Genomic DNA, 228439 nt, shown 5'->3' with positions numbered 1-228439 from the left:
ACGCTAATTTTTCATCGGTCTATTCGATTATATCTGTTTCTATCATGACACGGCTTTGGTGATGTGGGCTTGCACGCAAACCCTGCACGCTAACATCAATCGATTGCAGACAGCACAAAGTTATCAGCGACCGACGGCGGGTGGCCGATAAATGAGCCTCCCCTAATGAAGAGGTGATGTCCCGAACGATGTTGGAATAGGCGCAGCGGCTTAGCTGATCTGGAATTTGTTTGTAAGGCCGTATGTCCGCTTCTGCGTAGCCGTCCGGCGTAGGCCGCAGGCGCTGCGTGCGGGATGATTGGCGGGTCGATCTGCCAATTTATACGGGATGCAGGAGTCCGTCGGATTTTAGAGTTTCGATGGCCTTGTGTAGATTTAGGCCGCGATAGACTCGGAACCACTCGCCGGTGTGGCGACGCCACTGAATGTCGAAGCGGTCGGGGCTGATCCAATCGAGGCGAGCGAAGGGCGCATCGAACTCTTCGCCCTGATTGTCGGGGAAGCCGGAACGGTAACGTTGGATGAGGCGATATTTGGCGCCGTGCCATTTGCCGAGAATATCGACCGGATAGTTGAACTCGGTCGGTTGGATCGAAGGCAGGAAGCGAGGCTTCAGGAAGTCATTGATCAACAGCTCGCAGGCGGCGGTGACGCGCGCTTTTTCGGCCTCGGAGAATGCGGCGTTCGGCTTAAGCAGCTTGCGCATGGCTCATATGCGCCTTCCGCCAATTCCATGGCAGCAGTTCATCGAGCCGATGCGCGGGGTGCGCGGCGATGCGGGCGAGGACGTCGGCGAGCCAGGTCTGCGGATCGACGCCGTTCATCTTCGCCGTGACGATGAGGCTGTACATCGCCGCGGCGCGTTGACCGCCGCGATCAGATCCGCAGAACAACCATGACTTTCTTCCCAAAGCGATGCCGCGCAGGCCGCGCTCGGCGGCATTGTTGGACAAGCAGACGCGCCCATCGTCGAGGAACAGCGTGAAGGCCGGCCAGCGCTTCAGCATGTAATGGATCGCCTTGGCGAGATCGTGCCCGCGCGAGAGTTTGGCGAGTTGTTCGCGCAGATAGCTTTCCAGCGCGTCGACGAGCGGGCGGCTCGACGCCTGTCGAACGACGAGGCGTTCCTCCGCGCTCTTGCCTTTGATCGACCGCTCGATCGCAAACAGCGCGTCGATCCGACGAACGACCTCGATCGCGATCGGCGACAGCGGCATCTCCTTCTTGCCCGAAGCCTTGCGCCGCGCATTCTCGTCGATGTCCGCCATTGCGAAGAACGGGCGCCTCGCATGGACCCAGCACGCGGCCTCGCGGATCGGGCCGGGCGCGCGCCCTGCCAGATAGAGCTTGCCGTAGCCGTCATAGGCGTCGGCTTGCAGGATGCCGGACCAGTTCGCCAGATGGCCCTGTGGATGTTCGCCGCGCCGATCGCGCGAGTAATAGAACATCGCCGCCGGCGGCCCGGCGCCGCCGAAGGGCGCGTCGTCGCGCACATAGACCCAGCAGCGGCCTGTGTCGGTCTTGCCCTTGGCCAGCACAGGAACCGTGGTGTCGTCCCCGTGCAGCCGCTCGGCTGCGAGGACATGCGCCTCGACAAGACGCCGCAGCGGATCGAGCGCGGCGCAGATGGAGCCGACGGCGTCGGCCATGGTCGACAAGGCGATCGGCGCGCCTTCGAGCGCATAGCGCTCGGCTTGACGGTTCAGTGGTTGATGCTGGCCAAACTTCTCGAAGGCGATCATCGCCAAGAGGCTCGGCCCCGCCCAGCCGCGCGCAACGACATGGAACGGCGCCGGCGCCTGGGTGATCTTCTCGCAGTCCCGGCAGGTGAATTTCTCCCGCACGGTCTCGATGACCTTCCACTGGCGCGGCGTCGTCTCCAGCGTCCGCGTCACATCCTCGCCGAGCTTGCGCAGGCGCGAACCACCGCAGCAGGCGCAGGTCGTCGGCGCCTCGACGACCACGCGCTCGCGCGGCAGATGCTCAGGAAAAGTGTTGCGCTCCGGCCGCTTGCGCTCGAAGCCGGCGACGGTGGTCGTCTTTGCGACGGCGCGCTCCGCAGCGAGTTCGTCCTCGGTCGCGCTCGCTTCCAGCTCTTCGAGTTCGAGCGACAACTGATCGAGCAGCCGCGCCGAGCGCTCCGACTTTTGCCCGTAGATCTGGCGCTGCAATTTGGCGATCTGGAGCTTTTGCGCGGCGATCAGCGCCATGTCTTCCGACGCCTTCGCGAGCGCGACGGCGAGCTGCGCTTTCAGCGCGGCGTTTTCGTCGAGAAGGGCGGCTGCGTCCATGAGGCGAAGTGAATCACAAAACCCGCGATTTGTGGCGCCTCAAACAGCAGACGACCCCAGCTTTTTGCGTCTCACCCCGCGCTTTGCGGCCTGAAGGTGAGTTGCGGGTTTCGCCAGTCGATCCCTTCCAGCATATAGGCCATCTGCCCGGCCGAGATCGACACCGCGCCCGCGCTCGCCGAGGGCCAGATGAACTTTCCGCGGTCGAGCCGCTTGGCGTAAAGCGACAGCCCGATCCCGTCGTGCCAGAGGATTTTCGCGAGATCGCCGCGGCGACCCCGGAAAATGTAAAGGTCGCCCGCGTGAGGGTCGCGCTTCAACTGCTCCTGCACCTGAAGCGCCAGGCCCCGCATGCCGCGCCGCATGTCGGTATGGCCGGTCGCGATCCAGACCCGGCAGCCCGCCGGCAACGGGATCATCGGCGCAGCGCCTTCACGACCCGCGACAGCGCGGCTGTCTCGACATCGGCCCACACAATGATCCGATCACCGTCGGCGAGCACGATCTCCATCTGGCCGGTCGACCCTGGAGCGGAATACTCCGCCGTCGCGTCCGGCGTGATCGTCACCGGCAGGATCGGCGCGCGTCCCTGCGGCGCAGCCAGATCGAGACCGAACTGCCGGCGCCAGGTGAAGAGCTGGTTGACGTTGAGGTCGTAGCGTCGTGCGACCTCGGCGATCGAAGCGCCGTCCTCGAGGCTCTCGTCGACGATCCGGCGCTTCTCATCGAGAGCCCATGATCGGCGCTTGCGACGGAGAGCCGGCGGATCGTCATCGTTGCGCGACATCGGCGATAGTGTCCGCTTGTAATAGTAGTGGACACGATCATCGCGCCAGCCGTCACCCAGCTATCCCGAAATCCGAGCTCACCGCCAGGCGGCCGCCGCCGGAGGGATACGGCTTCTGCGACTGAGGTAGCTCGCTCTACGCTGTGCGAGCGAGGGTTGCTCGGTGTTCCGAGCCGAGCCTCAGCGCAGGAGAGCGAGCCATGGAGCGGTCTACAGAAATTTTTGTTGGGATCGACGTTTCGAAGGCGCGCAATGCGATTGCCGTCGCCACGGAGGGACGCAGCGGCGAGGTGCGTTATGTCGGTGAAGTTGACTCCTCCGTCGACAGTATGCGTCGCTTGATCAAGCGCATTACCGCCAAACACCCGCAGGCACATTTTTGTTATGAAGCCGGACCGACCGGCTACGGCCTGCACCGGCTCATCATTTCCATGGGGTTCCCTTGCTCCGTCGTGGAGCTGACCTGCCCCTGCACTTTCATCCAGCGGCGGGTTGAGTCCTTCCGGTTGATACGCCCGAGGGCGCGAATGGAGCACCAGGCGATCGGCGGAGTTGGTCCGGGTTGAGCAGCCGATCGCCTGTTGCGGTGAGATTGGCCGCGAAGGCCGCCGGCGTCGCATAGCCGAGGGCCGAATGCGGGCGGCGGTGATTGTAGTCCTGGGCCCAGGCGCTGATCTTCTCCCGGGCATGGTCGAGCCCGAAGAACAGCGTCTCGTTCAGCAGTTCGTCGCGCATGCGCCCGTTGAAGCTCTCGCAGAAGCCGTTCTGCATCGGCTTGCCCGGCGCGATATAGCGCCACTCGATCCTGTTCTCGCTCGACCACGACAGCACGGCGTTCGAGGTGAACTCCGTGCCGTTGTCCGAAACGATCATGCCGGGCCTGCCGCGCCGTGCGATCAGCGCCGACAGTTCCCGCGCCACGCGTTGGCCCGAGATGGATGTGTCGGGGATCGCCGCGAGGCATTCACGCGTCACGTCGTCGACGATGTTCAGGATGCGGAACCGGCGTCCGCTGGCGAACTGGTCATGCACGAAGTCCAAAGACCAACGCGCATTCGGCCGCGCCTCGACGAGGATCGGCGCCCGCGCGCCGACAGCCCTTCGGCGGGCGCGCCGCTTTCTCACCGTCAGCCCTTCCTCGCGATAGAGCCGGTAGATGCGGTTCTTGCCCGACGTCTCGCCCTCCTGCCGCAGCAGCACGAACAGCCGCCGATAGCCGAAGCGCCGGCGCTCGTTGGCGAGTTCCCGCAGCCGCTCCCGTAACGGCTTGTCGGTCGGCCGCTTCGAGATGTAGCGGACGGTCGCGCGATCGACGGCGACAATCTGGCAGGCCCGACGCTCCGACAGAGCCATGGCGGCTCGCAGATGCGCAACGGCTGCGCGCTTGGCGGCGGGCCCTACCATTTTTTTGACAAAAGCTCCTTCAGCGCCGCGGCTTCCAGCATCTGATCGGCCAGAAGCTTCTTCAGCCGCGCATTCTCTTCTTCGAGCGCTTTCAACCGCTTGGCCTCGGAGACGTCCATGCCGCCATATTTGGCCTTCCAGTTGTAAAGCGTCGTCTCCGACACAGCATATTTGCGAGCCAGATCCGCCGCCTTCGCGCCCGCCTCGTGCTCCCGCAAAATCCCGATGATCTGCTCTTCCGTGAACCGCTTCTTCTTCATCTCGTCCGTCCCGATATGGTCGGACTCTAATCGCATCTGGTGGAGTTTCTCAGCGGCAGGTCAGCCGCTGGAAGGATGCGCTATGGGCCAGGTTCTCCACGGGAGCGCCCGCACGATAGAGGCGGTGCGTCGAGAGATACAACATATTCAAGAGAGCCTGAGAGTGGCGATCGAAACTCGAAGCTGTCTTTGCAGTGTTTGGCCATGGCTTTCGTTCCCCGAATGCCCGCCTGCTGGTCAATTGTTAAGCTTGCGCGTTTCCAGCCTCATGGCCCAATCCTGCTCTTCCCGATCCCGGAATGGCGGCGTGATTCAGCCAAAATGGCTTGCGCGGATCCCGTTGCGGTTCACCCTTAGCGTGATCGGTGCGCCCTTGTGGTTGCTCTTCTGTCTTTCGGTGAAAATCATCACGAAGGGCTTGCCGGCCTCATAATGGACAGGGTAAAGCTTGGAGGTCGCCCCGCCTTTGGTTCGGCCGATCTAGTTGAAGAAGCTACTTTTAATAGGCTCGCACCTATCCGGTGTGTCCCCAAATCGGTTGGATCGATCATGATCCGCACGGGCTATTAACCTTCGGCGGCGAGCGCTGCGAAGATGCGGTCAAAAACGACCATCTAGAGTCCAGCGAATGAAGCGGTTGCATAGATTCCTGAGTAGCGCATACTCTCCCAAGCGTGCTTCGATTGCGGGGTTGGCTTGATCAAACAGACGATCCCTCTGATTAACTGACGGTCGTCGAGTCGAGGAACGTAAAGAGACATGGGAAGTTGAGGAGAAATCTGCGCCAGATGCGCTCGGACAAAAAAAGCAAATCAAAGCCTCGATATCCGGAAACATTGAATCACGCATCACGGTAAATTAACCGCTCCTGAGCCTAGCGCGTTCGGCGTCTGGATAATGGGCCGCGACTAGGGCTCTTAATCGTTCCGCCTCATTTGCAAGATCGATCGGGACATCGCCGGGGAAATATCTATGATTGCATTAAGGATTTCGCTCGTCGTTGCAATCCAACTCGCAGGCTGGCTCCACCCAAAAATCGCTGCTGCGCAGACCGCAACAGTTTTGACTTCGATCAACAATATTTCCAGCGGTCAGTGTCTGGAAGCTTTCCAAGCCCAAAAGACGTCTGGCGCAGCAGTGGTTCAATCGCCCTGCCATGGTTCAGGCAATCAGCAATGGGAGCTTGTGCCGGCGTCGTCAGAATTCCTCCTTCGGAACAAGAACAGTCAACATTGTCTCGCGGTCCGAGACTCAAGCACTGCTGCCGGCGCGGCGGTGGAGCAAACAACTTGCAATAGCGCCGCCGGCAATCAGCGCTGGGCAGCGACGAAGGTTGATCGAGGCTGGACGTTGAAGGTCGCCCATACCGGCATGTGTCTCGACAATCCCGGCTCGAGCCCTGCGAGCGGTGCGAGCATGATTCAATATCCCTGCCATGAAGGCCCGAATCAGGTTTGGTATGGGACGCTTCCAGCGGCGTCGCCTTTCAACAATGTCGGCCAATGGTCGAGTCTGATTTCACTCCCGATCGTTCCGTCATCCGCCGCTTTGATGGCGGATGGAAAAGTAGCTCTCTGGTCGGGTAGCGGACCGAACACCTTCGGCGCCGGCGCGCGGACCTTTTCCACGATCTTCGACCCGGCGACCGGCGCCATCACCGAGACGGTCATAACAAACACAAATCACGAATATTTCTGCGAGGGTACAAATTTTCTTGCTGACGGCTCGCTCGTCATGACTGGAGGCACCAATGCGACACGCACAAGTGCGATGAATAGCCGCGGGCAGTGGTTGTCCGGACCCGAGTTGAATATTCCGCGTGGGTATTCCAGTTCGACTCTCACCTCCAGCGGCAAGGTCTTTACCCTGGGCGGCTCATGGAGCGGCGGCAACGAAGACAAGAAAGGCGAACTTCTGACGCCAGGCGGAAGATGGACGGTGCTTGCAAATGTTCTGCCCGACGATTTCATGACCGCTGATCCGACCGGCGCGTATCGCGCAGACAATCATATGTGGCTTTTTGGATCCCGCGACGGCTGGGTCTTCCACGCCGGACCGTCGCGAAAAATGCACTGGATCAACACAGCCGGCGTCGGGTCAGTCGTGTATGCCGGGCTACGAGGCGATGACAGCGATGCGATGAATGGCAATTTCATTCCTTACGACATCAATAAAATTCTGACCGTCGGCGGCGCGCCAAGCTACGATAAGCCAACGCCGACTAACAACGCCTTTATCCTCGACCTGGCCCCGGGTCCCGCCGTCGCGCCTTACGTAAAGAAACTTGGCTCGATGAAATATGCCCGCACCTTCGCCAACTCGGTTGTGCTGCCGAACGGCGATGTGGCGGTTTTCGGTGGCGTAAAAAGCGGTGGCGACCTTTTCTCTGACTTTAACTCGGTGCTGATCCCCGAAATCTGGAATCCGACGACGGCAAACTTCACGTCGCTCGCGCCGATGACTACACCGCGTAATTATCATTCATTTGCTCTTCTCTTGCTCGACGGCAGCGTGCTTGTTGGCGGCGGCGGGCAATGCGGAAAATGCACGACAAACCATCCTGACGCGCAGATTTTCAAACCGCCCTATCTTTTGAATCCGGACGGCGCTTCGCGCGACCGCCCCATCCTGTCGTCCGCGCCCACGACAGCGACCCATGGTGAGACGATTACGGTCGGTATCGGCGACAGCGTGTCGTCCCTCAGCCTCGTTCGGATGTCCTCCGTGACGCACTCCCTGAACACTGACCAGCGCCGCGTACCCCTGCCGATCGTCCGCCGGACAGCTACGAGCGCGACGCTCCGCATTCCCGCCAATCGCGGCCTCGTCTTGTCAGGAAACTACATGCTTTTTGCGATGAAGAGTGACGGTACACCAAGTGTCGCGAAGGTTATCAACATCCGGTAGGCCGATCGTCATCGTCCAGACGACCACGGACGACGTTGATTTATCGGCTTCCATGCGTCAACGAGCAAGTTCGAAGTTCATATCCGCGCCTTCGTCGAGCGGCGCAATGCCAGCCCAAGCCAAATCGCCGGATCAGGTCCGCCGATGAAATCCTTGCATCCAACAAGCGCATCAGCCAGAAAGCAGATTACATTTCCTGTCCCGAATTTCAGATTCACATCGCTGGTTTAGAATATTCCGGCATCCAGGCCCGAGGCCATCAATGCTCCCAAGGCGTGGCATTCGGCAACAAAATCCTCACTCCAAGGACCCCGGCAAATCAGCGGTTCCTGCACTTTACGCCACCGCAAACCTGTCGTGATTGCTTCCACGCTTCTTTTTGTCCCCGTCCCGTCATTGCCGGCCCTGATATACAAGGCGTATCGCATGCCTTGGCAACCCTCAAGACACGGATAATAGCAACGATCAAAAAAATCCTTCAGCGCGCCGCTCATGTAACCGAGATTCTCTGTCGTCCCAAGAATGATCGCACTTGCCGGCAGCACGTCAACCTCACTGGCGGCAAACGGACTTTTCACGATGACGTCAACGTCCATTATGTCTATCGAACGCGCGCCGTCTGCAACCGCGTCCCTAAGCCTTAGTGTGTTGGGGGAAGGCGCATGGGCGACGATAAGCAAACGTTTGCGGTTAATTGACGCCTCCCAATCTCCACCTGCCGCATATCAAATCTACATCAGCATTTATTAGTCTCGCCCGGGTCGGGGCAACAATCGGAATCACCCGCTGGCCAGATTCCGTTAAATCCCGGTCAATATTGCCCGAATGTCTTTCCTCCCATATCCGGCCGAGAATTTCACGAAGCACACATTCGCGGCCTTCAAAAAGCGTCCGAAAGGCTATCAGCCGAAAACCGGATGAATTGAAGACCATGAACGATGACCCGGTTCACGTCGCGATTCCGGCGCCTCCGCGCCGAAACTGTTCACTCTGTCGTGTTTGGCTCCGTCGAACTCCCGAAAGGATTAACGCCGCCGAAGCCAGGTGGATTTACCCTCACGTTGCCACGCGGATTCACGCCTGCGTCGGTATTTGACCGACCCGCCATATTGCTTTGCTGGTCGGTATAATAGCTCCTTCCGGTGATCGGCGTCTCGTGTCTCTGACCGATCATGTTATCATATGCGTCACGAAAATGCCGACGCTGTTGCGCCGAAGCGCCGAATGACCAAAGCGCAAGCGCCACCATTACGCACAGAGACAATTGCGACAAAGCCGATGTGCTTCCAAACATTATGGCGCCCCCACTTGAGTTAACGAGATGACGTCAGGAAACTGATGACGCCGCATGCAAATCAATTACATGGTCATGAGTCTCGGCATCACGAAAGACCGTTCAGGAAAAGCGTGCGCGAACTCTACCCCCGGCGCCCAACAAAATAAGAAGCGCCACAAAGATTGAGTGAGCCTAACGAACCGAAGCTGCCACCCTCGCTTCAAGGCCTCTGCGCACTTTTCGTTACGGCTCCAAGGATACTCTATCCCATCTGCTCCCCTTGGCTCGCAACCCAAACCATGAAGCGACCTCGCGCAGTTTTGCTTTCCATTACCACTATTTTTTTGCGCCGCTTACCGATAGGAGTAAAGCAAAAATCTGAGGCGCTTGTAAACAGCTCTAACCTGTATCAAGCCGTCGTCTAGACATAGACAATCGGACATCAGAATATCTTTATGTTCCCCAGCGATTTGAAAAGATGACTTCGAATACCAGCATGTGTTAGCGACGCTTCGGGGGTGTTTGTTTAGCCGTCGCTGGAGTCACAATATTTGAATGTTTAGAATACACATCCCGAGACGCAGCAGGACACGAAGCGATATGAAACAAGGGCCTGTATGGAGTTCGATGACCGAGCGTGATCTTCGAGACATTGTTTCGGTTTCAAAAATCATTCACCCCAATATGAGCGAGCGCCCCGAAGTATTTGCGGAAAAGCTTAAGCTATTCCCCAGTGGCTGCTTCATCTTAGGGAGGGGCGGAGATCTGACGGGTTACGCCATTTCGCATCCTTGGACGCTCTATGACGCGCCGCCGCTCGACAATTTCCTGAATGACTTACCAAAGTCGCCCGATTGTCTATACCTGCATGACATCGCGATTTTGCCTCATATGCGAGGCCGAGGCGCTGCAAATACATTGGTCGGACACTTGGCGACCATCGCGAGGCGAAACCGACTTGCATTCATTGCGCTCACCTCAATCTATGGTAGCGGTTCACTTTGGCGACGCTTCGGGTTCGATGAGATTCAAGTAGCCGGGAAGTCACCGACACTTGGTTCTTACGGCCCCGGGGCGAGCTACATGGTCAAGGCGCTATAATTGTCAGTGAAACTGCTCGCAGTATCACGGGGAAACGGCCGCTCCCTTGACGCGTCGACGTTAACCCGCTTGACGGGCCCCAGCTGCTGTTGCGTTTTCAGCCGCTGATAATCTACTGAAAATGTTCCTCCTTGAGCTTCGTCTTGTGATCTGGCCCGGCAAATTCACGTCGGCATGACTTGCTGAGGCGGCTCATGTTCGATCTCAGGCAATCCTCAATTTCAGATACGAACGGAATATCGGAACTGCAGAACTTCAACGCATCTCCCATGCAATCGGATCGCTCCTGAGCGGTCCCCTGGGCCGACGCAGGCGTGACGCCTATCGAGGAAATAAGTGTCAGAAGGATGAAAGCTCTACGCATGATTTTTCCTTGCGGTCTTCTATGAGTCTTTTCAAGAGGTTCGGCGTCTTGGACGCCTGAACGAGCTGCGTAACTCGCCACGCATTTCAGGTCGAACTTCCAAAACGCTCTCCGCTTCAGAGGAGAAATGAACCGTTATCAATTACGTGCACGGTTCATTGCCACTCTCATAACGGCGCCACGACAAGGTAATGAACGCCATTATTGCCGTATTGCGGAGCTAACCATGTGCTCCCGCAGACATAGTAAGCGGCGCCGTTCACAAGGCGATAGGCGCAGCCCTCTGGCAGAACGGCAATGCTGGTTCCAATCGCATAGGAATTTGCGACGGCGTTCACTGCGGCGGCCGTTCCGATAGCGGCGGCGGCTGCACCGGCGCCACACGCGTAGCACCCCGCGCCATAATAGCTATTGACGACGACGGGACCATGATAGCCGCCCCAATATGCGCCGCCATGGTATCCATCCGCGTGCCATGTACCGCCATTACCGCCGATCCCACCCGCATGCCATTCACCTGCGGGTCCACGATAGCCTGCCGCGACGCCGCCCTCCGGACCTCTGGCGACAAATGCGCCGTCGCCGCGAAAGCCCTCGAAGCCCCCGGCGTGAAAGCCGCCGAAACCTCCGCCCCGCCATGCGTGAGCAGGATTTATTGCGAGGAACGATGCTGCAAGGACGAGGGAGAAAAATCTGCGTTTATTCATCGCGGTCTTCCTTGATGCGAGTTCAGATCATTTATTCGCCGGAGCTGACAGCCCCGGTTTTGAGAATTTGATACGGCCAGCTTTTGCCGCCGCCGCTGACCGGAAGGTCTTTGCCGACGTCGCTGCATCAATTCTCCAGTTCGAAAATTCCAGCATGCTGCGCGGCTTGTCTTTCGATTTCGCGGGCGTCAGCCAGACCAGACGCGGCAACTTATCCTTTGCGCCGATCCAGATCTGGGCCTGAAAATTCGCATTTGCGATTGCCACGATGTCTGTCGTTGTCCCACCGACGACCGTTGATTGACCCATGACGAAGGCGGAGGTCAGACCCTCGGTGATTGCAGCATAGGGATCCGCGACGATGAAGTCGACAAAAGGAAAATAAATCCCCGCCTTTGAATAGGCGGCCTCCAGCATATCATCGAGCTTCGGAGGAGCGGATTCCACAGCGATGAGATTGGACGCAGGAAGAAACACGGCCATCTCGGCGCCGTCGTAATAAAATTCCGAAGCAGGACCGTCGCCCAAGGTTACGATTTTCAGCTTGTCGGGACGCTGAAGGGTTACATTTGACGAGATCATGTAAAAGAGAGGCTGACCGTTCGACGCGGGTTCATCAAATGCGCGTCGAATATTGAACGACATCGACTTAGCTTTCGCCAAGGTGTCGCTCATGCCTTTAAGAATATCGAGCGCTTTTGGATCAATCGCACCGATCGACGCCTTTGGCGCCGTCGCGGCAGGTGGCTGCTCTCCAGATGCCGGCCCCTGAACGCCGACACCGATCAGCGCAAGCGTTGTCAGTAGCAATAAACGATATTTCATTCGTGCCCCCCATAAGCCCGCGCGTGGTTCGCGCTTGCTGGATCTCCGGCCGCCCCTCGACATTTGTCGACTGCCAGCGATGCAATATTTCGCACCGCTGAGATCAGGCGCTATCAGTCGCGTCCTCATGCGAAGGAACGTCATTCCCTCACAACTGTGCGCATGATAAAAGGATATACGTGGTGTCGCAATGACGAAGGTGTCTACATTGCGAGGCCAGAGATTGCTGGCGGCCATGCCGGTGAAAGGTCGACAACGGGTATGTGAAAATGATCTCGGGCCACGGGGTCACGCCGCCAACTCGCCAAAGTCTGTTTGCAATTCTTGCACTATCATTTTCAACTAAGATCAATAAAGTTCGGCGCAACTCGATCCCGCCTTTATGCAGTCACAACCATAGTTCACCCGGTCGGAGAAATTGGCGTTCGTCGATTCGCGCTTCAATGCTTGATGTCTTTGGCCGCTGCGATACCAAGAATCCTGGAGGCCTATCGAGTTCAAGTGCGATGTGAGCGATCAAAAGTCTGGAGGATGGCCTCTCGATCGCCCTGACAGACGTAGATCCGATCACCAGAATTTCAGAAATCCCAAAAACCCCTTGCGGGCTGCTCTCTGCGCCGCGAATTGTCGCCTCGCGCTTTCACGCAGTTCCAGCATCTTTCTGTCGGAAACGCTGAAATCCTCGACAGCGTCCTCGAGAAGGCGAAGAGCAGCGTCGAGACTTTGCTGTGACGACGCCTCAGCGTCACTCGTTGCAGCTTCATTCTCCGGCGTCTTAAGCGTCCGGATTCTTGCGATCGCGAACAGGGCCGCGCCGATCGTCACGGCAAAGACGATTAAGGCCGCTGTAATGGGCGTCGAAGAATCTTCTTCAGGAGTCGTGAATTGCCCTTCGCGCCATTCGCCGCTTTGCGCGCGGCCGTCCGGGTAAAGCAGAACGCCACGGCCGTGCAATGCGCCGTCACGCCAATGACCGTTATACTTCCGTCCGTCGGGATAGGTGAATGCGCCCTCGCCGTCAGGTCTGCCGTTGCGAAATGCGCCGACGTATTCTCCCCAATATTGATAGGTAAGGATGCCCTGTCCGTTTGGCGCGCCGTCTTGATATTCGCCAACATATTTTCCACCGTCGGGATATGTGTGTGTTCCCTGACAGCCATTCCAGCTTGCGACCGGCGTCGCTGGACACGCGGGCAAAAGGACTTTTGAAACAGCGGTTGCCGGCGACACGAACACGCCAAGAACAAACATGGCGTTCATCAATGAGATCAGCGGCTTCGGCCTGCCAGGTTTCGCATCATTTTTTTTGCCGCAAACCATCATCTTCAATTCTCCCTTTGCCGTCGATCCTGGATCGTCTCTGCGGCAGCATGTAGACCATGGCAGGAGTTCTTTCGCCGATACGCTTATAAATCAAGAACCATGCCCCATTTCAGCGAATTGGCTCATGCTTCATATTTTGTCATTCAGTTGCGCGAAAGTCCGCGCGCGCTTTTCCGCAGCGCTGTTTTATTCGTTTCAAAGCGATGCGCTTCTGTGAACCCGCATATGTCTTGCGTCGCGCCTGGCCTGCACTGATGTCGGCCGAGGCTCGGGGGGCAGGAAAAGGGTCCCGCCCTGCCCCCTTTTCGTCCGGCCCAGCGGCGCCTGCGGTTCGAGCATCTGTCGCGCCCGCGCCTTCGAAGACAACTTCGGCAAGGCGTGGCGATTCGGGCGTTGGCGTCAAAACGTCGGCAAGGGCCCCCCCAGCGTCACGCGCACCGCCGGCGGCTCGGCCGGCTTGAAGTGGCGATCCATGACGCCGACGCCGCATACGGCGTCAGGCGCGATCCGATTGACGCAGAGGCCATAGAGCGGGTCGCTCGGCAGCAGCGACCCGTAGCCGTATGTTATCTGGTCCGACCGCGAGTTGAAGATATTGAAGGCGTCGACCTGCAGACGCCAGCCGTCCGCCCAGCGGTAGCCGAGTCGCACGTTCAGCGTCCCGATGGCGGGGGATTTCAGATAGCCGTCCTCGGTCAGCGGCCGCATGCCGACATAACGATATTTCAGCGCTCCGAACCACCCCGTCGCCGCGCCCAGCTCCAAAGCGCCCGTCGCAACGATCGATGGCGCGTTGATAAGGTAATTGCCGGGAGCGTTGCCGAGAAAGGTTCCGTAGGGAAGCGTCTCCGCCGTGATGAGATCGAGCCAGGCCAGGGTCTGGGGCTGGTCGACGCCGCGATAGCGCGCATTCACCAGCGCGACGTCGCCGTCGAAGGTTATCCAGGAGTTCGGCCTGTAGTGATTGGTGATCTCGAGGCCATAGCGCCGGCTCGGCCGACCGAAGGTGGTCGTGCCGACGTCGCCCACGAACTGGTTTTCCGATTCGAGATTGAGCCAGAACAGGCTGAGACTCGAATCGAGCCCCTCGATGAATTTCGTGCGCGCGCCGATCTCTGCGCCTCGAGATTTGACGAGCAATGGGATAGCCGCAACAGGCGCGAAGCCATCGGCGTCGGAGAGTTCGGATGTGGCGAATCTCTGCACCGCGCCGCGCGCGTCCGTCGAGTGCATGCCCTCGCCATAGTTCAGGAAAAGCTCCGTCTTGTAGAAGGGGCCGAGAATGATCGACGCCTTGGGACTCATGATCGCCGCGTCTTTCGAGCCGCTGTTGAACGGTCCCGTCCACAGAAAGGCGGGATATCCTGTGCTGGCGAGGAATTTCGGCGCGTCCCACAGCGTCTGGATCGAGTTCACGTCGGCGGTATAGAAATCGAAGCGCGCGCCGGCGACCGTGCGCAGCCACGGCAGCCACTTTACGGTCGTGTCGGTCCATAAGCCGACACTCCCCTCGCTCGCATAATCGTTACGGATCGCGTCATATGATTGCCGGCGCAGGCCTTCCTGCAGGCCGAGGCGGATGTCGTCGTAACGACCCTGCTGACCCAGGCGCGTCACTACCGGCAGGCCGAAGGAATCCCATTTGATATCGTGCCGAGCGTTGACGCCGATCATGGTTCGGCGATCGAACTGCCGGAACTGGTCGCCAAGATCAGGATGCGCCAGGAAGTAGGTGAAATTGTTGTACAACTCGAGCGTCGAGCGCACCACATAGGCTTCGATGCGCGAAGCGTGGGCGCCTTCGGTCCGGCTCCAGCGGCCGGAGAGGCTGAAGCGGGTCGTGTCGCCGCCGTCGGTCGGGTCCATCGTTCCCCAAAGCGACTTCAGACCCGAATCTACGACGCGGGCGGGGATCTGGTCCGTCGAAAACCATTTGTTGGCGTAGGCCATGGCGGTAAGCGACATGCCGTCCGACTGCGTGCCGCGCGTCCACCGCAAGACACTGTTGATGCGTCGCAAATTGTCGCCGCGTTCCCAGGGGCCGTTGTAATATTGCGCCTCCGCCGCGCCGAGCACGGTCCCCTCGTGGACATCGCGCCAGGATCTGACGCCGAGCGCGCGGCCATAGCCGAAGCTTCCGCCGGTAAGCTGGAAATAGTCGCGATCTACCTTGTCGAGATATTGCAGATAGACCGAGCCGGCGGAAGAGAAATCACCGTCCTCCGCGTCGTAAGGCCCCTTTCGGACGAGCATGCCCTGCAGCAATTCGGGAATGATGAAATTGGCGTCCGCGTAGCCTTGCGCATGGCCATGGGTGCGCATGTTCAAGGGCATGCCGTCGAGATAGAGCGCGAGATCCGTGCCATGGTCGAGATTGAATCCGCGAAGGAAATATTGATTCGCCTTGCCGTCGCCGCTGTGCTGACTGACGACGAGGCCGGGAACGATTTCAAGCGCGTCGGCCGGACGCGCGATGGGAACGGCGTTGATTTCCGCTCCTGTAAAATATTTCTCGCTCGCGGCCGTTATGGGCGGCCTTGGAACGCTCTCCATCGAACGCGCGGCGACCGGCGCCGGCGTCCGCGTCGGGGACACGGTCGCGACGGGATGGGGCGCCGGCGCATGTGCTGCCGGCGACGGGGCCCGGCGCGTCGTACGGCCGCCCACCTCGATGGTTGGCAGCGCCTGTTGAGCGAGCGCCGCGCCGGCATAAGAGGCAAACACCAGCGCCGCAGCGCTGCGGACAGTGGGACGAGAAACGTAAGCGACAGACGATAATGGAGGAATATGCGCAGAAATGCGCAAACGACAGCCGGACATGGTGGCGCTCGCAACAGACGTGGACCGTCACTGCGAGAGGTCGCTCCCCATCCTCCGCCGTTGCGGCGGACAACAGGTTTCGGCCGCATCGGTGCACCCCGCCCGACGCTTTCGCGCGTGACCACGAATGATGGCAGGTCTCCTGGCTCGTGGGTCATCGCCTGAAGACCGCCTTCCCGGAACGCCCTGTCCCAGTGGCTTTTTTGGTCTACGGCTCACCACTTACAGTTGCGGGGGCAGCCGCGGCATTGCGCATTCGAGCGCGCTCACCGCGTTCCCATTTGATCCCTTTCGGGAACCATCGCCACGAGTAAACATTTGACAGGGTTGGCGAGTCAAGTCGATTGAAAACAAGAATAGAGTCGCCCCGATCCGTCAGCCGAGGCTTTTCTTGTCGCTCTGCTTCCCGTCGATGATTTTCAGCCTCATCCGGGCGCGCTGCGCCGCCTTGCTTTTATCCGCGTCCGACATACGCATCCAGTTCGCGATCTCGTCGAGATCGCGACCGCAGCCTGTGCAAACGCCCTTGTCATTCAGCTTGCAAACCTTCACGCATGGGCTATCGACCATTTGATTTCCCGTTCCACTCGCCTAACCGTAAAGACGGGCCGGAGGATTCGGCCGGCGTCCCCAATATTATCAATGGGCCGCCTAGTAAACGTTTGCTTAGAATCAGTTGCGTCTGTAGAAGCTAGGCTGAAGCGCGGAAAACGCTGTAACGCCCACGATCATTTACGGCCATGCTCTGCGGCCTGAAGGAGTCAACCGACGATGGAGTTCAAACCCGATACCAAAAACGCGGTTTTTGTCGGTGAAGGGGTGCATATCAACGGCGAAATCAATGCAAGCGGCATTGTGATGATTCAGGGCACGTTGACGGGGGAGGTCAATTGCGGCCTGTTGCTTGTCGGCGAAACCGGCGTTGTCGACGGCGTCGTCTCCGCGACCGAGGCGGATATTTCCGGAAGCATTCGCAGCGAAATCACCATCAAGCAATTGCTGACCGTCCGCGAGACCGGCCGCGTCGAAGGTAATTGGAATTACGGCGAGATTGAAATCGAAAAAGGCGGCCTGCTCAAAGGTAGGGCTGAGTCGACAGGCTTCCGCAGTGAGCGTCCCGCTGTATCTCACGAGCAGCCGACCAGGCTGCCCCGTCCGAAAAAATAGCCAGTCAGCTATTCAACCTGAGGAGACTCATCGTGGCTAAGGCAAAAGTCAGCAAACCCGCCCCGGCGAAAAAGAAGAGCAAACCCGAACCGGCCACTGTTCGTCCGTTCAAGGAAACCCTGACCAAATCGGCGCTTATCAATCTGATCGCCGAGCAGAACGAACTTCCGCGCAAGACCGCCGTCGGCGTCTACGCGACGCTGGAAAGCGTGTTTCTCGGCTCCGTGCACCCCAAGGGCGTGGGCGAATTCACCCTGCCCGGCCTGTTGAAGGTCACCCTCCGCAAAGTGCCTGCGCGCAAGGCGGGAACGCTCGTCCGCAACCCCGCCACCGGCGAGATGGTGAAGGGCGCCGCGAAGCCGGCCAGCGTGCGCGTGAAAATCCGCGCTCTGTCGAAATTGAAAAACGCGGCTACGCCCTGATCCGGCTTGCCGCCAGTCGAAAACTGCCGGGAACGGCGGCGAAAGCTCTCGTGGCGCCGCCGTTCATCCAATCCGGGAAATGAGAGGGGTCAGAGCCGTGCGTCCGACCTCTCCTCCTCGCGGTTTGGCGCGTTGAAGCCACGGTCGTAACCTATTCTTCGGGTCCCGTGTCTTTGACGCTTCTGCTCATTGGGTTCGACCAAAATTTTGAAAACCTGTCCGGGGCAGAGCGTCGATAGCGGCGGCAAGGCGATATTGATCGCGGCCGGCCTCAGCGACCGCAAGGCGTTAGGATCGCGAGATGGGGAAACGCCATTCTCCTCAGGTCGGCGGCGCGTGCCGCAGGCCCACCTGTTCGGCCTTCGTCAAAGGCGCAAAGGCTTGAAAATGGAGCCAATCGTTTGAGTTGATCAATGACGACGCGCGGATGATCGACTGTGGTTCATGATCTGTGAATTGAGTATAATTTTTTTGTCCGAATGGACTTGCGTCAACGACTCGGCGGCGATCTCTGTCGTATTTTTTCCGGCGATGGCCCGATCAATCGATGACGAGTTACATCTTCTGGGGCGTCGCCGAACGACTGGCCTGACCTGCGCTTACCGAGCTCCGGCGGCGCGAGCATTCGAGCGCAGACGCCGTTAAACGCCGACGCCATGATGAATGCTTGCCAGGCTCGCGGCGGCGCCGATAAACTTCTCAAAAGGAGGCAAACGTCGATGAAGCAAATTCCACAAAAAGGCGCGGTGCTGGCCATTGCTGCGGTTTCGCTTGCGTTGTCGGGCGCAGTTGCGCCGGTCAAGGCGACGCCCGGCAAAGTTCATTGCCTCGGCGCCAACAGTTGCAAGGGCAAGACCGACTGCCATACGCCGAAGAACGCCTGCAAGGGCATGAACGCGTGCAAGGGTCAAGGCTGGGTATTCACGGAATCGGAAAAGGCCTGCGAGGACGCCGGCGGCAAGGTCCTCGACTGATCGTCCGGCGCCTTCACATGATCGAGGCCAACGTCCGTGAGGGCGCTGGCCTTTTTCGCAATCGGGAAACTCAAAGCCCGCCAGCGCATCGAGCCCGCCGCCCCGCGTCAACGCGGAACGAAGGCGATCACGCGCGTCGGCGCGCCCGAGCCTTGCGCGATCTTCATGGGAGCCGCGACAATGACGGCGCCCGTCGCCGGAAGCTGATCGAGATTGGTCAAATTCTCCAATCCCGCGACATTGGCGGCGCCGACGATCCGATGCACCAGAAACTCGCGTGACGGTCCGTTGTCCACGCTGGCCGTGTCCACGCCGATGACGCGGACGCGCCTTTCGTTTACGAGAAAAGTCGCGGCCTCGGGTCCGAAGGACGGAAAATGAAGGTTGGACGCGTCGCCCGGCGTGTCGTCGCCCATATAGGCTTTCCGATCCGGCCAGCGCGAACTCCAGCCCGTGCGAAGCAGGAAAATCGCTTGGTCGGGAATACGACCATGGGCCTTCTCCCAGTCGGCGATGTCGGCCGGCGTGAGCGTATAGTCGGAATTGTTTGCGGCCTTCCCGGAAACGTCGATCACGACGGCTGGCCCGACGAGGCGCTCGACCGGAATATCCGAATTCGTCCATCGCCCCTCGGCAAAATGCATCGGCGCGTCGAGATGCGTGCCGCCATGCTCGGGCGAGCAGAAAGTGTTCGAGTAATAGAAGAACCCGCCTTTCGTCAGCCCCTTGTGCTGCTGCTTCAGTTCGAAGCCCGATTTCTCCGTCGGCCAGTAGATCGTGTCCGCATCATAGGCGTGACTGAGATCCACGATTTTCGTGGCGGCGAGGTCGATCGTCTGAGCTTGAGCTGAACAAATGAATCCGGGTGAAAGGGTTCCCAGAGCAATCGCCCCTGCAAACAGGATTCGCGACATTCCACCATCTCCATTGAAACGAAAATCCGCGCATCAACCGCCGGCGCCGGCAATCGGGTCCGGCTCCCGGAAAGAGCTTCCCTGAACTTTGCCGACGTTGCAACGAACGGGGGCGCTTGATGACCATCTTTCTGAAACCCGACGATTCAGGTTTGATTCATGTAAACTCGGACAACTCTTGATTCACGATCTTGTTTAAGCCGCAATTCAGACGCGGTCGCTAAATTCCTCTCCATCGACAAGCGAGAAAAATAACCAAGAAACTCAGGGATCAAGATGATGCTTCGCGCCGAAACCAAAACCGCCGACCGCGCCGCTTCAATCATGCCGGCCTACACGAACACGGTCCTGCTGCTAGAGCGCCTGCATCGCCGCCTGCTGGAAGTGATCAAGGACGCGCTGGATCGCGCCAAGGTCGAGGACGTCAATGCAGTTCAGGCCCTGATGCTCTACAACATCGGCGACCAGGAGCTGACCGCCTCCGAACTGCGCGCGCGCAATTATTACACGGGCTCCAACTCGTCCTATAATGTCAAGAAGCTCGTCGAAGGCGGCTTCATGCGTTACTCCAAGTCCCGCATCGACCGCCGCTGCGTGCGCCTGAGCCTCGGCGAGCGCGGCAAGGAAATCCATGCGCTCGTCGCGCAGGCCTATCAGAAGCACGCGCAGACGATCGAGCAGCTGGGCGGCATTGAGGCTGACGATTTCTCGGCCCTCAATCGCTCGATGTCGCGCCTCGATCGCTTCTGGGAAGACCAGATCCAGTATCGGCTTTGAATGACTGCAGCGCAGCTTTATCGCTCACGCGGCCGCCGATCGATCCGGCGGCCGCTGGCGTTTCAGGCGTATGCCGAAGGCGCTCACGCCTTTGGCGCAAAGATCGCCGCCACGAAAATCACTGCGCTGCGGCGACCGCCGAACTGATGATTCCGTCGACCTTCCAGTCGAAGCCGAAGCGAAAGACGTTCGTTCCGAAGGTTCCGGTCGAAAAGCTGCCCGCGAGCGGTGGCATAGGCAGCGGCGCCACACCATAAGCCGGCCCCGAAACGCCGCTGAAACTCACGTAGAGATATTCGGCCCTCATCGAGAGATTTTTCGTCAGCGCATACATTGCGCCGCCGCCGAGCGCCCAGCCCGCCTTGTTCTGCGACGCCGAGCCGCCGAACACGCCGCCGGAAATCTGGGAGCCGTGCGCGTTCACTTCGCCATAGGCGACGCCGCCGGTCACGTAGCTGAGCGCGTTACCGGAAGCGTAGCCGGCGCGAAGCCGCGTTGTTCCGAACCAGGATACGTCGTTTGGCGTGTTCGTGTAGACGAAGCCCAGCGGTCCGCCGATCGTCGCCGCCTGATGCTGCGCCTTCACGTCGCTCCACTGGGCGTCGGTCTCGACGCCGACGACGATGCTTTTCGTCAACTGGTAATTATATCCGCCCTGCGCGCCGCCGACGTAACCAGCCGTCCGGTTGGACGTCGTCGTCGTCTCCGCGAGTCCCGGCGCGCCCGGCTGGACGAAGGTGGTCGAGCCCGTCACGACGCCGCCGCCGTAGCCGCCGTTGATGCCGACATAGAAGCCGGTCCAGTCATAGGACGGCTCGGAAAAGATCGTTGCAAGCAGACTGCCGTCGGTGAGATTCGAGAAATCGCCGACCCCGCCGAACTTGTAGTTCAGGCCGCTCCTGACGATGTGTACGTCCACGGAGTTAGTTCGGAACGATCCCGCCATCGGCGTCACGGGCGGCGCCCCGACGCCGGTCGCGCCGCCGCCGACGCCCGGGAGGTAGAGATAGATATACTCAGCCTTGGCGGAAAGATTGCTGTTCAGCGCAAACTCGATGCCGCCGCCCATCGCCCAGCCGACACGGGTGTTGGTCCGGGAGCCCGTCGTCGCCAGTCCCGACCCCAGGAACTGCACCCCGCTCGACTGCACTTGCCCATAGGCCACGCCGCCGGTCACGTAAGGCAGCAGGCGCCCGACTGAATAGCCCGCGCGGGCGCGCGTCGAGCCGAACCAGTCGATCCCGCTGTGTATGTCGGCGTTGGTGATGAGGGCCGGATTCGTCGCGAAGGTCGTCGCCTGATGCGACGACCTCATGTCGCTCCATTGGAAATCGCTTTCGAAGCCCAGCACGAAATGATTGGCGAAAGAATAGGTGTAGCCGAACTGACCGCCGGCAATGAAGCCGCTCGCCCGATTCGTCGTCGTGGTCGCGGTGCTGAGACCGGGTACAGCCGAAACAAAACCGACGTCCGAGTCCAGCACGCCGCCGCCGAAGCCTCGGTTAAAGCCGATGTAGAAGCTCGTCCACAACGGCCGCGGCGGCGCGGCGGGCGGCGCATCCTCCTCGGAGGGCGCTTCCGCTGCGAATGCCGGGAAGGACAGAGCCGTAAAAACAACAATCGGGGCAAGCTTGCGCAACCGTACGCTCCTCGATGGACCACCCTGCTAATCTAGCAGGCGATACAGTAGCCCAACATTGATTTCTTGAGAAATTTTCCCACCGTGGCTTTAGGATCACACCCCCGGATTCTTCGGCGTTTTCCCGCTTAAATCATCGGAAAGCGGCGAAATGAGCGGTTGTCGCACATCCGCTCGGTCAGATAATTGCGGGCGCGACCAAAAAGCCAACCCGGATAACGCCATGGCCACAGTTTCATTGCTCACCGATGAACAGCTTTCACCGGAGGCGCGCGCGGTTTTCGACGACATCCGCGCCACCCGCAACAGCGAGTTCGTAAACAATTTCTGGCGCGCGCTCGCGCATGATCCGGCGACGCTCAGGCGGACATGGGAGAGCATAAAGGCCGTGATGGGCCCCGGGGCCCTCGACCCCAAGACGAAGGAGATGCTCTATATCGCCGTATCCGTCGCCCAGGGATGCCCCTATTGCATCCACTCTCACACCGCGAGCGCGCGCGCCAAAGGCATGACGGATGCGGAATACCATGAACTGCTGGCCGTCATCGGCATGGCCGCTGAAACCAATCGCCTCGTGACGGCGCTGGGCGTGCCGATCGACGAAGCGTATGAGGTTCGCTGACCGTGCGGCGAGGCGCGCGATGATAAAATACGGCCTATTTTCATCGCGACGCAAATTACAATATCCAGATCGAAACGGCGGGCCGGCGCGGGTTTAGCGCGCCGTCGAAATGATTAGCGCCTTAGTTGACAAAGGCGATGACGGCGATCGTTGAAGGACAGGGATTTCCTTTTTCAGGGCGCCCGACTTGGAAGGATGGCAAAATAACTATAAAAGCAACTCAGGCAAACATTCGCATTGTTTGCAAACATAGTGAAATTACAGGAATAATCGAATGATCGAATTCACGCCGGATACGAAGAACGCGGTCTTCCTCGGCGAAGGCGTTCAAATCACCGGAGAGATTCACGCAACCGGCGTCGTCATGATTCAAGGCGAACTGAACGGCGAAGTGAATTGCGGTCTGCTGATCGTCGGCGAGTCCGGCGTCATCGATGGCGTGATTTCTGCGACGGACGCCGAAATATCCGGCAGCATTCGCAGCGATGTGACCATCAAGCAGTTGCTGAGCGTGCGCTCGACCGGCCGCGTCGAAGGAAACTGGAATTACGGCGAAATCGAAATTGAAAAGGGCGGCGTGCTGAAAGGAGTCGCCGAATCGACCGCGTTTCGCAGCGAGCGCGCCATCCCCCCGTCGGAAGGACCGCTGAAACTTACGCGCTCCAGAAAGTAGAGGCCGATGAACGGAGCGCACGCACTCCTCGACCGCGTGTCGCCGGGATCGATTCCCCGGCGCCTGAAGCAGATTGGTTGACTTTGACAGCCGCGGGCGACATTGACCGCTGGCAATCTCTCAGTCAGGCAATCGCGATGCGCTCCAAAATCTTCATCGACGGCGACGCCGGCACGACCGGTCTGGAAATCCGCGAGCGACTTGCGGGCCGCGCCGACATCGAACTCGTGGCGATCCCGGCCGAAAAGCGCAAGGACGCCGCCGCCAAGCGTGACATTCTCGGCGCCGTCGACATCGCGATCCTTTGCCTCCCCGACGACGCCGCGAAGGAAACCGTCGCGCTCTGCGATGCTCTGGGAGAGAAGGCCCCGCGTCTTCTCGACGCCTCGACCGCGCATCGGGTCGCGCCGGGATGGGTCTATGGCTTTCCTGAACTCTGCGCCGGTCAGTCTGACGCCATTTCTTCAGCCCCGCGCGTCGCCAATGTCGGCTGCTACGCGACCGGCTCCATCGCCCTGCTGCGCCCGCTGATCGACGCTGGCCTGATCCAGCCAGACCAGACGCTCACCATCAACGCCGTCTCCGGCTATTCGGGCGGCGGGCGGCAGATGATCGAAGCCTATGAGAAGGGCGAGGCCCCAGCCTTCGAGCTCTACGCGCTCGGGCTCGAGCACAAGCATATTCCGGAGATCATGGCCTATTCCAGGCTGACGGCCCGTCCCCTTTTTGCGCCGTCAGTGGGCAACTTCCGGCAAGGGATGCTCGTGTCGATCCCGCTCGCGCTCGACGCCTTGCCGGGCACGCCCAGGGCCGCCGACTTCGAAGCGGCTTACGCCCGTCATTACGAGGGAGCGCCGCATGTTCGCGTCGTGAAGGCGCCGGCGAACGGACGGCTGGACGCACTGGCGCTCAACGGCACGGACGACATGGAGCTTTTCGTCTTCGCCAATGAGACGCGCCGTCACGCCATCCTCGTCGCGCGGCTCGATAACCTTGGCAAGGGCGCGTCCGGCGCCGCCGTTCAGAATCTGGACCTGATGATCGGCGCCGGGAAATAGGCGGCGGCTTTTGCCGCCCTACTCCGCATAGGCCGTAACGCCCGCCGGAAGCTTCGCCGCCACATCCTCGTAGCGGCTGGTGCGCTTGCCCATCATCGACTCGAAAGCCTCATGGACCTCGCTCACCGAACGGTCCTTCAGCTTGCCGCCCTGCTGTTCATAGAAGATCGGCTTGTTGGCGCGCGCCGGCTTGGGCAGCAGCGCCGCCGCGGAGGTGTTGGGCGCTTCCTCCACCGTTTTCATGAACCGCTCGGCGTCCTCCGGACCGAGGAAGTGAATGAGATAGGTCTCGCCGGCGGTCAGCGCACGGCCGATTTTTTCGGCGATCTTGGCGCTGTCTTTTTTCAGCATTTCCGCCGCAAGCGCGGCTGACAGAAACGGATCGTTGCGAAGATTGAGAATCTGCGCGCGCTTCTGCGGAGCGACGCTTACGGCCTTGTCCTGCGCGGCGATGGCCTTCGCGTCTTCTTCGTGACCATAGCGGCCGCCGAAATTCTTCAACGCCTGTAGCCAGGTCTTCTCGACGAACTGGAAAAGTCCGCTGGCGGAGGAAGTCTTGGCCTTGGCCGTCGAAGAGAAGCTCGACTCCTTGTCGGCGATGGCCATCAGCAGCGCCGGGTCCATCTCCGTCTTGTTCGCCGCCTGCACGACGCGCTCGACAATGGATTGATGCACCTTCACCGGACCGAAGCGCAGCACGCCCTGAGCGTCGGCGACATCCTGATCCTTGCCGAGGCGATGCGACCAGGTGAGGGCCGCCTGTTCGAGCGAGAAATCGGAATCGAGCGCGGTGTCGTCTACGTTGGCCGCGAGCGTCATGAAGGGCGCGATGGCGGCCCGCGCGCGGGTCAGCCGGGACAATCTGTCGGGCCGCGCCGTGTCTTCGCGCTGGACGGAAAGAGAGAGTGCGGCGATCGCCGAAAGTAGCGCTCCGACACACAGGGCGCGCACAAGGATCGGGAAGGAACGGTCTGTGCGGATCGCCGACCAGCCCTCCCTGATACGCATCGAGAGACTACGGGACGAACGCGTCCCACCCGCTGCAGATGATCCGGCCGCTCGTGTCGATAGCGTCAAATCCGTCATGCGATGCCAAAACTCCCTGTCTCCGCAAAGGCGGCATAAACAGGAGGTTAAACGCAGGGGACGGCGAAAGAGCGGCGCGATGTGTCACGCCGCGGCCACATTCCCGCGCGCCGCCATTCGAGGCGAACGCCCGGAAAACGGGCAGAAGGGCTGGCTTGACTGCGCCGCCCTGCAAGGACCGCCTTATTTGCGCCACGAAACCCGATTGGCGGCGCAACGCGATCGAATCCAATCCCTTAGAGGGAAATCTTCGACAGCAGGCCCTGCAACAGATGATATTCCGGACCGGCGACCGGCGTCGTGCGCGACAGGAAATCGATCGGCTTGCCGTCCTCCATGCCATAATCGGCGACGCGTGTGACTTTCTTGTTCTTGTCGAAATAGACCGCGAGAACATGCTGGTCGGTGATCTTCTGCGGCATGAAGGCGAGCGACCGCTCGATGCGCTGGCTGACGTAATACCACGCTTCGCCGCCGACCGTTGAGGTCGTCGAGGGAGTGCCGAGCGCCGTGAGCACTTGCGGCGCCGTCATGCCGGGCTTCACCTGCATGACCTTGCGCTGGTCGATCACTGCGCCACGGTTGATGACGCCCTCGTAGCCGAGGCAACCGGACAACGCCAGCGCGACGCCGCAAGCGGCCGCGAGCCGCACAACCGCCCGGCCGGACGCGCCTTGGGAAAAATTGCGCAACGCCAGCGCCGTCATGTAATTCTCCGCCAAACCTCGCCGCGCCCGCGACAGCGCCGCGGCGATCATGCAATCCATGAGCAGTGCGTAACCTTCGATCGACGCGAAAGCAAGCCGCTCGTCTCTTCTTGCGAGGGGACGCTGGCGTCTGTGCGCCCGCGCACATATCTTCCCGCTAACGAAGCAAGCGGGGCGCATGGGGAAAGACATTATTATGAGACACGAGTCCCACGACAGTCATGCGGCGCTCTCGCGCCCGTTGTCTCTGGCCGAGGTCCCCCCGGAGGGCCTCGACATCCAGCTCGTCGCGACGGAAGCAGAACGCGCGGCGCTCGCCGAACTCAACGGCCTGCCCGCCATCCTCTCACTGGAAGCGACCTTGCGTGCAAAGCGCTGGCGCGGCGACGGCCTCGACATCGAGGGCGAAGTCCGCGCCCGCATCCGCCAGACCTGCGTGGTCACGCTCGATGAGTTCGAGTCGGACGTCGCCGAGCCGTTGCACCTGCGCTTCGCGCCGCCGCAGGACGCCCCGCGCGGCCGGCCCCACCACGACGCTTCCGGCGAGGAGCACGCTCATGACGCGCTGGGCGAAGACCCGCCAGATCCGCTGATCGGCGGCGCGGCGGACCTCGGGGCGGTCGTTTCCGAATTCCTGACGCTGGCGCTGGACCCCTACCCGCGCAAACCCGGCGTCGAATTCGTCGAGCCCGCCCCTTCGACGCCGGACGAGAACGTCTCCCCCTTCGCCAAGTTGCGGGCGGCTGTCGGGAACAAGACGCCAGCCGACGGAAACTGAACCAGTTCAGCCTCTGATTCGCGCGAGATTAGGCACTTGCGCGGCCGCCCGCCAAATGGCAAGTCACGCGCGGTTGAACGCGGAGCCTGTGTTGGAAGCGTCGGCGAGCCGGAATCGATCGTCGCGGAGAGCTGCGCTCGCCCGCGGAGAATCAGTGGCCGAAGACGGCGCGACAGAATGTGGCGCGGCTTCGCAATCAGTCGGGAGATGACCGGTCACATGCCGCAGAATGTTCGGATCGCGCTCGACGCGATGGGCGGAGATTTCGGCCCGTCAGTGACGATCGCGGGCGCCGCGATCGCGCTCGAAAGACGCCCCGACAGCCGATTCCTGCTCATCGGCGACGAAACGGCGATCCGCGCCGAGCTGTCCAATCACCCTCGCCTCGCCGAACGCTCCGAGGTGCACCATTCCGCGGTTGCGATCCGCATGGACGACAAGCCGAGCCAGGCCCTGCGCTACGGCCGCCGCGTCTCCTCGATGTGGATGGCCATCGAGGCGGTCAAGAAAGGCGAGGCGGACGTAGCGGTTTCAGCCGGAAACACCGGCGCGCTGATGGCGATGTCGAAAATCTGCCTGCGCACCATGGCGCGCATCGACCGGCCGGCGCTCGCGTGCCTGTGGCCGACCCTGCGCGGCCAGTCCGTCGTGCTCGACGTCGGCGCCTCCATGGGCGCCAACGCCAGCCATCTCGTCGATCTGGCGATCATGGGTTCGGCGATGGCGCGCATCATTCTCGGACGGGCGCGCCCGACTGTGGGCCTGCTCAATGTCGGCACCGAGGAGATCAAGGGCGTCGAGGAGGTCAAGGCCGCCGCCGCTATTCTGCGCGAATCCAATTTGCCCGGTCTCGAATACGCCGGCTTCGTCGAAGGCGACGGCATCGGCATGGGCGCGGTCGACGTCGTGGTGACGGAAGGCTTCACCGGGAACATCACTCTGAAGACCGCCGAAGGCACGGCGAAACAGATCGCCGCCTATCTGCGCCAGGCGATGGGCGGGTCGCTGCTCGCAAAGCTCGGCTATCTTCTGGCGCGTGGCGCTTTTCAGGAGCTGAAGTCCCGGATGGACACGCGCTCCATCAACGGCGGCGTGTTCCTCGGCCTCGAGGGCGTCGTCATCAAGAGCCATGGCGGAACCGACTCCGTCGGCTTCGCCCGCGCTGTCGAGATCGGTTACGAAATGGCGCGCAGCGACCTCTTGAACCAGATCCGCGACACCGTCGCGCTGGCGCACCAGTTCGAGGGCGAACGCGCCGCCAATACTTCAAACCCGCCTCAGGAAGCCGCCCAGTGACGACAGTAAACTCCCAATTCCGCTCTGTCGTCCTCGGCGTGGGCTCCTATCTCCCCGAAAAGACTCTCACCAATGACGAGCTCGCGAAGCTCGTCGACACCAGCGACGAGTGGATCGTCCAGCGGACCGGCATCAAGGAGCGCCATATCGCCGCGAAGGGCGAAACGACCTCCATGCTCGGCGAAAAGGCCGCGCGCGCGGCGCTCGCCAACGCCGGCCTCCAGGCCGACGACATCGATCTGATCATCGTCGGCACCTCGACGCCGGACTGGACCTTCCCCTCGACCGCAACGCAAATTCAGGCTGCGCTCGGCATTACACATGGGGTGGCCTTCGACCTGCAGGCTGTGTGTTCCGGTTTCGTCTTCGCCGTCGCGACGGCGGACAAGTTCCTGCGCTCCGGCTCTCACAAGCGCGCCCTCGTCATCGGCGCGGAGACGTTTTCACGCATCATCGACTGGGAAGACCGCACGACCTGCGTGCTTTTCGGCGACGGCGCGGGCGCGATGGTGCTCGAGGCGCGGGCGTCGACGGGGAGCCTTGACGAACGCGGCGTGCTGACGACGCATCTGCGCTCGGACGGACGTCATCGCGCCAAACTCCATGTCGACGGCGGGCCTTCCGCCACCCAGACCGTCGGTCACCTGCGCATGGAGGGCAAGGAAGTCTTCAAATTCGCGGTGGGCAAGGTGACCGACGTCGTCGCGGACGCCTTCGCGGCGACCGGAATCACCCCAGAGCAGCTCGACTGGTTCGTGCCGCATCAGGCGAATCGCAGGATCATCGACATGTCGGCGCAAAAGCTGGGAATTGCGCCGGAAAAAGTGATCGCGACCGTGCATTTACACGGTAACACGTCGGCTGCAAGCGTGCCGCTCGCCCTCTCCGTGGCGGCGGCGGATGGCCGCATCAAGCAGGGCGACCTCGTAATGCTCGAAGCTGTCGGCGGCGGCTTTACATGGGGATCTGCTTTGATCCGGTGGTAAGTGGGTGAAAGAAAACGCAATTTTATTTGTAAACAAATATAGCGGATACATTTTGGCAAGCAGACATACAACCTCCGCTTGATTTCCGATTACATTTCTGGAAAAATTTGACAATCCGCGAGTTCAAGCTTTGCCTTGAGCATTCGCGGCGGAGAAATTACACGCGGCGTAAGCCTTCTATCCATAGCTTTCGCCGTTTTCGGCCAGACGAACGGTCAACAGATCAATAGACTTCTTCGGAAGCTTTTTTCAGTCCAAAAGAATATGCAAGGTAAAAGATGCGCCAGGGGGAACAGGAAGCGAAGCCGAATGGCTCGAAAATTGAAGGAACCGGCAGTCCGGCCAAAACCGTTACACGGGCGGATCTTGCCGACGCAATCCACAAGAGGCTGGGATTGCCTCGCGCCGACTCCGCCAATTATGTAGAAATGGTCCTCGAGGAAATATTCGACAGAATTGTTTCGCGCGAGGACGTGAAGCTTTCTTCTTTCGGCGCCTTTCTTGTGCGCTCGAAAAAGGAGCGGCTCGGGCGCAACCCCAAGACTGGCGCCGGCGCGAAGATAACCGCGCGGCTGGTCGTGACATTCAAGCCGTCCAACATTCTGCGCTCGAGGATCAACGGCGGGCGGAGCGTCGGCAACGGCCACGACGAAGAAGAAGAGTAGGTGAAGCGTATGAGCGCGACGGAAACGTGCTGACGCCAGCTGAACGACAGTCGGGAAGCGCTTGACAAAACAGCGCGCGACATGCGCCAACCGCCCATGGCCAAATCGCGCTCAGTCTTCATCTGCCAGAATTGCGGCGCCGTCGCCTCGCGCTGGCAGGGCCGCTGCGAGTCATGCGGCGAGTGGAACACCATCGTCGAGGAAAGCGACGGCGGACCGACCGCCGTACGTGTAACGCGTGGACGCGCCTTCGAACTCGAGGGCCTCGCCGGCGACGATCGCCCCGCCGCGCGCATCGTCACCGGAGTGGATGAATTCGACCGGGTTACCGGCGGCGGTTTCGTTCCCGGATCCGTGTTGCTGCTCGGCGGCGAGCCGGGCATCGGCAAGTCCACGCTGCTGATCCAGGCCTGTGCGGCGCTGGCGCGGCGCGGCGCGCGCGTCATCTACATCTCCGGAGAAGAGGCCGTGGCCCAGGTTCGTCTGCGCGCGTCGCGGCTCAACCTCGCCGATGCGCCGGTCGAACTGGCCTCGGCGACCCAGGTCGAGGACATTCTCGCCACCTGCGCGACCGGCAAGCGCGCGACGCTCATCGTCATCGATTCAATCCAGACCATGCACACCGAGCTGGCTCCCTCGGCGCCCGGAACGGTGACTCAAGTCCGCGCGAGCGCGCAGGCGCTGCTGCGCCACGCCAAGACCAGCGGCTCGACCATCATTCTCGTCGGCCATGTCACCAAGGACGGCCAGGTGGCCGGTCCGCGCGTCGTCGAGCACATGGTCGACGCCGTTCTCTCCTTCGAGGGCGACGCCGCGCATCACTTCCGCATGCTGCGGGCGTCGAAGAACAGGTTCGGCGCCACCGGCGAGATCGGCGTCTTCGAGATGACCGGCCTCGGCCTCGCGGAGGTCGCCAACCCTTCCGCCCTCTTCCTCGCCGGCCGCGACGCCTCCGCGCCGGGGGCGGCCGTCTTCGCCGGCATGGAGGGGCAACGGCCGATGCTCGTCGAGATCCAGGCGCTGGTCGCGCCGACCTCGCTTGGCACGCCGCGCCGCGCTGTGGTTGGCTTCGACCAGAATCGCTTGTCGATGATCCTCGCGGTGCTGGAGGCGCATGGCGGCCTGAAACTCGGCATGCACGATGTCTATCTCAATGTCGCGGGCGGATTGCGCGCCGACGAACCGGCCGCCGACCTCGCCGCCGCCGCCGCGCTGGTCTCGTCGCTGACCGGCGCCGTGCTGCCGCCGGATCAGGCTTTCTTCGGCGAGATCGGCCTCTCCGGCGCCATCCGTCCGGTGATTCACGCCGGCATGCGGCTGCGGGAAGCGGCCAAACTCGGTTTTCATCAGGCCGTGCTCCCGCAGGCGCAGCAGATCAACGACGACGACCGTCGGGCGGGATTGTCGCTGCGACCCTGCGCCGACGTGGGTCAGCTCGTGGCGACGATCGCGCAAAGCGCGCCCCGCGCGCGCGCCCGAGCATGAGCGTCGGCGGGGCGGCGCCCAAAAAATTGCGCTTTCCCGTTTCCGAACAGCGCGAAGTTGCGCTAGAAGCGGAGCATCGCGACAATCGTGGCGTTGAAGCCGCCCGGTTTCAGGCCCTGCAAATCCGGCCCATGGCGGGATCATTCCCGCAATACGTGACTTGCGGAAGTTGACAGGGCTTTCGTAGAGGATCATGCGATTGGCGCCGGCGTCGCCGCCGAGCGCGCAGCGCTTGGAGCTTCTTGGGCGTGCCCGGGCAATCGTGGTTTTCCTGGGCGTCAGGGCGGAGAGAAGAGGACAGCGATGCCGTCATATCTTGATCTGGCAGTGATTATCATCGTTCTGGTGTCTGGCATGCTGGCCCTGCTGCGCGGCTTCACCCGCGAGGTTCTGGCGATCCTTTCCTGGGTCGTCGCGGCGGCGGCGGCCTATTATTTGCACCCGATGGCGATGCCTTACATCAAACCCTATATTTCCAAGGACGAAATAGCGCTGGCTGCGGCGGTGGCCTCGGTGTTCTTCGTCGCGCTGATTCTGGTGTCGATCGTGACCGTCAAGCTGTCGGACCTGATCCTGGACTCGAAGATCGGCGCGTTGGACCGAACCCTCGGCTTCGTCTTCGGCGCGGCGCGCGGCGTGCTGCTCGCAATCGTCGCCTTCGCCTTCTACGGCTGGCTGGTTCCCGAGGCCAATCAGCCGGAATGGGTGCGCAACGCGCGCGCCAAGCCGATCCTGCAGGCGGGTGGCGACAAGCTGCGCGAAATGCTGCCGGACGACGTCGACAGCATCGTCGCCAAGATAAAGGCGAAGAAGGGCTCGTCCACGACGATAGAGGCGCCGCCCGCGGAGGGGGAGCCGGAGAAGTCGCCCGAAGCCGCGCCCGGCGAAGAGAAGAAGACCGAGCCATAAGCGACGGCCCGGCAAGAGAGTAATGCAGGCGGCCCCGGCGACCGTCGGGCTGCAGGATCGAGCGTTTGGTTATGTCGCGCGGAGCGCGGTTCGACAGGGCGATGCGTTGGGAAAAGGAGACGGCGAGATGACGGAGTCACCGGCGGAACACGAACGCTCCCTTCCCAGCGAGATCGAGACGACGGACGATCTCGACGGCGATCGCCTTCGTGAATATTGCGGCGTCTTCGGCGTATTCGATTTCCCCGACGCCGCCGCGATCACCGCGCTTGGCCTGCATGCGCTACAGCATCGCGGTCAGGAGGCGGCGGGCATCGTCACTTTCGACAACGGCAGATTCCACGGCGAACGCCGTCTCGGACTCGTCGGCGACCACTTCTCGAAAGAGAGCACGATCAAGCGCCTGCCCGGCGTCGCGGCGATCGGGCACGTCCGCTACGCGACAACGGGCGAGACAATGCTGCGAAACGTGCAGCCGCTATTCGCCGAATTGAACACGGGCGGATTCGCCGTCGCCCACAACGGCAATCTCACCAACGCCCAGACGCTGCGGCGCGAACTGATTCAGGAAGGGGCGATCTTCCAGTCGACCTCCGACACGGAAGTGATCCTCCATCTCGTTGCGCGCAGCCGCAAGACTCAGCTTGTTGACCGCTTCATCGAGGCGCTGCGCTCCATCGAGGGCGCCTATTCACTGGTGGCGCTCACCAACAAGAAGCTCATCGGCGCACGCGATCCGCTCGGCATCCGCCCGCTGGTCATCGGCGAACTCGACGGCAAATATATCCTCGCCTCCGAGACCTGCGCGCTCGACATCATCGGCGCGCGCTTCGTCCGCGACGTGAAGAACGGCGAGATCGTCGTCATCTCCGAGAACGGCCTCGAGAGTCTCGAGCCCTTCCCGCCGCAGCCGATGCGGCCCTGCATCTTCGAATATATCTACTTCGCCCGCCCCGATTCCGTCGTGCACGGCCGGCCGGTCTATGAGGTGCGCAAGGCGATGGGCCGCGAGCTTGCGCGCGAGCGGCGCATCTTCGCCGACGTCGTCGTGCCCGTGCCGGACTCCGGCGTGCCGGCGGCGCTGGGCTATTCGCAGCAATCGGGCATTCCGTTCGAGCTCGGCATCATTCGAAACCATTATGTCGGCCGCACCTTCATCCAGCCGACGCAGTCGGTGCGCGAGGTCGGCGTGCGCATGAAGCACAGCGCCAACCGCTGCGTGGTGGAGGGCAAGCGCGTCATTCTCATCGACGACTCCATCGTGCGCGGAACGACCTCGGTGAAGATCGTGCAGATGATGCGCGACGCGGGCGCGACCGAGGTGCACTTCCTCATCTCCTCGCCGCCGATCACCAATCCCGACTATTACGGCATCGATACGCCGCAGAAGGAAAAGCTTCTCGCCGCGACGCATTCGATCGAGGAAATGCGTGAATACATCGGCTGCGACTCGCTCTCGTTCCTGTCGGTCGACGGAATCTACCGCGCCATGGGCGAAGAGCGGCGTGATCCCATCCGTCCGCAATTTACCGACCATTGTTTCACGGGCGACTATCCGACGGCGCTGACCGACCTCGCCGGCGAGAACCGCGCGCAACTGTCGCTGCTGGCCGAGGCGAGTTGAGCGGAGGCTCGCAGCCATCCGCGTGGTATGAGAAGCCATGACCGCGACCGCCGCCAAAGGTATGAGCGCCGCCGAATTTCTTGCCTGGGCGGAAACCCGGGAGAGAGGGCGCTATGAGCTGTTTCGCGGCGAAATCTTCGCGATGGCGCCGGAGCGCGCGGCTCATGTGACGGCCAAGGCCAAAATCTGGCGCGCCCTGTCGGGAGCCATCGCCAAGGCCGACTTGCCCAGCGAGGCGTTCGTCGACGGCCTCGGCGTGGCGATCGACGACCAGACCGTCTACGAACCCGACGCGCTGGTGAACTGCGGCGAGGCGGTCGCGCCAGACTCGCTTCTTGCCCCGTCGCCATCCGTCATTGTGGAAGTGATCTCCCCCTCGTCACGCAATATCGACACGAACGCTAAACTTGGCGACTATTTCCGTGTCGCGAGCGTAATCCACTATCTCGTTGTCGATCTCGGACGCCGCCTCGTCCTTCACTATCAGCGGCAGGGCGAGCAGATCGTCGTCGCCTTCGTGAAGGACGGCGCGATCATGCTCGATCCGCCCGGCCTCGCAATCGAGACGGCCGAAATTTTCTCATAACGGACAGCAGCTTGACCCCCTCCCCCCGTATCGCCCTCGTCACCGGCGCCTCGCGCGGCGTTGGCCGCGCCCTTGTGCTCGAACTCGCCGGCGCCGGCGCTCATGTCGTCGCGCTCGCCCGCACGCAGGGCGCGCTGGAAGACCTCGACGATGAGATTCGCGCGCTTGGCGGCGAGGCGACGCTCGTTCCCTGCGACCTCGCCGATTTCGACGCGCTGGACCGTCTCGGACGGGCGCTGTTCGAACGCTGGGGCAAGCTCGACGTCTTTGTCGGCAATGCGGGCGTGCTCGGGCCGCTGTCGCCGCTCGCCCATGTCGATGTAAAGGACTGGACGCGCGTCATGGCGGTCAACGTCACCGCCAACTGGCGCCTGATCCGCTCGCTCGACCTGCTGTTGCGCGCCTCGGGCAATGGCCGCGTCGCCTTCATCACATCGGCCGCGGCGCATCGCGCTGAGATGAAGCCTTTTTGGGGTCCCTATGCGATCTCGAAGGCGGCGCTGGAGGCGATGGCCCGCACCTACGCCGTCGAGGCGGCGGGCGACGGCGTCACCGTCATGCTCGCCAATCCCGGTCCGCTGCGCACGCGCATGCGCGCCCAGGCGATGCCGGGCGAAGACCCCATGACGCTGAAAACGCCCGAGGAATTCGCAAGAAAATGCCTCGCGCTGCTGACGCCGGAATGGCGCGAGAGCGCGAGGCTGTATGATTTTCCCACCGACCGGCTGCTCGATTTTCAAGCGCCGTCGTGAGAACGCGCGGGCCGAAACCCGCGCCCGCCATCATCAATGATGATGGTGATGATGGTGATGATGATGATGGTGGTGACGGTGCGGCGCGGGCGGGGGCGGCGGCGGCACATAGGTGAGCGTCAGGCTCTCGACGCCCGCCGTCCAGCCGAGGCCGGCGCCGGCCTGCACGTTGAAGGGCTGCAGCGAGAAGGTGTTGTCGGAGCCGCCGACGAGCATTGCTCCGCCGCCGCCGACGCCAACCTTGGCGGAAACGCCCGGGCCAACATAATTGCCGGCCAGCGCTCCGGGGCCGATATGACCGGTCGCCGCGACAACGCCCCAGGCCAGTTCGCCCTGACCATTGATCGTGATGTTGGGGCCGACCTTGGTCAGCGTGCCGGTGTAATGCGCCGGTTCGGCGCCTTCGGCGTCGTCACGGTAGATACAATCCATCTGCTGATTTTCGATCAGTACGCTGAGGCCGCTGCCGAGAAGACGGCAGGTCAGCGAGCCGATGCGGTCCCCGGCGAAGGCGGCGCCCGGCGCGAGCAGCGCCAGAATGCAGGCGCCGCCGAGGGCCTGGGCCAAAGTGAAGCGTTTCGACATATATCTCTCCTCCTCTTACAACTCACCGGGGCGTTCTCGCCCCGAAATCGCGGTCGCGGTCTGTCGGACTGCTACGCTCGGGCGCAATATAGAACAACCGGCGAAAACGCTACAGCGTCTAAGAACAAGGCGGCCCAATGCGTTGTGCGACGCCGCACAGCTTGCGCTTGATTCTGCCTCGGGCGCATCATGCATGCTCAATAAGCCCTTGCAAACGGCCTCTTGGCGAACGAATTCTGAGGTTAACCCTGACGCGCGAAGGCGGCGATGTGTCGCAAGGACGCGGCGATGGAGGCATTTGTCATGGCGACCCAACTGCCCGTCCTTTTCGAACCCGGACTTTCCGGTTCGGATCACGAGGCGCTGCGCGCCGCGGTGGCGGCCCTGGAGCGGCAGAGTTTTGTCGCGCGCCTCGCGGGCCTTGCAGGCGGGAAGATGGGCGTCGTCGGCCTCGCGCTGTCTCCAAAGCTGCAGGAAGCAGCCGCCCTTGCGGCGCAAAAGGCCCTGACCGCCGCCCTGAGCGTGGCCCTGACAAGCCTGGAGGACGCGCGGCCGGGCAATTCTACCCGCTTCCACCTCCGGCTCGCGGCCCTGACCGGGGGCGTCGGCGGCGCCGTCGGGCTCGCCGCCCTGCCGATCGAACTGCCCCTCTCCACGACCATCATGCTTCGCTCCATCGCCGACATCGCCCGCCATGAGGGCGAAAATCTGCGTGAGCCGGCGACCGCCCTCGCCTGCCTCGAGGTCTTTGCGCTCGGCGCCCATGCGGCGGAGGGAAATCTTCTCGAGGGCGGCTATCTCGCCGTCCGATCGATTCTAGCGAAATCCGTCAGCGACGCCGCGCGTTTTGTCACCGTGCGCGGCGTGGCGCAGGAAAGCGCGCCGGCGATGGTTCGGCTGGTCGCCCAGATCGCCGGCCGCTTCGGCGTGGTGGTTTCGCAGAAGGCGGCCGCGCAGGCCGCGCCATTGATCGGGGCCTTGAGCGGCGCGGCGATCAATGTCGCCTTCACCGATCATTTCCAGACCCTCGCGCGGGGCCATTTCACGATGCGGCGGCTGGAGCGCGTTTACAACCCGGTCATGGTGCGCGCCGAATATGCGCGGATCGCGCGCGAGGAAGGCTATTGGGAAGATCCCTCCCAGGCGGCGTGATCTACTGTGAGCGGCGCACGGCCGCGCGCAAATCGCCAACCTGTTTCATCGTGGCGATGTTGGATTCATTCTCCTCCAGCACGATCAGATCGGCGCCGCGGAGGTTTTCATCGAGCGCGTCGGGGTCCGCCGACTGGCGCTCACCGTTGGCGGGATCGCCCGGCGCGCGGCGAAAATGGCCGAGCTCCACGCCATTCTCCTCGGTGCGCATGTAAAACCAGTAGTCGATTTGCGGCGGGCACGGCGACTGGGTCGCGGCGGCGAGAATTTCATGCACGAAACTGCCGCCCATCGCCAGCAGGCGCGGCGCGCGGGGGCAGTTCCCCGACGCGCCGGCGCGCGCGACGATTGTCGTGGGATAGGACACGTCCGGCCAGAGCAGGTTCATCAATTCGATGAGATCGCGATCCGTGCCGACCGCTTCGGGCGCGATCGCCCATTCGAACTCGAAATCGCCGATTGAGGATGGCGCGAGGCGCGTCATCTCCCGCAAGGCGAGCGCGGCGCCGAGACTGTTCCAATGCGTGCCGCCGCGCGGAAACAGCGGGACGGAATATTCGGCGCGCTTCTGCGCGATCAGACCGGCGCCGTCGACGAAATGCACGCCTCTTTCATCGAGCGCAGCGCGATAGGGCGCGAGCTTGTCGGGCATGGCGGCCGCGCGCGACGCACATGGCGCGCTGCGCGGCAGGTCCTCCGGGTAACGGGCCGCCTTCGACGGCGAGATCAGATAGACGAATCTCTTGCCGGCGGCTTCCGCCGCGTCCTGAATTTCGCGGATCGTCGTCGCCCATTGCGTGACGCGCGCGAGGTCCGGCGCGCCGCCCCGCGCGCAGAATTCGTCGATGTAGAACTGCTCGTAAAGTTGCCCGTTGCGTCCCACCACCACGCCCGGCGCCCCGGAACTTCCAAACAGCGTGTAGACGAGCTGATTTTTCGCACGCACTGAAATCGGAAAAACCGGCAAAGCCCGGCCGAGATTCGCCGAGACGGCCTTCTGCGTCTCCCCTGCAAGAAAGGCGTCGAGCGTCCAGGGCGCCGGCTTTGGCTTCGCAACGCCAAAGAGCGGATGCGCGCTGCGGATGCGCAGCTTGGGCCAGTCGCGCTCGACGGCGAAATTCCAGATGTTCGCGAGAAACAGAAAGGCGATGAAGCCTGCGCAGGCGAAGATGGGAAGGCGGGAGAGGAACAGGCGCGTCATCGCTCAGAACCGGAAATAGATGAACGGCTTGAAGGGATCGGCAAGCCCTTTCGCCAAGGCCGCGACGAAGAGGAGCGCGAGCGCGCTGTTGGACGCAAACGCGAAACGCCGCGCGGCGCCCGCCCAGTCGAAACCTTCAAAACTGAGCGCGATGCGCTGCGCCACGCAAACGCCCGTAGCGATCACCGCCATCACGACATATTCGGGGGGAATTGCGACGACGGACGGCGTCCATGGCCGCGACATCAGCGACAGGAAGGCGTCCGCCTGTTCGAGCGAAGTGGCCCGAAACAGCGTCCATCCCACCATGACGACAAGCATGGTGATGATATTGGAGAGCCAGTCGGGCAAACCCCGGAGGCGCTCGACGAGAAACAGGCGGTCGAGCACGAGAAAGACGCCATTGTACGCGCCCCAAAGGACATAGGTCCATGCGGCGCCGTGCCAGACGCCGGAGGCAAGGAAACAGACCCACAGATTCAAATAGGTGCGCGCCTCTCCCTGCCGGTTTCCGCCAAGCGGAAAATAGAGATATTCGCGTATCCAGCTCGTCAGCGACATATGCCAGCGCCGCCAGAAATCCGTGATGCTGGTGGCGATGTAGGGCATGTTGAAGTTTTCGAGCAGACGAAAACCGAACATGCGCGCAAGGCCGATCGCCATGTCGGAGTAGCCGGAGAAATCGAAATAGATTTGCAGGGTGAAGAATATCACGCCCGCCCATGCGTCCACGAAACCGAGCGTCGCCGCGTCGCGCGCGAAGATGAGATCGGCGCCGCTCGCCATTGTGTCGGCGATCAGCAGCTTCTTCACCACGCCGAGCATGAAACGCGAGAAGCCGGTGACGAAATCGTCGACATCCGCATGCGGACACTCCTCGAGTTGCCGCGCGATGTCGTGATATTTGATGATCGGCCCTGCCAGAAGCTTCGGAAAGAAGAACACATAAAGCGCGTAAAGCAGCGGCCCGCGCGCCGGCGCCGTGACGCCGCGATAGACATCTACGAGATAGGTAATTTTTTCGAAGACGATGAAGCTGACGCCGATCGGCAATGCGATCTGCGGGATATTGACGCCCGGCATCGTCAGGGCGCGCAGCAGCGCATCGAGATTGAGCGCGAGAAAGCCCGTATATTTGTAATAGACGAGGATCGCCAGATTCGAGACGACGCCGAGCGCGAGCCAGCGCCGCCGCGCCTCACCGTCGGCCGCGTCGCCCCTGCCCTCGAGATAGCGTGAAAGTCCGATCCGGCGCGCGACGAAGAGATCGAGCGCGATCGACGCGAAGACGACGAAGATGAAGGTCGGCTCGCTCCAGCCATAGAAGACCACGCTCGCGAGAAGCAGGATAAGCGCGCGCCTGCCGCGCTCGGCGTCGAAGAAAAGGTAGAGGAGATAGACCGCCGGCGCGAAGAGAAACAGGAACAGCGGCTCGTAAAAAAGCATTCCTCCGACCCTGTTCGTGTCGCAACTGCGCGCGGCCGCTTCTAACAAAAGCGCCGAACGCCGGCAAGAAACCAGGCCGAATGGCGCCCCGCCGCGCTATGCGCCGTCAGGTCTGCGATAGCCGCTGCGCGTCAGCAGGCCCTGCGCCGCCCATGGGAAGACGTAGTGCAGCGCGTAAATCACCTTCAGTAGGAATGGGGCGACGATCAGGCCTTTGTCGGCCCGCACGCCAGCGACGATCGCCGCGCCAGCGTCTTCGGGCGTCAGGAGCGGAATGAGCTTCGAGATCCCCGGCAGCCGCTCCCGGCTGCCCGGATTATGCGCCCAATAGGGCGAATCGATCGCTCCGCCTTCAAACAGACTTACCGTGATTCCGCTTCCATGAAGATCCGCGCGCAGGGCTTCGGTGAGACCGCGCATCGCCCAGCGCGCCGCGGTGTATGCGGTGGCCCCGGGCCACACGATTCGCGAAGCCGCGGAGCTGACATTGACGATATGGCCGCTCCCGCGCTGGCGCATGGCCGGCAGGAAAGCGCGAGTCACCCAGGCGGCCGCAAGATAGGGAACAGTTATCGCGGATTGAATTTCCTGCGGCGTGGACTCGTCGAGAAACTTCCATTGGCCGGCGCCGGCGTTGTTCACGAGAATATCCGGCGCGCCGATCTCTTCCAGAATACGGCGCGCGACCTCGGTTGTCCGATCGGGATCGGAGAGATCGACGGCGTAGACGTCGGCGCGGCCGCCATCGGCTGCAATGATGTCCGCAACCTTCCGCAAGGCCGCCTCGTTGCGCGCGACGAGGACGATCTGTCCCGCCCCGGCGGCAGCCATCGCCCGCGCCACCGCAGCGCCGACGCCGCTCGAAGCGCCCGTGACCAGAACGATCTTGCCCCGAATGTCCATCGCAAGGATCTCCTGCCAAATCAAAGGCTACAGCGGCTCTTTTCGGGACGCAAACGACACGCCGCGACCACGGGCCTTCACGCGCCTTGCCTCTGCGGCCCTTCCGCCGTAACACCGGCGCCATGGCCGACGATTTCTCCCCCAGATCAGACTTCCTCCGCGTTCTCATGGAGCGCGGTTTCGTGCATCAATGCTCGGACTTCGCAGGGCTCGACGAGAAGGCGCTCGCCGGGGGGCTTCCGGCCTATATCGGCTTCGACTGCACCGCCCCGTCGCTGCATGTCGGCTCTCTCCTGCCCATCATGATGCTCGCCTGGCTGCAGCGCACGGGCGGCAAGCCGCTGCCGCTGATGGGCGGCGGCACCACCCGCGTCGGCGACCCTTCGGGCAAGGACGAGAGCCGGAAGCTTCTGACGATCGAGCAGATCGACGCCAACAAGGCCTCGATCCGGCGCGTCTTCGAGCGCTTCCTGACATTCGGCGACGGCGCGACCGACGCGCTGATGCTCGACAACGCAGACTGGCTCGCGGGGCTGAACTACATCGAATTCCTGCGCGACGTGGGCCGGCATTTTTCGGTCAACCGCATGCTGACAATGGATTCGGTGAAGCTGCGGCTCGAGCGCGAGCATGAGCTGTCCTTCATCGAGTTCAACTATATGTGCCTGCAGGCCTATGACTTCGTAGAGATCAATCGCCGCCATGGCGCGCTGCTTCAGATGGGCGGCTCCGACCAGTGGGGCAATATCGTCACCGGCCTCGATCTCGGCCGCCGCATGGGAACGCCGCAGCTTTACGCCCTCACCTCGCCGCTTCTGACGACGTCCTCGGGCGCCAAGATGGGCAAGACGGCGGCGGGCGCGGTCTGGCTCAACGCCGACATGCTGTCGCCCTATGATTACTGGCAATACTGGCGCAATACGGAAGACGCCGACGTCGCTCGCTTCCTCAAGCTCTTCACCTTCCTGCCCATGGAGGAGGTCGCACGGCTCGTGGCGCTCGAGGGCGCCGAGATCAACGAGGCGAAGAAGACTCTCGCCACAGAGGCGACCGCGTTGATCCACGGCCGCGAGGCCGCGGAACAGGCGGCCGAAACCGCGCGCGCGACATTCGAGGAAGGCGCGCTTGCGCTGTCATTGCCGAAGGTCTGCGTTTCCGCCGAGGAAATCGCCGCCGGACTGGGGGTGCTGTCGGCCTTCGTGAAAGCCGGTCTCGTCGCCTCGACCGGCGAAGCGCGTCGCCAGATCAAGGGCGGCGGGTTGCGCGTCAACGATGTAGTCGTGACCGACGAGCGCGGGACGCTCAATGAAAAGGACTTCGAGACGGACGGCGTCGCCAAGCTGTCGCTTGGCAAGAAAAAGCATGTTCTTCTTGAAAAAGACGGATGATTTGAGAGGACTCCGAGACGTTTTGTGTCCGAGCACTAGAATTGGAGTGTTGTTTCGAGAATTGAATACACGCCGCTTCCTGCAAACTCGCGGGCGTACCCTACGGTGTAATTGAGATGGATATTCCCTATATGTAGCCCGCTCAGATGAGCGCCAAACATTGGCTGTCTTACGCCATCTGTCATGCTAAGGGCTACGTGAGGGCCAATGTAAGCATTCTCGGCCAGAGATCGTGGAAGAAGGTTCCGAAACGGAACAAGCACTCCAGCCCTCGCCTCGAAGTAACCCCAATTATAAGCCGGCGTATATATAGCCCACCCTGAAATCATCGTCTGATCTGTTGGATAAAACTCTCCTTCAAGACTCCCGAGGATACCCAGACGGCTTACATTAAATGTCGCCGCGTCAACCGAGTGCCTTATCGTCGACGCTATCAAATTGGAGGAATTCGCCCAATCTTTGACAACAGCCATACCGACAAATCCACTGAGCTTTCCCCTGTCGTGTTGATAGGTATAGCCAAACTGAAAGCCGCCAAAAGCGTTCATCCCGTAAAGTTTACCGACGGTTCCCATCAACGGCAGGATATCATTTTGCTCATATCCCGAGGCGGACAAGATTTCCGCTTCGCTTCCGGGAATATCAATTGCGTAACCGCCGACGGCTCCCATTACACGGGAACGAAAACCGGACTCATCGAGAGAGGAATTCAGCGAAGCCGTCACTGTCAACCATTCGTACCAAGCCCGACGTGACGATCCGTAAAGCCAATTATAAATCTCGAGACGTGGCTTTGATTTCGGAGCTTCTGTCCGGCCATTAACCGGTCCCTGAAAAATATCGCTCGGAGACTGCGAAAACGCTGGCGGAATAGAAGTCAAAAGACCGATTGCCGGAAGAAATCTTGCAAGCATTCGGCTATGCGACGACATTTACTTCGAATGCTTCCTGCGGCACAAAGATGTCATCGTAACGACCCCCGCTCGTTAATTACGGCTAACGGAAACATTATTTATCGTCAAGCTGTTAGAGGCTCATTTCATCCGAACCTCCCCTTTCTCGGGAACAGCGAAGTTAGGTTAGTGCAGAACACGCAAACAGCCCAAAACTACCTCGTCTCCGGCATCCTCGCCGTCCCATCGAGCACGCCCATGATCTTGCGCATCAGCCCCGGCGCGATTGCCGAGAGCGGATTCACATTCACCACCGGCGACGACAGCGCGCCCGTCACGCGATAGTTGAGCGCGAAAATCCCTTCATGCTGCCCGCCGGTGATGACGACACCGAGCACAGGGATGTTCGACAGAAGGCTGTTGAGCGCGTAAGCCGGCACATAGGAGCCCGAGAGATCGATGCGGTCGCGCGGGAAGTCGATAAAGCCGTCGAATGTCAGGCCGATCTCGGGACCCGACATCACGCCCTCGCGCACCGACAGGCGGCCGCCCGCCCAGGAGAAGGCGGACTGCAGCCGACCGATGCGCACCAGTTCGGGATCGAACCGCATAACCCCGCGATCGTCCGCGCGCGCATTTCCGCCCTGCGCCATGAGCTGGCGCATGGTCGGCTCTCCCTTCACATAGAAGTCGCGAATGCGCAGCGTTCCGTCAGCGCGGTTCTGGCCGAGTTGCACGCTGGCGTTGAGCACGCCGCTATCCATCTTGCGATACACGTCGAGGAAGGACAGAAACGAACCGCCGTCATTCGTCGATATTTCCGCCTGTTGGGCATTGTTCTGGTTGCGGCCCAGCGAAACGGCCAATTGCTCCCGACCGAAATTGCCGGTCAGCGACAGGCCGCGCAGCACGCCCTTGCGCCGTTCTATCTTCAGATCGACGTTGGAAAGAATCTGCTTGTTGTGACCGGTGACGATCGGCGACTTGAAGTCGACGTCGACTTCGTCGAAAGAACTCGTCGCCTTGGCGGCGGCGGCGCCACGCTCGCCGCCGGTTCGGATCATCGAAAGCAGCATCGGACGCGCGTCGAAATTCGAGCCACGCGCGACGATTTTCACCACTTCGCCGCTGCGCTGAATATCTACGCGCATATCGTCGCCCGAAGACAGCCGAAGCGGCGCGAGTTTCGCGGAGCGGAAAGCGCCGTCCCGGTTGAGTTCGATGACGCCTTGCGCCTGCGTCGGCCCCGCGTCGAAATCGAATTTCTCCAGCGCAACCCCCTCCCCGCGCTTCACGAGCAAGAAGGAGGCTTTGGCGGGCTTGCCCGCGGGCTTCACCACTCCCGGAACGGGATTGTCGAAAGTCGTGCGTGTGAGGTCCAGTTCGATCTGGGTGTCGAGATCCTCGATGGGCAGAGGCGTTCGGATCGTCGCCGACACGGGGCCGCTGATCCCGGCGATCACATAGCCGGCGCGCTGGCGCGCCGCTTCGTCGAAGGTCAGCGTCACCTGCGCCTGCGCCGGCCCCTTCTCGCCGAAGGCCCGGCGCAGGTCGATCGTCGCGGGCGCGCCGAATATCCGGCCCGATCCGTTGACGCGCAGGCCCGCCCGGTCGGCGAATACACGTAGCGAGCCGCCCTCGAGCCTGTCCTTGCCGATGATCCGGTCGATCATGAGATTGGAGGTCGTCGCGTCGATCTGGAACGTCGTGTGATCGTCGCGCGCATTGTCGCCGATCTCGAAATCCACCCGCACCCGCCCCTCGACCTGTCCCTTGAGCGCGCCGGGATCGATGGGCAGACTCGCATGTGACGATATGGCGGGCAGCCGCAGCAGATCGGCAGCCGATTCGACGCTTCCCGCCACATGAACCTCGACGACCGCGGGGGTCGGACGGATGGCGTTGTCGGCGACGGAAAAGCGCCCCTCCGACAGCGTAAGGCGACGCCCCGGCGCGGTTTCAAGCGCGCCGGAGTTCGCGGTGAACGACGCCGTCCGGCCAGTGACACGGAGGCGCCCGGAAATCCCCGTGAAGGGAGACAGCCCCGGCAGAACATCGACGACGGAAGCGTTGACGATCTCGCCTTCGGCCAGCACGGAGTCGTCCGGCGGCGGCCGCTCGTAACGCATGGCGGTCAACGCCGCATTGTCGAATTCGCCTGCGCATCTCGCGCGCTTCAGCATGCCTGTTGGCACATGATCGACGAACCAGGCGCGCACCGGCGGGGTGACATGCGTGGGCCACAGGCGCGCCAGCGCCCGGATTTGCGTGTCCTCCACGTCGAGCTGATAGGCGACGCGCATCTCGTCGCGGAATGAAAGCCCGCCGGTAACGCCGACATTCACCTCCGGCCCCGAGAAAGCGAATTTGTCGATGAGAACGCGGCCCTGCCCGTTCATCAGCCGAGCCGCGAGCGAGCCCTTTTCGATCTTGACGATTTTCTCCCCGGCGCGCTCGGGCGCAACGACCGTCGGTCGATTGAGGCGCAGCGCAATTGTCCAGGCGTCGGCGCCGGGATCGGCGCCGGCGGGAACGTCGGCCGGCGCCGCCGCCTCGCCCGCAATCGACATGTCGAAGCCGCCCGCGGCGAACTCGATCGGCGACAGCACGACCTTGCGCCCCTCCTCGTCCCAGGAGGCGGTGAGCGCCAGCCGGTCGATCATCACCGGCTCATGGTCCGGCTCCTCCAGCCGGAAAAATCCATGACCGACCTCCACATGGCCGGCGGCCTCGATTATGCGGTCGTCCGGCGACAGGGCGAAACCCAGATTGAGCGACATCGGCGCGTCGGTGTCGAATCGCGTGGTGCGGAAGCCGCCGATCAGCGCCGCTTCGTCGATCGAAAGATCATGCAATTGCGCCAGAAAATCACGGCGCTGCCCCGGCGCGCCCTTCGCCACCGCCGTCGCCGCCCAGCGGCGCGACGGCCCCGAGGCCGCGAGACTGAAGCGCATGCTGCTCACGCCCTTGTCGAGGCTGAGCGTCACGTCGTTGTATTGGATGACGCGATCCAGCGTACGGTCGTCGATGACGAGGCGACCGTGAAGGACGCCGAGACGATCCAGCGCGCCGATCGGACTCGTGGGGCTAGTCGCCAGATCCATCAGGCCGCGCAAAGCTCCCGCAGCGGCGCGCAATAGCGCGACGCGCGCGGCGGGCGCCACGGCCGGCGAGGCGGCGTTCTCGGTCGGCGCGACCGCCGGTTTGGTCGTGGCGAGCGGGTCGGCGCCTGCAGAAACGGCGATAGCCCCATCGGCCTGGACCGAAAGACGCAAGTCGAGGTCCAGCACTTCGAGACGGCGCGGCTGTATGCGCCCGACAAGGAGCGAGGCGAGATCGAGCGAAAGCTCCGCCCGAGGAGCCGCGAGGATCGCACGGCCGTCGGTCTTGACCACGAGGCCGTCCACCGAAAGCGTTGGCCCGTGGTCCGTATTGGCGATTGCTGCGCCGGCGAGCTGAAAATCATATCGGCCACCCGCAAGCTCATCGAGCGATTCGACGATTTTCGGCGCGAGCCATGAGAAGGTCAGCGGCCCGCGCGACAGGAGCAGGAAAAAGGCGCCGACGGAAACACACAGCAGCAGCAACGCGCCGAGACCGAGGCCGGTTGCCACCCGCCGCATCCGGCGCGAGGGAGCGCGCACGGCGAATCTCGGCAGGCGCGCCAGCGCTCCTGCCTCATCCTCGCGGTCGTCGCGCTCAGTGCTGTCGGTCAAATATCCTCGCTCTCGGAGCCGTCGCAGTTGCAATGCTGCATCAGGCTCGACAGGGACGCCACTCCAAAAATCAGCCCTCGGCGTTCATGACGCGCGTAAGGGCTTGCTTGCTGGCGCCTACTCTGCATTCTTTGGTCCGAATTTAATGGCGGATGCGACGAAAGGAAGGCGCCATGGCGACGAAAACGGCAAGCTCGGCCGTAACTGGATTGAAAGAAGGCGACGCCGCCCCCCCGTTCGAGCTTCCAGGCGCGGGCGGCGAGACGCTGTCGCTCGCGGCGCTCAAGGGCAAGAAGGTCGCGCTCTATTTCTACCCAAAGGACGACACCTCCGGCTGCACCAAGGAGGCGATCGAATTCAACGCGCTGCTCGACAAATTCGGCAGGGCCAAGACGGCCGTCGTCGGCATGTCGCCGGATTCCGTAAAGAGCCACGACAAATTTCGGACGAAATACGAGCTCGAACTCCCGCTCGCCTCCGACGAGAGCAAGGAAATCCTCTCGGCCTATGGCGTGTGGGTCGAAAAAAGCATGTATGGCCGCAAATATATGGGCGTCGAACGCTCCACCTTCCTCATCGACGAGAAGGGCAAGATCGCGAAAATCTGGCGCAAGGTGAAGGCGCCCGGCCACGCGGAGGAAGTGCTGGAGGCGGCCAAGGCGCTGTAAAGCGCTGACCGCCCGAGCGGGAATCAGTCGTGCTCGTGCTCGGCCTTGGGCGCGGCGTCGGCCGGAGCTGATGTTCCGGCCGCTTTTTTGGCGATGATTTTCGCCATGTCGTCGGCCCCCTTCTTCGCCGCGGCAAGATCGGGCTTGACGCCCAGCGCGGCCTCGTAATCAGCCTTGGCGCGCTCGAACTCCTTCTTGCCGCGCCATGCGTTGGCGCGATTGACCAGGGCGCTCACATATTTGCCGTCGAGCTTCAGCGCCTGATCGAAATCCGCGATCGCCTTGTCATATTCGGCCTTGGCGTAATAGCAGGCGCCCCGCCCGTTATAGGCCTGCGCGTTTTTCGGCTCGCGCTTTATCGCCTGCGAGAAATCCTCAATTGCGCGATCATGCTCGCCCTTGGCGTGGTGATGGGCGCCGAGCGCCGTAAGCGGGGCGGCCGATTTCTTGTCAAGCTTCACGGCCTCTTCCAGGTCCGCCAGCATCTTTTCGGCGTCGCCCTTGGCGCGCCATGCCGAGGCGCGCGCCAGATATGCGGCGGCGTTCTTCTTGTCCGCCGCAATCGCCTGATCATAATCGGCGATGGCCTTGTCGAGGTCGCCTTTCGCATGGTGGACGGCGCCGCGCGCCAACATCACGGCGGCGGCCTTTGCGTCGACCTCCAGCGCCTTGCCGAAGTCCTCGATCGCATGTTCGTAGTCGCCCTTGGCCTGATAGGCGCTGGCGCGATTGACATAGGCGGCGAGCTGATTGTGCTTGGATTCCTTGGCGATTTCGCCAATGACCTGGGTGCAGCCCGCGATGCGCTCGTCAGCATTCGCCGAGCGACAAAGCTTCCAGCCGGCGCTGACGCCGCCTTTATGGGCGGCCATGGCCGGGGAACCGGCCGCAACAACCGTTGCGAAAAGGACGAAAAGCGAAAGAGGCCGCGTCGCCGGGCGGGCGGCGTTGAAAGTTTGAGCGGACATGCGCCGGAACAGCTCCCTGATGAAGAGTGGCTTGGCCATGCTACTCGTTTGGGCGCCGCCTGCAACATGAATTATCAGCCGTTTCAGGCAGGCGCACGGCTCCGGATGAGCTAGAATCGCGAGCCGATTCGCTTTTTCACGGAGTGCTTCATGATCGTCTCCACCACGAATGAAATTGCAGGCTACCGCGTTGTGCGCCATCTGGGTCTCGTTCGCGGCGTCACCGTTCGTTCCCGCTCCGTGGTGGGAAATTTCTTCGGCGGCATCCAGACGATCTTCGGCGGCAAACTGTCTGTCTACGTCAATCTCGCCGAGGCGACGCGGCAGGAAGCGTTCGACCACATGTGCGCGCATGCGGCCGACGCCGGCGCCAACGCCATCATCGGCATGCGCTACGACGCGAACGATATCATGGACGGCGTGACCGAAGTTCTGGCCTATGGAACCGCTGTGATTGTGGAACGTGCGTCAGTATGAAAGGTTTGGACTTCAGACTGATCGCAAAATCAACTAGAATTGGCTCATGAGCCTCTTGACAGCCACTGACGAGCTTGCGGCGGTCTGCGACCGCTTCTCCCGACATCCTTTCGTAACCGTCGACACGGAATTCCTCCGCGAGACCACCTTCTGGCCCAAGGTCTGCGTCATCCAGATCGCGTCGCCCGAGGAAGCCGTCGCGATCGACGCCCTGTCGGAAGGTATTGATCTTACGCCATTTTTCAGCCTGATGGCGAATGCGGACGTCGTCAAGGTGTTTCACGCCGCCCGCCAGGATCTCGAGATCATCTGGCGGCTCGCGCGCCTCATTCCCGCGCCGCTTTTCGACACGCAGGTGGCCGCGATGGTCTGCGGTTTCGGCGAACAGGCCTCCTATCTCGAGCTCGTCAAGGCGATCACCCGCGCGAATCTCGACAAGTCCTCGCGTTTCACCGACTGGTCGCGCCGTCCGCTGTCGGCGGCGCAGATCGACTATGCGATTGCAGACGTAACGCATTTGCGCGACATCTACACGACGCTGCGACAACGGCTGGAGCGCTCGAATCGCCTGGAATGGCTCGCCGACGAGATGCAGACGCTCACCTCGCCCGCGACCTATGAACAGCATCCGGAAAACGCCTGGGAGCGGCTGCGCCACCGCGCCCGCAAGCCGCGCGACCTCGCCGTGCTGATGGAGCTCGCCGCCTGGCGCGAGAACGAGGCGCAGACGCGCGACGTCCCGCGCTCCCGCGTGCTCAAGGACGACATGCTGATCGAGATCGCGCAGGCCGCCCCCCGCACGCAGGAAGCGCTCGCCAATCTGCGTTCCTTCCCCAAGGGGATGGAGCGCTCTCGTAACGGCGCGGAAATCGTCGCGGCCGTCGAACGCGGCCTCGCCCGTGATCCGGCGACGATGCCGCGCATCGAACGCGAGCGTCGGGGCGCCAATGGCGCGACGGTCGAGCTGCTGAAGGTGCTCTTGCGGCAGGTGACCGAAGAAACCGGCGTCGCCGCAAAAATGATCGCCACTGTCGAGGACCTCGAAGCCATCGCCTCGGACGACAACGCCGACGTTCAGGCGCTGAAGGGCTGGCGGCGCGCGATCTTCGGCGAAAAAGCGCTGGAGCTCAAACGCGGCAGGCTTGCCCTCGCCGTGGAGAATGGCCGGGTCGTCACCTTCGACTGGCAGGAGTCGGAAGCTCACGCACAGGCGCCCGCCTCGGGTTGATTTTTCCCGGCGGCTCGCGGCGGAGCGCTGCGCCTTGCTGCGGGCTCGGGCCTCTTGCACGCCGATGGGACGCCGGCGACAAGACGAGCGCGGGGGGTTTCGCGCGCAGGCTCTCGTTTGGTCCGGGCAAGAGCGCGCGACTTATTACATTCCGGGGCGCACTCTGCCCTTCAACTGCGAGTCTGCCGCAATTGCGGCGAGCATCCGCAAGCGTGATCGCCTCGCGGCCAACCCGGCCGCCGAATAGCGTTACGATTGACGATGACCGCGCTGTTGCGGTCGCCGATTCACATCAAGGGCGGCCGAGGCTCGATCCCGAGCCTCACCGCAACGCCCCGCGATGAATCCAGCACATCCGCGAGCGTATAGCGATCCAGCACGCCGAAAAGCGCGCCGAGAGATTCGTTGAAAACACGCTGGAGCCCGCATGCGCCGAAGATGACGCAGCCCTTCTGCCCCGCCCCCAGGCATTCCGACTCCGCGAATTCCGGCTCGAGTTTGCGCAAAAGTTCGCCGATCGTCACCTGCGCAGGCGAGATGTTGAGAGCCAATCCGCCATTTCGCCCGCGGGTCGCCCTTATGAGTTCGAGCTTCACAAGCTCGAACGCCACCTTGCGCAAATGATGTTCCGAAGCGCCGAATGCCGAGGAAATTTCAGGGATCGTCGCTCCGCGTTCCCCGGCCACGCCCAGAAAAATAAGCGTTCGAAACGCCAGATCGCTGTGTGTTGTCAGACGCATGGAAGACTTTCAGTTAATTGCCCCGCCGGAGGAGACATGCGCTTCGGGGACGAGAGCGGGGTTTCGATCACAACAATTTGAAATGCTGAGGCGCGACAAGATTCGCAACTGCCGGACAACATAAAGTTGAGGCCGTGACGCTGAATGTCTCCGGCCACCCCTTCCGAACTCCTCCGTTACATAAAACATGCCCGCCTTGAAATATCCCCTTCTTGCAAAGATTCCACAGACGGGCTAAAAAGGAGTATCAAAAATACTTCTTTAGGAGGAGCGTCCAAATGTCCAGCCTTTATGAACGTCTCGGCGGCGAACCGGCCGTCAACGCTGCAGTCGACATCTTCTATCGCCGCGTTCTCGCCGATGGCCGCATCGCCAAGTTCTTCGAAGGCGTGGACATGGAGAAGCAGGCCGCCAAGCAGAAGGCGTTCCTCACCATGGTGTTTGGCGGGCCGAACAACTACACCGGTCTCGATATGCGCAACGCCCACAAGCACCTCGTCGCCCAGGGCCTCAACGACTCGCATGTCGACGCGGTGATTGAAAACCTGAACGGCACGCTGCGCCAGCTCGGCGTTGCGGAGAAAGACGTGCAGGCGGTGGCGGCGCTCGCCAATTCCGTCCGCGACGACGTCCTGAATCGCTGACGGCCTTGTCGCTGCTGACCTACGAGGATCGCCCGGTAGCCATTGCGCCGGGCGAGACCGTTCTCGAAGCGCTGCTTCGCGCCGGAATTGACGCGCCCAGCTCCTGCCGTTCCGGCCACTGCCAGACGTGCACCCATCGCGCCATCGAGGGCGCGCCGCCGCCAGAGTCGCAGGTCGGCCTCTCCGATGCGCAGAAAGCGCTCGGCTATTTTCTTCCCTGCGTCTGCGAGCTCAAGACGCCGCTCACCATTGTGAGGCCCGACGACATCGGCGCGCGCCTCGACGCAACCGTGCGCTCGATCGAACAGCTTTCGCATGACATCATGCGGCTGCGCGTGGAGACGGACGGCTTCTCCTACCGCCCCGGCCAGTTTCTCGAACTGATCGCCGCGGACGATCTCAGGCGCCACTATTCGCTCGCCAGCCATCCCGAGGAAGACCCATTCCTCGAAATGCACATACGCCTGCATCAGAACGGCCGCATGAGCCGGCATCTTATGGAGTCGCTCGCCCCCGGCCACAGCGTCCACGTCGCCGGGCCTTCGGGCACATGCTTTTATGAGGGCGTCGAATCCGATCAGCCGCTGGTGCTGATCGGCGCCGGCACTGGCCTCGCGCCGCTCTATGGCGTGCTACGCGACGCCCTGCGCAGCGGCCATCGCGGGCCGATCCGCCTCTATCACGGCGCGCGCGACAGCAAGGGTCTTTACCTGCACGACGATCTCGAGGCGCTGGCCGAGGCGCGCGACAATGTCGTCTACCGCCCCTGCGCGCTGGACCCCGATGCGCCGCTAGGCGGAGACGTCGCGGCGGTGGCGCTGGAGTCGGAGACCAATCTTGCTGATTCCGCCTTTTTTCTTTGTGGCGGCGAAAATCTCGTGAAGCGCCTGAAGCGCGAACTCTTCATGCGCGGCGCGAGCCTGAAAAGCATCCGTTCGGACGCCTTCACGCCAACGGGCTGATTACGGCGCGATCTCGATCACGCCGTCCACGCCCATCAAGCGGCCGAGCGCCTTCAGCCGGTTGAGCACGCGGTCGCTGGCGAGATCGGCAAAGTCCTGCGGCAACGTCAGAACCAGCGCGCCTTTGGTCAGTCGCATCGTCGTGCGCGGCAGGACGCCCGGAATGGACGCAGACACCAGATAGCCGACGCGCATCGCCGCGCCGAGCACGCGCGCGCGCAGGAAAAGCCGCGTCGTCAACAGGCTGCGAATCGTCGCGACCCCCTCGCCGCCGTCCGGCCCTTCGTGTCGCAGCACGATGGCGAGCGACAAATATGCGCGGCCAGGATGGTCAATCGACACGAACGGCCCCTGCGTCACGACATTCATCGCTCGTTGTGCGCGATATTCCGGATGCGCCCGCCAGGCGATGTCGGATAGCAGACACGCCGCATGGCGCAGCCGCTTTTCCTCGGGCGTCTCGTCGATCGCTCCCGACCGCATGAAGTCATCGGTCCAGGCGATGAGATCGTCGCCATAGCCCGGCGCCCGCGCGAATGTGGCTTCGAGTTCGCGCGAGGCCGAAAGCAGCGGATCGACGCGACGCTCCGCCTCCGGCAGTCTCTCGAACAACATGCCCTCGCGCACGCCGGCCGCAGAGATGACGATTTCACGCGGCTTGGCGCGACGTATGATCTCGTCGAGCACGATGGCGCCGTACGCCAGCAGCGGTCGGCGAGCCGTGGAGACGACGTTGATGTCGCCGATCGCCTCGCTGTCGACATGCTCGACAAGTTCGGCGAAGTCGGCGGCCTCGCTGGTCTGTATGCGATAGTTGTGCATCACGCCCAGCGGATAGTTGCGCTGACGCATGTGCAGCTTGGCGAGCGAGCGCCAGGTGCCGCCGACGGCGTAGAATGTGCGGCCCTTGAGATGTTCGAGCGGCTTCGCGTCGGCGATGGCCTTGCGCGCGATACGCGTGGCGTCGCGCGTCGAGCGGCGCGAGGCGTCCATCAGGGCCAGACCGCCGAGCGGCAGCGTGACGCCCTTGCCCAGCTGGTCGCCCTTGACGTCGATAAGTTCGAGCGAGCCGCCGCCGAGGTCGCCGACCACGCCATTGGGCTCGTGCACGGCGGAGACGACGCCGAGCGCCGAGAGCTCCGCCTCGCGCCGCCCCGAGAGCAGCGTGATGTCATTGCGTATCGCGGCGCGCGCGGCGTCGAGAAAGGCGGGGCCATTTTCCGCGTCTCGCGCGGCCGCCGTGGCGATGACCTCGATATCCCCGACGCCCATCGTATCGCAAAGCGCACGATAGCGGCGCAGCGCTTTCAGCGCCTTGTCGACGCCGTCCTCCGGTAGCCGGCCTGTCGTGACAACGCCTTTGCCGAGCCCGCACATCGCCTTCTCGTTGAAGAGCGGCGTCGGCGCGCGCGACAGCGCCTGATAGACGACCAGACGCACCGAGTTGGAGCCGATGTCGACGATCGCGACCGGCGCCGCCTCGATTTTCACCGGCGCGACCGGCTCGGCGCGTGAACGAAGAAAGCCCTTGAGCATTTTTCTAACGTTTCAGCAGCGAACGCGGGCGCCAGTCCTTCAGCGACTTGCCCCGGCCCGACAGGCTCGGATGAGTCATGAAATATTTATGTGCGTTGAAGCGTTCCTCGCCTTCCGGCGGCGTGATGCGTTGCGACGAGCCATCGGGCAACAGGCGATAGCTCTGCTCATTGTCCATGAGATTTGCGAGCATGATCTGATCGAGCAATTGTTGATGCACGGTGGGATTGGTGATCGGCATCAGCGACTCGACGCGACGGTCGAGATTGCGCGGCATCAGATCAGCCGAGGAGATATAAACCTGCGCGCGCGAATGCGGCAGCGGATGCCCTGCGCCGAAGGCATAGACGCGCGCGTGCTCCAGAAAGCGCCCGACGATCGACTTCACGCGAATGTTTTCCGATAGCCCCTGAACGCCGGGCCGCAGACAGCATATTCCGCGCACGATGAGATCGATCGAGACGCCTTCTTTCGACGCCGCGTAAAGCGCGTCGATGATTTCGGGATCGACGAGCGCGTTGCACTTCGCCCATATCACGCCGGGCTTGCCGGCCTTCACGAAATCTATCTCCTGCTGAATATGTTCGAGCAGCTTTTTTTTCAGCGAGATCGGCGAAACAGCCATGCGTTCGAGCCCCGCAGGCTCGGCGTAGCCGGTAATGTAATTGAAGATGCGCGACACGTCCCGCCCAATCACCGGATCGGCGGTGAAGACCGAGATATCGGTGTAAATACGCGCGGTGACGGGATGATAATTGCCCGTGCCGATATGGCAGTAAGTGACGAGCCCCGAGCCCTCGCGACGCACGACCATCGACAGTTTGGCGTGCGTCTTGAGTTCGATGAAACCGAAAACGACCTGCGCGCCCGCACGTTCGAGATCGCGCGCCCAGCGGATATTGGCTTCCTCGTCGAAGCGCGCTTTCAGTTCGACGAGCGCGGTGACGGATTTGCCCGCCTCCGCGGCCTCGGCCAGAGCGCGCACGATCGGGCTGTTATTCGAGGTGCGATAGAGCGTCTGCTTGATCGCGATGACATTCGGATCACGCGCCGCCTGCTGAAGAAACTGCACGACGACGTCGAACGACTCATATGGATGGTGAACCGCGAGATCCTTCTGCTTGATCGCCTGAAAAAGATCGCCGCCATTGTCGCGCACGCGTTCCGGAAAGCGCGGATTATATGGCTTGAACTTCAGATCGGGCCGATCGAGCGCGACGAGTTCGGAGAGATCGTTGAGCGCAAGCATGCCGTCGATCTCGAAAATCTCGTTCGGCCCCACATCGAGTTCGTCGGCGACGAGCGCGCGCAGCGTCTCCGGCATGTCGGCGGCGACCTCGAGACGGATCACCGACCCGCGGCGACGCCGCTTCAGTGCGGTCTCGAAGAGCAGTACGAGGTCTTCGGCTTCCTCCTCGACTTCGAGGTCGCTGTCGCGGATGACACGGAAGAGCCCCTGCCCGCGCAACAGATAGCCCGGAAAGAGGCGCTGCGCGTTCATCGCTATCAGCGTTTCGAGCAACATGTAACGCTCGCGCGCGCCGCCCGCGCTCGGCAGCTGCACGAAACGTTCGACCTTCGGGGGCAAACGCACCAGCGCCTGAAGCGTCTTGCGGTCGCCGGGCCGGATGAGCTCCAGCGCGAGCGTGAATCCGAGATTGGGGATGAAGGGAAAGGGATGGGCCGGATCGACGGCGAGCGGCGTCAGCACCGGGAATATGCGATTGAGGAAGTGCTCCTCCAGCCACTGGCGATCCGCCTTCGAGACGTCGGCCGGCTCCACTATGGCGATGCCGACTTCTTCGATTTCACGGCGCAGCTCACGCCAGCGGCGCAATTGCTCATTGGTGAGCCGCGCGGCGCGCTCGGTGATCTTGGCGAGCTGCTCGGCGGGAGTCAGCCCGTCCTGCGAAAGAGCGGTCATGCCGGAGCGTATCTGGCCGCGAAGGCCCGCGACGCGCACCATGAAGAATTCGTCGAGATTGTTCGCTGAGATGGACAGGAAGCGGAGCTGTTCGAGCAACGGATGGTTGCGGTTCGACGCCTCCTCCAGAACGCGGCGATTGAATTCGAGCCAGGACAATTCGCGATTGATGAAGCGCAATGGGGACGTCGCGAGTTCCTCGGGATGCTCCAGAATTTCGCCCGCAGGATCCATGACTTCGATATTGGCGACCACTACTTCAGCCTCGCTGCGCTCGGGTTTGCTTCGTGTGTTTGTCGACATGCCGCTGTCCCGCCTTTTGAGTCATCATGCCATATCGGCGCCCGCGGCGGCAGGCGGAAGTTGCGCCTGCGGCTATTCTTCGCTTCCCGCCGCATGGTCGGAAAAGCGCTCCATCACCTCGGCCGCCAGCGCCCGGGTTATCGGCCGACGTCGCGCCAGCGCCTCGCGGTCGAGCGCCGCGACAAGGGCGCGGGCGGCGTCGAGAGAGCGCTCCAGCCGCAGCGACACATAGGCCAAGGCGGGCTCATCTACTATCAACTGCCTGTCCCGAAAGAGCTTTTCAAGCACCGCGCGCATCAGTTCATCGTCCGGCGCGCCGATCTCCACCACAGGCGCGCGACGAAGGCGTGACAATAGGTCGGGGAGCCGCACGTCCTCCGGGCGCGGCCGGCGGCTGGCGCTCATCAGAAGGAAAACGCGATGCTCGACAGCGAAGTTGAGCAGGTGGAACAGCGCCGTCTCGTCCCTCACGCGGTCGACGTCGTCGATCACGATCGCCGCCGGCGCCGCCGCGTTGAGCGCCTCCAGCGTCGGCAAGGCCACGGGGTCGACGCGCAAGGCCCCGGCGCCTTCGGCCCAGATGGCGAGCAAATGGCTCTTGCCGCTGCCCGGCGGACCGATCAGCGAAAGGATGCGGTCCGGCCAGTCCGGCCAGCGCTCGACCATGGCGAGCGCCGCCCTATTACAGGCGGCGGGAAGGAAATCATCACGACCGAAGCGCGGTTCAACGGGCAGCTCCAGCGGAAGCTGCGCCGGACCGCGGGCGCCGGCGACCATCCCGCCTAGGCCCTGTCGTGCGCGTAGGACCGCTCGCGATAGAGCGCGCTCGCGCGGTAGCGGCGGGCCAGGAAGCGCATGATGGCGCCGAGCGCCGCCGCCGTCGGCACCGCGATGATCAGACCCGTGAAGCCGAACAGGGCGCCGAAGGCGAGCAAGGCGAACATGATCCACACCGGGTGCAGGCCGACCGAGGCGCCGACGAGACGCGGCGAAAGCACATAGCCGTCCATGATGAGGCCGGTCGTGACGATCGCCACCGCCTCGATCGGCAGATTGATGTGCGGCCATGCCTGAACGATCGAGATGATGATGGAGAACACGAAGGCGGTGATCGAGCCGACATACGGGATGAAGCTGAGGATGCCCGCGATAACGCCAATCAGGAATCCGAAGTTCAGCCCGATCGCCGACAGGCCCACCGCATACCACACGCCGAGGAAGAGGCAGACGAGCGACTGGCCGCGCACGAAACCCGCCAGCGCACGGTCGATGTCGCGCGCCAGCATCCGCACGTCGTCGCGATGGCGCGGCGGAATGAGATCGTCGATGATCTCGACCATGTGGTCCCAGTCGAGCAGCATGTAAAAGGCCACGACCGGCGTGATGACGATGAGAGACACCACATTGATCAGCGCGTAGCCGCGCCACACGAGCGACTTCAGGAAATCTCCGATCAGCGCGGCGCCCTGACTGGCGAGATCATTGAAATATTTTTGCGCATCGAAAGAGGCGCCGGCCGCTCCCAACCCGTATTTCTGAAGCCACTCGTTGATATATTCGCTGGTGAAACTCGAGCTCCATTCAGTGACGAGCCCATGCAGGGTCTGCAAATAGCCCGGCAGCGCGGTGATGAAGCCGGCCAACTGGTGCGACAGGATTGGCAGCAGGATGATGAGCGCCGTGACGACGAAGGCGATGAATCCTGCAAGCAGGATCAACGCTGCGCCGAGCCGTGAGACGCCCCAGCGCTGCATGCGGTCGGCGACGGGATCGAGCAGATAGCCGAGCGCCGTGCCGGCGACGAAAGGCGCAAGCACGGGGCTGAGGAAATAGAGAATTGCGGCGAGCCCGACGAACGAGAGGCCCCAGAGCATGAGTTGCCGCTCCAGACTGAGGCCCGCCCATCTGACGCCTCGGACCTCCGGACCGTTGGCCGTCGCCCCCTCGGCCGGAGCGTCGACCGACGGCATATGCGCCGATTCATCCGCGCCGTGACGGCCGCTCGCCGCCAGCTCCACCTGCTTCGCCATCCTTCACGGCCTCATGTGCTGGAACCACAGCCACAGATAGACAGCGGTTGAAGCAACGGTCAATGCGGCGACGAGCCCGACAAGCCCCGCATCCAACAGAAAGAATTGCGCTCCAAAGGCCTTGCCCGCGAGAACGACGCCCGCAAGCGCGAGTTGCGCCGCCGTCGTGGCCTTGGAGGCGAGGTGCGGCTGCACCTTCACCGGCCGCGACATCAGCCAGGAGATCACGACCGCGCCAATTATCATCACGTCCCGTGACACCACCATGATCGTCAGCCAGGACGGCAACACCCCGAGAATGGCGAGCGACACATAGATAGAGACGATCAACGCCTTGTCCGCGATCGGATCGAGTATCGCGCCGAGTTCCGACTGCAGGCGGAAGGTCCGCGCGAGCCAGCCGTCGAGCGCGTCCGACGCCGCCGCCGTTGCGAAGATCGCGAAGGCCATCCGCCAATTTTCGTCGACGATGAAGGAAATTGCGGCAGGCGTAAGCACCAGCCGGGCGATGGTGATGAAATTGGGTAAGGAAGCAAACCAGTTGAAAGCCATATCCGCTATGTGGGGCGGCGGAGGCCCGTCACAATCCTCGCCGCCGCCCCGCGCGCATGGCGAGCGCCGAGAGCCCCAGCGCCACGGCCACCAGCCCGAGCAGCAGCGTGGAAATCGCGTTGATCTGCGGCGACACGCCGAGCCGCACCTGCGAATAGATGCGCATCGGCAATGTCGTCGCGCCCGGACCGGCGGCAAAGCTCGCGATGACGAGATCGTCGAGCGAGAGGGTGAACGCCAGGAGAAAGGCGCTAGCGACCGCCGGAGCGATCTGCGGCAATGCGACGAAGATGAAAGCCTTGACCGGCGTCGCGCCGAGATCCATCGCCGCCTCCTCCAGCGTCGGATCACAACCGCGGAGCGCGGCGAGAATGGCGACCGTGGTGAAGCACATGGTGAAGGTCACATGGCCGATGACGAGAGTCGTAAAGCCGCGGCCGACGCCGAGGGCGACGAAACATGTCAGAAGCGCGAGGCCCAGCACCACCTCCGGCAACACCAGCGGCGCGTGAATCGCGCCGAAGAACAGCATACGCGAGCGAAAGGCGCCGAAACGCGCGAGAGCTATCGCGGCCAGCAGGCCAAGAGTTGTTGCGACCGCCGCGGACAATGTTGCCGCTGCGAGGCTGACTTTGGCGGAGTCGATGAGCCGATCATTTTCGAGCAGCGCAACATACCATTTCGTCGAGAAACCGCCCCAGACCGAGACGAGCCGCGAGGCGTTGAAGCTCATGACCGCCAGTATGGCGATCGGCGCGTAAAGGAAAACAAAGCCCGCGAGAAGAACCGAGCGACGCGCGAGACGGGAGGCCGTCGCCGTCATTGGCTCTCCCCCTCTTCTTTCAGCCGCGCGCGCTCCCACAGCAGCAGCGGGATGATCAGCAGGCTGACGAGCACGATGGCGGCGGCCGACGCAGCCGGCCAGTCGTGATTGGCGAAGAAGTCGTTCCAGAGGGTGCGGCCTATCATCAGCGTGTCGGAGCCGCCGAGAAGATCGGGAATGACGAATTCTCCCACAGCGGGAATGAAAACGAGAAGCGCGCCGGCGATGACGCCGTCCCGCGAGAGCGGCAGGGTGACGCGCAGAAACACTTGCGCGGGCGAAGCGCCGAGATCGGCCGCCGCTTCGCGCAATGTCGCGTCCTGCTGCTCCAGCGCGGCGTAGATCGGGAGCAGCATGAAGGGCAGATACGAATATACGATGCCAACGACGACGGCGCCGCGCGTGGCGAACATCTCGATCGGCGCATCGATCAAGCCAAGCGCGATCAGCGCATTGTTGATGAGGCCCTCATCTTTCAGGAGCGCGATCCATGCGTAGACCCGGATGAGGAAACTCGTCCAGAAGGGCGCCACGGCAAGGCCGATGAGAAAAGGTCGCCAGCGCTGCGCAGAGCGCGCCATGGCGAGCGCGAAAGGATAGGCGACGAGCAGCGTGACGAATGTCGCAATGGCGGCGATCGTCAGCGACGAAAGATAGGAGTCGAGATAGAGACTGTCTGTCGCGAGGGCGCGGTAGGAGTCGAGCGTGAAAGTCTGCGCCTTCGCCCACATTGCAGCGATACTGTCGGAGGGCGAAAAAGTCGGTTCATAGGGCGGCCGCGCCAGCACCGAATTGGACAAGGAGATTTTCGCAATCAGCAACATCGGCGCGAGAAAAAAGGCCGCGATCCAGACGTATGGCGCCGCGAGCGCCAGCCGCTGACTGACGGAAAGCTTGCGGCGCACGCTCATGCCTCCTCCCCGAAAAGAACGCCGGCGTCGGGCGCGATCTGGAGCCGAACCACATCGCCGATCGCATAGCGCGCCTCATGCGCCAGGACGCGCAGCACGACGTCGGGCGCGAGGCGCACACGCAACAGCGTATTTTCCCCGCGAAACACGAAATCCTCGACGACGCCAGAAAGGCCCTCGCCTTCGCGCGAGACGCCAATGCGTTCGGGCCGAAGGCTGAGAGTCGCGCGCGCGTCCTCCGCCAGCGGGCAATGATCGCGCGCGAGATTTCCGAATGACGTGACGAGACGGGCGCCGCCGCCGTCGCGCGCGATCCGCCCGTCGATGAAATTCGTCTCTCCGACGAAGCCCGCGACGAAGCGGGTCGCTGGCCGCTCGTATATGTCGACCGGCGAGGCGATCTGCTCCACCCTGCCCGCGCGCATCACCGCGATTCGGTCGGCGAGCGCCAGCGCCTCGTCCTGATCATGGGTGACGATGACGAAACTCGTGTTCGTCCTGCGCTGGATTTCCTTGAGCTGGAACTGGGTCTCCTCGCGCAGCTTGCGATCGAGGGCGCCGAGCGGCTCATCCAGCAGCAGGAGCTTCGGGCGCGGCGCCAGCGCGCGTGCGAGCGCCACCCGCTGTCTTTGTCCGCCGGAAAGCGCATTGATTTGACGCGATCCGTAAGGCGTCAGCTGCGTCATCTCCAGTAGTTCATTCACACGCGCGCGGATCGCCTCCTGCGCCTCGCCCTTGCGACGCAGGCCAAAGGCCACGTTTTCGAAAACGTCGAGATGCGGAAAGAGCGCATAGGACTGGAACATCATGTTCACAGGTCGCCGATAGGGCGGCACGCCCGCAAGATCGTCGCCGTTCAGCGTGAGACGGCCGCTGTCCGGCGTCTCGAAACCGGCGATGCAGCGCATGAGCGTCGTCTTGCCGCAGCCAGACGGCCCGAGCAGGGCGAAAAATTCACCGGCGCCGACGTCGAGCGACACATCATCGAGGGCGACGACGGCGCCAAATCTCTTCGTCGCATTGGCGACGGCGAGCAGCGGCGCGCTCAACCGCGCGCCTCCTCGCGGACAAATTCCGCCCGCCAATGGCGGACCATGTCGCCCTGCGCGGCGATGTCCTCGAGTGACGCGATCCGTAATCCGTCAATTGCGAGCGCCTCGATCTGCGCGCGCGTCAGCGGCCATGGTGGTCCGTCGATGCCTTGCGCCTCGTCACGCGCGCGGGCGATCACGAGCAGCGCGCCTCCCGGGGCGACAAAGGACGCCAGCGACCGCGCCGCGTCGGGCAGCAGCCTGTCCGGCAACGCCTGCAATGTGTAAAGTTCGTGCACGAGATCGAAGGCGCCGCGCCATTCCGGCGGCGCCTCGAAGAGATCGGCGACGCGATAATCGACCGCGCTTTGCGGAAAGCGCCGGCGCGCCCATTCCACGGCGCGCGGAACGAGATCGAAGGCCGTCACGCGCGCGCCGGCGGCCGCCAGCGCCTCGGCGTTGTCGCCGAGCCCGCAACCGACGTCGAGCGCGCGAAGACCCGCGAGCGAACGCCCATCCAGCCATTGCGCGAGCAACCGGTGCGGCGCCAGCCCCGCCCATGGCACGGCGGCCGGATCGTCGCCCGCGAGTTCGTAAACCGCCTCGAACCATTTGACGCGTTTGGGATCGGCGGCGACGCCGCCTTCGCGCTTGTGGGGATCGATCGCGTCGAGCTTTTCTCGCGCCCTCGCGCGGCGGTCGGCGAAATCGTCGCTCATGCTTTTGGCTCCCGCGCCTTCACGATCCATCGGCCGTTCTCGTCCTGCTGCTGATAGACGAGCGTATGACCGGCGTCGCGCAGTTCCTTCCATTGCGCGCGGGCGCCTGCAAGCTCGGCTTCATCCTCGCCGGAGAAGAGCAGCACGGCGCGTTCGCGCGGGGCGGCGTCGCTCTCGAGCACGGGCGCGATATGCGCTCCCTCGACAAAAAAGCGCACATCGGCGCCGTTGGGATTGTCGGCCTCGCATGTGAGATAGATCGGCTGCGTCTGCGGCGAAGCGTCGGCCTTCGTCCCGTGCGGCAGAAAGCTCTCCGGTCTGTAGGACCACAAATACTGGTCGAGCCGCCGCAAGCGCGCCTCGCTCGCCGCCTGGATAACGACGCGCCAGCCTCGCGCCAGAGACTTTTCCAGCAGCACGGGCAGCGTCTGCTCGAGCGTGCTATTCGTGTGATGGTAGAAGGCGATTTCGGGCATCTTACGAACAGCGCTCGGGCAAGATGGCGGTCGCCGGCCGATAGCCATGGCGAAAAACTTCAATGATCGGCGCGGGAGTCAGGACGGTGACGAAACGCGTCTTTTGCGCCGTTTTCGGCGCGCCGTACCCCGTAAGCGACCAGGGAAAAAGCGCCTCTCCCCACTTGAGCACTGGCGCGTTCGCATCTTCCGGTAGGGTTAGAAATACGCCATCAGGCAGGTCGGCGAGCGGCATCGAGCGTGTAATTTGATTGCCATGCGCATCGATACGCGCTGCTTCAAGCGCGGTGTCCATGTCGTCGGCGGATGGCGCCTTCGGTAACACAAATGCGTCGCGCCAGCAGTTTTGAAAAAGCCTGTAATGTGAATTGCGGCATTGCGAACACGGTCGATGACCCGCGGCGAAGGCCGTCGCCTCATCGGCGAAAAACAATGGCGTGTAGTGACCTGGCTTGTCAAAGGGCACACGCCAGCCCGTATCATTCGACAGCGAGCAGGCGATCCAACGCCGATTACCGCTTTTCCGCTTTCGGATGATCCGACCGTCTTTGTCGTGCAGATCGCCCCGGTTGCCCATAAGCGCCGCCCCTCGCGGGCCGAGGACAAGTTCGCCGAAAGGGGTAACGCGATTCCGTCGCGACCCCAGCGACGCTGCCTGTTCCCCACCAGCATCGCCCGCCATCGCCGCCCTCACCCCTCGTAATAATCGCGCACCAGCCGGTCGAGCAGGCGCACGCCCCAGCCGGCGCCCCAGCTCTGGTTGATGTCGCTCGCAGGCGAGCCCATGCCGGTGCCGGCGATGTCGAGATGCGCCCAGGGGGTCTTGCCGACGAAGCGCTTCAGGAATTGCGCGGCGGTGATGGAGCCCGCGTGGCGCCCGCCGGTGTTCTTCATGTCGGCGAATTTCGAATCGATCAACTTGTCGTATGCCGGCCCCATCGGGAAGCGCCACAGCTTCTCGCCCGTCGCGGTCCCGGCCTTGGTCAGCCGGTCAGCAAGCTCGTCATTGTTGGAGAAGAGGCCGCCATATTCCTGCCCCAGCGCGACCAGAATCGCGCCGGTCAGCGTCGCAAGATCGACGATCGCCGCGGGTTTGTGCTTTTCGATGACATAGGTCAGCGCGTCGGCGAGCACGAGGCGGCCTTCGGCGTCCGTATTGATGACCTCGATGGTCTGGCCGGACATGGACCTGACAATGTCGCCCGGCCGCTGCGCCTTCCCGTCGGGCATGTTCTCGACGAGACCCAGAACGCCGACGACATTGGCCTTGGCCTTGCGGGCGGCGATGGCGTGCAGCGCGCCGGTGACGGCGGCGGCGCCGGCCATGTCTCCCTTCATGTCCTCCATCGAGGCGGCCGGCTTGATCGAGATGCCGCCGGTGTCGAAAACCACGCCCTTGCCCACGAAGGCGATCGGCGCCGCATCCGCCGCGCCGCCGTTCCAGCGCAGCACCACGAGGCGGCTCTCGTTCTCCGAGCCCTGCCCGACGCCGAGAAGCGCCCGCATGCCGAGTTCCGCCATGGTCTTCTCGTCGAGGATCTCGACCTCCACGCCGAGCTTCATCAGCTCGGAGGCGCGACGGGCGAATTCAGCGGGAGACAGGACGTTGGCTGGCTCGTTGACCAGCGTGCGGGCGAGCACCACGGCCTCGGCCGTATGGGAGGCCTCGGCGATCAGCGGGCGCGCGGCAGCCGCGTCGGAGACGGCGAGATGCGCCTCGGTCGGACCCTCCTTGTCGGAATCGTCCTTCTTCTTCGTCTTGTACTGGTCGAATTTGTAGGCGCGCAGCCAGCCGCCGAGCGCGAACTGGGCCGCCGCGGCGGCGGCGTCCGCCGGCGTCTCCGGCAGCTCGAAGAGAATGACCGCGCTGGCTCCCTGCCCGACCTTCGCCGCCGTCTGGCCGCCGAGGTTAAGGAAGTCCTCGAATTTGGCCGGCTTTTCGGCCTTTTCCTCGCCCTCGTCGGCGCTGGCGACGCCGACGCCCATGATGACGAGGCGGCTCGCCGGCGCGCCGATGGGCGCCAGAATCTCCAGTGACGAGCCGGACTTGCCCTTGAACTTCGCGGCGGCCGCGGCGCGGGCGATCTGCGCCTGGGCGTCCTTCAGCAGCGTCCTGACGCGCTCCGCCATGGCCAGCTCGGAGCCGGCAAAGACCACCAGGGTGCGGGGACGCTCGGCGTCCTCGGGCGTGCGCAGCAGCGCCTCCGCCTCGTCGAAGGTCTGGACCTCATATTTGGCGTTGAGAGTCATGGCTGCCTCGTGGAAAGGAGATTGGGCGCCCGCCGGGCGCGTCGGGACATTGGTCGCGCAATATCCCGCCGACGGGGCCGGGTCAAATGGCGCCGCCAAATCGCCGCGATCGGGACGCAGAGAGAGTGGCGTGGCGCAAAAGCAACGCTCGCAATATGAATGTGTTGGGAGCGCCCGCGGCGGTCGGCCGGCGCTTGCCACGGCGCGGCGGAGCGTCTAGCCATCGTAGTCAACGCGCCCCGTCGGCGCATGGTTCAAGGGAAAGGATGGCGCCCGGCCGATGGCGACGAAGACGCGAAACTGCGCTCCGAACCTTCCGGCGAGCCGTCTCGCGACGCTTCCGATTCCCGGCGCCGGCGCGGAGGCCCTCGCATGATCGGGGTCACCATCACCCGCTATTTCGCCTGGCGCTTCATGCGCACCATACTGGCGATCTTCTTCACGATCTTTTGCCTGATGTTCGTCGTCGTCTTCGTCGAGATGCTGCGGCGGGCGAGCGACAATCCACAGGCCGGCGCGGGGATGGTGGCGCTGATGACCGCCATGAAGGTTCCCGCCGCGGCGGAGATGATTCTGCCTTTCGCCGTGCTCTTCGGCTCGATGGCGACCTTCGTCGACCTCACCCGCAAGCTCGAGCTGATCGTGGCGCGCGCGGCCGGCATGTCGGTGTGGCAGTTCATCACGCCGCCCGTGCTGACCGCCCTGCTCATCGGGGTGTTTTCAGTCGCTGTTTACAATCCCCTTTCCGCCTCCATGAAGCAGCGCTCCGACCAGATGGAGCTGGAGCTTTTCGGGGTGCCGGGGAGCCTGCGCATCGACCATGGCGTCTGGCTTCGCCAGCACGGCGTCGACGGCCTCGCCGTGATGCACGCCATGGGAACCGCCAAAGGCGGGACGGAGCTGACCTTCGTCAGCGTCAACATATATTCGCCGAACGGCGGGTTTCTGGAGCGCGTCGAAGCCCAGAGCGCCCGGCTCGAACCCGGCGTCTGGGTGCTGAACGGAGCCATCGTGAGCGCGCCGGGCGAACCCGCCCGGCCGGTGGCTTCCTATATGCTCGCGACCGACCTCACACCCGAGCAGGCCGCCGCGGCCACCACCCCGCCGCAGGGCACGCCCTTCTGGGAGCTGCCGGAAATGACCGCCCGCACGACCGAGGCCGGCCTCGACTCTACCGGCTACAGGTTGCAATTCCAGACGCTTCTGGCGCGTCCACTACTTCTCGTCGCCATGGTTCTCGTAGCCGCTAGTTTTTCATTAAGATTCTTTCGATTTGGCGGCGTGGCCAAAACCCTTTCGGGTGGCGTGGCGGCAGGCTTCGTGCTTTATATCGTTACCAAAGTCCTCTCGGATCTCGGCGGCGCGGGGCTCATCAGCCCGCTCGTCGCCGCATGGTCGCCTGCGCTTGTCGGGAGCATGTTGGGTACTCTCACCCTGTTGTATTCGGAGGACGGCTGATGGCTGAACGTCGCCAGCTCCGATTCCTCTCCGCTCTCCTCGCCAGCGCCTCCGCGCTCGCGGGCGCGGCCGCTCTTTTGCCGTCGCCCGCGCTCGCGGCGCCGAAGACGGGCGATGGCGCGCGCATGGTCGTCGAGGCCAAGGAGATGGTCTACGACGAAAAGAAGAACACCGTCACGGCCCGCGGCGACGTGCAGATCTATTACAAGGGCCGCCTGCTCGAGGCGGATCGGGTCGTTTACGACCGCAACACCTCGCGCGTCTTCGCCGAGGGTCACGCCAAGCTGACGGAGACGAACGGCACGATCGCCCGCGCCGAGCGATTCGACCTCACGGACGACTTCAAGCAGGGCTTCGTCGACAGTCTGCAGGTCGACACCACCGACAACACCCATTTCAGCTCGCCGCGCGCCGAGCGCTCCGGCGACACGACCACCTTCGACATGGGCACCTACACGGCCTGCGAGGCCTGTAAGGACGATCCGTCGAAGCCTCGCATGTGGCAAGTGCGCGCCAAGCGGATCATCCACGACAATGTCGAGAAGATGATCTACTACGAGGACGCGTCCTTCGAGATGCTCGGCACGCCGATCGCCTATGTGCCCTTCTGGTCGTCGCCCGATCCGTCCGTCAAACGCAAGAGCGGCTTCCTCACGCCGCAGTTCACCTATCGCTCGCAGCTCGGCATGGGCTTCGGCGTCCCCTATTTCTGGGCGATCGCGCCGGATTACGATCTGACGATCACGCCGACCGTCTTCACGCGCCAGGGCCCCTATCTGACCGGTGAATTCCGTAAGCGCTTCGACAATGGCGGCTTCACGATCCGCGCCGAAGGCACGCATGTCGGCGACCCCGGCGCCTTCGCGCAACCGCCGCTCGGCGCCGGCGACCGCAGGTGGCGCGGCTCGATCCACACTTTCGGCGACTTTGCGATTAACGACCGCTGGCGCGCGGGCTGGGACATCACGGCGCTGTCCGACCGTTATTTCCTGCAGGACTACAAGCAGTACAACTATCTGCTTCAGAACTACTTCTTCCGTGAAACGTCGTCGACGGCCTATCTGACCGGGCAAGGCCCGCGCAGCTTCTTCGACATGCGCGGCTACTACTTCCAGGGCCTGTCGCCCAACGACGTGCAGGCGCAGCAGTCCGTCGTCCATCCTGTCACGGACTACAACCGGGTTTTCGACATCGATCCGGCGAAGACGGGCGGCGTCGGCGGCCAGGTCGAACTCGACGCGAATGTGACGAGCACCTCCGCCCAGCTCGCCAATTACGAATCGATCAATCCGCGCCGCCTGGACGTCGTTTACGGCCTCTACAACGTCTGTTCGATCTATTCCCCGCTCATCGACAAGAACGGGAGCCAGTGCCTGTTGCGCGGCGTCGGCGGCGATTACCAGCACGCCACGATCAGCGCGAACTGGAAACGCAAGGCCATCGATCCGGTCGGCGGCGTATGGACGGGCTTCGCCTTCGCCCGCTTCGTCGGCAGCTATCTCGATTACGACCGTCAGGGTCTGTATCCGATCTACAGCTACGACCAGATCACCAACACCTTTTCACCGATCCCGAACGCCAATCAGGCGTTCTTCGTGAACGGGTCGGACAACCGCTTCCGCGGCCAGGCGCTGCCCGGCGTCGGCGCGGAATGGCGCTACCCGATTCTGGCGCGCAGCCCTCTCGGCAATGTCGTGTTCGAGCCGATCGTCCAGCTCGTCGCGCGTCCGAACCAGACGTCGATTCCGTCGCTGGTGAATATGGACGCGCAGAGCCTCGTCTTCGATGATTCGACCCTGTTTGAGTGGAGCAAATTCTCCGGCTACGACCGCTTCGAGACCGGCACGCGTCTGAATTACGGCGGTCAGGCGACGCTGTCGCTGGCGAACGGCGGATTCATCAACGCCATGTTCGGTCAGTCCCGCCAGATCGCCGGCAACAACTCCTACTCTACGGCGGACGCCGCTAATGTCGGCCTCAACTCGGGCCTCGACTCGCGCACTTCCGACCTCGTCGGCCGCCTCGCCTTCGCCCCCGCGTCATGGGTCAATTTTGTCGCCAAAGGCCGGTTCGACAAGGACAACATGCAGATGCGGCGGCTCGATCTTCTCGCGTCGTTCAATCTGAATCCGATCTCTGTCGACCTCCAATATGCGAATTACTCCGCGCAGCCCGCGATCGGCTTCGACGTGCGCCGACAGGGCATGTCCGCGGCGGGCCGTTACGACATCACCAAAAACTACTTCATGACCGGCTCCGTCACCTTCGACATGAGCCGCTACCTCTACAACCGGTATACTGAAAACCCGTGGCTTTATACGCAATTCACGGGCATCAACCTGACCGGCACCGCTCCGCTGTTCTCGGTGGCCGCGCTCGGAGCCGGGGTCGGATACCATGACGAGTGCACGACGCTCATGGTCAATTATTCGCAGATTTACCAGCCGCAGTCCTATACGGGCCTGCCGGCGCGCAACCAGACTGTGATGGTGAGCCTGAATTTCCGCACTCTCGGCGAAGCGCGGTTCAACTACGGCCTCGGCTCCGTTCTGGTGAACGACGGCGTGCGCACCGCCATTCCGCGCTGATCCGAGCCATTTGTACAGCCACGGGGCTCAAGCTGTGGTAGAAGCGCCACCACGCACAACCGCGCTCTGACGCGACAAGGAGAACTCGATGCGCCTTCCCATCTCTTTCGCCGGCGCTTCGCGCGCAATATTTGCCGCGAGCGTCATCGCCGGCGTCGTGCTGACGGCCCCCGCCGCGCGGGCCGCAAGCGAATTCTCCCCCGCGCAGAAAACGGTCATCGAGAAAATCGTCCACGACTACCTCGTCACCAATCCCGAGGTCATCAAGGAGGCGATCGAAGAACTGGAGAAGCGCCAGAAGGTTGCGGAGGCCGCCTCGCGCGAGAGGGCTGTCACCGAGCAGAAAGACAAGTTGTTCAACTCGCCGAACCAGGCCGTGGTCGGCAATCCGAACGGCGACGTCACGCTTGTCGAGTTCTTCGATTACAACTGCGGCTACTGCAAGCAGTCGCTTGCGACCGTCGCGAAGCTGATCGAGGGCGATCCCAAGCTGCGGGTGGTCTTGAAGGATTTCGCGATTCTCGGCCCCGACTCGGTCGAAACGGCTCAGATCGCAACCGCGGCGCGTCAGCAGCTAAGCCCCGAGAAGTTCTGGGAGTTCCACAAGAAGCTGCTCTCCACCCGCGGCCATATCGGCAAGCAGCAGGCGCTCGCCGCCGCCAAGGAAGTCGGCGCCGACATGGACCGGCTCGAAAAGGACATGGCCAAGCCCGAGACCCAGGCCGCGCTGAAGGAAGTCGTGGCGCTCGCCGAGCAGATGCGTTTCGACGGCACGCCGTCGTGGGTGGTCGGCTCCGAAGCGTTCGTCGGCGGCCTGCCCTACAACCAGATCAAGACGAAGATCGACAACGTGCGCAAATGCGGCAAGACCGCCTGCTGATGCGCTATTACAAAAAGTGCGCGCGATTTTCCCTCCGACCGCGCGACAGAATATGAAATGAGTGCGAAATTGGCGAACCCGAATTCGCCGATTTCGTTCGAAAGCCGTGTTGCGGCGGGCTTCCTTTGTGGCTGCAATAAGGCTAAGAGAAGAACCGCGTCGCGCTTTTTCAGGATGTGGGATCGTTCGAGAACGCAATGACAGTCGTCCATGTGCTCAACGGTCCCAATCTCAACCTTCTGGGCAAGCGCGAGCCGGCGATCTACGGATCGGCGACTCTCGACGATGTGCGGGCGATGTTGGAGGAACGATGCGCCGCGCGAGGCGTCTCGCTCGTCTTCAGGCAGTCGAATCACGAGGGCGATCTCGTTACCTGGGTTCAGGAGGCAGGACAATCCGGCGCGCCGATCATTCTGAACGCCGGAGCGCTCACGCACACCTCCATCGCCCTGTATGACGCGATCAAGGGCGCGAACGCGTCCGTGATCGAGGTGCATCTTTCCAACGTGCACGCCCGCGAGAGCTTCCGGCATCACTCCTATATCTCGCCGGTGGCGCGCGGCGTCATCGCGGGCTTCGGCCCGACGTCCTATCTGCTGGCCCTAGAGGCCGTTCTCGAAAACATCTGAGAAAGACCCGAGATTCCCATGGCGCGCAAAGCTCAAACGTCTCGAACCGCCTCGCGCAAGTCCCCGGCGCCGAAAGCCGCCCCGCGCATTGCGCCGGCTCCGACCGGCCCCGCGCCGGTCGTCGACCCGGAACTGCTTCGCACGATCGCGGAACTCGTCTCCAGCAGCGATCTGACTGAATTCGAGGTCGAGAAGGGCGACCTGCGCATCCGCGCCGCGCGCACGCCGATCGCGCCGCCGCCCGCAACATTGACGATCGCCGCGCCGCCGGCCGCCCAAACCTATCATGCGGCGCCGGTCGCTGCGCCAGCGGCCGCCCCGGCGGCGAAGCCTGCGCCGGCCGCCCCCGAGCCCGCGGCCGATTACGCCGACGCGGTGAAATCGCCGATGGTCGGCACTGCTTATCTCCGCCCCAACCCGGACGCCAAGCCCTTCATCGAGATCGGATCGCGCGTCGCCCTTGGCGACAAGCTGCTGCTCATCGAGGCGATGAAGACCTTCAACGACATCACTGCGCCGAAGGCGGGCGTCGTGACCGCCATTCTCGTCGAGGACGGCCAGCCGGTCGAATATGGCGAACCTCTCCTCGTGATCGAATAGGCGTCGCATGTTCGACAAGATTCTCATCGCCAACCGCGGCGAAATCGCGCTGCGCATCCTTCGCGCGGCGAAAGAGCTCGGCATCGCCACGGTCGCCGTGCACTCCACCGCCGACGCCGACGCGATGCATGTGAAGCTCGCCGACGAGTCGGTTTGCATCGGCCCGCCCGCGGCGCGCGATTCCTATCTCAACATTCCTTCCCTGCTCTCCGCCTGCGAGATCACGGGCGCTGACGCCGTTCATCCCGGCTACGGCTTTCTCTCCGAGAACGCGCGCTTCGCGGAAATCCTCGAAGAACACAACATAACCTTCATCGGCCCGAAGTCCGAGCACATCCGGCTGATGGGCGACAAGATCGAGGCCAAGGCCACGGCGAAGAAGCTCGGCATCCCCTGTGTGCCGGGCTCCGACGGCCCGGTTCGCAGCGAGAAAGAAGCGCTCAAGGTCGCCGAGAAGATCGGCTTTCCCGTTCTAGTGAAGGCGGCGTCCGGCGGCGGCGGCCGCGGCATGAAGGTCGCCCGCGATCCGCACGACCTCTCCATCGCCATAGCCACCGCGCGCACCGAGGCGAAGGCGGCCTTTGGCGACGACACGGTCTATATCGAGAAATATCTCGAAAAGCCGCGCCACATCGAGTTTCAGGTTTTCGGCGACGGCAAGGGCGAGGCGATCCATCTCGGCGAGCGTGACTGCTCGCTGCAGCGCCGCCACCAGAAGGTCTTCGAGGAAAGCCCATCCCCCGCGCTCAACGACACGCAGCGGCGCGAAATGGGCGAGGTCTGCGCCAGGGCGATGCGCGAACTGCAATACGCCGGCGCGGGCACCATCGAGTTTCTCTACGAGAACGGCGAGTTCTACTTCATCGAGATGAACACCCGCATTCAGGTCGAGCATCCGGTGACGGAGTCGATCACGGGCGTCGACCTCGTCTGCGAACAGATCCGCGTCGCCGCCGGCTCGCCGCTGTCGCTGAAGCAGGAAGACATCTGGTTCTACGGACACGCCATCGAATGCCGCGTGAACGCCGAGCATCCGCTGACCTTCCGACCCTCGCCCGGCCGCATCGCCTATTACCACCCGCCGGGTGGCGTCGGCGTGCGCGTGGATTCCGCCGTCTATCAGGGCTACGCCATCCCGCCGAATTACGACTCGCTCATCGGCAAGCTGATCGTGCACGGCCGCAACCGCACCGAGGCGCTTATGCGCCTGCGACGCTCACTCGACGAATTCATCGTCGACGGCATCGACACGACGCTGCCGTTGTTCCGCACGCTCGTCCGCAACGCGGATGTTCAGAACGGCGTCTACGACATCCACTGGCTGGAGCACTTCCTCGCGACAGGCGGGATCGAGCCGGGGTTCTAAACCGCACGGCGACCGCAAGCGACCATGCCCGCCGAACGACCACAAAGGTCTTCGGCGGGGCAGCCATGACAGTTTGAGCGCCGCGGCTGCAAAAAACCGTTGATCGGCGCTATCTTTCCGTCATGTCCAAACCCGGCGCCAATAGCGCAATCACTCCGCACCTTCTACTGCGCGCCTATTCCATCGGCCTTTTTCCGATGGCCGAAAGCGCCGAAGACGACCAGCTTTTCTGGGTCGATCCCGAGAAGCGCGCGATCTTTCCGCTCGACACTTTCATCGTCTCGCGCTCACTGGCCAAGACGGTGCGCTCGGACAGGTTCGAGGTGACCGTCGACCGGGATTTCGACGCGGTGATCGACGCCTGCGCCGCGCCGGCGCCGGATCGCGAAAAGACCTGGATCAATGCGGAGATCCGCCGCCTCTATCGCGAATTGTTCGATATGGGCTTCGTCCATACGGTCGAATGCCGCCGCGAGGGGCGACTCGTCGGCGGCCTGTATGGCGTCTCGCTGCGCGGGGCGTTCTTCGGCGAGAGCATGTTCCACCGTGAGCGGGACGCCTCGAAAGTGGCGCTGACGCATCTCGTCGCGCGGCTCAGGGCCGGCGGCTTCCAGCTGCTCGACACGCAATTCATGACCACGCATCTCGCTTCGCTCGGCGCGATCGAGATTTCTCGCGACGCCTATCACCGGGCGCTCGAGGAGGCTCTGACGGTTGTGGCCGATTTTTACGTCTGGTCTCCAGACCAGAGCGTGAGCGGCGCGCAGGCGCTCGCCGCCCTCGAGGACGGCTGATCAGAAGGGCAGCAGCGGATTTCCACCGGTCGGCTCGACAGGCGCGGCGGCAGGAGCATCGGCCGCGGGCTTCTTCCTCTTCTTTTTCCGGGCTGGAGGGGGCGCGGGCTCGGCCGGCGCCTCTCCGGGAACAGCCTCCGGCGCCGGAACGGCGGAATCGGCGGCCGCCGGCGGCTGGTCGGCGGGGCCGATCGGCTGGTTCTCCACCGGCGCGGGCGCCGCGGGCTCGACCTTGCGCGAGCGGCGCTTCTTGCCGGTTTCCGCGGCGGGAGCGGCCGCGTCGGGCGCAGCGGAAGGCTCGGCGGCAGCCGCAGCCGGGGCCGGCGCGCTCTCCTTGCCGCCCTTGCAGTCGACGAGCCACACGTCATAGACCGGATGCTCGACGCCGTGCAGGCCGGGGCTGGCCGCAAACATCCAGCCCGAGAAGATGCGCTTGGCCTCCTGCTTGCCGTCGGTCTTGGCCTGCTCGGGCTTGACCTCCGGCCGGCCCTGGCGCTCCGGTTTCAGGATCAGTTCATCGACCTCGACGAAGCTCGTGGTCTGCGGCGTCTCCGTCTGCGGGCGGGTGTTGCAAACGCGCGGCGTCACCTGCAATGCGCCGAACTGCACCGTTTCATCGATGGCGACGTCGAAATTGATGATGCGGCCCGTCGTCTTGTCGAGACCGGCGAAGGTCGCCGTCGGATGCCGAATCGGTTCGGCGACGGCGACGCCGGAAAGCGCGAGACCCGCGACGCCGAGCGCCGCGCCAAAACGAAAAGACTTGATCATCGATTCACCGCGCCACACGCGAGGGGCTGAGGAACACGCAGGTCACAGAAACAGGCAAGAAAGGCGTTTCCAAGGACGGCGGCGCTCAGCCCTCCGGGCGCCAGGCGACATAGTCGCCACCCGTCGCCGGGCGCTCGCCGGTGGCCAGCTGAGATCCCGGCGGGCGATAGGCGCGCGGCGTGCCGGTGAGGTTCTCCTGATGCGGGAGCTCCCAGTCCTTCGGCTTGTAGGTTTCCTTGGTCGGCGGCGTGTCCACCGTGTGATGCAGCCAGCCGTACCAGCCGGGCGGCGTGGCCGAACCCTCGCAATAGCCCTTGTAGATGACCCAGCGCCGCTCGATGCCGAGCGCCTTGTCCTTCTTGCCGCCGCGGCGGCGGTAATAGACGTTGCCGAATTCATCCTCGCCGACGCGCTCGCCATAGAGCAGCGTCCACAATCCCGTCGAAAGGGTTGCGCGGTTCCACCAGGTGAAGAAACGGACGATATAGGACATGAGAGTTCCGGCCTCTTGCTTGCAGCCCGCCAGTGTTGCGGCCGCCAGTCTTGGCGTTGCGCTCCTTATGGCGTCGCCGCGCGGCGGTGTCTAGTGTCGCGCGTCATCTACCTGCCGCGACGAAGGCGCCGAAGGCCCGGGGACCGTCGCCGGTCTCGGCCCTGCCCACGACCTTGAGCGTCTTCGCGTCGATCGCCAAGAGCTCGTTTGAAAACCAGTTTGCGACATAGACCGTCCTGCCGTCGCGGCTCGCGTCGATTCCTTCGGGATATTCCCCGACTTTCACGGTTTCCAGTGGCGCGAGGGTCGCGGCGTCAAAGACGCTGAGGCTGTCGCCATGCTGGTTGGCAGTGAAGATTCGCCCGCCCGCCAGCGCCACCGTATAGGGCCGGCTGCCGGTCTTCGCCGTCGCGACGACCTTGCGGGCGGCGATATCGATGACGCTCATGTCGTCCGATTCGACATTGGCCGTATAGGCGCGGGCGCCTTCTGCGTCGATGGTGACCCCAAAAGGATGCCTGCCGACGGGAATCGTCGCGACGCGGGTGAAGCTCGCGGCGTCGATGACCGAGACCGCATTGTCGTCGCGGTCGGCGACGAGGATCGTCCCGCCGTCCGGCGTCACGGCCACGCCGGAGGCCATCGCTCCGACGCCGACGCTGCGGGTCTCGCCTTTCTCGGGATCGATCTCGACAAGTCGGCGTCCATAGAGATCGGCGACATAGACGCGGCGGCCGTCCGCTGCGGCAGCGACGCCGAGCGGCCCCCCTGCGACGGCGATCCGTCGTTCGATCTTTCGCGCCTCCGCGTCCACAACGGTGAGAAATTTGCCCTCGGGGCTGGTCACGAAAGCGCGCGCGCCGTCCCGGCTCACCGCGATTCCGGCGGGCTTGCCGCCGATTGGCAGGCGGGCCAGCGGTTTCATCGTCGCGATATCGATGATTTCGAGCGCGTCCGCCCCCTGCGCGGTGATGAAGACTTCATCGGCGCGGGCGGGAGCGGAGCAAAGAAGCGTCGCGAAAGCGAGTCGCGCGACGCCATGCAGCGCTGTGCGTTTACGACCGCCCCGCCCCTTCCGCCGCATATGCGTCACTTCCCCTCCACCCGCGCCTTCAGCGCAGCGAGATTCGCCCGATGCAGCGCCGTCACTGCGGCCAGGGCCGTGTCGTCGTCGAGCCCCGGCGGCGGGTCGTTGAAGGGATGGCCACGGTAGAACCGGCCCTTCCATTCGGCCAGCGCCTTGCCGTCCGGGGCAGGCTTCACGGTCACGTGGGTCATGTAATTGATGGCGGGCAGGCGCTTCACGTCGTCGCGGTCGCGATGCCAGGCGAGCGTCATGCGCTCCGGGTCCCATCTCACGAGCGTCTCATCGACCGCGCCGCCGTCGGCCAACAGGAGCCTGCGCTTGCCCTGCTCCGGCGCGTTACCGCCGCTCGCCTCGACGCGTGCGACGCCGGGCAGCCAGTCGTAATGGGCAAAATCGCTTGCCACCGCCCAGACTTTTTCGGGGGTCGCGTCGATGACGATGGTTTCGACGGATTTGAGCGGGGCCGCGCCATGCGCGGCCCAGGAATTCGGCCCCGGAACAGGCGGCTCTGCGCCGGCGGCGAAAGCCGTTGCGGCCAGAGGGACGAACGCCGCCAGCGCGAAACACGCCGCGCGGCGCGACAGGCTGGACATTTCAAATCCTCCCGGCGGCCCCTCTCGCCCCGGCGTTACTTGCCCTCCGCCTTGGCCTTGAGCGCTGCGAGGCCGGTCTTGTAGAAATCCGACACCGCCTTCACGGCCGCTTCGTCGGAGAGCTCCGGCGGCGGATCGTTGTTCATGAAGCCGCGGTAGAAGGCGCCCTTCCACTCGACGACGCTCTTGCCGCCCTCTTCCTTGACCGAAATCGTCGAGGAGTAGTTGTTCACCGGGACGACCTTAACGTCCACATTGTCGATCTTGTAGCTGAGCGACTTGCCGGCCGCGTCGACCTTCGTCGCCGACTCCTCGATCACGCCGCCGTTCTTGAGCGTGATCTTGCGCTTCGCGCCAACGTCGCTGCCGCCCGTTCCTTCCGTCGAGGCGACGGAGGGGTGCCAGTTCAGATCCTGGAAATTGCCGACGATTCCCCAGACCTTGTCGGCCGGCGCGTCGATCTCGATCTTCTCGACGACCTTCTGGCGCGAGGGGCCATGCGCGAAAGCCGGGGCCGACACGACCGCGGCGGAAACGAGCGACAGGGCCGCAACGACGACAGCGCGGCGCGCAATCACAAAGGACATGGGAAATTCTCCTGAACCTGATCTGCCGCCGGTCGCGGCGGATTGCGCACATAAAGGGACTGGAAGGGGCGGCGTCAAGGCCGTGGAGGGCGGAAGCGGCGGCGCGGCCCCGCCCCTCGCAAGACGATGCGTCTCTTTCCGTCACACGCCCGTCTTACAGGCGCGCCATCTGCGCGCCATGCCCTATCTGCGCGCGCTTGCTTTCGCCCTCGCCATGTCGGCTGCCTTTGTTTTCGTCGTTCCGGTGCAGGCGTTGGCGCGGCGACGCGGCTGGGCCTTGCAGCATCGGATCCAGACGGGCTTCTGCCGGGCGATCTGCGCCATCATCGGCATAAGGGTTGCGGCCACGGGCGCCCTGCCCGCCCTGGCGCCGCGCTTCGTCGTGGCGAACCATGTGTCGTGGACCGACATCATCGCGCTCGCGAGCCTTCATCCCTTTGTCTTTCTCGCAAAGAGCGAAGTGGCGAAATGGCCGGCGCTCGGCTTTCTTGCGAAGCTTCAGGGCACTGTCTTCGTCAATCGCGGCGCCCGCGGCGAAATTCCGCGCGTCAATGCGGCGCTCGGCGACGTTCTGCGCAAAGGCCGCGATCTCGTCATCTTTCCCGAGGGCACGTCGAGCGACGGCGCGAATGTTCTGCGCTTCAATCCGGCGCATTTCGACGCTCTGGAAAAATACGACGGCGAGGCTGCAATCGCGCCCGTCGCGATTCTCTATGCTGACAGCGAAGGCCCGATCGACGTTGGCTGGTATGGCGAGATGACGTTCCTGCCGCATCTGTGGGATTTGATGAAACGCGGCGGCGCGCGCTGTCACATCACCTTTGGCGAGCCCGTCGATCTGCGCGGCAAGGACCGCAAGGCGCTCGCAATCGAAACCGAGACGCGGGTGCGAAACATGCTCTCGGCTGCGCGCGGCGATCAGGCCGCGCGGCGTTCGGTTCCGCTGAAATATTCGATGTAGCGCGCGTCGATCTCGGCGACGGGCATGACGACGAAGACGTCCGTGGTGTTGAACTTGATGTCCACCACCGCGCCGTCGCCGAAGCGCGCGCCCAGCCGCATGTAACCCTTTATCAGCGGCGACAGCGCCTCGCGCGCGCTCTTCACGTCGAGCGCGTCCTTCGGAAGCATCGCCATCGATTTGTAGAGATCATTGCGCGCCTTCACGCTCCAGACCCCGTCCGCGCTGGCGTAATGCGCGAGATAGCTCAACGCCTGCGCATGGGCGAGCGGGCTGACGCCGGGGAAACTCGCGCAGCCGATCATGACGTCGATGTCATGCGCCCGCACATAGGCGAGGAGTCCGCGCCACAAAAGCTCGATGGTGCGCTTGCTGCGATATTCCGCGAGAACGCAGGAGCGGCCAAGCTCCAATATGCGCTTGCCGGCGTGACGCGCGAGCAGCGGCTCGATGTCGTATTCGTCCGCCGAATAGAAGCCGCCGGCCTTCGCCGCCATCTCGTCGCGCAGAAGGCGATAGGCGCCGACGATCCTCGGCTTGACCTTGCCGCGACGATTCTTCGCGGCGTGATCGATGACGATCAGATGATCACAATATTTGTCGAAGCGGTCCGCGTCGCGGCGCGTGAAAGCCGTGCGCGCGTCGGGAATGGCGCCGCCCTCCTTGTAGAAGACGTCGTATCGCAGTCGCTGGGCCCTTCGGATTTCCTTCTTGCCGCGCGCGAGGCGCGCCTCGAGCGTCCCGAGCCTTCCAAGCGTCTCGTCGAGCTTTACTTTTTTAGCGTGAGGCTGTGTTGGTTGCGTCGAAGCGATGATCGTGCGGCCGAATCCGGCGTTGATCGTCCACATCCGCGTTTTTTCTCCTGCGAAGCGCAAGAATGAAAAATCACGAGTCGGCAACGCTTTTGTGACGCCGGCCTTTGGATGACACCCGTCGCGCGACAGCGTAAGCTTGACATCATGGAGAGAGTCGAATGGTTTGGGTGCGGGGTTTGAAGGTCTCGATTGCGATCTGCGGCGCCTTGTCTGCGACCGCCGTCCGCGCGGGAGACCCCGCCCCCTTCGCCGGCTGCTACGAGCGCATCTACGACGCAGCGCATCTTCAGGCGCATCGCGGCCAGATCGTGAGACATGTGAAGCTTATGATCGGGCCGACATCGGTTCCCAAGACGCCGGGCGACGAACGCCCGATCGTCGCCGACGCCAACCTCCAGATATGGGTTATCGGGAACAAACGCAGCTTCGGCACGCTCGGCGCCTGCTCGATGGAGAGCGAGGCGCTGACCTGCAACGCCTCCCTCTCGGCGGAGGAGACCACGCTCTGCAAGACGAAAGAGGACGGCGTGAGGGACTGCCGCCTCTCCATGGACGACGCCGGCTCCTTCGAGATCGCGCCCAAAGGCGACGGCCTCCTCGTCACCGTGAGGGAGCGGTTGGAGCTTCTCGGGCCGCCGGAGGGCGGGAGCTTCCTCTATCTCAGCCCCAATAACGCGGAAAATCACGCGTTTCTGTTGAGGCCGGCCCCAGAGGGGGCCTGCAGGTAGCATCCCGCGCTGAAATCTTTGCCTTGCCGAATCTCCGGCTTTCGTCGAGCCTGTTTTGGCGGATTAGGTAGAATTTTCCCCAATATCCACTATTTTCTCCACATATTGTCTGCCTGTTAATTCCCGACACAATATCTTGACGCGGTCGGCAGACTCGCGCACTGTGAGGACACCACGCGATGACGCAGCGGCGGACGTTCCTCCCAATGTCTGGCTGTTCCTGGCGCGAGCCGGGCGCGAGCGACATTCTGCGCGGGCGTTATTCCTCGTTTCTGGCGTGCTCGCTCTCGCCCCGACTCTATCCGGGGGCGCCGGGCGCGCGTCTCTCGAGTTTTGGTTTGGCGAACATTTGCGTCGCTGGCCGGCGGACGGCTGCGCGCGAGCGGTAGCTTGCGCATTGAAGGGATCTGGGCACATGAAAATCGAGCGGCGATACACCAAGGCTGGCGAGTCTCCCTATGCGAACATCGAGTTCCGCACGACAAAGAGCGAGATCCGCAATCCCGACGGCTCCGTGGTGTTCTCGCTCGACAATATCGAAGTGCCGACGCAGTGGAGCCAGGTCGCCGCAGATGTGCTGGCGCAGAAATATTTTCGCAAGGCCGGCGTGCCGACGCTCCTGAAGCGCGTCGAGGAGAACAGCATCCCCTCCTTCCTGTGGCGCTCGATCGCCGACACGGAGGCGCTCGCGGCGCTGCCGAAGGATCAGCGCCACACGTCGGAAACCTCCGCGCGTCAGGTTTTCGACCGTCTCGCCGGCGCCTGGACCTATTGGGGCTGGAAAGGCGGCTATTTCGACAGCGAGGAGGACGCCCAGGCCTTCAGCGACGAATTGCGCTACATGCTCGCCACGCAGATGGCCGCGCCCAATTCGCCGCAATGGTTCAACACCGGCCTGCACTGGGCCTATGGCGTCGACGGGCCGAGCCAGGGCCATTTCTATGTCGACTACGCCAATGGCAAGATGGTGAAGTCGAAATCGGCCTATGAGCATCCGCAGCCGCACGCCTGCTTCATCCAGTCGATCGAGGACGATCTCGTCAACGAAGGCGGGATCATGGATCTGTGGGTGCGCGAGGCGCGCCTGTTCAAATATGGCTCCGGCACTGGCACCAATTTCTCCAGGCTGCGCGGCGAGAAGGAGAAGCTTTCGGGCGGCGGCTCGTCCTCCGGCCTGATGTCCTTCCTCAAGATCGGCGACCGCGCGGCGGGCGCGATCAAGTCCGGCGGCACCACGCGCCGCGCGGCGAAGATGGTCGTCGTCGATGTCGACCATCCCGACATCGAAGCCTTCGTGGACTGGAAGGTGAAGGAGGAAGAAAAAGTCGCTTCGCTTGTCGCCGGCTCCAAGATCGTCAAGAAGCACCTGAAGGCGATCCTGCGCGCCTGCGTGAATTGCGACGGCCCCGGCGACGACTGCTTCAACCCGGAAAAGAACCCGGCGCTGAAGCGCGAGATCAAGCTCGCGCGCCGCAACGAGGTGCCGGACAATTTCATCAAGCGCGTGATCCAGTTCGCGCGTCAGGGTTACAAGGACATTTCCTTCGAGACCTATGACACCGACTGGGACAGCGAGGCCTATCTCACCGTCTCCGGCCAGAACTCCAACAACTCCGTGCGCGTGACGGACGAGTTCCTCCATGCCGTGGAAAATGACGGCGACTGGAATCTCATCAAGCGTCTCGACGGCAAGGTCTCGAAGACGCTGAAAGCCCGCGACCTGTGGGAAAAGATCGGCTACGCCGCATGGGCCTCCGCCGATCCGGGCATCCAGTTCCACACGACCATCAACGACTGGCACACCTGCCCCGCCGGCGGCCCGATCCGCGCGTCCAATCCGTGCTCGGAATATATGTTCCTCGATGACACGGCCTGTAACCTCGCCTCGCTGAACCTTCTGCAGTTCCGCGACGACGAGACGAAGCGCATCGACGTCGACTCCTACGAGCACGCCGTGCGCCTGTGGACCATCGTGCTCGAAATCTCGGTGCTGATGGCGCAGTTCCCGTCGAAGGAAATCGCGCAGCTCTCCTATGACTACCGCACGCTGGGTCTCGGCTACGCCAATGTCGGCGGCCTGCTGATGTCGTCCGGCGTCGCTTACGACAGCGCCGCGGGCCGCGCGATCACCGGCGCGCTCTCGGCCATCATGACCGGCGTCTGCTACGCGACCTCCGCGGAGATGGCGAAGGAGCGCGGACCCTTCGCGCGCTTCATGGAGAACCGCGAGTCGATGCTGCGCGTCATCCGCAACCATCGCCGCGCCGCGCATGGCGAGCATGACGGATATGAAAACCTCGCGGTGAATCCCGTGCCGCTCGACATCGCCTCCTGCCCCGATCCCTTGCTGGCGGAGCGTGCGGCGGCCGCCTGGGACAAGGCGCTTTCGCAGGGCGAACTCTACGGCTATCGCAACGCGCAGGTCACTGTCGTGGCGCCGACCGGCACCATCGGCCTGGTGATGGATTGCGACACCACCGGCATCGAGCCCGATTTCGCGCTGGTGAAATTCAAGAAGCTCGCGGGCGGCGGCTATCTCAAGATCGTCAACCGCGCCGTGCCGGAGGGTCTGCGCGCGCTGGGCTATCGCGAGAGCGAGATTGCGGAGATCGAGGCCTACGCCGTCGGCCACGCCTCGCTCGCCAACGCGCCGGCGATCAACACCGCGAGCCTGCGCGCGCGCGGCTTCACGGACGAGAAGCTCGCGGCGGTGGAGGCCGCCCTGCCTTCCGCCTTCGACATCAAATTCGTCTTCAACAAATGGACGCTCGGGCCGGACTTCCTGACCGGAACGCTGAAGGTTCCGGCGCATTCGCTCGAGGACCGGAACTTCGACCTTCTCACGCATCTGGGCTTCGCCAAGTCCGAGATCGAGGCGGCGAACACCCATGTCTGCGGCGCGATGACGCTGGAGGGCGCGCCGCATCTCAAGCGCGAGCATTATTCCGTGTTCGATTGCGCCAACCCCTGCGGCCGCACGGGCAAGCGCTATCTCTCGGTCGAGTCGCACATTCGCATGATGGCGGCGGCGCAGCCCTTCATCACGGGCGCGATCTCCAAGACCATCAACATGCCGAATGACGCGAGCATCGAGGATTGCGAGCAGGCCTATCTGCTGTCCTGGCGCCTCGGCCTCAAGGCCAATGCGCTCTATCGCGACGGCTCCAAGCTCTCGCAGCCGCTGTCGGCGCAGCTCATTTCGGGCGACGACGACATCGACGCGGCGGATGTGATCGACGAAATCGTGTCGGCGACGATGCCCGCGCGCGCGGCCATGGTCGCGGAGCGCATCGTCGAGCGCGTGGTGCATCAGGTCATCCGCGAGCGCGAGAAACTGCCGGATCGCCGCAAGGGCTATACGCAGAAGGCGGCCGTCGGCGGCCACAAGGTCTATCTGCGCACGGGCGAATATGCGGACGGGCGCCTCGGCGAAATCTTCATCGACATGCACAAGGAAGGCGCCGCCTTCCGCAGCCTGATGAACAATTTCGCCATCGCGATTTCGCTCGGCCTGCAATATGGCGTGCCGCTCGAGGAATATGTGGACGCCTTCACATTCACGCGCTTTGAACCCGCCGGTCCGGTGCAGGGCAATGACGCGATCAAGAACGCGACGTCGATCCTCGACTATGTGTTCCGCGAACTCGCCGTGTCCTATCTCGGCCGCACCGACCTCGCGCATGTCTCGCCCGACGACATCGGCCATGACGTCCTCGGCAAGGGCGAGCATGAGGGCAAGGCGCCGGAAGCCAACAGCATCGTCTCGCGCGGCCTGCTGCGCTCCAAGACCGACAAGCTGATGGTGGTGCATGGCGGCGCCGTCGCGCTGCGCGAGACGCCGGATGTGGTGGAGGACGCCGACCTCACGCAGCTCGGCTGGACCGAACCCACCAAGACCGTGCAGGGCGTCGCGGAGAAGCGCGCCGAAGCGCGGATGAAGGGATATGTCGGAGAGGCGTGTCCTGAGTGCGCGAACTTCACGCTGGTGCGCAACGGGACGTGTCTGAAGTGCGAGACGTGTGGCAGCACGACGGGGTGCAGTTGATTGCGCTTCGCCGCCGGCCGCCGACGATGACGACGCGACCCGCCTAAACCTGAATGCACGTTAGAACGACTAGAGTTACGCGGAGGAGATGCCGCGTAACGTGGAAATTCTTTTTGGGTTCAAGGATCAAACTAAGATGCAGTTCGAGATCTTGTTTGAAGGCGATCTGGCCGATGCCCATAAATTACCGGGACTTGAGGGCACCCAGTCTTTGGAGGGCATTGGACGCTCCCTGACTCTCATCTCACACTTTGCCGCAACTGGGGAGGTTCGCCAGCGCTTTCCATTTTCCGACGCCTTCAGCGTTAATCTACTTGCTTTTGAAGCGGGCAGCTTTCGCACAATTTTCGGCGTCACTATCGACACCACCGCAACGTTGAAATGGCTTGCACCCGTGATTGGAGTCGGGATCGTGCAGGGCGTAGCGGGCAACATTGCATATGACTTAATGAAATACACTTTCAGCAGCGCAACCGGGCAAGCGGCCGATAAATCGCCAATGGTTGCGGAGCTTGAAAGCAAGCGTTCTGGCGATGTCAGCGCGCTGCAAGAGGCAATCACGCCATCGCTTAAGCGCAGCCACAGCGTCATAAACAGCGGGGCACAACAAATTACCATAAATGGAAACGGCAATGTTGTAACTATCTACAACCAAGAAAGCAAAGAATTTCTTGAAGAGGATAAATTCGACTTACTCCCAGAAGTAAAAATAGTCAGCACCGGAATGCTCAATGTTAATACTAGAAACGGAAGAGTATTCGATTACGAGCACCATAAACTCATATCTATTTTTGTAGCGCGAGATTGCACGGTGAGAGCCATGCCAAACCTCGCCAGAAGCCTGCAACTATACGCTAAATCAAAAGAAAAGAGCCAAGTTTACATAAAGTATCTGGTCAAAAAGAACAAATCTGGCTTTCCTAAAAGCTATCTTATATTGGATGCGTGGTTCGAAGGAGAGGCTCCACCATCGCGATAGCGCTTCTCACGCCACCTCGCGCACGCGCTCCTTGCGCCCCAACTCGGCCTCCGCTTCCTCGGCACTCATCGTCGAGAACATCTGCTGCAACTCGGCGCCCGTGCGCGGCGAATACGCGCCAATCCCCTCGCGCCCATAAAACGCACGGAACATCGCCCGCGCGCTCTCGATCGGCAGCGGCCCGACCTCGATCACCTCGTCGATGCGGCCCGGCCGCACGATCGCGGGATCGAGCCGGTCGAGATGGTTCGTCGTGACGATGAATTTCAGACCGTCCGGCGTCTGCATGCCGTCCATCGAATTCAGGATTTCATGCAGCGGCGACGCGCGCATGGCGGGGTCTTCGTCTTTCGCCTTCGTTCCGCGATCGAGACTGTTCGCGATCGTGTCGATATCCTCGATGACGAAGAGATCGTTCGACGTTCCCGACTTGAACGCCGCGCCGAGCCCGTGCAGCGACTTGATATATTTGATGTCGAAGCCGAAGTCGGAGGCGAGCGCGTGGATGAGGCTCGTCTTTCCGGTGCCGGGCGGACCATGAAGCACGACGCCGAGCTTCCACGGAATGCCGCGCGACGCGTGCCATTCCTCGGCGCCCTGAAACCATGAGAACCGCGAGACGAGCCGATCCTTGATCGACTGATCGACGAATACCGTGTCGAGACCGCGCTTGCGACGGCGCAGACCGCCCTCGCCGCCGCCGGCGGAAAACATGGAAATCTGGATCGAGTTCCGGTGCTCCTCGGGCTTGCAGTCGCGCATGAAGCGCTCGACCACGCAGCGGTCGCGGGTCAGAAAGGAGATCGTGATCGTCTCGAAAGGCGTGAATTGCTGTGCGGACTTGGTCTTGGAATATTTGAAGAGCGTTCCGCCATAAACGCCCCAGCCGCCGCCGAAGCCGGTCTTCAGCCCGCCATCCTTGATCTCGAGTGAGCGGCTGAAGAAATCGAGCCGCCGGCCCTCGATGAAGGCGTCGACGTCCGGATATTCGTTGGAGAGGCTCTCGACGAAGACCTTCGTCCATACTGTCCTCTCTACGAGATCCAGCATGGTCTCGGGCACGGTTCGCAGAACATACATCAGCGAGCCGAAGGCCAGCGTCCCGACGCCGCCGACGAGAAGCTGGTTGGACGTCAGCGCGGAAAATGCGGTGTCGAGATAGTTCATGAGCGCCCTTCGTACATGCGTTTCGAGGCGCGCATATTCGCCGCCTCGCCGACCGCGCCCCGGCTTCGCAGCCTCACCAGATGAGAACGCCAAGCCGTCCACGCAAGGTGCGCGCGCGCAGAAAGAGCTTCTATGAATGTGACGTTCGGCAATGCGCCGTCGGCGACGCGCCGAAGTCCAGCTCCTGCTTGGATTTTTCCGATTCCGCCATCTTGAAACACCAGCGCATCCGCTCCCTTTAACAAACGTAGAGCGCGACAGCTCGGATCGCCCCCGGCGCAATGCGCTCGCGGAGGTACGCCCATGGAAGAAAAACAGGTTTCAACCCCTGAGGAACGTAGGGAGGTGCGCGAGGTCGTAGGCGTATTCGACACCTCGGACGCGCTCATATCGGCGATCGACGATCTTATGACCAATGGCTTCGATTATTCGACCATCAGCCTTTTGGCGGACGAGCAGACGGTGCGCGAGAAGCTCGGCGCCGATCACATTCCGGCAAAGGAGCTCCAAGACAGCGTCGTCGCGCCACGCAGCGAATATATCGATCCGGAGGCCAGGAACGAGGCCAAGGCCGGCGTTATCGGCGGTCTGTTCTACATCGGAGCGATCCTGGGGGCCGGAGCCGTGCTTGCGGCGGGCGGCGCCCTGCCGGCGGCGGTCGCAGGCGCGGCGATAGCCGGAGGCGGAACGGGTCTCATCGGCGCGGCGATAGCCAAATGGGTCGGATATCGCGAAGCCCAGTGGCTCGAGGAGCAGATGCAGCACGGCGGCCTGCTGTTGTGGGCGCGCGCATGGGACAAGGACAAGGAACGCGCCGCCATCGGCATCATGGAACGTAACGGCGGTCGTGACGTGCATGCTCATTCGGCCGCCGCCGCCTGAAAAACATTGGGCTCTCCCGTTTCCGGGAGAGCCCATGAATCCCGTCCGCCTGAGCGCCTACCAGCCCCAGCCGCCGCCCCAGCCGCCATATCCCCAGCCGCCGCAGACGTTTACCCACTGCTGCGCCCAGCCATAGCCGGTCCAGACGGTGCGAAGGCGATAACAGCCGCCATAAGTGGGATAGCTGTAGCCCCAGCCGGCCCCGATCAGGCCCGCGCCGGCGTACCACGGCCAGGCGCCGCCCCAATGGCGGCGGTATCCCCAGCCGCCCCAATAGGGCCTGTGCCGCCATCCCCAGCCGACCGGTCGAACGCCGCCCCAGCCGCCGCCCCAATGATGGCCGCCGCCCCAGCCGCCGCCCCAGCCGGGACGAATCCCGCCGCCCCAACCAGGACGGACGCCGCCGCCCCAGCCGGAACGCATACCGCCGCCCCAGCCGGGACGCATACCGCCGCCCCAGCCGCCATGAAAGCCGCCCCCGCCGAAGCCGACGCCGGCCGGTCTCCCGTGAAAACCACCGAAGCCGCCGCCCCCAAAGCCGCGATGTTGCGCCTCTGCTGCGCCGGTCTGCGCCAAGAGCGCGGCCCCGAGGGCCGCGGCCGCGACGCCCACCGTGATATTTTTCCTGACCATGATCGCGTCCTCCCAACGAGGGCGACGGCCCGCGGAACAAATGCGGGCGCTTCCCTGCCGCCGCATCGCCAATCGTTTTACTTGAGCTACTGCCGGACCAAATCAACCCGGGCCATGCGGCCGCTCATCGCTGGCCGGTTCTTGCTGAGTCAGTGTCGAGAGCGGCAAAGGGGATCAGAATTTCAGCAGTTGTAGTATTTTTGCCACATGGCCGCAAAACAGTTATCAAGTGGCGAACATCCACCTCGCGTTGTCATACAAGCTGGCGTTATAATTGAGAAATCATAAAACTATAGTTTTCAGAAAAATCCGCCTTTGCCGACAAATTATCGCAAATAATACGGTTTTGTGACCGCCTTTATTTCGCCCGGGCGTCCGGCTACTTCAAGGGCGCGCGTCGGGGACCGACGCATACAGTCGGCGCGGAGCCGCCATCCTGCATGGAGAATGTGCTGTTGAAGAAACTGGTGATTGGATCTGTCGCGCTGCTGGCGCTCACTGTCAGCGCCGACGCCGCCTGGGTTGGCAAGGCGTCCTACTATAATCTTGGCGGACGAACCGCGAGCGGCGGCCATGTCGGCGCCTTCACGGCGGCCCATCGCACACTGCCATTCGGCTCTCATGTGCGCGTGACCAATCTGCGGAACAATCGTTCGGTCATCGTCACTGTCAATGATCGCGGGCCCTTCACCGGCGGCCGCGTGATCGACGTCTCCGCCCATGCGGCGGACAGCCTGGGCTTCCGCTCGGCCGGCGTAGCGATGGTCAGGGTAGAGCCCGTCTCCGGTCAATAACGCCACCACAGGGCGCTGATGACGCCGCGCTCGGCGGGGGAGTTTGCCCCGCTGAGCGCCGTAACGCCGCCGAGCTGCACGGACAATGACGGCGTCATGTCATAGACCGCGCTGAGCTGGAGCTTCTGCGCGGCGACGAATGTGGCGACGCCGCCGCGCGGCGCGAATGCCGAGAAGCTCTGAGCCATCACGAGCAGTTTATCCCACGGGCGCAGACCGGCGGTGAAGTCGGCGCGCAACTCGTCGCCGTTCTGCCCGCGCGAGCGATAGCCGATCTGAGTGTCGATGAAGCCTTTGAGGCCAAAGACGGTGATCGGCCGCCCGATCAGGAACCGGGCGTCGATCTGCACCGGATCGCGCATGTCGAGGAACCGCCGCGCTTCCGGCGAAGCCGCGCGCAGGCTGGCCTCCAGCGCGAAGACATAGTCGCCATAGGTGAAGAGGCGCAGTCGCGCGCCGGCCGAGCCCAGCCCCAGCCCCTCGTATTGCGGGCCGGGCGGCGGCTTCAGCGTCAGCGGCAAGCGGGCCTTGGCCTCGGCGATCAGCTGGTTGAGATGGTTCGTCGGCGACGCGGCGCCGCTGAAATCCATGTAGCCGCCCTCGCCGACGAAGTTCAGCCAGTCGGTTATTCCGTGTTCGACATAAACGCGCGCCTCGAACTTGCGATAGGAGGGCGTCGCGATCAGCCGTCCCCGGGCGTCATAGGCCTTACGCGCGTCGGCGAAAGTCGTCGTGACAATGACCTGGCCATTGCCTACGGGATAAAGCCACGCCCCGGCCCGGGCCGGAGCGGCGGCGAAGACGGCGCAGGCAAGAGAACAAAGAACAAAAAATGCACGCATGACGCGACGCCGCTACACGCTTGATAACACAGGCAGTGTAAGACGCCGAGTCTATTGCCAAGTTAACGCTTTGGCAATGTTTGTAGACGAGCATTTAAAATGTTCTTTCTATGTTTCCTTCCTGTTCCCATCCTTCGAATACGTCTTGCCGCGATAGGTCACGCTCTCGAGCTCAAGGTCGCCTTTCGGCTCGAAAGCGTCCGGGCGCGGACGCAATTCGCCGTTCTCGAATTCCAGCCCGAGCATGGCGTAGGCGGCGGAGATCATGCGCGCCGCCGCGCCGGTGTACCAGCTCCAGCCGCCGCGGCCTTCGTAGCCCGGCCCCTCATAGACGTCGGCCGGCTGCTGATGCGGCGGCATGCCATAAACGTCCGCCTCGGCGGGGCTCGCGAGCTTCGAGATGGGCGAAATCGCGATCCAGGTCTCGAACGCCTGACGGAACAGCTCTTCCGCCGCCTTCGGATCGCCTTCGGCCTGCGCCTGCGCCCCGAGCCTCGCCAGCGCGTCCACGAACCAGGACACGCCATGGGAATATTGCCCGCCGTTCTCGCGAACGCCCGGCGGATATTCGGCGCTGCGCCCGGGGTATGGCCTTGAATGCTCGTTATAGGGCGGCGTGACGAGCAACACGCGATTGGGTCGACCGAGGGCAGCCAACGCTTTTTCGATCGCCTCGCGCCCGCGCCCGGCGTCGACGGCCCGGGAGAGGACCGGCCAATGCGCGGTCATGGCGCTCATCGGCGCGATCTCGCTACCGTCGTCCGCGAAGTCGCGCACATAGCGGTCGCCGCGCCAGCAGGCGTCGAGGGCGAGGCGCAGCTTCGCGGCCTCATCGCGATAACGCGAGGCGCGGTCGACATCGCCCTTCGCCTCGAAGAAGGGCGCGATGTCGATGAGGATGCCGTGCAGGAAGAAACCGAGCCACACGCTTTCGCCGCGCCCTTCCACGCCGACAAGATGCATGCCGTCGTCCCAGTCGCCCGAACCGACCAGCGGCAGGCCATGCGCGCCGAAGCGGTCGAGCGTGTAGTCGATGGCGCGGGCGCAATGGCCGAGCAGCGTGTCCTTGTCGCGTGAGGTCAGCGGCACGGTGGCCTCGCCCTCCTGCCCCTTCGGCACCGGATTGGCTTCGAGGAATGGCTCGACGGCGTCGAGTATTCCCGCGTCGCCCGAACCGTTGACGTAGCGGATCGTGACATAGGGCAGCCACAGGTGCGGGTCCGACGAATGGGTGCGGTCGGCGAGGCCCGTGCCGCCGTTCGGCGCCCGATGCCACCACTTGCAGGCGTCGCCTTCGAGATACTGGTGCCGCGCGTGCAACAATATTTGCGCGCGGGCGCGCTCGGGGGCGAGATGCACGAGCGGCAAAACGTCCTGCAACTGGTCGCGATAGCCAATGGCCCCGGAGCGCTGGGACGGACCCGTGCGGCCCCAAAGGCGCGCGGCGAGCAATTGATAGGGAAGCCATTCGTTGACGAGGCGGTCGACGTCCGGACGGTTGGTCTTGATGCGCAGCACCGAGAGCTGCTCGTCCCATGCGCGCGCGCTCGCCTCGAACTCCATGCGCGCATTGGCCGGATCGCGCGCGAAGGCCGCGAGCTTCTGCGCCTCCTCCATCGTCGTCGTCTGGCCGAGCGCCACGACGACGATCGCCTCTCCGTCGGGAAGCACGTCGATCGATCCGCAGAAGGCGGCGACCTTGCGCTCATGCTCCGGCGCGCCGGCGTCGGGGTGGCCGTGCTCGACCATGTAAGGCAGGCACGGATCGCGGCTTTCGTGGCCGAGGAAGCGGCGGCGCGACGTCTCGGCGAATTCCGCCGGGATAGACGTCGTCACGAAAGCCCAGCCCTTCACGAAATTATTGCGCGGGTTGAGGAAGTAGATCGAGTGCAGATCATCGTCGATGACCGATTGCACCGCGCCGAGGCTTTCGTTCGGCGTTTCGGCGAGCACGATCTCCATGGCCGGCACGATCTGAAGCAGACGTTCGTGATCGCATTTGTTGCGAATCTTGAGAATCTTGAACTCGATCGGCCGCGTCGGGCTGACGAAGACCGTCATCTCGAGTTCGAGGCGATCGCGCTCGGCGCGATAGACGGCGGCGCCTGGCGAGAAGGTCACTTCATGTTCCGCGTCGCTCCGGCGCAGCGGCACGAAAGTCGGCGCATGGGCGTCGGTGCGGGCCAGATCATAGACGTAGATCATCTGCCCGGCCGGGGCCATGCGTCCCTCGCCCATGCGGAACGGCGTGAAGCTGTTCAGCCGCGAATTGGCGTTGAAGGAGAAGATGTCGCCGTCGTTGGTGAGCACCGCCCCCTGCCCCAGCGCATTCGCGATGACATGCGCGAAGGGCCGAGGCGTGCCGGGCGCGAGCGTGACGCTGCGGCCGTCCTGCGAGAATTTGTAACGATGTTCTTTCGGCGCCGGCGGCATGATCAGCGAACGCTGGCGTGACAGCGCCCTGTCGAGAATCTCCGGCGCGACCGGCGCCACGCCGAGATGACGCGCGACGGAGGCGGTGGCGCGCCCCATGTCGCGCGCCCAGCCGTCGACGATGATGAGCTCCGCTTCGCCGGCCGGGCCGATGTCGATGTCGACGCGCAGGCTCGCGCAGGGTTCGAAACCGTAGAGCAGCCCTTCGTCGTCAGGATCGCGCGGCTCGCCGAGACCTTTCAGGCTGTCGGGCGAATTCACCGGTCCCATGCCGTAGAAGCGCGACTTCACATCCTCGTAGCCGACGATCGTTATTTTCGTGTCAGCCCCGGCGCCGATGGCGTGGAAGCCGATTTCCGGCGACAGACGCCTGTCCGCATGGCGCCGCGCGCCGCCCTTGAGCAGGCGGTTTTGCGCGAAGATCGCATTGAGCGAACGCACGTACCATGTTCCGACGTGGATGGCGTTATAGGCCGCGTCGCGCATTTCGACGCTGGTTTCGTTCAGCACCCATTCGCGCAGGCTCGCGAGCGTCAACCTGCGCCCGCGCTGTTCGAGATTGACGATGCGCAGATGCGTGATCTCCACCGCCTCGTCGGGCGCGAGAGAAACGCGCGCCTCGACGGCGAAGCCATTCCGCTCGGCCATGAAGAACAGGCAGTTTTCGCCGGCGTCCGTCAGCGTCGCGCGGTGAGCGGCGCAGCGCGTCGGCGCCTCGCCAATCGACCACAACTCGCCGCTTTCCTCGCGAAGGAAAAGGAAACGTCCGCGCGGATGGGCGTGATCGTCGGGGCGGCGCGTGAGATCGATCGGCGGGCCGCCGCGCGCGACGCCCTCGATGCGGATGGCGCCCTGACTGTCCTGGAACCATTCGCTGGTCATCAGGCCATTGGTGAGCTTCAGCGGTTTCGAGCCGGGCACGCCGCCCGCGCCGGTAACGCCTTCGAGCGGGAGCTTTTGCGCCTGGGCGAGACGGCCGAGCAGGAAAAGCACGAGGCCCAGCGCCACTAGCCCCGCGTAAAGGAGATAGCCGCCGACGAGATAGGTGTAGGATGGCGGCCGCGTCTGCGCCATCTGCTCGGCGCCCGTCCACGCCTTGTCCCAGTTGCTCCCCTGCGGAATGTAGAAGGGCAGGAGCAGCGGCGCCCATGTGCCGAAACGGCGGATGCCCTCCGGAATGGCGCGGCTCACCTGTTCCTTGCCGACGAAGCGCGCCGCCCGCTCATCGAGGAGATCGCCGCCGACGAAGGAGAAGTTCACCAGCGTCGCAACGCGCAGGCCCATGTGGTCGAACCAGATCAGCACGCGCAGCACGTCATAGGCGAGCAGCGCGGTGAAGATGTCGAGGCTCCACGCGCGGAATTCATTGTCCGGAAGGATGTAGCTCATCCAGGTCGCAACGCCGGTGCGGATCAGCCCATCCTGATTGTACCAGGCCGGCTCCGGCGACGCCTTGAGGAACGAGTAGATCACCGGCGCCATCCACAGGCCCCAGCGCAGCACGCGCACCGCGTTATCGACGAGCATCTCAAGCCCTTCCCAGCTCGCGAGCTGGCGCAACGGCGAGAGGCTGCGCTGCACGAGGGCGCTGAGGAAGAAGAAATTGATCGAGAAGAGCGGCGCCGCGAACACCCACTGGATGACGCCCGAAAGCGACTCGTCATAGAGCAGCCGCACCCCGCCATCGACGAGGCCAAGATCCGTCGCGCCCCATTTCGAGAACAGCGGGCGCACGATGTAGGCGTAGACCGGCCGCCCGTCCGCGGCGTAATCGATCGAAACATAGGCGAAGAATTTGCCGACGATCGTCTGGATCTGGCCCGTGTCCAGATACCAGGCGACGCTGCCCGCGACGACGCCGCCGAGCATCGCGCCGAGCGAGTAGACGCGCCAGCTGCGGAAGTGCTGGCGACGACGCTGTGTCAGCGCCCGCAGATCGAAGGCCGCGTCGACGCCGGCGTAGGCCAGCGCGCCGACAACGACGCCGAACAGGAACCGGTCCCATCCGCTCATGGCCGGCAGATCGATCATGAGCGCTACGCCGACGCCCGCGCCCGCCACCAGACCGCGCGCGAAATTCGACGGCCGGAGATAGGCCTCCTCCAGTCGCCCGACGAAGGGCAATGTCGAATCCGTGCTCTCGACGATGGTGCGGACCAGCGGATAGGTCGCCGCGCCGATCAGCGCCGCGCCGAGGGGACCCGACAATTTGATGAGCGAGACGGCCGGCGGAAACGAGACGACGAGCCCGACCGCCAGCAGCAGCGCCATGTAAACGAAGCCGTAGACCGCGCCCTTCTCCGCGCCGACCTTCCAGTCGTGGTAGACGACGACGGAAAGCGACGGGGTTGCGCGCAACAGGCCGGCGAGCGCCTGCGTCACGAGATAGGTTTCGCCCCACAGCCCCCCCTGCGCCAACGCCTCCATCACGGTCGCGGCGAACGCCGCGAAGGGCGCCGGCAGATAAGGCGTGAGGAAGGCGGAAACCGCCGTCGCGACGAATGGCGTGAGCGACGCCAGAAACGCCGCCGCGAAGAGGATGCCATGCGGGCGCCACTGCCGCGGCAGGAAGCGCCCGAGCGCCAGCGGCACGCCGACGACGACCGCCTCGTTGAGCAGAAACAGGACGAAGGTGCGGCCGATGATCTTTTTCAGTATTTCCGGCGCGTCGATCCCCGGCAGAAACATGCCGCCGATTTGCGTCACGGGCGGGGAGCCCAACGCGATCAGCAGGCTGAAAAGCAGCGGGAGCGCGAACAGCGCCGCGCGGACCGCCATCCGCGACCGCGCGCGAAGCGTGACGACGCCAGAAATGTATATGATCGTCGCGACGCCCGCGCCCACCGGCGAGAAACGGAACAATTGCTCCAGCGTGTCCGGCGCCCGCCACAACACGCCGGCCCGGTCGCACATCACGGAGAAGGACGCGATGACCAGGAAATCGACGACGAAATCGATCGCCTGCCGCGCAGCCTCGCCGGAGGGCCGCAGCAGATAGACCGCGGCGCCGGCGAAGAAGCCCGCGACGAGGGCGTGATCATAGCCGCCCGAAGCCTCTAGCGCAGCGACGACGGCGAGCCCGAGCCCAAAAAGGATTCTTTCGAAAAGCGCGCCGCCAGTGTCCGTTTCGCCATGGATAGTCGCCATGGGTTCCCTCCACGCGTCCGCTCATCGGCGCTGTTTATAGTTAATCCCCGGAATCACCCGCAGAATAAAGGATTCCCTTGCCGGACGGCGGGGGAAATGTCGACCCCTCGCCCCCGCCGGCGGCTGCGGCCCTTCGCAGAAGCAGTGCAAGCCGTTATAGTCAAAAAAGCGTAAATCCCGCGCTCCGGCGAGGGCGAAGCAAGTGGACGATATGGACGAACCCATGCCCGCGCCGACGGAAAACCCTCGTTCCGGCCTGCGAAGAAAATCGACCGCCCAGGCGGCCGACCGCCTGTCTGCGATCATTGCGCAGGAAAAGGGCGCCGCGAGGGCGGTGGAGGGAAAGGCCACGCTCGACGAGCGCATGGCCAGTCTCGCCGCGGCGCTTCGTCGCGCCCGTGTCGAGAACGCCGACCATTCCGCCGCGCTCGCCGATCTCCGGGCGGCGGAAATCGCCCGGCTCGAAATCCTCGCCGACGCTCTCGCCCCGGTTCTGGCGCAGGTGCCGGCGGACTGCGACATTTTCGACGTCGCCGTGTCGCCCAGCGAGCGGCCGCGGCTGTTCATCGACCAGATCGGCTTCGTCGAGATGGACCGCGACCGTCGCACCTACCGCTTCCTGCAGGACACCCGCCACGGCCGCGTGACGCTGATCGAGAGCGAAAAAATCGACGCGCTGGTGGACGCAGTCACAAATTACATCGCTCACCGGCTTATCGAACGCGAAAGGGCGCTGGCCATCGATTACGCGAGCGGCGGCGCGGCGAGAGCTCTGCGTGTCGACAGCGCCGCGCAATCGGCGGGCGAAATCGGCGCCTTGCGCGGCAAGGCCTTTCAGGCGTTCCTCTTCGTCGTGGAGTTCCTCGGCTCGGCCGCCTTCTTCGGAATGCTGGCGGTAATCGCGCTCTGGGCCTATCGCACCTACATCGCGCACTGATCTCGGCGCGTTTCGTGTCAGTGCTAGAATGATAGAAACATGATAGATGTCAGCGCCAAAGAGTCGCACATTTAGATGTAGCGTATTTCAGCGATAAAGTTTTTAATCTTCTTGGGCTTAGAGAGCGGGGGCATTCGACAGAATTTGTGGACGGGATTATGAAAAAAATATCATCTTTTATGGCGCCGCTCGCGATCGTTATCGCGTTTGGCGGGGTTGCGAATGCGACGTGCGACCGTGACAGACTTCACGTTGTGCGATCTGAAGGCGCGCCGGGCGGCGTTCAGATTTTCGATTTGGCCCCCGCAGCGGTTCAACCGACATACTATTTTCGCTTCAGGACCACGAACGCTCAGATAGTCGATAATTTGAACGCAGCTTGGGTCGGACGGTTCACCGTCAGAATTCAAGGTAATGCGGACTCGTGTCCCGCAAGCGGCGTGGTCCGGGAGGGCGGCACCATCACCTATCTGTTCAGGGATTCATTTTTCTAAGAATGAAGCCCGATTGAATTGGGCGAGCCGTTGGCGCTCGACCTACGGGTGAATTCCTAGAATATCGATGAGTATGGCCCAGGCTTCGGTCTGGGCCATACTCATTTGGGATTTGCCGAACGAAAGGATTTTCCAATCTGGCGCTTTCGACAAGGCGGAGCCTTCCCGGAGAACGCAGCAAGAGCGCGGGATGGCTGCGGACTTGCCGAGCTGCTGTTCGCCATGGGTCGGTCCGGCTGACGCTCGAATCCATTCCTAGCGCCACGGCGCCGGGCGGACGCCGGCCAAAAAGATTGGCGAGAGCCCAGAGGTTCTAAGGCGCAGAGAGCCAGCGCGTTTCAAAGCGGCCAATTTGGTCAGCCGCGTTCATGGCAAGGCAGCAATCCTGCATCCGAGGTCGCGACCGAGGCCCGAAAGCGCAGGTTCAGGAGGCGATCGGAATCTAGCGGGCAGCTCGCCATCCAATTCACCCGTCGCGTTGCTCGTCGCCGACTCGCCAATACAAGCATGACATTATCCGGCGAATGCGGGCTAAAGATCGACCGCCGCCATCTCCACGACTTCACCCGCCTCGTTCAGCCCGCGCTGGCGCATGTTGATCCGCAGGCGGTCGCCTTCGCGCCCGATCGAATAGAGGTTGTAAGCCGCGGCCGGATAGTGGCCGCCGGGGCGCGCCGAGGCGGAGGCGACGCCGACGACGGGGGCCGCCGCCAGCGGGCCGGCGATGTGCGCAAGGCTCGGCTTGTGGTTGTGGCCGTGCAGGACGAGTTCCGCGCCATGTCGGGCGATGACGTCCTCGAAGGCCGCCGCATCGTCGAGACCCCGCAGGATGCGCGCGCCGCCGACATGGGGCGGATGGTGCAGGAACACCACGCGCGCGAGCCCTTCGGCTTTCGTCTGTTCCAGCAACGCCCCAAGCGCTGACAGTTGCTCCTCCCCCAGCCGGCCGGAGGCGATGAATGGCCCCGTCGGCACGCCAGAGTCGAGCCCGATAAGCGCCACGCCCCCGCGCCGGCGCAAATAGGGAAAGCCGGCCGCCGCCGTTTCGCCCGCCGTCCAGGGCGCGAAGACCTCATGCACGAGTTGCGTGGCGTCGGCGACATAGGCGTCGTGATTGCCTGGCGTGTAGCTCACCTCCTCGGGTCCGCCGAGAGAAGCAAGCCAATCCCTCGCCAGCGCGATCTCGGCTGGAAGGCCGATGTTCACAATGTCGCCGGTCATCAGCACATGGTCGGGCTTTTGCGCCTTCATGTCCTCGACGAGGCGCGACAGCACTCCCATGTCGTGCTGTCCAGCGCGCTTGTAGAGCCAGTTGACATAGCCAGTGACGCGCTTGCCGAGCAGTTCCGCAAGATTGGGGCGTGGAATCGGTCCGATATGCGCGTCGGAGAGATGGGCGAGAAGAAAGGTCACGCGACGGCCTTTGTTGTTTGCGAATAGTCCTAGAGCCTTCGCGCGCCATTTGCCATAGTCGCGCGACGAAACAGGAGACAATGGTGACGCCGCCGCCCACAGAACGACCGCCCCCGTCGCTTCGCGCCCGCGCGGTCTCGCGGATCATAACCCTCGGCGCGCTGTTCCAGCGGCCGATGACGCTCGGCGTTCGCGGGCTGGTGATTGACCCCGACAATCGCGTTCTGCTGGTGCGCCACACCTATGTGCCGGGCTTCTACCTTCCCGGCGGCGGCGTCGAGAGCGGCGAGACCATGCTGGAGGCGCTGACCCGCGAGCTGGCCGAGGAAGGCGAAATCCACAACGTCAACGAGCCGGCGCTGCATGGCGTCTTTCTCAACCGCCGGGTTTCGCCGCGCGATCATGTGGCGCTTTACGTCGTGCGGGATTTTCATTGCAAAGGTCCGCGAACGCCCGACCGGGAGATTGCCGAAGCAGGTTTTTTCACGCTCGACGCCCTGCCCGACGACACGACCGCCGCGACGCGCGCCCGGCTGGCGGAAGTCTTTCATGGCGCGCCGGTCTCGCCCTACTGGTGAATCCGCATTGGAGAGATTGATCATGTCGCAAGCCGGACGTTTCCCTGCCGCGATGCTCGTCGCGCTCGCCGTCGCGATGGCGTCTTCCTCCCCGCGCGCCCAATCCAATGCGATACATACGCTCGACGCCATCTTTTACAATTTCGACGAAAATCGCGACGGCGTCATCACATCCGCCGAAGCCAATCACTTCATCGACAAAACCTTCGCCGAAATGGACCCGCGTCACACGGGCCGGATGACGAAGGAAGCGTGGAGAAATTTCAGCTTCGGCCTCGCCGACGTCGCCGCCGAACAGGGCGTGTCGCATTCGTATGAGCGCGCCAAGGATGCGATCTTCGATCGCTGGGATCGCCGGAAGAAAGGGGCGCTGACCCTCGAGGATTATCGCAACGGCGTGCTCGGCGACGCGCGCGCCGCAATGCACGGCGAGGGAAAAGGCGACGAATTGCGCATTGATCTCAACGCGTTCAAGCGCGCGAGATTTGTGCGGCAACTGCTCAGGAGTCTGCACTGAAGCGCGTTCAGGACTGCGCCAGCGCGCGAATATCACGCCAGCCATAGGCGACATCCGGCAAAACCAGCCCGTAAATCTCCCACACGCCTTCGACGCCCGTCGGCGTCGCGCCGAGCGCTTCATAAAAGCGCCTCGCGTGGAGCGCGTCGCGAAACATCCAGACGCTGGCGCTTTTGCATCCGCTCGCGAGCAGATGCCCGGCCATCGCCGCCATCAGGACCCGCCCCGCCCCGCGACGCTGCATCCGCCGCAGCAGATAGATCGACGAAAATTCGCCCTCGTAGCCGAGCGGCGCCATTTTCTCGCTGGTCTGACGCTCGCATTTCGCGAAGCCCGCCGGCGCGCCCTCCTCGTCGAGCGCAAGAAACACAGCCCATGCCGGGTCGCCCGCCCCCGCGGCCAGCGACTTGCGCCAGCGCGCCGCCCATTCGTCGACGTCGAGGCCGGCCAGGGTCTCGGCGGGCATCATCTGCGCATAGGTCTCGCGCCAGGCGGCGACATGGATTTCGGCGATCGTCCGCGCATCCTCGATTCCGGCGCGGCGGATGGGCGTTTTGCTCATTTGCCGCGATTTTGCATGGGCTTTGCGCCCAAGGCAACGGTCGCGTTTTGCCCTCCGCGCGCCGCATGATATGGCGGGCCACGGGTAACAAAAGCGTCATGATCGACCTCGTCATCAAATTCTTCCCCGCCACGGCCGCCGACGAAGCGCATATCGAGAAACTCGACGAGCGCGCCTTCGGTCCCGGCCGCTACGCGCGCACGGCTTACCGGCTGCGCGAGGGCGTCGCGCCCGATCTGTCGCTCTCCTTCGTCGCCCGCGTCGGCACGCTTCTAGTCGGCGCCAATCGCATGACGCCTGTTCTCGTCGGCTCCTCCCCCGCCCTGCTGCTCGGCCCGCTGACGGTGGAGCCGGCCTTCCGCTCGCAGGGCGTGGGCGAGAAGCTCGTCAAACATTCGCTCGACGCCGCCCGCGAGGCAGGGCATGGGCTGGTGCTGCTTGTCGGCGATGAGGATTACTATTCGCGCATGGGCTTCGCCCGTGTTCCGCGCGGCAAGATCGTCATGCCCGGCCCGGTCGATCCCGACCGCCTGCTCTATTGCGAATTGCGCCCCGGCGCGCTCGACGCGGCAAGCGGCAAGATGCGGCGCGCCTGAGAATGACGCGAACGGAATCGCTCATCGACCGATATGACGCGCTGGTCGTCGAAGGCGCGCTGCAGAGCGACGCCTCGCAACGGACTGCGGTCGAGAAGCTGCAGGCGCTCGTCAACGCGCTCGCCGGACGCCGCGTCGCCGGCGCAGGATTGGCGCGCGCCGTCACGTCGATTTTCCGCAGGCGCGAGGCGCCGCCGCCCCGCGGCCTTTACCTGTGGGGATCGGTCGGGCGCGGCAAGACGACGCTGATGAACCTCTTTTTCGAGGCTGCGACTGTCGAGAAGAAGCGCCGCACGCATTTTCATCCGTTCATGGCGGATGTGCACGAGCGCCTGCATCGCTTCCGGCAGAACGCCGGCGTTTGCGCCGACGATCCGGTGAGCTGCGTCGCGCAGGAGATCGCGCGCGAGACGCGGCTGCTTTGCTTCGACGAATTCGCGGTGCACGACATTGCCGACGCGACCATTCTCGCGCGGCTGTTCTCGACGCTTTTCGCTTCGGGCGTCGTTGTCGTCGCAACCTCCAACGTCGAACCGTCGCGCCTTTACGAAGGCGGCCGCAACCGCGATCTCTTCCTGCCTTTCGTCGCGCTGTTGCAGGACCGCATGGACGTTCTGCGCCTCGATGCGCCGGTCGATTATCGCGCGCAGAAGGGCTGTGTCGGCGAGGTCTATTTCACACCCGCCGATACGCGCGCCCATGCCGCGCTCGACGCTCTGTTCCTGTCGCTGTCAGGCGTTACGCATGGCGCGCCGGCGACGATCGAAGTGAAGCGTCGCGCCATCTTCATTCCGCAGGCGGCGGGCCGCGTCGCCCGTCTCGGCTTCGCAGACATTTGCGGGCGGGCGCTGGCGGCGGGCGACTATCTCGCGCTGGCGCAACGTTTCGACGCAATGCTCATCGACGACGTTCCCATCATCGCGCCGGAGCAGCGCAACGAGGCGCGCCGCTTCATCATGCTCGTCGACGTGCTTTACGAGGCGCGCGCGCTGCTCGCGCTCTCCGCCGCCGCCGAGCCGCCTGAACTCTATCGCGCCGCCCATGGCGCCGAGGCGCGCGAATTCCAGCGCGCCGTCTCGCGCCTCACCGAGATGCGGGCGCGAGACTATCTGGAGAATTGCGCCGTGCGCATCGCGCTCATGGCTTCGACATGCAATCCTTGATGTCGCTTTCCTTTTTCATCTTCTCGAAAGTGTCGTTGCAGAAGCGCTCGAGATCGGGACGCAGCTTGGGATCTGTCCCGGCGGCGCGCATCCCCATGGCGCCCTCGAGCAGCTCTTTCTGCGCGGCGTGCAACTGCTTGGGCGAGAGTTCGACCGAGCAGGCCTCGTAGCGCTTCAGAAGCGCGTCGCATTGCGGCACGCCCGTCGGGTCTACGGCGAGCGCGGGAGTGGCGGCGAGAACGAAAAGGCAGGCGAGACGAAGTTTCAAGATTGCGGTCCCTCCAGAATTGCGACGGCGGGGATATAGAACATTCCCCGCCCGATGGCGACATGTAAGAGGCCTCCGCCGAAATGCGAAGGGCGGGCGCAATTGCGCCCGCCCTCCCCCCGGCGCTCTTCGCGAGGCTCAGGTCGCCGCCATTCGCGCAACCCCGTTGCCATCGCCCCAGGCCTTTTGCTGGAAGAGCCCATGCAGTTCATCCCAGTCGATGGTCAGTTCGCCGCCTGCCGACTGATGCTGCTGATGCCAGCTCAGGAGAAGATCGAGACAGGCGTGGTCGATGTAGTTCAGATCATGAAGATGGACCTGGATATGCGCGTCCGGGCTCAGCGCCTCAAGCGCGGAAGCAAGCTGCGGAAGGCGAATGAAGGTCGCCGCGCCGCGCAGATTTATCTCCGTCTTGCCGCTCTCCTTGTCCTCCTCGACGCTGATTTCAAGTGTGGAGAAGGTATAGAGCAGGCGCGCGAGGGCGAGGGCGACGCCGACGGCGATGCCGGTAAGCACGTCCGTCGCGACCACCATGCCGAGCGTCACGACGTAAATGCCCGCCTCGGCCCGATCCTGCTGCCAGAGATTGCGGAGAAAGCCGAGCTTGATCAGCTTCGCGCCCGCATAGACCAGCACCGCCGCCAGGCTCGCCACGGGGATCATGCGCAGCACGTCCGGCAGCATGGTTATGAAAAGCAGAATCCAGACGCCATGCAGCATGGTGGAGAGGCGCGTCCGGGCGCCGGCCATCACGTTTGCGGAGCTTCGGACAATGACGCCCGACACCGGCAGAACGCCGATCGCGCCGCACAGGAAATTGCCGACGCCCTGCGCGATCAGCTCCTTGTTGTATCTCGTGCGCGGCGTATGCCGTTGCATGGCGTCGACGGCGGTCGCGGTAAGCAGCGATTCCGCGCCGGAAACGAAGGCGAGAGTCAAGGCCGCAATCCAGATCGCGCCCTCCGACACGCGGGCGAAGGAGGCGGTGTCGGGGAAGGAAATCGCGTCTATCAGCCGATCCGGCGCCGGGACATATTTGACATCGAAACCGAAACGCCAGGCGATGAAGGTCGCGACGCCCACGCCGACGAGCGGGGCGGGCACCATCTTCAGCATCCTGGGCGCGCGGTCGTTCCACAAAACGATGAGACCGATCGTCACCAGACCGATCAGCGCCGCGGGACGATGCGCGTCCACGGTGAAGCCTTTCAACACGGCATCGGAAATCGACCAAAGATTGATTACGCCCCCGAATTCTTTTCCGGTTCCCGGCGGCGTGTCGTCGACCATGACGTGAAACTGCGAGGCGAAAATGAGAATGCCAATGCCCGCGAGCATGCCCTGAATCAGCGCGGGGGAAACCGCGCGGAACACGGGGCCGAGACGCAAGGCGCCGCCCGCAAGCTGAATAACGCCGGCCAGCATAACGATCAGGCCAAGCGCTTCAAATCCCAGCTCACTCGCGAACGCCGCCACCGTCACCGCGGCGCCGTTCGCGGCGCCGCTGACCTGCAGCGGGCAGCCCGAGAAAAAGCCGACGACGACGCCGCCGATGGCGCCGCTGATGAGACCGACGGCGGCCGCCTTTTCGAATGGATAGCCAGCGACGAGCGCCAGACCGAGCGAGAGGGGCAGCGCGACGAGAAAGACGACGAACGAGGCGAGAAGGTCCTCTTTCAAATAGAAGCGTCGCGTTTCGTTTTGCGACGTTACGGCGCTCATGGTGATATCCTTTGTCTTTCGGGGACGCCGATCAGCGGCGGTTTATACGCGACAGATTATTTAGGACTTCGCCGCAACTCAGACATCGAGCGGCTCGAATTGCCGCTCGCGATCGGTCCGGTGCGACGGCTGTTCGGTCAGCAGGCGGAACTGTCCGCTTTCCGGGTCGTAGCCGAAGACCTCGCCGGTCTCGATCTTGTAGACCCAGCCATGAAGTTTCAGCTTGCTCTGCGCGAGACCCGAGGCCACGACCGGATGCGTGCGCAGATTTTCGAGCTGCGCGAGCACATTCTCCTGGATCGTGATGTTGATCAGCGACGCTCCCTCACGGTCGGCGTATTTGTCCCTCACGACGCGGCGCGTCGATTCAGCATGTCCGAGCCATTGCGTCAGAGCGGGAAAATCTTTCGCAGGGGGCGGGTCGAGCAATCCCTTCATCGCGCCGCAATGCGAGTGCCCGCAGACGACGATTTCCTTCACGCCGAGGCCGGCGACGGCGAATTCGATCGTCGCCGCCTCGCCGCCCTGGCTTGCGCCATAGGGAGGCACGAGATTGCCGGCGTTACGCATGATGAAAAGCTCACCCGGCACTGTCTGTGTGAGAAGGTTGGGGTCGATGCGCGAGTCCGAGCAGGTGATGAACAGCGTTTCGGGCGCTTGCCCTTTGGCCAGACGCTCGAAAAGCTCGCGCTGGCTCCCGAACACCGCGTTCTGGAAATGATGGAGGCCCTGAATGAGGCGTTGCATGCGGCTCTCTCCCAACATGTGATGTGAACAAATGATAAGCGCAGCGGTTGTCATCGTAAAATAGATAATTTGAATTGCAAAAATCGTTATATTCGATGTTTTGCGCAGTCCGATCCGGCAACTTCACAGGATCCGGCTCGGCAATAGAAAAATACTTTTTTACAGATACTTACGAAAATCGGTGCGGCACCCGGCGCAAACCTGAGCGCCACCATGTACGACCACTGACCAGCAGGTTCGCGACCACTTTTGCCGGACCGCGAAAAGAAAAGCCCCGGCGAGTGACGCCGGGGCTTTAGAGCGTTTTCTCGTGTTGTTCGATGATCACGCCATCGCGCGATCACGTCGATTCGATGCGCGGCTAGTTATCGCATGCCGGGCCGGAACGGCCGCCGTCGCGCTCGGGATTACTCGCTTGGTCTTCTACTTGCGACGCGCGCGATGAGTCAGCCTTGGTCGATCCCCATACCATCTCGCAAAGCAGACAACGCCCGGTTGGGCCGTCCACGAACAATTGAGCGGCTTCCGCTGCGCCCGTATTGGCGACCGCCCATGTAAGGGCCACCGCCAAAGCGATTTTTCTCAGCATGACACCCTCCAACAATTGAAACGGATGAGGCTGGCCCGGATACTTCGGACCCGCCATTGCGGAACTCACGACCGCATTCGGCTTTCATCGCGACGAGCAAATTGAAGCGGCTCGGCTGAATCCATATGCCATGGGCTAGAAAAATTTAAAAATAGAATTTATAAATTTTTTTGATCCGTTTTTTCGATGGATGACGCCGATGGACCGCCTTAATTACCAGCACCTCTTCTACTTCTGGCATGTCGCGCGGGAGGGCGGCGTCACTCGCGCATGCGAGAAGCTTCGCCTCGCGCAACCAACGATCAGCGGTCAATTGGCGGTTTTCGAAAAGTCGATCGGCTCGCCATTGTTCCGCAAGGAAGGCCGAAAGCTTGTGCTGACCGAGACTGGCCGGACAGTTTTCAACTATGCGGAGGAAATATTCACATTAGGTCAGGAACTGAGCAACACGCTCAAGGGGACAGTTGGCGTACGGGGACAGCGTCTGTCGGTCGGCGTCGTCAACGCCCTGCCCAAACTGGTCGTCTATCGTCTGCTCGCGCCGGCGTTGCATCTGAACGAACCCACGCAGATCGTCTGCTACGAGGACAAGAGAGACCGACTGCTCGCCGAACTGACGCTCCACGGCGTCGATCTCGTGCTCTCTGACGCGCCGGCCACCAACGCTGGCGGCGCGCGCGTCTATAACCACGTCATCGGAGAGTCGACCGTCGCGGTGTTCGGCGCGAAAGGGCTCGCCGCGCAATATCGCGAGGATTTTCCTTGGTCCTTGAGAGGCGCGCCGCTGCTACTGCAAACCACCAACACCGAGGTGCGTCGCGCGCTGGACAAATGGTTCGAAGACCGTGCGATCGAGCCGAGAGTGAAAGCGGAAGTCGAAGACAGCGCCCTGCTGAAGACCTTCGCATCTGGCGGCGCCGGGCTGATCATCGCGCCCAAATCCGTGCGCGCTGAAATCGAGCGCCAGTATGGCCTATCCTTCATTGGCGAAATAGAGGAAGTCACCGAGCGCTATTACGCGATCTCGATGCAGCGGAAAGTGAAACACGAAACGGTGACAAGGATTTTGAAGAGCGCGCGCGAATGGCTTTCCTGATTGAGCTTTCGACCTGCGCCGACGAATAGACTACTGAAAAAACAAAACGGGCGGCGGGCCTTTCTTTGGACCCGCCGCCGCTGTTCTCCGGCGTAAGTGTCTCGCGAACGCCGGAGATATTCCGTCTGTCAGAGACCCGCGAGATAGCTCGTCGGGTCGACCGGCGTCGAACCCTTGCGCAGCTCGAAGTGCAGCTGCGGGGAGCCGACATTGCCGGACTGGCCGGACTTGGCGATGGTCTGTCCGCGCTTCACCTGATCGCCGCGCTTCACTTCCAGCTCGCCATTGTGGGCATAGGCGGAGACGAAGCCGTTGGGGTGGCGGATCAGCACCAGATTGCCATAGCCCTTCAGCTCGCTGCCGGCGTAGGCGACGACGCCGCCCTCCGCAGCCTTCACCTGCGTGCCCTCCGGCACCGCGATGTTGATCCCGTCATTGCCGCCCGACGAGAAGCCCTGAATGATGCGGCCGCGCGCCGGCCAGCGGAACTCCGGGCGACCATCGTCGGAGGCGACGGTCTTCTGGTCCTGCGCCGGCGCGGCCGGAGCCGGGGCCGCCGCGGCGGCTGGCGGGATGGAGGCGGTCGTGGTCTTGTCGACCGTTTTGGAGGCGGCCGGTTCGGTCGGCTTCTCGACGGCCGCCGTCTTCGTCTCCTGCTTCTCGGCAGACTTGGCGACGACCGGCTCCGAGACAGTCGCGGACTTCTCCTCGACGCGCGGCGATGGCGCGGACTTGGCGAGACGTTCGGCTCTCGCGGCTTTCTCGGCCTTCGCCGCTTCGGCCTTGGCGAGCTTCGCCTTTTCCGCCGCAGCCTTCGCCTCGGCGGCCTTGGCTTCAGCCGCCTTCTTCGCCTCGGCCGTCTTGGCCTCGGCCGCCTTCCTCGCTTCCGCCTTCGCGATCTTTGCTTCCTCGGCGGCTTTCAGCTCGGCGGCCTTTTTGGCGCGCCTCGCCTCTTCCTCTTTCGCGGCGGCCTTCGCCTTCTCCGCCTTCAATTCCTCCGCGCGGGCGGCGGCCTTGGCTTTTTCAGCCTTGGCTGCCTCCTCCTTGGCGGCGAGCCTGGCTTTCTCGGCCTTGGCCGCTTCTTCCTTCGCCGCCGCAGCCTTCGCCTTTTCGGCTTTTGCCGCTTCTTCCTTAGCGGCCGCGGCCTTGGCCTTCTCGGCCTTCAGCTGATCCTCGCGCGACGCCGTCTTGACCGGCTCGGGCTTGGTCTCGGCGACCTTCGGTGCGGCCACGGGCGCAGGGGCCGCGGGAGCCGAATGTGCGACGGCGTTGGCGCGGTATACGGGGATCACGATACGCGTGCCGGGCTGCACCTGCGCGGCGGTCGAGAAGCCGTTGGCGCGTAGCAGCGCGTCGGTCGGCACGCCATAGCGGGTGGCGAGCATTCCGGCGGTTTCACCCTGCGCGACGGTGACGGGGGTGCCGCCATCCGCAACCCAGTGAGATCCGCCCGCGCTCCCAGGGGCGGCCGGAGCCGGCGCCGGAGCCGGCGCAGCCGATGCGGTCTTCACGGCGCCGGGCGCCGGAAGGGGCTGGGATTCGACGCGAACCGGAGCCATCGAGCGCGCCGGGGCGGAGCCGATCGCGCCCGTCGGCGCGCGATCGATGGAGCGCGAGGAGGCGATCTTCGGTGAATCGCCGAAAGGATTGGAGAAGGGATCCGCTAGGCGAGACGCATCGGAGCAGCCCGCCATCAATGCGGCCGTCCCCACGGCCATGAGGAGTCGCCTGGCGACCCGCGAATAAGCAATTTGACGCTCTATAGCCATGACGCGACCCACTCGCACGCAACATCAACGGGCTTTTTTGTAGCAGCAAGCGGGTTAAGGAGCCGTTTAAGATGAACGGCTTTTGACTCCATTCATGAAATTCGTCGGTGTGGCGGAAATGCAATGTTTACAACGCCTGAGCGACCCCAATCGCCGCTGCGCCAAGGATATGCGGGCCAAGGTCGGTCTCGCGGATTTCACCCTTCTCGATGCGATCAAGCTTAATCAATCGTTCACGCGGCGGCTCGCCCGGCGCCGTCGCCTCGCGGCGCCCGAAGAGCAACGCCCCGCCCGGCGCAAGCATTTGCAGCAGCGCGTCGGGCGTCCCCGCAATCGAAGCCTGGACAATGATGCGGTCGAATTCGCCAAGCGTCCGGGAGGGCGCGAGACCGTCCGCGTGCAGCGCCACCGCATTCGACACCTTGAGCGCGGCGAGGCGACGGGCCGCTTCAATCGCGAGAGTCTCGTAGCGTTCGAGACTCACGACCTCGCGGCCGAGCTGAGCCAGCGTCGCGGTCCCGTAACCGGACCCCGTGCCGACCTCCAGCACGCGATGGCCGCGCCCGACCTTGAGCGCCTCCAGCCGGCGGGCGAGATCGGCGGGGCGCGACATGGTTTGTCCGCAGCCGATCGGCAGGCTCATGTTGCGATTGGCGAGATCGCGGAACCTGTATGGCGCGAAAGCCTCGCGCGGCACGATTTCGAGCGCCCGCATGACGGAAATGTCGCGCACGCCGGCCTGGCGCAGCGCCAGCAGAAACGCCGCGCGCTCCTCGATGTCGCCCGTGACTACTCCCGCCTCGATCATGCGCCCTCCTCGAAAGCCGCTGAAAGCCGCGTCACCGTCGGGTGATCGGTGAGATCGAGCTGCAGCGGAGTAATCGAAATCTTCTTCTCGTCGAGCGCCACGAGATCAGTGCCCGGCCCCGGCGTGAAGCTGCCGCGCTGGAAAGAAATCCAGTGATAGGGATTGCCGCGCCCGTCCTTGCGATCCTCGATCTTCATCAGATCGGTGCTTCGCCGTCCCTGCATCGTGATGGCGACGCCCGTGACTTCATCGGCGCGGCAATGGGGGAAATTCACGTTCATGAGCACATTGCGAGGGATTCCGACGTCGAGCAGGCGGCGAACGATCCTGCCGGCGTGAGTCTCGGCGCAATCCCAGTTGATCGTCTGGCGGCCTGCGAAGAAATCATAGACCTGCGAAAGCGCAATGGCCGGAATGCCGAGGATGGTCGCCTCCATCGCGCCCGCGATCGTCCCTGAATAGGTGACGTCCTCGGCGATGTTCTGCCCGCTGTTGACGCCTGAGATCACGAGGTCCGGCGGGTGGTCGAGCAGCAATTTGCGCACGCCCATGATGACGCAGTCGGTCGGCGTTCCCTTCAGCGCGAAATGACGCGGCGAAATCTCGCGCAGCCGCAATGGATCGTTGAGCGACAGCGAATGCGCCACGCCCGACTGTTCGAACTCCGGCGCGATGACGAAGATATCGTCGGTCAATTCGCGCGCGACCCGCTCCGCAACCGCGAGGCCGGGAGCATGCACGCCGTCGTCATTGGTGATGAGTATCCGCATTCACACGTCCCGCACGTCGTTTATATCGGAGGCTTGGCAATTAAAAATTTTCGCGAGAAGGATCGACCGCCCCTGCGCCGCCCTATCTGAAGTTGTGCTCACGACTTCGTTATGGAGGTTCATATGCGTAAACTGTGTCTTTCCCTCATTGCCGCTGGCGCCCTCCTCGGCGCAGCGCCGACCGCTTCCGCATTCGAAGCCATGCTCGGCGGCGATTTCCCCCTGCACAACCGCCCCCATGGCCGCCACCTCATGACCCTCGGCTACGGCGACATCGTCAATATCGACAAATGCGACCATAGCTGGTGCTGGGTGACGCATGGTCCGCACGCGGGTTACATCTACATGAGCCACGTGCTCGACGGGACGGTCTACGGCCCGCGCGGCGCCGGCTATGGTTATCGCGACGGCGGCCTCGCTGAAGTCGGCGCCGGCGTGGTTACGGCTCCGATCGACGCCGCCGGCGACGTTCTCGATGCGGGCGTCAGCATTCTGCGCTGATAGGTACGCCTACGCTTGTCCAGGGCTTCCGCGCAGGGCGGAAGCTTTGGCAAGCTTTACTTCTACGAGCTTCGCGCGATTCGCTCCATGCCACCCATGTAAGGCCGCAACGCCTGCGGGATTGTGACGGAGCCGTCCGCCTCCTGATAATTCTCAAGCACCGCCACCATCGCGCGGCCGACGGCGACGCCGGACCCGTTGAGCGTGTGGACGAATCGCGGTCCCTTGCTTTCGGCCGGCCGATAACGCGCGCCCATGCGCCGCGCCTGAAAATCGCCGCAGACCGAGCAGGATGAAATCTCGCGATACTTCCCCTGCCCCGGCAACCACACTTCGAGGTCGTAAGTCTTCTGCGAGGCGAAGCCCATGTCGCCGGTGCAGAGCACGACCTTGCGATAGGGCAGCCCCAGCGTTTGCAGCACTCTCTCGGCGCAGCCGGTCATGCGCTCATGCTCTTCGAGCGATTGTTCGGGCGTGGTGATCGAGACCAGCTCGACCTTGTAGAACTGATGCTGGCGGATCATGCCGCGCGTGTCTTTGCCCGCGGCGCCGGCCTCGGCGCGGAAGCAATAGGTGCCGGCGGTCATGCGGATCGGCAGTTGCGCTTCATCGAGTATGGACTCGCGCACGAGATTCGTCAGCGGAACTTCGGCGGTGGGGATTAGCCAGTAACCATCGCCCGCCGCGAACTGATCCTCTCTGAACTTCGGCAATTGCGCTGTGCCGAACATGGCGTCGTCGCGCACGAGGAGCGGCGGGTTAACCTCCATGTAGCCATGCGCGCCCGTGTGCAGGTCCAGCATGAATTGCGCGAGCGCCCGCTCGAGCCGCGCGAGCGGACCTTTGTTGACGACGAAACGCGCGCCGGAAAGCTTGGCGGCGGTTTCAAAATCCATCAGCCCGAGACCTTCGCCGATCTCGAAATGCTCTTTCGGCGTGAAGTCGAATTTGCGCGGCTCGCCCCAGCGCGAGACTTCGACATTGTCATTCTCGTCCGCGCCGTCGGGCACGGCGTCGAGCGGCGTGTTGGGGATGGCGGCGAGCGCGGCGTCGAGTTCGGCGACGGCGTAACGCTCGGCCTCCTCGAGCGCCGGCCAGTTTTCCTTGATCTGCGCGACTTCGGCCTTCAACGCTTCCGCCTTCGTGCTGTCGCCCGCCTTCATCGCCGCGCCGATTTCCCTGGAGGCGGCGTTTCGGCGTTCCTGCGCGACCTGCAATTGCGTGATCGCCGCGCGGCGGGCGTCGTCGAAAGCGAGAAGCTGCGCCGACAGGGGCTCCAGCCCGCGCCGCTTGCGGCCATTGTCGAAAAGCTCAGCGTTCTCGCGAATCCATTTGATGTCGTACATTTGGCGTTACCGGGCGCTCAGGGAGTTGGATGAAAAAACTGTCGGATCAGGCGCTCGGTTGCTCGGCCGCCGCCTTCTTCTTCTCGACCATCCGGACGGAATAGATCGACGCCTCATAGAGCAGCATGCCGGGCAGCGCGAGGGCGAGTTGCGAGAACACGTCCGGCGGCGTCAGGATCGCCGCGACGACGAAGACGATCACGATGGCGTAACGCCGCTTGTCCGCCAGAAACTGCGACGAGACAATGCCGACCTGCCCGAGCAGCGTCAGGATCACCGGCATCTGGAACACGATGCCGAAGGCCAGCACCAGCGTCATGATGAGCGAGAGATATTCGGAGACACGCGGCAGAAGTTCGATCTGCGCCTTGCCGGGCTCGTTCGCCTGCTGCATCCCGATGAAGAAGTGCAGCAGATTGGGCATCACGAGGAAATAGACAACCAGCGCGCCGATGGCGAAAAAGATAGGCGTCGCAAAGAGATAGGGCCGGAAGGCCGCACGCTCGTGGCGGTAGAGCCCCGGCGCCACGAAGGCGTAGATCTGCGACAGCACGATCGGGCACGAAAGGAAGGCCGCCGCGAAGAGCGCGACCTTGATCTGCGTGAAGAAATATTCCTGCGGCGCCGTGTAGATCAGCTTCGCCTCCGGCCCCGCGACCTGCGTGTAGGGGATGACGAGCAGATTGTAGATGTCCTTGGCGAAGAAGAACGACAGGATAAACATCGCGAGGAAGGCGAGCAGCGCCTTGATGAGGCGCTCGCGCAATTCCATCAGATGTTCGATCAGAGGGGCCTTGCTCGCCTCGATCTCGGCTTCGTCCGCTTCGTTCATGAGTCGGCCTTGCCGGAAGGCTGCGCCTTGCTTCCGGCCCCGTCCGACGCATCCTCCGCCTCGCCCGCCGGCGGCTCAGGAGTTTGGGAGGCCCCGCTCTCGCCGTCGATCGCGGTTGTGATCTGCTTGCGCGCCTCGGCCATTGGATCGAAGGCGCCCTCCAGCTTCACGCTTTTCATGATCGACTTGTTGGTCTCCTCGATCTCTTTTTTGAGATCGGCGAGTTCGGCCTCGCGCATCGCCTCCATGAACTGGCCCTGGAATTCCGCGGCCATGCGGCGCATGCGGCCGGTCGCCTGCCCCAGCGTGCGCAGCACGCGCGGCAAATCCTTCGACGGAATCGCAATGAGCGCGACAATGCCGATGACGATGAGCTTCCCGGCGTCGAGATCGAACATGATTTTTCCTGAACGGCGGCGGAGGCCGCGTCAGACCTTGTTTCCGTCGATGGTCTTGTCGGCCTCGATGGCGCGGCGTTCGGCGGTCTGCTCCACCGGTTTTGCAGCTTCCGCGGTCTTGTCGTCGTCCTCGGCCATGCCCTTCTTGAAGGCCTTGATGCCCTTGGCGACGTCGCCCATCACGTCGGAAATCTTGAACTTGCCGCCAAACAGCACGAACACGACGCCGCCGACGATGATCCAGTGCCAGATCGACAGACCACCCATGGCGCGAACCTCCGAAAACTTTACAGGCCGGAACCGCCGGCCGGGTTGACGGGAACCTATGCCGCCGGCGCCGCAAAAACAAGGAGAGACGCGGCGATTCTGGCGTCGCGATTACCCTTCGTCGTCATTGAGCGCCTCGGGCGCCTCCAGCGCCTCCGGCTCCTCGGGGAACTCCATTTCGAGAAGCTGCGGGGCCTCGTCCTCCAGCGGCTCCTCGTCGTCGCGCAGCGCAATGTCGTCCGAAGGCTGCGGCACGCCAAAACCCTTGGGCAGGCGGCCGTCGAAGAGACCCGCGCCCTTGAGTTCGTCGAGGCCCGGCAGGTCGCCGATCTGCTCCAGTCCGAAATGCATCAGGAAACTGTCGGTCGTGCCATAGGTGATCGGCCGGCCGGGCGCCTTTCGGCGGCCGCGCAGGCGGATCCAGCCCGTTTCGAGAAGCGTGTCGAGAGTGCCCTTGGAGATGGCGACGCCCCGGATTTCCTCGATCTCCGCGCGGGTCGCGGGCTGGTGATAGGCGATGATCGCCAGCGTCTCCAGCGCGGCGCGGGAGAGCTTTTTCTCCTCCACCTGTTCGCGGACGAGAATCCAGTTGAGGTCAGCCGCCGTGCGGAAAAACCATTTCCTGCCTACGCGCGTGAGGTTTACCCCGCGCGGCGCGTAATGGGCGCGCAGGCGCTCCAGCACCTGCGAAAGCTCGACGCCGTCGTCGATGCGGCGGGTCATTTCCGCCTCGTCGAGCGGCTCGGCGGAGGCGAAGAGCATCGCCTCGACGATGCGCTCGGCCTCCCGCAGCGCGACTTCGTTGCGCGCCAGCGCCTCGTCGCTGTTGACGTCGAAGAGTTCTACTTTTTCCGCCGCTTGCGCCAATGCGCATCCTCCATATTCGCCTCGCGGGGCTCACAGCGCTTCCGCGGGTTCTTCCAGTCTTCGGCCTTCGCGCCGGCGCACCCAGAGCGGCGCGAAGGGCCGGTCCTGCCTGATGTCGAGATGGCCTTCGCGCACCATTTCCAGCGACGCCGAAAAGGACGAGGCGCGGACGGTGCGCGCCGTCTGCAGATCGGCGCAATATTGGAGCAGATAGTCGTCGAGCACGGTCCATTCGGCGGCGACGCCGGCGAGCCGCTCCAGAGCCTCGCGCGCCTCGGCCAGCGACCAGACAGTGCGCTGGCGCAGCACGACACGGGAAATCGCGTTCTTCTGCCGCTGGCGCGCGTAGGCCGACAGCAGGTCGAACAGGCTCGCCTGATATTTCGGCTGCGAGATGGTTTCCAGCCCCTCGGGCCCGCCACGCAGGAACATGTCGCGGCCGAGCCGTCCGCGCTGGACGAGGCGGTCGGCGGCGAGGCGGATCAGCTCCAGCCGGCGCAGGCGCTCGGCCAGCGCGGCGGCGAGGTCGGCGGCTGACGGCTCGTCGCCCACCTTGGGCTGCTCCGGCAGCAGCAGCCGCGATTTGAGGAAGGCGAGCCAGGCCGCCATCACCAGATAGTCGGCGGCAAGCTCGAGCCTCACGCGGCGCGCGGCCTCGATGAAGGCGAGATATTGCTCGGCAAGCGCAAGAATCGATATTCGCGCGAGATCGACCTTCTGGCGGCGCGCGAGCTCCAGCAGCAGGTCGAGCGGCCCCTCGAATCCGTCGACGTCCACGAGAAAGGCCTCGCCCTCCGCGCGCGGTTCGTCGGAAAGATCGAAAGACAGTTCCTGCGCCATTGATTCTCCAGCGACTCAGGGCGCGTTTACGCCTGATTCACCTTGCCGGCAGGAGATTGGTCTCTTTGAGGCGACGTCGCAAGCGCGGTGGGCAACTTGCTCGCTCCGTCCACAAGATAGAGGGGTGGATAACCGGGCGGGCTACTCCCCGTAGATGTCGTGAAACCTGATTTCGAGCCCCGGCGCGTCGGGCGAACGAATCAGGCGACCGCCCCCATCACCGCATCGAACTCTGCGATGCCCGCCGCCACGTCGAAGGCCTCGACCTCCCGCACGCACTCAAGCGCCCTCTCCGCCCGCGCCAGCGCCTTGCCGGACAGTTCCGGCGCGCCCTCGGCGACCGGTCGCGCCTCCGCGAGGTCGCCATTGCAATGCAGGACCATGTCGCAGCCCGCCGCAATGGCGCGTTCGGCGCGGTCGCGGAAACTTCCCGCTAGCGCCTTCATGGAGAGATCGTCGGTCATCAGCAGGCCGTCGAAGCCGATATGGCCGCGGATGATTTCGTCCACCACGATTTTCGACAGAGTGCCGGGCGCGTGCGGGTCGATGGCCGTGTAGACGACATGGGCGCTCATCGCCATCGGCAGGTCGGCGTTGGCCTTGAAAGGCCGGAAATCGACCGCCTCCAGCTCCGCGCGCGAAGCCTCAACGACCGGCAGCTCCAGATGGCTGTCGGCTTTGGCGCGGCCGTGGCCGGGAATGTGCTTCATCACGGGCGCGACGCCGCCGGCCATCAACCCTTCCGCGGCCGCGCGCCCGACCTTCGCGGCGCGCGCGGGATCGCGGCTGTAGGCGCGGTCGCTGATGATGGCGTGGGAGTCGGGCGCGGGCGTATCCAGCACCGGCAGGCAATCCACGTCGATCCCGACCTCGCGGAGGTCATGGGCGATGAGCCGCGCCCCGAGCCACGCAAGCCGCTCGGCCTGCGCCGCGTCGGCGCCCACGGCCTCGAAACGAGCGGCGCTGGGATAGGCCCGCCAGTTCGGCGGCGCGAGACGCTGCACGCGCCCGCCCTCCTGATCCACGAGCACGGGCGCATTGCGGCCGAGCGCGGCGCGCAGGTCGGCGGTGAGCCTTGCCACCTGCTCACGCGTGTCGATGTTGCGACGGAAGAGTATGACGCCCCAGGGCGCCGCGTCTCGCAGAAAGGCGCGCTCCTCGTTCTCGAGAACGCAGCCTTTCACGCCGCAGATGAATGCGCGGGTCATTCGGTAAATCCTGAAATGGAGCGAGCCTGAGGACGCGCGATCCGAAGGGGCTCCCCGGACCGCGAGCCCTCAGGCCCGAAATTCGAGTCAGTTCCCGGCGACGAAGCAGGAGCCGCCGCTGGCCTTGACCTTGCTGCAGATGGCGTTCGCCGAGTCCTTGCTGACGCCGCCGACGCGGACGCGATAGACCGTTTTGTCGCCGACCTGCGCCGGCTTGAAGGTCGGCTTGCGGCCGCCGAGCTGCGCGCCGTATTTGGCGGCGACGGTCTTCAGCAGCGCGCGGGCCTCGGCCTCGCTGCCGGCGGCGCCGAACTGCACGGCGTATCCTCCGCCGGACACGGCTGCCGCAGCGGAGTCCGGCTCGCTGGCCGGCGGCTCCTCGACAGCGGCTGTCTTTACCGGCGGTTTCGGCTTGGCCGCCTGTGCGGTGGCCGCAGTCGTCGTCGTTTTGGCGCTCGTGGTTTTCGGCGTGCCGCCGCCGGTCTTGGCGGCGTCCGCGCTCGGCGGCGGGCTGGTCACTTTGGCCACCGCCGGCGGCAGCGCGGCGTCTTCGACCCTCGTGCCGTCGGGGCGCACCGTCACGGTTTTCACCTTGCGCGGCTGCGTCGGGGCGAGCGCCGGCTCATGCGGCGCATCGACCGGGCCCGAACCGAGCTTCACGGTCCTGGGCGCGACGGTCGGATCAACCGCCTGTTCGCGATTGTTGACGACCTGCTTGACGGGAGCGGTTTCCTTGCGGTCCAGGACCGCCGCGGTCCCGGCGTCCGGCGCGCCCTGGTCCGTTTCGGCGCTTGGCTTGACCTTCACTGGCCCCTCAGGCGCATTGATGACCGCGATATCCCGGGAGCCGCCGCCGCTGCGATGGGCGAAGCCCCAGCCGATGCTGCCGATCGCGAGCACGGAAATCGCCGCGATGGCGTGCCACGGGCGCAGATGACGCCGCCAGCCGCCGCGTTCCTCTTCATACTGCGGCTCCTCATCGGCGCCGTAATCGAGATATTGGGAGTCGTCGCTCCAGCCGCCCTCGGCGCCCGAGTAAGGCGTCCCATACTGGTCGGGATAGGCCGGAGCCGGCGCCTGCTGATGATAGGCGTGCTCCTGCTGGTAGACGGCGTCGTGATAGGCCTGCTCGCCATGAACCTCGTCGGCGTAATGGCGGGACTCCGGCGCGATGGCCGGCGCTTCGTCATAGGAGCCGCGAAGGCCGTGTTGCGGCGCATCCCAGGAGGGCTCGACCGGCGGGGGCGCTGGCGCGCGCGCGGCGCGAGGGTCTGCCAGGATCTGGCTGTACGGGTCTGTCTCTGCGGCCTCCCGCCCCTCCATCAGCCGGGCGAGTTCGCTCAACGGGTCGGCTTTCCCCTGGCCCGTGCGTTCGGGCCCGCGCAGACGCCGCTCAAACTCGCCCAGATCGACGGCCGGGCCCCTAACGGTGGATTCACGCATGATGCACCTCGATCACTCTTCCCAGGCGCTGAGCTGTGGCTAAAGCGTCGCGCGAGGGCCGAGCGCCCAAGGGATTATCGCGTCAACGCATTTCGTCGGGGGCGCTCACGCCGAGAAGTCTCAGGCCCGACCCCAGGACGACAGTTAAGGATAAAACTAAAGCGACCCGGGCGCTCGTTAAATCTCTCTCGGTTGAATTAACAAAGCGTAATTGTGGCTGATCTTTGCCCTTGTTCCAGTGAGAATGGAACACGCTCGACAGTTCATGAAGATAAAAAGCGACGCGGTGCGGCTCATGAGCGGCCGCCGCCGCCTCGATCGCGCGCGGATATTGGGCGATCACGCGGGCGAGCTGAAGCTCGCCCTCATCCGTCAACATCTCGAACTTCGCGCCGGACAGGGCGGCCATGGAAATGTCCAGATCGGGGAAGGCCGCAAGCGCCTGCCGCATCACGGACTTCGCCCGCGCATGGGCGTATTGCACGTAGAAGACGGCGTTGTCCTTCGACTGTTCGATGACCTTCGCGAGATCGAAGTCGAGCGGCGCGTCGTTCTTGCGATAGAGCATCATGAAGCGCACGGCGTCGACGCCGACTTCGTCGACCACCTCGCGCAGCGTGACGAAATCGCCGGCGCGCTTCGACATCTTCACCGGCTCGCCGTTACGCATCAGCTTCACGAGCTGGCAGAGCTTGACGTCGAGCGCCACCTTGCGGCCGGAGAGCGCGGCGACGGCGGCGCCCATGCGCTTCACATAGCCGCCGTGGTCCGCGCCCCAGACGTCGACGAGCGTGTCGAAGCCGCGGTCGATCTTGTCCTTGTGATAGGCGATGTCGGAGGCGAAATAGGTCGGCGAGCCGTCCGACTTCTTCAGCGCGCGATCGACGTCGTCGCCGAAATCGGTGGAGCGGAACAGCGTCTGCTCGCGGTCTTCCCAATCGTCGGGCAACTGGCCCTTGGGCGGCGGCAGGCGGCCTTCATAGACGAGCCCCTTCTCGCGCAGCCACTCGATCGCGGCGTCAATTTTCGACGGGCCGTTCGACCGGTCATGCAGCGTCCGCTCGGAGAAGAAGATCTCATGGCGGATGTTGAGCGCAGCGAGATCATCGCGGATCATGTCCATCATGGCGTCGATGGCTTCGCGCCGGACGACGGGCAGCCAATCGCCCTCCGGCCTGTCGAGCAGCTCCCGGCCATGGGCTTTCGCGAGCGCCTCGCCGACAGGCTTGAGATAGTCGCCTGGATAGAGACCTTCCGGAATCGTGATCGTTTCGCCCAGCGCCTCGCGGTAGCGAAGATAGGCCGAGCGGGCGAGCACGTCGACCTGCGCGCCGGCGTCGTTGATGTAATATTCGCGCGTCACCTCGCAGCCCGAGAAGGCGAGGAGATTGGCGAGCGCGTCGCCAAACACCGCGCCGCGGCCATGGCCGACATGCATCGGCCCCGTAGGATTGGCCGAGACATATTCGACATTGACCTTGCCCTGAAGCGCGCCCGCCCTGCCCTTTTCGACGCGGCCGTAGTTGTCGGGATCGAGGAGCGCCGCGCGCAAGACCTGCGCGAAAATCTCGGGCTTGAGACGAATGTTGATGAAGCCCGGTCCGGCCACTTCCGCCGTCGCGACGCCCTCAGACTGCGCCAGCGCGTAGCAGATTTCGACCGCCAGCTCGCGCGGATTCGCGAAATGGGCCTTGGCCTCCCTCGCGAAGACCATCGCGGCGTTACAGGCGAGGTCGCCGAGCGAAGCGTCCTTCGGCGGTTCGACGACGAAGCGCGCGAGATCGAGCTCGGGGAGGCGGCCGTCGGCCTTGATGCCCTCGAGGATGGAGGCGATGCGGGCGTGGAAGATGTCGAAGATGTTCATGGAGGTCCGGACGGAATGGAATTGGCGGCGGGTTTAGCAGCTTGGTCGGCCGAAATCACCCCGCCCCGCGCCGCTACCCAAAAAACGCCCCGCCATGGGCGCCGGCGACAGCGCCGAGGACCACGATCAGGCTGATGGTGAGCAGGAATCGGTGCAGCCGCTCGACGAGGGCGAAGGTTCCCTCAGGATCGACCGTCGCCCGCGCGTTGAACCAGCGGTGCAGAAACAAAGGCTCGGCGACGAAAAGCATGAAGGTGAAGACCGCCCATATGGCGACCATGCCATGCATCCACCAGAAGGCGGAGAAACGGAAACGGTCCCAAAGGTCGAGTTCGGCCACCATGTAAAACCCGCTCGCCCCGGCAAGCAGCGTCGTGAGCCGCGCCTGCCAGGCGAAGCGGCGCTCCACCGCGTCGAAAAAGGCGAGCCGCTGGCCGGGCTCCTTCAGGCGGCGCGTCGCCGGCAGCAGCACGGTCGTAACGAAGGCGACGCCGCCGATCCAGATGACGACCGCGACGACGTGAAGCGCGCGGGCCAGCGCAAGTTTGTCCATCATCGTCTCCGATTGCCTTTGCCAATGCGCTTCATGCACCGAACAGCCGCTTCGCCTCGCCCAGCGCATAACGGTCGGTCATGCCGGCGATGTAATCCGCTACGACCACCGCCCGGGCGGCGCCTTCGCGCGCCAGCGCCTGCGCGGCCCATTCCGGCGGCATCAGCGAGGGCGTTTCGAAAAAGGCGGGGAAGAGCCGCGAGATCGCGTCGCGCGCGCGCTCCCAGACCGCCTTGACCTTCTGATGTCGATACATGTTGGCGAAGAGGAATTTCTTGATGTCGCGTTCGGCCTCCGCCATCGCCGGCGACAGAGCGACCATCGCCTCGCCGGCCGCGCGCACGTCGGCGGCGCTTGTGGGCGCCAGCCTATCGAGGCGGCCGAGCGCAGTGGCGATCGCATCCTCGACGAAGCGCGTAATGACACGGCGCACGAGTTCGTGGATCACGCGACCGCGCTCCAGCCCCGGATGTTTCTCGCCGATCTGCTGGAGCAGCGACGCGATAAAAGGAACGGCGGCGGCGATGTCTTCGAGCAAAAACAGCCCCGCGCGCAGGCCGTCGTCGATGTCGTGGCCGATGTAGGCGATGTCGTCCGCCTGCGCCGCGGCCTGCGCCTCGACGCTTGCAAACGTCGCGAGCTCCAGCGGATAGGCCGCATCGAATTCCGCCACAAACCGCGGGAGTTTGCGCGTCGCCTTCGGCCCCGCGAGCGGGCCATTGTGCTTGACGATGCCTTCGAGCGTCTCCCAGGTGAGATCGAGACCGTCATAATCCGCGTAACGGCGCTCGAGCAGCGTGACGACGCGCAGCGCCTGCGCGTTATGGTCAAAGCCGCCGAAGGGTTTCATGCAGGCCTCCAGCGCGTCCTCCCCCGCATGGCCGAAGGGCGTGTGGCCGAGATCATGCGCCAGCGCCACCGCCTCCGCCAGATCCTCGTCGACCCGCAAGGCGCGAGCGAGCGCCCTAGCGATCTGCCCGACCTCGATCGTATGCGTCAGGCGCGTGCGGAAATGGTCGCCGTCGAGCGGCACGAAGACCTGCGTCTTGTGCGCGAGGCGCCGGAAGGCCGTCGAATGGATGATCCGATCGCGGTCGCGCTGGAACTCGCTGCGCGTCGGCGACGGCGACACGGGATGGAGCCGCCCGCGCGAGCGCATGGCGTCGCAGGCGTAGGGCGCGAGGGGCTGGCGAAGCGCCACTGTCGTGCTCCTGTCATTGAAAGGCCGACGGTTCGGACCTATGTTGCGGCGCATAGACCGCATCACCCAGCGAATGCAAGCAGCCAACGGGGACAGGCACATGACGACCGGCGCAGCCAGCGAAGTGGCGCTGACGGATCAGGCGGCAAAGCGAATCGGGGCCCTTCTGGCGGGGGAGGCGCCCGGCGCGGTTTTTCGCGTCTCTGTCGAAGGGGGCGGCTGCTCGGGCTTCCAGTATCAATTCGCGATTTCCCCTGCCCCGACGGAGGAGGACGCCGTCATCGAGCGCGACGGCGCCCGCGTGGCGATCGACCCGGCGTCCATGGGCTTCCTGGCTGGCGCGAAGATCGATTTCGTCGACGACCTGATGGGGCAATCCTTCCGCGTCGAAAATCCGAACGCGACCGCGTCCTGCGGCTGCGGGACGAGTTTCTCGATCTAGGTCTTATCGCGCCGATGACATAGTTCTGTCGTCCGTCCAGGCGAAGCTCGCGCCCGCTCAACGTATTTCCGAGGATTATCATCCGGAGCCGCCATGGAAGCGCTTTTCATCGGTCACGCCTACATCGACGTCACCATGCGCGCCGACCGAATGCCGAGCGGCGACGAGAAGACGGTGGCGCAGGATTACGCGGTGAGCTTCGGCGGCAACGCGGTCACGGCGGGGTTCGCCTGCGCCAAGCTCGGCCATAATGTCGATCTGCTGACGACGGTCGCGCGCGACTGGCTCGGCCACATGTTCGTGGACATGGCCCAGGCCTACGGCGTGCGCGTGCATTCACGCAAGGTCGCGCGCTCGTCGCTCTCCTTCGTTTTTCCCAACGACGGCAAAAGGGCGATCCTCCGGGCGCGCGACGACAGATACCTCGCCCCCTTCCCCAGCGTGGATATCGGGAAAGCGCGGCTTCTGCATCTCGACGGCCATATGGCCGACGCGGCGCTCCACTACGCCAGAGCCGCGCGAGAAAAGGGCGTGCTGGTGTCACTCGACGGCGGCGCCAGGCGTCCCTGCATCGAGGAGTTGACCGGCTTCGTCGACGTCGCCGTGGTCGCGGAAAAATTCTGCGAACAGATGTCGCTTTCCGACCTCGGGATGCTCGACTGGCTCAAGGCTAGGGGTTGCCGGATCGGCGCGGTGACGAACGGCGACAAGGGAATCATGTGGTACGACGAAGACGGAATCGTCCAGCACATGCCCTCGCTCCAGGTGCCGCGCGAGAAAATCGTGGACACTTCCGGCGCCGGCGACGTTTTCCATGGCGCTTATTGCGCCTCCTATCTCGAGCGCCCCGGGGCGAGCTGGCGCGAGCATTTCGAATTCGCGCGCGCGGCCTCGGCCCATAAAATCCAGCATCTCGGCAATGAGGCCGGCCTGCCCTCGCAGGACGACATCGCCGTCGCCCGCGCGGCTTTTCCGGAAGGCGCGCGCCTCGAACTGGCCCGGTGACACGAAGTTATCAACAAGCCGGTTGAAAGGGCTTGGCAAATCGCCGCCTGCCCTATATACGCCCTCTCACGTTCCCCGATAGCTCAGCTGGTAGAGCACGCGACTGTTAATCGCTAGGTCGTAGGTTCGAGTCCTACTCGGGGAGCCACTCATCTCAACGGTCCGCACAGGATTTTCGCGCCGTCTCAACGGCTTTGGTTTCGGCGTCGCCGGACCTGCCGCGGGGTTGACCCTGTCGCGGGGAAATGCGGGCGTTTTCAGCTTTCCAGCGACTTCAGCAGCGTCACGAGTTCATCGAGGTCAGCCGGTTTCGTCAACTGGTGGTCGAAGCCCGAGGCTCGGGCGCGGTCGTGGACCTGCTGCTGCCCCCATCCTGTCAACGCCACCAGAATCGCATTGCGGCCTTCGGGGCGCTCGCGAATGAGGCGGGCGGTTTCGTAGCCGTCCATTCCCGGCATGCCGATGTCGAGAATAACGATCTCTGGCCTGAAATGTTCGAGCGCGTCGAGGCCCGCAACGCCGTCATAGACCGCGCGGGCCGTCGCTCCCAATGATTTCAGGAATATCACCAGGCTGTCCGCGACATCGTGATCGTCGTCGATCACGAGAATGCGGCGGTCGACCCTCGGCGACGCCGACGGATCCTTCTTCGACGTCTTCTCCTGCAAGCCGCCCGTCGCAACTGGCAGACGGACGACGAAAGTTGTCCCGCGGCCGAGCCCTTCGCTATGGGCCTCGACCGAGCCGCCATGCATCTCGAGCAGGTTGCGGACGAGCGCGAGACCGATGCCGAGCCCGCCCTGTGCCCTGCCGAGCGTGCGATCGACCTGGGTGAAAATGTCGAACACCCTTGGCGCCATCTCGGGCGGGATGCCCACGCCGCTGTCGCGGACACTCACCACCGCTTCGTCGCCTCGCCGCTCGACAGTCAGCGCGATTGATCCGCCGTGCTCGGTATATTTGGCGGCGTTGTTGAGGAGATTGCTGAACACCTGCGCGAGTCGCACCGGGTCCACGTCGAGGATCAACCTCTCCGCGCCCGCATCGATCCGTAGCTCATGCCCCCCGCGTTCGATGGCCGGCCGACTGGTTTCGATCGCGTTCCTCAGGATCGTCGCGAGATCGACCCGCTCTTTTCGCAGGTCGATCTTCCCCCGCGTGATCCGCGAAACCTCCAGAAGGTCGTCGACAAGTCGGACGAGATGCTCGGTCTGGCGATCGAACATCGCAAACAGCTCCCCGCGCTGCTCCTCCGACAGCCTGCCCGCGTCACGGCGAAGCACGCGGATCGCGTTGCGGAGCGGCGCCAGCGGATTGCGCAGTTCATGCGCCAATGTCGCGAGGAATTCATCCTTCCGCTGGTCCGCCTCGCGCAACGCCTCCTCGATGCGGCGGCGCTCCGTAACGTCCTGCGAGAGCCCGATGAGAAAAGCGGGCCGCCCTTCGGCGTCCCGCTCCACGCGACCGCGTTCAAATAGCCACGCTACGGCGCCGTCCGGCCGGACGATGCGAAATTCACTCTCATATAGCCCCTCCCGACTCTCCAGTGCGGCATGGACATTGGCGCTGAACAAGGCGCGATCATCCGGATGCACGGCTTGTTGAACGGCCTCGAACGTGCTCGGCTGCATTTCCGGCGTTGGCGGCAGGCCGGGATCCGTCGAAATGTAGCGGCGAACCTCGTTGCGCTGAATGTCCCATTCGAAGGAGATGACGTAGGCGGCGTCCACCGCAATCCGCAAGCGCAGATCATTTTTACGCAGCCGATCGAGGGACTGTTTTCGCTCCGTGATATCGACGGCGGTGCAAAGCAGGCCTATGACCTCATGGCCCGACCGACGCGGCTGCACATGAAGATCGAAATAGCGCGGTTTGCCGTCGCTTGTCACGAAGACCTCTTCACGGGCCGGCTGACCTGTGTCCAGCACGCGCCTTTTGATTGCGGCAAGGCAATCGGCGTCTTCCCTTCGTTCGAGAAGGTCATGGTCAGTCTTCCCGATAATTTCTTCGGATGCATAACCAAGCGCAGAATTGTGAACCCACATGCAGCGCAATTCGCGATCTTGCTCGAATATAACGACGGGCGACGCCTCGAGGGCCGCCGTGAATCGCTCATTGGCGACTCGCAAACGTTCTTCGCTGGCGCGCAGCGCCGCTTCGCTTTGTTGAAACATCTCGATTTTCGCGAGATTTATCTGCGCTTCCACCGCAACCTCGCGTGCGCGACGCATCATTTCCGCCATGGCGGACATGCCGAGCGCAATCGTAACGAAGATCAACAATCTTGCGATGTCGGCCACGTTCCGAATCTCGAAACTGTTGACCGGCTCAACGAAAAGATAAATAGCGCTGGCCGCCGACAGAAAAGTCGCGAGCGCCGCCGGCCCCGGGCCAGCGACCACCACGACGAGCAGCGTCGCGAGGAAATAGGTGGCGAAAGGTTGCGAGATCAGAAACTCGCTCAGCCAAAAGCGCAACGCGGTCGCCGCGGCGACTGCAAGCAAAGCAAAGCCATAACGGGACGGCCGAGACGGGCGCCAAGTCAATGACTGGCGAGCTTTCAAGGCGTTTTCCCGATTTGCGTTAATGAAGATAGCCACGGTCCATGCTCAGCGGAAGCTAGATATTTATGCTGGCCGAATCAAGCGAATGCGTGGCGCTAAGGACGCTTCGGCGCAGTATCCGCCTCGGACCGGAATTTCGGACGCGCGCCGCGCTTGCCGATCGACTGTCCACTAAAAAAACAAAAAATTTTACAGTCAGACGTTGAACCCCTCGCGTCAGTGGCGGGGCGACCTGCGGCCCGGCGCTCGATCCGCGCTCGGGCCGCAGCAGTCGGGAGATCGGCGCCTCATCACGCCTTTTTTACGAACTCCGTCCGGAGCACCAGATCCTTGACTTTTTCGGCGCGGCATTCGATCTCGGCCGGATCGTCGGTGAGGCGAATATTCTTGATCATCGTGCCGCGCTTCAGCACGATTGACGAACCTTTTACCTTCAGATCCTTGATGAGAGTCACGGAGTCGCCGTCTTTCAGTTCCGCGCCATTACTGTCTCTCACTATTACTGTCATGAATATCTCCGCTTGTCGGCGCCTTCGCATCAGCGCCGGAACAGGACCGTTGGCGCAGCCAAAATTGAGAACGGCCCGTCGCTGGATTACGCGCTCGGGCCGCTTCAGCTGACGGAGAGGCGTCTGGGGTGCGTCAGCGAGGTAAATTGTACACTTCCAGAGGAAACAACCACAAGCTTCGCCGCTCTGTGTCACACTGCCGCACCGGGTTTCACTCACGACGGCGTCGAGACGCAGAGCGCAGAAGGACGCGCCAAATTTTGGAGGCGTGGCGACGCACGCTACGGAACCATTCTTCCGGATGCGCGTTATCCCTTCGCCTTATGTTTAGAGACCAGTCGAATGAGAAGCGCCCGGCGCGAACCGCCGGGCGTTTTCTTGTTTGCGCGGCCGCGAACTTGTTTTCATTCGTAGCGTCTTGCGCAGAGGCGCACGCGTTCCGTCCGCTGTTTGTTTACCTTTTTGAACCAGCAATGAAATTGCTAGACTCGGCCTCTCCAGCAATTTCGGATCGGACCTCAGCATCGTGAGCGCTCAACCCTCTTCCCGACACTCGGAGTTGCAGATCGTTCTGGAGCCGTCGCACAGCGAACTCGTGAGGGCTTTCATTCGTGAAGCGTCGCTTGCGGAAGGCGTGCAGCATTTTGCGGCGGGCCAGATCGCTGAAGACGCGCTGGAGACCTGGCTGGCGCTCTGCGCCCATGGATCGGGCGGGGGGCGCGTCCATGTTGCTCTCCTGTCCTCCCGCAAGGAGGTCAGCGCAAGGATTCTGCTCCACGGCCACCACCGTTTCTCGAATCTGCTTCCGACGCTCTCCGGACGCCTGCGCCGCGAAGCGGGCCTCTCCTATCGTGAGCGTGGGATCGACGGATGGGAAATCAGCCTGCATCGCAGTCTGCATGAGGAGGCGGAGCTCGCCCATTTCGCCGACGAGACGGCGACGGGGGACGCGCCCCCAACGACAGGCCCCTTCCGCATCGAGCCCCCGCAGGAAAGCGACACGGCCGCCATCGCGCGATGCTTTCTGGAGGTTTACGGTCACAACTATATTCATTCCGAAGTGTTCTCGCCGCACAGATACTGGGCCAAAGTGGAAAGCGGCGAGCTTGTTCCAATGATCGCGCGTAATGATCGGGGCGAGGTTGTCGGCCATGTCGCGCTGGAGCGCGAACCCGGCGCCTGCATCGCCGAACGCGGCGAGGCCGTGGTGCTACCGGCCTATCGCGGTCATCATCTTCTCGAACTCATGACCGGGCGCCTCAGCGAGGAAGCGCCGAAAATCGGCCTTCAGGGCATATTCGCCGAACCGGTGACGGTGCATATTTTCTCCCAGCGCAATGACGAGCGCGCGGGAATGCCCGTTTGCGCCGTATTGCTCGGCGCCGCGCCGGAGAACATGCGCCCGAAGGGCCTTGCGGCGCCGACAGCGGGGCAGCGGCAAAGCCTGCTCCTCGCCTTTCGCTTCCTTCAGCCCCCTGCGCCGCGCGTCATTCATGCGCCCGTGCCCTATCACGAGGCGATACTCAAAATTTACGAGAGCCTCGGCGTTCCCGCGACGATTGCAGAACCTGCGGCGCCAATGCGCGCGGAGTCCCGCGCGAGCGTCAAGGCCGATGGCCGCGGATATGGCGAAATTCATTTCCAGTCGATCGGCGAAAACGCCGCCATCGAGCTGAAACAGGCGCTCAATGACGTCGTGGGCCTCGGCGCCAGCGCAATCCGGCTCTCCGCGCCGGTCGGCGATCCCGGTCTGCCCATTCTGACGGCGGCGGCGCGCGAACTTGGTTTTTTCTTCTCCGGCCTCGGCCCCGCCTTCGCCGACGGCGCAGACACGCTGCTGCTTCAGCGATTGAGCGAACCGCTCGACACGGGGAAGCTGCAAATTTTCTCCGACCGCGCGAAAGAGCTCGTCGCTTTCATCGACCGCGACCGCGCTGCGGTCGGGCAAGCCGGCTGAGCCCCCGCGCGATGCGCCATTACATGAGAAAGGCCGCGCAATTATGCTGCGCGGCCTTGATCATCTGCGCCTGCGGATGAGGCGAGCCGTCCTGGTCAGCCCAGATGGGAAATGACCGGCGCCAGCGAAATCATGGTGGCGATAAGGGCGATAGCGCCAACAACCCAGATCAGACCCTTCATGCGGCCCATGGTGCTGGAGGTATTGTTCGTGTTGCTCATTTTGTCTCTTTTACGTGGACACGCCTGCGACAATAATTCCATAAGCCGAGCGCAGGTATATCCGTAAAAGCTGCAGCCTATCAGGCACATATAGGCTGATTTATGCGCCGCACAAGACGCATATTCCTTTTCGCTATGAGGCAGAATGCCGCGGCGAAATTTGTTTCCCCCGCGACAATACTGTGATTGCGCCCTCGCAAAACTTATTGCGTAGCGCGCAATTGCGCGACCCGCACCGGGACTGGCGGGTGCGAGAAGTAGAATTTTGCATAGAGCGGATCGGGGGTGAGCGTCGCGAGATTGTCGCGCGTCAGCCGCGTCAACGCGGAGATCATCGGCTCCTTGCCGACGATCTGGCGCGCGAAATCATCCGCCTCGAATTCGTTTCGACGCGAGCGCCAGGCAAGCAGCGGGGTCAGCAAATGCGAGATCGGCTCCTTGGCGAAAAGCAGCGCGATGAGGACGACGCCCGGATCGTTCGGCAGGCCGAACCAGCCCGCGAAAGTATCCGACGAGAAAGCCCAGTAGAGCGCGGCGAAACCGATGAAGGCGATGACCGCCGCCTGCAGGATCATCTGCCGGACATGGCCGAATTTGAAGTGTCCGAGTTCATGCGCGAGGATGGACTCGATCTCCTCGAGCGAATGTTTTTCGAGCAGCGTATCGAAGAAGACGATCCGCTTCGCCTTGCCGAAGCCGGAGAAATAAGCATTGCCATGTCTGGAGCGCTTCGACGCGTCCATCACGAAGAGGCCTTTGGACTCGAAGCCGCACCGCTCGAGCAGCGCCTCCATTCGACTCTTCGTCGAACCGTCCTCCATCGGCGTGAACTTGTTGAACATCGGAGCGATGACGGTCGGATAGATCACCGTCATGGCGATCGTCAGCGCCATGAAGCCGACATAGGCGAGAAGCCACCAGGTGTCGGGCATGGCGCGCAACAGGGCGAACATCGCATAAAGCAGTGGCGTCCCGATCGCGAGCGCCAGCGCCCCGCTTTTCAACTCGTCGAGCACGAAGGTGCCGGGCGTGAGGCGATTGAAACCGAAACGCTCCTCCAGCCAGAAGGCGTTGGCGAGCGAGAAAGGCATTTCGAGAAAATGTCCTACGACGCCGACCGCCGCGACGAAGACGACGCTGCGCGTCAACCCCGGCTCGATGTAATGCGAGACGAACGCATAGAGCGGCGCCATCCAGAGCGCGAGCCAGAGGATCGAGACGACGGCGTCGTAGATCGTTTCCGCCATGCCGAAACGCGTGCGCGCAATCGTGTAGTCCGCGGCGCGGCGGTGGTCGTCGAGGCTAACCTCCCGCGCGAAATCCGCCGGCACGGCCTCGCGATGACGCTCCACATTGGCGGTCTGCCGCATGCGCAGATAGACGCCAAGCGCGGCCGACAAGGCGATTGCAACACAAATAACGACGCCCATGGCGCTCATTGATCCGCTCCTGCTGACAAGCTCCGGTTAATATAGGTCAACGAATTACGCATTGCGAGGGTCCCCGCCCTACCCGCGCCGCAGCAGCGCGTCGCGCGCGGCGTTGAGCGCCGCCGCCCGCTCCACCGATCCGCCGTGGTCGGGATGGGCGCGCTTCATCTGCGAACGATAGGCGCGCTCGATTTCGCGCCGGGTGGCGCTCTCGCTGACGCCGAGCACGGCGCGGGCGCGCGCGTCTGCGCTTTGCGGGGGGCCGGACGGCGGCGCCCCTCGCTGGCCGAAGCCGCCGCCCCGATCAGCCGCGTCGTCGCCGGTCTCGTGACGCGGCCGCCGCGCGCGCCGCCCGGCGCCGGCTCGTTCCGACTGGCGATCGCGCTCCTCATCCGCCTCGATGACGCCGAAATCCTCCAGCGCTTCGCGCAGACGATAGGCGAGATCGTGGCAAAGGACCGAGAAGGGCGCCGCGAGCAGCGCCACAACCAGCGCGCGCTCGGCCAGGAATACGGCCGGAAGCATGTGGCTGTTCAGCCCATGCGGGCCATAAATCGCAGCGGCCAGCCCAGGCAGCGCCCGGCTCGCTACCGGATTGCTGATCGACGCGGTGATGACGTAATCGAAAAGCTGCGCCGTCACTCCGGGAAAGACGGACGGAAAGAAGCAGAGCGCCATGACGCCGGCGACCCAATAGCCGTTCGACCATCCGCGAACACGCCCGGACGCGAAGCCGCGCCAACCGAAGAAGACCGCGACAAAGGCCAGCAGGGCAAAGGCGCCGAAGGTCTGTAGCCCCGCGACAAACGCAAGCGCGTGCAGCTGCGCGGCGGAGGCGGCGGCCATGAGCGGAAAACGGCCCAACTCGGCGTAGCCGCGCATCTCCTTGTCGGTAACGCGCAAAGGAGCCAGTTCCCCCGGCGCCGTTGCGGAAAGGATGACGATCAGCAGCAGGGAGAAAACCATAAATCCGATTGCCGCCGCGAGCGCCGGCGCCGCGACGCCCCGCGCCTCGCCGCGACCGAGCTCCTTTACCGGCGCGTCGAAAGGATCGAAGGAAATGACCGGCTCCCGTCAATTATGCGGCGATGCGCCGGCCGCGATTCAACAATGCGAATGGCGCGCCGCTCAGGAGAATGTCGACCGCCGTCAGGCTCTGGTGCCCCCCATTGACGGAAAGGCGCGGCAGCGCATGAAAATGGTCGCGATGCTCGGGAAAGATCATTCCCGGCCGCGTCGTCACGGCGCTCGCAAAGCCGAGTTCCCTCGCGGTCGAGAATTCGCGCGGACCCGCCGACGTCGGGTCTCCGACCGGATAGCAGAAATGACGCGCCTCCACGCCAATCTCGCGCGCAATCGCCGCGCGGCTTTCAGCCATTTCGCGCGCGGACTCCTGTGCGTCGAGCTTCGCAAGGCGCGGATGCGTGAGGGAATGCGCGCCGAGCGTCACGAGTTCGTGACGCGCCAGCGCTGCGATCCCGCTCCAGTCGAGACAGGCTTCCCTCGTCAATCTCCCCGCGTCAACATTGGCCTGCGACGCAAGCGCCGTCACGACGCGCATAAGCTCGGTCTCGTCTCCCGCGCGAACGCCCCAATAAATATCCGCATGGGCCTCGCTTTTTTCGCGAGCGGAGCGACAATCGCGGACGATGCGCCGGCCGCCGACGATAATGTCGACGCGCGCGAGGCGACGCAGCGCCTCCTCCAGTTCGAGCCACCACAAGCGCGCTGTACCGTCCGCAAAGCCCGCCGTCACATAAGCGGTGAAAGGCGCGCGATGACGCTCGAGGATCGGCAGGGCGTGATCGACGAGATCGTTATAGCCGTCATCGAAGGTGAGCACGACGAAAGGCCGCCCCGGCGCCTCGCCCGAACCCAGCCGGGCGAGGACCGCGTCGAGCGACAGGATGTCGTAACCACGTCCGCGAAGATGCGTGAGCAGGCTGTCGAGAAACTGCGGGGTGATCTCCAGGCCGGCGTTGGGCGCAAATGCGTCGCCCGTCGCGGGTCGCACCCGATGGAACATCAGGATTGCGCCAAGTCCGCGCGTGAAAGGCTCGGCGAGGCGATGCGCGCCGCTGGCGTGAAACAGACCCATGCCGGCCCGGATCGCCCGCTCCCGCCAGGTGGCCATCGACACTCCTCCGTGAAATCGGCCATTTACGATGAATGCTCAAAGCATCTGTTATGCAGCTTGAGCTATGCTTAAAAAGCTGAGGCGTTGTTTTTGGACGAAGGCGATTCTGCGACATGGTTAGCAATCCGGAAACGCCGGGGAACGCCGAATTGGCGACAGAACCCGTTTCCGCCCGCCCCTTCACGATCGACGTCATCGATAATATCGCGGACACGCGGGCCGCGTGGGTGGAGCTTTCCGCCGTCGCCACGACGAGCCCTTATCAATCCTGTCTGTTCCTTTCGACATGGTTCGACACGGTCGGGCGCGAGGAGCGGCTGGAGGCCTTCATCATCGTCGCGCGCGATGCGACGGGGAGTCCGCGCGCGCTTCTGCCGTTCGCCATCGACACACGCGGACCGCTCCGCATCGCAATGTTTCTCGGCGGGCGTGAAAGCAATTTCAATCTTGCGCTGCTGCGCTCGGGCTGCCGCTTCGACGAAAAATCCATTCGTGCGCTTTTGCGCGACGCGGCGCGGCGCGCGGCGAATCCGCCCGACGTCTATTATCTGAGAAATCAGCCGCGACGCTTCGAGGGCGTAGAAAATCCTCTCGCCTTCGCCGGCGCCATGCCGAGCGCCAGTTTCGCCTATGGCGTCGCCCTGCCCGCGACCGAAGCGGAGCTTGCGGCGCGCCTGTCGAAGGAAAGCCGCAAGAAACTGCGCAAGAAAGAAGCGCGGCTCGCCGAAATGGGAGAGCTGCGTTACGAGCATCGCCAAACCGGCCCGCGCGCGCAGGAAATTCTGACCGCGCTGATCGACCAGAAATCCGCGCGCTTCGCCGACATGGGCGTCGGCGGCGTCTTCGACGGCGTTGGCATGCGCGAGATGTTGCGTCGCCTGAGCGTCGAAACCGGCGAAGGATCGCTGGAGCTCCATGCGCTCAGCGTCGATGGCCGTATTGTCGCGACCTACGCCGGCCTTACGCGCGGCGGGCGTTTTTCCGCGTTGCTCAATTCATTCGACATGGATGAAGAGGTCGCGCGCTGCTCGCCCGGCGATCTTCTGTTGCATGCGCTGATGCGCGATCTCGTCGCGCGGGGCATGACGTATTTCGACCTCGGCGCAGGCGAAGCGCGCTACAAGAACGCGGTCTGCGACGAGACGATCGAGTTATGCGATACGGTGACGCCCGCCTCATGGAAAGGCGTCGTCGCAGCTCCCCTGCTCGTGATTTTCCTTCGCGCAAAGCGGCGCATCAAGCAGACCCCCGCGCTCGCGCGCGCATTCTCGCGCCTGCGCCGCCTGCTTCAGGGAAGACGATAGGCGACCCTCACGCCGCCACGAGATCGTCAGCGCCGGCGCCGCCTTCGAGCAGCTGGGCGTCGGCGCCCGCCTGCGCAAGCTCCGCACGCAAGGACTCAGCCTCCGCATCGCCGCCGAGCACGAAGGCGAGATCCACGAAAGGCGCAAGGCGACGCGCCTCGACGCGAGACGCCGCGAAGACGACGAAATCGTAAGTATGCGCGAGCGCATCGACCACGAGCGCGAGCTCGTAGCGCGTCTCACCCTCATGGACGCCGCCGGGCATGACATGCAGGCGCGATCCCACATCGCGATGAATGACCTCGGCGAAGTCCGCGACTCCCGTGACGAGATCGGCCATGCCTTTCGGCGCGCCCTGCGGCGCATGCACCAGCGCGTCATAGGCGGCGGCGCCGCGATCGGCGACGGCGAGTAGCGTGCGCCCGCGCCGCGACAAATTGCGGCCCAACGCGATCACCGTGTCCGAAGGTTTTCCGTCATCTTCGCATGGCGTGACGAGCACCTTTACGCAATTCGTCGCAGCGCGCGCCTTGTCGATCGCACTGACGGCGTCGACTTCAGCGCTTGCGGGAAGAACGTTTTCAGCGGCCGGCTCCACGAGCGCGGGCGCTGACCGCTCCATCGGCGCCGCAACCACCGGCGTCGATTCCGGCGCCTCAGGCGAAGGAGCAGCCTGCTTTGCGACACGCGCGCGGCCGCTCAGCATTTCGCCCGAAATGATCACGCCGGCGGACAGGATAAGTCCGGCCAAGGTCGCAAAAATCGTGATCGGCAGTTTCTTGGGGAAGGACGGCAGCTGCGGCGCCAGTGCGCGCTGGATGATGCGCGCATCGGCCGGCGTCGCCTTCACGCGCTCGCGGGCGAGCGCTTCCTGATATTTCGCCGACTCGGCCTCGAGCTGATCCTTGAGCAGGCGCGCGGCGCGCTCCAGGTCACGGAGCTTCGCCTCGTCGGCGCCCGCGGCGCCCGTAACGCGCTTCTGCTCGTCGAGCGCGCGCGTCAGATTTTCCACGCGGGCGGCGGCGATGTTGGCGTCGTTCTCCAGCGTGCGCGCCGTTCGTTCCGCGGCGATGCGCCACTGCGCGTCGAGATCCATGAGCTGCGCGGTGAGTTCCTTAATGCGCGGATGCATCGGGAGAAGCGTGCGCGACTCCAGCGCCAGTTGCGCGCGCAACGCCACGCGTTGCTCATTGATGCGGCGGATCGATTCATTGTTGGACACGTCGGGAATGTCCCCGATGCGGTTCCTGCGCAGCATTTCGCGCAGGATGCGCGCCTTCGCCTGCGCATCCGCCTGCGCCGCGCGGGCGGCAGAAAGCTGCTGGTTCAATTCGCCGAGCTGCTGCGTGGGAATGGCGACATTATTGGCGCCGATCAGGAGCCCGGTCTGCGCGCGAAACTCCTCGACGCGCGTTTCCGCCTGCGCGACGCGCGTATGCAATTCGGCGACGAGCGTGCCCAGAGACTGCGCGGCCGCGCGAGCGTTTTCGCGCTTGGCCTCCTGCTGCATCTCTATGTAGGTTTCGGCGACGGCGTTGGCGGCGCGCGCGGCAAGGTCGGGGTTGCGCGACGAGAACTCGACGGACAGCACGCGCGTCTTCGTCGGCGAGAGCACGGCGAGCTTTTCCGAAAACTTCTCGAGGATGCGGTCCTCGGGCGACATACGCGTCGGATCGCGCGAAATCCCGAGCAGCGCGAGAACGCGCGTGATTGGTCCGACGCCATTGGCGAGCGGATCGAATTCCGGATTGCCCTGCAAATCGAGCTTCTTGATGACGCGCCGCGCGAGATCGCGCGAGGTGAGCAGCTGGATCTGGCTTTGCACCGCCTCGGCGTCGGGCGCGGTCAATTCCGCGCGCTCGCCCTTGTCGGCGCGCGTCAAGAAGCTTTCCTGGTTTTCGAGCAACAGCCTCGCGTCAGCGCTGTAACGCGGCTTGACGACATTCACGAAGATGAGCGCGCCGACGAGCGCGGCGAGCGTCGGGCCGATCACCCACCAGCGCTTCTCGAGAAGAACGCGGCCGATCCGCGACAAATCGATTTCGTTTGTCGCTGTCTCCGCGTCGATCGTAACTCCGGAACGCATCGCCTCTCCGAATTCAGTAACCTTTCATAACGCGATTATGGTTGAAGCGAGGTTAACCAGTTACGTTCAAGTCAGGTGAGTGTTTGTTAACTATCAGACAATAAAAAAAGCTCAGTCGCTTCGCGGCTCATGGTCAGTCAGCAGAAATCAGCGAGTCCGAAATGGCGAATACGGTCGCCTCGCACAGAGCCGCCTCGAAGACGTTCACTTTGGCGACAGCCATGATCGTGATTGCGCTGCTCTCCGGATGCGCGGCGCCGGGCAATTATCAGCCCGAGCTGTTTGCCGCGACGGCGCATGAGCCTTACACGCTCGCGGCCGGCGACCGGCTTCGCGTCATCGTTTTCGGACAGGACTCGCTTTCGAACACTTATTCCGTCGACGGCTCCGGCCGCATAGCCATGCCGCTCATCGGCTCCGTTCCCGTGCAGGGCCGCGACGCTCAGGCCGTCGAACGCGAGATCGCCGCGCGCCTGCGCAACGGTTTCATTCGCGAGCCGCGCGTTTCGGTCGAGGTCGAAGCCTTCCGCCCCTTCTTCGTGCTCGGCGAAGTCACAAACGCCGGTCAATTTCCTTTCGTGGACGGCATGACGGTCAGGACCGCCGTCGCCATCGCCGGCGGCTTCTCGCCGCGCGGCTATCAGGGCGGCGCCGACATCACCCGCGTCATCGACGGTTATCCGGTGACCGGGCGCGTGCCGCTCGACACGCCGGTGCGTCCCGGCGACACCATCACTGTGCGGGAAAGAATTTTTTAGAAAGTAGCGTTACCTTTGCCGTAAGCGATCATCAGGGATCGCCGGACGGCAAAGGGAGGCTCGAACGGATTTGCGCATAGCCGACGTCATGCGCGCCCCGGTCAGCGGCCTGCTTCGGCACGTTGTCGATCTCATTCGTAGACAGGCGCGAGGCGGCCACAGCGCGCGACGCCATACACTTGTATGGCGCCGCGAAGAAAGCGCGACACTTATCCTCATGGCGCGCTCCTCCTCGCCGCCGCCCGGCGCCATGTCCGAATTCGTCCATGCGAGCTTCACACCCGGACAAATGGCCGCCGGCGCGCTGCGCAGCTGTCGCGACAGCCTGCGCGCCACAAGCTCCACAAACTACCTTACGTCGGCGCAGCTTCGAACAGGAGAGTAAAGATGTGCGCTTTCGCCGTCGGCGACATGAAAGGCGTTTCGCCAAATGACGACCGCAAGCCGCAAGGAGCCGGCTCCGCTTCCGACGCGAGCCGGAGCCTCAGTCCGCAGCTCGCGGAGATCGCGAGCAACGGGGCGCCGGGCAAGGCCTATTCGCCGATCGTGCTCGCCGGCCTCGTGCGCCTCTTCGAGTTTTCGATGCTGCTTGTTTGCGGTCTCGTAATTCACGAATGGCATGTCGCGGCGATCTGGGGCCGCTCGCTCGATTATTACGTCGTAATGCCGCTAATGGCGCTGACCGCAGTCGTCATCCTGCAGAGCCTCGGCCTTTACTCGACCGCCTCTTTCCGCGCGCCTGTGCGTGACGGGCTCAAGGTCGCCGCGGGCTGGTCGCTCGTTTTCGTCGTCGCGCTGGCGGCGGTGTTCTTCTTCAAGCTCGACGACTCCTTCTCGCGCGTCTGGCTGCTGGGCTGGTATGCGGGCGGCCTTGCGCTTCTCGCTTGCGAGCGCATCGCCCTCGCCTTCCTGGTGCGGATGCTCACGCAACAGGGCAAACTCGATCGGCGCACGGTGATCGTCGGCGGCGGCGAGCTCGCCGACCCGGTGCTTCGGGAGCTCGCGGCGCAGGATGACGGCGATCTCCGTATCCTCGGCGTCTTCGACGACCGCACGGACAATCGCTCGCCCGACGTCGTCGCCGGCTATCCCAAGCTCGGGACGGTCGACGATCTCGTCGAGTTCGCGCGCCACACGCGGCTCGATCTCGTGATCTTCACTCTGCCGATCTCGGCCGAGACCCGCCTGCTGCAAATGCTGCGCAAGCTTTGGGTGCTTCCGATCGACATTCGCCTCGCGGCGCACACCAACAAGCTGCGTTTTCGGCCGCGCTCCTATTCCTATATTGGCAATGTGCCGGTCATCGACGTCTTCGACAAGCCGATCGCGGACTGGGACGTCATCGTCAAATCCGTTTTCGACAAGATCGTCGGAACGATCTGCCTCATCCTGCTCTCGCCGGTGATGGCGCTCACCGCTCTCGCCGTGAAGCTCGATTCACGTGGGCCGGTGCTGTTCAAGCAGGTGCGCTACGGCTTCAACAACGAGAAAATCGAGGTGTACAAATTCCGCTCGATGTATGTGGACCAGCTCGACCACAACGCCGTGAAGCAGGTGACGAGGGGCGATCCGCGCGTGACGCGCGTCGGCCGCTTTATCCGCAAGACGTCGCTCGACGAACTGCCACAGCTTTTCAATGTCGTCTTCAAGGGCAATCTGTCGCTTGTCGGCCCGCGCCCGCATGCGATCGTCGCGCGCGCCGCGGACCATCTCTACGACGACGTCGTCGACGGCTATTTCGCCCGCCATCGCGTAAAGCCCGGCCTCACGGGCTGGGCGCAGATCAACGGCTGGCGCGGCGAGACCGACACGCCCGAGAAAATCCAGAAGCGCGTCGAGTGCGACCTTTACTATATCGAGAACTGGTCGATCCTGCTCGACATCTATATTCTGGCGATGACGCCCTTCGCCCTGCTCAAGGCCGAAAACGCCTATTGAGCCGCGCACAGACCGGGGAGCGCTTGTGAGATCGGTTCTCCTCATTGCGATGATCGCGGCGCTTCAAGGCGCCGCCGGCGTCTCGCTGGCCGCGGCCGCGGCGCATGTGGACGCCAATCCGCTGCTCGCGACGGCAAGCCAGTTCCTCATGATCCACGCCGGCGCAGGACTGGCGCTCGCGGCGCTCGCGCGCAGCGAGCCGCCCATGCAGCGTTGGCTCGCCGCAGCCGGCCTCGCCTTGCAAGCCGGCGTGACGCTCTTCTCCGCCGATCTCGCGGCGCGGGTCTATCTGGGCGGAAAACTTTTCCCCTTTGCGGCGCCTATGGGCGGCGGCCTGACGATCATCTCCTGGATCGCCCTCGCTATCTGGGCGGCGTGGGGCCTCGCGCGCGGGCGCGACGGCGCTGCGCCCGGCGGTCGCTGAAGGCGTCATTTTACAACTGACGCGCGCAAATACTGGACATACGCGGCATTCCGCCGCACCATTACATCATGTCAGTGTCCGACACGCCCGATTTCCGTCCGGCGGGGACATCGAGCGATGCCCCGCAAAGCGCGAGCGATCCCTTGCTCGGGCGACGGATTTTGATTGTCGAGGACGACCCCTTCATAACTCTGGCGCTCGAGGAAACACTCGTCGAATTCGGGCTCGTCGTCGCGGGCGCGGCGCGCAACATTGCGGAAGCGTTGCGATTTGCCCGCGACGCCTCATTTGATCTCGCCCTTCTGGACGTCAACATCGGGCATGAAAAGATCGACCCCGTCGCCGACGCCATTGCCGCGCGCGGTCTTCCTTTCGTTTTCACTACCGGATGCGGAAGGGCGGGCCTGCCGGAGGCGCATCTCGACCGGGCGATCGTCGAAAAACCTTTCTACGTCGAAGAGATATTGCGCGCGCTGCGCGACGAGGTCGCGGGCGTCGACCGTCGCTGACTGATTTTAATGGGTTAATTCAAGCGCAGACGGGGCGATAAGCTTGAAACTGTCACGCTCGCGTTGTATTCATTCGAGAAGAGAAAGTTAATTTTCTGTTACCGCGAGCCTCCGTCATGACTTCGCCTTCCCTGCCCAAGGCTGCGACCATCGCCCACGTCAGGAACGACCGCGCCAGAACCGCCATCACGCTCGGCGCCGCGCTCGCCCTGCTATGCGTCGCCGTTTTCGGCCTGGAGGCGCCGGAGAGCCTCGCCGCGAACGGGTTATTCGACGCGCTTTTCGGCGGCGGTTCGCCGGCCTATGTCCCGACGCTGCCCTACAACGGCTATCTGCGCGGCCCGGGCGCCAGCCGGAGCCATTACGGCTATCGGCGGCACGCGCGGCACGCGAAATGGCGACATCACGCGCGCGACGCCCAGGCGCGCCGGCGCGTCGTCGGTCGCCATCAACAGTCGACGACGGAGCGTGACTCGGCTGCGCTGCGGCGCCCCGCCGGGATCGAGACCCTCTCTTTCGCGGAAGCCTCCGCCACGACGCCGAAGACGACCGCGGCCGCGAGCCGCCGCACGATCTGCGTGCGCGGCTGCGACGGCTATTACTTCCCTGTCGCGAAACTGAACCGTGAGTCGGATATTCCGGCCCAGCAGGCGACCTGCGAAAGGCTCTGTCCCGGAGCGCAGCCCCAGCTCTTCGTGATGGCGGCAGGCTCCGACAGGATCGAGGACGCAAAGGCGGCCAGGGGCGGCGACACATACGCGCAGCTCGTCGCCCGCCTCAATCCGGCCGACGCCAGGTCCAGAAGCTGCGCCTGCCAGTCCGCCGTCGACAGCCTCGGCGTGACCAGCGCATTCCTCGGCGATTCGACGCTGCGCCCCGGCGACACCGTGGTGACGCCGCAGGGTATTCGCGTGGTAAAGCGCGGCAGCCGCTATCCGTTCAAGCAGTCCGACTTCCTGGCTCTTGCCGAGACCCGCGATGTTCCGCTCTCGAATCGCAGCGCATTGTTCGCGATCGAGCGCGCGCTGAAAACGCCGGTGGGACGACTCGCGGTGATGAACAACGACCATCGCCGCAATAGCCATCGCCGGGACGCTGATCTCTAGACCAAATTCGGTGCGTTCGAACGGAAAACCGCCGACACTTTTCCTGAACGCGCTCCAGGCGGCCGACCCGGGGGCGTTCCCGTTCAGCAGGATTTACGCGCTCCGCCACTTTCTCGCCGCGCTTAGCCGCGACAAGGCGAAGAAAAGTTGGCGTAGGAGCAAGAGCGCTTGTCGCCCTCGGCGGAACGCGATCGAACCATTTCTGAATTGAGAAGGCGCGGCAGATTCGCGCGCGCGCTCCGCTCGGGGTGGACGCGGTTTCTGGCGGCCGCCCTCGCGATCCTTGTCGGCGTCGTCGCAGCGGCGGCGGCGCTCGCGCCCTGGCTCTTTTCTCCGACCGCCCTGCTCGACGCCATCTCCGGCCAGCTGCAGACCTCGTCCGGCCTTTACGTCGCCACGCGCGGCCGCACGACGCTCTCGCTGACCCCGCGCCCGCACATTTCAATTCAGGGCGTAGCCTTCGCCGACCGTAATGGCGCGCTGATCATCGAGGCCGACCAGCTGCATGGCGTCCTCAAACTGTTTCCGCTTTTCGCCGGACGCCTCGAGGTCGATTCGCTCGCCCTTGTCAGACCCCGCGCGAGACTCGATCTGGACCAGAAGCCGATCGACGCGCCCGGCGCCGCGGCGCGCGCGGCGGCCACTCGCCCGGCGACGCCGGAAGCGCAGAAAGCCGACAATGTGCGGCTCGGCGTCATCGCCATCGTCGACGGCTCCCTGCGCATCCGGCGTCACGGACAGGACTACGCGGCCGACAGGATCGACGCGTCGCTGGACTGGCGCAGGATCGGCGAGGCGGCGACCTTCACCGCGAGTTTCGATTGGCGGGGCGAGCGGCTCCAGACGGTGCTGTGGGTCGCGCGCCCCGCCATGCTTTTGCGCGGCGAGCAATCGGTGGCGACTGCCCGGCTCGACGGCGAGAGCGTGCGACTGGAGGCGCAGGGCGTCGCGCAGACGGGCCTCAACGCGCGATTCTACGGGCATGTCGCCGGGTCGTCGCCCTCGGTGCGGCAAGCGCTCGGGGTCTTCGGCCTCTCCGCGCCCCTGCCCGGCCCCTTCGGCGACGCGCAATTTTCCGCGCAGGCCTATCTCGGCCCGCGCGAGGCCCAGCTCAAAGAGTTGCGTCTCTTCATCGACGGCAATGAATTTGCCGGCGCGCTGGGTCTGCGCCGGGACGATGAACGCCTCCACCTCACAGGCGCGCTGAAAAGCGATTTCGTGTCGCTCAAGCCCATGCTGTCCGACGCCCCGGCGCTCCTTGCGCCGGACGGACAATGGAGCCGCGAGGCCTTCGATCCGCCCGACCTCTCGGGCGCGGATGTCGACATGCATATCGACGCGGCTCACGCCCGGCTCGGTCGTCTCACCATCGACGACGCGGCGCTCGACCTCACGCTCCGCGACGGCGCGCTCGATCTCGCCCTGACGCAAGCGCAGGCTTATCGCGGGAAAATCAAGGCGCGGGCCGCTTTTCGGCCGGCTGACGGCGGGCTTTCCGTCCATGCCTCGGCGCAAACCAATGGCGTCGACGCCGGCGCGCTGCTCTGGGACGCTTTCGGCAAGCAGGCGATCGGCGGCGCGCTCGATTCGACCGTAGCGCTCGACGCCGCAGGGGAAAATATGGCGACGTTGATGCGCAGCCTGAGCGGGCGCGCGACGCTGGGCCTCTCGGAGGGAGAGATCGCCGGCGTCGATTTCGAACGCGCGCTGCGCCGCCTCGAAAAACGGCCGCTCGCCAGCGCGCAGGACATTCGCTCGGGCGCCTCGCCGCTGGAGAAGGCCAGCGCGACGATCGCCTTCGAGAAAGGCGTCGGCGTTATCGAGGACGGTCTCGCGCGCGGGCCGGGCTTCGCGCTCGCTTTCACCGGCGCCGCCAATTTTTCGGAACGCAGCCTGTCGATCAAGGCCGTCGCCGGCGAGGCGGACAGCGCGGGCAAGCCACGCGACAAGGGCCTGCACATCGCCTTCGAGCTTGCGGGCGGCTGGGACGAACTTTCGCTGACGCCCGACCCTCAGGCCTTCATCCGCCGCTCCGGCGCCGCCGCGCCGCTCCTGCCGCGCGACGAGCCGGCGCCGACGGCGGAACCGCCAGCGCCGTGAGCCGTTGGTCACGCCGTGTCTTCGACCTCGCGCGGCGCCGTCTCGAGCAATTCGGTCAGTGATCGAGGAATATCGAGATAACGGAAACGCTTCAGCTCGAAGCCGATTCCCACGACGCCCCAGGGGGGCGAGTAGGTCTGCCAGGGGGGAATCTCGACGAGCAGCACGACATGGCCGCCGTCTATGCCGCGGGCGATGCGATCCACCGTGTAGACCGCCCCGCGCCGCAGGCCGCCGTCGCCGTAAGGTCCGGCGCTGGCGTCCACACAGACGACCTCGGCGCCGGGAGGCGTATCGGGGCTGATCATCTTTCTTCCTCGTCGCAGGCGGCGCGCGATGGCGCCCCTTACGACTTATGGTGGGCGCGCAAGCGCCGGAAGCAAGATGCGGTTTTCGCCGCGAAGCCGATCACCAGAATTTCAGGAAGCCGAACAGGCCCTTCCTGAGGAACTTGCGGTCGAGGGCGGCGAGCTCCTCGTAAACCTTGCGGGCCCTGGCGCGCATTTCGAGGAGCTCTTCGTCGGAGACGTCGAAATTGATGGCGGCGAGACGCAGCTCGCGGCGGGCTTCGTCCAACCGGGCCTGTGCGTCGGCAATGAGAGCGTGCAGCATTTTTCCCTCTCGATGGGCTAGGAATAGGTTCTTGATTGCGGCGACGGGCGCCAACTCAACATTTTAGCGGGGGTCCGCCGGGAGATTTCTCGTTCCGGACCGTGATGCGTCGCAGCGTCTGGAGGCCTCGGAGGGAATCGAACCCCCGTACAAGGATTTGCAGTCCTCTGCGTAGCCACTCCGCCACGAGGCCATCCGTGCGAAAGGCGCGACGCGCTTCGCCTGAGCCCGCTCTTACAGGAGGCCGCTGGCGCCGGCAAGTATGTGCGTTGCACTATTCATAGGGACGACCATCCCTGTGGGTAAAAATCCAGCGGCCGTCTTCGCCCATCGCAGCCTTCAGGTCGTCATTCGGATAGCTCGCCTCGTCGCCGGCGGCGCGGTCGCCGATTTCGAGATAAACCACGGTCGCGTCGGTGCGGTTCACGAGGCAATGAGCGGCGCCCCGCGCCGGAAAGCCCGCGCACATGCCCGCCTGCAGCGCGATCTCCCCGTCCTCCAAGACGAGCGTCGGCGCGCCCTCGAGGATGTAAACGAACTCATCCTGCCGGCTGTGGCGGTGCAGCAGCGCTGATTGTCCGCCGGGAGCGATCGTGGTGAGGTTCACGCCGAAATTGGTTAGGCCGAAGAAATCGCCGAGCGCGCGCTTCTCGCGTCGGTCCATCAGCGCGGCGAAGGGTTCCGGATATACGGAACGCCGGCTCCGCGGCGCGATTTCTCGGGCCATGGCCACGGTTGGCCGGTCCCCGGTTTCGCTGGTCATCGGATGCGCTCCCTCCCCCTCCCCCGCCTTCATATTTGACAGGCGCGGCCCATTTTGACCATGTTCCCGCCCCGGCGCTCCAGGGCGGGACCGCCAGATCGGGACAATCGAATGAATGTCGTTATCGTTGAGTCGGCGGCCAAAGCGCAAACCATCAACAAGTATTTGGGCCGCGATTTCAATGTGATCGCCTGCTACGGCCATGTTCGCGACCTGCCTCCCAAGGACGGATCGGTCGATCCCGACGCCGATTTCGCGATGATTTGGGAAATGGACGCCAAGGGCGCCAAGCGCGTCTCGGCGATCGCCGACGCAGTGAAGGGCGCCGACAAGGTCATTCTGGCGACCGACCCGGATCGCGAGGGCGAGGCCATCTCGTGGCATCTGCTCGACATCCTCAACAAGAAGCGCGTCCTGAAGGACAAGAAGATCGAGCGCGTCGTCTTCAACGCCGTCACCAAGGACGCGATCAAGGAGGCGATGGCTCATCCGCGAGAGATCGACCAGGCGCTGGTCGACGCCTATCTCGCCCGCCGCGCGCTCGATTATCTCGTGGGCTTCACCCTGTCGCCGGTGCTTTGGCGAAAGCTCCCCGGCGCGCGTTCGGCCGGCCGCGTGCAGTCGGTGGCGCTGCGCCTCGTCTGCGACCGCGAGCTGGAAATCGAGAAATTCGTCCCGCGCGAATACTGGTCGCTCGTCGCGCATCTGAAGACCAAGGCGGGCGAACCCTTCACCGCGCGCCTCGTCGGCGCGGACGGCAAGAAAATCTCGCGCCTCGACATCGGCGCCGGCCAGGAGGCCGAGGATTTCAAGAAGTCGCTCGACGCCGCGACCTTCACGGTGCGCTCGGTGGAAGCCAAGCCGGTGAAGCGCCATCCCTACGCGCCCTTCACCACTTCGACGCTGCAACAGGAGGCGTCCCGCAAGCTCGGCTTCGCGCCGGCCATCACCATGCGGATCGCGCAGCGGCTTTACGAGGGCGTCGACATCGGCGGCGAAACGGCGGGCCTCATTACTTATATGCGAACCGACGGCGTCGACATGGCGCCCGAGGCTGTCGCCAGCGTCCGCCGTGTGATCGCCAAGGAATATGGCGACCGCTTCGTGCCGGGCGCGCCGCGCAAATACACGGCGAAAGCGAAAAACGCGCAGGAAGCGCATGAGGCGATCCGCCCGACGGACGCCGCCCGCCTGCCGAAGCAGATCGCGAGATATCTCGAGCCGGATCAGGCCAGGCTCTACGAGCTGATCTGGACCCGCACCATCGCGAGCCAGATGGAGTCCGCCGAGCTGGAGCGCACCACCGTCGACATCGACGCCAGGGCGGGCGCCAGAATGCTGGAGCTGCGCGCCACGGGTCAGGTCGTGCGCTTTCCCGGCTTCCTCGAACTTTATCAGGAAGGCCGCGACGACGATCAGGACGAGGATAGCGGCCGCCTGCCCGCGATGGCGCAGGGCGAGCCCTGCGCGCGCGAAAAGATCGACGCCACCCAGCATTTCACCGAGCCGCCGCCGCGCTTCACCGAGGCGACGCTGGTGAAACGCATGGAGGAGCTTGGCATCGGCCGGCCTTCGACCTACGCCTCGACGCTGGCGACGCTACGCGACCGCGATTATGTGCGGCTCGACAAGAAGCGCCTCGTGCCGGAGGACAAGGGCCGCCTCGTCGTCGCCTTCCTTGAAAGCTTCTTTTCGCGCTATGTAGAGTTCGACTTCACGGCCTCGCTCGAAGAGAAGCTCGACCTCGTCTCGAACAACGAGGTCGACTGGAAGCAGGTCCTGCGCGACTTCTGGCAGGATTTTTCCGCGGCGGTGAACGAGACGAAGGATCTGCGTACGACGCAGGTGCTCGACAGTCTGAACGAGCTTCTGGGGCCGCATATCTTTCCGGCGAAGGAAGACGGCTCCGATCCCCGCCTCTGCCCCGCCTGCAACAGCGGCCAGCTTTCTCTGAAGGTCGGCAAGTTCGGCGCCTTCATCGGCTGCTCGAACTATCCCGAATGCCGCTACACGCGCACTTTGTCGCCACCCACGGGCGACGCGGCGGAAAGCGCGCGTCCGGGCGTAAAGGTTCTGGGCGTCAATCCGGAGACCGGCGCCGAAGTAACGCTGCGCGACGGCCGTTTCGGCGCCTATGTGCAGGAGGGCGAGCAGGAGGAAGGGGCCGAAAAGCCCAAGCGCGCCTCCGTGCCCAAGACCATCAAGCCGGACGACCTCACGCTTCAGCAGGCGATCGGCCTGCTCTCGCTGCCCCGCGAGGTCGCCAGACATCCGACCACTGGCGAGCCAATTGTCGTCAATATCGGCCGTTTCGGGCCATACGTTCAGCACGGCAAGACATACGCCAATGTCGGACGTGACGACGACGTGCTGACGATCGGCGCCAATCGCGCGATCGACCTCATCGTGCAGAAGGAATCGGGCGCCGGCGGCTCCCGCTTTGGACGCGCCTCCGAACCCGGCCGGACTCTCGGCGACCATCCCGAGGGCGGCGGCGTGACGGTGAAGTCCGGGCGTTTCGGGCCTTACGTCAACTGGAAGAAAGTCAACGCGACCATCCCCAAGGACATCGACCCCGCGACGCTGACGCTCGAACAGGCGCTGGAAATGATCTCCGCGAAGGCGGCGGGCGGCGGCGCTACGGGCGGGCGGGCGCTCGGCGAGCATCCGGACGGCGGAACCATCACCGTGCGCGCGGGCCGCTTCGGCCCTTACGTCAATCTCGGCAAGATCAACGCGACCCTGCCCAAGAGCATGTCGGCGGAAGATGTGACGCTCGATGAGGCCATCAAGCTGATCGACGCCAAGGGCGGTCCGCCGAAGAAGAAGGCGCCCGCGAAGAAAGCGCCGGCCAAGGCGAAGAAGGTGATCGAGGACAGCGACGAGACGCCCTTCGCGGACGCGAAGCCGGTCAGGAAAGCCGCGCCCGCCAAAAAGGCGCCCGCGAAGAAAGCGGCGACGAAAAAGACGCCCACGAAAAAAGCCGCCTCGAAATAGGCGGCTTTCCCCTCGCGCGCCGCGCCCCGGCAATCGGCCGGGGCGAAGCGCCGTCGTTCCCATGCCTCAGAGGGACAAGCGCAGCTTTCCGAGGCCGATGCCGATCTGCGAGAAGGCCGCGTTGAGCTGCGAGGCGTCCTCCGCCTTGAAATAGTGGTCCTCGTTCGTCGCGCATTCCTTCATCAGCGCCAGACCTTGCGCGTCGATCGGATCGCCGGACACCGAAAAGCCGATCGTGAAGACCTCGATCCCCGCAGTCTTGGCGTTCGTGCAGGCCTGCCGGGTCAATTCGTCCTGCATCGCGCGCGAGATCGTCTGGTAGCTCGAACTATTGTTCGCCGCGGCGACGAGCAGGCTGCGATAGTTCACGCCATTGCCCTGCGAACCGTCGGGGAAACGCTCGTTCTCCGCGCCGTTGTAGCTGTAATAGCCCAGCGTGTCGTAGGTCGAGCCGGTGGCGGTGTTCACGCGGGAGTTCCAGCTGTTGAAGCCGTCCGTCATGAACACCATGATCTTGCGGTTCTTCGGCGCCTGATAGGCGCGGCCGCCAGAGAACGGCGCGTTCGGCGAGAGCGTTCGCCAGCCCCACATGAAGCCTTCATGCAGATTGGTCGCGCCATTGGCGACGAGTTGATTGATCTTGTTTTGGACGTCGGACTTCTTTTGCGTGAGCTGCAGGATTCGCTGCGTGCCGGGATCGGGACAGAAGCTGCTCGATCCCTTGAAATCCGATGGGCCGAAACTGCCCCCGAGCGAACCCGTCGCATTGTATTTGCAGGCGCGGCTCAACCGCGCCCACGCGCCCGACGCGCTGCTGGAACAGGCAGAAGGATTGTCACCGAAATAATTGTTCCAGTAGGGATTGCCGCCCCAGCCCGAATTGTCCGGCTCGTCCGGCGCCAGGAAGGGCACGAACAGCGTTTCCGCGTCGCTCGGATTGGGCGTCGTATCATTGACGTTCAGCGGATAGACCTGCGGCTCGAAGCAGCCGCGCCAATCCAGCGCCGAATTCCTCGCCTTGAGCTTGTCGAAAATGTCGAAGCGGCTTGTGAAGCCTGCGGCGTTGGCCGCCGTTTTTCCGCCGAACGCGATCCAGTGCTGGCTGTTGGCGCCATTCTTGTCGACCCAGGCCGCGTTACGGCTGGACGGCTCGGAAGGATCGACCGCCGCGACGCCCGACGAGAACGGCACGACGGAGAATTTTACATTGTTCGACTTAGAGAACATCGTGTCGACGAAGCTGTTCGCCGCGGACTTCAGGATACTGATCTTGGACTGGCCGTCGCTCGAGGAATTCATGGACCCCGAATTGTCCAGCACCAGGGCGATTTCATAGGTCGTTCCCGGATCGACCCCGCCCGCGAGATTGGCGCAGGATTTCACTGTCGGCGTCAGCGTGGCGAGTTGCGCCATCTGCATGAAGGAGTTCTGGATGGTGACCTTCGCAGTGGCGCAGACCGTCCGCTTGTCTTCCGAAACCGTCGCTCCGGTGACAATGGCGGTCGTCATCCGGGGTTGGGCGTTGAGCACGACCTGGGCCTGGTCCTTGGCCTGCGCGTTGGTCGTCGATTCCGTCATCTTCGAGGCGACCGTGAGCACCGCGGAGTCCGCCGCCTGCTGCAGCGCTGCGCGGGTTGTCGTGAAGCGGGTGTAATCCGCCGTCGCGCCAAGCATGAGCATGACGGGCATCAGGCTAAGCCCGAAAATCATGATTGCATTGCCGCCTTCATCCGAAACAAATTCGGCGCTGCGGAGTTTCCGACGCATCTTGCCACCCATAACGACCTACGGCGCGAACGCCGCCTCCTCGAAATCCCGAATGCCCGCTGCTCCGGTGCGAGCGATATCGATTGACAACAAGCTTTACGGACCACTCGTTGACCGATCCTGCCTTGAACTCGTCTGTAAACAATGAACGACTGTAAACCTTAGCAATAAGTTGACATATCTCTGGCTTGCGGGGCCGCGGCGGAAACAGCCGTTGGTTTTGAAAGGGCGCACACAATATAAGGAGCCGGTCCGCCACAGCGTTTGCGGCGGCGCCCATCTGAGCAAAGTCTTGACGATAAAGAAAATTCAGCCGGAAATTCCCTCCCGCGACGACATCCTCGCTTTTCTCGCCCGAGAACGGGTAGCGGGCGTATCCGGCAAAATCGGGGTGCGCGAAATAGCCCGCGCCTTCGGCCTCAAGGGTGAAAACAGGGTCGCGCTCAAGCGCCGTCTCTCCGAACTCGCTGACGAAGGCGTGCTCGAGAAGCGCGGCCGCCGCGTGAACCGCAAGGGCGCGCTGCCGCCGGTCGCACTCGTCGATATTCTCGAACGCGACCGGGATGGCGAGCTGATCGCCGTTCCCGTCGAATGGAACGAAGACGAGCTGGGGCCGCCGCCGCGCATCCTCATTCGCTCGGGTCGCGGCGCCAAATTCGGCAAGAAGCTTTCAGGCGAACCCGTGGCCGGCGTCGGCGACCGGGCGCTGGTGCGCGCCGAGCCGGACCGCGACGCCGAGCCCGGCGAGCCGCCCTATGTCGGCCGCGTCGTAAAACTTCTGTCGCGGGCGCGCCATCGCGTGCTCGGCGTGCTGCGGATCGAGCCCAATGGCGCCGGCCGCATCGTGCCGATCGACAAGAAGCAGGCCGGCCGCGAACTGATAGTCGCAGCGGCCGACATCGGCGACGGCAAGGACGGTGACCTCGTCAATGTCGATCTCGTCGGCAAGACACGCTTCGGCGCCCCCCGCGCCCGCGTGCGCGAAACGCTGGGGTCCGTGACCGGCGAGAAGGCCGTGAGCCTCATCGCCCTGCGCGCCCACGACATCCCCGACGTTTTCCGCGCCGAGGCAATCGAGGAATCCGAGCGGGCCAAACCCGCGACGCTCCACGGCCGCGAGGACTGGCGCGACCTGCCGCTCGTAACCATCGACCCGCCCGACGCCAAGGATCACGACGACGCCGTCCATGCGGCCCCCGACCCGTCGCCCGACAATGAGGGCGGCTTCGTCCTCACCGTCGCCATCGCCGACGTCGCGCATTATGTGAAACCTCGCTCGCCGCTCGACCGCGACGCACTGGACCGTGGCAACTCGGTCTACTTCCCCGACCGCGTCGTGCCCATGCTGCCCGAGCGAATCTCCAACGACCTCTGCTCGCTGCGCGCGAACGAGGACCGCCCCGCCCTCGCCGTGCGCATGCGCGTCACGAGCAAGGGCCGGAAGATCGGCCACAGCTTCCATCGCGTGATGATGCGCTCGCACGCCAAACTTGCCTATCAGCAGGCGCAGGATGCGATCGACGGCCGGCCGGACGAGACCACGAAGGCGCTGCTGGAGAATGTTCTGCGTCCGCTCTATGCGGCGCATGAGGCGCTGCAGCACGCGCGCAATCTGCGGGCGCCGCTGGACCTCGACCTTCCCGAGCGCAAGATCCTGCTCAAGAAAGACGGCTCATTCGACCGCGTGGTGCTTCCGCCCCGGCTCGAGGCGCATCGGCTGATCGAGGAATTCATGATCCTCGCCAATGTCGCGGCGGCCGAGACGCTGGAGGAGAACCGCCAGCAGCTCATCTATCGCGCGCATGACGAGCCCTCGAAGGAAAAGGTCACCGCCCTTTCCGAGTTCCTCGGCACGATCGGCGTCAAGCTCGCCAAGGGACAGGTGCTGAAGCCCGCGCATTTCAACGTGATCCTCGAACGCGTGAAGGGGCTGGAGCACGAAAACATCGTCAACGAGATCATCCTGCGCACGCAGGCCCAGGCGGAATATACGCACGAGAATTACGGGCATTTCGGCCTGAACCTGCGCCGCTATGCGCATTTCACCTCGCCGATCCGCCGCTACGCCGATCTCATCGTGCATCGGGCGCTGATTCGCGCGCTGAAACTCGGCGAAGGCGCCCTGCCCGAGATGGGCGCCGGCGAACTCGCTGAAATCGCCGCGCGAATCTCCGCCGCCGAGCGCCGCGCCATGGCGGCCGAGCGCGAGACCGTCGACCGGCTCATCGCCCACCACCTCGCCGACCAGATCGGAACCCGATTCGAGGCGCGAATTTCCGGCGTCACCAAGTCCGGGCTGTTCGTGCGGCTGACCGAGACGGGAGCGGATGGTTTCGTTCCTGCGGCGACGCTGGGGCGGGAATATTACTCCTATGACGAGGCCGCCCATGCGCTGACGTCACGCTCGGGCGTCAGCTATCGCCTTGCGGACATTATAGAAGTGCGCCTGCTGGAGGCCGCGCCGATCGCCGGGGCGCTGAGATTCGAGGTCGTGAGCGGCGGGGTGAAGCGGACAGACCGCCTCCCCCGGCGCGGCGACGATCGCGGCGCGCGCAAGCCTGCGAAGGGAAAGGCGCGCAGGCGCTAACTGCGGGCCGGAGCGTGCGGCCGCAACCGCGGGCTTTCGCGATTCGGAGTCAGGATGCGTTATGGACGAACCCGCTTCAGGCTCTCGCAATTCCGCAATCAGACGAAGTTCTTCGGAAAAGATTGTGCCTCTCGAACGCCTCCAATGGCTCCGACAGACGCCGTTTCGCCATGATTGCGCTCGAGACGCCGATTCCGGATTCGCGAGCGAAAAGGATAAGGGTTTGCCTCTTTCATCCTGACGCATTGCGCGCCAATCATCAGCTAGTATTATTTCTACGTAAATCAAAATTTATTTAAAAATGACCCTTCATATTTTGCCGTTTTATATGACTTTAATTGAGAAAGTAATTGTTTTTACATGAATAATAAATCTAATTATGAGATATATATCCAATTTTTGCAGAATAATGAAAACTTATGTTTATTAATGATTATATCTGCATTGCGCCGGCATCATTTTTTTCGGCGCCGCCGGCGCGCGAACTCCAAGTCTTGACATCACGCGCGCCGCACGTATGGTGCGCGCAATCTCGTCGCCCGCCGCTTCCCAACGCGGCGGGGGCGTTTTTCTATTCTTAAAACAGACTGGAAAGACAGCGATGGCCAAGTCCGCCATGATCAAGATCAAGCTCCTGTCCACGGCGGATACGGGCTATTTCTACGTCACCAAGAAGAACGCGCGCACCAAGACCGAGAAGCTCGTGTTCAAGAAATATGATCCCGTCGCGCGCAAGCACGTCGAGTTCAAGGAAACCAAGATCAAGTAAGATCGCGAATTCGCGACGCCGGCTCCGGCCGGCGGCGCCGCGCATTTGGATGCGCGCGAGCGGCGAGGCGCAGCGCCCCGCTCGCCATTTTCCCATACATTCAGGCGTAAACCGCTTTTTTGCCTTCGTCGTCAGGGACGAAGGCGGCCGACTGACGATGGCTTCAAGGAGGCCACTCCAACCACCGCCAGCCGGCCAACCCCACGGACCCAGGAGATGCGGCGGACCTGAGCACTCCGCAGGGTATTCGAAGTTGTGCCGATACGCATCGAACGCTTAAGTTCGTCCGGGGTCTTCTTGACCGGCCCCTGGACGTCGCCAGACACGCATCTCACTTGGCGGGCACAAAGTTACTCCCGCTGCACAAAATTGCAACTATCTGATATGAATTTTCACAGAAGCCGACTGCAACGGTAAATCGTCGCGACGAGAGGGCGTGTTTTCAGCTAGACACTGTGCGCGGGCAGCGCGCCTGCTGTGCAAAAAACAAAAACGAGTCACGTCGCCGGCGTATCTCTCGGAGGAAATAATGATCAGTCTCAATGCGCGTCTCTTCCTTGCGCTCGCGGGCGCCCTCGCACTCGCCGGCTGCGGCGATCACATGCCTGGCGACGCCACGGGCGCCAAAGTCCTGCGCAATATTCTCGAAAAGAACGGGGTGGACGCGAAGATCGTCTCCTTCAAGAAGGTCAACGCCCGCGAGGTGAAACGCGACAACGTCGACGCGCTGGAGCTGATGTACGAGGCGGAAGTCCAGTTCCCCGAGGGCTTCGAGGCAAAGTGCCGCGACGAGCGCGAGCGCGGCAAATGCGCCTTCCTCGGCATCGATGAAGACCGGACCTTCGCCAAGAGCGAAGTGCACACGAGCGAAGGCACGCTGCATTTCGTCAAGACCGAAAAAGGCTGGCTGGCCGAGGACAACAACGCCTACTGACGCAATGGCGCCGCGCGCGCCGCTCATCGTCATCCCTGCGCGGCTGGGCTCGACCCGGCTTCCCGGCAAGGCGCTCGCCGACATCGGCGGGCGGCCAATGATTGCGCGCGTATGGGAGCGCGCCTGCGCGGCGGGGCTCGCCCCCGTCGCGGTGGCGACCGATTCGGTCGAAATCGCCGAAGTCATCCGCGCCGCCGGCGGGACTGTCGCAATGACGAGCGGCGCCCACGCCTGCGGGAGCGATCGCATCGGCGAGGCGGTGGCGGCGCTCGATCCCGACCGGCGCCACGACGCCATCGTCAATCTGCAGGGCGACAATCCTTTCCTGCCCGACGGCGCCCTCGCGGCGGCGCTCGGCCTGCTCGACGACCCAGCGGCGGACATCGGCACGCTCGCGACCCAAGCTGCGCTGGAGGAGGCCGACGACCCCAGTGCGGTGAAACTCGTCGGAACGCAGATCGGCCCGAACCGGATGCGCGCGCTGTATTTCACCCGCGCCCGGGCGCCCCACGGTGACGGGCCGCTCTACAAGCACGTCGGCGTCTACGCCTTTCGTCGCGCGAGCTTCGAGCGCTACGTCGCGCTGCCGCCCTCGGCGCTGGAGCTTCGGGAGCGTCTGGAGCAACTTCGGGCGCTGGAGGCCGGTATGCGCATAGATGCGGCCGTGCTGGACAAAGCCGCCCCGTCGGTGGATACCGAGCGCGACCTTGCGGCGCTGCGCGCCGCGGCGCGCGAGCAGGAAAAGCAGTGACAAAATACATCGCCTATCAGGGGGAGCCCGGCGCGAACTCGGACATCGCCTGCCGTGACGCCTATCCGCATCTGACGCCCCTGCCCTGCGCCAGCTTCGAGGACGCCTTCGCCGCGGTTACGGAAGGGCGGGCCGTGCTGGCGATGATCCCGATCGAGAACTCGATTGCGGGCCGCGTGGCCGACATCCATCATTTCCTGCCGCATTCCGGCCTGCATATCGTCGGCGAATATTTCCTTCCGATCCATTTTCACCTGATGGCCCCGAAGCGCGCGACGCGCGAGGGTCTGAAAAGCGTCTACAGCCATGTGCATGCGCTGGGACAGTGCCGGCGCGTGATCCGCGATCTGGGGCTGGAAGCGCATACGGCGGGCGACACCGCCGGCGCGGCGCGCGAGGTTTCGGAATGGAAGGACATAACGAAGGCTGCGCTGGCGCCACGTCTCGCCGCCGACATCTACGGGCTCGACATTCTTGCCGAGAATGTCGAGGACGAGGCGCATAACACCACTCGTTTCGTCGTGCTCTCGAAGACCCGGCATTGGGCCGCGCCCAACGCCGGCCCGACGATGACGACTTTCATCTTCCGCGTGCGCAACGTCCCCGCCGCGCTCTACAAGGCGCTCGGCGGCTTTGCGACAAATGGCGTGAACATGACGAAACTCGAAAGCTACATGGTCGACGGCGAATTCGCCGCGACGCGCTTTCTCGCCGACGTCGACGGGCACCCCGAACAGCCGAACCTGGCGCGGGCGCTGGAGGAATTGCAGTTTTTCTCCAAGGAGGTCGAAATTCTCGGCGTCTATCCGGCGGCGGAATTCCGGGTGACGAATATTCGCGCCTTCGAGTTCGGGGACTAGCGGCCGCTCAAGCTGCTGTGCGCAGACTTGCCTATTCTGCCGGGGACTCCCCCTGCCCGGACAGGGCGGAGCGAAGGCGTTCCCCGAGCCGGTAAAATATCGCCGCGACTCCTGCGGTGGCGGCCATGCTGGCGACCAGGATAACGCTCGGTTCGACAATGTTGCGAAGCGGTTCCTGCAGCAGAGTCTTGTCTGAAAGAATGGAAAGGATGACGCCTGCAATAGGCGTCAGTTCCAGAAGCGCCAGGGCAGTGAGAACCGCGACCTTCCTTGTGCGTCGCAGCGCGCCCGTCAGGACGCCCACCAGGGCCGCGAAAACCCTTTTCATGACAATGAAAACGTAAACCATACCCGCGCCCGTCATGAGATGTTCGCCCCCGAAGCGCTCGCGTCCATATTGAATGGCGGTCGCTCCGCAGTCGGGCGAGATTGAAAAATCTTATTGGCCGAAAGACCAGTTCAATAGTTTAACGCTTCTGCTAAAACACGTCGCCGCAGCCGCCGCTCTTATCCGAGGTGTCAGAATGTCCGCCGCTTACGATCCCAACAATATTTTCGGCAAGATCCTGCGCGGCGAGATCCCCGCGCACAAGGTCTATGAGGATGACGTGGCGCTGGCCTTCATGGACATCATGCCGCGCGCGGAGGGCCATGTGCTGGTGATCCCCAAGGAGGGCGCACGCGGCCTGCTGGACGTTCGGCCAGAGACACTTGGCGAGCTGATCAAGCGCGTCCAGCATGTGGCGCAGGTCGTGAAGACGGCCCTCGGCGCCGAGGGGCTGACGCTGCATCAGTTCAATGAAAGCGCTGGTGGACAGGTGATCTACCACCTGCATTTCCACATCCTGCCGCGCTGGGAGGGCGTCGCCCTGCGTCCGCCGGGCAATATGGGCGACAATGACAGGCTCGCCGCCCAGGCCGAAAAGATCCGGGCGGCGATGACGCCTTTCGCGGGATAATCGGATCGCGAGCCTTCAGGCTCGCAGTCCTCTCTTATTCCTCGCCAACCTTCGCCGGACGCAGCGTCACCGGACGCAGCAGGAAGGAAGGAACATGGTCGCCGAGCCCGATCACGGGCGGGCCGTCATCCTCATGATAGCGGCGCGGGCGACGGTCGCGGCGGTCGCCGGATGACAGCGCCACGGGCTGAGCCGACGGGCGCGGCGCGCGGACCGGCCCATTGTCGGTATGCTGACGGACTGCCCGGGGCGTCCGGCCGATGCTGGGCGGCGCCTCGCGCTCCGTTGCCGGCGCCTGTCGGCGCGAACCCCTCTCGCCGCGTCCGCCGCGCTCCCGGCGACCACCCCGCTCGCCATGACGCTCGCCCGGCCGGCTCGTCTCCATGGGCGGCGGCAGAGCGTCGAAGCCCGGCCCTTCCCACTCGATCGCCTTGCCGATAAGGCTCTGAATCTGGTCAATATATTTGGTGTCGTCTTCGGTGACGATGGTCATCGCCACGCCCGAGCGGCCGGCCCGGCCTGTGCGGCCGATTCGGTGGACGTAGTCCTCGCTATGCGTCGGCACGTCGAAGTTGAAGACGTGGCTGACGTCCGGAATGTCGAGGCCGCGCGCGGCCACGTCCGAGCAGACGAGGATCGCAACATCGCCGTTCTTGAACGCGTCGAGCGACGCCATTCGGGCCAGCTGGTCCATGTCGCCATGCAAGGCGCCGGCGGGGAAGCCGTGCTTGACCAGCGAACGGTGCAGTATCGCCACGTCCCGCTTGCGGTTGCAGAAGACGATCGCGTTCTTGAGATTCTCGGCGCCGCGAATGAGGTTGCGCAGCGTCTCCCGCTTGTCGGCGTGGCCGCGGGAGGCGACCAGCGCCTGGCGAATCGTCGAGGCCGTGGTCGAGGCGCGAGCGACTTCGATCCGGATCGGATTATGCAGGAAGGCTTCGGTGAGGCGGGTGATTTCCGGCGGCATGGTCGCCGAGAAGAACAGCGTCTGACGGGTGAAGGGCACCAGCTTGCAGACGCGTTCGATGTCCGGGATGAAGCCCATGTCGAGCATACGGTCGGCCTCGTCGATGACGAGGATTTCGATGCCCGTCAGCAGGAGCTTGCCGCGATCGAAGAAGTCGAGCAAACGGCCCGGCGTCGCGATCAGCACGTCGGCGCCGCGCATGATCTTGGCTTCCTGATCGCCGAAAGAGACGCCGCCGATCAGCAGCGCGACGTTGAGTTTATGATTCGCGCCGTATTTGGCGAAGCTTTCCTCGACCTGCGCCGCGAGTTCGCGCGTCGGCTCGAGGATGAGGGTGCGGGGAACGCGGGCGCGGGCGCGGCCCTGTTCGAGCCGGCTGAGCATCGGCAGGGTGAAGGCGGCGGTCTTGCCGGTGCCCGTCTGGGCGATGCCGAGGATGTCCCGGCCCTGAAGCGCCGGCGGAATGGCTTGGGCCTGGATGGGCGTCGGGGTCGTGTAGCCTGAGGCCTGCACGGCCGCGAGAACCTTTTGTGAAAGGCCCAGTTCGTCGAATGTCATCAATTATCCTGGTTACGGCTTTCGGAAGCGGGAGGCCGCTGCGCGCCAGCCGTAAGAAAAGCGCGCGAGAGTATGAAGAGAGGTGGCGCCTCCGTCGCTGCGACGACGGGCTGGCTCGCCGACGGTCCGCCGCAAAGAAGCGCGGGCGATGGCCACGCCGCAATGCATGAAGAACAATTTGCAGATTGTCAATGAAATTACGACGACAGGGTCGACGGAACGTCGGCTCTGCGCATAAAAGACGCCGCTGGCGCCCCCCGGCGGCCGGCGAACTGGACGGGTCAGCGCTGTTTCTGATCTCCGCAAGGCTGAAGCGTAGCCTTCTGGGCGCCGGGAATCGTCGCGGTGGTCATGCCGTCGACGCCGATGCTGCGGAAGATCGTGACCTTCTGCGGCGGCTGGGAGCTCGGCGCCGCTGCGGCGAGTTCGAGCATCGACCGCTCATTATGGGTGAAAACCGTCGCCGGCGCATCGCTCTGATCCACCATGCGGGCGAGCATCTTGGCGGTCAGCACGCTGCACAGGAAGGCGGCCACGGACACCGCCGCGAGGCTCCAGACCGCCGCGCCGAGGGGCTTTCCGGCGCGGGGATTAATCGGATTATTGTCGAAATCGGCCATTGAGATCGCTCGTCGCGTTACGATCGCATGGAGTAACAATTCATGGTTAATTTCTGGTTCACGGCCGGGTTTTTGCTTACAGTGAAAATTATTGCCTCTTGCCAAGGCGAGCGCGAAGCAGAACACTGCCTACGTGCTCCAGGCGGGTCCCCGGAATCGCGGAGGCGCGCGGCAGGCCGGGTGAGGAATTTGCGCCATGCGACCCTAAAATTGTCTTTTGCAGCGACCTAAATGGAAAGGACCGAAAGGGAACGACGAAAGTGGCGGTGTTGATATCCATCAAACCCAGTCAGACGTTTGACGGCTCGGGGGCGGAGCCAATCCGCGCGGCGAGGGAGCCGCGCAAATCCGGCGACGGCGCCGGAACGGCCCTGATCACCCAGGCGCGCCAGCAAACTCGCCGCCCGAACATGTATCGGGTGCTGCTGCTCAACGACGACTACACGACGCAGGAGTTCGTGGTCATCGTGCTGCGCAAATACTTCAACAAGTCGGTCGAAGAAGCGACCCGCATCATGCTGCACGTCCACAATCACGGCGTCGGCGAATGCGGCGTCTACACTTATGAAGTCGCAGAAACAAAGGTCACCCAGGTGATGGATTTCGCGAGGAAGCACCAGCATCCCTTGCAATGCATCATGGAAAAGAAATAGGGGCTCGGAACGCATGCCGGCTTTCTCGCGGAACCTGAAGCAGACTCTCGATCGCGCTCTCGCCTCCGCGCGGGAGCGACACCACGAATATGCGACGCTCGAGCATCTGCTGCTCAGCCTCATCGAGGACGCCGACGCTTCGGCGGTGTTGCGCGCCTGCTCCGTCGATCTCGATCTTCTGGGCAAGAATCTTCGCGACTACATCGACCGCGAGCTCGACAACCTCGTCAATGAGGACGCCGACGAGTGCAAGCCGACCGCCGGCTTTCAGCGTGTCGTGCAGCGCGCCATCATCAGCGTTCAGTCGTCCGGCCGCGAGGATGTGAGCGGTGCCAATGTGCTGGTGGCCCTCTTCGCCGAGCGCGAGAGCCACGCCGTCTATTTCCTGCAAGAACAGGACATGACGCGCTACGACGCCGTGAACTACATCAGCCATGGCATCGCCAAGCGTCCCGGCCTTTCCGACGCGAGCCGGACCCCGCGCGGCGTCGAGGACGAAGGCGACCGCGCGGAGGGGCGCGAGGGGCGCGACGGCGAAAGCCGCAAGAAGGAGGGCGCGCTCGAGGCCTATTGCGTCAATCTGAACAAGAAAGCGCGCGACGGCCGCATCGACCCGCTCATCGGCCGCGAGCCCGAGGTGCTTCGCACGATCCAGGTGCTGTGCCGCCGCCACAAGAACAATCCCCTCCTCGTCGGCGATCCCGGCGTCGGCAAGACCGCCATCGCCGAGGGTCTTGCGCGAAAGATCGTGCAGGGCGAAGTGCCGGACGTGCTATCCGGCGCCACGGTATTCGCGCTCGACATGGGCGCCCTGCTCGCCGGCACGCGTTATCGCGGCGATTTCGAGGAGCGGCTGAAGCAGGTCGTGAAGGAGATCGAGAATCACAAGAATGCGATTCTCTTTATCGACGAGATTCATACCGTCATCGGGGCCGGCGCGACGTCCGGCGGCGCGATGGACGCCTCGAATCTGCTGAAACCCGCGCTGGCGCAGGGCGTCCTGCGCTGCATTGGCTCCACGACGTACAAGGAATACCGGCAATATTTCGAGAAGGATCGGGCGCTGGTGCGTCGCTTCCAGAAGATCGACGTCAACGAGCCGTCGATCCCGGACGCGATAGAGATCATCAAGGGCCTCAAACCCTATTTCGAAGAGTTCCACAAGATCCGCTACACCAATGACGCGCTGAAGGCGGCGGTGGAGCTGTCGGCCCGCTACATCCACGACCGCAAACTGCCGGACAAGGCGATCGACGTGATCGACGAAACCGGCGCGGCGCAGATGCTGCTCGCAGAAAACAAGCGCAAGAAGACGATCGGGCTGAAGGAGATCGAGGCGACCATCGCCACCATGGCGCGCGTCCCGCCCAAGACCGTCTCCAAGGACGACGCCGAAGTTCTCGCCCATCTCGACGAAACGCTGCGGCGCGTCGTCTACGGCCAGGACAAGGCGATCAGCGCCCTCACCTCCGCGATCAAGCTCGCCCGCGCGGGCCTGCGCGACCAGGAGAAGCCGATTGGCTGCTATCTCTTTTCCGGCCCCACAGGCGTCGGCAAGACGGAAGCCGCCCGCCAGCTCGCGACCTCGCTCGGCATCGAACTCGTTCGCTTCGATATGTCGGAATATATGGAGCGCCACACGGTGAGCCGTCTCATCGGCGCGCCTCCCGGCTATGTCGGCTTCGATCAGGGCGGCCTGCTGACCGATTCGATCGACCAGCATCCCCATTGCGTGCTGCTGCTCGACGAAATCGAGAAGGCGCATCCCGATCTCTACAACATCCTGCTGCAGGTGATGGATCACGGGAAGCTGACCGACCACAACGGCAAGACCATCGACTTCCGCAACGTCATTCTCATCATGACGACGAATGCGGGAGCGCAGGATCTCGCCCGCACGCCGATCGGCTTCACCCGCACGCGCGCTGACCTCGACGACAGCGAGGCGATCAACCGCCTCTTCGCGCCGGAGTTCCGCAACCGCCTCGACGCGATCGTGCCCTTCGGCCATCTGCCGGTGGACGTCATCAAGCGCGTCGTCGACAAATTCGTGATGCAGCTCGAGGCGCAACTCGCCGACCGCAACGTCACGATCGAACTGACCGACGAGGCGCGCAGCTGGCTCGTGGAGCATGGCTATGACGAGGCGATGGGCGCCCGCCCCATGTCGCGCGTCATCCACCAGCACATCAAGACGCCGCTCGCGGATGAAGTGCTGTTCGGACGCCTCAAGAACGGCGGCGCGGTTCGCGTCGTCGTGGTCGGCGACGACAAGGGCGAGAAGAAACTCGGCTTCGTTTTCCCCGAGGGTCCCGTGCTGCCGCGTCCCGAGCGCGACATCATCGAGGCGGGCAAGAAGCGCGCGAGCGCAGAGGACGCCGAGGCAAGCGCCAAGGAGCCGCCGGCGGATCCGGAGTCCGCCTCCGATACTCAGCCGGCGCCCGTTCGGGACTGACGGCGCGGCGCTCCATAACGAAAATGAAAAAGCCCGGTCTCAGAGGACCGGGCTTCTCTTTTGATTCGTCCACCGGTTACGAGGCCACGAAACCGGCGGGCGATCGAAGATCGCGGATCAATATTTCGCGATCACTGGAGCCACGCCCCAGTTGAAGTGATAGTTCAGGCCGGCGCGGACAATATTGCCGTTGAAGCGGGTCGAAGCGCCGGGGAAATGCGTCCAGTAGGGCGCCGCCGGGAAGGTCTGAACGATCGGCGCCATCGCATAGGTCACGCGGCCGAGATCATAGTAGAGATATTCGACCTTCGCGGACCAGTTCGGCATGAACATCCACTCGACGCCGCCGCCAGCCGTCCAGCCGACACGCGTGTCTGAGAAAGCCCCGTTCGAGAACCAGACGCCGTTGTTCGGGCCGGCGGCGGGCGTTTCCGCGCCAACGAGGCTCACATTCGACGTCACGCCGCCATAAGCAAGACCGCCCGTGCCGTAGACGAGCAGCGTCGGGGTGAACAGCCAGCCGAGGCGGCCGCGAACCGTGCCGATATAGTCGAGACGGCGCGACGCGGTCATCGTCGTCATCGTGGGGTTGGCCGGGAAGCCGGCGCCCGTCGCGATGGTCGTCACCGTGGAATTGCTGTTCGAACCGGCGACGCCCTGAATGTCAGCCTCGATGCCGGCGAGGAAGGATCCGCCGAACTGCCAGTTGTAGCCAATCTGGCCGCCGCCGATGAAGCCGCTCGTGTTCGTGGGAATGGCCGCATTGGCGCCCACCGCGGCCGAAATCGCGTGATTGAGGCCCAGCGGGCTGACCCCGCCGAAATTGATGAAGCCCGGAATCGTCGCAAGATTTGTGACGCTGCTGTTCGACCACATGCCGCCGGCGTTCAAGCCAACGTAGAAGCCCGTCCACATCGGCGGCGGGGGCGGAGGCGGCGGCAGAGGCGCCTTGTAGGACGGGAGGTCGGCGGCGAGAGCGGCGCCGGCGGAGACGACCAGAACCAGCGCCGATAGAGAAATGGCGGTTCTTTTCATATGTATTCACCTCTTGGAAAAGCCCAAAGTCTTGTGGTCCCCACGGCCGAGGGCCCGCAAAACTGTTTGTCAACGTCGCTCAAGAATTGCGCGTGTTCAATGTAAAAATTCTGAAAACGTGTTTTATAATATGTTTTTAGGCCAAGTGTTGCATAAATGACAACGACTTAAGCTTTGCATTTTGAGAATATTACACAAATCATAACGGATATATTGTGTGTTATACTTAAGCTTTAGCGACAGGCCAAATCGATGGCCCGATTCCAGTTCCTGAAAATCCGAGCCGTCGGAACAGTTTCGAGCTTCCGCGAAATCGCGTCGGCTTCATCAGACATTAACGGCGTCCTGCGAAGCTCACGCCGGATCAAGGTCTGACATTCCGCCATCGAAGCGACGCGCGCCCGGTGTCGAGAAGGAAAGGGAGTCCTCGGTGCTGCAAAATGCGCCCGGTTCAAATGGCCCCCTGCGCATCATGCATGTGCTCCGCGCGCCGGTCGGCGGGCTGTTCCGCCACGTGCTCGACCTTTCCTCCGAGCAGATCGCGCGCGGCCATCAGGTCGGCGTGATCGCGGACTCGCTGACGGGCGGCGAGATGGCGGAGCGGCAACTCGCCGCGCTGTCGCCGCGCCTCGACCTCGGGCTGATGCGGCTGCCGATCCATCGTCTGCCGCATCCTTCGGACGTCACCGCCCTGCTCGCGATCAACAGGCGCCTCAATAAGATGCGCCCGGACGTCGTGCATGGGCACGGCTCGAAAGGCGGCCTCTTCGCGCGCAGCAGCGGACTGATGTCCGGCCGCGCGAGCCCGATCCGCGTCTATACGCCCCATGGCGGCAGTCTGAATTATCGCAATGGCTCGCTGAGCCACAAGCTCTTCATGGCGACGGAGCGGCTGCTTTCTTATCGCACCGATGCGCTGCTCTTCGAGAGCGCTTTCATCGCCGGGCGCTTCGAGACCTTCGTCGGGCATCCGCACCATTTGGCGCGGATCATTCCGAACGGGATTTCCGAGGTGGAACTGGAACCCGTCGCGCCGCAGGCCGACGCCGCCGACCTGCTCTATGTCGGCGAATTCCGCTCCGCCAAGGGCCTCGACACGCTGATCGACGCGCTGGCTCTGCTTGCGGAGAAAAACATCAGGCCGAAGACGCTTCTCGTGGGAGATGGCCCCGAGCGCGCGGCGCTGGAGGCGCGCGCCCGGCGCGCGGGCGTCGCAAGTCTGATGAGCTTCAAATCGTCGATGCCGGCGCGCGCGGCCTTTGCGCTGGGCAAGGTAATGGTCGTGCCGAGCCGCTTCGAGTCCCTTCCTTATATCGTGCTGGAGGCCGCCGGCGCGCGCATACCGCTCGTAGCCACGAATGTCGGCGGCATGTCAGAGATTTTCGGCCCCTACAAGGATCGGCTGATTGCCGCGGACGACCCGGCAATTCTTGCCGACGCCCTGCGGCAAGCGCTTGATGAACCACCGCAGGAGCAGCGCGACAACGCCGGGAGGCTCGCCGAATTCGTCGCCGCGCGCTTCTCAATATCGACCATGGTCGACCAGATCCTGCAGGGTTATCGCGACGCAATCGCGGCGCGGGCCATCAAATAGAAATTCGGGCGCTGGAGCGACAGCGCCCATTAAACGCTTCTTTACGCCGAGCGCACATCCTTGCCCGTTATTGTCAAGCTCAAGGGAGGCGCGCCATGAATCTCGAGTCCGCTCTGGAAAAAAACGGCGGGAAGGGTCCGGGATTCCATTTCGTTCGCCACGCCCTCTCTGTGGTCATACTGTTGCATCATGCCTCGATCCTGACCGTCGGCGGCGAAATTGCGCCATTGGTCACGAAGGGCGACGCGGTCGCGACTCTCGACCGGCTATTCCAGGGCGGCGACAGCGCCTTCCTCCGGCAGTCGATCATCGAACTCCTCCGCCCGTTCCTGTTTTCGCTCGTCGGATCCTTTTTCGTACTCAGCGGCTTTCTCGTCGCCGGCAGCGCGTTCCGCACGCGCAATGTCCGCCAGTTTCTGACTTTCCGCATCTTGCGCATCGTGCCCGCGCTGAGTTCGGAGGTCATGCTGTCGGCCTTCGTTCTCGGGCCGCTCGTGACGAGCTATGCGCTGGGCGCCTATTTCGGCGATCCGTTGTTCCTGCGTTATTTCGGCAACATCTTCGGCTTCGTGTCCTACGAATTGCCGGGCGTCTTCAGGACCAATCCCGTCGCCGATCTCGTCAACGTCAATCTCTGGACGCTGCCGCCGGAATTCTACTGCTACGCCATCATGACGGCCATGATGCTGACAGGCGTCGTTTACAGGACGAAGGAGTTTCTTTGGCTCTTCCTCGCCGTCACCGCGTCGATCGTTCTGTCCGTCGCGCTCGGCTGGTTCGGACTCTCCACGCGCCAGGACACCACCCGCTTTTCGTCATGGCTGATCGTCTATCTCTTTGTCGTCGGCGTCGCCATGTGGGTCTATGCCCGGCACATTCCATTGAACCGCTGGACGTTCCTCATCTGCGGCGGCGTCTATTATGTACTGATGCTCGCAAAAGCCAATGACGCGCTTGCCGGTCTCGCGCTCGCCTATTGCATCATCTATGTCGGGATGACCCCTTTCCCGTTGTTCGACAGATTGCTGAAGGTCGACCTGTCCTACGGCATATATCTGTATGGCTATCCGATCACACAGGCGCTCGTGTTCTTCCTTCTGCCGCATATGGAATCGCTTGGCGCCTATCCAAGGAAGGCGATCATCATGAGCAGCGCGTTGCTGCTAACGTCGATCTTCGCATGGGCGTCCTGGACATGGATCGAAAAACCGGCCCTGAGCCTGAAGCGATTTGTCGGCGGCGCGCGCAGGAAGCCGGCGGAAATGGAAAATATCGCGACGCCGGCGGAATGAGGCGCGACGCTCGCGGCCTCCGCAACGAGACGCGCCTGTCCGGGCGCGTCTTTTCATCTGGAACCACAGCGGCGGACTTTCCCTTCACGCCCGCGCCGGCGGCGTGTCCTGCTCTTGCGCGGAAACTTTCTCCAGCCAGCGCAGTCGTGCGGCTTCCAGACCCCAGACGCCGCCCATCAGCAGATAGACGAAGCGCCAGTGGTCGATGTCGATCTGGAAGCCCTGCAGGAAAAACATCAATAACGCGATGAACACCACTTGCGCGTTGCGACGGAACGGCGACGGCGCGAAGCACAGGCGAAAGCCGACAAATGTGCTCACGCCGATGAGGAAAAGGAAGGCGAAGCCCCCAAGCCATCCGGCGTTGGCGAAGGCGCCGATATATGAATTGTGCGGATCAAGGCCGAAGAAGGATCTGAACCGCAACGGCCCCATGCCGAAAGGAAGCTCGAGCAGCATCGGCAGCGACCGCAACTGGTTGCCGAACCTGCCTGTCTCGCCCACATCATAATCCTGGCTCAACGACGCGCGCACGAGAAAGACGTCGCGTACCTGCTCGATTGAGAGCGCGACAAGCAAGGCCGCGACGGCTGCAGCTACCACGATCGCAAAGATGACGACGAGCCGACGCCGGGCCCCCGCCCCCTCGGCGATGTAATAAGTCATGGCGGACATCAGAACCGTCGCCGTCGCGGCGGCGCCCCATGAGCCGCGCGAGAACGAAAGAAAGACGCCCGAGAGCAGCAGAAGGATCGTCGCCAGCGACAGGGTGACGCCGATCACGCCCTTCGTTAGCCCAAGCAACATCCGCTGGAGGAGGAACAGATAGCCGGCGATCAGATACGAACCGAAGACGTTAGGATCCTTGAACGGACCCATCGCGCGCCCTTCCGGGCTGAAATAGACGGCCGTACCGCCAATATCCAGCCAGCCGATGACGCCAACCACCGCCGCGACGATGCAACTGATCAGATAGCCCCGCAAAAGTAGATCGGATCGCCTGAGTCCGTCCTCCCCGAACAGGACCGCGAAAAAAATGACGGTGATGGAGAGATAAAGCGATTGCGCCCAGTAGATAAAGGAATCATCCACGTGAAACCACGGTATGATTGAAATGAAAGACATCAGATTGCCGAGGACGACCAGCGCCGCCAGTGGAATGATGCTACTGTGAACCCGAAAGCCGCTTAGCAGCCAGACGCCGAAGAACGCCACAAGGACGAGGTCGTAAGGCGACGGCTCGATGAAGGTGAACGACCCGAGCGACACCAGCAGCAATAGCATCGCATTGACGATTGCGGCATAGTTGACGACCAGGCGCCCCCCCGCGGGCATCGGCTGTTCGAAGGTCATGATTGACGCCGCGAGTGTGCTGTTCGCGCAAATTGCTCCGCTTTAGTAATTTGCGCATGGTTAAGGAAGACTCAACCTCAAACCGCCTTCGCGCCGCGCTTCGTGGGAGTTTTGGTCTTGTCGCCCTTTGTCGTCGGCGCGGGCCGCCGCGCCATCGCCTCGGCCAGATAGCGGCCCGTGTGGCTGCGCTTTTCCTTGATGATCTCCGAGGGCGGACCCGCCGCCACGATCTCGCCGCCGCCGTCGCCGCCCTCCGGACCCATGTCGATGATCCAGTCCGCCGTCTTGATGACTTCGAGATTATGCTCGATCACCACCACCGTATTGCCCTGCTCCACCAGCTCGTGCAGCACTTCCAGGAGTTTGGCGACGTCATGGAAATGAAGTCCGGTCGTCGGCTCGTCGAGGATATAGAGCGTGCGGCCGGTCGAGCGGCGCGACAGTTCTTTTGAAAGCTTCACGCGCTGCGCCTCGCCGCCCGAAAGCGTCGTCGCCTGCTGCCCGACATGGATGTAATCGAGCCCGACGCGCTTCAGGGTCTCCATCTTGTCGCGGATCGCCGGGACGGCCTTGAACAGATTGGCCGCCTCCTCCACCGTCATGTCGAGCACGTCGGCGATGGACTTTTCGCGATACTTCACTTCCAGCGTTTCGCGGTCGTAGCGCTTGCCCTTGCAGACGTCGCAGGTGACATAGACGTCCGGCAGGAAGTGCATCTCGATCTTGATGACGCCGTCGCCCTGGCAGGCCTCGCAGCGTCCGCCCTTCACATTGAAGGAGAAGCGCCCCGGCGCGTAGCCGCGCGCCTTGGCCTCCGGCAGCCCTGCGAACCATTCGCGGATCGGCGTGAAGGCGCCCGTATAGGTCGCGGGGTTTGAACGCGGCGTGCGGCCGATCGGCGACTGGTCGATGTCGATGATCTTGTCGATATGCTCCAGACCTTCGAGCCGGTCATGCGGCGCCGGAACCTCATGCGCATTGTTGAGGCGTCGCGCGACGGCCTTGTAGAGCGTCTCGATGACGAGCGTCGACTTGCCGCCCCCGGAAACGCCGGTGACGGCCGTGAACAGCCCGAGCGGAATTTGCGCGGTGACATTCTTGAGATTGTTGCCGCGCGCGCCGAAGAGCTTCAGCCAGCGGCCCGGCGTCGGCTGGCGAAGTTTGTGCGCGAGCCGCACCTGCTTCGCGCCGGTGAGATATTGCCCCGTAAGCGAGGCAGGATTGTCCATGATCTCCTGCGGCGTGCCCTGCGCGACGATCTTGCCGCCATGGATGCCCGCGCCGGGGCCGACATCGACGACATAATCGGCCGCGAGGATCGCGTCCTCGTCATGCTCCACGACGATGACGCTGTTGCCGAGATTGCGCAGCCGGCGCAGCGTGTCGAGCAGCCGGTCATTGTCGCGCTGATGCAGGCCGATCGACGGCTCGTCGAGCACGTAAAGCACGCCGGTCAGACCCGAGCCGATCTGCGAGGCAAGACGGATTCGCTGGCTCTCGCCACCCGACAGCGTGCCGGAGTTGCGCGAAAGCGTCAGATAATCGAGACCGACGTCGACGAGGAAGGTGAGCCGGTCGCGGATTTCCTTGAGGATGCGAAAGGCGATCTCATTGCGCTTCTTGTCGAGTTCGCCCGGCAGCTTCGAGAACCAGTCGAGCGCCATGCGCACCGAAAGCTCCGACACTTCGCCGATATGCTTGCCGGCGATCTTCACCGCGAGCGCCTCCGGCTTCAGGCGAAAGCCTTCGCAGGCGAGACATGGCGTCGCCGACATGAAACGCCCAATCTCCTCGCGCGCCCATTCGCTGTCGGTTTCGAGATAGCGCCGCTCCAGATTGATGACGACGCCCTCGAACGGCTTCTTCACGTCATAGGCGCGGAAACTGTCGTCATAGGAGAATTTGATCTCCTCCTTGCCCGAACCGAAGAGAATGACGTTCTTCGCCTTCTCGGGCAGATCCTCCCACGGCGTGTCGAGGCGGAATTTGTAATGCCTGCCGAGCGCCTCCAGCGTCTGCATGTAATAGGGCGAGGTGGATTTCGCCCAAGGGGCGACGGCGCCCTTGCGCAAGGTCAGCCGCGGATTGGGCACGACGAGATCGGCGTCGACCTTCTGCTCATGGCCGATGCCGCCGCAGGTCGGACAGGCGCCGAAAGGATTGTTGAAGGAGAAGAGACGCGGCTCGATCTCGGGGATGGTGAAACCGGAAACGGGGCAAGCGAACTTCGACGAGAACAGGATGTGTCCGGGCGCATAATGCGTCGAGACATTGGCGGCCGACGCCGGCGCCGGCGCGAGCGTCTTCGCTGTCTCGCCCGACTTGTTGTCCGCGAATTCGATCACCGCGAGGCCCTGTGACAGATCGAGCGCCATTTCGAAACTGTCGGCAAGCCGCGCAGACATGTCCTTGCGCACGACGATGCGGTCCACCACCACGTCGATGTCATGCTTCAGTTTCTTGTCGAGCGGCGGCGCGTCGGCGATCTCGCAAAAAGCCCCGTCGATCTTGAGGCGCTGGAAGCCGCGCCGCGCATATTCCGCGATCTCCTTTTTGTATTCGCCCTTGCGGCCGCGCACGACGGGCGCGAGCAGATAGAGCCGCGAACCTTCCGGCAGAGCCAGCACGCGGTCGACCATCTGCGAGACGGTCTGGCTCTCGATGGGCAGTCCCGTCGCCGGCGAATAAGGAACGCCGACGCGCGCCCACAGGAGGCGCATGTAATCGTGAATTTCCGTCACCGTGCCGACGGTGGAGCGCGGATTTTTCGATGTCGTCTTCTGCTCGATGGAAATGGCCGGCGAGAGCCCGTCGATCTGGTCGACGTCCGGCTTCTGCATCATCTCCAGAAACTGCCGGGCGTATGCGGAGAGCGACTCGACGTAACGGCGCTGCCCCTCGGCGTAGATCGTGTCGAAGGCGAGCGATGACTTGCCCGAACCGGACAGGCCCGTGAACACCACGAATTTGTCGCGCGGGATCGTCAGATCGACATTCTTGAGATTGTGCTCGCGCGCGCCACGAATGGCGATGGTCTTCGAGTCGGAAAAAACCTTCTCCACCGCCTGGGCGGATTTCCTTGTGCTGCTCGCCATGTCTTGAGAACTTGCATGATCGGCGCCGGCGCCCGACGCCTGCGCCTTTCCTGCCACGGACCGCGCCGCAAATCCACCTTGCTTGCAGTTGCCCTGTCGTCCCGCCGGGCCTATCAGCGGCGCCATGACAGCGCAGTCCACCGCCCCGGCGAAAAAGCCCCTCCACCACCACCTCTATGTCCAGGTGCTTGTCGCCATTCTGCTCGGCGCGCTGTTCGGCTGGCTGGCGCCCCAGACCGCCGCGCAGGAATGGGTGAAGGCGCTCGGCGACGGTTTCATCAAGCTCATCAAGATGGTGATCGCGCCGATCATCTTCTGCACGGTCGTCTCGGGCGTCGCGCACATAGAGGACGCCAGAAAAGTCGGCCGCGTTGGGGTCAAAGCGCTGATTTATTTCGAGATTGTCTCGACTTTCGCCCTCGTCATCGGCCTTCTCGTCGGCAATATTCTGAAAGCCGGCGCGGGCTTCGCCGGCAAGCCGGACCCCTCGGCGATCACGAAATATACGGAACTCGCCGCAAAGCGCAGCGGCGTGGATTTCGTTCTCGACATCATCCCCGACAGCGCGATCGGCGCCTTCGCCAGGGGAGAAATATTGCAGGTGCTGCTCTTCTCCCTGCTGTTCGGCTTCGCGCTGCTGACGCTGGGCGAGCGCGGCCGGGGTATGCGCACATTCGTCGACGACGCCGGCCACGCCATGTTCGGCGTCATCGCCATCGTGATGAAAGCCGCGCCCATCGGCGCCTTCGGGGCCATGGCCTATACGGTCGGCAAATATGGCTCCGCCGCATTGCTGTCGCTCGCGGGACTGATCGGCTCCTTCTATCTGACGGCGGCGCTTTTCATCGCCGTCGTGCTTGGGCTCATCGCCGCGGCTGTCGGCTTCAACATCTTTCGGCTGCTTGCCTATCTGAAGGATGAAATCCTCATCGTTCTCGGCACTTCTTCATCCGAGAGCGCCCTGCCCCCGCTGATGGAGAAGCTGGAGCGGCTCGGCTGCTCCAAGCCGGTCGTCGGGCTGGTCGTGCCGACCGGCTATTCCTTCAATCTCGACGGCACGAACATCTACATGACGCTGACGACGCTGTTCATAGCGCGGGCGATGGGCGTCGAGCTGGATTTCGCGCATCAGGCGACGATCCTCGTCGTCGCCATGCTGACCTCCAAGGGCGCGAGCGGGGTCTCCGGGGCGGGCTTCGTCACCCTCGCCGCGACGCTCGCCGCCGTCGATCCGCAGCTCGCGCCGGGCATGTCGCTGGTGCTCGGCATAGACAAATTCATGGCGGAGTGCCGCGCGCTGACCAATTTCATCGGCAATGGCGTGGCGACAATCGTCGTTTCCGCCTGGGAGGGCGAGCTGGACCGCGACAAGCTGCAGGAAGGGCTGAAACGGCGGATAGACCCGTCGGACGTGGAAACCGCCGTCTCGACAGAATGACGCGCTTGCGCCGCCAGACCCGGGCTGCTAGAACAAAAAAAGAACATATCGGCTGTGCAAGGGCGCTGCGCATGGATGATCTGTGGACAAGGCGCGGGCGTGCGCCAGATTGTCCTCGATTGGACTAGAGTGCCGCGCATCTCAGCAATTGGAGAGAGTCATGGCGGGCAGCGTCAACAAGGTCATTCTGGTCGGCAATCTGGGCCGCGACCCCGAGGTGCGGACCTTTCCTTCCGGCGACCGCGTCGTTTCCTTCTCGCTCGCAACGACCGAGTCCTGGCGCGACAAGGCGACCGGCGAACGCAAGGACCGCACCGAGTGGCACAATGTCCAGATCTTCAACGAGGCGCTGGGCAAGATCGCCGAGCAATATTGCCGCAAGGGCGCCAAGATCTATCTCGAAGGCCAGCTGCAGACCCGCGAATATACGGACAAGGACGGCAATCAGCGCAAGGTGACCGAGGTCGTCGTGCCGCGCTTCAGGGGCGAGATGACCCTCCTCGACAGCAAGGGCGGCGGCCGCGGCGAGGGCGACTATGAGGGCGGCGGCTACGGCCAGAGCGGCGGCGGCTCCTTTGGACGCTCGTCGCCAATGGAGCGGGCCCCCGCCGAGCGGCGCCCGTCAGCCCCCGCCGGCCGGCTCTCCGACCAGCTCGACGACGATATTCCGTTCTAGGAGAAGGTCATGTTTTCAGGCCGTCGTTTCCGTGCCGCGCTCGCCCTTGCTTTTGCGGCGGTCACGACGACGGCGATGGCGGCCCAGCCCGGCGCGCAGGGAATTCGCGGGCTCGTCACCCTGGGACCTCGTTGCGGCGCCGAGTCCTTTCCGCCCGAGCCGGGATGCGCCGAGAGGAAGTTCGCCGCTTCTCTGATAGTGGAGAGAGTTGCGGGGTCCCGGCGCAGCTGGAGGTTTTCCTCGAACGCCGAGGGCCGGTTCGAAATCGCGCTGCCGCCCGGACGCTATCAGATTCGCTCCACGACCATCCTGCCGCGCTGCCAGAGCAATGAGCCGATTGTCGTGGCGCCCGGAGCCTTTACGGAAATCACAATCCGTTGCGACAGCGGCGTCCGGTAGCGCGTTTCAACAGAAAATGGCGAGATCGCTACAGGCGTCCGGACCCTGGCCGCTCGCGCGGATCGGCGCAAGCAAGCTACCCGGATCGGGCTAGGCAAACCATTGAAAATGTATACATATTTGTCGACACAGCGCCTGCCTGCGGGTCCCGCGCGGCGCCGCCGGACTTAACCTTAAGGGCAGATGCGTCAAAACTAGTTTCAATTGTCTCGAAGTTTCAAATATCGGCGGAAGGATTCGTTAAGGAAACGCTAACACTCTCGCACGTCACAAGCTGTGTCTCAGCCGCGCCTCGGCGGGGCTGAAACCGGCGGAAAACCAGCGAAGGCGCCGCCATTAGCGGCGCCGCCTGTTGACAGACGAGCGGGTAAAATGATCGGACACGTTAACAGTTCCTTCCGGCGCCTCGCCGGTCCGTCTCCGCGCAATTGCGCCAATTTGATTCATGATTCCCGTGGCTTCGCGGCGGTCGAATTCGGCCTGATCGCCCTGCCGTTTCTCCTGCTGATCGTCGCCATCCTCGAATACAGCTACGGCAATTTCGCCCAGTCGCGCCTCGACGCCGTCGTGCAGCAGGCGTCGCGCCAGATCATGACGGGCTATGTGCAGAACCAGTCGGTCGGCGGCAAGGCGCTCGACGCCAATCAGTTCCGCACGAAGATCATGTGCCCCAAACTGCCGGCAATCATGAATTGCGCCGATCTCTATGTCGACGTGCAGGCCTTCGACACGCCGGACTACGGCAGTTTCGTCAATGCGACGAAGAGCGGACTGAAGCCTCCGCAGCTCGACAACTCGAAGAACGCCTACTGCGTCGGCGGCGCGAAAAAATATGTGGTGATCCGCGCCGCCTATCCCGCGCCGCTGCTCACCACCGCGCTGATTTTCCCCAGCAGCACGACCTACAAGGGCCGCAAGACCCGGCTCGTCCAGTCGACGGCGACGTTCAAGAACGAACCCTTCCCCACCTCCAACGTCGGGTGCTGACATGACGCGCGACGCCTTGCCGATGAACAAGAATCTCCTGCGCGACGCCCGCGGCTTCGCGGCGGTCGAATTCGGCCTCGCGCTTCCGGTGCTCGGCCTCATGCTGCTCGGCTTCATCGAGCTCGATCGCTACGCCTGGGCCGGGCGCCAGCTCGAGAATACGGCGCACTCCATCGCCCAGATGTTGTCTCAAACGACCCGCGTCGAGCCGGTCGACCTGAAAGCCGCGCGGGATTCCGTGATGGTGCTTTTCCCGCGCGTGCTTCAGGACAGCGCCCGTCAGGGCCATAAATGGAGCGACGACATTTCGGTCTCTATGACGACCGTCGGTTTCACGCCGACCGCGCCGGGCTGCGTCGCGAGTTGCACCTATCAGGCGAAGGTCGGCTGGAGCGGCGGCACGTCGCGCCGCCCCTGCAACACGCCGCTGACGCCGGCGCCCAACAACGCCACGCCGAGCCCGACGACGCTGCCGACCGACGCCTTCGGGCCGAATTCGATCATCGTCGTGGATCTCGCTTACACCTACAAGCCGCTCTTCGCCGAGAAGATCTTCGGCGGCGTAACGATCCGCCGCTCCAGCTATCTGCAGCCGCGCTACGTCTCAACCCTGTCCTATGCGGTGGCCGGCGGCGACACCCTTGTCACAACCTGTTCCTGAGAGCGTGCCATGAGTCATTTCGGAAAAATCGCCGGTTTTACCCGCGACGACAAGGGCGGCGTCGCCATCATCATGGGCCTTGCGGTCATTCCGCTGGTGCTGGCCTCCGGCCTCGCGGCCGATTACGCGATCGTGCAGGCGGCCAAGTCGCGGCTCGACGCCTCGGCCGACGCCGCCGCCCTCGCCGCGATCAAGACCGCGCAGACCACGATCGCCGAACTCTCGGCGACGAACCCGAACCCCAGGCCGCAGGCCATCGCGGCGGCGATGTCGCAGGCCGAAAAGTCCTTCTACGCCCAGGCCGGCAAACGCGCTGCGGATCTCCTCGGCAAGCCGGCGATCGACGTGCAGATCAAGGGTCAGGAAGTGACGGCCAATGTCGCCTACAACGCCGCCATGCCGTCGAACTTCGGCAGGATCGCGGGCGTCAAGCTGATGAACTACAATGGCGGCGCGGGGGCGCAGCTGACCATGGCGAAGTTCCTCGACTTCTACCTGCTGCTCGACGTGTCCGGCTCCATGGGCCTGCCCTCGACTCCCGCCGGCGAGGCCGCGCTCGCGGCGAAGAACCCGGACGACCTCGCGCAATATCCGACCGGCTGCCGCTTCGCCTGTCACTTCGCCGGGTCGCAGGGCTACAACGTCTCGCGCGCCAACAATATTCAACTGCGCATCGACGCGGTCGGCGCGGCCGTCGCGCAGCTCATGGAGAAGGCCAAGGACACGGCGACGCTGACCAAGCAGTATCGCGTCGGCGTATATCCTTTCGTGACCCACGCCAACGCTTTCGTCGATCTCACCGACAATCTGCGCGGCGACCAATATTCGGTCGAGTCGGCGATCAACTACGACCCGGCGACGCGGACCACCGATTTCGGCAGGCTGCTCGACGCGGGCAAGGACTGGGTGTTCGCCCGCGACCTGAACCCGAATTACAAGGCCAATCCGAACATCCCGGCGGACGTCACGCCGATGGGCGCCGGCGGCTCGCATATCCACAACATCTTCCAGGACATCAACGTCAAGATCCCGAGCGTCGGCGACGGCTCCGGCGCGTCCAGGCCGCAACCTTTCGTCTTCTTCGTCTCAGACGGCATGCAGAACAGCCAGTCCTTCGTCAGCGCGACAGGCACCTGGCCGGGGGTGACGCCCTATCCGACGCCGCCCGGCCAGACCGTCTCGATCCGCGCCATGGACCCGACTCTCTGCAACGTGCTGAAAGCGCGCGGAATCACCGTCTCGGTGCTGGAGATTCCCTATCCGACCTTCACCAACCCCAAGCCCTTCGCCGCCGCCCAGGAGTTCAAGGCCAATGACGCCGTCCCGAATCTCTCGGGGGCGATGCGGGCCTGCGCCTCGCCGAATTTCTACTTCATGGCGGACACGCCCGAGGGCATCGCCGACGCGATGAAGAAGATGTTCGAACAGGCCGTGCAGTCGGCCCGGCTGACGCAGTAGCCGCCGCGCCCCCGCCGCCGGCCCCGCCCCCGGGGCCGGTATTGCCTTGGGTTGTCCTTTGATATAGCACCACTGCAAGCGAAGCGCGGCCCGGCCGCGTCCCCTCCGAGAGCCAAGCTCGAGAGCACGCCATGAGCCAGAAGCCGATCAACTTCCTGCATCTTTCCACGCTGGTCGCGGTTGCGATCCTCGTGGGAACGGAACTCGTCGGCGCCTCCTGGGCCGCGGGCTGGGCCTTGGGCGGCCTGTTTCAGCTCGACCCGATGGTGAGTCGCGGGCTCGAGGCGCTTTTCTCGGTCCTCGGCCTCGTCGGCCTGTATTTCTTCATGCGGACAGCTATCCGAAACGAGCCGATCCGCGGCTGAGATTTTCGTTCGTCCCGCGTCACGCAACGCTTGCGGCCATGGGTCGGGCGCGCGTAGGGAGCCGTATATATTCGGGGTTTCGGCAGGGATTTCGAGATGATCGACAATCAGGATCGCCGTTCCTTCCTCAAGGTCGCGGCGGCGACCAGCGCGTTGGGCGCCGTGGGGGCCGGCCCGGGCGAAGCGGCGACACAGATCTCCAACGTCAAGCTCGGCGACGCGCAACCCTTTTCTTTCGAGGCGCTGAAGCAGCAAGCCCAAAGGCTCGTCAGGGAGCCCTACCGCCAGCCCAATATCCCCTCCCCCGAGATCACCTCGCAGATCGACTACGAGAAATGGGGGCATATCACCTACAACACCGATCACGCGCTCTTCGCGGACACGAAGGAGCGCTTCCCGATCGAATTCTTCCACCTCGGCATGTTCTTCAAGAAGGCTGTGGGCATCCATGTCGTCGAGAACGGCGAGGCGCGTGAAGTCCTTTACGATCCGGTCTATTTCAACATGCCCGCCGACTCCATCGCGCGGCGGCTGCCGCAGGGGGCGGGATTTGCCGGATTCCGCATCCAGGAGTCGAAGGACGGCCCGCTCGACTGGAAGAAGAACGACTGGATCGCCTTCCTCGGCGCCTCCTATTTCCGGGCCATCGGCGAGTTGCGGCAATACGGCATGTCGGCCCGCGGCGTTGCGCTCGACACCTGGCAGGCGGGCGCCAACGAGGAATTCCCCGACTTCACCCAAATCTATATCGGGCCGGAGACCGGGGACGGCGTGGTGCTGCACGCGCTGCTCGAAGGCCCCTCGATCGTCGGCGCCTACAGGTTCCTGATGACGCGCGGCAAGGGCGTCGTGATGGACATCGACTGCGCGCTCTATCTGCGCGGCGCCTTCACGCGCTTCGGCATTGCGCCGCTCACTTCGATGTACTGGTTCTCGGAGACGGTAAAACCCACCGCGATCGACTGGCGCCCCGAGGTGCATGATTCGGACGGCCTCAGCATGTGGACCGGGTCCGGCGAGCGGCTCTGGCGTCCGCTCAACAACCCCGGCCGCGTGATGGCCTCGGCCTTCATGGACAATAATCCCAGGGGCTTTGGCCTGATGCAGCGCGACCGCAATTTCGACCATTATCTCGACGGCGTGTTCTACGACCGCCGCCCGAGCGTGTGGATCGAGCCCAAGGGCGACTGGGGAAAGGGCGCGATCCATCTGATCGAAATTCCGACGGACGACGAAATCCACGACAATATCGTCGCAATGTGGGTTCCCGAAAAACCGGCCGTTCCGGGCGCGACGTTCGAATACTCCTATCGCCTGCACTGGCTCGCCGACGAGCCCTATCCGACCCCGCTCGCGCGCTGCGTCGCCACGCGGCTCGGCAATGGCGGCCAACCCGGCCGCCCGCGCCCCAAGGGCGTGCGTAAATTCATGGTGGAGTTCCTCGGCGAGCCGCTGACGAAGCTACCTTCCGGCGTGAAGCCGGAGCCAGTGCTCTGGGCTTCGCGCGGAACCTTCTCCTACATCTTCACGGAGGCCGTCTTCGACGACGTGCCCGGCCACTGGCGCGCGCAATTCGACCTGACGGTCGAGGGGACCGAGCCCGTCGAGATGCGCCTCTATCTGAAGAATGGCGACACGATTCTCTCGGAATACTGGATGTTCCAGTACCATCCGTTCTAAAGGCCGGCCAATTGACTTATCCGCCGACTTCGGCCCATGAACGCGCACATGAAAACGCCATTCGTCGGCTGCTAGATTCCGTCCCCGGGGTTGGACAATGACCAAGAAAATCACCAAGTGCCGGATCAGCGGCTCCACGAATCTCATTTCCGTCCTGTCGCTGGGCGACCAGGCATTGACCGGCGTGTTCCCGACGTCGCGGGAAACGCCCGTGACTGTCGGACCTCTGGAGCTCGTCTGGTGCCCGGACTCCGGCCTGCTGCAACTCGCCCATGTCTATGAGCCGGACGAGATGTATGGCGAGAATTACGGCTACCGCTCCGGCCTCAACCAGTCGATGGTGCGCCATCTCACGCAGAAGATCGGCAATCTCGAAAAGCTTGCGGATCTCAAGCCCGGCGACGTGGTTCTCGACATCGGCTCCAACGACGCCACCTCTCTCAAGGCTTACAAGACGCAAGGCCTGACGCGTATCGGCATCGACCCGACGGGCGAGAAGTTCCGCCAGTATTATCCCGACGACATCAAGCTCGTGCCGGATTTCTTCTCCTCGAAGAATTTCGAGAAATTCGGGACCAATCGCGCGAAGGTCATCACGTCGATCGCGATGTTCTACGATCTCGAAGACCCGATCTGGTTCGCGCGGGAGATCGCGAAGGCGCTGGCGCCCGACGGCGTCTGGCATTTCGAGCAGAGCTACATGCCGTCGATGCTGCGTCTCACCTCCTATGACACGATCTGCCACGAGCACGTCGAATATTATTCGCTCGGCGTCATCAAGACCATTCTCGACGCCGCCGATCTGCAGATCCTCGACGTGCAAATGAATGCGATCAACGGCGGCAGCTTCGCCGTCACCGCGGGTCATCGCGGCGCGCCGCATAAGCGCAATCTCGCGGTCATCGACTGGCTGCTGGAGCAGGAAGAACGCATGGGGCTTCACACGCCGCGCCCCTACCGCGATTTCGAGGAGCGCGTCTTCCGCCACCGGGAAGACCTGCGCCGCCTCCTGCAGGCGCTGAAGGACGACGGCAAGCGCGTGTTAGGCTACGGCGCCTCCACGAAGGGCAATGTCGTGCTGCAGTTCTGCGGTCTCGGCCCCGACCTCGTCGAGGCGATCGCCGAAGTCAATCCGGACAAGTTCGGCTGCTTCACGCCCGGCACGCATATTCCGATCATCTCGGAGGCCGAAGCGCGCGCCATGAAACCGGACTATTTCCTTGTCCTGCCCTGGCACTTCAAGGACGGCATCCTGCAGCGCGAACAGGAATATCTCGCCGGCGGCGGCAAGATGATCTTCCCCTTCCCTGAAATCGAGATCGTCTGAGCCCCAGCGCTCACGCAGCCAGGAACAGAAAGAACCTCATGACACGCGGCCTAATCGTATCCCACAAGGGCGAACATTGCGGCGTATTCCAGTTCGGACGCAATCTGTTCGAGACGTTGTCGCGGGCGAAGGAAATCGCGTGGTCCTATTGCGAATGTTCGAGCTTCGATGAATTGAAGGCCGTCGTCGCCAAAATGGGGCCGGACGCGATCCTCTTCAATCATCACCCCTACACCATGCCCTGGCTGGCCGGCGCGCCGGTGAGGGAGCTGGGCAATGCGCCGCTCTTCGGCCTGCTGCATCAGGTGAGCCAGGAGATCGCGGACGCGGCCGATCCCGCGCCCTTCGATTTCCTCATCTGTCTCGATCCCACGCTCGTCGCGCGCAATCCGCGTATCCTTCGCGCGCCGCGTTTCCTGCCCGTCAATCCCGCGACGCCGCCGGCGCCGCCGGAAATCTTCACGGTCGGCTCCTTCGGCTTTGCGACGCCGACCAAGGGATTCGACCGGCTCTGCGCAATGGTGAACGCCGAATTCGATCGCGCCAGAATCCGCATCAACATGCCGGTTCACGACGATCCGTCGCTCCTTCCCGACACCATGATGAAGGCGGTGGTCGACAAGTGCCGCACCGCCATCACCAAGCCCGGCGTCGAACTTGAAATCACGCATCATTTCTGGAGCAACGCCGACATCGTCAAATTCCTCGGCGAGAACACGATCAACGCATTCCTCTACGAAGACTCTCCTTCGACCGGCATCTCGAGCTGCGTGGATTTCGCGCTGGCGTCAGGCAGGCCCTTCGCGCTCACGCGAACGTCGATGTTCCGCAATCTGTTCCATCTGAATCCATCGGTGTTCATCGAGGATCGCAAGCTCGCCGACATCGCAGCGGGCGACACCAGGATGCTCGACGCAGCGCGCGCCGAAGCGCTGCCGGAGGCGGCCGCGAAAGAGTGGAACCTCTCTATCCTCGAAGCGATAGGTTCGACGAAAGCGGCGCGTACGACGCCGGATGGACGAGGCTATAACAAGATCCTCGACGATCGCTCGCGCGCCGCCTACACCGAAGCGCTGGCGGATCTCGCCAGATACGCGCCGGAAATGATCGCGCGAAAGATCGAGCGCGCGAATATCCAGCAGGCTTTCGGGCTCGACGTCTGCAAGCGTTTTCTCGCCGACCATCCCAACGCCCGCATCCTCGCAGCCGGCTCCTTCGAGGACACCGCCGTCGAATCCCTGCGCAACATGGGTTATCGCATCGACGAGATCGACCCCAACGTCAACGGCATGACGCTGCAGGACTTCTACGTCTCGCCGAAGGCGCAGCTTGGCTCCTACGATCTCGTCGTGAGCGTCTCGGTGCTCGAGCATGTCGCCGACGACGAGCAGTTCGTGCGCATCATCAGCGAATTTTTGCGCCCCGGCGGCCTGGCGGTGCTTACCGTCGATTTCGCGGAAAAATGGAAGCCCGGCGCCAACAAGCCGATCGTCGACTTCCGCCTCTACACGACCCGCGACATCTGCGACCGCCTGATGCCGGCGATCGGCGACTGCGTCCTCGTCGATCCTCCCCGCTGGGCGGAAGGCGTCGAGGATTTCGAATATGAAGGTTCGCAATATGGTTTCGCCGGCTTCGTCTTCCGCAAGCTCGACGCGGCGTCCGTGCGTCGCGCCAATGTCACGCCCGTCTGGCGCGAGATGCTCGCAGACGCTCAGCGCGGCGGCAAGAAGGCCGCCGCGGCGGACAAGATGACGACGATCAGACCAATGTCAGCCATCAAGCGCTGGTTCTCGAAAAACTAGATTACCGGAGTAGAAGGCCATGGCCGCCGAGATGGACGTCGACCGGGAGGTCCGCGAAACATTTTTCAAGGACAAGAAGGAGCCGGGCGTCTTCGTCGAAATCGGCGCGGCGCGACCGGACTATCTTTCCGTGAGCGCGAGCTTTCGCAAGCTCGGATGGAAAGTGATCTCCGTCGAGCCCAATCCCGAATTTTGCAAGCTGCATCGCGACCTCGGCTACGAAGTTCATGAATACGCCTGCAGCGACGCAGATCTCGACGACGTGGAATTCTTCGTCGTCGACTCGAAAGGGGCCGAATATCAGGGCGGCAATGTTTCCTTCGAGTCCTTCTCCTCGCTCGGAATCCAGAACGAATTTTCCGAGCTTTACGATACGGTGAAGAACAACACGCAGGTCCGCAAGATTCCGGTGAAGGTCCGCCGCCTCGACACGATCCTCGCCGAGCATGAGCCGGACGTGAAAACGGTCGACATTGTCGCCGTCGATGTCGAAGGCTGGGAGCTCAGCGTCATGCGCGGCTTCTCGATCGAGAAATTTCAGCCCCGCGTCATCATCCTCGAGAATCTCTTCAAGAAGGATGAGTATGTCGACTACATGCGCAGCCGCGGCTACGGGCTATGGAAGCGCCTCGAACCCAATGACGTCTATGTCGAGATGAAAGCCCTAGAGGCGCAGCGATCGCTGTGGGCCCGCATCAGGTCGATGCTTGGACTGTGAGGCGCTCAGGCGCCTGCCTGTCCACGAAGCTCCGCCTTCAACCGGTCGAATTTCCGGCACAGCTCGGGTTGCTGGCGGCGAAAACGCGCGGGCGTCATCAGCGCATAGCTGATCCGCGTGCGCAGCGCCTCCATCGAGCGATCGCAATAGGTCTTGCGCAGAAGGCGATCCATGAGCTTCCTGTCCTCATGCTCGGGATCGATGGCGCAGAGATATTTGCCGAGCAACATCACCAGCGGATGATACTCGCTGCGCACGGCGCGGCGCATTTGCAGCGCTTCAAAACTGTCGTGGCCGAAAATCTCGTCCGCAATCTGGTGATAACCGTCGATGGCGATGCGGAAGCGATTCACCAGCCCACGATTGGCGAATGAGTCATTGTCGGGACGGCGCTTCAGATAGGGCTCCGTCAGCGTCTTTACAGTAAGCCCGCCGGACATGAGCTCGCACAGCCGCGCCGCATGCGCCCAGCAGCCCCCGACGAAATTCTCGTTCAGCGGCACGCGCTCCCATGTCGCCCGCTTCACGATCAGCCCGCCGATGAAGCTGAAGAAGGCTTCCGTATTCACGGCCTTGCTGAAATAGTCGCGGCGCTGAGCCGGGTCCGAAAGATGGAAAACGGTGTCTGTCGCAACATTGACGGTCGGCCATTCGATCCATTCCGAACGGTCGTCGATCCATTCCATGTGCCGCGTGAGATAAAGATCATCGCCGCTTTTGATTTGTTCCAGCGCCTTGGACAGCGCGCCGGGCAACATCCAGTCGTCGCCGCTGAAGAGCCAGACGTAATCTCCCGTCGCATGCGTCACGGAATGCGCCATGTCGCGATCGATGCCGCCCTTCTGCGGCATGCGGACGTATCTTATGGCGCCGTGGCGGGCTCTGTATCCTTCGATGACCTCGGCGGTGTTGTCGGTCGACGCGCCGTCGAGAATGACGATCTCGACCTTGCTCGCGCCATCCTGCCCGAGAATGGAGTCGAGCGTCTCCGGAACGAATTTGGCGAAATTATAGATCGGAATGCTTATGGATAGTGTTGGCTTCATAAGCGCGCCGCCCTCATTCCCAAACCGTTCCCCTGGCCCGATCGGCCATTTGCTTCGATAAAAAGATTAATGGAGAGAAGGAACGGAAGCAATCTGCACGCCTGCGGCCGCGCGACGGGCTCTTTCGTCAATTGAGTTCGGATGCGGGGGCGCGCATGGCGTTTTGCAATGTGGCGGCGTCGATCTGATATTTTGCGTTGCGAACAATATCTGCAAGTATTGCGGCCGACTCGCGCCAGTTGGCGACTTTTGTCGGTTGCACGGCGTTCGCGACCGCCTGCGCCTCCCCGATCCGCTCCGCAAGCGCCGCAGCGTCGAGCAGCGGAAAGTAGGTCACGTGATCGCCGCCAATTTCGCGGAAGACAGGAATGTCGCTAGCAATCACCCTCGCGCCATGATGCGCAGCCTCGACGAGTGGCATGCCGAATCCCTCCGCGAAGGAAGGAAAGACGAGAGCGCGCGCATGGCGATAAAGATGAAACAGATCCGCGTCGCTCGCATTGTCGAGCCAGATGAGGCGGCGCCCATATTCCGCATGCCTGCGTATGCGACGCTGCAAGGCGCGAGTGTTCCATCCCGGCCTGCCGACGATCACATAACGCAGGTCGCGACCGTCGGCCCATAATTTCTCGAAGGCCGCGAGCGCCACAGGATAGGCCTTACGCGGCTCCAGCGTGCCGACGCTCATGAAATATGGCGTCGGCGACGCCGTGATTTCGCGGGCCCGCGCCGATGGCGTCGCATCCGGCGGCGCGCGAAAATCCGCGCCGAGCGGCCACCAGCCGATTTGCATATTTGCAGGCGCCTCCCGGCCCGTATCCCGCAAATGACCGACAAGATCATCGGCAACGCTTTTTGAGATGCACATCAGCGCATCGCATTTCATCAGCACGGTCTCGAACCAGACCGCGAAGGATCGACCATTCGCCGACTCGGCCGCGTTCGGATAAAGCAGGGGAATGATGTCATAGAGACAGCCGACGACACGCGCGCCCGCCACGCGTGCATTTTCCATGAGCGGCGGATATTCGTCGAAAAATCCCCAACCCGAGTCGAGCAGCAGGAGCTTGTCTCCCGCGCCCATCATGACTTCGTCGGGCAATCGCTGATGTCTGAAATGAGAGTAGAGGCGCCCGTCTTCGATGAACACCGGCAGCCCGCTTCCGCTTTCGACGCAGGCGCGCGCGATCTCCCGCACCACGCGTTGAACGCCAGTGTGCTTGCGGTAACGATGCGTCGCCGTCACATCGATGAGAAGCCGACCCTGTTCGGGCGGCGCCGGAATATCGCCATCGAGCACGGGCCGCAGGCTCTCGGCCTCCGCCTGCCCCGGCCTGCGCCAACGCCCGTCATGCAGGCAGCTCAGCCCAACCAGCCGCGACAGCGTCCAGTAGAGTTCGCGCGCCTTGCCCGCCAGAAACCTCACGCGCGGATCGGTCAGCGCCTGCTCCTTGTCGAGCTCGGCGCGCAGAAATGCGTCGATTTTTTCCTTCGGCGTCATCCCGATCCCCGGCGCACGGCGCATGATTTGCTTGCATTTTACGGGGTTCGTACGGCACGTTGCCAGCAAAGGCAAGAGCGCCACGAGAGCCCCAATTCCCGATGATACGCCCCGAAGACATACGCTTTTCCGTCGCGCCCATGATGGATTGGACCGATCGGCATTGCCGCTATTTCCATCGTCTGCTGTCGCGGCGCGCGCGGCTTTACACAGAGATGCTCACCACCGGCGCCGTCATCCACGGCGACCGCCTGCGACTGATGGGCTTCGACGCCTTCGAGCACCCGGTCGCCTTTCAGCTTGGCGGGTCCGAGCCCGCCGATCTCGGCCGCGCCGCGCGGATCGTCGAGGAATTCGGCTATGCCGAGGTCAATCTCAATGTCGGCTGCCCGTCCGACCGCGTGCAGAACGGCGCTTTCGGCGCATGCCTCATGCAGCGTCCGGCGCTCGTCGCCGACTGCGTGAAGGCGATGAAGGACGCTGTCGCCCTGCCCGTCACCGTGAAATGCCGCATCGGCGTCGACGATCAGGAGCCCGAACGCGCCCTGTTCGACATTGCGGAGCGATGCGTCGAGGCTGGCGTGGATGGGTTGATCGTCCATGCGCGCAAGGCGTGGCTCCAAGGCCTGTCGCCGAAGGAGAACCGCGACATTCCGCCCCTCGACTATGCGCTCGTGCACCGCCTCAAGCGCGCGCTGCCCGCGACGCCCATCGCCATCAACGGCGGCATCGCGACCCTCGCCCAAATGCGCGAGCAACTAACGGAAGTCGATGGCGTGATGGTTGGCCGCGCCGCCTACCATGACCCCGCGCTGCTGCTGCAAGTCGATGCCGAGCTGTTCGACGCGCCCTCGCCGCTCGCAGATTGCTTTCAGGCGGTGGAGGCGTTCCTCCCCTACATCGAGCGTGAACTGAGCAAGGGCGAAAGACTGTCGTCCATCACGCGGCATTTGCTCGGGCTGTTCGCAGGGTTGCCGGGCGCCCGATCCTATCGCAGGCGCCTCGCGCTCGAAGCGGTCAGGCCCGGCGCGGGCGTCGAGGTTCTACTCGACGCGGTCGGCGAGGTGCGCGCCGCGATGGCGCGCATGAGCGAGCCCGCGCCGGCGTCGTGACGCGCGGGCGTCAGCGCGCGGACAAAGCGACCAAAATTGCGATTTCCGACACCTGCTGCGCGGCGCCGAGCACGTCTCCCGTAAAACCGCCGATCTGACGCTGCGCCAATTTCGTGAGCGCGACCGTGACAATAATCGCAGCTAGTTGAGAGGCGACGATTTGCGCGACAGACGCGCCCGCAGCCAGAGGGCATAGCGCCAGCGCTGCCGCCACGACGAAGGCCCGCCGGATCATATCGGACGACGGAGGCGCTGAAGACGCCCCCGCCCCGTCTGCGCGTGCGGGCGCCGCGACAAGCATCGGCGCCAATCCCGCCGTGCGCGAAAACGCGCCCGCGGCCAGAAGCGCAAAGAATGCGAGCACCGCGCCGCGTTCGATGATCGCCGCCAGCGCAAAAACCCGAAGCATCGTCGAAAGACACAGCGCAAGACCCCCATAGGAGCCGAGCCGGCTGTCGCGCATGATGGCGAGCTTTGCTTCGCGATCCTTGCCGCCGCCGAAACCGTCTGCGAGATCGGCGAGGCCATCCTCATGCAACGCGCCGGTCGTGAGTGCGAGGGCTGCCACAGCGCAGGCCGCTGTAACGGTAGTCGGGAGATGCAACGGCTGCGCAACGAGTATTACCGCGCCGCCAATGCCGCCGATGATTGCGCCAGCGATCGGCGCCGCCCAGCCGACGCGCGAAAAATCGGGCGCGTTATGCGCGTCATTCGCACCCGTGACCGGCAGGCGCGAATAAAATTGCAGGCAGGCGCGAACATCCTGGATGATCTTCTGCATCATGCCTTCTCATGACCGAAGGCGCCCGACTTGTCGAGCGCCCCCCGATCACAATCAGGACGCCGACTGCATCACCTGGATCGCCGCCGGCGACAGCACGACGACCATCAGCACCGGCAGGAAGAAGACAATCATCGGAACCGTCAGCTTCGGCGGCAGGGCGGCGGCTTTCTTCTCCGCTTCCATCATGCGCATGTCGCGGCTTTCCTGCGCGGTGATGCGCAACGCCTGACCGAGCGGCGTGCCGTATTTTTCCGCCTGAATGAGCACGGTCGAAATCTGCTTCACCGACTCGAGGCCCGTGCGCGCGGCGAGATTGAGATAGGCCGTGCGCCGGTCGGGAAGATAGGAGAGTTCGGCCGTGGCGAGCGCAAATTCCTCGGCCAGCGGAATCGACTGCACGCCGATTTCAGAACCGACCTTGCGGAAGGCATGCTCGATCGACATGCCGGATTCGACGCAAATCAGCATCAGATCGAGCGCATCCGGAAAAGCGCGGCGCATCGACGTCTGCCTGTTGGTGATGGTGTTGCTGATGAACAGCTCCGGAGCCTTCACGCCGAGATAGGTGGCGCCGATGACGATCATCGTCTTGAGCAGGCTGCTCATGTCGGAATCGTCGAGGAAGTAAAGGTAGAAAAGCGCAAAAAACAGAAAGGCGATCGGCGTCACGAGACGAAAGAACAGAAAGGCCACTTCCGCCTGCGGCCCGCGAAAACCGGCGGACGCAAGCTTCAGCTTCGCGTCATCAGTATTGAGCCATTTCGACAGGGAGAACCTGTCGACGACATTCTTCATATAGAATTTCGGCTCCTGACGAAGCGCCTTGCCCTGCGTTTTCGCCAGCGCGCGTTCGCGCTGACGAATGCGCTCGCGCTCGCTCGAAACACTTTTCATTCGCCGCGACAGAGTGTCCGTGTTGAGCAGCGGCATGGCGATCGTCAGGATCGTCGCAATAACCGCGATCGCCGTCAGTATGCTGACGATGAATCGACCGTCGGCCAATTTTTCGATAATCTCATTCATCCGTCTCGCCTCTCGCCGCCCGCTCTCGCGATTGTGCCGATCTGCTCCGCGTCAGATATCAAAGTTGATCATCTTGCGCATGATGAAGACGCCGATCGCCATCCACAGCAATCCGCAGGCGATGATGATTTTTCCGATGTTGGTGGTGAAGAGCACCATCATGTACGAAGGCGTCGTGAGATAGACGGCCCCGCCGACAAGGAACGGCAGACTGCCGATAATGCCCGCTGACGCCTTGGCCTCTGACGACATCGCCTTCACCTTCCCCTTCATTTTCTTGCGATCACGCAGCACGCGCGAAAGATTGCCGAGCGCTTCCGACAGATTGCCGCCCGACTTCTGCTGAATATTGATCACGATGGAGAAAAAGGAGGCTTCCGGCACCGGCACGCGCTCGGCGAAACGCTCCACCGCCTCGCCGACAGAAAGTCCGATCGCCTGGGACTCGATGATACGTCGGAACTCGCCGCGAACCGGCTCCTGCCCTTCGCTCGCGATCACGCGAAAGCAATCCGCCACCGGCAAGCCCGCCTTCACGCCGCGAATGATTACATCGATGGAGCCTGGAAACTCCTCGATGAATTTCGATATGCGGCGCTTGCGCAGAAACGACAGCAGCCAGTTGGGCAGGCCGAAAATCCCAACCGCAGCCCCGCCAATCACCACCATGATGTCGCCATTCACCACGAACAGGAAAAAGGCGACAAGCAGACCGAACGCGACAGAACCGATGAGAAAAACCTGCGGCGTCCAGGTGAGGCCCGCCTGCATGATGCGCTGTTCGAGCGTGAGCTTTTTCTTCTTGTTCTGGTTCTCAACCTCCTTCAGGCTTTCGGCAATCATCTTGCGGCGCTTCGCGGGATCGACTGTTCCCCTCCCCGCGACGGCGCCGCGCTCGCTTCTGCCAGAAGTCAGCGCGGCCGTGCGCTTTTGCGCTTTGATCTCGCCCGAAAGATAGGGATAGACGAAGGCGTACATCACACCCGCGACGGCGAGCACAATCAGGACGACAACCGCAATCTGCCGCTCCATGGCGATCCCCTCGTGAGTTTAGTTCTCGTCACGCACTTCCGAAGCGTCGAGCGCTGCGGCAAGGCGTTCGTCTTCACCATAGTAACGCGCGCGCTCCCAAAATCTGGGACGGCCGATTCCGGTCGAACGATGCCGGCCAATGATCTTGCCATTGGCGTCTTCGCCGAGGATTTCGTACACGAAGAGATCCTGCATGGTGACGACGTCGCCTTCGAGACCCATGACCTCGGTGATGTGGGTGATGCGGCGGGAGCCATCGCGCAAACGCGCCGCCTGAATGATGACGTCGATAGACGAGACGATCATGTCACGAATGGTTTTGGCGGGAAGCGAGAAACCGCCCATGGTAATCATGGACTCGAGACGACCCAGCGCCTCGCGCGGCGAGTTGGCGTGCAGCGTGCCCATCGAGCCGTCGTGACCCGTATTCATCGCTTGCAGAAGGTCGAAGGCTTCCGGTCCGCGAACCTCGCCGACGATGATGCGTTCAGGACGCATGCGCAGACAGTTCTTGACAAGATCGCGCATGGTGACGGCCCCGTGCCCTTCGAGGTTCGGCGGGCGCGTTTCGAGGCGCACCACATGCGGCTGCTGGAGTTGCAGCTCGGCGGCGTCCTCGCAGGTGATCACGCGCTCGTCGCCCTCGATATAGTTCGTCAAACAGTTTAGCAGAGTCGTCTTGCCCGAACCTGTTCCGCCCGAGATCAGGACGTTGCAGCGCACGCGGCCGATGATCTTCAGCACCTCGCCGCCTTCCGGCGAGATGGCCCCGAAACGCATCAGCTGGTCGAGCGTCAGCTTGTCCTTCTTGAATTTACGGATCGTGAGCGCGGGCCCGTCGATGGCCAGCGGCGGCGCGATGACGTTGACGCGGGAGCCGTCGAGCAGACGCGCGTCGCAGATCGGCGAGGATTCGTCGACGCGGCGGCCGACTTGCGAGACGATGCGCTGACAAATGTTCATCAACTGCGAATTGTCGCGGAAACGAATATTCGTCAGCTGAATCTTGCCGCCGACTTCGATATAGGTCTTGAAGGCGCCATTCACCATGATGTCCGCAATGTCGTCGCGCGCAAGCAGCGGCTCGAGCGGTCCATAGCCGAGCACGTCGTTGCAGATGTCGTCGAGCAGCTCCTCCTGCTCGGCGATCGACATCACGACATTCTTGATCGCGATGATCTCGTTGACGATGTCGCGGATTTCCTCGCGCGCGTTCTCCGGATCGAGCTTGGAGAGCTGCGCGAGGTCGATGGCCTCGATCAATGCGCCGAAGATGACGCTTTTCGTGACGTAATATTCTTCGGACTTCTTCTGTTCCGGTGCGGGCGGCGCCGATGTCGATGCGGGTTCGATCGCCGCCGGCCCCGAGACCAGCGGCAATTGAGGCTTCACCGACGTCGTCGTCGGAGCGGTTGGCCCTCGCGGCTTCGCCGCCGCTTCGCCGACATTCGTACGCTTTCCGAACATTGCCGATTATCCTTGCGTCATTCCATCGATAGCCGCTCGCGTCAGCTCGCCTTCTTGCGCGACAGGCGTTGCAGCAACGGCGACAACAGCGTCTTCTTCGCGCGGCGGCCGGCCGCCTTGCCCATCAATGAACGGGCGACGTCGTCGAGCATCTCGACGATTTTGGAGCCGGCCTCCACCTCCGCCAGCATCTGCCCATTGTTCGCAGCCGTGCCGAAAAGCTTGGGCTCGAAGGGAACGATGGCGACCGGATCGATCTCGATCGCCTTGGTGAATTCGGTAAGCGAAATCTCCGGGCGACGGGGGACGCCGACATTGTTGAGGATGACGCGCGGCGGGCGATCGTTGACGCGCGCGGAACGCAGCACATCCACGACGGTTCTCGTATTGCGAAGATTTGCGAGGTCGGGCGACGCCACGACGACCACTTCGTCGGCGGCCACGAGAACGCGTCGCGTCCAGGCGCTCCACTGATGCGGCACGTCGAGAATGATGGCCGGCGTCGTCGAGCGCAGAATGTCGAGCGTCGCGTCGAACGCCTGTTCGGGAAGGTCGTAGAGACGATCGACCGTCGCAGGCGCAGCGAGGAGGCTCAGCGTGTCGCTGCATTTCGACAGCAGCCTGTCGACGAAATTCGAATCCAGCCGCTCCGGCGAAAATACGGCGTCGGCGACGCCTTGCGGAGGATCCTGATTGAAGTCGAGGCCCGCCGTTCCAAAGGGAAGATCGAGATCGACGATCACTGTCTGATATTCGAGCAGGCGCGAGACAGACCATGCGAGATTATGCGCGATGGTCGAGGCCCCTACGCCGCCCTTGGCGCCGACGACCGCAATCATGCGGCCGAGCGCTTCCGAGCTGGAGCCATTGTAGAGAAGCGACACCTGACCGATGAAGCTGAGAATATCGAAAGGAGCGACGACATAGTCGCTTACGCCGCGCGACGTCAGCTCACGGTAAAGCGCAATGTCGTTCTCATGACCGACGACCATCACTTTCGTGCCGGCGTCGCAAAACTCCGCGAGAGATTCGAGCTGCTCGATGAGCGTGATCCGATCGGAGAACGTCTCGAGAACGATGAGATTGGGCGTGGGCGCCGAGCGATAGGCCTCGACGGCCGCGAGCACGCCGCCCATGTGCACCTTCACATGCGCCTTGCTCATGCGGCGATCCTGGGCCGCATTCTCGATGACCTTCGCGACGTCCTGAGACTCGCAGAACGCCTGGATCGAGATCCTCGGTACCGGCGCAATCTGCGTCGCGCTTTCGCTGGGCGTCACCTGGCGCTCGACTGACGTATCGACCATTACTGGCCTCCCACATTGCTGATAGAGGACGGCTTGAGTCTCCACTGCGTCGTCGGATCCTCGCCTCGACGCACGCGGTTGATGGCGCGCATGCGCATTTCGATGTCGCTGGCGGTCTCTCCGCGTGGCACGGCGAGATCGCGGGGATCGGCGACCTGCGCCGAGAGCGTCTGTTGCGAGGCGCAGCCGAAATTCCAGTAACTCTGGTTTTCCCAGCCTTGCAGCGACGTGCCGGAGGCGAGATCCGTCGGCCATTCGCCGCAGCGGCCCGAGACTTTCGCCTTGAGCGACTGGAACGACAGCCGGATCGGCGCGGCAAGATGCGGGTCCGTCACCGGATAGGTTCCGACGAGAATATTGCCTCTCAGTCCGGCCGCGGCCAAAGCGCGCCGAACCGCGGAGACGCCGGCCGCCGAATAGGGCGCGCCGACTGGCGTCAGCAGCGTGACCTGACCGTGGCCGAACTCGCGATAGTGCTCGACGAATTCCTTGATACGCCCTTCAGTCGTGTAATCGACTCCGCCGTGAACGACCGACGGGAAGAGATCGATCACATGCGGCGCCTCGGCCAGAACGACAGGATGGCGGTCATGATAATCATAAGGCGCCACCGGCGGCGGCAATACGCGGTTGACGCCGCAGGCGCCGAGCGGCGCCGTCAGCAGCAACGCCAGAACTTTGCCGGCGCGCAACGCCCGTCGCGTCTTCGCTGATCTTGCAAAGCCGCCGGCTTGCGTCTTCGCGATTTCCAAATTGGTCGACATATTCGTCATCCCTCGCGGCCGTGGAGCCTAGTCGTGAATGAAGCCGATACGGCCCTTGAAGTTCTGCATGAGCTGCGGATTGTTGCGCGTCGAATAGATGCGGTTGACGCGACCCAGCAACCAGCCTTGCGGATCGCTCGCATCGGCGAAGCCGTCATCCGGACGCGACACGTCCTGCGCGCTCAGCGGCCGCACGATGTAGGGCGTGACGATGACGAGCAGCTCGGTCTCGTTGCGCAGATAGTCGCGCGAGCGGAACAGCGCGCCGAGGATCGGCAGATTGAGCAGGCCCGGCAAACCGGAAATCGCCTGCGAGGATTTTTGCGTCAGCAAACCCGCTGTGGCGATCGAGCCGCCCGACGGCAACTCCACCGAGGTTTCGTTCTTGCGGGTCTTGAAGCCAGGAACGGCGACGTTGGCGTAAGTGAATGTGTTTTGCAGATCGACCTCGGTCACTTCCGCCGCGAGATGCAGATGAATGCGGCCTTCGGAGAGGACGATCGGAACGAAATTCAGCGACACGCCATAGGATTTGAAGGTGATGCCCGGCGAACAGATGGGCTGGCCGCCGCCATTGGTGAAGAAAGTACAGGAGCCGGAGCCCGGAACGGCGATTTCGCCACCGACGAGCATCTTTGCGGCCTCCCCGGAGACAGCCGTCACCGTCGGCTCGGCGAGGATGCGCGAAACGCCGTAGCGCTCGAACGCCTTGAGAGTGGCGTTGGTGTTGTTCGGCCCATTGATGATCAACGCGCTGTTCGACATCGTCGGGTTGATCGCGAATGGATTCTCCTGGACGAGTTTTCCCCACGAGCCGTTCAAGATCGTCTCGCCGCCCGCCTGCGCGGAGAAGCCGAGCTGCTTGATGACCTTGCGTTCGACTTCGGCGACGGTGACCTTCAGCATCACCTGCTCTTCGCCGCGGATGGTCAGCGCATTGATGACGTTGCCATCGGCCGAGCCGCCGACGCCGCCGACCTGCGAATTCGAGGCCTGGCCTGCGACTCCGCCGCCGCCGCCCGCGCCGCCGCCCATGGCGCGCGAGGCGAAGCCCTTTGCGATGTCCACCGCGCGCAACGCCTCGCCGGCGGACGAGACCGTGCCGGTAAGGATGATGATGTCGTTCACGGTGCGCGCGGTGATATTCGACTTCGGCAGCGCCGCTTTCAGCAGCGGGGCCAGTTCGCCGACGTCGCGGCCGATGCTGATTTCCAGATTGGCGACCTGGCGCCCGCTCGAGTCGACGGCGAAGATCGTCGTCTGCCCGGCGTCCATGCCCATGATGTAAAGCTTGCGCGCAGAGCGCACGATCGCGTCGGCGACTTTCGGATTGCCGACGACGACTTCCGTTGCGTCGCGCGGCAGATCGACGATGATCGACTTGCCAACGCCCATCGAGATGCGACGCGCCAGCATCGCATTGTCGCCCGACTCGACGCCCACGCCGGGGCCCTGCGCATGGGCCGGCGCGATCCCGGTCGCGGTCGCGACCGCCACCGTCGCCCAGACGGCGCCGATCACATTCTGCATCAAGCGGCTCATGCGCGACGCTCCTCGCAATTTCGTGGTTTCAGGAAGTAGGGAGTTCATGACGGCGATCATTTCGTGCGCAGATTCGCGGCGACGCCGTGCCGCACGACCGTGAGACTGTCGTCGCTACCGGGATCAGCCGGCGCCTCGGCGGCGGCGTCCTTGTTGATGGCGTCGGTGATCGGGCGGAGCGAAAGCACCAGCTGCCCGGTGCGCTGCGCGAGGACGACGAGTTCGGCTTGGCGCGGATCGAGTTCGAGCGTCGCGGTGGAGCCGGTCACGACGGGCTCGGCGCCCTTTTTCTCGATGGTCTGACCCATCGCGAGAACGCGCACGTTCGAAAGCACGACCTCCGAGTTGTAGACTTCGTGCCCGAGATCCTTCGTCGCTTCCGTGTCGCGATAGGTGCGCAGCACGTCGACGCGGTCATTGGGCAGGATGAAGCCGCCGGCCGTATTGTTCAGCGTGACGTCGATGGCGATGGCGCGCTTGCCGGGCGACAGCATCGTCGACATGAGGCCGGCGGTGACGCCCTTGATCAGACGATCCTTGCGAATCGGCTCGCCGCCGGCGATGGGGATGCGCACGTAGGAGGATTTGACTTCCTCCTGCGCATTCGGGGACTCGGTCTTCGTTAGCGATCCCACGGGAACCGACGTCTTGGGCCACTCGACCCAGGCCATGTCCTGATCGACGATTTCCGTGCCGTAGGTCAGATCACGCGTCGCGACCAGAACCTGCTCGGTGTTCATCGGCGGCGGCGCGACCACGACAGGCGCCTGCGGCGGCGGGCTGGAGCTGTTCATCATCATGAACGCGCCGCCGCCCGCGGCGACGGCGACTGCCAGGACTGCGATCTGTGCCTTGTTCATCGTGAATCTTCCAACCGCCAAGTTCTAGGTTGGCACGATTGAACCGGATAAACGTCAAATTAGGGTTAATCAGATGTTACAAAACGTCGACATTTCACGAATGTGTACTTTTATTCAAGAACGTTGATATTTAAAGCCTTCGGGGGCGCATGGATGGCCCCTCCCCGCAAAAACGGGCGTATCCGCGCGGCTCTTTCCGTCAATTTGCCGGCGCCTGCGGGGCGCGATCATCAAGGTCTCTCGCGCCCGACCGGCCGGCTATCAGAGGCCGCCGAGCTTCAGGAAGAGGCCGGTCTGCGGGTAGACGAGGAGCCCCGCGACGGCGAGCGCGATGCCATAGGGCACGCCATTGGTCTTCTCGGCCAGGCGCGCGATGAAGGCGACGGACAGCACCCTGCGCGGCAGATCATGCCGGCGCAGTTCTATGATGATGACCGTCAGCACGCCGCCCGCGATCGACGCCACGAGGCCGTAATCGAGAAGATGCTCCCAGCCGAGCCAGAGCGCGGTCGCCGAGGCGAGCTTCGCGTCTCCGCCGCCGACCCAGCCGAACTGGAACAGGACGAAAGTTAGCGCCAGCATCGCGAGCCCGCAGGAAACATGCAGCCCGAAGGTCTGCAAGGGAATGGGCAGATAGACCGCCAGCGCGAAATAGACGAGCACCAGAAGGGCGGAGACCCGATTGGGTATCGTCATCGTGAAAAGATCGGAGAAGGCGGCGAAGACCATCATGGTCGGAAAGACGATAAGCGCCAGAGCCTCGATCATGGGGCGATCCTGTTCGACATCGAAACGGACGTCGCGAGGCTTCGCTGCGTCCCATGAGAAAATTACGTTCGAATGATTGAACTACGGTTAAGCTTTCGTCCCGTAGAGAGACCGTTGAAAAAAGTCAGCGGCCCCGTTTCCGGGGCCGCCGCGGCTATAATATTCGCGTCGTCGGGATCAGGCGAGGTTGCCCGAAACCTTGGCGAAGGTGCCCGACAGGTTCGTGCCGAGAGCGCGGACGCCAGCGATGATCGCAACGCCGATCAGAGAGGCGATCAGGCCGTATTCAATCGCGGTGGCGCCGGACTCGTCCTTCACGAAACGCGAGAAAATCTTGTTCATTTTGCTGCTCCGAGATTCAATTTCACTCCATCGAACCGCGCCCTTGAAACATTACGGCGCCGCCCGAACAACGTGAACTTAGCCTTTGAACCTTTCAAACTGGTTGATCGGACGAGGGCAATGTCGGTAACGAAACAAAAGGCTGACGAATCCCCTCGCGCCAATATACGGAAAGTTGTGCCGGGCAAGGCATGAATCCGTCGCGCCGACGGCATGTCATCGATCGTGCGCGGACGTTCTTATATAAGAGAAATACTTGTATACGTTCGACCTTCTGCAGCTGTCCGCCGTCGACGGACGGCGGGGCCCGCGCCACCCTCGTGGTCCTTTCAGTATTCATTCACCATTAGCTGCTTTATTCGCTCACGCCGCACGGCAACGCTTCAGTTGCGCATCAGGCGGCCGCCCGATCGTCAGTCCGTCGAAGGGCGCGTGACCAATTACGAGCTCGCGAAAAGCGCCGTCGGCGCCACGCGACAGCGCCGCACGGTGAACCGCATGACACTCGTTCCGTCTTTCTTTCGCGGGGCCCTGCTTCTGGCCTTCGGCGTCTTCGGCCTCGAATCCATGGCGACGGACGCGAGCGCAAAGGAGCGTCCGATTCGCGTCGAACTCGATTATGCGCGGATCGTCAGGATTCCTCCCGGCGCGCAGACGCTCGTCATCGGCAACCCGCTCGTCGCCGACGTGACCATGCTGCGCAATAGTCAGCTGATGGTGATTACTGGAAAGAGCTTCGGCACGACCAATCTGATCGTGCTCGACCGCACGGGGGCGCAAGTCGGCGAGTCCATCGTCACTGTGGCGCCAGCGGAAGACAAGCTCGTCGTGCAGCGCGGAATGCATCGGGAGTCCTACTCCTGCAATCCGAGATGCGCGAAGGCCGTCGATCTCGCCGATGATTCTCAATACATGAGCCAGACCATCGACGCGGTGAAGGCGCATGACGGCGCCGCGACGTCAACGCGCCGGTAAGGAGCATTTCCCGTCAGTAACCAAGAGTCGCCGTGCGAAGCCTGACAGCGCGATATCGAAGCTTTCGGTAACGAGCCATCAACCAATCGCCTGCAGTTTGTCTGCAATAGCCAAGGTGGAGCCTCGCTCCATTCATTCGCTGTGCGGGACATGACCATGAGATTTGCTGGCCGATTGAAATCCCGGCTATTCCAAAAGATCGACGCCCTTCTCCCCCGTAATGGATTCATCGCCGATCGCGAGGGCACGACGGCGGTGGAATTCGCGATGATCGCCGTTCCCTTCCTGGGCTTGATCGGCGCAATCTTCGAGACCGGCACGATCTACTTCAGAACCGCGCAATTGCAGATGGCGACCGAAACCGCGAGCCGCGCGGTGCTCACGCACAGCACCGCCGCGGGCCTAACCTACAAGCAGTTCGTCGACAACAACATCTGCACCTGGAAAACGCAGGGCGTCGTGAAGCCGGGCACGCTATCGACGATGTTCGACTGCGACAAGATCATGGTGGACGTTCGCAGTCCCGCGAACTGGGGCGCGGCCGACACCGGAAACAATTTCTACAATTCGCCCAACGCCGGCGGCAGCGTCATCGCGATGCCGGCGCCGGGTCAGATCGCAATCGTCCGTATCGCCTATCCAATGACGGTGATCTCCGGCATTCTCGGCGGCGGCGTCTTCAAGGGTCAGAGCTATGGCCAGATTCGCACCGGACAGGTGCAATACAACAGCGCATGGACCAACATGCTGATGGGAATCGCGGCCTTCCGGGTGGAGCCGTGACGATGGCGACCGCCTCTCGCAAAATCAACCTCGCGCAGGATGATCGCGGCATCGCCGCCGTTGAATTCGCGCTGGTTCTCCCGCTGATGCTGATGATCTATCTCGGCCTCGTGGAGCTCTCGCGCGGTATGCGCGCGGCGCAGAAACTCGATCTCGTCGCTCATACGCTCGCCGATTTGACGGCGCAGCAACTCACCGGCGGATCGAACACCGGTCAGGCCGGCCTGACCGAGGCGGACATCACCGCTGTGTTCTCGGCGGCGACGACGATCATGTCGCCGCTGCCGACGGCCAATCTCAAGATGACGATCTCCGAGGTCGCCATCACGTCGCCATCCGCCGGCGTATGGCAGGCGAAAACGACATGGACCGTGACGAGAAACAGCGCGACCGCCCGCCCCTGCCAGATCCTGACGGCGCAGGACGCGACGCCAGTCTCCTTCACGAGCATGCCCACCAGCTACACCACGGTTACAAACGGCGTAAATCCGACGGTGGGGCCGGTCATCGTCGCCGATGTGGTCTACAACTATTCGCCGGGCGTCCACTTCGAGATCTTCAAATGGGGTTCGCCGCCGACCTGGACCATGCAGCGCACGAGCTATGCGCCGGTGCGCAACACCTACGTCCCGAGCCATATCCAGTATTTCATGACGTCGGGCGTGAATTGCCAGGCGCCGACGCCCTGAGGCGCCGGCTCCGCAATCAGATCGTCTGATTATAGGCGCCGACCTCGGGGTTTTCCCGCAGCACGGCGTCGATTGCGGCGAACATCTCGCGCATGCGCGCTTCGGACGCCGGGCTTTCCACGACGACCACCAGTTCCGGCTTGTTCGACGACGCGCGCACGAGACCCCATGTGCCGTCCGCGACCGTGACGCGAACGCCATTGACGGTGACAACGTCGCGGATCGGCTGACCGATCAGTTGCTCGCCGCGCGCGCGCATGCCCTCGATGCGAGCCGTCACTTTTTTCACCACGTCGTATTTCTTTTCGTCGTCGCAATGCGGCGACATTGTCGGCGATCCCCATGTCTTGGGAAGGTCGTTGTAAAGATCCGCCATGGACTTCGTCGGATTGCGGTCCAGCATTTCCAGCACATGCACCGCGGTGAGAAGGCCGTCGTCGTAACCACGGCCGATCGGCGCATTGAAGAAGAAATGGCCGGATTTCTCGAAACCCGCGAGCGCATTCATCTCGCTCACGCGGCGCTTGATGTAGGAGTGACCCGTCTTCCAATATTCGGTGTGCACATTGCGCGCGACGAGTTCGGGATCGGTCGCGAAGAGGCCCGTGGATTTCACGTCGACGACGAATTTCGCGCCTGGATAGACTCTGGAGAGATCGCGCGCGAGCATCACGCCGATCTTGTCGGCGAATATCTCCTCGCCGTTATTATCCACGACGCCGCAACGGTCGCCGTCGCCGTCGAAGCCCAGCCCGACGTCTGCGCCCGTCTCGCGCACCTTGTCGGCGATGGCGTGCAGCATCTCCATGTCTTCGGGATTGGGATTGTAACGCGGGAAAGTGTAATCCGGCTCGATGTCGAGCGGGATCACCTCGCAGCCCAGCCGCTCCAGCATCTGCGGCGCGAAGGCGCCTGCCGTGCCGTTGCCGCAGGCGGCCACGACCTTCATCTTGCGTGAGAACTCGGGACGGCGCGTGAGATCGTCGAGATAGCGCGCGCCGAAATTCTCGACGTAATGATAGGAGCCTCCGCCCGCCTCGCGAAACTTGCCGGAAAGCACGATTTCCTTCAGCCGGCTCATCTCCTCGGGACCGAAGGTCACGGGCCGCTGCGCGCCCATTTTCACGCCCGTCCAGCCGTTGTCGTTGTGCGAGGCGGTCACCATCGCGACGGCCGGCGCATCGAGTTCGAATTGCGCGAAATAGGCCATGGGCGACAGCGCGAGCCCGATGTCGCGCACACGCACGCCCGCCGCCATCAGCCCGCTCACCAGCGCCAGTTTGATCGAGGCGGAATAGCTGCGGTAGTCGTGTCCGACGACGATCTCCGGCGCAACGCCCATCTCGTGCAGCAGCGCGCCGAGCCCGAGCCCCAGCGCCTGCACGCCCATCAGATTGAGGTCCGGTCCGAACAGCCAGCGCGCGTCATATTCGCGAAAGCCGGTCGGCTTCACGAGCGGCTTCTGTTCATATTCAAATGTGTTGGGCGCCAAATTCTGGACAGGCGTCGGGAACATTTTGGATCCTTGATATGTCGGCGTCTGGGGTTGACGCACCGTTTACACTGTCGCGCCGCGCCTGCAAAATCAGCGCGTGGCCGGACAGCGAAAAGGCCGGGGACAAATCTTCCCGGCGGCAAAAGGCATATAGCGCGTGATTGCGTCGCGGCGAACGCGCATGGCAAGCCGGGACGACGCAAGGCAGGTTCGGCGGCGCACAGTCCCGGGGCGCGCCGCCACTGAGGGCCTACTGCCGCAACACCAGCGCCCCGGAGGCCACCTCGAAACGTGACAGTTTCGAGAGGAAGGTCATGCCGAGGAGGCTGGAATTCAGCGCGCCGCGCTCGCCGACCAGGGCGTCGACGTCGTAGACGACGAGGTTGCCGACGCGCACGTCGTGAAGTTTCACGCGCGCGACATGGGCGACGCCATTCGCCGTATTGGCGGAATATTTATAGTCGGCCGGCGCCGGAAAGACGCCGATTGCCGAGGCGTCCTCATATGAGAGCGCGACCGTGGTGGCGCCCGTGTCTACGAGCATGTTCGAGATTCGCGCGCCGTTGATCTCCGCATCGGTGGAATATTGTCCCATGGCGTCGGCGGCGATGCGATATTCGTTGCGTGCGGCCGCCAATGCGACCCGGTTCGGGGCTGCGGGCGCGGCGGCGCCTTTCTGCGACGCAGGGCGCGCGGCGGCCGGCGGATGTTTTCCCGCGGCGAAATGGCTCAGCATGTTGGCCATCACAAGCGCGACGAAAATGGCGATCACCGAGATTTGAAGCTGCTTGCCCAGCATGGCGCCTTTCCCGCGACTGCGAATTGAAGCGGCGCCGACGGATCGGAAACCGGCCGGCGGAAGTGCTGGAGCCACACTATGAGGAAATGCTTGCCTCGCCCTTAAGGCGATCTCCCAAAGACGCGGTTCGAGGTTTATCGTCTTCTCGCCCGGCTAGCCGCGCGGCTTCGCGCGCGTCGTCGGCGCGGCGCTGGCGGGATCGTCGGGCCACAAATGACGCGGATAACGGCCTCTCATCTCCTTCTTCACGTCATTCCACGAACCCGCCCAGAAGTTCGGCAGATCGCGCGTCGTCTGGATCGGCCGATGCGCCGGCGACAGCAGTTCGAGCGTCAGCGGCGCGCGGCCGCGCGCGAGCGTCGGATGGCTCGACAGCCCGTAAAGCTCCTGCACGCGCACGGAGAGAAGCGGCCCGTTGGGCGCGGCGTAGTCGAGCGCGTGGCGCGAGCCGGCCGGCGTCTCGAAATAGGCCGGCGCCTCGGAATCGAGACGACGCGACAATTCGTAGGGCAGAAGATAGGCGAGCGCCGCGTCGAGGTCGCCGGGCGTGATGTCGGCGAGCGACGCGCGGCCGATGATGCAGGGCGCGAGCCATTCCGCAACGCTCTCGGCAAGCGCGGCGTCGCTCAGGTCCGGCCACTCCTCGCCCTCCGCGCGCCGCAGGAACGCGACGCGGTCGCGCAACTGCGCCTGCCCCTTCGTCCATGGCAATCGTGAAAGACCCAGCGTGGCGGCGCCCTTCGCCAGCGCCTGCGCGCTTTCCTCGGTCGCCTCGACGGAAAGGTTCTGTTCGCTGAGCCGGATTGCGCCGAGGCGGCGGAAACGGCGCCGGCGCAGACTGGCGCTGGATGCGTCGAATACAGTCTCGTCGCGCGTCTCGATGCGGTTGCCAGCGATCGCCTCGATCTCCTCGGCGCTCAATGCGCAGGCGGCGAGAATGCGCGCCTGCGCCGCGCGTCCGGTGATTTCCGCCACGGCCAGAAAGGTCGCCCGCGACAGCGGGTCTTCGACGGAAAGGCTCGCGGCGCGGCCGTTGGCCATCAGGAACTCCCCGCGCGCGCCGCGCGATTTCGCGAGGCGGTCGGGAAAAGCGAGCGCGACCAGCGCGCCGTCGGAAAGCTGCGCGCGCTTGTTCGCAGGGGCCGCCGCTTTCGCCTGCCGCGCCCAGTTCGCCGCAAGGCGCCTCGCGTCGCGCGCGCGCTTCGAGCCGTCCGACGCCAGCCGGTCCGCGCGATGGGAGAGGTCCGCGTCGTTTCCTCCGAGTCCGCGCTCGGAAAGCAGCATCGCAAGGTCGGCGGCCCGCTCGGCCTCGCCGTGGCGCGCGGCTTCCAGCACCATCCGCGCGAGACGCGGCGGCAGGGGGAGCGCGCGCAGCGCCCTGCCCTCTTCCGTCAGCCGCCCGTCGGCGTCGAGCGCGCCCAGCTCCCGATCGAGCGCCACCGCCTCTTTCCACGCCGGAGCCGGCGGCGGATCGAGCCACGAGAGCTGACCCGGATCATTCACGCCCCAGGCGGCGAGATCGAGCGCGAGGCTGGAGAGATCGGCCGCGAGAATTTCGGGACTCGCGAAGGCGGGCAGCGACGCGGTCTGCGGCTCGTCCCACAGGCGGTAGCAGACGCCGGGCTCCGTGCGCCCCGCGCGGCCGCGGCGCTGATCGACGCTCGCGCGCGCGGCCCGAACCGTCTCGAGCCGCGAGAGCCCGAGGTCCGGTTCGTAAAGCTGCACCCGCGACAGGCCGCAGTCGATGACGACGCGCACCCCCTCGATGGTCAGCGAGGTTTCCGCAATGGAGGTCGCGAGCACCACCTTTCGACGCCCCGGCGGGGAGGGAGAAATGGCGCGGTCCTGCTCGGCGCGATCCAGCGCGCCGTATAGCGGGGCGATGTCGACGCCCTCCAGCCGCGCCTCGGCGAGCCGCGAGGCGACGCGCATGATCTCGCCCTGTCCCGGCAGAAAGGCCAGCGCCGAACCGCGCTCCTCGCGCAAGGCGCGCAGAATGGCGCGGGTCATCGCGTCCTCGATGCGCTCATTGGCGTCACGGCCGAGATAGCGCGTCTCGACGTCGAAGGCGCGGCCCTCGCTCGCAACCGTCCGCGCTTCGCCCATCAGCGCGGCGACGCGGGCGCCGTCGAGAGTCGCGGACATGGCGACGAGGCGCAGGTCGTCGCGCAGCCCGCCCTGCGCATCCAGCGCCAGCGCGAGACCGAGGTCGGCGTCGAGCGAGCGCTCGTGATATTCGTCGAAGAGCACGGCCGCCACGCCTTCAAGGGCCGGATCGTCGAGGATCATGCGCGCAAAGACGCCTTCCGTGACCACCTCGATTCGCGTCTTCGCGGAGACTTTCGACTCGAGACGCATGCGCAGGCCGACCGTCTCGCCGACGCTTTCGCCCAGCGTCGAGGCCATGCGGTTCGCAGCGGCGCGCGCGGCGAGGCGGCGAGGCTCCAGCAGGATCAGCTTGCGGCCCGTAGCCCATTCCGCGTCGAGCAGCGCGAGCGGAACGCGCGTCGTCTTGCCGGCGCCGGGCGGCGCGACGATGACGAGATTTGGCGCGGACGCCAGCGCGGCCTCGATCTGCGGCAACACGGCGTCGATGGGGAGTGCGTCCGTCAGGCGGGTCAATTCGGGCTCGATCAACAAAAAAGGCGCCCCCTCCGGGTGGAGGGAGCGCCCTCAATATCAGGCTTCGTCTTACGCCGCCTGCTGGATCGCCGAGAGCTTCCATTCCTGCGGCCCGGCGCCGGCCGGGCGGCGGAAGGTCCAGACCTCTACAGCCTCGGACTTGCCCGGAGAGCCGGGCGTCGGCTTGCCGGTGGCCCGGTCCTCCATCACGTCGTTGAGCGAGAAGCGCATGGCGACGGTGGCGTATTCATCCGATCCCTCGCGCCAGGCTTCCGACAGGTCGCCCTGCAGGAGCTTCACGTCCGAGACGCGGTTGACGACGCCCTTGCGACGATTCTCGTCCAGCTCGTCGTCGAAGTAGGACGCCATTTCCGGCGTGGACATCATGCGCAGCGCGCCGAGGTCCTCGCGGCTGTAGGCGGCCTGCGTCTCGCCGAGCAGGCGCTCGAAGGCGTTGAAGTCTTCCGCCTGCACCTTCAGCGGCGTGGCGCGCGCGCCCTGCGGCGCGGCGCCGGAGCCGAAGCCCGCAGCGCGAAACCCGCCAGCGCCCGGCCTCCCGGCGCCGAACGGCGCGCCGCCCGTGAACATCGAGCCGAAGGGCGCGCCGGGGCGCGAGCCCGCGCCCGCCGGAGCGTTGCGGTTCGCCCACCACATGAAAGCCATGCGGGCGAGGAACACGACCAGCGCAATCTGCATCAGGAAGCCGATGATCGACATGAAGCCACCGATGCCGCCGAAGAAGCCGTTGCCGGTCAGCAGGCCGAAGAGACCCGCGCCGAGCAGGCCGCCCGCGAGACCGCCGAGCAGACCACGGCCGAAGGACGAGCCCCCGAAGGCGGGATTATACCCCGGCTGGCTCATGCCCGGTCCCGGGCGCGGCGTGATCGAGCGCTCGAACGGCGACGCCATGCCGGGCGCCGTCCGCGTCGACGGCGGCGCCGACCAGCTGCGCGAGCCCCTGCTGCCAAAACTGCCGCCGCCGCCCATGCGCGCCTCCGCAATCGCGGGCGCGAGCGCCAGAAGGGCGGCAAGAGCCAGTGAAATCAGCGATCCGCGCTTGAGCGCAAAAAACCGCGTCATAGTGATTTTTCCCCTTTCGCTGGGAGCGAGGCTCCCCTTCCCGCAAGAATATAGGGAGCGACCGGGCCGACTGCAAAGAGCGAGGCATCTCGGATAAAATTCGCATCGCAGGAGATTCGGATCGCAGCACAGCCAAAGTATTCAAATTAGTTTGACTGCTCTGGCTTCCGTTACTTTTGCCGAGCGCACCAGCACCGGTTTCATCGTCACCGATTAAATATAAAGCGGAGAAAAAACTTATGTTGAAAAATATTACATTAAAATTCACTGAACAGCCCACCACGATAGAGGTGCCGATGCAGGGAATAACGATTTTTGTTGGCTCAAATAATTCAGGGAAAAGCCTTGTTTTAAAAGAGCTTGAAACTGCCTTATCAGTAGCTCATGGACCCAGCAATCTTAATATTTTGAAGGATTTCGAAATTGACTGGCCAACAAGAGATCAGGTCGAACGAGATATTAAGGATCTGGAGAAAATCCGTCCACTCGGACATCCCGAAGATCATACATATATCGGGCGATTCCATCCGAATGGTCAACTGGAAGCAACCAGCTTCCCGATTAAATCACTTTTTCAATTTATCGATCAAAGGACAAATAAGCGCTGGGTCGCGCAGAACTTCTTAAGATTCAGACTTACTCGCTTGGACGGAAGGACAAGATTTGACCTTACTAATGATCAGCAAATGGGAGATCTATTATCATCACCACAAAATGTAATTAGTCATATTTTTCAAGACGACTCGCTCCGGGAGAAAATTCGGCAAATTGTTTTTGACGCATTTGGCTTATACTTCGTCATAGATCCTCTCCACGGAGGGCAACTCCGGATCAGATTATCCGCCACAGCGCCAGCCGGCGACGAACAGTCTCTGAATCAGTATGCAAGAAATTTCCACCAGAACGCGACTCACATCAGACAAGCAAGCGATGGAGTGCAAGCCTTTGTGGGAATCATAACTGCAGTCCTCTCCGGTGAATACCGCGGGATTCTCGTTGACGAGCCAGAGGCATTTCTCCATCCACCGCTCGCTAGGAAATTGGGCAAACATTTGGCCGCCATTGCACAAAAAAGAGGGGGATTTCTTCTCGCTTCAACCCATAGCGCTGATTTCCTGATTGGATGCGTCCAAGCCTCAAAGGAGGTCAGAGTCGTTAGGCTTGAATATAGCAACAGAAAATCCAAGGGCCGCTTCGTTGACTCAGTAAAACTTGAAAAGATACTCCGTACGCCGCTTCTAAGAAGCGCAAACGTAATATCTGCCCTCTTCCATGACGGCGTTGTTGTAACAGAATCCGATAATGATCGGGCCTTTTACGCGGAAATATACTACAGAATAGCCGAGCAAACCGCCGGCATGCCGTCAGTTTTATTTATAAATGCTCAGAATAAACAGACCATAGCCGATATCATCGAACCGCTACGAGAATTTGGAATCCCTGCGGCCGCCATCGTAGACATCGACATACTAAAAGACGGAGGGAAGGTTTGGGGGCACTGGTTAAGTGCCGCGAAAATCCCGAACACCTTGCATCAGGGCTACTCGAATCAGAGAGACTCAATAAAAAAATCGTTTGAGGAAGCAGGCAAGGATATGAAAAATGATGGTGGAGTAAATGCGCTTCCACAAACCGATCGAGACGCCGCCAATGAATTGTTCGATATTTTAGATAAATACGGAATATTTGTTGTACGACAGGGAGAACTTGAGAGCTGGTTACCTTTTCTTGGAAAAAGAGGGTACAAGACAGACTGGACCGTTTCGACATTGGATAAACTGGGTAGCGATCCTTCATCTAGCGCTTACGTAACTCCCACCGCCGGAGACGTTTGGGATTTCATGAATATGATTGTTTCATGGATACGCGACCCTTCAAGGAAAGGCGTAGCCTGACGGCACTAGGCAATGGGCTTGATACGCCGGGATCCTATTCTCCACCAGCGCTCCCGCCCGACATGCGCCGCCGGCCGAGGCTTCTCCCTCGCGCGGAGTTAAAGAGAGCCGTAGCTGTAATGGTCGTTGTGGTTCGCTCGGCTACTTATGACCCGGATGGGAAAGTCCCTTACCCGCGAGGCGGCGCGATGATGTAAACGTATCCGGAACAAGACGGCCCGACGTGGTTTTCACCACGGCCGAAATGGAGCCGAGGCGTCCTGCCCGCCTTACCCTGCCCCAACGACGGCAACGGGAAATTTCGTGCGAGTAATCACCCCCGATGCTAGGGAAATCCCCCGCGCCAAAGGCGCAGGGTAGACCCGCGGCGACCTTGCCTGACAAAGAAGCCCCCAAACGATCCATGCGCCAATATCTCGACCTGCTCGACAAAATCCTGTGCGATGGCGTCCGCAAGGGGGACCGCACCGGCACCGGCACGCTGTCGATCTTCGGCCATCAGATGCGATTCGATCTGGCGCAGGGCTTCCCGCTGGTCACGACGAAGCGGGTGCACCTCAAGTCCATCATCCACGAGCTGCTCTGGTTCCTGAAGGGCGACACGAATATCGCCTATCTGCGCGAGAACGGCGTCACCATCTGGGACGAATGGGCCGACGAATCGGGCGACCTCGGCCCGGTCTATGGCCGGCAATGGCGCGCCTGGCCAACGCCCCGCGGCGAGACGATCGACCAGATCTCCTGGCTCGTGGAAGAGATAAAGAAGAATCCTTTCTCGCGCCGCCTCATCGTCTCCGCCTGGAACGTGGCCGAGATCGACAGGATGGCGCTCGCGCCCTGCCATTGCCTGTTCCAGTTCCATGTGGCGGAGATCGACGGGCAAAAGCGCCTCTCCTGCCAGCTCTACCAGCGATCGGCGGATGTCTTTCTGGGCGTGCCCTTCAATGTCGCGAGCTATGCGCTGCTCACCCACATGGTCGCTCAGGTCACGGGCTGCGTTCCCGGCGATTTCGTGCACAGCTTCGGCGACGCGCATCTTTACCTGAACCATCTGGAACAGGCGCGCACGCAACTCGCTCGCGAGCCGAAGCCCCTGCCCCGCCTGCGGCTCAACCCCTCGATAACGTCGCTGTTCGACTTCAAATATGAAGACATCGCGATCGAGGGCTACGAATCATGGCCGGCGCTCGCCGCGCCCATCGCCGTTTGAGAGGCATCCATGCAGCCAAAGCTTGTCGCCGTCGTCGCGCGCGCGAAGAACGGCGTGATCGGCGCCAACAACGACCTGCCCTGGCGGTTGTCGAGCGATCTCAAGCGCTTCAAGGCGCTGACCATGGGCAAGCCCATGATCATGGGCCGGCGCACATGGGATTCCATCGGCCGCCCCCTGCCGGGCCGCGAGATCGTCGTCCTCACCCGTGACCCCGGTTTTCGGGCCGAAGGCGCGCATATCGCGACCAGCCCGGCCGAAGCGCTCGCCACCGCCCGCCGACTCGCCGCGCTGGTGGGGGCGCAGGAGATCATCATCGCCGGCGGCGGCGACGTCTTTCGCGCCTATCTCGACCAGACCGACGTGATCGAGCTGACCGAGGTCGCGCTGGAAACCATCGGCGACGCGCATTTCCCCGCGCTCGATCCCGCCGAGTGGGAGGAAAGCGCCCGCGAAGCCCCGCAGCGCGGGCCAAAGGACGAGGCGGACTTTCATTATGTGACGCTTCGCCGACGGAGTGAACGAAGCGCCGAATAAATGCGCAAAGACCAGTTGCGGGAACGGCCTCGTGTGGCTATAAGGCCCCTCGAAAGCGGCCGTTGCGCCGCTGGATCGGAGTGTAGCGCAGCCTGGTAGCGCACCTCGTTCGGGACGAGGGGGTCGGAGGTTCGAATCCTCTCACTCCGACCATAACTTAGCTCATTCGAGCAAACCTCCCGCTGCTGGTTCCACGACAGGAACTTTAGCCACGCCGCGCCGCAAACGGCCGATCCTTGCGCATCGAGCGCTCGGTTACAGCGGGTAGAGGGTTAGGATCAGCTACCACCGCCAGCCTATATCGAGGCAGGCTACGATGCGCCCGCTACTCGGGTGGCTCTCGTCGCGAGCGTGGGCGAAGCGCGCGTTCCGCCCTCACCCCCGGCATTTCAACCAACTCTCCCTGTCAAAAAGCGGTCCGCATCCCCGCTGGACAAGGGCGGAAACCCGGGCCGGAAAATTTCCCCCTCCCCGAGACGGGGACCGCGCCATCGCTGATCTCGCGATATCCAACCGCGCTTGCAGATAGCGAAAGCCACGCAACTGGACACCTCCATAAACCCCTGGGCAAAATGCGCTTGAGCTGATTCACTCATATCATGTCGCGAAGGGGATGGCGGGCATGACGAAAGAAGCTCCCGGTTTTTTCGATGTGGACGAGCGCCTGGCGGAGTTGTCGGCCAAGGGCGACGATCTGGAGCGGCTGAACGCTCTCGTCGATTTCGAATTGTTCCGCCCTTCTCTGGAGTCGGCGGTTCCGCGCGGGGATCGCTCGAAGGGCGGGCGGCCGCCATTCGATCATGTGTTCATGTTCAAGATCCTGATCCTGCAGGCCATGCATGCGCTCTCCGACGAGCGCTGCGAATATCTGATCAAGGACCGGCTGTCCTTCATGCGCTTCCTCGGCTTGGGGCTCGCCGACGCGGTTCCCGACGCCAATACGATCTGGTCGTTTCGCGAGGCGCTGAAAAAGGCCGACGCCGTCGACGCCCTGTTCGCGCGCTTCGACACGGCGCTGCGCGAAGCGGGCTTTCTGGCGATGAGCGGACAGATTGTCGATGCGACGATCGTCGCCGCGCCCAGGCAGCGCAATACGCTTGAAGAAAAGAAGGCGATCCGGGACGGCCGCATTCCGAATGGCTGGACGGACAAGCCGAAGAAGCTCGCGCAGAAAGATCGCGACGCGCGCTGGACGGTGAAATACAGCAAGGCCAAGCCGCGCGAGGATGGCTCGCTTCCGCCGGTCGATCTGGCCATTGCGGCGTTCGGCTACAAGAATCACGTGTCGATCGACCGCGGCTTCGGCCTCATCCGCAAATGGACGGCGACCCACGCCGCCGCGCATGACGGCGCGCGGCTCGAAGACGTTCTGGACCGGACCAACACGGCGAGCGACGTCTGGGCGGATACGGCCTATCGCTCGGCGAAGAACGAGGCCATGCTGACACGGCGCGGCTTCGTCTCGCGCATCCACAGGAAGAAGCCGCAGGGCCGGCCGATGCCGGAACGCGTGCGGATCGCCAATGCGCAGAAGTCGAAGGTGCGCAGCGCAGTCGAGCATGTGTTCGCCTTGCAAAAGGGACCGATGGCCCTCTTTGTCCGCACGATCGGCATCGGAAGGGCCAGGGTCAAGATCGGCCTCGCCAATCTCGCCTACAACATGCGCCGCTTCGTCTTCCTGAAGGGAAAATACGCAACGGCCTGAGGCCGGGAGCCGACAGTAAGGCTGCCGCAGCCGCCTGAGGCCAAGATATCAGCCAGCCCAATCCGCGCTCGCGAGACGGTCGCCGGTATGCGACGACCTCCACCAGCCAAAATCGCGGTTTATGGAGGTCTCCAACTTTCCTCCTCGCCAGCACGCGAGTGTTGGAGACAATATACGAAACATCATTTATGTTATATATGGAAGGCTGAACATACGGACATTCCATGCTCCGGGATGGAGGCAGCGAGGCCATTTCGTCCCGGCCGAAGGGTAAAAAACATGAAAAGCGCTCATCTCTTAAATACTGATAGCCGTGATAAAAAGGCGATGGAATACGGCCGTCGTCTAGCCGCGGCGAACGCACGTATAGAGGAACTGGAGCGGGATCTCGCGCGAGTGAAACGCGAACGGGATTATGCAAGGGAAGAACGTTCTGAAGCGCTTTATAATTTCACGATCGTCCGGGACGACTTAGAAAACGTGCAAAAGCACTTGGACGAAACACTTCAGGACCTTGCCGCAGCGCGGCGGGAGAGGGGCAAGGCGCTGGAACGCGGTAACGATTAAGAACGCGACCCCACAAAAAACTGACCGCCAAGAGGGGGCGGCTTGTCAACACGCCTGATGCGATGAAGCACTTCGGCGATTTGTTGCGGCGCGCCTGGATTACATCTAAAATGAATTGAATAGGATTTTGCCGCCGACGGATTTCGGAAAGCTCTGACATTTTTTGTCGTGAAGCGCAGTCATCAGGCTGGTTTGGCGCGCAAGCCGCCTGAAGAAAAAAACTGCGCCACGGGGAAGTGGTCAGCACGGAAAATGGGACAAGATTTCGCTGCATTCTTCGCGCCCTTCGCGCTGCTGATCGGCGCGGCGCTGCTGGCGATCGGCCTGCTGTCGCTGCTTGGCGCGCATTTCCTCGCCAATGTGTGGCGTGAGCGCGTCGCTCTCGCGCTTGGCCTCGCTCTTCTCGTCGCCGCCGAGATCGCTATCGCCTTCAGCGGGCTCAGTCTGCGCTTCTTCAATGGTCAAAGGGCGGACGTTCTTCAGTGCAGGCAGGAGGCGGAAACGAATTTTCCGGCGGAGCGGCACAAGGACAGTCCCATCATCAACGACAACATCATCGCCTGCATGCAGCGCTATCGATATGACTGGACGTCGGACCATCGCCGGTGCCGCGAGTCGCCAGTCGCGACGAACCCTTTCTGCTACCTCCCCGCCCGGCCATTCGATCGCTGGCTCACACGCCTGCAAATAATGCTGGAATGAGCGACCCTTTTCGTTTGGAAGCCAGAGAGTCGCCTCTTTGCGCGCGAGCCGGATCGACCGGAACGCCCAACCGCCGATGTCTGGATTTTATCGGCCACGGCCCGTCGCCTGTGGGCAATCAGCGCGAAATCAAAATAATGCGTTGCGACGGCACTTCATGCCGCACGGCCTATTTGAAAAAATAAGCGCCCGCTACCGCCGCCAGAGCCATCAGCGGCAGGGGATTCATGTGGGTGATCATCAGGATGATGAACACCGCAGCGGCGACGGCCGCGCCGTGTACGCCGACAACCGCCACTTTGGCGATGCTGATGACGCCCGCCAGAAGCAAGCCGATCGAAACCGTTCCCAGAGCCCGCTGGATCGACGCGCGCCAAGGCCAATCGGAAAGATGCGCCCAGATTCGCCCCACCCACAAGGTCAGCAGGCCAGTCGGCAGGAAAAAGCCGAAGGTCACCGCCAGCGCCCCCAGCGGCCCAGCGACCCATTGGCCGATGCCGGCGATCATCATCATGTTCGGCCCGGGCGCCATTTGGCCGATGCTGTAGAGATGGACGAGCTGATCTTCCGTCAGCCAATGGAAAACATCCACCGTTAGGTATTTCATTTCCGGGAACGCCGCCATTCCGCCGCCCACGGTGAGGAGCGACAGATAGGCGAAGACGCCCACAAGGGCGATCATCTGCTTCATTCGCCGCCCTCCCCCGTCCCGCCGCCTCGCGGGCGAAAGCAGATTGTCGCGATGAACCCCACGACCGCCAGCACGAGCAGAATCGGCTGGTGCAGATAGCTGACCGCGAACACCGTCACGACGACGAAGATGACGTCGGCGAGACCTCTGACAGTCTTGATGCCGAGCTGGACCGTCACATAGAGCACCATGCCGACCGCCGCCGCCGAAACGCCATGGAGAATCGCATTGACGTCGCCCGGCCCTTTGTGGGCGGAACCGTAGGCGGCGGCCGCCGCCACCATGATGAGTCCTCCGGGCAGACAGATTCCCACCAATGCCGCCATCGCCCCCGCCGTCCCGCGCAGGCGGTCGCCAACGAGAATGGCCATGTTGGACGCGTTGAGGCCTGGCAAGGACTGACAGATCGACAGCAATTCGACAAAAGTCTCGTCGTCCAGCCACTTCAGCGAACCCACGAGACTGGAGCGCAGATAGCCGACCACGCCGCCGCCGAGGCTGGTGGCGCCTATCATCAGGAACGCAAGGAAAATTCTGGCAACCGAAACCTGCGGCCCGGCGGGGCTTGCGTCACTCATGGCTTTGCGGCGGGTTGCCCTTGAGACGGTAGACGGCGCCGGTCTTTGTCGTGCCGAGACTGATCCAGTCCTGGGCCTCGTGCTGAAGCAGCTTGAAAAACTCGATGCTTCTTTCCACCGCCTTGGCGCTCAAATCCTCGCGCCGCTGAAACTTGCACTGATAAGAGAATTCTCCCACTACCTGATGCTGATCGCCGCGCGTGCGCCATACCGCCACATTACTCGCCGCCTCGAACCCTTTGCCGAAATCCAGCGTGCCGAGTTGTTGCAGCACTTCCTCGACCGCAGTACGGTTGACGAGTTGCACATGCTCCCGCTTTCCCCCCAGCAAAGGTTGAAGCGCGGGAAAAACCTTCACGAGCGTTGCGGATGACGTCAGGTCGTCACCCAAATTCAAAGGATGCAGCTTGAATTCGACATTGTGCGAAAACAGCGAGCGGGCGCCGCCGATGCGATCCTTCCGCGGCAGCCATTCTTCCTTGAACTTGATGCGGTAATTTCCCCGAATACTGGGCCGCACGTCCAGTTGCGACGCCGTCTCCAGGTCCGGATGGCGGAACTTGAACACGATTTCTGGCTCGCCGGCGGGGAAACCGTCTTCATAGGCTATGCGGCGACGCAAAATGAAAGCGTTATTGTAAAGCCTGAAATCCTTGGTGTCGAGAAACAGCACTTCCCGGATTTGCGGCCGAAGGCCCTCGGTTGGCTCCGTTTCGAAATCGACGCGCGCCTGTTTCGCCGCCTTGCGGACAATCTTGGCAAAATCCCTGAAACTCTGGACGGACGTGAAACGAAGCCCGTTCAGGATAATTTTGGCCTCGATATAGTGGACTTCGTCGAGCGGATGGCCGTCTGAATAAGAGCGTTCCCCTTGAGCGTTTGTTGGGACATTCGCATTATCTTCCAACGATATCCCTCCACCCGAATTTAGCAAGCGCGCTGTGCGGCGCGTCACAAGATCGCCGCGGTTGCGACATGCATGGCCGTTGACTTTGTCTCACTGTAGAGCCTGATCGGTCAAGATATCCTCACTTTGTCGCTCTCGAACCGCCTCACCCTATTGCGCCGCATTCTCGAATCCATAGCGCAGAAGGCGCGATAATCGACGGGATTTTGCCGATCGATGACGGCTTGCGCATTGAGTGAGCTACGCGCTCGAGGCCACGACGTTCTGCTTTTCCGGTGGCCGTAGCCGGGTCCGCGTCGTAATTTGGAAAGCGGGACCCGGATGAGGCGCTCAAATATATTCAGGAGGAGGGAACAATGCACGTTCCGAAGGCTTTGCGCAGCCCCCTCGCACGCAAGATGTGGGTTGCCTACGCGACCGCGACCATTCTTGTTTCGCTCTCGGTCCTCGCGATATATGTCAACGCCTATGACGACAACGGGCTGACCGATCGTCTTCGCGGAATAGGAAGCTTCACCCGACAAGCGATGCGCGTCGTGTCCTTCCCACTCGGACTGCCTTTTGGCGCATTGGCGAACGGTCCGCTGCAGGCGATATTCGGCTGTGACAAGCCAAACGAACCCTGCGGCGTCTTTGTCGACTGGTGGACTCATTTCGCAGCGTTAGTCGCTCAAATAATATCCCTTCGCCTGATGATCCGCGAGAAAACGTAAAGATCGCTGGAGACCGTGAATTTGGCGTTTTTTTGCCTCGCTCGCGCGGAACTGACTGCGGCCTGAAAAAATCCGAACCCGAACCGCATTCATTAAAATTCGCCAAGTCTGACAATAGTGCTTTTCACCTTCTCATATGACGACTTCCGCACGAAAGCCGACGCCCTTGCGCAAGCTTCATGAACTAGCCTTCGGCCGAGAGGCTTCGCTCATGAGCATCGAGAAAATTGCTCCCTTGTCGCATTCGCCTGTCGACGCCCTCACGGCGCGGCCGGGCGCACCGGTTGCCGTCGCGCCGCATCCAACGTCAGTCGCAGTCGGCTCGCTTCCCTCCTTCGACGCGGGAACGCCCGCCAATTTCTTCGACAGCATAAGTCTGCCATTGCCAGCCTACGCTCAACAAAACGACGAGCCAACGCCAGCCCATCCGCTCGGCGCGACATATGCGCGCGAATCTGCTCTTGCGAATGTCGCGCAACTCGTCGGCGGCCGTCTGCCGCCCACCGCGATCGCGCTGGAGGTCGCCGCAATGTTGCGCAATGCGGCGAATGATCACGAAATATCGATCATGCATCTGATAGCAGACACCGAAGCAATAAAGCCAAATCTCATGCCTTCCCGCAATGCGGCCGAATCACGTTTCTCGCTTTTCGCGCCCCTTCTCGCATACGGCGATGAAGGCGAGACAACGCCTCTGGATATCTTTCTGACGCGCATCAACGCACGGCAATGGGAGGCCGCCGTCTTTCGACGGCCGATCGACCTTGCCGAACCGGGTTTTCCCTATTCAGAGCCGCCCATCGACCTCTACCGGCTCGTCATCGACCCCTCTACAGGGCAGATCCTCGCCAGCGTCGCACAACAATTGGCGAAGCGCGATTTCTTGTCGCCGTCCACGCAGCCGCCAGTCGACCTCGGCCGCGCGCTGCGCGCCGCGATGATCGTCATCGCCGCCACAGGCGCTACGTTCATTATTGCAAAGGTGGTATCTAAACTCGTCGCCCTATGCTTTTTCGTCACCGCTCTCGGTCTGGTCATCAACGTCCCGATCGAGCGAGTCGGCCTCGGAAAGACCAGCGCTACGCCGTCGCGCCGGCGTCGACCGTAAGCACTGTCCCCGTCACGTTGCGGGCTTTTTCATCCAGCAGGAACGAAACCGCATTCGCAACGTCTTCAGGGACGGCTAGTCGCCGCAACGCCGCACGGCCAGCAATTTTCGCGCGATCGTCGCCGTCGAGCGACGCGGTCATTTCAGTCGCAATGAAGCCCGGCGCTATGGCGTTGACCGTTATGCCCATGCGTCCCACCTCCCGCGCCAGCGATCTCGTGAAACCCTCGAGCGCCGCCTTCGTCGCGCCATACACGGAAAGTCCGCTATATCCCGTCGAGGCGATGATCGACGATATGTTGATTACGCGCCCTTCGCCCGCCGACATCATGTTGCGCACGACATATTTTGAAAGCACGATCGGCGCGGTGACATTGACGCGCGTGAGCAGTTCGATCTGCGAATTATGCATCGTCGCAAGCAGACCTTCCGAGCCGATGCCTGCGTTGTTGACGAGCCCATAGGGCGCGCCAAATTCCGTTTTCAAACGCAGAACAAAATCAGGGATCGCGCCTATTTCCTGAAGATCGAGCGCCGCAAACGCAAGCGCGCCATCGCGCCGCGCGATTTCGGCGCGTAGCTCATCGCTTTCCCGCCGCGCGACTGCGATTACGCGATAACCATCGTCGACGAGCCTCCTCGAAATCGCCAGCCCGAGACCGCGGCTCCCGCCAGTGACAATGACACTGCGCATCATGACCGCCCGCGCAGAAGCTTGCCGCCCGCAGACATGGCGACCGATGGAACGAAATCTATCGTCGCCGGAGTCTTGCGCCTTCCTAATTGCGCCCGACAGCTCTCTGCAATTTCCTCGCGCAACGCACGTTTGCGCTCGGGCGACGGCTCGCCATCCTTCAAAATAACTTGCGCGACAATGATATCGCCGGTGATAGGACTGCGTCGCGCCTTGACGAGCGACATGTAGACGGCCTCGTGCATGTTGATTACCTGCTCGACTTCTTCCGGATGCACCTTCAGTCCGCCGACATTGATGGTGCCGGCGCGGCGTCCTTTGAAATAAAATCGATCGCCCCGTAGCTCGACGAGATCGTCAGTATCGACGAATCCATCCGAATCCGCGATGCACAAATCATCGCGCCCGACATAACGCCTGGCCGTTCGTCGCGACCGAACGCGCAGAGAGCCATCGACGACGCGCATTTCGACATCGCCTACGCCATTGAGATAGGAAGCGGGAAATCCCTCTCGTCCATCCTTCACCTCGAACCCTACTCCGGCCTCCGTTGAAGCATAGGCGTGAACAATCTGCGCTTCCCGATAAGTCGCCTTCAAACTGTCGAGTATCGCCCGATCGGCGATCTCGCCCGAAAGACGCACATAGCGCAGTGAAATGCGCAACGCATCGGGGCTCATCAGCAACCGTCTCCAATGCGATGGCGTGCCGGACATATGCGTGACGCCGGCGCCGGCCATGCGCGCCACATGATCGGAAAGCGACTCGTCAGCTTCCGTCAGCACGAGAGTCGCTCCGCGCGTCGCGGCGCGCAGGAAAATCTGCATCCCGCCATAACGTCGGATATCATAGAAGGTGCCCCATACCGGCGCCGCCGTCTCGGATGAAGGCCGCTCCGTCGCGCCCAGTAGTCCAGCAAGACGATGCGCGACAAGCTTCGGCGCACCGGTCGTCCCGGATGTCGGCATCACCCATTCCGTGTCGATCGCCTCCATCCGAGGCTCGTCGCAAGGCGCCGACGGCCCAACGATAATGCGAGGCAGATTCGCGCCAAAGTCGCTCGCCTCGTCGTCACAGACGATCGCCTCGACGCCCGCCTGTTCGATGGCGGAGGCGAGGCTTTCGACGGTGAAATCCGGCGGGACGATCACCATGCGCGACGCGAGGCCATCCAGCTCGAGCATTGCGAGAGCGCTGAAAAATTGCGATCTAACGCCGACGAGCACGGATTTCCCGGCAAGTTCATTATGGCGGCCTTTCAGAATCGAACCGTCGATCGCCGCCCGCCACGACGCCACGGCGCCTGGCGCGCGAATGCAGGCCTTCGAATCGTTAACAGCGGCCCGCGCCATGCCGCGCAGGGAAGCCACGTCACGCGTCGACATGTTCGTAAAGCGCTACGAAGTCCCCGAGGGTGACGGGGAAATACACCTCCTCCGACGCTGTGAAGGGGTCGAGTCCAAGTTCATCTTCCAACCGTGCGACTATGATCGCGAAGCAGAGCGAATCCAGACCCGAATTCGCCAGAACGAGATCGTCGTCGAGGGGCGCCAGCTTCTTGTCCTGCTCGGCGGCGACCTCTTTCATGATGGAAAACACTGTTAACCGTACGCTCATCGGCGTTATTCCCTTCATGTTCGAATAACTAAACCGTAGCTATAACTCACCTGCAGCCGCAAGTTCTTCAGTAGCGAATGGTGAATTTCCATGGCCAAAGACAACCCCCGATGAGCCAGGCCCCGCCCATGCGCATCCGCTGCAGACTGATCGCCGAGGCGGACACACCGGGCTTGGCCGAGCTTTTGTCGAGAGGCTTCCCCGACCGCTCGATCGCCTATTGGGCGCGCGCCCTCGACACGCTCGCCCGCCGCGACGCTCCTGATGGCTACCCGCGTTTCGGATATCTTTTGGAGCACGACGGTTCCCCGGTCGGCGTCATTCTTATGATTTTCACCAAAATCGGGTCCGGACCGATAAGGTGCAATATATCGAGCTGGTATGTCGAAGAGGCGCACCGCGGCTACGCCTCCCTGCTCATCGCCGCCGCCGTTCGGCACAGGGAAGTCACCTACATCAACACATCGCCCGCGGTTCATACCTGGCCCATCATCGAAGCCCAGGGTTTTCGCCGTTACTGTAACGGGCAAATGCTCACAATCCCCGCGCTGAGCCCTTGGCGTCCGAACGCGCGCGCGCGAAGATTCGAAAACCGCCGCGATTACGGCGACAGCCTTTCCATACAGGAGCGCGATCTCCTCTCGAGCCACGTGAAACATGGCTGCCTCGCGCTCGTCGTGCGAGAAAGGCGCGACGCGCATCCATTTGTGTTTCTGCCCCGGCGAGTCCTAAAAAATGTCTTGCCTACCTTGCAATTGATTTACTGTCGCGACATTTCTGACTTCCAGCGATTTGCCGGCCCGCTTGGCAGAGAACTCATGCGACATGGACACCCGACCGTCCTGATCGACGCAAGCGAACCATTGCCGGGTGTCGTCGGCAAATATATGCACAACCGGGGTCCAAAATACTTCAAAGGCCCCGAACGCCCACGTCTGGGCGACCTCGCCTTTTCCGAAAGCGTTTTGTTTGGACCGTGAGCCAGATCGCGTGAAATCCTCCACCGAAATCACAGCCGCACAAGCACTCGTCGATCAGTTGATCGTCAATGGCGTTGACCACATCTTCTGCGTGCCAGGCGAGAGTTATCTCTCGGTCCTCGACGCTTGTTACGAGCGCAATGTCGAATTGACCATCTGCCGAAATGAAGCCGGCGCCGCGATGATGGCCGACGCATACGGAAAGGCGACGGGGCGGCCAGGCGTCTGTTTCGTCACGCGCGGCCCCGGCGCCGCGAATGCTTATGCCGGCGTTCACATCGCACACCATGACTCGACGCCGATGATCCTCTTCATCGGGCAAGTGGAGCGTGTAAATCGTGATCGCGGCGCCTTTCAGGAAGTTGATTATCGCGCAATGTTCGGCGGCCAGACCAAATGGGTTGCCGAAATCGATAGCGGATCTCGCATTGTCGAATATGTCTCGCGGGCTTTTCGCGTTGCGCTCGCAGGAAGACCCGGCCCCGTCGCGCTCGCGCTCCCGAAAGACATGCTGGAGGAACGCATCGCGTCTGTTGCCTGTCCACGGGCTGCGACGATCGAGACAGCGCCGGCGTCAGAACAACTCGAATCTCTCGCGGATATGATCGCCGTGGCACAACGCCCCATGTTCATCATCGGCGGAACGCGCTGGGATGAAGAGGCGTCGCGCCGCATGATCGACTTTGCCGCCGCATTCAATGTTCCTGTCGCGACAAGCTACCGTCGTCTGCCCCTGTTCGATCCCCTGCATGAATGCTATGCCGGCGATCTCGGCCTAAACGCCAATCCGAAACTCGTCTCGCGCATTCAGCAGAGCGACCTCGTTGTTTTGATAGGCGGACGGCTCGGCGAAATTCCGTCGCAAGGTTATAAACTGTTCGACATACCGACGCCTCAGACCCGTTTCGTTCATGTCTATCCCGAAGCTGAAGAACTCGGACGCGTATACGCCCCGACGCTCGCCATCCACGCGTCGCCGAAACCTTTCGTCGCCGCATTATCCAAACTGACGCCGCCCGCCTCACGCCCCTGGCGTGAAGTCACGCGCGAGGCGCATGAGGATTACCTCGCCTTCTCCTCGAGTTTCATTCCCTCAGCGGACGTCGACCTGTCCGAGATAATGATCTGGCTGAGCGAGAATCTTCCGCCCGATGCATTCATCTGCAACGGCGCTGGAAATTATGCTTCCTGGATACATCGCTATTATCGCTTTCGGCGTTTCGGCTCACATGTCGCGCCGACCTCGGCTACGATGGGCTATGGGGTCCCCGCCGCCGTGGCGATTCAGCGGCTGCATCCCGAGCGACTGGTCGTGTCGCTCAATGGCGATGGCGACTTCCTCATGAATGGGCAGGAATTTGCAACGGCGGTCCAATATAATCTGCCAATCATCGTCATCATTTGCGACAATGCCAGTTACGGCACGATCAGGATGCATCAGGAACGTCAGTATCCCGCCCGCGTCATCGGCACCGATCTGCGCAACCCCGATTTCGCCGCCTATGCCCGAGCCTTTGGCCGTTTCGGCACAACCGTGGATCGCACCGCCGATTTCGCTGCGGCGTTCCAGGCGGCCCGTCGATCGGGAATGCCTTCAATAATTCATCTCAAAATAGATCCCGATCGCATCACGCCGACGCTGAATCTGTCGAAATTGCGCGCCAACAATTTGAACAGGGCATGACTCAGGACGCCGCGCGCATCGGCGTTCGCGAATGAGCGAAGTCCCAATACAATGACCGCGCCCGCTTATAGATCGGGCCGGCTTGCAGCTCACGGTCATCAATTCGCGATATCGGCGCCACCTTTTGAAAATTGCCCGTTGAGAAAATTTCATCCGCACCGAGGAAGTCAGCGTAGGCGAGCGTTGTCTCCACAACCTCGACACCGTCGGCCCTCAATAGCCCGATCACCCGTTGCCGCGTTACGCCATTCAAAAACGTACCATTCGGCGCCGGTGTAAAAACCACGCCATCCTTCACCAGAAATGCGTTCGAGTTCGCGAATTCGGCCACATTGCCGACCATGTCGCACATCAGGCAATTGTCGAATCCGCGTTTCGCGGCTTCGATCAACGCACGCGACCCGTTAGCATAATGACAACTCGCTTTGGCGCCTGTCGGCGCAACTTCCGCGCCTGGACGCCGGAAAGGCGACAGCGTCACCGCCCCCCCTCTCGGCGCAGGCATCGGCGCTTCATAGATCGTGAGGCACCAATTTGTCGACGACGGCTCGAACCGCACGCCACCGCCAATGCCCTCCTCCGCCCAATACATGGGCCGGATGTAAAGCTGCGCGTCACGTGCGAAACGTCGTAAGCCATCCGCAACAAGCTCTCGCCATCTATCGCCTGTAACGGAAGGTTCCAGCAACATAACAGCTGCGGAATGATTGACGCGAGCAAGATGAAGGTCGAGATCCGGCGTTACGCCCTCGAACGCCCGCGCACCGTCAAAAACCATCGAGCCAAGCCAGGCCCCATGTGTGCGCGGGCCGAGAATCGGCGTGTTCCCGTCACGCCATTCTCCCTGATAATATGTCCATGTCCGCGACACCGAACGTAACGCGACCGGCAACGCCATCTCAACCTCCGGCAATCCTATTGCGCGCCGCCGAACATCGCCGGCGCGTCGGACGCACGTCCTCCACCTCCGGCCAGCTTGGCAATCTTCTTCGCGATCCGCGTCGCAAGCATGATCGGTTTGGGAACGGGATTACGGCAGAACGCTACTTTCCTGACGTAAGACTCAACCCGCCAAACAGCGTGAGAGCCGGCGGGGAAAAGTGCATGATCGCCAGGACCGAGGCGTCGCTCATTATGATCGTCATCGCGCACTATCACCGATCCCTCAAGCACATAGACGGTCTCGTCGATGTCGTAATACCAATCGAATACGCCCTCCGTGCAATCCCAGATCAATGTGCACGCCCCGCCGTCATTGCTTCGTGACAAAATGAAGTTGCGAGCAACCGGCGCGCCTTCGATCATCCAGGCCGGATTGATCGGGCATGGTTGCATTTCGACGCTACCGCTGTCGAAAACGATCTTGTTTGTCGTGCTCATACCTATTTTGCCTAAGTTTGAGTGGGCCATTTCAATTCGATCACCATCAACCGAGCTGCAGGATATCGACGACTCGCCGCGGCCACTCTTCCATATGAAGACCGTGAGTCGCGAACAGCGCCAACGCCAGCCGATCTATGCCGAAAGCGACACAGCCGGAGTGCGCATGCACGCCACTTTCGTCGAGGATGCCCCATGTCTTACCAAAGTGCTCTCGATGGTAGTTGAAGCTCATGCAGGCGGTCGGTGCGCCGCCGGCGCGCACAGGTATGAGCAGTTCAAATTTCAACGCCTGCTCAATCTGGTTCGCCGCCATCAATTGACCAACGCGACCAAAGAAAGGATCGCTGGCCCGATCGAAGGCATAGCGCAGCCGCAAATCCCTTGCGATGGCTTCCGCCTTCTTCATCCACTGTTCTCGAAATGTAGCGATCTGGGCTGGCGATCCGATTCGCACGAACTCGCGCATGCGGAACGACTGTAACCGATCGACGTCGCGCGACGGCTCATGACGGAAACAATCCGCCGAAACATCGAATATTAGTCCACGAGCCGAAACCGGACCGTTCTTCGCCGCGATTGGATAGACGGGATAACAAGCCGCTGGACTCAACACGAGATCCGCAGTCGTCGTCTCACATGTCCAGTCGGCGCCATGCTTGGCCTTATTGACAGCAGCGGAAATATCCGCCTCCGTTCCGTGCAAGCAGCAAACACAGCCAAGAAGCTGCGGGAAGCTATTCAGATAGCCTGCCTTCTCAACCTGACGCAAACTCATGACCGGAGGAAAGCGGAACACTTCTGCGTCATCCGGGCGATGGCGTGAGATCAGCCTTTGCAATGCGTCCACTACATTTTCATACAGATGAGTCCGGGCGTAGACGCCGTCAACTCCCATCGGACGAAACAAACGATCGAGTAATGCTTCGTCATCTATTGGCGAACGGGTCGTGTGCGTGTCGATATCCATCCTCGTTCCCCTCTTGTCCGGATCGTTCAGTCAGTTATTCGGCTCACCTTGCGCGCGAGATTGTCTCCGGCACTCCGCCGACCAGGCAGGATGCGCCGACATTCGCTAGAATCCGATGATTATTGATCATGACCGACGAAGACAGAATGTCCCGAAGTGGTCGCGCAATGCTGAATTCGCTGTCATTACGAAACCCCGAGATCCCGCAGGCGTTGAACGCATGCATCACAGTCGAGATCGACAACTCCGACGCACTCACCTTGAGAAGATTCAGAGATGTTTGAAACGCCATGTCATCGAGCGCGGCGTCATCTTTCGCTCGCGCTGAATAATCTGCGATCCCCGATTCAACCACGCCGATGAGATTCATCAATGACAAAGACGCCTGCGTTGCGAGCGGCGCGCCTGGCGGCAGATTTCCCTTGGCGGCGCGCGCGACTTTTCGGACGAACCCCTGCGCGCGCGCAACTGCTCCAGCCGCGATTCCAGACCAACATGCGGCCCAGAGAAGATGCGTAACCGGCATCATCGTGCGACGGTGAATCCTTTCATACGGTTCGCTCAGAACTTGCTCGCTTTCCCCGGCCGCCTCCAGTTGAAAACCCTCGCTGCATGTGCCCCGCATCCCCATCACATCCCAATGAACCGTCCGCGACAGGGAATAATCGTCCTTGAAAAACAGAGCCAGAACCTGATCGGTCGGCAGCGATTCCGGGGAACGTCGCGCAGTCGTTACGATCGCGTCTGCGGCCAGACCATATGACACGACAGAGGCGTCGCGATTCAACGAAACACGGGCGCCGTCACGAATGATCGCGGAAGCGCTGGAGCGCACATTTGCGCCATTCTGCCCTTCCGTGGTCGACGAAGCGAGTAACATTTGCTCGGCGCCGATGCGACGCAGATAGTATTCGAAGCGCTCATGTCTATCGGCATGGTTGACCACACAAGCGACGTTTGCCGAATGCATGGCGTAAATCATCGCCGTCGACGAGCAGACGCGACCCAACGCATAACAAACCTGCGCTGCGTCGGAGACGCAGCGTTCTTCGCCTCCGCATGCTTGCGGCAGGAGAATTCCAAGCAGGCGCTGGGCGCGCAATTCATCGAAAGCTTCCTTCGGGAAGCGCGCTTCGCGGTCGACGATGTCAGCAAATTTTTCCGCCACTGCGACAGCGGCGTCGATCCGCGACCTCAATTCCTCTGCCGGTTCAGACGATCCATGCTTCCCATCAACCGCCAGAGAAAGTCCTGTCGTGGACATGATGCGCCTCATCCGATAAGCGCGCAGTGCGCGCACGCCTAAAACAACCTTCAACGTGACCATTCCAGATTAGGCGCACAATCCGGAATAATCCACGTTGTTTCTCAAATTGAACGCATAAAGGTTAACCTCGGCAATTGTAATGTATTTGCGTAACCGATCTTTACGTTTTCGAGCTCAATCTCTACCAATTGACAATCACCGAAGGCGCTCGCGCCGAACAACATTGGATGAGAAAATGCTGGACGTCCCAAGCCAGACAAAAACCGATCGCATCAGTGCGATCGTGGGCGGATTCATTAAGGATTTTGGGGTCATCCGACGCGATCAGGATCTGCAGTCTCTCGGTCTGACGTCGATGGACATGGTCAATCTCATGCTGTCGATAGAGGCCGAATTCGATCTGACGATACCAGGCTCAAAACTCGTTCCAGCCAATTTCAGGACGATCGAAAGCATAGAATTGCTTGTGCATGATCTCGGCGGCTGAAATAAAATTCGGCTGAGACGCAGATGCGTCTCAGCCGTGCAGATCTGCCTTCATGCCATCTCGCGCCTTTTTTCCATCTGCCGCGCAACAGCTTTCAGCCATCCGCGGTAGAGTCGCGTCGCATCATCCGACCATGCCGCGTGACATTTTTCCATCGACAGAATTTGCGTAAGCCTTTTCTCCGCGTCATCCTCGAGGCCGTTCATAACCGCCGCGCGCAATGCGGAGAGTTTCTCGGAGGTTTCTGGCGCGAAGAAATTTTCCGGCTCACAAGGATAATCGTCTCGCCGACCGGAAAGGAACCGCAGGACATCGCGACGATATTCCTTCAACAGCGTATCGGCGTCATATTCCGGATGTCCCTGAAGAAACAAAAACAAGCTCGGCTCGCGCCGCCAGAAGACGTCGACGCCGACCTCCTCTGAATGCGACGCGATATGATATCCGCGATCCTCCAGCTCCTCACGCACGACGTCATTGTAACGTGAGTGAGCGACCGTGATTTCCGGTGCGCCTGGATCATGTATCCAATCCTGCTCGGTTGTTTTGAATGTATAGATCCCACTGATCTTCTTGCTGGCGCGACGGCGCTCTATTCCGTCGAGATGCAACACTGCCGCATGAGCGGCGAGGCATGACCAGATCGTTGATAAGGTATTCTCGCGCGCCCAGTCGACCAGACGCTGCAAATCTGCCCAATAGGGCTCCTCGTCAAGACGCGCGGCTCGCGGCTCGGCGCCCGTTACGATCAATGCATGGGCGCCCCGCCGATAAAGCGCCCCGATGTCTTCATGACTGCGCTCGAGATATCGCCTCGCTGTCTCACTTCTTTCGACTCCTGGCAGCGCATAGCAACGCCATTGGACGCGACGACCCCGGGCTCCCAATTGTACGAGACTCGAAAACTGCCTCTGCGTCGCCGGCAGTGCCTGATCGGGCATGTTGTTGACGAGAGCGACTTCGATGACGTCGTCGCTTTCGGGGCAAGTCGACGTCATACCGCGTTCTCCATAAGTTCGTGCGAAGAGGCGCCGCAATTCGCCGCCGCCGCAAGCGCCCGGTCAATGTCCTCGATGATGTCGTCGATATGCTCGATGCCGATGCTGAGGCGCAACATCTCCGGCGTCACGCCAGCGCTTGCCTGTTCCTGACGCGACATTTGTCGATGCGTCGTCGACGCCGGATGGCAAGCGAGCGATTTTGCATCGCCGATATTGACGAGACGCTTTATGAGTCGAAGCTGGTCGTAAAAACGCTTCCCGGATTCCAGTCCGCCCTTCACACCGAATGTGAGAAGCGAAGGAACGCGACCCCTCAGATATTTTTGAGCGAGTTCGTAATAGGCGCTATCTGGAAAGCCCGCGTAATTCACCCACGCGACTCGCGGATCGTCCCGGAGAAATTCCGCGACCTTGCGCGCGTTGTCGACATGTCGCTCGACGCGCAGCGCCACGGTTTCCAGCCCCTGTAACAAGAGGAATGCATTGAGCGGCGCGAGGACCGCGCCGGTCGTGCGCTGATAGACGCTGCGCGCGCGGGCGATATAGGCTCCTTGTCCGAAGCGGTCGACATAGACGAGGCCATGATATGACTTGTCCGGCTCACAAAAGGTCGGGAAACGTAGCGGATATTTGCTCCAAGGAAAGCGCCCGCTGTCGACGATGATCCCCCCGAGCGTCGCGCCATGTCCGCCCATGAATTTGGTCATGGAATGAACGATGATGTCGGCGCCATGTTCGATCGGACGCATGAGGATCGGCGTCGCCACCGTGTTGTCGACGATAAGCGGCGCGCCATGCGCATGTGCGACATCGGCCAACGCGGACATGTCGCATATATTGCCGGCAGGGTTGCCGACGCTTTCACAAAATAGCGCCTTGGTGTCTGCGTCGATGGCGCGCGCCATATCGTCCGGCGAGTCGCTTGCGGCGAAGCGCACGCTCACGCCCTGGCGCGCCATCACGTGCTGCAGGAGCGTATGCGTCGTCCCATAAAGCGTTGGGGCGGAGACGATGTTTCCGCCGCTGTCGGCCACGTTGGCGAATGCGTAATATAAAGCGGCCTGCCCCGTCGCGGTCGCGAGCGCGCCGACGCCGCCTTCGAGTTCTGCGACCCGCCGCTCCAGAACCGCGGTCGTCGGGTTCGCGATGCGGCTGTAGCGAAAGCCTTCCTCCTCGAGATCAAAAAGCGCCGCTGCGTGATCTGCGCTGTCGAATTCATAGGCGACAGTCTGATAGATCGGCACCGCGACGGCCCGGGTGGTCGGGTCGCCGTCGTAGCCGCCGTGAACGGCGATCGTTTCATTTCGCATCTTTTTGAACCCCTGCGGCATGCGCCGGTTCGTCTCCTCTTCGGCGTTTCGAACCCTGATCGACGCGGATGAGGAAAATTCATTCAAACATTTAAGCGGCTTTCATCCGTGGCGGCGAGCAAAAGCGCAGCGTAACCCTAACAATAAGCGCGGCTTCCTTTTACGGTCGGGGAAGGCTAATTACTTCAGTGGATTACGGACGCGGGCCGGCCGCGCGTTAACCATCGGGTTCCTGTCGATGAAAGCATTTGACATGGCGTCGCGTCCGCCCGCCAAAGGCGCCCAATCCGTTAACAAGGACTGGCTGCGCGCGCTTAAACTCACCGTGACGATCGAACAGGACAAGCGCCGCACACTTGCAGTTGCATTCGATGAGGTTGCCGAGGCGCGCTGTGACGCCCCTGCCCTTTTTTCGGAACGGGAGAATTTCACCTTTCGGGAATTGGCGCGGAGATCTTCGCGTTACGCGCATTGGGCGCGCAAGCAGGGACTCTCGAAAGGCGACGTCGTCGCCCTGATGATGGAGGGTCGCGCTGATTATATCGCGATCTGGCTCGGGCTCACGCGCATCGGCGTCGTCGTGGCGCTCGTCAATGTGAATCTGACGGGCGGCGCGCTGGCGCATTGTCTCGACATCGCGTCGCCGCGTCTCGTCATCGCTTCGCCCAGATATTCCGGCAATTGCCGGGAAACGTTACGCGATTGCGCCTCCTCCGCGCGGCTTGTCGTGGCGGATGAAAGACTGAACCATGAACTGGCGGCGCAGTCGGACGCGCCTCCGAACCTCGATGAAGGCGAACAGCCGACGCTTTCGGATCACGCTCTTTATATTTACACCTCCGGCACGACCGGATTGCCAAAGGCCGCCATCGTCTCGCATCGCCGCGTCATGAACTGGGCGCTGTGGTTTTGCGGTCTCCTTGATGTAACGCCTGAAGACAGAATGTATGATTGCCTGCCGCTCTATCATTCGGTTGGCGGCGTCGTGGCGGTCTGGGCGACGCTTCTCGGCGGAGGGTCGGTCGTGTTGCGTGAGCGCTTTTCGTCAAGCGCGTTCTGGAGCGACGTCGTCACGCACAATTGCACATTATTCCAGTATATCGGCGAGCTCTGCCGCTATCTTGCTCACGCTCCCGCCTGCGAGGCGGAGAAAAAACATCGGCTGCGGCTCGTGGTCGGCAATGGTCTGCGGCCGGAGGTCTGGCGGGCATTCGCCGAACGTTTCGCCATTCCGCGCATCATCGAGTTTTATGCTGCGACGGAAAGCAATTTCTCGCTCTACAATGTCGAGGGCGAGCCCGGCGCCATCGGCCGTATCCCGGGTTTTCTCGCCGCGCACAACGCCGTGCGCATCATCCGATACGACTCGGACGCCGACGCGCCGCTTCGTGGCGAAGACGGATTCTGTCAGCTTTGCGCACCCGATGAAGCCGGCGAGGCGATCGCGCGGATCTCGGGAGATTTCGAGGGCTATCTCGACCCGGCTGCATCGGAGAAAAAGATATTGCGCAATGTGTTTCAAACCGGCGACGCCTGGATGCGCAGCGGCGATCTGATGCGCAAGGACGGGCGCGGTTTCATTTATTTTGTCGATCGCGTCGGCGACACATTTCGCTGGAAGGGCGAAAACGTCGCGACGGCGGAAGTGGCGCAGGTCATCTCCGCCTGCCCCGGCGTGCTCGACGTCAATGTCTATGGCGTCGAGGTCCCCGGTCGCGACGGCCGCGCCGGCATGGCGGCGATCGTCGTCGACGATTCCTTCGACAGCGCAGCGCTACGGAAGCATCTCGACGCGACCTTGCCGCCTTATGCGCGCCCGCTGTTCATCCGCCTGTCACGGAAGCTTGAAATTACCGACACATTCAAGCATCGCAAGCGTGAACTCTCGGCGCAGGGTTTCGACCCGCGCGCGATCGAGGACCCTGTCTTTTTCGCGCCGCCCGACAGCCCTATATATGTTGCCTTGGATTCGTCGCTTTACGAGCGAATTCTCGCGGGGCGTCAGGCTCTTTGAGCCTGGCGCGAGGGGCTTAGGGGGAAGCCACGATGAAAGACGATCTCGGCGCGCTGTCGGTCGTCCTGAATATTGCGTCGGAGGGTTCGGGCCCGCTCATGGGCGCTACCTTCGCCGTCAAGGAGAATATCGACGTCGCCGGCCAGGTTTCGACCAACGGCCATCCGCAATGGGCGGCGACGCACCCCGCCGCGCATGCGAACGCTCCGGTCGTGGACAGGCTGCTCGCGGCGGGCGCGCGACTCGTCGGCAAGACGCATATGGACGAGATGGCTTACAGCCTTCTCGGGGCGAATCCGCATTTCGGAACGCCGATCAATCCCGCCGCGCAAAACCGGCATCCCGGCGGCTCGTCTTCGGGCTCGGCGGTCGCTGTCGCGGCGGGTCTCGTTAGTTTCGCGCTCGGCACCGACACCGCCGGCTCCTGCCGCGCCCCTGCCGCTTTCTGCGGGATCTTCGGCTTCCGCTCGTCGCATGGCGCAATACCGATCGACGGCGTCATCCCGCTTGCGCCCTCGCTCGACGTCATCGGCTGGTTCGCGCGCGACCTCGACCGAATGGTCGACGTTGGCGACGTATTGCTTCCCGCGGACAGTGACGATGGCGAATTCAGGGAGGCGGTTCTGCTCAGCGACGCCTTCCACGGCGTCGAAACAGAGTTCGCCGCATCCGCGGCGCCGGCGATCGATCAGTTGAAATCGACGGCCTGGCGCGAGGGGCGTCTGGACGAAGAATTCTTCAAGACGGCGCTCGCGCATTTCCGCAACCTGCAGGCGCATGAGGCGTGGACCTCCCATGGCGGCTGGATTGCCGCACACCATCCGACCTTCGGCAAGGGCGTCGAGGAGCGCTTAGCCATCGCCTCCAAAGTGACGCTGGAACAAAAGCGCGCGGCAGAAGCCTTCGGCGCCGAGGCGCGCAAAAGGATCGACGCAATGCTCGGCGACGATGGTTTCATCGTTTCGCCGACGACGCCGTTCCGCGCGCCGCTGCTCGCGGACAGCGACGAGCAGCTAGACGCCAAGCGCTATCAGATGATGCGGCTCTTTCTCATCGCGAGCTATTTCGGCCTGCCGCAGATCGCGCTGCCGCTGCCGACCAGCGACGCGCCGGTCGGACTCTCCTTCATCGGCCGGCGAGGAAGCGACCGCAAGCTGCTCGCCTTCGCGCGCCGCTTCTGCGCGAAGATGAAAGCACGGTGATCGCTCACGCGCCCGCCACCGGCCCCTGCCCCAGCAAATCCTTGATCCGGGTCGTCAGCCGGTCGCGCACGTCGCGATAGGCGGAAAGGATCGCCTCGCGCGAGCCCTGGGTCGCCGTCGCGTCGGGCGTCGGCCAATAGACGACGTCGACCGCCATGGTGCGCGTGAACTCGAGCGCCTTGTGATGCGCCTCGGGCGACAGCGTCACGATCAGGTCGAAATTTGAATCTTCCAGATCCTCGAAGGTGTGCGGCTTGTGGCGCGTCATGTCCACGCCGATCTCCTCCATCGCCGCGACCGCGAAAGGATCCGGATCGCCGCGCTTGAGACCCGCCGATGCGAAATAGATTTCGCGGCCGAAATAATGGCGCGCGATCGCCTCCGCCATGGGAGAGCGGACCGTGTTCATCGTGCAGGCGAAGAGGACGGATTGCGGGCGCGCCATGGCGTTCTTGCTATCGCATTTTCCGCGCCGAGCCACCGACGGCTGCGACGGAAAATGGCCGTGCCAATGGACTCAGCCCGTCGCGAGGCGGGGCGCGGAAGTCGATCGATCGGGAATTGCGCCACAGGACCAACCGCTTGACATCAGATAGCCTTTTGTCTCTTGCGCCTGACGACGGCCGGGCGCGCTCCAAACAGCCCGCCGCATAAATCCGGACGCGGGGAAATGCTTCGGCTTATGTGGAACGGCTGCGACGATTTCGCAACTTGCCGGGAGCGGCGCAGACGCGGCCGGGCGGGAATTTGCAAAACAACACAATCAATGGTTGATTTCAGAAGTGGTGTTAATTTAAGCTAAGACGTTGCATTACTGGAGGGCGTCATGGACTCTAATCTTTTGGATCGTCTTCAAAGGCTGGAATTCCATCAATGGAAAGATGGGCAGACGATCGCCTGCCTGCGAAACCCGGACGGATGCGAGGCTGCGACATATATCATGAAGCTCGAAGCCCGGATTCAGGAACTCGAAGAAGAGATCGCGGCCCTCGATCAGATATTGGAGAATAATTCGCCACGCCCCTGCGAAGATGGAATACACAACGAATTTTACCTGTCTCAATTTGCTGGCGGATACGGTTAAGGTCTCCCCTCCCTCAGGTATAGTGACCCGCGTGATCGTTGCGTAAGCGTGAGTGTCTGCGTATATGCGGCCGGCCGGAGTTATTCCCGCAGGGCGGCTGCTCTCAGCCCTTCCAGTGCAGCGCCGTGATGAGCGTGAACAGCCGGCGGGCGGTGTCCTGATCGGTTTCGATCTTGCCCTTCAACCTCTCCGCCAGAAGCTGCGCGCCCTCGTTGTGCAGGCCGCGCCGCCCCATGTCGATCGCCTCGATCCGGCTCGGCGTCGCGTGGCGGATGGCGGCGTAATAGCTTTCGCAGATCAGGAAATAGTCCTTCAGAATGCGCTTGAAGGGCGTGAGCGACAGGATATGCGTCACCACGGCGCCGCCGTCGGCGTCGCGGATGTCGAAAACGAGCTTGGCGTCCATGAGGGAGATGCCGAGCGCATAGGGCCCGCCCGCGTGGCCCACCAGCGCGAAATGGTTGTTCTCGATCAGATCATAGACGGCGATGGCGCGCTCATGCTCCTGATCGGCCGAACCCCGGCCGATCGAGTTCTCGTCTAGAGTGACGGAGATGAGACGCTGCTGCTCGCTCGGATCCACGCCGTCAGGCCCCGAGCTGATTGAGGCGGATCGACACCGAGCGCGCATGCGCCTGCAGGCCCTCGGCCTCGCCGAGCGTGACGGCGGCGGCGCCGATGGCGCGCAGCGACTCCGCGTCGCATTTCAGGATCGAGGTGCGCTTCACGAAATCGAGCACGCTGAGGCCGGAGGAGAAGCGCGCCGAGCGCGCCGTCGGCAGGACGTGATTGCTGCCGCCGACATAATCGCCCACCGCCTCCGGCGTATAGGCGCCGATGAAGATGGCGCCGGCGTTGGAGACGCGCGCGGCCAGCTCCTCGGCGTCCTCGCTGATGATTTCGAGATGCTCGGCCGCGATGCGGTCGGCGAGCGGCAGCGAGTCGGCGAGCTTCTTCACGACGATCACCGCGCCATAGTCGCGCCATGACGCGCGGGCGATCTCCTCGCGTGACAGCGTCGAGAGATGACGCTCCACCGCCGCCTCGGTCGCGTCGGCGAGCGCCGGATCGTCGGTGATGAGGATCGACTGCGCGGATTCGTCATGTTCCGCCTGCGCCAGAAGATCGGCGGCGATCCAGTCGGGATTGCCGGTCTTGTCGGCGAGGATCAGCACCTCGGAGGGGCCGGCGATCATGTCGATGCCGACCTGGCCGAAGACCCGGCGCTTGGCCGCGGCGACCCAGGCGTTGCCGGGGCCGACGATCTTCGCCACCGGCGCGATCGTCCTGGTGCCATAGGCGAGCGCGGCCACCGCCTGCGCGCCGCCGACGCGGTAGATTTCATTGATGCCCGAGCGCTTCGCGGCGGCGAGCACCAGCGGCTCGACATGACCGCCCGGCGTCGGCACCACCATCACAATGCGCGACACGCCCGCGACCTTCGCGGGAACCACATTCATCAGCACGGAGGATGGATAGGCCGCCGTGCCGCCCGGCACATAGAGGCCGACGGAATCGAGCGGCGACCAGCGCCAGCCAAGCTCCACGCCGGCGGCGTCGCGGAAGCGCAGGTCCTGCGGCTTCTGGCGCTCGTGGAAGGCGGTGATGCGCTCCAGCGCGAGATCGAGCGCCGCGAGCTGCTCCTTCGAGCATTTGGCCTCGGCGGCCGAGACCTCGGCGGCGGAGACGGCGATTCCGGTCTCGGCGAGGTCGATACGGTCGAAACGCTTCGAGTAATCGATCAGCGCCTCGTCGCCGCGGGCGACGACATCCTCGATGATGTTGCGGACGGTCTCGTCGACGTCGTGGGACGACTCCCGCTTCATGGAGAGCAGCGAAACGAACTGCTGCTCGAAATCGGGGGCGGCGGCGTCCAAACGCAGGGTCATTTTCTTCTCCAACCGGGTTCTCCGGTTGTCATGACCCTCCAGCGGCGTTTTCGTCAAGGTCGTGACGAAGATCATGGGTCGGACGCGCCGCGACTTTCCAGCGCGGGCCGACGTCGCAAAGCTGCGCCTCGACACATTCGACATCGAGGCAGATGCACGCGCCGCCCGCGAAAATCAGGTGAATGACGCCGGAGGGCGCCTCGGGGCCGGGCTCGAAGGTCACGGCGAGGAGCGAGAGAATGGCGTCCGGCCGGTCGCGCGCGACATTCTGGCAGCGAACGCGCTGCACGCCCTCGAAA

209 protein-coding genes, 3 tRNA genes, 1 pseudogene and 1 riboswitch (1 of these 214 running past the window's edge) are annotated in these 228439 nt (G+C 63.1%); of the genes and pseudogenes, 99 read left to right on the top strand and 114 right to left on the bottom strand.

Features of this window, described 5'->3' with window-relative positions:
- Window positions 1-319: 319 nt before the first annotated feature.
- The 4 genes from LG047_RS19025 to LG047_RS19010 all read right to left on the bottom strand — a co-directional run bounded on the left by LG047_RS19025 (window position 320) and on the right by LG047_RS19010 (window position 3078).
- Entirely contained in the window at window positions 320-706 is a 387-nt protein-coding gene (locus LG047_RS19025) for a hypothetical protein (RefSeq protein WP_227964445.1), read from the bottom strand.
- Window positions 690-2291 carry an IS66 family transposase gene (locus LG047_RS19020; RefSeq protein WP_227968286.1) on the bottom strand — a complete coding sequence of 534 codons (1602 nt, stop codon included), beginning with the start codon at window positions 2289-2291 and terminating at the stop codon, window positions 690-692. The genes LG047_RS19025 and LG047_RS19020 overlap by 17 nt, the downstream gene beginning before the upstream one ends.
- 71 nt (window positions 2292-2362) lie before the next feature.
- Window positions 2363-2710 (bottom strand): IS66 family insertion sequence element accessory protein TnpB, encoded by a 348-nt coding sequence (gene tnpB / locus LG047_RS19015; RefSeq protein WP_227964450.1) that lies wholly within the window; start codon window positions 2708-2710, stop codon window positions 2363-2365.
- Complete coding sequence (locus LG047_RS19010) at window positions 2707-3078, bottom strand: transposase (protein WP_227965902.1); 372 nt, start codon at window positions 3076-3078, stop codon at window positions 2707-2709. The genes tnpB and LG047_RS19010 overlap by 4 nt, the downstream gene beginning before the upstream one ends.
- Window positions 3079-3278: 200 nt before the next feature.
- Between LG047_RS19010 and LG047_RS19005 the strand changes: the two are divergent.
- A pseudogene (locus tag LG047_RS19005) lies at window positions 3279-3533 on the top strand (IS110 family transposase); the annotation flags it as partial.
- Window positions 3534-3555: 22 nt separating this feature from the next.
- On the opposite strand, the gene LG047_RS19000 reads toward LG047_RS19005, so the two are convergent.
- A protein-coding gene (locus LG047_RS19000; RefSeq protein ID WP_370635078.1) for an IS3 family transposase occupies window positions 3556-4742 on the bottom strand; the annotation gives its coding sequence in 2 pieces (ribosomal slippage) (window positions 3556-4490 and window positions 4490-4742; 1188 coding nt in all).
- Between the two features lie 972 nt (window positions 4743-5714).
- Here LG047_RS19000 and LG047_RS18995 point away from each other — a divergent pair.
- Window positions 5715-7649, top strand: a complete 1935-nt coding sequence (locus tag LG047_RS18995; protein WP_227968283.1) for an RICIN domain-containing protein — start codon at window positions 5715-5717, stop codon at window positions 7647-7649.
- 227 nt (window positions 7650-7876) lie between these two features.
- Here the strand turns inward: LG047_RS18995 and LG047_RS18990 are convergent, their stop codons facing one another.
- Window positions 7877-8245 (bottom strand): flavodoxin family protein, encoded by a 369-nt coding sequence (locus tag LG047_RS18990; protein WP_227968280.1) that lies wholly within the window; start codon window positions 8243-8245, stop codon window positions 7877-7879.
- A gap of 1307 nt (window positions 8246-9552) precedes the next feature.
- On the opposite strand from LG047_RS18990, the gene LG047_RS18985 reads away from it, so the two are divergent.
- The gene (locus tag LG047_RS18985) at window positions 9553-10026 is read left to right on the top strand and encodes a GNAT family N-acetyltransferase (protein ID WP_227968279.1); all 474 of its coding nucleotides are present in this window, start codon (window positions 9553-9555) and stop codon (window positions 10024-10026) included.
- A 531-nt stretch (window positions 10027-10557) separates the two neighbouring features.
- On the opposite strand, the gene LG047_RS18980 is transcribed toward LG047_RS18985, so the two are convergent.
- From LG047_RS18980 to LG047_RS18960, 5 genes are all read right to left on the bottom strand, one after another.
- Window positions 10558-11097 (bottom strand): hypothetical protein, encoded by a 540-nt coding sequence (locus LG047_RS18980; RefSeq protein ID WP_084678877.1) that lies wholly within the window; start codon window positions 11095-11097, stop codon window positions 10558-10560.
- Between the two features lie 27 nt (window positions 11098-11124).
- Window positions 11125-11922, bottom strand: coding sequence for a DUF2092 domain-containing protein (locus LG047_RS18975; protein ID WP_227968278.1), 798 nt, complete (start codon window positions 11920-11922; stop codon window positions 11125-11127).
- Between the two features lie 567 nt (window positions 11923-12489).
- Window positions 12490-13245 (bottom strand): MORN repeat-containing protein, encoded by a 756-nt coding sequence (locus tag LG047_RS18970; RefSeq protein WP_227968534.1) that lies wholly within the window; start codon window positions 13243-13245, stop codon window positions 12490-12492.
- Window positions 13246-13644: 399 nt separating this feature from the next.
- Complete coding sequence (locus LG047_RS18965; RefSeq protein ID WP_227968277.1) at window positions 13645-15969, bottom strand: TonB-dependent receptor domain-containing protein; 2325 nt, start codon at window positions 15967-15969, stop codon at window positions 13645-13647.
- Between the two features lie 210 nt (window positions 15970-16179).
- A riboswitch (cobalamin riboswitch) is annotated at window positions 16180-16383 on the bottom strand.
- A gap of 57 nt (window positions 16384-16440) precedes the next feature.
- Window positions 16441-16635 (bottom strand): DUF1289 domain-containing protein, encoded by a 195-nt coding sequence (locus tag LG047_RS18960; protein WP_227968276.1) that lies wholly within the window; start codon window positions 16633-16635, stop codon window positions 16441-16443.
- Between the two features lie 201 nt (window positions 16636-16836).
- Between LG047_RS18960 and LG047_RS18955 the strand changes: the two genes are divergently transcribed.
- From LG047_RS18955 to LG047_RS18945, 3 genes are all read left to right on the top strand, one after another.
- Window positions 16837-17232: a polymer-forming cytoskeletal protein gene (locus LG047_RS18955; protein ID WP_051133991.1), complete on the top strand. Its 396-nt coding sequence runs from the start codon at window positions 16837-16839 to the stop codon at window positions 17230-17232.
- A gap of 32 nt (window positions 17233-17264) precedes the next feature.
- Window positions 17265-17654: an HU family DNA-binding protein gene (locus LG047_RS18950; RefSeq protein ID WP_227968274.1), complete on the top strand. Its 390-nt coding sequence runs from the start codon at window positions 17265-17267 to the stop codon at window positions 17652-17654.
- Window positions 17655-18373: 719 nt separating this feature from the next.
- Window positions 18374-18628: a hypothetical protein gene (locus LG047_RS18945; protein ID WP_036286891.1), complete on the top strand. Its 255-nt coding sequence runs from the start codon at window positions 18374-18376 to the stop codon at window positions 18626-18628.
- A 107-nt stretch (window positions 18629-18735) separates the two neighbouring features.
- Here the strand turns inward: LG047_RS18945 and LG047_RS18940 are convergent, their stop codons facing one another.
- Complete coding sequence (locus tag LG047_RS18940; protein ID WP_227968272.1) at window positions 18736-19542, bottom strand: cyclase family protein; 807 nt, start codon at window positions 19540-19542, stop codon at window positions 18736-18738.
- Window positions 19543-19818: 276 nt separating this feature from the next.
- Here LG047_RS18940 and LG047_RS18935 point away from each other — a divergent pair, with 276 nt between their 5' ends.
- Window positions 19819-20319, top strand: a complete 501-nt coding sequence (locus tag LG047_RS18935; RefSeq protein WP_036280959.1) for a winged helix DNA-binding protein — start codon at window positions 19819-19821, stop codon at window positions 20317-20319.
- Between the two features lie 118 nt (window positions 20320-20437).
- Here LG047_RS18935 and LG047_RS18930 read toward each other — a convergent pair whose 3' ends face one another.
- Window positions 20438-21958 (bottom strand): outer membrane protein, encoded by a 1521-nt coding sequence (locus tag LG047_RS18930; protein ID WP_227968270.1) that lies wholly within the window; start codon window positions 21956-21958, stop codon window positions 20438-20440.
- Between the two features lie 223 nt (window positions 21959-22181).
- Here LG047_RS18930 and LG047_RS18925 point away from each other — a divergent pair, with 223 nt between their 5' ends.
- The 3 genes from LG047_RS18925 to argC all read left to right on the top strand — a co-directional run bounded on the left by LG047_RS18925 (window position 22182) and on the right by argC (window position 24311).
- Window positions 22182-22580, top strand: coding sequence for a carboxymuconolactone decarboxylase family protein (locus LG047_RS18925; protein WP_227968269.1), 399 nt, complete (start codon window positions 22182-22184; stop codon window positions 22578-22580).
- Window positions 22581-22854: 274 nt separating this feature from the next.
- Window positions 22855-23253 (top strand): polymer-forming cytoskeletal protein, encoded by a 399-nt coding sequence (locus LG047_RS18920; RefSeq protein ID WP_227968268.1) that lies wholly within the window; start codon window positions 22855-22857, stop codon window positions 23251-23253.
- A 137-nt stretch (window positions 23254-23390) separates the two neighbouring features.
- A complete protein-coding gene (argC, locus tag LG047_RS18915) occupies window positions 23391-24311 on the top strand; it encodes an N-acetyl-gamma-glutamyl-phosphate reductase (RefSeq protein WP_227968267.1) in 921 nt (306 codons plus the stop codon).
- An 18-nt stretch (window positions 24312-24329) separates the two neighbouring features.
- On the opposite strand, the gene LG047_RS18910 is transcribed toward argC, so the two are convergent.
- A complete protein-coding gene (locus LG047_RS18910; protein WP_227968264.1) occupies window positions 24330-25319 on the bottom strand; it encodes a transglycosylase SLT domain-containing protein in 990 nt (329 codons plus the stop codon).
- Between the two features lie 314 nt (window positions 25320-25633).
- On the bottom strand, window positions 25634-26164 hold the full coding sequence (locus LG047_RS18905; protein ID WP_227968263.1) for an outer membrane protein assembly factor BamE: 531 nt from the start codon (window positions 26162-26164) through the stop codon (window positions 25634-25636).
- Between the two features lie 136 nt (window positions 26165-26300).
- On the opposite strand from LG047_RS18905, the gene LG047_RS18900 reads away from it, so the two are divergent.
- The 10 genes from LG047_RS18900 (at window position 26301) to LG047_RS18860 (ending at window position 35185) form a co-directional block, all read left to right on the top strand.
- Window positions 26301-26882 carry a DUF177 domain-containing protein gene (locus tag LG047_RS18900; RefSeq protein ID WP_227968262.1) on the top strand — a complete coding sequence of 194 codons (582 nt, stop codon included), beginning with the start codon at window positions 26301-26303 and terminating at the stop codon, window positions 26880-26882.
- Between the two features lie 219 nt (window positions 26883-27101).
- A complete protein-coding gene (gene plsX / locus LG047_RS18895) occupies window positions 27102-28178 on the top strand; it encodes a phosphate acyltransferase PlsX (RefSeq protein WP_227968261.1) in 1077 nt (358 codons plus the stop codon).
- Entirely contained in the window at window positions 28175-29164 is a 990-nt protein-coding gene (locus LG047_RS18890; protein WP_227968259.1) for a beta-ketoacyl-ACP synthase III, read from the top strand. The genes plsX and LG047_RS18890 overlap by 4 nt, the downstream gene beginning before the upstream one ends.
- Window positions 29165-29202: 38 nt before the next feature.
- Window positions 29203-29394 (top strand): hypothetical protein, encoded by a 192-nt coding sequence (locus LG047_RS19840; protein WP_370635077.1) that lies wholly within the window; start codon window positions 29203-29205, stop codon window positions 29392-29394.
- Between the two features lie 48 nt (window positions 29395-29442).
- The gene (locus tag LG047_RS18885; RefSeq protein ID WP_227968257.1) at window positions 29443-29829 is read left to right on the top strand and encodes an integration host factor subunit alpha; all 387 of its coding nucleotides are present in this window, start codon (window positions 29443-29445) and stop codon (window positions 29827-29829) included.
- 96 nt (window positions 29830-29925) lie between these two features.
- Window positions 29926-31314: a DNA repair protein RadA gene (radA, locus tag LG047_RS18880; protein ID WP_227968254.1), complete on the top strand. Its 1389-nt coding sequence runs from the start codon at window positions 29926-29928 to the stop codon at window positions 31312-31314.
- A 303-nt stretch (window positions 31315-31617) separates the two neighbouring features.
- Entirely contained in the window at window positions 31618-32223 is a 606-nt protein-coding gene (locus LG047_RS18875) for a CvpA family protein (RefSeq protein WP_036280945.1), read from the top strand.
- A gap of 127 nt (window positions 32224-32350) precedes the next feature.
- On the top strand, window positions 32351-33847 hold the full coding sequence (purF, locus tag LG047_RS18870; protein ID WP_227968251.1) for an amidophosphoribosyltransferase: 1497 nt from the start codon (window positions 32351-32353) through the stop codon (window positions 33845-33847).
- Window positions 33848-33884: 37 nt separating this feature from the next.
- Window positions 33885-34433, top strand: a complete 549-nt coding sequence (locus LG047_RS18865) for a Uma2 family endonuclease (protein WP_227968247.1) — start codon at window positions 33885-33887, stop codon at window positions 34431-34433.
- Window positions 34434-34444: 11 nt separating this feature from the next.
- Window positions 34445-35185 (top strand): SDR family NAD(P)-dependent oxidoreductase, encoded by a 741-nt coding sequence (locus tag LG047_RS18860; RefSeq protein ID WP_227968244.1) that lies wholly within the window; start codon window positions 34445-34447, stop codon window positions 35183-35185.
- Between the two features lie 33 nt (window positions 35186-35218).
- Here the strand turns inward: LG047_RS18860 and LG047_RS18855 are convergent, their stop codons facing one another.
- Window positions 35219-35770 (bottom strand): DUF992 domain-containing protein, encoded by a 552-nt coding sequence (locus LG047_RS18855; protein ID WP_227968239.1) that lies wholly within the window; start codon window positions 35768-35770, stop codon window positions 35219-35221.
- Between the two features lie 303 nt (window positions 35771-36073).
- On the opposite strand from LG047_RS18855, the gene LG047_RS18850 reads away from it, so the two are divergent.
- Window positions 36074-36922: an EcsC family protein gene (locus LG047_RS18850; RefSeq protein ID WP_227968236.1), complete on the top strand. Its 849-nt coding sequence runs from the start codon at window positions 36074-36076 to the stop codon at window positions 36920-36922.
- A 1-nt stretch (window position 36923) separates the two neighbouring features.
- Here LG047_RS18850 and LG047_RS18845 read toward each other — a convergent pair whose 3' ends face one another.
- From LG047_RS18845 to LG047_RS18835, 3 genes are all read right to left on the bottom strand, one after another.
- Window positions 36924-38123 carry an alginate O-acetyltransferase gene (locus tag LG047_RS18845; protein ID WP_227968232.1) on the bottom strand — a complete coding sequence of 400 codons (1200 nt, stop codon included), beginning with the start codon at window positions 38121-38123 and terminating at the stop codon, window positions 36924-36926.
- Between the two features lie 3 nt (window positions 38124-38126).
- Window positions 38127-39569, bottom strand: a complete 1443-nt coding sequence (locus tag LG047_RS18840; RefSeq protein WP_227968227.1) for an MBOAT family protein — start codon at window positions 39567-39569, stop codon at window positions 38127-38129.
- A gap of 96 nt (window positions 39570-39665) precedes the next feature.
- Window positions 39666-40472 carry an SDR family oxidoreductase gene (locus LG047_RS18835; protein WP_227968221.1) on the bottom strand — a complete coding sequence of 269 codons (807 nt, stop codon included), beginning with the start codon at window positions 40470-40472 and terminating at the stop codon, window positions 39666-39668.
- A gap of 122 nt (window positions 40473-40594) precedes the next feature.
- Here LG047_RS18835 and tyrS point away from each other — a divergent pair, with 122 nt between their 5' ends.
- Entirely contained in the window at window positions 40595-41860 is a 1266-nt protein-coding gene (gene tyrS / locus LG047_RS18830; RefSeq protein WP_227968220.1) for a tyrosine--tRNA ligase, read from the top strand.
- A gap of 35 nt (window positions 41861-41895) precedes the next feature.
- On the opposite strand, the gene bcsS is transcribed toward tyrS, so the two are convergent.
- Both bcsS and LG047_RS18820 read right to left on the bottom strand, forming a co-directional pair.
- The gene (bcsS, locus tag LG047_RS18825) at window positions 41896-42774 is read right to left on the bottom strand and encodes a cellulose biosynthesis protein BcsS (RefSeq protein ID WP_227968216.1); all 879 of its coding nucleotides are present in this window, start codon (window positions 42772-42774) and stop codon (window positions 41896-41898) included.
- Window positions 42775-42968: 194 nt separating this feature from the next.
- A complete protein-coding gene (locus LG047_RS18820) occupies window positions 42969-46469 on the bottom strand; it encodes a DUF3971 domain-containing protein (RefSeq protein ID WP_227968215.1) in 3501 nt (1166 codons plus the stop codon).
- A gap of 173 nt (window positions 46470-46642) precedes the next feature.
- Here LG047_RS18820 and LG047_RS18815 point away from each other — a divergent pair, with 173 nt between their 5' ends.
- Window positions 46643-47137 carry a peroxiredoxin gene (locus LG047_RS18815; protein ID WP_051134449.1) on the top strand — a complete coding sequence of 165 codons (495 nt, stop codon included), beginning with the start codon at window positions 46643-46645 and terminating at the stop codon, window positions 47135-47137.
- 23 nt (window positions 47138-47160) lie between these two features.
- Here the strand turns inward: LG047_RS18815 and LG047_RS18810 are convergent, their stop codons facing one another.
- Window positions 47161-48144, bottom strand: coding sequence for a lipopolysaccharide assembly protein LapB (locus tag LG047_RS18810; RefSeq protein ID WP_227968213.1), 984 nt, complete (start codon window positions 48142-48144; stop codon window positions 47161-47163).
- 111 nt (window positions 48145-48255) lie between these two features.
- On the opposite strand from LG047_RS18810, the gene LG047_RS18805 reads away from it, so the two are divergent.
- Together LG047_RS18805 and rnd are read left to right on the top strand one after the other, a co-directional pair.
- Window positions 48256-48582, top strand: a complete 327-nt coding sequence (locus tag LG047_RS18805) for a YbjQ family protein (protein WP_036280928.1) — start codon at window positions 48256-48258, stop codon at window positions 48580-48582.
- A 46-nt stretch (window positions 48583-48628) separates the two neighbouring features.
- Complete coding sequence (gene rnd, locus LG047_RS18800) at window positions 48629-49810, top strand: ribonuclease D (protein ID WP_036280926.1); 1182 nt, start codon at window positions 48629-48631, stop codon at window positions 49808-49810.
- Between the two features lie 287 nt (window positions 49811-50097).
- Here rnd and LG047_RS18795 read toward each other — a convergent pair whose 3' ends face one another.
- A complete protein-coding gene (locus LG047_RS18795; RefSeq protein ID WP_227968210.1) occupies window positions 50098-50550 on the bottom strand; it encodes an Rrf2 family transcriptional regulator in 453 nt (150 codons plus the stop codon).
- 278 nt (window positions 50551-50828) lie between these two features.
- Between LG047_RS18795 and LG047_RS18790 the strand changes: the two genes are divergently transcribed.
- Together LG047_RS18790 and LG047_RS18785 are read left to right on the top strand one after the other, a co-directional pair.
- Entirely contained in the window at window positions 50829-51194 is a 366-nt protein-coding gene (locus LG047_RS18790) for a group 1 truncated hemoglobin (RefSeq protein ID WP_036280922.1), read from the top strand.
- 5 nt (window positions 51195-51199) lie between these two features.
- The gene (locus LG047_RS18785; protein WP_227968207.1) at window positions 51200-52156 is read left to right on the top strand and encodes an FAD-binding oxidoreductase; all 957 of its coding nucleotides are present in this window, start codon (window positions 51200-51202) and stop codon (window positions 52154-52156) included.
- Here LG047_RS18785 and ppx read toward each other — a convergent pair whose 3' ends face one another.
- The 12 genes from ppx to LG047_RS18725 form a co-directional block, all read right to left on the bottom strand.
- A complete protein-coding gene (ppx, locus tag LG047_RS18780; protein WP_036280918.1) occupies window positions 52157-53692 on the bottom strand; it encodes an exopolyphosphatase in 1536 nt (511 codons plus the stop codon).
- Between the two features lie 4 nt (window positions 53693-53696).
- Complete coding sequence (locus LG047_RS18775) at window positions 53697-55919, bottom strand: RNA degradosome polyphosphate kinase (RefSeq protein WP_227968206.1); 2223 nt, start codon at window positions 55917-55919, stop codon at window positions 53697-53699.
- A gap of 72 nt (window positions 55920-55991) precedes the next feature.
- Window positions 55992-56696, bottom strand: coding sequence for a DnaA ATPase domain-containing protein (locus LG047_RS18770; protein ID WP_227968204.1), 705 nt, complete (start codon window positions 56694-56696; stop codon window positions 55992-55994).
- 5 nt (window positions 56697-56701) lie between these two features.
- Complete coding sequence (locus LG047_RS18765; protein ID WP_370635063.1) at window positions 56702-57949, bottom strand: AI-2E family transporter; 1248 nt, start codon at window positions 57947-57949, stop codon at window positions 56702-56704.
- A gap of 3 nt (window positions 57950-57952) precedes the next feature.
- Complete coding sequence (locus LG047_RS18760; RefSeq protein ID WP_227968202.1) at window positions 57953-58501, bottom strand: CDP-alcohol phosphatidyltransferase family protein; 549 nt, start codon at window positions 58499-58501, stop codon at window positions 57953-57955.
- A 28-nt stretch (window positions 58502-58529) separates the two neighbouring features.
- A complete protein-coding gene (locus LG047_RS18755) occupies window positions 58530-59324 on the bottom strand; it encodes an ABC transporter permease (RefSeq protein WP_227968200.1) in 795 nt (264 codons plus the stop codon).
- A complete protein-coding gene (locus tag LG047_RS18750; protein ID WP_227968199.1) occupies window positions 59321-60235 on the bottom strand; it encodes an ABC transporter permease in 915 nt (304 codons plus the stop codon). Before LG047_RS18750 ends, LG047_RS18755 begins: the two co-directional genes overlap by 4 nt.
- On the bottom strand, window positions 60232-61284 hold the full coding sequence (locus tag LG047_RS18745) for an ABC transporter ATP-binding protein (protein ID WP_227968196.1): 1053 nt from the start codon (window positions 61282-61284) through the stop codon (window positions 60232-60234). The genes LG047_RS18750 and LG047_RS18745 overlap by 4 nt, the downstream gene beginning before the upstream one ends.
- A complete protein-coding gene (locus LG047_RS18740) occupies window positions 61281-61985 on the bottom strand; it encodes a bifunctional 2-polyprenyl-6-hydroxyphenol methylase/3-demethylubiquinol 3-O-methyltransferase UbiG (protein WP_227968194.1) in 705 nt (234 codons plus the stop codon). The genes LG047_RS18745 and LG047_RS18740 overlap by 4 nt, the downstream gene beginning before the upstream one ends.
- Window positions 61982-62461 (bottom strand): DNA polymerase III subunit chi, encoded by a 480-nt coding sequence (locus tag LG047_RS18735; RefSeq protein ID WP_227968191.1) that lies wholly within the window; start codon window positions 62459-62461, stop codon window positions 61982-61984. Before LG047_RS18735 ends, LG047_RS18740 begins: the two co-directional genes overlap by 4 nt.
- Window position 62462: 1 nt before the next feature.
- Window positions 62463-63038 carry a hypothetical protein gene (locus LG047_RS18730; protein ID WP_227968190.1) on the bottom strand — a complete coding sequence of 192 codons (576 nt, stop codon included), beginning with the start codon at window positions 63036-63038 and terminating at the stop codon, window positions 62463-62465.
- A gap of 113 nt (window positions 63039-63151) precedes the next feature.
- Window positions 63152-64711, bottom strand: a complete 1560-nt coding sequence (locus tag LG047_RS18725) for a leucyl aminopeptidase (protein ID WP_227968188.1) — start codon at window positions 64709-64711, stop codon at window positions 63152-63154.
- Window positions 64712-65083: 372 nt separating this feature from the next.
- Here LG047_RS18725 and lptG point away from each other — a divergent pair, with 372 nt between their 5' ends.
- The 7 genes from lptG (at window position 65084) to aat (ending at window position 73026) form a co-directional block, all read left to right on the top strand.
- Window positions 65084-66169, top strand: a complete 1086-nt coding sequence (gene lptG / locus LG047_RS18720; RefSeq protein ID WP_036286856.1) for an LPS export ABC transporter permease LptG — start codon at window positions 65084-65086, stop codon at window positions 66167-66169.
- Window positions 66169-68757 carry an LPS-assembly protein LptD gene (locus LG047_RS18715; protein ID WP_227968186.1) on the top strand — a complete coding sequence of 863 codons (2589 nt, stop codon included), beginning with the start codon at window positions 66169-66171 and terminating at the stop codon, window positions 68755-68757. The genes lptG and LG047_RS18715 overlap by 1 nt, the downstream gene beginning before the upstream one ends.
- An 88-nt stretch (window positions 68758-68845) precedes the next feature.
- Window positions 68846-69637, top strand: coding sequence for a DsbA family protein (locus tag LG047_RS18710; protein WP_227968185.1), 792 nt, complete (start codon window positions 68846-68848; stop codon window positions 69635-69637).
- Window positions 69638-69834: 197 nt separating this feature from the next.
- Window positions 69835-70266 (top strand): type II 3-dehydroquinate dehydratase, encoded by a 432-nt coding sequence (gene aroQ / locus LG047_RS18705; protein WP_227968180.1) that lies wholly within the window; start codon window positions 69835-69837, stop codon window positions 70264-70266.
- An 18-nt stretch (window positions 70267-70284) separates the two neighbouring features.
- Entirely contained in the window at window positions 70285-70866 is a 582-nt protein-coding gene (gene accB, locus LG047_RS18700) for an acetyl-CoA carboxylase biotin carboxyl carrier protein (RefSeq protein ID WP_227968178.1), read from the top strand.
- Between the two features lie 7 nt (window positions 70867-70873).
- The gene (gene accC / locus LG047_RS18695) at window positions 70874-72232 is read left to right on the top strand and encodes an acetyl-CoA carboxylase biotin carboxylase subunit (RefSeq protein ID WP_227968177.1); all 1359 of its coding nucleotides are present in this window, start codon (window positions 70874-70876) and stop codon (window positions 72230-72232) included.
- Between the two features lie 122 nt (window positions 72233-72354).
- Window positions 72355-73026, top strand: coding sequence for a leucyl/phenylalanyl-tRNA--protein transferase (gene aat / locus LG047_RS18690; RefSeq protein ID WP_227968172.1), 672 nt, complete (start codon window positions 72355-72357; stop codon window positions 73024-73026).
- Here aat and LG047_RS18685 read toward each other — a convergent pair whose 3' ends face one another.
- From LG047_RS18685 to LG047_RS18665, 5 genes are all read right to left on the bottom strand, one after another.
- Window positions 73027-73797, bottom strand: coding sequence for a DUF2155 domain-containing protein (locus tag LG047_RS18685; RefSeq protein ID WP_227968168.1), 771 nt, complete (start codon window positions 73795-73797; stop codon window positions 73027-73029).
- 85 nt (window positions 73798-73882) lie between these two features.
- On the bottom strand, window positions 73883-74290 hold the full coding sequence (locus LG047_RS18680) for an NADH:ubiquinone oxidoreductase subunit NDUFA12 (RefSeq protein WP_036280886.1): 408 nt from the start codon (window positions 74288-74290) through the stop codon (window positions 73883-73885).
- A 103-nt stretch (window positions 74291-74393) separates the two neighbouring features.
- On the bottom strand, window positions 74394-75374 hold the full coding sequence (locus LG047_RS18675; protein ID WP_255679787.1) for a YncE family protein: 981 nt from the start codon (window positions 75372-75374) through the stop codon (window positions 74394-74396).
- Between the two features lie 5 nt (window positions 75375-75379).
- Complete coding sequence (locus LG047_RS18670; protein WP_227968166.1) at window positions 75380-75970, bottom strand: SRPBCC family protein; 591 nt, start codon at window positions 75968-75970, stop codon at window positions 75380-75382.
- A 35-nt stretch (window positions 75971-76005) separates the two neighbouring features.
- Window positions 76006-76557 (bottom strand): SRPBCC family protein, encoded by a 552-nt coding sequence (locus LG047_RS18665; protein ID WP_227968165.1) that lies wholly within the window; start codon window positions 76555-76557, stop codon window positions 76006-76008.
- Between LG047_RS18665 and LG047_RS18660 the strand changes: the two genes are divergently transcribed.
- The gene (locus LG047_RS18660; protein ID WP_227968164.1) at window positions 76556-77518 is read left to right on the top strand and encodes a 1-acyl-sn-glycerol-3-phosphate acyltransferase; all 963 of its coding nucleotides are present in this window, start codon (window positions 76556-76558) and stop codon (window positions 77516-77518) included. The genes LG047_RS18665 and LG047_RS18660 overlap by 2 nt on opposite strands.
- Here LG047_RS18660 and LG047_RS18655 read toward each other — a convergent pair.
- Window positions 77476-78366, bottom strand: coding sequence for a GNAT family N-acetyltransferase (locus LG047_RS18655; RefSeq protein WP_227968163.1), 891 nt, complete (start codon window positions 78364-78366; stop codon window positions 77476-77478). The genes LG047_RS18660 and LG047_RS18655 overlap by 43 nt on opposite strands.
- A 125-nt stretch (window positions 78367-78491) precedes the next feature.
- Between LG047_RS18655 and LG047_RS18650 the strand changes: the two genes are divergently transcribed.
- From LG047_RS18650 to LG047_RS18640, 3 genes are all read left to right on the top strand, one after another.
- On the top strand, window positions 78492-79061 hold the full coding sequence (locus tag LG047_RS18650) for a hypothetical protein (RefSeq protein WP_227968162.1): 570 nt from the start codon (window positions 78492-78494) through the stop codon (window positions 79059-79061).
- Between the two features lie 415 nt (window positions 79062-79476).
- The gene (locus LG047_RS18645) at window positions 79477-83106 is read left to right on the top strand and encodes a vitamin B12-dependent ribonucleotide reductase (RefSeq protein ID WP_227968161.1); all 3630 of its coding nucleotides are present in this window, start codon (window positions 79477-79479) and stop codon (window positions 83104-83106) included.
- An 88-nt stretch (window positions 83107-83194) separates the two neighbouring features.
- On the top strand, window positions 83195-84085 hold the full coding sequence (locus LG047_RS18640) for a hypothetical protein (protein ID WP_227968160.1): 891 nt from the start codon (window positions 83195-83197) through the stop codon (window positions 84083-84085).
- A 6-nt stretch (window positions 84086-84091) separates the two neighbouring features.
- On the opposite strand, the gene LG047_RS18635 is transcribed toward LG047_RS18640, so the two are convergent.
- A complete protein-coding gene (locus LG047_RS18635) occupies window positions 84092-85252 on the bottom strand; it encodes an AAA family ATPase (RefSeq protein ID WP_227968159.1) in 1161 nt (386 codons plus the stop codon).
- A gap of 303 nt (window positions 85253-85555) precedes the next feature.
- Between LG047_RS18635 and LG047_RS18630 the strand changes: the two genes are divergently transcribed.
- Complete coding sequence (locus LG047_RS18630) at window positions 85556-86134, top strand: hypothetical protein (RefSeq protein ID WP_227968158.1); 579 nt, start codon at window positions 85556-85558, stop codon at window positions 86132-86134.
- 57 nt (window positions 86135-86191) lie between these two features.
- On the opposite strand, the gene LG047_RS18625 is transcribed toward LG047_RS18630, so the two are convergent.
- Window positions 86192-86767 carry a hypothetical protein gene (locus LG047_RS18625; protein WP_227968157.1) on the bottom strand — a complete coding sequence of 192 codons (576 nt, stop codon included), beginning with the start codon at window positions 86765-86767 and terminating at the stop codon, window positions 86192-86194.
- A 440-nt stretch (window positions 86768-87207) separates the two neighbouring features.
- Between LG047_RS18625 and LG047_RS18620 the strand changes: the two genes are divergently transcribed.
- A complete protein-coding gene (locus tag LG047_RS18620; protein WP_036280863.1) occupies window positions 87208-87561 on the top strand; it encodes a septal ring lytic transglycosylase RlpA family protein in 354 nt (117 codons plus the stop codon).
- On the opposite strand, the gene LG047_RS18615 is transcribed toward LG047_RS18620, so the two are convergent.
- Together LG047_RS18615 and LG047_RS18610 are read right to left on the bottom strand one after the other, a co-directional pair.
- Window positions 87555-88403 (bottom strand): hypothetical protein, encoded by an 849-nt coding sequence (locus LG047_RS18615; protein WP_227968156.1) that lies wholly within the window; start codon window positions 88401-88403, stop codon window positions 87555-87557. The two genes, LG047_RS18620 and LG047_RS18615, sit on opposite strands and share 7 nt — an antisense overlap.
- A gap of 108 nt (window positions 88404-88511) precedes the next feature.
- Window positions 88512-93983: a GH36-type glycosyl hydrolase domain-containing protein gene (locus tag LG047_RS18610; RefSeq protein ID WP_227968155.1), complete on the bottom strand. Its 5472-nt coding sequence runs from the start codon at window positions 93981-93983 to the stop codon at window positions 88512-88514.
- Window positions 93984-94194: 211 nt separating this feature from the next.
- Here LG047_RS18610 and LG047_RS18605 point away from each other — a divergent pair, with 211 nt between their 5' ends.
- Window positions 94195-94920, top strand: coding sequence for a hypothetical protein (locus tag LG047_RS18605; RefSeq protein ID WP_227968531.1), 726 nt, complete (start codon window positions 94195-94197; stop codon window positions 94918-94920).
- A gap of 1025 nt (window positions 94921-95945) precedes the next feature.
- On the opposite strand, the gene LG047_RS18600 is transcribed toward LG047_RS18605, so the two are convergent.
- Complete coding sequence (locus LG047_RS18600) at window positions 95946-96827, bottom strand: metallophosphoesterase (protein WP_227968154.1); 882 nt, start codon at window positions 96825-96827, stop codon at window positions 95946-95948.
- A gap of 80 nt (window positions 96828-96907) precedes the next feature.
- Between LG047_RS18600 and LG047_RS18595 the strand changes: the two genes are divergently transcribed.
- Window positions 96908-97405: an NUDIX domain-containing protein gene (locus tag LG047_RS18595; protein WP_036280855.1), complete on the top strand. Its 498-nt coding sequence runs from the start codon at window positions 96908-96910 to the stop codon at window positions 97403-97405.
- A gap of 22 nt (window positions 97406-97427) precedes the next feature.
- Window positions 97428-97922, top strand: a complete 495-nt coding sequence (locus tag LG047_RS18590) for a hypothetical protein (protein ID WP_227968153.1) — start codon at window positions 97428-97430, stop codon at window positions 97920-97922.
- 7 nt (window positions 97923-97929) lie between these two features.
- Here the strand turns inward: LG047_RS18590 and LG047_RS18585 are convergent, their stop codons facing one another.
- Window positions 97930-98484: a GNAT family N-acetyltransferase gene (locus LG047_RS18585; RefSeq protein WP_227968152.1), complete on the bottom strand. Its 555-nt coding sequence runs from the start codon at window positions 98482-98484 to the stop codon at window positions 97930-97932.
- A 98-nt stretch (window positions 98485-98582) separates the two neighbouring features.
- On the opposite strand from LG047_RS18585, the gene LG047_RS18580 reads away from it, so the two are divergent.
- Complete coding sequence (locus tag LG047_RS18580) at window positions 98583-99080, top strand: GNAT family N-acetyltransferase (protein ID WP_036286826.1); 498 nt, start codon at window positions 98583-98585, stop codon at window positions 99078-99080.
- 2 nt (window positions 99081-99082) lie between these two features.
- The gene (gene zapE, locus LG047_RS18575; RefSeq protein WP_227968151.1) at window positions 99083-100243 is read left to right on the top strand and encodes a cell division protein ZapE; all 1161 of its coding nucleotides are present in this window, start codon (window positions 99083-99085) and stop codon (window positions 100241-100243) included.
- On the opposite strand, the gene LG047_RS18570 is transcribed toward zapE, so the two are convergent.
- The 3 genes from LG047_RS18570 to LG047_RS18560 all read right to left on the bottom strand — a co-directional run bounded on the left by LG047_RS18570 (window position 100218) and on the right by LG047_RS18560 (window position 102980).
- On the bottom strand, window positions 100218-100511 hold the full coding sequence (locus tag LG047_RS18570) for a hypothetical protein (RefSeq protein ID WP_227968150.1): 294 nt from the start codon (window positions 100509-100511) through the stop codon (window positions 100218-100220). The two genes, zapE and LG047_RS18570, sit on opposite strands and share 26 nt — an antisense overlap.
- A gap of 138 nt (window positions 100512-100649) precedes the next feature.
- On the bottom strand, window positions 100650-102233 hold the full coding sequence (locus LG047_RS18565; RefSeq protein ID WP_227968149.1) for a SulP family inorganic anion transporter: 1584 nt from the start codon (window positions 102231-102233) through the stop codon (window positions 100650-100652).
- 78 nt (window positions 102234-102311) lie between these two features.
- On the bottom strand, window positions 102312-102980 hold the full coding sequence (locus LG047_RS18560) for a carbonic anhydrase (protein WP_227968148.1): 669 nt from the start codon (window positions 102978-102980) through the stop codon (window positions 102312-102314).
- 788 nt (window positions 102981-103768) lie between these two features.
- On the opposite strand from LG047_RS18560, the gene LG047_RS18555 reads away from it, so the two are divergent.
- Entirely contained in the window at window positions 103769-104665 is an 897-nt protein-coding gene (locus LG047_RS18555; RefSeq protein ID WP_227968147.1) for a LysR family transcriptional regulator, read from the top strand.
- Between the two features lie 128 nt (window positions 104666-104793).
- Here the strand turns inward: LG047_RS18555 and LG047_RS18550 are convergent, their stop codons facing one another.
- The 3 genes from LG047_RS18550 to surE form a co-directional block, all read right to left on the bottom strand.
- Window positions 104794-106383 (bottom strand): peptidoglycan DD-metalloendopeptidase family protein, encoded by a 1590-nt coding sequence (locus tag LG047_RS18550; RefSeq protein WP_227968146.1) that lies wholly within the window; start codon window positions 106381-106383, stop codon window positions 104794-104796.
- 178 nt (window positions 106384-106561) lie between these two features.
- Window positions 106562-107242, bottom strand: a complete 681-nt coding sequence (locus LG047_RS18545) for a protein-L-isoaspartate O-methyltransferase (protein ID WP_227968145.1) — start codon at window positions 107240-107242, stop codon at window positions 106562-106564.
- On the bottom strand, window positions 107239-108012 hold the full coding sequence (gene surE / locus LG047_RS18540; RefSeq protein ID WP_036280841.1) for a 5'/3'-nucleotidase SurE: 774 nt from the start codon (window positions 108010-108012) through the stop codon (window positions 107239-107241). The genes LG047_RS18545 and surE overlap by 4 nt, the downstream gene beginning before the upstream one ends.
- 123 nt (window positions 108013-108135) lie before the next feature.
- Between surE and LG047_RS18535 the strand changes: the two genes are divergently transcribed.
- Window positions 108136-108513 carry a hypothetical protein gene (locus LG047_RS18535; protein WP_144259458.1) on the top strand — a complete coding sequence of 126 codons (378 nt, stop codon included), beginning with the start codon at window positions 108136-108138 and terminating at the stop codon, window positions 108511-108513.
- A 62-nt stretch (window positions 108514-108575) separates the two neighbouring features.
- On the opposite strand, the gene serS is transcribed toward LG047_RS18535, so the two are convergent.
- The 11 genes from serS to LG047_RS18480 all read right to left on the bottom strand — a co-directional run bounded on the left by serS (window position 108576) and on the right by LG047_RS18480 (window position 119332).
- Window positions 108576-109859: a serine--tRNA ligase gene (serS, locus tag LG047_RS18530; protein ID WP_227968144.1), complete on the bottom strand. Its 1284-nt coding sequence runs from the start codon at window positions 109857-109859 to the stop codon at window positions 108576-108578.
- A 46-nt stretch (window positions 109860-109905) separates the two neighbouring features.
- Window positions 109906-110691: a twin-arginine translocase subunit TatC gene (gene tatC / locus LG047_RS18525; RefSeq protein ID WP_227968143.1), complete on the bottom strand. Its 786-nt coding sequence runs from the start codon at window positions 110689-110691 to the stop codon at window positions 109906-109908.
- Window positions 110688-111089 (bottom strand): preprotein translocase subunit TatA, encoded by a 402-nt coding sequence (locus tag LG047_RS18520; protein WP_227968142.1) that lies wholly within the window; start codon window positions 111087-111089, stop codon window positions 110688-110690. The genes tatC and LG047_RS18520 overlap by 4 nt, the downstream gene beginning before the upstream one ends.
- 30 nt (window positions 111090-111119) lie before the next feature.
- Window positions 111120-111356 (bottom strand): twin-arginine translocase TatA/TatE family subunit, encoded by a 237-nt coding sequence (locus LG047_RS18515; protein WP_036280833.1) that lies wholly within the window; start codon window positions 111354-111356, stop codon window positions 111120-111122.
- Between the two features lie 111 nt (window positions 111357-111467).
- Window positions 111468-112223: an SMC-Scp complex subunit ScpB gene (gene scpB, locus LG047_RS18510; RefSeq protein WP_227968141.1), complete on the bottom strand. Its 756-nt coding sequence runs from the start codon at window positions 112221-112223 to the stop codon at window positions 111468-111470.
- A 30-nt stretch (window positions 112224-112253) separates the two neighbouring features.
- A complete protein-coding gene (locus LG047_RS18505) occupies window positions 112254-113063 on the bottom strand; it encodes a ScpA family protein (RefSeq protein ID WP_036280829.1) in 810 nt (269 codons plus the stop codon).
- 200 nt (window positions 113064-113263) lie between these two features.
- Window positions 113264-114271 (bottom strand): beta-N-acetylhexosaminidase, encoded by a 1008-nt coding sequence (gene nagZ, locus LG047_RS18500; protein ID WP_227968140.1) that lies wholly within the window; start codon window positions 114269-114271, stop codon window positions 113264-113266.
- An 87-nt stretch (window positions 114272-114358) separates the two neighbouring features.
- Window positions 114359-115714 carry an SPOR domain-containing protein gene (locus tag LG047_RS18495; protein ID WP_227968139.1) on the bottom strand — a complete coding sequence of 452 codons (1356 nt, stop codon included), beginning with the start codon at window positions 115712-115714 and terminating at the stop codon, window positions 114359-114361.
- Between the two features lie 82 nt (window positions 115715-115796).
- On the bottom strand, window positions 115797-117578 hold the full coding sequence (argS, locus tag LG047_RS18490; protein WP_227968138.1) for an arginine--tRNA ligase: 1782 nt from the start codon (window positions 117576-117578) through the stop codon (window positions 115797-115799).
- A 73-nt stretch (window positions 117579-117651) separates the two neighbouring features.
- On the bottom strand, window positions 117652-118134 hold the full coding sequence (locus tag LG047_RS18485; RefSeq protein ID WP_370635062.1) for a hypothetical protein: 483 nt from the start codon (window positions 118132-118134) through the stop codon (window positions 117652-117654).
- Between the two features lie 28 nt (window positions 118135-118162).
- Window positions 118163-119332, bottom strand: coding sequence for a deoxyguanosinetriphosphate triphosphohydrolase (locus LG047_RS18480; protein WP_227968137.1), 1170 nt, complete (start codon window positions 119330-119332; stop codon window positions 118163-118165).
- Window positions 119333-119432: 100 nt separating this feature from the next.
- Here LG047_RS18480 and LG047_RS18475 point away from each other — a divergent pair, with 100 nt between their 5' ends.
- The 3 genes from LG047_RS18475 (at window position 119433) to LG047_RS18465 (ending at window position 120927) form a co-directional block, all read left to right on the top strand.
- The gene (locus tag LG047_RS18475; protein ID WP_227968136.1) at window positions 119433-119774 is read left to right on the top strand and encodes an iron-sulfur cluster assembly accessory protein; all 342 of its coding nucleotides are present in this window, start codon (window positions 119433-119435) and stop codon (window positions 119772-119774) included.
- A 93-nt stretch (window positions 119775-119867) separates the two neighbouring features.
- Window positions 119868-120779 (top strand): sugar kinase, encoded by a 912-nt coding sequence (locus LG047_RS18470; protein WP_227968135.1) that lies wholly within the window; start codon window positions 119868-119870, stop codon window positions 120777-120779.
- 72 nt (window positions 120780-120851) lie between these two features.
- Window positions 120852-120927: transfer RNA gene (locus tag LG047_RS18465), tRNA-Asn, on the top strand.
- Window positions 120928-121036: 109 nt separating this feature from the next.
- On the opposite strand, the gene LG047_RS19835 is transcribed toward LG047_RS18465, so the two are convergent.
- Window positions 121037-123379 (bottom strand): ATP-binding protein, encoded by a 2343-nt coding sequence (locus LG047_RS19835; RefSeq protein ID WP_227968134.1) that lies wholly within the window; start codon window positions 123377-123379, stop codon window positions 121037-121039.
- A 254-nt stretch (window positions 123380-123633) separates the two neighbouring features.
- On the bottom strand, window positions 123634-123852 hold the full coding sequence (locus LG047_RS18455; RefSeq protein ID WP_227968133.1) for an alkylphosphonate utilization protein: 219 nt from the start codon (window positions 123850-123852) through the stop codon (window positions 123634-123636).
- Between the two features lie 526 nt (window positions 123853-124378).
- Here LG047_RS18455 and LG047_RS18450 point away from each other — a divergent pair.
- The gene (locus tag LG047_RS18450; protein WP_227968132.1) at window positions 124379-125809 is read left to right on the top strand and encodes a hypothetical protein; all 1431 of its coding nucleotides are present in this window, start codon (window positions 124379-124381) and stop codon (window positions 125807-125809) included.
- Between the two features lie 95 nt (window positions 125810-125904).
- On the opposite strand, the gene LG047_RS19645 is transcribed toward LG047_RS18450, so the two are convergent.
- The 4 genes from LG047_RS19645 to LG047_RS18435 all read right to left on the bottom strand — a co-directional run bounded on the left by LG047_RS19645 (window position 125905) and on the right by LG047_RS18435 (window position 129594).
- A complete protein-coding gene (locus tag LG047_RS19645) occupies window positions 125905-126030 on the bottom strand; it encodes a hypothetical protein (RefSeq protein ID WP_255679618.1) in 126 nt (41 codons plus the stop codon).
- 203 nt (window positions 126031-126233) lie between these two features.
- Window positions 126234-127469, bottom strand: a complete 1236-nt coding sequence (locus tag LG047_RS18445) for a M48 family metallopeptidase (RefSeq protein ID WP_227968131.1) — start codon at window positions 127467-127469, stop codon at window positions 126234-126236.
- A 69-nt stretch (window positions 127470-127538) separates the two neighbouring features.
- Window positions 127539-128426, bottom strand: coding sequence for a hypothetical protein (locus LG047_RS18440; RefSeq protein ID WP_227968130.1), 888 nt, complete (start codon window positions 128424-128426; stop codon window positions 127539-127541).
- A gap of 112 nt (window positions 128427-128538) precedes the next feature.
- Window positions 128539-129594: a polysaccharide deacetylase family protein gene (locus LG047_RS18435; RefSeq protein ID WP_227968129.1), complete on the bottom strand. Its 1056-nt coding sequence runs from the start codon at window positions 129592-129594 to the stop codon at window positions 128539-128541.
- 116 nt (window positions 129595-129710) lie between these two features.
- Here LG047_RS18435 and LG047_RS18430 point away from each other — a divergent pair, with 116 nt between their 5' ends.
- On the top strand, window positions 129711-130901 hold the full coding sequence (locus LG047_RS18430) for a GNAT family N-acetyltransferase (protein ID WP_227968128.1): 1191 nt from the start codon (window positions 129711-129713) through the stop codon (window positions 130899-130901).
- Between the two features lie 7 nt (window positions 130902-130908).
- On the opposite strand, the gene LG047_RS18425 is transcribed toward LG047_RS18430, so the two are convergent.
- Window positions 130909-132987, bottom strand: a complete 2079-nt coding sequence (locus LG047_RS18425; RefSeq protein WP_227968127.1) for an exopolysaccharide transport family protein — start codon at window positions 132985-132987, stop codon at window positions 130909-130911.
- A gap of 161 nt (window positions 132988-133148) precedes the next feature.
- On the opposite strand from LG047_RS18425, the gene LG047_RS18420 reads away from it, so the two are divergent.
- From LG047_RS18420 to LG047_RS18395, 6 genes are all read left to right on the top strand, one after another.
- A complete protein-coding gene (locus LG047_RS18420) occupies window positions 133149-133745 on the top strand; it encodes a polysaccharide biosynthesis/export family protein (RefSeq protein ID WP_051133980.1) in 597 nt (198 codons plus the stop codon).
- 387 nt (window positions 133746-134132) lie between these two features.
- On the top strand, window positions 134133-135683 hold the full coding sequence (locus LG047_RS18415; protein ID WP_227968126.1) for an undecaprenyl-phosphate glucose phosphotransferase: 1551 nt from the start codon (window positions 134133-134135) through the stop codon (window positions 135681-135683).
- Window positions 135684-135708: 25 nt separating this feature from the next.
- Window positions 135709-136107 (top strand): DUF423 domain-containing protein, encoded by a 399-nt coding sequence (locus tag LG047_RS18410; protein WP_227968125.1) that lies wholly within the window; start codon window positions 135709-135711, stop codon window positions 136105-136107.
- A gap of 68 nt (window positions 136108-136175) precedes the next feature.
- Window positions 136176-136616 carry a response regulator gene (locus tag LG047_RS18405; RefSeq protein WP_227968124.1) on the top strand — a complete coding sequence of 147 codons (441 nt, stop codon included), beginning with the start codon at window positions 136176-136178 and terminating at the stop codon, window positions 136614-136616.
- A gap of 116 nt (window positions 136617-136732) precedes the next feature.
- Window positions 136733-137722, top strand: a complete 990-nt coding sequence (locus LG047_RS18400; RefSeq protein ID WP_227968123.1) for a DUF2865 domain-containing protein — start codon at window positions 136733-136735, stop codon at window positions 137720-137722.
- A 168-nt stretch (window positions 137723-137890) separates the two neighbouring features.
- Window positions 137891-139822, top strand: a complete 1932-nt coding sequence (locus LG047_RS18395) for an AsmA family protein (RefSeq protein ID WP_227968122.1) — start codon at window positions 137891-137893, stop codon at window positions 139820-139822.
- Between the two features lie 8 nt (window positions 139823-139830).
- On the opposite strand, the gene LG047_RS18390 is transcribed toward LG047_RS18395, so the two are convergent.
- The 4 genes from LG047_RS18390 to LG047_RS18375 all read right to left on the bottom strand — a co-directional run bounded on the left by LG047_RS18390 (window position 139831) and on the right by LG047_RS18375 (window position 141197).
- Window positions 139831-140130 carry a hypothetical protein gene (locus LG047_RS18390; RefSeq protein WP_227968121.1) on the bottom strand — a complete coding sequence of 100 codons (300 nt, stop codon included), beginning with the start codon at window positions 140128-140130 and terminating at the stop codon, window positions 139831-139833.
- A 100-nt stretch (window positions 140131-140230) separates the two neighbouring features.
- Entirely contained in the window at window positions 140231-140434 is a 204-nt protein-coding gene (locus LG047_RS18385; protein WP_036286771.1) for a hypothetical protein, read from the bottom strand.
- A gap of 119 nt (window positions 140435-140553) precedes the next feature.
- Window positions 140554-140627 (bottom strand) — tRNA-Cys (locus tag LG047_RS18380).
- A gap of 81 nt (window positions 140628-140708) precedes the next feature.
- A complete protein-coding gene (locus LG047_RS18375; protein ID WP_227968120.1) occupies window positions 140709-141197 on the bottom strand; it encodes a cupin domain-containing protein in 489 nt (162 codons plus the stop codon).
- 111 nt (window positions 141198-141308) lie between these two features.
- On the opposite strand from LG047_RS18375, the gene topA reads away from it, so the two are divergent.
- Entirely contained in the window at window positions 141309-144194 is a 2886-nt protein-coding gene (gene topA, locus LG047_RS18370) for a type I DNA topoisomerase (RefSeq protein WP_227968119.1), read from the top strand.
- A 66-nt stretch (window positions 144195-144260) separates the two neighbouring features.
- Here topA and LG047_RS18365 read toward each other — a convergent pair whose 3' ends face one another.
- Window positions 144261-145904 carry a VWA domain-containing protein gene (locus tag LG047_RS18365; protein WP_227968118.1) on the bottom strand — a complete coding sequence of 548 codons (1644 nt, stop codon included), beginning with the start codon at window positions 145902-145904 and terminating at the stop codon, window positions 144261-144263.
- 349 nt (window positions 145905-146253) lie between these two features.
- Here LG047_RS18365 and rnr point away from each other — a divergent pair, with 349 nt between their 5' ends.
- From rnr to LG047_RS18340, 5 genes are all read left to right on the top strand, one after another.
- Window positions 146254-148548, top strand: a complete 2295-nt coding sequence (gene rnr / locus LG047_RS18360; protein WP_227968117.1) for a ribonuclease R — start codon at window positions 146254-146256, stop codon at window positions 148546-148548.
- A gap of 601 nt (window positions 148549-149149) precedes the next feature.
- Complete coding sequence (rpmG, locus tag LG047_RS18355) at window positions 149150-149317, top strand: 50S ribosomal protein L33 (protein ID WP_036286758.1); 168 nt, start codon at window positions 149150-149152, stop codon at window positions 149315-149317.
- Between the two features lie 529 nt (window positions 149318-149846).
- Window positions 149847-150251, top strand: a complete 405-nt coding sequence (locus tag LG047_RS18350) for a hypothetical protein (protein WP_036280761.1) — start codon at window positions 149847-149849, stop codon at window positions 150249-150251.
- A 4-nt stretch (window positions 150252-150255) separates the two neighbouring features.
- Entirely contained in the window at window positions 150256-151002 is a 747-nt protein-coding gene (locus LG047_RS18345) for a 3-deoxy-manno-octulosonate cytidylyltransferase (RefSeq protein ID WP_227968116.1), read from the top strand.
- Window positions 150999-151862, top strand: coding sequence for a prephenate dehydratase (locus LG047_RS18340; protein ID WP_227968115.1), 864 nt, complete (start codon window positions 150999-151001; stop codon window positions 151860-151862). Before LG047_RS18345 ends, LG047_RS18340 begins: the two co-directional genes overlap by 4 nt.
- Window positions 151863-151893: 31 nt before the next feature.
- Here LG047_RS18340 and LG047_RS18335 read toward each other — a convergent pair whose 3' ends face one another.
- The gene (locus LG047_RS18335) at window positions 151894-152226 is read right to left on the bottom strand and encodes a hypothetical protein (protein ID WP_227968114.1); all 333 of its coding nucleotides are present in this window, start codon (window positions 152224-152226) and stop codon (window positions 151894-151896) included.
- 160 nt (window positions 152227-152386) lie between these two features.
- Between LG047_RS18335 and LG047_RS18330 the strand changes: the two genes are divergently transcribed.
- Window positions 152387-152821, top strand: a complete 435-nt coding sequence (locus LG047_RS18330; protein WP_227968113.1) for an HIT family protein — start codon at window positions 152387-152389, stop codon at window positions 152819-152821.
- A gap of 34 nt (window positions 152822-152855) precedes the next feature.
- Here the strand turns inward: LG047_RS18330 and LG047_RS18325 are convergent, their stop codons facing one another.
- Together LG047_RS18325 and LG047_RS18320 are read right to left on the bottom strand one after the other, a co-directional pair.
- Window positions 152856-154346, bottom strand: coding sequence for a DEAD/DEAH box helicase (locus LG047_RS18325; protein ID WP_036280748.1), 1491 nt, complete (start codon window positions 154344-154346; stop codon window positions 152856-152858).
- A 281-nt stretch (window positions 154347-154627) separates the two neighbouring features.
- Window positions 154628-154966, bottom strand: coding sequence for a hypothetical protein (locus LG047_RS18320; RefSeq protein ID WP_227968112.1), 339 nt, complete (start codon window positions 154964-154966; stop codon window positions 154628-154630).
- Between the two features lie 266 nt (window positions 154967-155232).
- Between LG047_RS18320 and clpS the strand changes: the two genes are divergently transcribed.
- The gene (gene clpS, locus LG047_RS18315) at window positions 155233-155619 is read left to right on the top strand and encodes an ATP-dependent Clp protease adapter ClpS (protein WP_370635076.1); all 387 of its coding nucleotides are present in this window, start codon (window positions 155233-155235) and stop codon (window positions 155617-155619) included.
- Between the two features lie 13 nt (window positions 155620-155632).
- A complete protein-coding gene (gene clpA / locus LG047_RS18310) occupies window positions 155633-158074 on the top strand; it encodes an ATP-dependent Clp protease ATP-binding subunit ClpA (RefSeq protein WP_036280742.1) in 2442 nt (813 codons plus the stop codon).
- Window positions 158075-158191: 117 nt separating this feature from the next.
- On the opposite strand, the gene LG047_RS18305 is transcribed toward clpA, so the two are convergent.
- Window positions 158192-159109, bottom strand: coding sequence for an outer membrane protein (locus LG047_RS18305; RefSeq protein WP_227968111.1), 918 nt, complete (start codon window positions 159107-159109; stop codon window positions 158192-158194).
- A gap of 430 nt (window positions 159110-159539) precedes the next feature.
- On the opposite strand from LG047_RS18305, the gene LG047_RS18300 reads away from it, so the two are divergent.
- Both LG047_RS18300 and LG047_RS18295 read left to right on the top strand, forming a co-directional pair.
- The gene (locus LG047_RS18300) at window positions 159540-160703 is read left to right on the top strand and encodes a glycosyltransferase family 4 protein (protein WP_227968110.1); all 1164 of its coding nucleotides are present in this window, start codon (window positions 159540-159542) and stop codon (window positions 160701-160703) included.
- A 95-nt stretch (window positions 160704-160798) separates the two neighbouring features.
- Complete coding sequence (locus LG047_RS18295) at window positions 160799-161995, top strand: acyltransferase (protein ID WP_227968109.1); 1197 nt, start codon at window positions 160799-160801, stop codon at window positions 161993-161995.
- Window positions 161996-162079: 84 nt separating this feature from the next.
- Here LG047_RS18295 and LG047_RS18290 read toward each other — a convergent pair whose 3' ends face one another.
- Together LG047_RS18290 and uvrA are read right to left on the bottom strand one after the other, a co-directional pair.
- The gene (locus tag LG047_RS18290) at window positions 162080-163348 is read right to left on the bottom strand and encodes a hypothetical protein (protein WP_227968108.1); all 1269 of its coding nucleotides are present in this window, start codon (window positions 163346-163348) and stop codon (window positions 162080-162082) included.
- Between the two features lie 77 nt (window positions 163349-163425).
- The gene (gene uvrA, locus LG047_RS18285; RefSeq protein ID WP_227968107.1) at window positions 163426-166443 is read right to left on the bottom strand and encodes an excinuclease ABC subunit UvrA; all 3018 of its coding nucleotides are present in this window, start codon (window positions 166441-166443) and stop codon (window positions 163426-163428) included.
- Between the two features lie 124 nt (window positions 166444-166567).
- Between uvrA and LG047_RS18280 the strand changes: the two genes are divergently transcribed.
- The 11 genes from LG047_RS18280 (at window position 166568) to LG047_RS18230 (ending at window position 177957) form a co-directional block, all read left to right on the top strand.
- A complete protein-coding gene (locus LG047_RS18280) occupies window positions 166568-167881 on the top strand; it encodes a dicarboxylate/amino acid:cation symporter (RefSeq protein ID WP_227968106.1) in 1314 nt (437 codons plus the stop codon).
- A 160-nt stretch (window positions 167882-168041) separates the two neighbouring features.
- On the top strand, window positions 168042-168557 hold the full coding sequence (ssb, locus tag LG047_RS18275) for a single-stranded DNA-binding protein (RefSeq protein ID WP_036280735.1): 516 nt from the start codon (window positions 168042-168044) through the stop codon (window positions 168555-168557).
- Window positions 168558-168566: 9 nt separating this feature from the next.
- The gene (locus LG047_RS18270; protein ID WP_227968105.1) at window positions 168567-168956 is read left to right on the top strand and encodes a hypothetical protein; all 390 of its coding nucleotides are present in this window, start codon (window positions 168567-168569) and stop codon (window positions 168954-168956) included.
- A gap of 372 nt (window positions 168957-169328) precedes the next feature.
- On the top strand, window positions 169329-169943 hold the full coding sequence (locus tag LG047_RS18265; protein ID WP_227968104.1) for a TadE/TadG family type IV pilus assembly protein: 615 nt from the start codon (window positions 169329-169331) through the stop codon (window positions 169941-169943).
- A 1-nt stretch (window position 169944) separates the two neighbouring features.
- Window positions 169945-170604, top strand: a complete 660-nt coding sequence (locus LG047_RS18260) for a TadE/TadG family type IV pilus assembly protein (RefSeq protein ID WP_227968103.1) — start codon at window positions 169945-169947, stop codon at window positions 170602-170604.
- A 9-nt stretch (window positions 170605-170613) separates the two neighbouring features.
- A complete protein-coding gene (locus tag LG047_RS18255; protein ID WP_227968102.1) occupies window positions 170614-172062 on the top strand; it encodes a pilus assembly protein TadG-related protein in 1449 nt (482 codons plus the stop codon).
- A gap of 131 nt (window positions 172063-172193) precedes the next feature.
- Complete coding sequence (locus LG047_RS18250) at window positions 172194-172427, top strand: hypothetical protein (protein WP_036280693.1); 234 nt, start codon at window positions 172194-172196, stop codon at window positions 172425-172427.
- Window positions 172428-172523: 96 nt separating this feature from the next.
- Complete coding sequence (locus LG047_RS18245; protein ID WP_227968101.1) at window positions 172524-174107, top strand: glucan biosynthesis protein; 1584 nt, start codon at window positions 172524-172526, stop codon at window positions 174105-174107.
- Between the two features lie 97 nt (window positions 174108-174204).
- Window positions 174205-175434: a class I SAM-dependent methyltransferase gene (locus LG047_RS18240; protein WP_036280689.1), complete on the top strand. Its 1230-nt coding sequence runs from the start codon at window positions 174205-174207 to the stop codon at window positions 175432-175434.
- A gap of 38 nt (window positions 175435-175472) precedes the next feature.
- Window positions 175473-177239, top strand: coding sequence for a methyltransferase domain-containing protein (locus tag LG047_RS18235; RefSeq protein WP_227968100.1), 1767 nt, complete (start codon window positions 175473-175475; stop codon window positions 177237-177239).
- Between the two features lie 19 nt (window positions 177240-177258).
- Window positions 177259-177957: an FkbM family methyltransferase gene (locus tag LG047_RS18230; protein WP_227968099.1), complete on the top strand. Its 699-nt coding sequence runs from the start codon at window positions 177259-177261 to the stop codon at window positions 177955-177957.
- A gap of 5 nt (window positions 177958-177962) precedes the next feature.
- On the opposite strand, the gene LG047_RS18225 is transcribed toward LG047_RS18230, so the two are convergent.
- The gene (locus tag LG047_RS18225; RefSeq protein ID WP_227968098.1) at window positions 177963-179003 is read right to left on the bottom strand and encodes a glycosyltransferase family 2 protein; all 1041 of its coding nucleotides are present in this window, start codon (window positions 179001-179003) and stop codon (window positions 177963-177965) included.
- Window positions 179004-179130: 127 nt separating this feature from the next.
- Window positions 179131-180504: a glycosyltransferase family 1 protein gene (locus LG047_RS18220; RefSeq protein ID WP_227968097.1), complete on the bottom strand. Its 1374-nt coding sequence runs from the start codon at window positions 180502-180504 to the stop codon at window positions 179131-179133.
- A gap of 101 nt (window positions 180505-180605) precedes the next feature.
- Between LG047_RS18220 and dusA the strand changes: the two genes are divergently transcribed.
- Window positions 180606-181616, top strand: coding sequence for a tRNA dihydrouridine(20/20a) synthase DusA (gene dusA / locus LG047_RS18215; protein WP_227968096.1), 1011 nt, complete (start codon window positions 180606-180608; stop codon window positions 181614-181616).
- A gap of 10 nt (window positions 181617-181626) precedes the next feature.
- Here dusA and cobS read toward each other — a convergent pair whose 3' ends face one another.
- The 10 genes from cobS to LG047_RS18165 form a co-directional block, all read right to left on the bottom strand.
- Entirely contained in the window at window positions 181627-182400 is a 774-nt protein-coding gene (cobS, locus tag LG047_RS18210; RefSeq protein ID WP_227968095.1) for an adenosylcobinamide-GDP ribazoletransferase, read from the bottom strand.
- Window positions 182401-182451: 51 nt separating this feature from the next.
- On the bottom strand, window positions 182452-183423 hold the full coding sequence (locus LG047_RS18205; RefSeq protein ID WP_036280510.1) for a type II secretion system F family protein: 972 nt from the start codon (window positions 183421-183423) through the stop codon (window positions 182452-182454).
- A 51-nt stretch (window positions 183424-183474) separates the two neighbouring features.
- Window positions 183475-184455 (bottom strand): type II secretion system F family protein, encoded by a 981-nt coding sequence (locus tag LG047_RS18200; protein WP_227968094.1) that lies wholly within the window; start codon window positions 184453-184455, stop codon window positions 183475-183477.
- 18 nt (window positions 184456-184473) lie between these two features.
- Entirely contained in the window at window positions 184474-185922 is a 1449-nt protein-coding gene (locus LG047_RS18195; protein ID WP_036280505.1) for a CpaF family protein, read from the bottom strand.
- 41 nt (window positions 185923-185963) lie between these two features.
- Window positions 185964-187229 (bottom strand): AAA family ATPase, encoded by a 1266-nt coding sequence (locus LG047_RS18190; protein ID WP_036280503.1) that lies wholly within the window; start codon window positions 187227-187229, stop codon window positions 185964-185966.
- Window positions 187229-187993, bottom strand: a complete 765-nt coding sequence (locus LG047_RS18185) for a CpaD family pilus assembly protein (protein ID WP_227968093.1) — start codon at window positions 187991-187993, stop codon at window positions 187229-187231. Before LG047_RS18185 ends, LG047_RS18190 begins: the two co-directional genes overlap by 1 nt.
- A gap of 27 nt (window positions 187994-188020) precedes the next feature.
- On the bottom strand, window positions 188021-189535 hold the full coding sequence (locus tag LG047_RS18180; protein ID WP_036280500.1) for a type II and III secretion system protein family protein: 1515 nt from the start codon (window positions 189533-189535) through the stop codon (window positions 188021-188023).
- Between the two features lie 56 nt (window positions 189536-189591).
- The gene (gene cpaB, locus LG047_RS18175) at window positions 189592-190395 is read right to left on the bottom strand and encodes a Flp pilus assembly protein CpaB (RefSeq protein ID WP_036280498.1); all 804 of its coding nucleotides are present in this window, start codon (window positions 190393-190395) and stop codon (window positions 189592-189594) included.
- 261 nt (window positions 190396-190656) lie between these two features.
- Window positions 190657-191163, bottom strand: coding sequence for a prepilin peptidase (locus tag LG047_RS18170; RefSeq protein WP_227968092.1), 507 nt, complete (start codon window positions 191161-191163; stop codon window positions 190657-190659).
- 177 nt (window positions 191164-191340) lie between these two features.
- Window positions 191341-191505, bottom strand: coding sequence for a Flp family type IVb pilin (locus LG047_RS18165; RefSeq protein WP_036280494.1), 165 nt, complete (start codon window positions 191503-191505; stop codon window positions 191341-191343).
- 432 nt (window positions 191506-191937) lie between these two features.
- On the opposite strand from LG047_RS18165, the gene LG047_RS18160 reads away from it, so the two are divergent.
- The 3 genes from LG047_RS18160 (at window position 191938) to LG047_RS18150 (ending at window position 193952) form a co-directional block, all read left to right on the top strand.
- Window positions 191938-192480: a pilus assembly protein N-terminal domain-containing protein gene (locus tag LG047_RS18160; RefSeq protein ID WP_158497239.1), complete on the top strand. Its 543-nt coding sequence runs from the start codon at window positions 191938-191940 to the stop codon at window positions 192478-192480.
- 156 nt (window positions 192481-192636) lie between these two features.
- Window positions 192637-193263, top strand: a complete 627-nt coding sequence (locus tag LG047_RS18155; RefSeq protein ID WP_036280492.1) for a TadE/TadG family type IV pilus assembly protein — start codon at window positions 192637-192639, stop codon at window positions 193261-193263.
- 2 nt (window positions 193264-193265) lie between these two features.
- On the top strand, window positions 193266-193952 hold the full coding sequence (locus LG047_RS18150) for a TadE/TadG family type IV pilus assembly protein (protein WP_227968091.1): 687 nt from the start codon (window positions 193266-193268) through the stop codon (window positions 193950-193952).
- 16 nt (window positions 193953-193968) lie between these two features.
- On the opposite strand, the gene LG047_RS18145 is transcribed toward LG047_RS18150, so the two are convergent.
- The 4 genes from LG047_RS18145 to LG047_RS18130 all read right to left on the bottom strand — a co-directional run bounded on the left by LG047_RS18145 (window position 193969) and on the right by LG047_RS18130 (window position 199948).
- A complete protein-coding gene (locus LG047_RS18145) occupies window positions 193969-195468 on the bottom strand; it encodes a phosphomannomutase/phosphoglucomutase (RefSeq protein ID WP_227968090.1) in 1500 nt (499 codons plus the stop codon).
- Window positions 195469-195697: 229 nt separating this feature from the next.
- Complete coding sequence (locus LG047_RS18140; protein WP_036280487.1) at window positions 195698-196246, bottom strand: TIGR02281 family clan AA aspartic protease; 549 nt, start codon at window positions 196244-196246, stop codon at window positions 195698-195700.
- A gap of 153 nt (window positions 196247-196399) precedes the next feature.
- Window positions 196400-198868, bottom strand: coding sequence for an ATP-dependent helicase HrpB (hrpB, locus tag LG047_RS18135; protein ID WP_227968089.1), 2469 nt, complete (start codon window positions 198866-198868; stop codon window positions 196400-196402).
- Between the two features lie 69 nt (window positions 198869-198937).
- Window positions 198938-199948 carry a TIM44-like domain-containing protein gene (locus LG047_RS18130; RefSeq protein WP_227968088.1) on the bottom strand — a complete coding sequence of 337 codons (1011 nt, stop codon included), beginning with the start codon at window positions 199946-199948 and terminating at the stop codon, window positions 198938-198940.
- Between the two features lie 239 nt (window positions 199949-200187).
- On the opposite strand from LG047_RS18130, the gene LG047_RS18125 reads away from it, so the two are divergent.
- From LG047_RS18125 to LG047_RS18095, 7 genes are all read left to right on the top strand, one after another.
- Window positions 200188-201843, top strand: coding sequence for an ATP-dependent endonuclease (locus LG047_RS18125; RefSeq protein WP_227968087.1), 1656 nt, complete (start codon window positions 200188-200190; stop codon window positions 201841-201843).
- A 403-nt stretch (window positions 201844-202246) separates the two neighbouring features.
- The gene (locus tag LG047_RS18120; protein WP_227968086.1) at window positions 202247-203053 is read left to right on the top strand and encodes a thymidylate synthase; all 807 of its coding nucleotides are present in this window, start codon (window positions 202247-202249) and stop codon (window positions 203051-203053) included.
- A 9-nt stretch (window positions 203054-203062) separates the two neighbouring features.
- Entirely contained in the window at window positions 203063-203590 is a 528-nt protein-coding gene (locus tag LG047_RS18115; protein ID WP_227968085.1) for a dihydrofolate reductase, read from the top strand.
- 76 nt (window positions 203591-203666) lie between these two features.
- A tRNA-Pro gene (locus tag LG047_RS18110) sits at window positions 203667-203743 on the top strand.
- A 469-nt stretch (window positions 203744-204212) separates the two neighbouring features.
- Window positions 204213-205295: a transposase gene (locus tag LG047_RS18105; RefSeq protein ID WP_227965592.1), complete on the top strand. Its 1083-nt coding sequence runs from the start codon at window positions 204213-204215 to the stop codon at window positions 205293-205295.
- Window positions 205296-205574: 279 nt separating this feature from the next.
- The gene (locus LG047_RS18100; protein WP_227968084.1) at window positions 205575-205862 is read left to right on the top strand and encodes a hypothetical protein; all 288 of its coding nucleotides are present in this window, start codon (window positions 205575-205577) and stop codon (window positions 205860-205862) included.
- Between the two features lie 252 nt (window positions 205863-206114).
- Window positions 206115-206564 (top strand): hypothetical protein, encoded by a 450-nt coding sequence (locus tag LG047_RS18095; RefSeq protein WP_227968083.1) that lies wholly within the window; start codon window positions 206115-206117, stop codon window positions 206562-206564.
- 169 nt (window positions 206565-206733) lie between these two features.
- On the opposite strand, the gene LG047_RS18090 is transcribed toward LG047_RS18095, so the two are convergent.
- The 3 genes from LG047_RS18090 to LG047_RS18080 are packed head-to-tail and all read right to left on the bottom strand — an operon-like array spanning window position 206734 to window position 208788.
- Window positions 206734-207255: a chromate transporter gene (locus tag LG047_RS18090; RefSeq protein ID WP_227968082.1), complete on the bottom strand. Its 522-nt coding sequence runs from the start codon at window positions 207253-207255 to the stop codon at window positions 206734-206736.
- Complete coding sequence (locus LG047_RS18085) at window positions 207252-207833, bottom strand: chromate transporter (protein WP_227968081.1); 582 nt, start codon at window positions 207831-207833, stop codon at window positions 207252-207254. The genes LG047_RS18090 and LG047_RS18085 overlap by 4 nt, the downstream gene beginning before the upstream one ends.
- Window positions 207826-208788, bottom strand: coding sequence for a hypothetical protein (locus tag LG047_RS18080; RefSeq protein WP_227968080.1), 963 nt, complete (start codon window positions 208786-208788; stop codon window positions 207826-207828). The genes LG047_RS18085 and LG047_RS18080 overlap by 8 nt, the downstream gene beginning before the upstream one ends.
- 308 nt (window positions 208789-209096) lie before the next feature.
- Between LG047_RS18080 and LG047_RS18075 the strand changes: the two genes are divergently transcribed.
- Window positions 209097-209453 carry a hypothetical protein gene (locus LG047_RS18075; RefSeq protein ID WP_227968079.1) on the top strand — a complete coding sequence of 119 codons (357 nt, stop codon included), beginning with the start codon at window positions 209097-209099 and terminating at the stop codon, window positions 209451-209453.
- 211 nt (window positions 209454-209664) lie between these two features.
- Window positions 209665-210561, top strand: coding sequence for a hypothetical protein (locus LG047_RS18070; RefSeq protein WP_227968078.1), 897 nt, complete (start codon window positions 209665-209667; stop codon window positions 210559-210561).
- On the opposite strand, the gene LG047_RS18065 is transcribed toward LG047_RS18070, so the two are convergent.
- The 3 genes from LG047_RS18065 to LG047_RS18055 are packed head-to-tail and all read right to left on the bottom strand — an operon-like array spanning window position 210533 to window position 212872.
- Window positions 210533-211255 (bottom strand): SDR family NAD(P)-dependent oxidoreductase, encoded by a 723-nt coding sequence (locus LG047_RS18065; RefSeq protein WP_227968528.1) that lies wholly within the window; start codon window positions 211253-211255, stop codon window positions 210533-210535. The two genes, LG047_RS18070 and LG047_RS18065, sit on opposite strands and share 29 nt — an antisense overlap.
- Complete coding sequence (locus LG047_RS18060; RefSeq protein WP_227968077.1) at window positions 211255-212640, bottom strand: class I adenylate-forming enzyme family protein; 1386 nt, start codon at window positions 212638-212640, stop codon at window positions 211255-211257. Before LG047_RS18060 ends, LG047_RS18065 begins: the two co-directional genes overlap by 1 nt.
- Window positions 212627-212872 (bottom strand): phosphopantetheine-binding protein, encoded by a 246-nt coding sequence (locus LG047_RS18055; RefSeq protein ID WP_144259440.1) that lies wholly within the window; start codon window positions 212870-212872, stop codon window positions 212627-212629. Before LG047_RS18055 ends, LG047_RS18060 begins: the two co-directional genes overlap by 14 nt.
- A 110-nt stretch (window positions 212873-212982) precedes the next feature.
- On the opposite strand from LG047_RS18055, the gene LG047_RS18050 reads away from it, so the two are divergent.
- Both LG047_RS18050 and LG047_RS18045 read left to right on the top strand, forming a co-directional pair.
- Complete coding sequence (locus LG047_RS18050; protein ID WP_227968076.1) at window positions 212983-213852, top strand: GNAT family N-acetyltransferase; 870 nt, start codon at window positions 212983-212985, stop codon at window positions 213850-213852.
- 10 nt (window positions 213853-213862) lie between these two features.
- Window positions 213863-215536, top strand: coding sequence for a thiamine pyrophosphate-binding protein (locus LG047_RS18045; RefSeq protein ID WP_227968075.1), 1674 nt, complete (start codon window positions 213863-213865; stop codon window positions 215534-215536).
- Between the two features lies 1 nt (window position 215537).
- Here the strand turns inward: LG047_RS18045 and LG047_RS18040 are convergent, their stop codons facing one another.
- From LG047_RS18040 to LG047_RS18025, 4 genes are read right to left on the bottom strand one after another with little or no spacing between them, the layout of a single operon-like run.
- A complete protein-coding gene (locus LG047_RS18040; protein ID WP_227968074.1) occupies window positions 215538-216434 on the bottom strand; it encodes a branched-chain amino acid aminotransferase in 897 nt (298 codons plus the stop codon).
- A gap of 17 nt (window positions 216435-216451) precedes the next feature.
- Window positions 216452-216916, bottom strand: coding sequence for a cupin domain-containing protein (locus LG047_RS18035; protein WP_227968073.1), 465 nt, complete (start codon window positions 216914-216916; stop codon window positions 216452-216454).
- 46 nt (window positions 216917-216962) lie between these two features.
- Window positions 216963-217886, bottom strand: coding sequence for an amino acid--[acyl-carrier-protein] ligase (locus LG047_RS18030; protein ID WP_227968072.1), 924 nt, complete (start codon window positions 217884-217886; stop codon window positions 216963-216965).
- A gap of 43 nt (window positions 217887-217929) precedes the next feature.
- Window positions 217930-219150 carry an acyl-CoA dehydrogenase family protein gene (locus tag LG047_RS18025; RefSeq protein ID WP_227968071.1) on the bottom strand — a complete coding sequence of 407 codons (1221 nt, stop codon included), beginning with the start codon at window positions 219148-219150 and terminating at the stop codon, window positions 217930-217932.
- 238 nt (window positions 219151-219388) lie between these two features.
- Between LG047_RS18025 and LG047_RS18020 the strand changes: the two genes are divergently transcribed.
- A complete protein-coding gene (locus tag LG047_RS18020) occupies window positions 219389-219640 on the top strand; it encodes a phosphopantetheine-binding protein (RefSeq protein ID WP_036286623.1) in 252 nt (83 codons plus the stop codon).
- 50 nt (window positions 219641-219690) lie between these two features.
- On the opposite strand, the gene LG047_RS18015 is transcribed toward LG047_RS18020, so the two are convergent.
- Together LG047_RS18015 and LG047_RS18010 are read right to left on the bottom strand one after the other, a co-directional pair.
- A complete protein-coding gene (locus tag LG047_RS18015) occupies window positions 219691-220638 on the bottom strand; it encodes a homoserine O-succinyltransferase (RefSeq protein WP_227968070.1) in 948 nt (315 codons plus the stop codon).
- Complete coding sequence (locus LG047_RS18010) at window positions 220635-221951, bottom strand: O-acetylhomoserine aminocarboxypropyltransferase/cysteine synthase family protein (RefSeq protein WP_227968069.1); 1317 nt, start codon at window positions 221949-221951, stop codon at window positions 220635-220637. Before LG047_RS18010 ends, LG047_RS18015 begins: the two co-directional genes overlap by 4 nt.
- A gap of 253 nt (window positions 221952-222204) precedes the next feature.
- On the opposite strand from LG047_RS18010, the gene LG047_RS18005 reads away from it, so the two are divergent.
- Together LG047_RS18005 and LG047_RS18000 are read left to right on the top strand one after the other, a co-directional pair.
- Window positions 222205-223965: a long-chain-acyl-CoA synthetase gene (locus LG047_RS18005; RefSeq protein WP_227968068.1), complete on the top strand. Its 1761-nt coding sequence runs from the start codon at window positions 222205-222207 to the stop codon at window positions 223963-223965.
- A 32-nt stretch (window positions 223966-223997) separates the two neighbouring features.
- Window positions 223998-225167, top strand: a complete 1170-nt coding sequence (locus LG047_RS18000) for an amidase (RefSeq protein WP_227968067.1) — start codon at window positions 223998-224000, stop codon at window positions 225165-225167.
- A gap of 4 nt (window positions 225168-225171) precedes the next feature.
- On the opposite strand, the gene LG047_RS17995 is transcribed toward LG047_RS18000, so the two are convergent.
- A complete protein-coding gene (locus LG047_RS17995; RefSeq protein WP_036280451.1) occupies window positions 225172-225612 on the bottom strand; it encodes a low molecular weight phosphatase family protein in 441 nt (146 codons plus the stop codon).
- A 381-nt stretch (window positions 225613-225993) separates the two neighbouring features.
- Here LG047_RS17995 and LG047_RS17990 point away from each other — a divergent pair, with 381 nt between their 5' ends.
- Entirely contained in the window at window positions 225994-226251 is a 258-nt protein-coding gene (locus LG047_RS17990) for a DUF2076 domain-containing protein (RefSeq protein ID WP_227968066.1), read from the top strand.
- Between the two features lie 103 nt (window positions 226252-226354).
- Here LG047_RS17990 and LG047_RS17985 read toward each other — a convergent pair whose 3' ends face one another.
- The 3 genes in view from LG047_RS17985 to LG047_RS17975 are tightly spaced (at most 28 nt apart) and all read right to left on the bottom strand, a layout consistent with a single transcriptional unit that may run on beyond the window.
- Window positions 226355-226882 (bottom strand): UPF0262 family protein, encoded by a 528-nt coding sequence (locus tag LG047_RS17985; RefSeq protein WP_255679605.1) that lies wholly within the window; start codon window positions 226880-226882, stop codon window positions 226355-226357.
- Window positions 226839-228140, bottom strand: a complete 1302-nt coding sequence (gene hisD, locus LG047_RS17980) for a histidinol dehydrogenase (protein ID WP_227968065.1) — start codon at window positions 228138-228140, stop codon at window positions 226839-226841. The genes LG047_RS17985 and hisD overlap by 44 nt, the downstream gene beginning before the upstream one ends.
- A gap of 28 nt (window positions 228141-228168) precedes the next feature.
- On the bottom strand, window positions 228169-228439 hold the 3' portion of the coding sequence (locus tag LG047_RS17975) for a DUF2948 family protein (RefSeq protein ID WP_036280444.1). The gene runs 218 nt beyond the window's last position; 271 of the gene's 489 nt are visible here — the last part of the coding sequence; its start codon lies off the right edge, out of view; the stop codon is at window positions 228169-228171.

This window comes from Methylocystis sp. WRRC1 (genome assembly GCF_020733155.1).
Lineage (GTDB): Bacteria > Pseudomonadota > Alphaproteobacteria > Rhizobiales > Beijerinckiaceae > Methylocystis.
Note: the sequence above shows the minus strand (reverse complement) of the source record. Positions and strands in the feature narration are given on the sequence as shown.

Coding starts and splice junctions, on each gene's coding strand:
- LG047_RS18405 (WP_227968124.1), top strand. CDS start 136,176: ATGTCAGTGTCCGACACGCCCGATTTCCGTCCGGCGGGGACATCGAGC.
- LG047_RS18545 (WP_227968145.1), bottom strand. CDS start 107,242: ATGATCGAGGCGGGAGTAGTCACGGGCGACATCGAGGAGCGCGCGGCG.
- LG047_RS18580 (WP_036286826.1), top strand. CDS start 98,583: ATGATCGACCTCGTCATCAAATTCTTCCCCGCCACGGCCGCCGACGAA.
- LG047_RS18265 (WP_227968104.1), top strand. CDS start 169,329: ATGATCGGACACGTTAACAGTTCCTTCCGGCGCCTCGCCGGTCCGTCT.
- LG047_RS18620 (WP_036280863.1), top strand. CDS start 87,208: ATGGAGAATGTGCTGTTGAAGAAACTGGTGATTGGATCTGTCGCGCTG.
- LG047_RS18470 (WP_227968135.1), top strand. CDS start 119,868: ATGGAAGCGCTTTTCATCGGTCACGCCTACATCGACGTCACCATGCGC.
- zapE (WP_227968151.1), top strand. CDS start 99,083: ATGACGCGAACGGAATCGCTCATCGACCGATATGACGCGCTGGTCGTC.
- LG047_RS18550 (WP_227968146.1), bottom strand. CDS start 106,383: ATGGCCGTGGGGACGGCCGCATTGATGGCGGGCTGCTCCGATGCGTCT.
- LG047_RS18225 (WP_227968098.1), bottom strand. CDS start 179,003: ATGAAGCCAACACTATCCATAAGCATTCCGATCTATAATTTCGCCAAA.
- aat (WP_227968172.1), top strand. CDS start 72,355: ATGTCCAAACCCGGCGCCAATAGCGCAATCACTCCGCACCTTCTACTG.
- LG047_RS18065 (WP_227968528.1), bottom strand. CDS start 211,255: ATGCGCAGTGTCATTGTCACTGGCGGGAGCCGCGGTCTCGGGCTGGCG.
- LG047_RS18685 (WP_227968168.1), bottom strand. CDS start 73,797: ATGATCAAGTCTTTTCGTTTTGGCGCGGCGCTCGGCGTCGCGGGTCTC.
- LG047_RS18070 (WP_227968078.1), top strand. CDS start 209,665: ATGAGCATCGAGAAAATTGCTCCCTTGTCGCATTCGCCTGTCGACGCC.
- LG047_RS19025 (WP_227964445.1), bottom strand. CDS start 706: ATGCGCAAGCTGCTTAAGCCGAACGCCGCATTCTCCGAGGCCGAAAAA.
- LG047_RS18435 (WP_227968129.1), bottom strand. CDS start 129,594: ATGGCCACCTGGCGGGAGCGGGCGATCCGGGCCGGCATGGGTCTGTTT.
- LG047_RS18350 (WP_036280761.1), top strand. CDS start 149,847: ATGATCAGTCTCAATGCGCGTCTCTTCCTTGCGCTCGCGGGCGCCCTC.
- LG047_RS18150 (WP_227968091.1), top strand. CDS start 193,266: ATGGCGACCGCCTCTCGCAAAATCAACCTCGCGCAGGATGATCGCGGC.
- LG047_RS18090 (WP_227968082.1), bottom strand. CDS start 207,255: ATGAAGCAGATGATCGCCCTTGTGGGCGTCTTCGCCTATCTGTCGCTC.
- LG047_RS18100 (WP_227968084.1), top strand. CDS start 205,575: ATGAAAAGCGCTCATCTCTTAAATACTGATAGCCGTGATAAAAAGGCG.
- LG047_RS18335 (WP_227968114.1), bottom strand. CDS start 152,226: ATGACGGGCGCGGGTATGGTTTACGTTTTCATTGTCATGAAAAGGGTT.
- LG047_RS18960 (WP_227968276.1), bottom strand. CDS start 16,635: ATGGTCGATAGCCCATGCGTGAAGGTTTGCAAGCTGAATGACAAGGGC.
- LG047_RS18635 (WP_227968159.1), bottom strand. CDS start 85,252: ATGAACTATCTCGACACCGCATTTTCCGCGCTGACGTCCAACCAGCTT.
- tatC (WP_227968143.1), bottom strand. CDS start 110,691: ATGAACGAAGCGGACGAAGCCGAGATCGAGGCGAGCAAGGCCCCTCTG.
- LG047_RS18750 (WP_227968199.1), bottom strand. CDS start 60,235: ATGAGCGTGCGCCGCAAGCTTTCCGTCAGTCAGCGGCTGGCGCTCGCG.
- LG047_RS18400 (WP_227968123.1), top strand. CDS start 136,733: ATGACTTCGCCTTCCCTGCCCAAGGCTGCGACCATCGCCCACGTCAGG.
- LG047_RS18035 (WP_227968073.1), bottom strand. CDS start 216,916: ATGAGCACGACAAACAAGATCGTTTTCGACAGCGGTAGCGTCGAAATG.
- LG047_RS18630 (WP_227968158.1), top strand. CDS start 85,556: ATGGAAGAAAAACAGGTTTCAACCCCTGAGGAACGTAGGGAGGTGCGC.
- LG047_RS18105 (WP_227965592.1), top strand. CDS start 204,213: ATGACGAAAGAAGCTCCCGGTTTTTTCGATGTGGACGAGCGCCTGGCG.
- LG047_RS18680 (WP_036280886.1), bottom strand. CDS start 74,290: ATGTCCTATATCGTCCGTTTCTTCACCTGGTGGAACCGCGCAACCCTT.
- LG047_RS18180 (WP_036280500.1), bottom strand. CDS start 189,535: ATGAGCCGCTTGATGCAGAATGTGATCGGCGCCGTCTGGGCGACGGTG.
- LG047_RS18320 (WP_227968112.1), bottom strand. CDS start 154,966: ATGGCCGATTTCGACAATAATCCGATTAATCCCCGCGCCGGAAAGCCC.
- LG047_RS18980 (WP_084678877.1), bottom strand. CDS start 11,097: ATGAATAAACGCAGATTTTTCTCCCTCGTCCTTGCAGCATCGTTCCTC.
- LG047_RS18765 (WP_370635063.1), bottom strand. CDS start 57,949: ATGGCGAAGCAGGTGGAGCTGGCGGCGAGCGGCCGTCACGGCGCGGAT.
- tyrS (WP_227968220.1), top strand. CDS start 40,595: ATGGCCGACGATTTCTCCCCCAGATCAGACTTCCTCCGCGTTCTCATG.
- hisD (WP_227968065.1), bottom strand. CDS start 228,140: ATGACCCTGCGTTTGGACGCCGCCGCCCCCGATTTCGAGCAGCAGTTC.
- LG047_RS18085 (WP_227968081.1), bottom strand. CDS start 207,833: ATGAGTGACGCAAGCCCCGCCGGGCCGCAGGTTTCGGTTGCCAGAATT.
- lptG (WP_036286856.1), top strand. CDS start 65,084: ATGATCGGGGTCACCATCACCCGCTATTTCGCCTGGCGCTTCATGCGC.
- LG047_RS18715 (WP_227968186.1), top strand. CDS start 66,169: ATGGCTGAACGTCGCCAGCTCCGATTCCTCTCCGCTCTCCTCGCCAGC.
- LG047_RS18605 (WP_227968531.1), top strand. CDS start 94,195: ATGGACGAACCCATGCCCGCGCCGACGGAAAACCCTCGTTCCGGCCTG.
- LG047_RS18495 (WP_227968139.1), bottom strand. CDS start 115,714: ATGCGTGAATCCACCGTTAGGGGCCCGGCCGTCGATCTGGGCGAGTTT.
- LG047_RS18005 (WP_227968068.1), top strand. CDS start 222,205: ATGGCGTCGCGTCCGCCCGCCAAAGGCGCCCAATCCGTTAACAAGGAC.
- LG047_RS18220 (WP_227968097.1), bottom strand. CDS start 180,504: ATGACGCCGAAGGAAAAAATCGACGCATTTCTGCGCGCCGAGCTCGAC.
- LG047_RS18805 (WP_036280928.1), top strand. CDS start 48,256: ATGATCGTCTCCACCACGAATGAAATTGCAGGCTACCGCGTTGTGCGC.
- LG047_RS18055 (WP_144259440.1), bottom strand. CDS start 212,872: ATGAGCGTACGGTTAACAGTGTTTTCCATCATGAAAGAGGTCGCCGCC.
- LG047_RS18520 (WP_227968142.1), bottom strand. CDS start 111,089: ATGTTCGATCTCGACGCCGGGAAGCTCATCGTCATCGGCATTGTCGCG.
- nagZ (WP_227968140.1), bottom strand. CDS start 114,271: ATGACCCGCGCATTCATCTGCGGCGTGAAAGGCTGCGTTCTCGAGAAC.
- LG047_RS19645 (WP_255679618.1), bottom strand. CDS start 126,030: ATGAGCAACACGAACAATACCTCCAGCACCATGGGCCGCATGAAGGGT.
- LG047_RS18760 (WP_227968202.1), bottom strand. CDS start 58,501: ATGGCTTTCAACTGGTTTGCTTCCTTACCCAATTTCATCACCATCGCC.
- LG047_RS18000 (WP_227968067.1), top strand. CDS start 223,998: ATGAAAGACGATCTCGGCGCGCTGTCGGTCGTCCTGAATATTGCGTCG.
- LG047_RS18095 (WP_227968083.1), top strand. CDS start 206,115: ATGGGACAAGATTTCGCTGCATTCTTCGCGCCCTTCGCGCTGCTGATC.
- tnpB (WP_227964450.1), bottom strand. CDS start 2,710: ATGATCCCGTTGCCGGCGGGCTGCCGGGTCTGGATCGCGACCGGCCAT.
- LG047_RS18280 (WP_227968106.1), top strand. CDS start 166,568: ATGACAGCGCAGTCCACCGCCCCGGCGAAAAAGCCCCTCCACCACCAC.
- plsX (WP_227968261.1), top strand. CDS start 27,102: ATGCCGCAGAATGTTCGGATCGCGCTCGACGCGATGGGCGGAGATTTC.
- surE (WP_036280841.1), bottom strand. CDS start 108,012: ATGCGGATACTCATCACCAATGACGACGGCGTGCATGCTCCCGGCCTC.
- LG047_RS18015 (WP_227968070.1), bottom strand. CDS start 220,638: ATGACGTCGACTTGCCCCGAAAGCGACGACGTCATCGAAGTCGCTCTC.
- LG047_RS18560 (WP_227968148.1), bottom strand. CDS start 102,980: ATGCAACGCCTCATTCAGGGCCTCCATCATTTCCAGAACGCGGTGTTC.
- rnd (WP_036280926.1), top strand. CDS start 48,629: ATGAGCCTCTTGACAGCCACTGACGAGCTTGCGGCGGTCTGCGACCGC.
- LG047_RS18810 (WP_227968213.1), bottom strand. CDS start 48,144: ATGGCCAAGCCACTCTTCATCAGGGAGCTGTTCCGGCGCATGTCCGCT.
- accC (WP_227968177.1), top strand. CDS start 70,874: ATGTTCGACAAGATTCTCATCGCCAACCGCGGCGAAATCGCGCTGCGC.
- LG047_RS17990 (WP_227968066.1), top strand. CDS start 225,994: ATGGACTCTAATCTTTTGGATCGTCTTCAAAGGCTGGAATTCCATCAA.
- LG047_RS18590 (WP_227968153.1), top strand. CDS start 97,428: ATGTCGCAAGCCGGACGTTTCCCTGCCGCGATGCTCGTCGCGCTCGCC.
- LG047_RS18655 (WP_227968163.1), bottom strand. CDS start 78,366: ATGTGGACGATCAACGCCGGATTCGGCCGCACGATCATCGCTTCGACG.
- LG047_RS18385 (WP_036286771.1), bottom strand. CDS start 140,434: ATGCTGCACGCTCTCATTGCCGACGCACAGGCCCGGTTGGACGAAGCC.
- LG047_RS18740 (WP_227968194.1), bottom strand. CDS start 61,985: ATGAGCGACGATTTCGCCGACCGCCGCGCGAGGGCGCGAGAAAAGCTC.
- LG047_RS17985 (WP_255679605.1), bottom strand. CDS start 226,882: ATGCGCGCTCGGTGTCGATCCGCCTCAATCAGCTCGGGGCCTGACGGC.
- LG047_RS18425 (WP_227968127.1), bottom strand. CDS start 132,987: ATGCGTTCCGGAGTTACGATCGACGCGGAGACAGCGACAAACGAAATC.
- LG047_RS18565 (WP_227968149.1), bottom strand. CDS start 102,233: ATGAGCGCCGTAACGTCGCAAAACGAAACGCGACGCTTCTATTTGAAA.
- accB (WP_227968178.1), top strand. CDS start 70,285: ATGGCGCGCAAAGCTCAAACGTCTCGAACCGCCTCGCGCAAGTCCCCG.
- LG047_RS18640 (WP_227968160.1), top strand. CDS start 83,195: ATGCCGCGTAACGTGGAAATTCTTTTTGGGTTCAAGGATCAAACTAAG.
- LG047_RS18970 (WP_227968534.1), bottom strand. CDS start 13,245: ATGATGGTTTGCGGCAAAAAAAATGATGCGAAACCTGGCAGGCCGAAG.
- uvrA (WP_227968107.1), bottom strand. CDS start 166,443: ATGGCGAGCAGCACAAGGAAATCCGCCCAGGCGGTGGAGAAGGTTTTT.
- LG047_RS18675 (WP_255679787.1), bottom strand. CDS start 75,374: ATGCGGCGGAAGGGGCGGGGCGGTCGTAAACGCACAGCGCTGCATGGC.
- LG047_RS18925 (WP_227968269.1), top strand. CDS start 22,182: ATGGCCACAGTTTCATTGCTCACCGATGAACAGCTTTCACCGGAGGCG.
- cobS (WP_227968095.1), bottom strand. CDS start 182,400: ATGATGCAGAAGATCATCCAGGATGTTCGCGCCTGCCTGCAATTTTAT.
- LG047_RS18185 (WP_227968093.1), bottom strand. CDS start 187,993: ATGTCGACCAATTTGGAAATCGCGAAGACGCAAGCCGGCGGCTTTGCA.
- cpaB (WP_036280498.1), bottom strand. CDS start 190,395: ATGAACAAGGCACAGATCGCAGTCCTGGCAGTCGCCGTCGCCGCGGGC.
- LG047_RS18420 (WP_051133980.1), top strand. CDS start 133,149: ATGGCGAATACGGTCGCCTCGCACAGAGCCGCCTCGAAGACGTTCACT.
- LG047_RS18670 (WP_227968166.1), bottom strand. CDS start 75,970: ATGTCCAGCCTGTCGCGCCGCGCGGCGTGTTTCGCGCTGGCGGCGTTC.
- LG047_RS18775 (WP_227968206.1), bottom strand. CDS start 55,919: ATGTCGACAAACACACGAAGCAAACCCGAGCGCAGCGAGGCTGAAGTA.
- LG047_RS18790 (WP_036280922.1), top strand. CDS start 50,829: ATGTCCAGCCTTTATGAACGTCTCGGCGGCGAACCGGCCGTCAACGCT.
- LG047_RS18305 (WP_227968111.1), bottom strand. CDS start 159,109: ATGAAAAGAACCGCCATTTCTCTATCGGCGCTGGTTCTGGTCGTCTCC.
- LG047_RS18430 (WP_227968128.1), top strand. CDS start 129,711: ATGGTTAGCAATCCGGAAACGCCGGGGAACGCCGAATTGGCGACAGAA.
- LG047_RS18515 (WP_036280833.1), bottom strand. CDS start 111,356: ATGGGTGGTCTGTCGATCTGGCACTGGATCATCGTCGGCGGCGTCGTG.
- LG047_RS18995 (WP_227968283.1), top strand. CDS start 5,715: ATGATTGCATTAAGGATTTCGCTCGTCGTTGCAATCCAACTCGCAGGC.
- LG047_RS18945 (WP_036286891.1), top strand. CDS start 18,374: ATGAAGCAAATTCCACAAAAAGGCGCGGTGCTGGCCATTGCTGCGGTT.
- LG047_RS18165 (WP_036280494.1), bottom strand. CDS start 191,505: ATGAACAAGATTTTCTCGCGTTTCGTGAAGGACGAGTCCGGCGCCACC.
- clpA (WP_036280742.1), top strand. CDS start 155,633: ATGCCGGCTTTCTCGCGGAACCTGAAGCAGACTCTCGATCGCGCTCTC.
- LG047_RS18795 (WP_227968210.1), bottom strand. CDS start 50,550: ATGCGTCTGACAACACACAGCGATCTGGCGTTTCGAACGCTTATTTTT.
- LG047_RS18905 (WP_227968263.1), bottom strand. CDS start 26,164: ATGGATTGCATGATCGCCGCGGCGCTGTCGCGGGCGCGGCGAGGTTTG.
- LG047_RS18755 (WP_227968200.1), bottom strand. CDS start 59,324: ATGACGGCGACGGCCTCCCGTCTCGCGCGTCGCTCGGTTCTTCTCGCG.
- LG047_RS18415 (WP_227968126.1), top strand. CDS start 134,133: ATGTGCGCTTTCGCCGTCGGCGACATGAAAGGCGTTTCGCCAAATGAC.
- purF (WP_227968251.1), top strand. CDS start 32,351: ATGACGGAGTCACCGGCGGAACACGAACGCTCCCTTCCCAGCGAGATC.
- LG047_RS18235 (WP_227968100.1), top strand. CDS start 175,473: ATGACACGCGGCCTAATCGTATCCCACAAGGGCGAACATTGCGGCGTA.
- LG047_RS18940 (WP_227968272.1), bottom strand. CDS start 19,542: ATGTCGCGAATCCTGTTTGCAGGGGCGATTGCTCTGGGAACCCTTTCA.
- LG047_RS18255 (WP_227968102.1), top strand. CDS start 170,614: ATGAGTCATTTCGGAAAAATCGCCGGTTTTACCCGCGACGACAAGGGC.
- LG047_RS18115 (WP_227968085.1), top strand. CDS start 203,063: ATGCAGCCAAAGCTTGTCGCCGTCGTCGCGCGCGCGAAGAACGGCGTG.
- LG047_RS18505 (WP_036280829.1), bottom strand. CDS start 113,063: ATGGCGCAGGAACTGTCTTTCGATCTTTCCGACGAACCGCGCGCGGAG.
- LG047_RS18900 (WP_227968262.1), top strand. CDS start 26,301: ATGAGACACGAGTCCCACGACAGTCATGCGGCGCTCTCGCGCCCGTTG.
- LG047_RS18725 (WP_227968188.1), bottom strand. CDS start 64,711: ATGACTCTCAACGCCAAATATGAGGTCCAGACCTTCGACGAGGCGGAG.
- LG047_RS18875 (WP_036280945.1), top strand. CDS start 31,618: ATGCCGTCATATCTTGATCTGGCAGTGATTATCATCGTTCTGGTGTCT.
- LG047_RS18585 (WP_227968152.1), bottom strand. CDS start 98,484: ATGAGCAAAACGCCCATCCGCCGCGCCGGAATCGAGGATGCGCGGACG.
- LG047_RS19020 (WP_227968286.1), bottom strand. CDS start 2,291: ATGGACGCAGCCGCCCTTCTCGACGAAAACGCCGCGCTGAAAGCGCAG.
- LG047_RS18935 (WP_036280959.1), top strand. CDS start 19,819: ATGATGCTTCGCGCCGAAACCAAAACCGCCGACCGCGCCGCTTCAATC.
- LG047_RS18250 (WP_036280693.1), top strand. CDS start 172,194: ATGAGCCAGAAGCCGATCAACTTCCTGCATCTTTCCACGCTGGTCGCG.
- LG047_RS18485 (WP_370635062.1), bottom strand. CDS start 118,134: ATGATGGACAAACTTGCGCTGGCCCGCGCGCTTCACGTCGTCGCGGTC.
- LG047_RS18975 (WP_227968278.1), bottom strand. CDS start 11,922: ATGAAATATCGTTTATTGCTACTGACAACGCTTGCGCTGATCGGTGTC.
- LG047_RS18735 (WP_227968191.1), bottom strand. CDS start 62,461: ATGCCCGAAATCGCCTTCTACCATCACACGAATAGCACGCTCGAGCAG.
- LG047_RS18555 (WP_227968147.1), top strand. CDS start 103,769: ATGGACCGCCTTAATTACCAGCACCTCTTCTACTTCTGGCATGTCGCG.
- ssb (WP_036280735.1), top strand. CDS start 168,042: ATGGCGGGCAGCGTCAACAAGGTCATTCTGGTCGGCAATCTGGGCCGC.
- LG047_RS18650 (WP_227968162.1), top strand. CDS start 78,492: ATGGTTTGGGTGCGGGGTTTGAAGGTCTCGATTGCGATCTGCGGCGCC.
- LG047_RS18645 (WP_227968161.1), top strand. CDS start 79,477: ATGAAAATCGAGCGGCGATACACCAAGGCTGGCGAGTCTCCCTATGCG.
- LG047_RS18835 (WP_227968221.1), bottom strand. CDS start 40,472: ATGGACATTCGGGGCAAGATCGTTCTGGTCACGGGCGCTTCGAGCGGC.
- dusA (WP_227968096.1), top strand. CDS start 180,606: ATGATACGCCCCGAAGACATACGCTTTTCCGTCGCGCCCATGATGGAT.
- LG047_RS18390 (WP_227968121.1), bottom strand. CDS start 140,130: ATGATCAGCCCCGATACGCCTCCCGGCGCCGAGGTCGTCTGTGTGGAC.
- LG047_RS18990 (WP_227968280.1), bottom strand. CDS start 8,245: ATGGACGTTGACGTCATCGTGAAAAGTCCGTTTGCCGCCAGTGAGGTT.
- LG047_RS18865 (WP_227968247.1), top strand. CDS start 33,885: ATGACCGCGACCGCCGCCAAAGGTATGAGCGCCGCCGAATTTCTTGCC.
- LG047_RS18050 (WP_227968076.1), top strand. CDS start 212,983: ATGAGCCAGGCCCCGCCCATGCGCATCCGCTGCAGACTGATCGCCGAG.
- LG047_RS18535 (WP_144259458.1), top strand. CDS start 108,136: ATGCGTAAACTGTGTCTTTCCCTCATTGCCGCTGGCGCCCTCCTCGGC.
- LG047_RS18625 (WP_227968157.1), bottom strand. CDS start 86,767: ATGGTCAGGAAAAATATCACGGTGGGCGTCGCGGCCGCGGCCCTCGGG.
- LG047_RS18710 (WP_227968185.1), top strand. CDS start 68,846: ATGCGCCTTCCCATCTCTTTCGCCGGCGCTTCGCGCGCAATATTTGCC.
- LG047_RS18260 (WP_227968103.1), top strand. CDS start 169,945: ATGACGCGCGACGCCTTGCCGATGAACAAGAATCTCCTGCGCGACGCC.
- LG047_RS18610 (WP_227968155.1), bottom strand. CDS start 93,983: ATGGCGACTATCCATGGCGAAACGGACACTGGCGGCGCGCTTTTCGAA.
- LG047_RS18375 (WP_227968120.1), bottom strand. CDS start 141,197: ATGACCAGCGAAACCGGGGACCGGCCAACCGTGGCCATGGCCCGAGAA.
- LG047_RS18130 (WP_227968088.1), bottom strand. CDS start 199,948: ATGACGCGGTTTTTTGCGCTCAAGCGCGGATCGCTGATTTCACTGGCT.
- LG047_RS18145 (WP_227968090.1), bottom strand. CDS start 195,468: ATGTTCCCGACGCCTGTCCAGAATTTGGCGCCCAACACATTTGAATAT.
- LG047_RS18850 (WP_227968236.1), top strand. CDS start 36,074: ATGGCGACCCAACTGCCCGTCCTTTTCGAACCCGGACTTTCCGGTTCG.
- LG047_RS18955 (WP_051133991.1), top strand. CDS start 16,837: ATGGAGTTCAAACCCGATACCAAAAACGCGGTTTTTGTCGGTGAAGGG.
- LG047_RS18040 (WP_227968074.1), bottom strand. CDS start 216,434: ATGGCGTTGCCGGTCGCGTTACGTTCGGTGTCGCGGACATGGACATAT.
- LG047_RS18140 (WP_036280487.1), bottom strand. CDS start 196,246: ATGCTGGGCAAGCAGCTTCAAATCTCGGTGATCGCCATTTTCGTCGCG.
- argC (WP_227968267.1), top strand. CDS start 23,391: ATGCGCTCCAAAATCTTCATCGACGGCGACGCCGGCACGACCGGTCTG.
- LG047_RS18885 (WP_227968257.1), top strand. CDS start 29,443: ATGCGCCAGGGGGAACAGGAAGCGAAGCCGAATGGCTCGAAAATTGAA.
- LG047_RS18290 (WP_227968108.1), bottom strand. CDS start 163,348: ATGACCTTCGAACAGCCGATGCCCGCGGGGGGGCGCCTGGTCGTCAAC.
- LG047_RS18010 (WP_227968069.1), bottom strand. CDS start 221,951: ATGCGAAATGAAACGATCGCCGTTCACGGCGGCTACGACGGCGACCCG.
- LG047_RS18855 (WP_227968239.1), bottom strand. CDS start 35,770: ATGTCGAAACGCTTCACTTTGGCCCAGGCCCTCGGCGGCGCCTGCATT.
- LG047_RS18325 (WP_036280748.1), bottom strand. CDS start 154,346: ATGACATTCGACGAACTGGGCCTTTCACAAAAGGTTCTCGCGGCCGTG.
- LG047_RS18200 (WP_227968094.1), bottom strand. CDS start 184,455: ATGGAGCGGCAGATTGCGGTTGTCGTCCTGATTGTGCTCGCCGTCGCG.
- LG047_RS18440 (WP_227968130.1), bottom strand. CDS start 128,426: ATGGTTTTCTCCCTGCTGCTGATCGTCATCCTTTCCGCAACGGCGCCG.
- LG047_RS18910 (WP_227968264.1), bottom strand. CDS start 25,319: ATGCGTATCAGGGAGGGCTGGTCGGCGATCCGCACAGACCGTTCCTTC.
- LG047_RS18025 (WP_227968071.1), bottom strand. CDS start 219,150: ATGTCCACGACAGGACTTTCTCTGGCGGTTGATGGGAAGCATGGATCG.
- LG047_RS18240 (WP_036280689.1), top strand. CDS start 174,205: ATGACCAAGAAAATCACCAAGTGCCGGATCAGCGGCTCCACGAATCTC.
- ppx (WP_036280918.1), bottom strand. CDS start 53,692: ATGCTCAAGGGCTTTCTTCGTTCACGCGCCGAGCCGGTCGCGCCGGTG.
- LG047_RS18120 (WP_227968086.1), top strand. CDS start 202,247: ATGCGCCAATATCTCGACCTGCTCGACAAAATCCTGTGCGATGGCGTC.
- LG047_RS18060 (WP_227968077.1), bottom strand. CDS start 212,640: ATGTCGACGCGTGACGTGGCTTCCCTGCGCGGCATGGCGCGGGCCGCT.
- LG047_RS18615 (WP_227968156.1), bottom strand. CDS start 88,403: ATGCGTGCATTTTTTGTTCTTTGTTCTCTTGCCTGCGCCGTCTTCGCC.
- LG047_RS18195 (WP_036280505.1), bottom strand. CDS start 185,922: ATGTTCGGAAAGCGTACGAATGTCGGCGAAGCGGCGGCGAAGCCGCGA.
- LG047_RS18345 (WP_227968116.1), top strand. CDS start 150,256: ATGGCGCCGCGCGCGCCGCTCATCGTCATCCCTGCGCGGCTGGGCTCG.
- LG047_RS18330 (WP_227968113.1), top strand. CDS start 152,387: ATGTCCGCCGCTTACGATCCCAACAATATTTTCGGCAAGATCCTGCGC.
- LG047_RS19010 (WP_227965902.1), bottom strand. CDS start 3,078: ATGTCGCGCAACGATGACGATCCGCCGGCTCTCCGTCGCAAGCGCCGA.
- LG047_RS18985 (WP_227968279.1), top strand. CDS start 9,553: ATGACCGAGCGTGATCTTCGAGACATTGTTTCGGTTTCAAAAATCATT.
- LG047_RS18205 (WP_036280510.1), bottom strand. CDS start 183,423: ATGAATGAGATTATCGAAAAATTGGCCGACGGTCGATTCATCGTCAGC.
- aroQ (WP_227968180.1), top strand. CDS start 69,835: ATGACAGTCGTCCATGTGCTCAACGGTCCCAATCTCAACCTTCTGGGC.
- LG047_RS18815 (WP_051134449.1), top strand. CDS start 46,643: ATGGCGACGAAAACGGCAAGCTCGGCCGTAACTGGATTGAAAGAAGGC.
- LG047_RS18730 (WP_227968190.1), bottom strand. CDS start 63,038: ATGGGCAACCGGGGCGATCTGCACGACAAAGACGGTCGGATCATCCGA.
- serS (WP_227968144.1), bottom strand. CDS start 109,859: ATGTACGACATCAAATGGATTCGCGAGAACGCTGAGCTTTTCGACAAT.
- LG047_RS18845 (WP_227968232.1), bottom strand. CDS start 38,123: ATGACGCGCCTGTTCCTCTCCCGCCTTCCCATCTTCGCCTGCGCAGGC.
- LG047_RS18665 (WP_227968165.1), bottom strand. CDS start 76,557: ATGTCCTTTGTGATTGCGCGCCGCGCTGTCGTCGTTGCGGCCCTGTCG.
- LG047_RS18595 (WP_036280855.1), top strand. CDS start 96,908: ATGGTGACGCCGCCGCCCACAGAACGACCGCCCCCGTCGCTTCGCGCC.
- LG047_RS18190 (WP_036280503.1), bottom strand. CDS start 187,229: ATGGTCGATACGTCAGTCGAGCGCCAGGTGACGCCCAGCGAAAGCGCG.
- LG047_RS18295 (WP_227968109.1), top strand. CDS start 160,799: ATGAATCTCGAGTCCGCTCTGGAAAAAAACGGCGGGAAGGGTCCGGGA.
- LG047_RS18840 (WP_227968227.1), bottom strand. CDS start 39,569: ATGCTTTTTTACGAGCCGCTGTTCCTGTTTCTCTTCGCGCCGGCGGTC.
- LG047_RS18270 (WP_227968105.1), top strand. CDS start 168,567: ATGTTTTCAGGCCGTCGTTTCCGTGCCGCGCTCGCCCTTGCTTTTGCG.
- topA (WP_227968119.1), top strand. CDS start 141,309: ATGAATGTCGTTATCGTTGAGTCGGCGGCCAAAGCGCAAACCATCAAC.
- LG047_RS18365 (WP_227968118.1), bottom strand. CDS start 145,904: ATGATTTTCGGGCTTAGCCTGATGCCCGTCATGCTCATGCTTGGCGCG.
- LG047_RS18125 (WP_227968087.1), top strand. CDS start 200,188: ATGTTGAAAAATATTACATTAAAATTCACTGAACAGCCCACCACGATA.
- LG047_RS18170 (WP_227968092.1), bottom strand. CDS start 191,163: ATGATCGAGGCTCTGGCGCTTATCGTCTTTCCGACCATGATGGTCTTC.
- LG047_RS17995 (WP_036280451.1), bottom strand. CDS start 225,612: ATGGCGCGCCCGCAATCCGTCCTCTTCGCCTGCACGATGAACACGGTC.
- LG047_RS18230 (WP_227968099.1), top strand. CDS start 177,259: ATGGCCGCCGAGATGGACGTCGACCGGGAGGTCCGCGAAACATTTTTC.
- bcsS (WP_227968216.1), bottom strand. CDS start 42,774: ATGCTTGCAAGATTTCTTCCGGCAATCGGTCTTTTGACTTCTATTCCG.
- LG047_RS18920 (WP_227968268.1), top strand. CDS start 22,855: ATGATCGAATTCACGCCGGATACGAAGAACGCGGTCTTCCTCGGCGAA.
- LG047_RS18155 (WP_036280492.1), top strand. CDS start 192,637: ATGAGATTTGCTGGCCGATTGAAATCCCGGCTATTCCAAAAGATCGAC.
- argS (WP_227968138.1), bottom strand. CDS start 117,578: ATGAACATCTTCGACATCTTCCACGCCCGCATCGCCTCCATCCTCGAG.
- radA (WP_227968254.1), top strand. CDS start 29,926: ATGGCCAAATCGCGCTCAGTCTTCATCTGCCAGAATTGCGGCGCCGTC.
- LG047_RS18245 (WP_227968101.1), top strand. CDS start 172,524: ATGATCGACAATCAGGATCGCCGTTCCTTCCTCAAGGTCGCGGCGGCG.
- LG047_RS18770 (WP_227968204.1), bottom strand. CDS start 56,696: ATGGTCGCCGGCGCCCGCGGTCCGGCGCAGCTTCCGCTGGAGCTGCCC.
- LG047_RS18020 (WP_036286623.1), top strand. CDS start 219,389: ATGCTGGACGTCCCAAGCCAGACAAAAACCGATCGCATCAGTGCGATC.
- LG047_RS18660 (WP_227968164.1), top strand. CDS start 76,556: ATGGGAAATTCTCCTGAACCTGATCTGCCGCCGGTCGCGGCGGATTGC.
- rpmG (WP_036286758.1), top strand. CDS start 149,150: ATGGCCAAGTCCGCCATGATCAAGATCAAGCTCCTGTCCACGGCGGAT.
- LG047_RS18030 (WP_227968072.1), bottom strand. CDS start 217,886: ATGGATATCGACACGCACACGACCCGTTCGCCAATAGATGACGAAGCA.
- LG047_RS18475 (WP_227968136.1), top strand. CDS start 119,433: ATGACGACCGGCGCAGCCAGCGAAGTGGCGCTGACGGATCAGGCGGCA.
- LG047_RS18075 (WP_227968079.1), top strand. CDS start 209,097: ATGCACGTTCCGAAGGCTTTGCGCAGCCCCCTCGCACGCAAGATGTGG.
- LG047_RS18455 (WP_227968133.1), bottom strand. CDS start 123,852: ATGACAGTAATAGTGAGAGACAGTAATGGCGCGGAACTGAAAGACGGC.
- LG047_RS18445 (WP_227968131.1), bottom strand. CDS start 127,469: ATGAGCGCCATGGGCGTCGTTATTTGTGTTGCAATCGCCTTGTCGGCC.